The sequence below is a fragment of the Caldicellulosiruptor diazotrophicus genome (assembly GCF_017347585.1).
Classification (GTDB): Bacteria; Bacillota; Thermoanaerobacteria; order Caldicellulosiruptorales; family Caldicellulosiruptoraceae; genus Caldicellulosiruptor; species Caldicellulosiruptor diazotrophicus.
The window spans coordinates 57,672-288,357 of record NZ_AP024480.1 but is presented as its reverse complement, the minus strand read 5'-3'; the positions used below and the strand labels follow the sequence as shown (position 1 = coordinate 288,357).

Genomic DNA, 230,686 nt, shown 5'->3' with positions numbered 1-230,686 from the left:
CTGTTGCATTTTCAGGTGACTGCAAAACTAAGCTGGAAAGTAAAAACTCATTGAACACACCGTTAAAACTCCAGATAAACATCACAGCAAGCATTGGAGCAGTAAGTGGTAGAATAATCTTTCTGAAAATTAGAAAATGTCCTGCACCGTCAATTATTGCTGCCTCATCAATCTCGTATGGTATCTGGTCCATGTTTCCTTTCAAAAGCCAGATGTTAAACGCAGAACCACCTGCCAGTACCAGAATGAGCGCAAAAAGATTGTCAAGAAGATTGAACTTTGCCAAAAGACCATAAATCGCAGGCATTGCCATAAATGTTGGAAACATCTGCAATATCAAAAGTGTTTTGAGTCCGTTTTTCCTTCCAACAAAATTTATTCTTGAAAATGCATATGCTGCTGGGGCTGTCATGAAAATCTGCAAGAATGCAACTCCAAAACACACAATCAAGCTATTTTTGACCCACATCACAAAATCAGGCAGTGTCTGAGAAGGACTGCTCTTTTTCCTAAAAAGCTCAATATAGTTTTCAAACGTAATCTCCTTTGGGAAAAATGATGACTGGAAGAACGCCCCACCTTTTGATACCGACGCAACTATAATAAACCATGTAGGAAGTAGTGACAGTATTATCGCAACCCAAATAATCACTCTTGATATCCACAGAACAATAGCATCCTGCCTTGTCATATACTCTCTTCCAACCATTATCTTTCACCACCTTCAAACGCTCTTGTCAGCTTCATGTTGATAAGCGAAATTGTTCCCACTATAAAGAAGATTATGATTGACATTGCAGAGGCCAAATCGTACCTGTAAAACTGCATTGTAAGCTTGTATGTTGTTGAAACAAGAAGGTCTGTGTGCCCTGCAAACTGAGTGTCAAGCCTTGCAGGTCCGCCGCCTGTCACAAGGTATACAACGTTGAAGTTATTGAAAGCATATGCAAACGATGAAATCAAAATTGGAAGAGCTGTTGGTACAATCATAGGTATTGTAATTTTAAATAGCTTTGTAAACCAGCCAGCACCGTCTATCTCAGCAACCTCGTAAAGTTCTGGTGGAATTGACTGAAGAGCACCAAGTGATGCATTCATCATAAACGGGTATGAAAGCCACAGATTAACAATAAATATGCTTATCTTAGCCCAAAAAGGGTCTGTCATCCAAGGCAGTGGATTTATATGAAAGGTTTTTAAAAGCATATTAATAGCCCCATACTCTTCATTCAAAAGTCCCTGCCATGCTAATGAAGCAATTGTTCCTGGTATGGCCCATGGGATTATTAATATTGACCTGTAAATATTTGTCTCTTTCATAAATTTGTTGTTAAGAAGCACAGCAAGCAAAAGCCCCACTGCAAAATTGATAAGAACTGTAACAAGTGCAAATGTAAATGTCCATGCAAATGTTGGCGCAAATACCTCTTTGAAAGGTCCTGTTATGATATCAACAAAGTTCTTAAATCCTACAAATTTGTAGTCTTCCATGTGATTGAGATTAAAATTTGTAAATGCATAGTACACTGTCATGGCAATAGGAAAAAAAGATAGCACTGCCATGGATATCAAAGCTGGCGCAAGATATACATAACCTATTGGCTCGCGCTTTTTCATAATCTTTTTCCTCCTTTGAAATAGAATGTGCAATCGTTTGCTCTTGAAGATATTATACAATTATCTTTCTTACGTGTCAACATTTTTTTAGCCTTTTTATAAGAATTTATTTAACAATTACAATTTCGTAGCTCTCCGGACTTAGCTCAACATCAATATAGCATGAATGATTTTTAATTTTCTGCTGTGTGCTGAAAAATTCAATCTCCCTGTCGACAATAAACTCTGACCACAGCCTTACTTTTTGCAAAGCTTTGCGTGGATTAAAAAGAATGTACACAGCTTCACTTTCACTTTTTCTTTCAAAACAAAGTACATCACCAATTGGAACTTCTCTTACATTGTCACTATTTAGAGCCGAAGATGCCTTTTTAAGGGCAATCAATCTTCTGTACAGGTTAAAAATCTCCTTGTCCTGCTTTTTTTCTTCCCATATCATCCCCCTTCTGCAGTCAGGGTCATGACCGCCTTCCATTCCAATCTCATCGCCATAGTAAATCATAGGAATTCCCTGATAGGTAAGGTTGTACACTGCTGCAAGCATTGCAAGTTTTTTGTCTCCAAGTCTTGTTAAAACCCTTTCTGTGTCGTGGCTGCCAATGAGGTTCAGCTGGCATGAAAATAGTACAGGATTAAATTTTAGCCTGTAATCTGCCAAAATTCTTGATGCATCCTCTGCATTATATTTACCCATCAAATATCTTGCAAAAACCTCCCACGAAAAGTAGTTCATCACCCCGTCAAACATGTCTCCCATCAAAAAGTTTTCGCTTCTGTGCATAACCTCACCAATTAGAATAACATCTTTTTTTGTGGCTTTTAGCACCCTTCTTATCCTTCTTAGAAAGTTTTTGTCAAGCTCGTTAGCAACATCAAATCTAAAGCCGTCAACGTCAAACTCCAAAAGCCAGTACTTTAAAACCTCCAAAAAGAAATCCTGAACCTCTTTGTTTGAAGTATTTATTCTCGGCATGCTGTTTACATTTGTTGCAAAGGTCTCATAGTTACCTTTTCGGATATCTACTGGTAAAGACTTTATATTATACCAGCTATAATATTTTGAATTCTTTCCATTTTTTATAATATCCTGAAAAGCAAAAAATCCAACGCCTGTGTGGTTAAAAACCATGTCAAGTATTATTCGGATGCCATTTTCGTGAAGATTGTCAACAAGTTCTTTGAACTCTTCTTTTGTACCCAAAAGTGGGTCAACATCAAAATAGTCGTCAACGTTGTATCGATGGCTTGAGTTTGATTTAAAAATTGGTGTAAGATAAATGGCATTTATTCCAAGAGCTTTAAAATACTCTATTTTTTCTTTTATGCCTGCAAAATCACCACCAAGAAAAACTTCAGAGCCTGGTACATCCCAGCTGCAGTAATTCCAATCAAATAACTTATTACTGTGTACTTGTTTTTTGCTTCTTTTGAATCTATCAGGGAATATCTCGTAGACAACCAAGCCCTCTATAAAAGAAGGTTTCTCAAATATATCTGCTTCATTTGCATATGGAAACTGAAAAGCATCAAAATAAAGGTTTTCTTCGGTATCTGTAATCCCAAACTGGTTAAACATTTTAAAATTCCCATCTAAAAGTTCAATCAAGAATTTATACGCAAATCTTGGCGTTCTATTTTGTACCTGTGCTGTATACACCTCAAAATTTCCAACATTCATGTAAAAATCCATCTTTACTTTCTGCACATTCAAATCATATCTGTCTGAGAATATCAAACTGACACTTCTTACAAAACCTTTTTGCACCCATAGTCTTACATAGAACTTATTTCTGCTCAGAGCAAAAACGTCATGAACTTGATTGTGAAGAACCTGCAAACTGTGCACTCTCCTTTTAAAATATTTTTCGAGATACAACATTGAAATTTATTTTATCACTTTTCTTTTTATAATGCAAATGTTTGCACATCAATTTTTTAAAAGCATCTTCAAAGTTTTCAAAAAGTCAAGTTTGGGTATTTTCAAATCAATCAAATAATTGTAAAATAAAATAGAACAAAAAATCAAAATAAAACAATATCACGACAATATAATTTAAAAGAAAGGTGGAAAAAATGCAGGATATAAGAAATATCAAAACACAGATATGCAGAATTGGAAGAATCATGTACGAAAGAGGTTATATTAGCGGACCTGATGGAAACATCTCTGTTAGAGTGGACAAGGATAAAATTATTACAACACCTTCTGGGGTATCAAAAGGTTTTTTGAGTGAAGATATGCTTGTTCTAATTGATATAGAAGGTAAAATTATTGAAAAGTCAAACTACAAGCCATCCTCTGAGATAAAGATGCACCTTAAAGTCTATCAAGAAAGAGAAGATGTTAATGCCTGTGTTCATGCACACTCACCTTATGCAACCACATTTGCAGTCTTAAGAAAGCCTCTTGACAAACCAATTTTAGCAGAGTCTGTTTTCATCTTTGGCGGGTACATTCCTGTTGCGCCGTTCGCAACACCTTCAACAGTTGAGGTACCAGAGTCAATAGCACCATTTATAAAAGACTATGATGCTGTACTTCTTTCAAACCATGGTGTTTTGACATACGACAAGCACTTGGAGATGGCATTTTACAAGCTTGAGGTTGTTGAGTTCTGGGCAAAGATTTTATTTTTATCAAGTCAAATAGGCACACCGCAGGTTCTAAGCGCTGAGGAGATTCAAAAGGTTTTGGATTTGAGAAAGGATAAATAAATTAAAAGCATAATATAGAAAGGAGACCAAAAATGCTTGATTTAGAAAAACTTAAAAACCCAGATAATTTTTACAGGTGCGCACCTTTCTGGAGCTGGAATGACAATTTAAAAGAGGAAGAGCTTTTGCGCCAGATAACCGAAATGCACCAAAAAGGTTATGGTGGCTTTTTCATGCACTCAAGGGTTGGGCTTGTGACAGAGTATCTTTCTGATGAGTGGCTTTACCTTGTAAAAAAATGCATAGAACATGCAAAAAAGTTAAACATGCTTGCATGGCTTTATGATGAGGACAAGTGGCCGTCTGGTTTTGCAGGCGGAGAAGTTGCCCTTAAAAACCCTTCTTACAGGCACAAATTCTTAGTACTTTTAAAGGAAGAACAGTTAGAACAAGATGATGAGGTTTTATCAAGCTTTGTGCATGAAGGTGTAAAGTACATTGTTGCAAAGCGCACAATGAAGCTTGGCGACAAGTGGTTCAACGGAAGCTGCTACGTTGACCTTCTTTCAAAAGAGGTAACTTTGGAGTTTATAAACCTCACACATGAGAGATACAAAAGCTATTGCCAAGAGTATTTTGGCGATACAATGCCGGGAATATTCACAGATGAGCCAACATATTTAAGGGTACACTACAAAGATATTGCTACATTGCCATGGACAGAAAAGTTGCCAGAAAAGTTCTTGCAGGAAAAAGGGTATGATATAAAAGATCATTTTGAAGAGCTCTTCTTCAATGTGGGCAATTACCACAAGGTCAGATTTGACTTTTTTGATATTGCGCTTGAAATGTTCATAGAAAACTTTACTATTCCTTATGCAAAGTGGTGTGAAAAAAATGGTGTCATGATGACAGGGCATTATATGGCTGAAGATACAATGCGTGGCCAGATTGAATGGATAGGCGCTGCAATGCCTCACTATGAGTACATGCAGCTTCCTGGAGTTGATAAGCTTGCAAGACATTTAGAGCAGGTAGTTACAATGAAACAGGTATCATCGGTTGCAGAGCAGCTTAACAAAAAAGGAGTACTGTGCGAAACTTTTGGAACAACAGGGCAGCATGTGAGTTTTCTTCATAGAAAATGGATATCAGACTGGCAGGCAGTGCTTGGTATAACATACATAAACCCACATCTTAGCCTATATTCCATGAGAGGTGAGAGAAAAAGAGACTATCCACCAAACCTTTTTTACCAGCAGCCATGGTGGGAAGATGAAAAGTTCTTTGCAGACTATCTTGCAAGAATTTCGTACATAGCAGGGCTCGGCAAAAGAGATGTTGATGTGCTCTTACTTCACCCTATATCATCTGCCTGGTCAGAGTATTCTAAGTTTGATGACAGCGTGGACAAGCTGGATATTTTGCTTGATAAAACGGTAAAAGAGCTCATAGCAAACAAGATTGACTTTCACTTTGGCGATGAAATAATCCTATCAAAGTATGCACAAGTTGAAAATGACAAAATTAAAGTTGGCAGTTATAGCTACAAAGTAGTTGTCTTGCCGCCTCTTACAAATTTAAGGAAGGCAACTTTTGAACTTTTGGAAGACTTTGTAAATAATGGTGGCAAAGTAGTTGCACTTAAAGATTTCATGTTTTCAAGATTTGAACTTTGCATGATAGACGGCAAAAAGTTTGATATTCCTTTAAAAGAGAAATTTATAAATGCTGCCGATTTGAATGAACTTGTGAATATCTTAAAAGAAGAGGTTTCAACTTATATTGAAGTAATTGATAAAAAGACAGGTCAAAACGCTAAAAAAATCATACTTCAGAGCAGAAAGCTAAATGATGGAAACAGAATAATATTTTTGGCAAACACAGACCTTCAAAGAGAAGCAGAAATCACAATAAAAATTCCTACTGACAAAAATGTTTTTGTCGCAAACCTTGTAGATTTTGGTGTGTTCAAGATTCCAACATTAAGAAAAGAAAAAGGCTTTGCTGTGATTGATGCAACAATGTATCCTGCATCAAGCCTGTGTCTTTTGGTATCTAGCAAGGAGCTTTCGCATAATACAAAAAATGTCATATCAGGCGTTGTATTTGACAATAGTTTTGAATACAAAACAGGTAGCGGTGAGTTTGACATAGAACTTAAAAACTACAATATACTAATACTTGACAAAATAAAATATGAAGTTGATGGAAAGGTAATTTTTGAAGATTGTTATTGTGCCCAGGTTTGGCACAAGCATTTTTATAATCTTCCAGAGGGAACCCCTTTCAAAGCCACCTACTATTTTGAGGTTGAAAAAGTACCGTCAAAACTTTTTGTGGCAATAGAATGTGCTGAGAACCTCGATATGATTCTTGTAAACAATCAGCCTGTCAAATTTGAGAGAAAAAGTGAAAGTTTTTCGCCCGACCAGAACTTTTTAGATGTTAACATTGGCAAGATTGATATCACCTCTTTTGTCAAAGAAGGCAAAAATGAAATAGTACTAAGTGGCAGAAAGTCAAACAACATCACAGCACCTGGCTGTCATGAGAGGGTAAAAGACTCCAAAAACCACAGACCAACTGAGGTTGAAGCCATTTATCTTGTAGGAAGCTTTTCTCTTATCTGCGTTGATGAGACAAGGTTTATCTTAACCGAGCCTAAAAAGCCATGTCATTTTGATATAACAAAAGACGGGTATCCTTTTTATGTTGGGTCGCTAAGTCTAAAAAGCTCTTTTGAGATTACAAAAGAAAGTTCAAAAAGATTTTATATAAAGCTCAATAGTGTCAATGCGGCAGTTGCTAAAGTGTTTGTAAACGGCAAGAAAATATGCACTCTTTTTTCCCAGCCGTTTTTGGCTGACATAACAGAGTATGTAAATGAGGGCAAAAATGATCTCGAGATAATTTTAACAAACACACTTTTTAACCTTATAGAAGCAAACCACAAAGCAGACGTGTTTGATGAGCTGTACAGACGTCCGCAGAGCTTTATTGACTTTGAAAACTTCACATCACGCTATATGATCTTGCCATTTGGCCTTGGAAGTTATAGTATATTAACATCTAATGTTTAAAGGAGGCAGATTTAAAAATGGAGATTCTAAACGAGATATCACAGCTTATTCAAAAAGGCAACGCAAAACTTGCACCTGAAAAGGTAAAAGAAGCTTTATCTTCCGGAATCTGTGCTGAGACAATCTTAAACGATGCGCTCATTCAAGCAATGTCGGTTGTTGGTGAGAAGTTCAAAAACAATGAGATTTACGTACCAGAGGTGTTGATTGCAGCACGTGCAATGAAAGCTGCTCTGGAAGTATTAAAGCCAATCCTGACAGAGACAGGTGTAAAGCCTATCGGTAAGGTTGTAATTGGCACTGTAAAAGGCGATTTACACGATATTGGAAAAAACTTAGTTGCTATGATGATGACAGGTGCAGGGCTTGAGGTAATCGATCTTGGGGTGGATGTTGCACCTGAAAAGTTCTGTGATGCTGTAAAAAATCATAGTCCACAGATTGTTGCAATGTCAGCATTGCTTACAACAACTATGCCAAACATGAAAACAACAATTGAAAAGCTACAGGAGCAAGGACTTCGCGACAAAGTAAAGGTGATTGTTGGTGGTGCACCTGTGACAGAAAGCTTTGCAAAAAACATTGGTGCTGACGGATATGCACCTGATGCGGCATCTGCTGCAGAACTTGCAAAAATGTTTATAAAAGGTGCTGCTTGAAAATTTAATATATTAATCAAAATAGCCACAGGCAGTCTTGCCTGTGGCTTATCATTTTCTACATACTCATTTTAACTATCATAGCCGCAATGATTAAAACAAAAAAATCTACAGCTATCGCTACCGGTATCAGATACCTTGTCTTTTTTACATTGGTTGCTGCAAGGTATGTGGTGATGACGTAAAAGAGAGTTTCAGTTGATGCGCATATTATAGAAGAATATATGCCTATGTCAGAGTCAACACCGTATTTTTCGAAGATGTCTTTTAACACTGCGAAGCTACTACTGCCAGAAAACGGCTTTATTATAATAAGACCAAGCACTTCTTTGTATATTCCAAAAAAGCTCAATACGGGAGACAAGAGCTTTTGTAGGATATCCAGAACCCCTGTCTTTGTGAAAAGCTCAACAGCCACAATCAGTGCAAAAACGTTGGGGAATATCTTTATTGAAATCCTAAGTCCATCTTTCACACCTTCTACAAAGCTTTTAAATACATCTATCTTTTTTGCGGCTGCAAGCAGGATTATTACAAGTAAAAAAGAGACTATCAGATAATCTGAGATATTTTTCATTTCTTCCACACCTTCGATAAGACTCTGCACATTATAATTCCCACAAAAAGACTTGCCATTGAAACAAAAAGTGTGGGAAAGGTAATGGCTGCTGGAGCTGATGATGAAAATTTGGTTCTCAGAAGTATTGCAGTTGTTGGAATCAGCTGAATTGAACAGGTGTTTATCAGCACAAACAAAATCATATCGTCAGAGGCTGTAGAATTTTTGGCTTCTTTTGAAAGCTCTTGCATGGCAAGTATACCTGCCGGCGTTGCAGCATTACCAAGCCCGAGCATGTTAGCAACAACATTTAAAAGCATAAAATTCAGCGCTCTTTCGTTTTTTGTTTTAAATAAAGCTTCAAAAATGGGTTTCAAAAGCTTTTTTAAAATCTCAACAAGGTTGCTATCCTGCACAACTCTCAAAAATCCTGACCAAAGCATTATTGAAAGCAAAATGGTTAAGAAAATATCAGCTGCTTTTTGAGGTGCCGAGAACAGAATTTCAGTAATTTTTTCTACATTCCCAAAAAGAAGCTGGTACAAAATAGAAGATACAATTGCACCAAGCCAGAATGCGTTCATTTTTTGAGCCTCTTTAGAGTTTTTGTTACTATATAATTTATACTTAAGCTTGCTTGAGAATATAACAAAAAAGCACTCTGCCAAAGAATACAAAAAACACTTTTAGCAGAGTGCAAACTTTTAAAAAGCAAATCCTCATTAAAATTTACAACTTATAAATATAAAACCTCCTTTAATAAATCCATATCAAGAAGAGGTGTGTAAGGCGCTGTGCTCTCAACATCAACAAACCTTCCCTCTTGGGCAGAAAGATAGATTGCCCACAGAGTTTCCAGCACATGATAAGAAAGCCTGCCCGATGCCCTAAGAGGTGTTGAGAGCTTTATTGAAAGTGCCATGTCAAGTATCCCAAGCCCGCGCAGGTTGTCGTAATTGAACGGATTGATGGTGGGCATCTTTGTAAATTCCTTATCATCATGTCTTTTTAAATATACTCTACCATGGTCAAAAAAGTTCGGATCTGGAACAATTAACGTACCTTCTGTCCCATAAATCTCTATCCCACGCAGGTTTGTATCCGGCACATCATACGACACAGTGACATTTCCTATAACACCTGTGTCAAAAAGAAGGTTTGCAGACACATATGTCGGCATCTCAACCTCAATCTTTTCTCCTCTGTGAGGCTCAGAAGTTATAAGCCTTTCTTTGTATGTTACCATGCCCATACCAGATACTTTTTTGACAGATCCAAGTAAAAACGCAAGAGCTGTTAAACAATAAGGCCCGACGTCAAAAAGCGGTCCTAAGTATTTTTTGAAAATAAAATGAGGGTTTGGATGCCACTTTTCAGGTCCACCGTAGAGTATAAAACAGTTTGCAGCAAAGGGTCTTCCTATCCATCCATCTTCAATTAGCTTTTTTGCTGTCTGAATGTTCGCACCAAGAAATGTATCAGGCGCACATCCAACTTTAAGGTTTTTCTTTTCTGCTAACTCCAGAATTTCTTTTGCTTCCTTAAGCGTTGAGCAAAGAGGCTTTTCACTGTAAAGATGCTTTCCACTTTCCAAAACCCTTTTGTTTATTTCATAGTGGTGCTGAGGCGGGGTGAGGTTAACAATTATATCCACATCAAGGTCATACACTTTGTCAGGTTCTACCGCCTGCGACACAGAAAACTCTGTAGCTATGTTCTTTGCCTTATCTGCGTCCACATCTGCGCACGCAACAACGTCAAATATCCCAAACCTTTTGAGATTTTTAAGGTAAACTGGCGCAATGTTGCCACAGCCAAGCACTGCAACTTTGATTTTGTTCACATTTTTCATCTCCTTATATTTTAAAAAATTTATCTGCATTATTATAACATAAATCGATTTCTCCCTTAATCACAAAGATTATTAGGCCCCAGAAACAAGAAAATCTTTATATCTGTATATCATGCTAAAATTGCTATATTCTTGATTTATTTCAACCATATTTTAAAATGAATATATCCACCCACTATAAATGTCTCAAGTTTTATATCCAAAATCTTGCAGAGTTCTTTCACGATAGACAGCCCCAGCCCAAAACCTTTCTTGCTTGATTTGTATCTTTCAAATAGAAAAATGAGTTCCTCTTCTTTGAGGTCTGTCTTATTGTAGATATCCACATACTCCCTCTCGGCCTCAATATATACCTTTTTATCTTTTGTATTTTCAATTGCATTTTGCAGAAGGTTGTTTATTATTCTTCTAAATGAATTTAAGTCAGTCTTTATCTTTGGGGAATTTAAGCTTCTGATAATAATCTCAACATCTTCAATCTCAGCAAGCTTCTTGAGCTGTTCGCATGACTGCTTGATTACTAAATTAACATTAACTTCTTCTATCTTTTTCTCAATTATCCCCGCTGAAATCTTTGAAAGCTCAACCATATTGGAAATCAGGTTTTGCATATAATCACACTGCTTTCAATTCCATCCATATTCTGTTTAATCTTTTCTTTTTCATCAATATCCAAATATTTTGTGCTCTCACAATAGCCTTTTATAACAGCAATAGGTGTTTTCAAGTCATGAACAAAATTAGCAACAAATTCTCGTCTTACCCTCTCAAGAAGCCTCAATGAATTTTTTAGGCTATTGATGGACCTTGCGAGGTCTCCAACCTCATCTGTTGAGCTGTCTTTAAGTTCAAAGTCCTCGCCTTTAGCAATCTTTTGCGTAGCAACTGAAATTTTTATTATACGCTTTGAAATATGTCGTGAGATCAAGAGCGATACTAAAAGCCCAATTAAAATAAAAATAATGCTAATTTTAATTAGATTTTTTGATATTATACTCAATGCATATCCATAATATGGTTTTGTAGTTATTGCAATAGAAGTAAAATCCCCTCTTTTCAACACGTATGCAATATATTCAACTTTAAGATGTGGATGAGAAAATTCATAAACTCCTGTCGAATTGAATACAGGCATAATCATGTGATAGGGGATATCTAATCCACCTTTTTCAAGGACAGAGGTATATCACCTAAAGAGGCTCCAAAGTATATGGCTATCTTTACTAAAGAAATTCAACTAATGAACGGCAATGAACATATTCATTATCCAATGATCATTGTAAAAAACAAGCTTTTTTCACAGTTTGAAAGCAAGAAATTAAAAGAGACTGCAGACAGAGGGAAGATTATTCCGCTTTATATCCCCTATGTTAACGATAAGGGACCACTTTACCATATAAAGCAAGGCCATTTAACTTTAGTACAGTTCGAAAACGGATTTTCATTTAGTGCAACGCTTGCAACAGACGACAAGCCATACTTTTATGACTTTAGCAAAGGGGTTTCACCTGTGTTGGTATTTATCTTCTTTTTCATACTTCTGGGAAGCATGATATTGTTTACACCAATTATCTCTCAAGAAAATGCGTTCAAACCTTCTTTGTATTTTTCAAGCTTAGGAACAGGCTACATGCTAATTGAGATTCCGCTTATTCAAAAGTTTATTCTATACTTGGGTCATCCAGTACTTGCCTTCAATTATGTACTTGCTGAGCTTTTGATTGGCAGCGGAATAGGTGCATACTTTAGCAATGCAAAGGTGTTTAACAATCTGTCAAATAGAATATATTTGCCTGCTCTTTTGGTCATGGTAATAAATATTGGTCTAATACTTTCTTTGAACTCAATATTCAAAGTGACTTCCAATTTTAGTTTAGTCAGCAAAATACTAATTGCAGTCATACTGGTTATGATTCAAGGCTTTTTCATGGGAATGCCGTTCCCAAGAGGTATAAAGATATTAAGCGAAAATAAAAAGAAAAGCAAAACAATTCCTGTGATGTGGGGACTCAATGACGTAATGTCAGTTGTAGGTTCAGTATTATCAATTATGCTCTCAATGGAATTTGGATTTACCATTGCTATGCTTGCAGGAGCTATTTTATATGGGCTTATAAGTTTACAAAATAGAAATTTGGGAATTGCTAAATAAAAAATGAAAGGTGGAATTTAGGGATGAAAGAGGCACTGCTTATACTTCTCGCAATGAGCGGATGTTTGCTAGCACACATTTTCATGCACAAAGCAATGATGGGAAGAGGTTGCCACGGCCATGACCACCACCACAGCAATGAAACCCAAAAAGCATCTGACTTCAAAGATCACCAGTTCCATCAACATCATCACAGTGAAGAATTAGTTGCACTTGATAAACCTAAAAGTGAAGAGAACAAGTAGAGGGATTTATCCCTCTTTTTTTTTTGTGATTTATCGCATCAAATTGGACAATATAGACAAAAAGGTTCATATGGTATATAATAATGCAAACGATATCATTTGAGAAAGGGGAATATTTCAATGAAGAGAATCTTAAGGTACATACTCATATTTGCTATCGTTTTTGTAATTGGACTTAGTTCGTTTTTGGCAGGTTTTTCTAATTCTCAAAGCCAAGTTCAAACTAAAAAAGACGGTTTGATTTTCTATGAAGTTTTTGTCAGGTCATTTTATGATAGTAGTGGTGATGGCATAGGGGACATAAATGGTTTGGCTGAAAAACTTCCATATATCAAATCCTTAGGTGTAAATGCCATCTGGCTTATGCCAATATTTGAATCTCCAAGCTATCACGGATATGATGTAACAAACTATTACAAAGTCAATCCCGACTATGGTACAAATGAGGATTTTGTCAACTTCATAAAAAAGGCTCACAAGATGGGTATCAAAGTAATTATAGATATGATGATAAATCACACAAGCAGCAAACACCCTTGGTTTATCGAAGCATCAATTAATAAAAATAGCAAGTACAGAAACTATTATATCTGGGCAGCACCAAACACAAACCTCGATGAACCATCAGAACTTGGCACAAGGCAATGGTACAAGAAGGGTGATAGTTACTACAATGCTATATTTTGGTCTGAGATGCCCGATCTCAATTTTGACAATAAAGCTGTGAGAGAAGAGATGAAGAAAATCGCCAAGTTCTGGTTAGAAAAAGGAGTAGATGGATTTAGGCTTGATGCTGCAAAGCATATTTATCCTTTGAGCAGAGAAAAAGATACTCTTTTGTGGTGGGAAGAATATGCAAAATTCTGTCGAAGTATTAAAAAAGATGTATACCTTGTAGCAGAAGTGTGGGACAGCCCTCAAAGAATAGCGCAATATGCAAAGATTTTTGATTCTTGCTTTAATTTTACTATTGCTCAAAACATCATTGAAGGAGTAACATATGAAAATACTCAAACTTTGCAAAATAACCTCTCTTCAATATACAATCTCTACAAAAATGTCAATCCCCAATTTGTTGATGCACCATTTTTGACAAACCATGATATGAACAGAGCTTATACCGAAATTGGGTCAAATAGCAAAATGAAATTAGCTGCAGCATTATTATTGACACTGCCTGGCAATCCTTTCATCTACTATGGTGAAGAAATTGGCATGAAAGGACAAAAGCCAGATGAATATATTAGAGAACCATTCAAATGGTATGAGACATGGAAAAAAGGACAGACAAACTGGGAGATGAGTCTTTACAATAGCGGCCCTGATGTTGCTTCAGTTGAAAAACAAGAAAAAGACAAAAATTCTTTACTCAATTTCTACAGAGACATGATTGGTTTCCGAAAAAAGAACTTACCATTACTAAAAGGAGACTTCCAGTTAATTAAAACCTCTGCTGATACACTTTGTTTCGCAAGAGTTTACAATAATCAGAAGATGGTTTTAATTTTTAACTTTACGGGCAAGGAATTATCAAAGACTATAACCCTGCCATCTAATATTAAGCTTGCCGGCAAAATAGTTAAAGGATCTGGGAAAATCTTGTCTTTAAAAAATGGAAAACTTTCTTTTTCAATAAAATCTTATTCCTTTATCATCTTAAATTAACAGCTAGAAAAACTAAAATCATATCTTTAATAGAGTTGCAGAGACGGGCAATTTTTTCAGAATCGCCCGTCTTTAAATTTTTTTAAAAAATCTTTTATCATCTATTCAAAAAACTAATTTTAGATTTATATGTTCACAATCATTTAACAAAAAATAAATTTAAAACATAGTGCTAAGCTTTCTTCAAACAATATCAGAGAATTTTGATATGTGGTATAATCGAAATTGGAATTTGAAATCTGCAAACAGCAACAAAAGGAGCGAGCTTTTAATGATATACATCGTCACTGCATTTCATGTAGAAGCAAAGCCTCTGATAGAACATTTTGACCTGAAAAAATTATATGAACCTTCAAAATTTCAGATTTTTTCCGGCAATGATATTCTTCTTATAGAAAGCAAGGAAGGAATTGTAAAGAGCAGTATTGCAACAACATTTGCCATGACAAAGTTTGGAGCAGGTAGCAAAGATATAGCCCTGAACATTGGGATTTGCGGAGCTGTGGAAAATGCCTTTTCAAAAGGCGATATTATTCTTTGCAACAAAATAATAAATCACCACTCAAAAAAGGCATTCTACCCAGACATTTTAATTCAGCATAGCATGAAAGAGGCAACACTCGAAAGCTTTATGCACCCTGTGAAAAAAGAGAGCTTGCCAGTTGAAATCGAGGGAGATATAGTTGACATGGAGAGTGCAGGATTTTTTGAGGCAGCTTCTATCTTTTTGCCCCTGCACAATGTACACTGCATCAAGATTGTTTATGACTTTTTGGACTTTGAAAAGATAAATCTTGTTGAGATTCAAAATCTGATAAAACAAAGTATTCCTCATATAGAAAGTCTGATAAATTCCCTCTTAAAACTAAATCTTGAATTTTGTAGCAATGCTCCTGAAATTGATAATATACCTCTACTTGTAAATAAACTAAAAAACAGTTTACATCTTACAGCTTACATGACCAATGAGCTTGAAAGTTTGCTAAAAGACTATATAATAAGGCATAAAAAACTTCCTGATTCTATTTTTGAATTTTTTGAAGTTCAAATAAACTCTAAAAAGGAGGGCAAAAACTACTTTGACAAGCTCAGAAAAATCCTTCTTAGCTAAGCATTTTTCTCATGTTTATATTGAAAAAGCTGTTCTTTCTCATCCTGTTACAATAAAGATTTTAGAGAACCTGCAAAACTCTCAAATAGTTAAAATAGATAACTACAAAGAGGTTTTCTGCAGAGCAAGGCAAAATTACTCTCTTCAGGAAAAGAGTAAAAAACTAATACTTGCAAAAAAATGGGGAGAGTTTCTCTATCCCGGTCCCTCAATTTGCCACAACTTTGGATATGACAACTTTTTTTATACAAGCAACATTTTGAACTGTATTTACAGCTGTGAGTATTGCTTTTTAAAAGGAATGTACTCCTCTGCAAATGTAGTAATATTTGTAAACATCGAAGACTACTTTAAAGAGATTGATGCTGTTTTGAAAAATAAGCCGCTGTATCTTTCTGTATCATACGAAACAGACCTTTTAGCACTTGAAAAAATTGTCCCATTTTCTTCTGCTTGGATTGAATATGCAGCTTCAAAGCAAAATTTGACAATTGAAATCAGAACGAAAAGTACCAACTTCCAAGCTTTAGAAAACTTGAAACCTCAAGATAATGTAATTTTAGCATGGACACTGTCTCCTCAAGAAATTATAGAAAAATTTGAACATGGCACACCTTCTTTATCTTCACGACTTTATGCAATTAAAAAAGCTACAGAAAATGGCTGGAAAGTTAGGCTTTGCTTTGACCCAATTTTATATATTGAAGACTGGAAATCAATTTATGAAAAGTTCTTAAAACAAGTTTTCGGAGAGATAAACCCTGATAAGATTTTAGATATTTCACTTGGACTATTTAGAATCCCAAAAGACTATCTTAAGAGAATGAAAAAAGCATTTGCAAACGAAATTACTTCTTTTCCTTATGAAGAATCACAAAATATCTACACTTACCCGAAAGAATTAAAAGAAGAAATGACAAATACAATACTTTTGAAACTTAGAGAATTTGTACTACCTTCAAAAATTTTTGTGATATAATTGTAAAGAAGTCAACAAAGTGTAATTGATACCTGCTGCCAAAGATAGCTTTGCTGATGATAAATTATGCTGTTTTTTCAAATACTCTAACTTTGTCATTTTAAATCAACTCCTTTCCAGTATTTTTCAAAAATAAAAGCTGCCCCAAAGAAGTTTTAAAACTTCTTTAAGGCAGCTTAATTTTTTCAATTTTGCGTGTTCACTTTTTATCCTTCTATATACTATTATATCACAAATGTTGAAAAACTCTATTATTTAGCTGTGCTATGAAAAATGCACTATTTTGAAAGGCTTGATACTATTGAAATAAATAGCTTAAACCTCGCTTTTATTCTTTTGTCTCTGTCAATTTTTCTGTTCACTTGAAGATAAACATTTTTAATGCCCATTTCCTCTAAAATCAAACAACCACCTGCAACCTGATTATCTTTAAACACGTCACTGTAGCTAACAAAGAGGGAGTTAAAATAAAATTGTAACTACTGTATAATTAGTATTGAAATAATCATCAAAGAAGGTGATTCAGATGCAAGTGAGGATACCTAAGGTTTACACCTATGCAGACTATCTTCAGCTGCCACAAGACGCAAGAGTAGAGCTCATTGAAGGTGTCATCTATGATATGAGCCCTGCACCTTCAAGAGTACACCAAGAAATTGTAATAGAGCTTGCAACATTGATAAAGAATTATCTCAAATCTTCTAATAAGCCCTGCAAAGTTTACACAGCTCCATTTGATGTAGTCCTAATAGAGGAAGGACAGGATGAAAAACAGGCAGTCAACGTTGTTCAGCCTGATATATCAATTATTTGTGATAAGAAAAAGCTTACTGATAAAGGCTGTGTTGGAGCTCCTGAGATGATAATTGAGGTTGTGTCACAAAATAATCCTGCACATGATTATATCCGAAAACTTAATCTTTACACTCAATTTGGAGTCAAAGAATATTGGATTGTTAATCCATATGAGCAAAACATTTTTGTGTATGTATATCGTCCAGAGATGGGATATTCATATCCAAAAGTCCACACTTTTAATGATAAGATAAAGGTTTCTCTTTTTGAAGACCTTGAAATAGACTTTGCTCAAATAAAAGAGGTGTTATAAAATGCCTACCAAAACAAAAAAGAGAGGAAATTAATGAAGGCAGTATATACAAAAGAAAAGATGGGCTTTAAAGAACATCGCAAAAGACAACTTGAAGAAAAGCTGAAAGCTGGAGGCCTGTATGAAGACAACAATTTAGTCTTTGCAACAGAACTTGGCACTCCAATTGAACCAAGAAATTTTTTAAGAGTATTCTACCGCATAATTGAAAAGGCAAATCTTGATATAAACTTTCATGCTTTAAGACACACATACGCAACAAGACTTTTAGAAGCCAATGAACATCCAAAGGTTGTCCAAGAGCTTTTAGGGCATAATGACATCTCAACAACACAAAATATTTATTCTCATGTCATGCCAGAGATAAAGAAAGTTGCAGCAATGAAATTGAACAATTTGTCTGAGAATATAAATATAAAGGGTAACCACTCCTAAGATAGTGGAGTAGTTACCCCAAATTTTTACAGTTTCTCGGGTAGCTGTAGGGTAGCTGTAGAAAATGCATTTGTTATATTATTCCAAACTTCAAACCCCTCAAAAACAAATGGCGCGCCCAGGAGGATTCGAACCCCCGACCTACGGATTAGAAGTCCGTTGCTCTATCCAGCTGAGCTATGGGCGCATTTAAATGGTGCGCCATTAGGGACTCGAACCCCAGACCCGCTGATTAAGAGTCAGCTGCTCTACCAACTGAGCTAATGGCGCACCTGTTATCCTTTTTTATTAAATTAAATGGAGCTGGCGATGGGACTCGAACCCGCAACCTGCCGATTACAAGTCGGCTGCTCTACCGATTGAGCTACGCCAGCACCATTTTCAATCTTAGTGGTGGAGGGGGTTGGATTCGAACCAACGAAGCCTGCGGCAACAGATTTACAGTCTGCCCCCTTTGACCACTTGGGTACCCCTCCATGTTTTACTTTCTTCTTTTTTTGAGAGTCGACGTTTTTGTATTTTAACATAGACTCTACATTTTTGTCAATACCCTTTTAATGGTCGGGGTGAGAGGACTTGAACCTCCGGCCCCATGGTCCCAAACCACGTGCTCTACCAAGCTGAGCTACACCCCGCCATCAGCATTTATATAATAGCACCATTTTTAATTTTCGTCAAGAGGCAGTAATGAGGAATTTTTTAACTTCCTTATATTATAACAAACATGGTATAATTCATTAATGTCTACAATATAAATCAAAATAATAGCATTTGGGGGAATAAAAATGCAGCATATATTCAGCAAAGTGAGAAAAGCTATAGAAGATTTTGAAATGATAGAAGAAGGAGATAAAATTGCAGTTGGTGTTTCTGCCGGAAAAGATAGTCTCACTATGCTTTATACTTTAAGTTTTATGCGAAGGTTTTATCCAAAAAAATTTGAGATTGTAGCAATCACAGTTGATATGGGATTTGAAGGAATGGATTTTTTGCCAATCAAAGAATTTTGTGATAAAATAAATGTTGAATTTCATCTTGTTCCATCGCAGATAAAACAAATTGTGTTTGACATTAGAAAAGAAGATAATCCTTGCTCGCTTTGTGCAAACCTTCGCCGTGGAATACTTAACTCCACTGCAAAAAGTCTTGGTTGCAACAAGGTTGCGCTTGGACATCACTTGGATGATGTAGTTGAAACATTTTTCCTGAGTTTATTTTTCGAGGGAAGAATCTACTGTTTTTCCCCAAAGACGTACCTTGACAGAACTCAAATTACAACTATAAGACCTATGATTTACTTAAAAGAACATGACTTGAGGTCTGCTGCAAAAAGGCTCGAACTTCCCGTAATCACAAGTCCATGCCCTGCAAATGGAAAAACTAACAGGCAAAGAATGAAAGAGTTTGTGAAAAGCTTAAAACAGTTTCATCCCGCAACTAAGGATTTGGTCTTCAATGCTATAAAGAGAAATATATGGGGATTAAAAGACTAAACATTATAAAATTTTTATGACAATAGAGTGGAGGCAAGTTTGAAGATGAAAAGGTTTATAAGTTTTATATCATTTGCAACAATTTTATCTATTGTTATATCAACATTTGCAAAGCCATGCACAGAAATCTTGAGATTTAAAACAACACAACAGATTGCTCCTCGCACATATTACGAAAAGTATGAAATTTTGACAGATGAAGGTTTTGTAGATATAAATTGCATAAAGCTTGACCTTATAGATGATGGATTTGACTTTGACGTGCTGAAAGCCAGCGTTGCAAACACAGGCGATTTTGTTTATAACATGGTTTATAATCAAATCGATAAAAACCCTGTTGCTGCAATAAACGCAAACTTCTTTTACACAAACACCAAAACAAACTACAACAAAATCTGGCCAATTGGAATTTCTGTATCAGGTGGTAAAATTCTGTCTTCACCAAATAACAAGCAAAATACCTTTCCGGCCTTTGTGTACACAAACTCGAATGAAATTCTTTTTGACTATATAAATGGTCTTTCATACAAGCTTGTAAATGTGGATTCTGGTTATGAATTCAAGATTGCACACATAAACAAGTTCACAGGCGATTTGACATACCCTATTTTGTTCACAGGCGAGTATATTCAAAAAACCATTGGAAACAACTACAAGGGAATTGTGGAGCTTATTATAAAAGATGGCATTATCAAAGATATCAAAGAAGAATCTCCACCTGTTGCCTTGGAGAAAGATGAATATCTTTTGGCGGCAACAGGAAACTATGCTAAAAACCTAAAAACAAACTTCAAAGTGGGCGACAAGGTGGAGATAAAGATAGACCTCTCTGTTCCCCTTGAGAAGATAAAAGCTGCGGCATCTGGTAATACCTTCTTGTTAAAAGATGGTAAAATATCAACTTTTACGCATGAGATTCTAGGGAGGCATCCTCGCTCTGCAATTGGCATTGACAAAACTGGTCGATACCTCTATCTTGTTGCGGTTGATGGCCGAAATGGAGAGAGTATTGGCCTATCACAAGGTGAGCTTGCAAGTTTTTTGCAGTCAATTGGAGTGTGGACAGCCATAAACCTTGATGGTGGGTACTCTACACAGCTTATTGCAAAGGACAATGATGGAAATCTCAAAGCTTTTTACAACACAGGTGAGACTAGAAAAGTTTTTGATTCAATAACAGCATTTTACAAATACAGAGATGATAAAATTGCCACATTTTATATAGACTGTCCTGACAAGGTCTTTGCAGGCGAAGAGTATCCCATAAAGGTTTTTGCAAAGGACAGGTTCTACAACACAATCGCATATGATGCTGTATATTTGAAGGTATACCAAGATGCTTACGAGATAGACATAAAAGATGGCATATTTACTCCTTACAAAGATGGTGTTGTTACAATATCTTGTGTGTATGAAGATGTGTACCAGAAAGCTTTTGCACAAAAAAAGATTTCGGTGTACAAACCGGAGATTTTGACCACAAATAAAAAGCAGCTTTACCTTTTGCCCGGTGAGTCGACAAGGCTAAGGTTTTATATAAAAGATAAGCTTGGCCACTTTAAAGAGATAGACCCAAGAAAAGTTCAAGTAGAAAAAAATCCTGCTTTTGAGTTCAAAGACGGAAGTTTTATAGCAAAATCTAATTTTAGAGGCTTTGTAACATTTACTTACAAAGATTTTAAATGCAGTATACCCGTTGGAATAGGTAAGACTTTACAGCTTCTTAGGTCGTTTGATTACCTTGCCTTAAGCTGTCCAAAGGGTATTTCGATGTTTCTTTCATCTAAGAACAAGACACAGGGTAAATATTCAAACAAGATATACTTCAGCCTCTCATCAACAAAAGCAAAAAGTTTTAAACTCATCTTCAAAACTCCTGTTGACCTTACAAATATAAGTAAAATTTCATTTGACCTTTGCGCAAAAAATGTCAAAGTTTACCTTGGCTTTAAAATGTTAAACGACACACAAAAAGAGGTTGAAATACCTCAGATAAAAAGTGAAGATTTCAAAAGCTATTCCTTGAATGTAGAAAGTTACAAAACCTTAGACTATATTATGCTTATTCCGCAAAAGACGCAAGGCTACCTCTGGATTGACAATCTCACAGGCGATATTGTGAATCTACCTCCTGTTGAAAATATAAACCAGTATGTTGCAAAGTTTGATGAAAAACTTGCAAAGTCATCTGTTATCTTTCTGACAAAGAGTTTTGAAAATCTGCCAAGTGAGATCAAGAAAAAAATAGAATCAAACATTGGCAGCTATTTGAAATGTTACAATCTTGAAAAGGGCAATCCACCATATGAAAAGAATGAAAAGTTCAATATAGTATTTTTAAAAACCAAAAGTGGTTCAATTTTGGATTTTTCGTTCTATCAGTGGATTAGGATTAAAAATTTATCAGCTGAGAAAAAACCTCTGATTGTTGTTTTGGACATCCCCTTTGAAAGCCTCAAACAACGTGAAAAAGATATACTCATAAGACTTTTAAAATCAAGAAAAGCGCCATCAATGATCATCTGCACTACAAGTGATTACACCCGTGTAGAAAGATACGATACTCTTTACATCGGCTATGCATCATCAAACGATCTTTTAGCAAAATCAAATACGAAAAGTGTAAACCTTGCATGTGATGTTGAAAAAGGTTACATTTACCTTGCAAGAGGATATTAAAAGAACAAAAAGGTCCAGCTCCTTCGCAGTTGGACCTTTTTGTATTAAAGTATTATACAAATAAGACCACCACTTCCTTCATTTATAATTTTTTGCAAAGTTTCTTTTAGTTTTGCCTGTGCATCTTCTGGCATTCTATATAGCTTGTTCTGCAAGCCTTCTTTAACGAGCTCGTGCAGAGATTTTCCAAATATATTGGATTCCCAAATCTTTTTTGGGTCATCTTCAAACTCCCTCATCAAAAAGTTTACAAGCTCTTCGCTTTGTTTTTCTGTTCCTACAATTGGTGATACTTCGGTTTCAACTTCTACTCTTATTATGTGCAAGGACGGAGCTGACGCCTTGAGTTTAACACCAAAACTGTTTCCTCTTTTGACTATTTCAGGAGTTTCAAGCTTAAGTTCATCCAAAGATGGTGGAACAATGCCATAACCTTTTTTACCTGCTTCTTCTAATGCATCCTTGAGCTTATCATAATCCTTTTTCATCTGTGCAAGTTCAGAAAGAAGTTTTAATAAATGATGATCGCCTTTTATTTCAAATCCAGTTGACTCTTCAATAATTTTAAAGAAAAGTCCTTCTTTAAAGTAAATTGAAAGCTCACTTTTCCCATCACCCAAATTGATTCCTACAACCTCACATCCGGCAATTTGAGGATGTTGTTTTAAAACTTCAAGTCGGCCTGTTATATCTCTTATTTTGTCAAGCTTTTCCGCATATTCTTTTATCTTTTCATAAATCTCTTTTTTAAGCCATGAGTTATCTTCCAGCTCATCAAACCACCTCGGCAAATTAATCTTTACTTCAACGATAGGAAACTCAAATAACACCGTCTCTAAAATCTTCTTTACATCCTCAATCTGCATCTGAAGACAGTTGATAGCTAAAACTGGCATTTTATGCTTTTCTTCAAGCTCTTTTTTTAATTCTTGTGTATCAGGCGAATAAGGTTTTACAGTGTTAAGAACAATTACAAATGGTTTATTGATTTGCTTTAATTCTTCAATTACCCTCTCTTCTGCCTTTATGTAGTTTTCTCTTGGTATATCAGTAATTGTGCCATCTGTTGTGACAACTATCCCAATCGTTGAGTGGTCCTGGATGACCTTTTTAGTGCCAATTTCTGCTGCCTCTTCAAACGGTATTGGCTTTTCAAACCACGGTGTTGTGACCATGCGCGGATGGTTTTCTTCTAAGTGCCCCATTGCACCTTCAACAAGGTAGCCGACACAGTCAACAAGCCGTACCTTTAGTCTTGCACCGCTTGATAGCAAAACTTCGACAGCTTCATTCGGGACAAACTTGGGTTCTGTTGTCATTATGGTTTTTCCTTGAGCGCTTTGCGGTAGTTCATCTTTTGTTCTTTCTTTTTTATACTCATCTTCAATGTTTGGAATTACAAAAAGGTCCATGAATCTTTTTATGAAGGTGGACTTTCCAGTTCTAACAGGTCCAACTACACCAATGTAAATATCGCCGTTTGTCCTTTTTGCTATTTCTCTGTAGATATCAGCATCCATCAAAACATCTTTCCCCCTATGCAATTTCAATTGGACTTGTCAGTAAAAATATATTTTTTTTGCGGGGGAAATATTACAAGATTTAACCTTTACTCTGTTTTCTGCCTTGAAATTATATTTGAACTTATCATTAAGACTAAGAATACTAAAATATATACACAACTTAGAGCAACAGGAATAACCTCATTCTGAGTTTTTAACCCTTCTTTAAGAATTTCTTCAACCAAGTCTTTTAAAACATCAGACGAAACAATTACCAAAATTAATGTTGTGACAATGAAAAATAGTCTTATGTTAATTCCATTAGAAAGCTTAAAAACAAAGTAACCCAAAAGTACAGCTGCAAATATCCCCAGGCCAATCCCGTAGAATAAAGTTAAGGATTTATTCTTGGAAAATGAAGCCAATGAAAATATTACCAGTTCCGCTCCTTCTCGCAGAACATTTACAAGAGATAGGAGAAAAATACCATATGAATATTTTTGGAAATTAATAACCTTTTTATAAGTCTGCTGACTAAAATCCTTTTTCTGATATTTGATAGCTAAAGTTAAAAACCATGTAATTAGAATCACCAATAAAGCTTTTAATGCTATCTCAACTCCCTCAAAGGACTCTTCCAAGCTCTCATAAAAAGCAAATACAATAATACCAAGCAATGCACTTAAAACAATCCCTAATACCAGCCCAATATTCAAACTTTTTAGCAAATCTTTTTGGTTAAGCTTTTGAATAACCCCAATCATCACAACAACTACAAGAATTATCTCAAAAACCTCTCTAAAAGCAATTACAAATCCCTGAACCATACCAAAAACTCCCTTCTTCGTTTTGAAATTGATTTTCATTTTCAATTATAAAGCAATTTAATGTTAATGTCAAGTATTTCTATACGAATACTCGGTTATTATTTGTTATTCTACTATCTATCTGTGGACCTTTTATAAATTTGATTGTTTATGAAGAAATATTACCTTATACCCCTAATATGTATATTGACCTTTGCTGTATTAGAAGCTATAATATATTTAGCAAACAAAATAAAAGGAGTGGTGGGTATGCCATTTTACGATTTGAGGTGCAAAGATTGTGGTGAGGAGTTCAATGTTAGAGCATCAATTAAAGAGAGGGAAAACAAAGAGATTGAATGTCCAAATTGTCACAGTCATGAGCTTGAAGCAGTTTTTAAAAGCGTGAATATAATCTCATCCTCGAAGTCTTCTGATAGTGGCTATTCTTGTACAAGTGGATGCTGTGGAGGTTCCTGTGGATTCTAAGACAGGGGCAATCTTGAGTAAAACTTTTCAAGGTTGCCCTTTTGTTTTTTATTTTTTGTGTAGTATAATTTAAAATATAGAAAACTTTAAACTTTCTTTAATTTTCAAAATGCATGAAAGAGAAGCTCTTTTTAATCTTTTAATTGAGGAAATCTTAAACAGAAAAGACTTTTTTGAAACAAAGAAGAAAAGGTTTTTAGAAAAACTTGAAATTTTTAGGGTGAAATACGATGTATAGGATATTCTGCGAAAGCTATTATAATTATATCAAGAATTTTGAAAACAAAGGCGCAAAGGATGAATATAGGTATAAAATTGCGAAGGTGTTTGAATTAATTGTAGACCCTCAAAAATTTTATAAAGAGAAAAGCGAAAACTCTGAAACTTATCAAAACCTTTGCGACCTTCTTTGCTATATGAAAGAAAATATCCATAGATACCCAAAATTCAAAGCTTTTTTGTGGACTTTAGAATCTCGTCAAATTGAACCAGATTACTGCGGCAAAACCCCTCAAGATGTACTTGAAGAACAGGCAAAGCTTGCAAATATGTTTTTAAATCTTATGTACTGGGAATAAGCTTTCATTTTTTTATATTTAAAAAAGGTAAAAAAGGACCTACTCGGCAAATGCCGAATCAGTCCTTTTTACTTTTGCTTTTCTTTTACCATCTTCACATATGTTGAGGCTGAAAGTCCAGCAATCTGACCCTCACCGACAGCTTTTGCAACTTGATATGGCCGTCCTGTGCAATCTCCTGCTGCAAAAAGTCCTTCAATTGATGTTTGCATCTTATCATCAACCTTTATGTGTCCGTCTTCAGTAAATTCAAGCCCATAAATTAACTGGTCAGCCGGCATAGTTTTTCTTATTATAAATATTCCATCTACATTCAATATCCTGTCTTCAAACTCCAATGCATTTACAAAATCTTCTCCATATACACCTTTTGGACGCGCCAGCACAATCTCAACATTGTCTCTAAAATGAAACTCATTCTTTTTGTAAAGTGGAATATAATATACCTTTTTAGCAAGCTCAGACAAATACTCAGCCTCTTCTTCAGCTTCCATACTTTCCCCAATCACTGCAATATTTCTACCTCTGTAGAGCATTCCATCGCAAATAGCACAGTATGAAATTCCTCTTCCTACAAACTCAGACTCATTCTCTAAAAGAGTTTTTTTAGGCGTGCCAATTGCCAAAATGACAGAATACGCCTCAAAAAACTCGTTGTTTGCGTTTATCGTAAAAATGTCACCTGATTTGTAGAAGTTTATAACCTTCTTGTACACAACCTCAATACCCATCTTTTTAGCATGGTCATAAAACGCCTGCAAAAGTTCTTTTCCTGTTACACCATGAAACCCAAGATAGTTGTTTACCTCAGGTGCTCTGTAGATACTTGAGTCTTCCAGTTTTGTTGCAAATACAACAACACTTCTGTTTGTCTGAGCAAGATTTATAGCAGCAGACAAGCCTGCAGGTCCTGATCCAATTACCGCACAATCATAAATCATTTTAAAAATCACCCCTATATTTTTATACCCATACTGGGTATATTTTAAAACTTTTAATTCAAACTTTCAAGAAGTTTTCAATATCTAATACAAAAATTACAGCACCACCTTGTTCTATCCTTTGTTTGCTAACAAAAAACAAGCTTTGCAGTGCTGGCGGCAAAGTAGACTTTGAAACCTCTTTCCTTTCAGAGACATTCTTTTTAATTATTTCTATAACCTCATCAACCTTTTCATCCTCAACACCTATCATAAATGAAACAGTTCCCTTGTTCAGAAGTCCACCTGTTGAATAAATAATTGTAGCGGATAGCCCATTTTCAATTAAAGCAAGATTAACTTTGTTTTTATCTACTTCAGAGATTATCGCTAAAACTAATTTCATTTGGACTTCTCCCTTTATGATAATAAACTATAATAATATTTTACCACAATTTTCTTAGATTGATTTAAATTTATGTAAAAGTTTTGTTGTTAGCAAATGCAAATTTAGTGGTATAATAATTAAGTTGAAAGTTTTAAATCTTATTGGGTAAGGAGATGTCTTAAGGATGCTTGAGATAGTTGACCTTCACGTTGAGGTTGGCTCAAAAGAGATTTTAAAAGGTGTTTCGCTAACAATCCCGGATGGAGAGACGCACATTTTGTTTGGTCCAAACGGAAGCGGAAAGACAACACTTATGATGAGCATTATGGGACTTCCAAAATATAAAATTACATCTGGCAAGATAATCTTCAATGGCATAGACATTACACACATGCCAACACATGAAAGATCAAAACTTGGAATTGGAATGATGTTTCAAAAACCACCAGCAATAAGAGGCGTTGAACTTCAAAAGCTTGCTGAGATTATAAAATCTATAAGAAATACCGATGCTGATATACAAGAGTATGCAAAAATTTTGAATTTAGAAAATCATCTGTCAAGAGAAGTAAATTATGGATTTTCTGGTGGTGAGATAAAAAGGTCTGAACTTTTGCAGCTTTTGTGTCAAAAACCAAACCTTGTACTTTTGGATGAACCAGAGTCTGGTGTTGATCTTGACAATATAACTCTTTTAGGGAATTTGATTAAAAAGCTTTTGAAAGGCGAAAAGATAAAAAAGCGTCACACCTCCGGCTTGATTGTCACACATACAGGATATATTTTGGAGTATGTCAACGCAGACAAAGGACATATTCTGATGGATGGAAAGATAGTTTGTTCAGGTTCTGCAGAAGACCTATTTGAAGAAATAAGACAGAACGGATTTGGGAGGTGTGAAAATTGTCTTCAAGACACTATATAGATGAAAAGATTTTAGATCTTGCAAAGTCAGCTTTAAATAAAAAGGCTGCTTATGGACAAGATATTGATCTTTCCCAGTTTGAAGAGGCAGAGGAAAAAGACCAGATTTCAGATCTCTCTAAACTTCCAGATGAAATACAAAAAACAATTTTAAATGCGGGAATAGAGGTATCTGAAGAAGGCCGGTCGGGAAGTTTTTTGCAGTTTGACCACTCTGTTGTATACAGGCGGCTTCAGCAAAGATACCATGGCCAACTTGAAATTTTAGACATTAATGAGGCTTTAGAAAAATATCCGGAGGTTCGTGAAAAGTATTTCTGGAAAGCAGTAAAACCTGACAGAGATAAATACACTGCATTTTCTGCAATGCATCCAGCTCACGGGTACTTTATAAGAGTGTTCAAAGGACAGAAGGTTGAAAAACCAATACAGGCATGCTTGCTTTTGCAAGAAAATGCAAGGATACAAAATGTTCATAATATTGTCATATTAGAAGAAGGTGCAGAGGTTCAGATTATAAACGGATGCGCAACAGCACCAAAAGTTAAAGAGGGGCTGCACATTGGAATTTCTGAGTTTTATCTTAAAAAAGGAAGCAAACTCACATTTACGATGGTTCACAATTGGGCAGAAGATTTTTACGTCAGACCACGTGGTGTTACGATTGTAGAAGATAATGCTGTATTTGTTTCAAACTATGTGCTTTTAAAACCTGTAAAGTCAATACAGTCATTTCCTGTTGCAGTTTTGAAAGGTAAAAACGCTGTTGCTTCTTTTAATTCGATCCTTTATGGTCTAAAAGACTCTGAAATTGACATGGGATCACATATAATACTGGAAGGTGAAAATTCAAGCGGTCAGGCAATATCAAGAGCAATTGTAAAAGACAGTGCAAAGATATTTTCACGCGGAATTTTAGAAGCTCGGCAGAACCTCTCAAAAGCGCACCTTGATTGCCGCGGAATACTTTTATCAAGCAGCGGAATGATGTACGCTGTGCCAGAACTATTATCAGATGGCACACCGCAAAGCCATCTTTCACATGAGGCTGCAATAGGTCCTATTGCCGAAGAAGAGGTAGAATACCTGATGGCAAGAGGGCTTTCAAAAGACGAGGCAATATCTCTTATAACCCAAGGGTTTATGGATGTAAAAATACTTGGGCTTCCCAAGCATCTTGAAAATTATATACAGGAGCTTATTTTGCAGACCCAAGAGGAGAATATGTAAAAATAAAGAGGCAAGGCGGCAAAGCCTGAGCTACTATCCGTTTATTTGGATAGTTAAGGCTTCTTTTGTGCTAAAGTCTAAAGGGTTTGCTGCTTTGCCCATTATTTTTTATTCGTATCTTAGCGCCTCTATAGGATTTAAGCGCGCTGCCTTCTCTGCCGGAAGCATTCCAAAAATAACTCCTATTAAAACCGAAATTCCAAAAGCCACAAAAGCCCACTTTAGCGAATACACAGGCTCAACTCCAGGAATTTTCGAAATTCCGACTGCAATTACAAAAAAACCAAGCAAGATCCCGATTACCCCACCAACACCTGTTATAACCATCGATTCTATGAGAAACTGTACTCTAATATCGCTTCTCTTTGCCCCAATTGCTTTTCGAATCCCAATTTCTCTTGTTCTTTCTGTAACAGATACAAGCATAATGTTCATAATTCCAATTCCACCAACTACAAGAGAAATTGTAGCAATACCGCCAAGGATTATCATTAAAAGATAGGTTATTCGATTGAGCGTGGACATAAGTTCTGACATATCATAAACCGAATAATTTTCATCTTTCTTTATAATGCTACTTAAATATACTTTTACTCTTTTTTTAACCTCTCCATTTTTATCTGCAGAAACTGTACGCACTAAAAAATTTTTTACAAGAGCATAGTCTCCTGCAAACATACTATTTAAAGCAAATAAAGGCACTATGACACTGTCATCTACTGTGTTGTCTCTCCCACCCTGTTTTTCTTTCAAAACACCAATCACCTTGAAAACCTGACCATTTACGTTTATTTCACTGCTCACAGGATTCTGATTACCAAATAGCTTTTTTTGTATTCTTGAACCTATAACTGCCACTTTTTGCCTAAAATCAATGTCTACAGGACTTATAAACCTTCCTTTTGAAAGTGCAAGGTTTTGTATCATCATGTACTCGGCTGTTGCACCAATAACCTGGCACTCTTCCTTTTTACTTCTGAAAAGCGCTTGGGCTGGATACTGGACAAATGGGCTTACACCCAAAATAACATCGTTATTTTTTCTTGCAAATTCTAAAAATTCGTCAACTGAAATATCTTCACTCTTTGAAGCTGGATTTACAATAACATACACAAGGTTTGTGCCAAGTTTTTCTATCTCTTTCGTAATACCAGCTGTTGTTCCTTCAGCAAGCCCTACAGCTGCAACCACCGCTCCAACTCCTATGACAACACCAAGAAGTGTCAAAAATGATCGTAACCTGTTTAGAAAAATGCTCTGGATTGCCATCTTACAAGCGAGCAAAAATTTCTCCATCTCGAAACATCGTCTCCTTTTTAATAGAAAAGACTTTGTCCCTGTTTTTCAGCATCAAATTTTGGAAGTACTACTTCTTCTCCCTCAATAAGTCCTTCTAAAATTTCAGCGTATTTCTCGGTTGTCATTCCCAGTTTGACCTGTCTTTTCTCTGTATCTTTATAATAAGAACTGTCAAGCCCGTATTCATCAGTTTTGGAAACAGTTTTTTGTTCTTTGTTTTTATCAGAAGTTTTAGCCCTTTGTTGTGTGTAAACATATACATAATATATTCCATTTTCTTTGTGAACAGCTTCAACCGGCACAACCAGTGCACTTTCCTTGGACTTTAAAATAATCTCTGCTTCTGCATGCATTCCAATTTTTACACTATTGCTATTTTCAAACTCTATCTTGACAACAAATTTTGAGATACTACTGTTGTCTACTTGAGCCTTTTCAGAAATCTCTGCAACATATCCTTCTATGGGCTTATTCTTTGTGCTTTCAACTGCATCAAGTTTTATGTTAACCTTTTGTCCAGGCTTTATCTTCAAAATGTCAAGTTCTTCCACCTGAGCATTTATTGCAAGGTGTTTTGGGTCATATACTGAACATATTAACTGCCCAGCACTTACCACATCACCATCCTGGAGATTCAAATCAGCTATTTTACCGTTAATTGGTGATAAAATTTTAAAGTTTTTCAAATCATCTTTGGCTGCTTCTATCTGGGACTTTATTTCTTCTATCTTCAAATCAAGCTGTTTTATTTGCATTTCAATATCATCTGTCGAAAATTTCAAAAGCAAACTATCCATTTTTACCTTCTGCCCGTTTTCCACAAAAACCTTTTCTATTTTGCCAGAAACAGGACTTACAATACTCTTTTTTGAAAATACTTCTAAAACACCTTCGCTGAGCGATGTCACTTTTTCACCGGTTGAAAGTTTTAAACTTATACTTGCCCTCATACCTTCAGTCAAACTACCGTTTTTGTTTGAAACTACTACCTTTGCATCAAATACCATCACACCATCATCATTTTTGTATATCCTGCTACCAATACTTTCCACAACACCGTCGACCCTATCCATAAGGTCAGATACTACAACCTCTGCCTTCTGCCCCTTTTTTACCTTCCCATAGCACCAGGCAGGAAGCTGCGTGCTTAGCTTCATCTTTGAATCATCAACAATAGTCATTATCTGCATTCCTTGGCTGACAAGTTGACCTTCTTCTGCCGCAAGGTTTTGGATAAATCCTTCTTGAGGAGATTTTAAAATATAGTTCTGAAGTTGTCTTTGTAAATTTTCTCTCTGAAGTTCAAGATCAAGACGCTGTCTTTCTAAAGAGTCTATCTTATAAACTGCTTGACTGTCATCTATCTTGGCAATTAAATCTCCTGTTTTGACATATTGCCCGTTTTCGACAAAAACTTTTTCTAAAGTTCCATTTACTTTCGATATAACATTTCTTGTGCTCCTGCTTTGCACAGTGCCAGACACCATAAGAGTTTGCTTTAAAGAAATCCTCTGTACTTTTGCAGTTTTTGGTTTAGATGATATACTTTTTTTGTTCCCGGATGGCATCGTCAAAATAAATGTCAGAATAAATCCCACTGAGATAAGTAAAACTATGATTACTACTTTTTGCCAGTTTTTTAGGCCTTTTGTTGCATTTTGCATAAGAGAATACTCTCCTTTTCTACTTACCACCAAACTTTACAAAGTTTTGCGAAAACAGTGAAATAATTGGTACTATGAGGTTAATTATAGTATACACGGCTGTAACAATTGCACTTTTTGCTTTGTTAAGTTCACAGACAGCAAAAACTCCAACACCAATCAGTATATACCGCCAGATAGAAAACACATGTAGGTATGTTCTTATAAAATATTTAAAATCTATTTGGATATCCAACATATTTAAATTTATGACCCTAGCATATATAGCATAGAAAATGTAATAAGGAATCATTACAAGATTTGCAACAGCTACAATTGTAAGCGCCTTTTTGTAGTCAATCTCGCCACCTGCAAGCCTTACAATTATGAGTAAAATAAATGAGACAATAAAAAATGAAATAATATTTTTCACAAATGTTGTCCCTGCTAAAAATATAGGTGACATTGTAACTTTTAAACTCTTTAGTGCTGCTTCTTGCAACTTTGGGTCTTCAACTGTCTTTTTTACATGCTCCAATAAAACCTCATCAGGTATCTTTGGTATACACAGAACAGAAATCGCTGATATCAATGATATTATAAGTACTAAAACTAAAAAATCCGGTTTCTCTTTTATTTTTTGAAATACTTTAGTAGGTGATATGACAAGACTTAAAAGATTTGAAGGTTTTAAATATTCCATCCTTTGAAAACACCTCCTCAAGATCTTTTGATACACAATAAAAACCATACGCACAAAATTAAATTCTATGATTTAAGTAACTTTTAACTTGCTGTAAATATTATACTTTAAGTTTTTGTTTGTTGCAAGAAATTTTTGTAATACATCCTCTGCTTAGGAATTATTTCGAATTTAGCCTTGCTTTATTTGCTCCTACCATTGATTTTATTTATGGTCCTGTTCCAACTGAAATTACCCTCCATAAACCATTTTCGTTTTTAATTAGATAAAAAAACATCATTTCCATTCCTGTTTTTCTATCCTTATATCCTTCAACTATGTATTGCTGATAATCGGATGCTTGATTGCTTGAGTTTCCTTTTCAATATAACTATTTTAATTTTTTCTTCTCATCAATTTTAGTAGCACAGAATTTTGCCTAATATTTCTATTTACCAAACACATTTTCGGTGATATAATATATACAAACTCTTGTTCTATAGGTGAGAAAAAAGTGGGCAGGGTAATTTTGCACTGTGATCTTAACAACTTCTATGCATCGGTTGAATGTCTCTATCATCCTGAGCTGAAAAACAAACCTGTTGCTGTTTGCGGCGAAAGTGAGCTTCGACATGGAATAGTTCTTGCAAAAAACCAGATTGCAAAATCATATGGTATTCAAACAGGTGATGTTGTATGGCAAGCACTTAAAAAATGCCCAAACCTTGTTATCTTGAAACCCAATTTCCCTCTTTATATACGTTTTTCAGAACTTGCACAAAGAATATACTCTGAATACACCGATTTGATAGAACCATTTGGGATTGATGAATGTTGGCTTGATGTAACTCAATCTACAGGTGTTTTAGGAAGTGGCAAAAAAATTGCTTATGAAATCAAAGAAAGGATAAAAAGAGAGTTAGGACTTACAGTTTCAATAGGAGTATCATTTAACAAGGTATTTGCAAAGCTTGGGAGCGACCATAAAAAGCCCGACGCTGTCACAGTTATCACAAAAGAAAACTTTAAACAAATTGTCTGGCCACTGCCTGCAAAAGACCTCTTGTATGTCGGTAGCGCAACAGAAAAGAAGCTAAGTTCAAGATTAATTTACACGATAGGTGATATAGCCAAAAGCTCACCTGAATATCTTAAAAGAATCCTTGGCAAATGGGGTGAAGTACTTTGGATATTTGCAAACGGGCTTGACACAACACCAGTTACTCCCCCACTTTTTGAAGACAACATCAAAGGAATTGGCAACAGCATAACACTACCCAGAGATTTGACTTGTTATGAAGATGCAGAATATGTTATTAGAATGCTTTCTGAGTCTGTTGCGCAGAGACTTCGTCGGCAGTATTTAAAATGTTATACAGTCCAAGTTTGGATAAGAGATAGCTTTCTTTTTTCAATCACGAGGCAGGAAAAACTCAAAAATCCTACTTTTCTGGCAAGAGAAATCTCTCAAAAAGCTTTTGAAATATTCAAAAAACACTGGAACTTTAAAAATAGCATAAGGTCGCTTGGCGTAAGAGCTTTGGATCTTGTCTGTGCAAACTCATTTTATCAGCTTGAGTTTGACAGTTTGAAAAAGTTCAAGTTAGAACAGCTTGAAAAAGCTATTGACCAAATTCGAAGAAGGTTTGGGCAGAGCGCAGTTTTGCCAGCTATACTTTTGACTAAATCTGACTTGCCTTGCGAGATTCCTCTGCACAACAAAATCCATCCTGTTGCATTTTTCAAATAAAATTTTGTTTTTCAAAATAAACATGGGAGGGTGAGGGTTTTTAAAATGAGAAAAATATTTGTAGAAGTTTATGCTCATTTTTCAAAGGAAGGAGAAATAACCCCCATTTCGTTTGTCTGGCTTGATGGAAAAACATACGAAATTGATAAAATCATAGAAAAAAGACCTGCTGCCTCTTTAAAAGCAGGCGGACAAGGCATAAGATATAAAATCCTTGTCCGCTCAAAAATGCTGTATCTTTTTTGTGATGAGAATAGGTGGTTTGTAGAATTTACATAGTTTTATGTTTCATCTCTCTAAGCTTATGTACATTTATCAACGGTAGTCTCAGAGGCGGGTTAAACCCTGCTAAAGCTGTGCATGACATAATATATGAACGTGTAAGATGAGTCAAGGTAATTATACCGTTTAATTCCAGCATGTTCTTAAAATCTTCCAATCCAAGTTTTTCTTTTTTCCCAGCAAAACACCCCTCATACACTATATGAATTTTAAATAACTTTTTATTCTTCTTTTTTCCTTCAAATGCCGCTTTAAATTGAACAGTCCCTATATATATCTCATTATTTTCCTCAATTTCCTCAATATCATAATCACACTTAAGTTCCACTTCAATCTCGTCACTTTCTTCTTTTTTTGTCTCAAGTTCAAATTTTACAACACGCGTACTTACAAGTTGAAAATCTGCCTTTAAATTTCCTATTTCTATCAAGCAGCCTCACCTACTTCATTGTTTATAACTTCATCCAATAACTCTTCACTACTTTCCAACCAATTTTCCTCACATTCAGTCTTTTCTCTAAACTCTATCTCAAGTTCAAACCCCAGTTTTTTAGCAATTTCATATAACATTTTTACAGTAGGATTATAATCCCCACTTTCAAGCTTTGACACCATAGCCTGACTAATTCCGAGCTTTTGAGCTAATTCTTTCTGGGAAAGATTATTTTTGATTCTATATTGGATAATCTTCACAGCAATGTCTACCAAAATGTCGTCCAGTTCAAAATACTTTTTATCTTCTTCATTTGTATATCTTTCAACTATTTTGTAGGCTGAAATTAATCTCTTATTATCTAACATTTTTCTCATCTCCCTGCAAACTATTCTTGGCAAACTACTTTTATTTATTATATTATATCCATTTGCACGCAATTTATAATCAATAACCTCTATCTCTCAATTTGTAATTAGTTGTAAGTCCTCATATACAGATTTTAGTTCTTCTATTCGCTCTTCTGCTTTTTCAATCGCATATGAATAACTTTTTGGATTATTTTTTGTGCTCTTACTTTTTTCAGGAAAAGCATAAAGTAATATTACTATTTCTTTTCCTTGCAAAGCAAAAAAAGCAAACAATATTCGAATATTATGAACATCCATCACTCTTAATGAATATAAATAACCGTGCTTGCTTAATCTCTCAAAGCTTTTTTGTTGAATACAATTTTTCTTTAGGTTCTCTAAAAAAATAATTTTCTTTCTAAATTGTTTTCCAAAATCAGTTTCTTTCCCACTTTCACTCAAAATTTCATCTAAATCATCAATTAAAGAAGGATGAGCATATACATAATCGCTCTCGTAATTCTCTACATAAACTATTTTATTAAGCTTATGTAACATTGAAGTTATATTGTCAACAACATTCTTGATTTTTTTGCGTTTTCAAGACTTTGACTTCCCACTCCAATCTTATTTAAATTCTTTTAACTTTCTTTTTGGAAAATCCTCTCTCTAATCATAAATATAACTCTTTTATCAACCATTTTCAACAAGAAAAAATTTAGGGATAAGTGCAAATTTGAGCTCTCAATTTTCAGCAATTGCACTTATCCCTACTGTAATTATTTACTGCAATTATCAACTTCTATCTTCAAATTTTAAATTTTATTATATTACCCTTTCACAATCTCTTTTCCCACTTCAAAAGCCCTCTCAAGCACATCCTTTCTTTCATTCACTGCACCAATGGGATTAAGATTGTTAGCACCGATTATTGCCTTTATATCCATTCCCAGCGCATCTTTAAAAAACATAGAGAGCTCTTCCATAACCTTTTGACCATCTGTGCCGCCGCCTTGAGTATATACAAGCACACACCTTTTGCCAGCAGGTATTCTTGAACCTTCTCCAATCTTTAAAAGGGCATAAAGTCTGTCTAAAAAGATTTTTGTCTGGGCTGTAACATAGCTCATGTAAATTGGAGAACCAACAACCAGTGCATCGGCAGAATACAGCGCATCATATATTTTTTGCATGTCGTCTTGCTGTTGGCACCTGCCGTTTTCCTGGCAAAAATTACATCCCTGGCAGGGATGAATATTCAGCTCATTCAATTTAAATATTTCCACATCAAACCCTGCCTCTTTTGCACCGCTTAAGATTTTTTCAACCAAAATTTCGGTATTGCCACCTTTGCGCGGACTGCCAACAATCCCTATTACCTTCACTTTAGAATTCCTCCCTCCCACTGATTACAAATAATATATTACCTACTGTTAGTATATAATTGCAAGTAGGTACTTTTTTGTGATATACTATACTTTAGGTAACCTTAAAGAAAAAAAGGAGTTATGAACTTTGAAAAACTCAAATGATAATATGCCACTCTGCCCTGTGGAAATTACGCTAGCTTTGATAGGCAGCAAATGGAAAATTCTTATTTTGAGAGAACTTATGCATGGTACAAAAAGGTTTAATCAACTTCTAAAGTCCATAAATGGCATTAGCCAGAAAGTTCTCACACAGCAGCTGCGTTCAATGGAAAAAGATGGACTTGTTATTAGAAAGGTTTACCCAGAAGTTCCGCCAAGAGTTGAGTATACGCTTACAGAGCTCGGGCTTAGTCTAAAACCTATTCTTGATGCGATGTATGAGTGGGGTGAAAGATATAAAAAAATTAAGGGATAAGTGGTATAGTCTTTTTTTATTTATATATCTGTGACCACTTATCCCTTTTATTACTTTAAATAAAAATCCCTTTCAAATCACTCCACAGTCACACTCTTTGCTAAATTCCTTGGCTTGTCAACATCACAGCCTCTTTGGACAGCTGTGTAGTATGCAAAAAGCTGCAGTGGCACAACTGTCAAAACTGGTGCTAAAATGTCAAGTGTTCTTGGAATATATAAAACATGGTCTGACACATTTTCTATCTCGGTATTTCCCTCCTGAGCAACAGAAAGTACAACAGCACCACGGGATTTTACCTCTTTTATGTTGCTTACCATCTTTTCAAAAAGTTTCTTTTGTGTTGCAAGTGCAATTACAAATGTCCCATCCTCAATCAGTGCTATTGTTCCATGTTTTAGCTCACCTGCTGCATATGCTTCTGAGTGAATGTACGAAATCTCTTTGAGTTTTAAAGACCCTTCCATTGCAACTGCAAAGTCTAAGCCTCTTCCTAAATAGAAGATGTCTTTTGCATTGAAATGCTCTGATGCATATTTTTGAATGTTCTCCTTGTGTGTCAGAACATACTCAACCTTTTCAGGAAGCTTCTTTATTTCATCTCTGATTTTTGCAAACTCTTCATAGGAAATTGTTCCAAGCTTTGTTGCAAAGTCAAGTGCAATAAGATACAGGCATATTAGCTGTGTTGTGTAAGCCTTGGTTGATGCAACCGCAATCTCAGGTCCTGCCCATGTATAAAGACAGTCATCTACCTCTCTTGCAATTGATGACCCAACAACATTTACAATCCCAAGCGTTCTTGAACCTTTTGCCTTTGCCTCTCTCATTGCAACAAGTGTGTCTATTGTCTCACCAGACTGAGAAATCACAATTGTTAATGTATTCTTATCTACGATTGGGTCTCTGTATCTGAACTCACTTGCTATATCAACCTCAACAGGGATTCTTGTGAGCTTTTCAATGACATGTTTTCCGACAATCCCCGCATGGTATGCTGTACCACATGCAACGATAAATATCTTGTTGAGTTTTTGCAAATCCTCTTTTGTAATATTAATTCCATCAAGGTTCACTTCAAAACCACTATCTGGAAGCCTTCCTGTCAAGGTATCTCTGATAGCCTTGGGTTGTTCCATTATCTCTTTTATCATAAAATGTTCATAGCCGCCCTTTTCTGCACTTGATACATCCCATGTAACATGAAATACCTCTTTTTTAACTGGCTCTTTTTCAGTGTTTACAATCTCTACCTTGTCTTTTGTCACAATGGCAATCTCATTTTCTTCAAGAATATAGGTATCTCTTGTGTACTCAAGGATTGCTGGGATATCTGATGCTATGAAGTTTTCACCCTGGCCAAGTCCCACAATTAGAGGACTATCTTTTCTTGCTGCAAGTATCATATCCGGTCTGTCAAGGCAAAGAACACCAAGCGCATATGACCCTTGAATCTTTTCAAGAGTCTTTATAAATGCATCTAAAATGTCACCGTCATAGTAATACTCTATAAGATGAGCAACAACCTCAGTGTCTGTATCAGATGCAAAAGTGTAACCCTTTTTTATGAGAAATTCTTTTAGCTTCAAATAGTTCTCTATGATTCCGTTGTGGACAATTGCAATCTTGCCGTTCTGGCTCACATGCGGATGTGAGTTCTCATCAGACGGCTCACCGTGTGTTGCCCATCTTGTATGACCAATCCCAACAAAACCTTCAATGGGATTTTGATTTAGCTTCTCTTCCAAAATGGTAAGTCTTCCTTTTGTCTTTACTATGTCAATCTTTGATTTATCTATATCGATAACTGCCACACCGGCAGAATCGTATCCCCTGTACTCAAGTCTTTTAAGTCCAGAGAGTAAAATAGGGACACAGTTTTTTGTACCAACATAACCAACAATTCCGCACATTGTTTTTGTCCTCCTCTTGAGCTTTATATTTAATTTCCAAGCTGCTAATTTATCATAGCAAATACAAGGATATAAGCCTTTTTTCTTTCTACCTTTGTCCCAGAAGTTGCCTTCCGGGGTTTGTAGCAGAAAGTTACGAGGGAAAAGGCAAAACCCCGCTGGGGCACCCGCCGAAAACCTCGATTCTCCCCAGTCCTCGTCAACCTCTGGAAAAAATACGCAAAGGCAACAGCGCTATAATTTCCAGAGGTCCTGGCGCTTTGAAAAAGCCTTTAGTTTAAAAGGCCTTTTTAACTTGGTCTAAAAAGTTTTATGAAAGCCTTGACTCAATCAAGCTTGCAAGATTATCTGCATCTTTTTTAATCTCTTCATAGTCTTCACCTTCAATCATTACCCTGATTAAAGGCTCTGTGCCAGATGGTCTTATCAAAACCCTTCCTCTTCCGTTTAACTTTTCTTCAACCTTTTTGATTGCCTCTAAAATTACAGAGTCTTTTGAATAAAGATCTTTCTTCCCATTTTCAACTTTAGCGTTTACAAGCACTTGAGGATATACCTTCATGATCTTTGCAAGGTCAGAAAGCTTTTTACCACTCTCTTTTATAATCTTTGTTAGCTGAAGGCTGGTTAAAATTCCATCGCCTGTTGTTGCAAAGTCTAAAAGTATTATGTGGCCTGACTGCTCGCCACCAATTGAATACCCGCCTTCAAGCATCTTTTCAAGAACATACCTGTCTCCAACTTTTGTAACTTCGAGGTTGATGCCAAGTTCTTTTGCTGCAACAAAAAGTCCCATGTTGCTCATGACTGTCACAACCAAGGTGTTGCGACTTAGTCTTCCATGCTGTTTTAGGTTTTGTGCTAAAATAAGCATTATTTTGTCGCCATCAACAATATTGCCCTCTTCATCAACAAAAAGCGTCCTGTCTGCATCACCATCATATGCAATGCCAAAGTCAGCTTTGTTTTTAACAACTTCTTGCTGGAGCATTTTGAGGTGTGTAGAGCCACACTCTTTGTTGATGTTTGTACCATCTGGCTGGTTGTTTATTACTACAACCTCTGCACCAAGTTCTTCAAAAACCTCTGGAGCTATTTTATATGCTGCACCATTTGCACAGTCAATGACAATCTTAAGTCCTTTGAAGCTTGCACCATTTAATGTTGATTTTAAGTAATCTTGATAGTCCTTTTTAAGATCAACTCTATTTACCCTGCCTATTGCATCAAATTGAGCGTGTGGAACCTCATCCCATTTTTTGTTTAAAATAATATCCTCAATTTTTTCTTCAATCTGGTCAGAAAGCTTGAAACCCTGAGAATTAAAAAACTTAATACCGTTGAATTCATAAGGATTGTGTGATGCGGAGATCATAATCCCTGCATCAAACCCATGAAATTTTACCAAGTGAGCTATTGCAGGTGTTGTAATAACTCCTGCCAAATACACATCTGCCCCAACAGATGTAAGCCCAGCACAAAGTGCAGCTTCCAGCATATCGCATGAGATTCTTGTGTCCTTGCCAATCAAGATTTTAGGTTTTTTGTGCGTTTCAGTGAGCACATACGCTCCAGCCCTTCCTAAGTCAAACGCAAGCTCGCATGTAAGTTCTTTATTTGCAACGCCTCTCACACCATCTGTCCCAAAAAGTCTTCCCATTCTCTTCCCCCTTTCATATGAAAGTGATTTATTACTTTATCTATTATATACCTATGTTTGAAAAATAACAATGTGAACATTTATTTTAAACACAAAAAAAGCTGCCAGAGAAATTTTTTCAGGCAGCAATAACAAAATTTTCTATCTCAGGTACTCTCTGAGTTTCAAATCTACTTTCTTTATCCCCTCAACCACAAGCTTTGCAATCTCATAAGCACCATACATATTAAAGTGTGTATTGTCTTCTATACCTTCAGGAAACTGGGGATACTCCCCCGGCTTTGCATACACAAAGAGCTTTTTTGACTCTTCAACCCCAAGTTTTTCATAAAGCTGGGAACTCATTTCAAGCAAATCAATCAGAAAAACATTTTCTTCCTCTGCCAACTCTCTCATAGCCCTAGGATAATCAAAATGAAGTCCGCTGCCAATAATTTTCCCATTTTCACCAAAATGTCTTCGTGCAACAGGTGTCACTAAAACCGGCACAGATCCTCTTTTTCGCGCCTCATCTATATAAACCTTTAACATTATCTTATATGTAGTATTTGCCTCAGTATATCTTTTATCATCCTTCTGGTCATTGTGACCAAACTGGATGAAAAGATAATCACCCTCTTTTATGGTCTGAAGAATTTGATCTAACCTTCCCTCTTCGATAAAACTTTTAGATGATCTTCCAGAGTAGGCATGATTGGAAATAGAAACTCCTTTTTTGAAAAAGCAGCCAAGCGCTTGACCCCAACCAGCAAAAGGCAAATTTTCCTGGTCACATACAGTAGAGTCTCCCGCAAGATAAATAACAATAGGATTTTGGGCTTCTTTAATTTCTATACTACAAACCTCAGCACCATCAGTTTCAATCTCAAAAATTATCTTTTCATTCTTAACATTTACTGTAAACTCCTCTTCATATATATCTCCCCTTTTAATTTGTGCGTCCTTTATCATAAGTCTTCTTGGGAAAACCATTATGGTCGCACTTGCAACATCTTTTTTTAGATTTCTGAGCACAAGCTTAACATCGTAGTTGCCGTTTGGGACATCTACTTTAAACTTAAAACTCTCAAAACCATAGCCTTTATCCTTACAGTAGATTGTGCTACCACTGACATTTATAAAATCATCCTTCACAACAGGCTCAAAATTGAATTTAAATACCATTAGAAACACTCCCTTGTTTTTCAAAATTCTTCTTTATATCTATTTTACTTTCTACCTCAAAAATATTCAACATAATAACACAAAATTTTTATATGTATTGCTATTGAATTCTTCTTGATTTTTTTTTAGTAACCTTATATTTGTGCACAATACCCAATTAAATTTGTGTATATTAACTATTTTAAAAAAGCTAATTTGATTGTGATTAGTTCAGATGTTATAATAATTTCAAGAGGTGTTATATTAAAATTTAATATCAAAAGGAGTGTGAGACTTTTTCCCCACAAAAATCAAATATATTCCTCATAATATCTACAAGAAGGTGGAAAAACAATGCAACTTGTTTTAATGTCTGGACCATTCAGATCCCTCCGGCACAAAAACTACCGGTATTACTGGTTTGGGCAGGCAATATCGGTAATTGGTTCATGGATGCAGAATATGGCAATGCAATGGCTGGCTTTAGAGCTTACAAACTCAGCGTTGCTTTTAAGTATCGTCACTGCATGTGAACAAGTGCCTGTAATGTTTATTTCACTTTTTGCAGGTGCAATACTTGATAAAAGGCAAAAAAGAAAGATTATTTTGTTAACCCAAAGCCTTCTTCTACTTTTTGCTTTCACTCTATTTTTGATTACATATACTCACACAGTTCGTTACTGGCACTTAGTAGTTTTAGCACTGATGAGAGGTTTTGTTACAACATTTGATAATCCTGCAAGACAGTCTTACATGATAACCCTTGTTGGAAAAGAAGACCTACCAAACGCAGTTGGTCTTAACTCTATGATTTTCAACCTTGCAAGAATCATAGGCCCTGCTGTTGCAAGCTTGGTAATATCAACAGTTGGAATTGAAATGTGTTTTTTGGCAAACGCCATAAGTTTTGTACCGGTCATTATAGGCGTATTTATGATTGACGCCAAAGAGCCTCAAAAAGAGAAAAATGGTAAAAGTGTTTTTGCGGAGGTGATAGAAGGGCTCAAGTATGTGTATAAGACAAAAGTACTTTTGAGAGCAATATCGCTTGTTTTAATCATGGGCACATTCATACTCAATTTTAATGTTCTTATCCCTGTGTATGCAAAACTTGCTCTGGGCAGAAATGAAACAGGTTTTGGACTTTTAATGTCATCGATGGGAATTGGATCACTTATAGGCGCATTTTTGACAGCTACAAGAAGAAAGGAAAAGATTAATTTAAATCTCCTTTTTAAGTTCATTCTTTTTGTGTCATTAGTTTACATTTTTCTTGGCTTTAACAAAAGCTATGCAGTAGCTTGTGTACTGTTTGTATTTGTTGGTCTTCTTGCAATAAGTTTTAACACAAGCTCAAACGCTCTTTTGCAGCTTTCATCGAGTGATGACTTTAGAGCAAGGGTGCTGAGCATCTACTTTCTTTGCAATGCTGGAACAACGCCAATTGGAAACCTCTTTACAGGAACAATTTCTCAAAAAATCTCCCCCTGGGCTGGATTTTATATTCCTGGATTTGTTACCATAGTATTGACTACAATTGTTCTTATCACCACCTTTAAGAAAAAGAATCTTGAGAAAACTAAATAATCTTAACTAGCACCATCAAAAACGGCATTATTACAACCGAAAATACGGTTGAATACGTAATCATAGCAGTAGCAAATTCATAGTCACCATTATATACTCTTGAAATTATAGCTGAATTTACCATCACAGGCATAGCAGACATTATGATAAACACATCTCGCATGAGTTTAGGAACGGGAATAAAATGTGAAAGAAGCCATGTAATAAAAGGCGTAACAATAAATCTTCCTGTAAATACTAAAATACTATCTTTGTCTAATCTGAAATTTTTAAACCCCATCTCATACATTGTTATTCCCACACAGAAGATGGAAAGGGGGGTGGTAAGCCCTCCTACCATTTTAAAACTGTCAAATATAAATTTTGGAAGTTTTATCTGTAAAAGTATAAGAGCAACTCCTATTAAAAATCCTATCAGAGGAGGATTAAATATACGTCTCAGAGTATCTATACTCAAAACATTTTGTTTTTCTTCTCTGTTGTCTTTAATAATTCCATATACACCAAGTGTCCACCAGATTGTAGTGTTTGCCATGTAATAAAGCAGTGTATAAGGTGTTGCGACATCTCCAAAAAGTGCAAGAGACATAGGAAGCCCTACAAAAATTGAGTTTGAAAGAGAAAATATGGCAGCAAAAAGTCCTCTCCTGTGATTATTTACATTTGCAACCCTTGCAATTACCATAGCTACAAAATAAGATAGTAATATTGACAAGAACGGTATCAAAAGCCCTCTTGCTGAATGTTCAAGTTCATTTTTTGTAAATGTTGAGGTGAGGTTTGCTATCATGTAAAGTGGTAGCGACACATTTACAACAACCTTTGCAAAAAGGTCTGATATTTTTGAGTCAAACCATTTGGTCTTTGCAAGAAAATATCCAAGCATGAGAACAAATAAAATCACAAGTACACCCTGAATGGCATTGACAAATGTATGCAGCAACGCTCTGACCCCCTTTTGAAATTTCGATCAAAAAATCAGTATGGTTTTCAAAATATTATACCATTAAAAATTTGATAGGTAGATAATATTCAATTGTAAATGCTCAGGGATAAAAAGTCAACATAATTAAATAAAATTCAAATATTTTGTTTAAGGATTTTTGAATATATTTTATGGTTTTTGAATCTAAATTCGTTCAAAACAACAACATTTTGTTAAACAATTATCTTAAAATTTTCGCTTTAAACTTAAAACAATCCACTTTAATTTATTACATTTTACTGTTATAATTAAGCTCAAAGTAGTAGAAATAATGAACAATAATGTGGGAGGTTTAAGATGGAGAAAGAATTTCAATTCTGGGAAAAGATTAAAGACATAACTTATCAGTATCTTGATTTTACTCTAAATTATAGGCAGAGCGGTCATCCTGGTGGGTCTCACTCAAAAGCTCACATGCTTATCTCTCTTTTATTTGGAAAAAAGATGTTATATGATATTAGAAAGCCTGAATATAGATTTAACGACAGGCTAATTCTCTCAGCTGGACATACAATCCCGATAATCTATTCTCTTTTTGCAGTTATTGGCGATGCTTTTAATGAGATGTACAGACAAACCAAAGATGGAAAGTATCTGATTGCTGAAGATAAACTTGTACGATACTACGACCTTCTCACTTTCAGGCACAGAGGCGGACTTCCTGGCCATGCCGAGTCAAGCGGGAAAACGCTGCTTTTGAAATTCAACACAGGACCTTCTGCCCATGGTCTTCCTGCATCTGTTGGGCAAGCTTTGGCACTCAAAAAAGCTGGGCTTCAAAATGTAAAGGTATTCTTGATTGAAGGTGAAGGTGCGCTGACAGCCGGCGTAACTCATGAGTCTCAAAACGGCGCATGGGCATATGGTCTTGGAAATCTTTTTTGGCTGCTAGACTGGAACGATTTTGGAATAGATGACAGACCTTTTTCTTCTGTTGTGTATGGTACACCTGAAGAATGGTTTTCTGCCCATGGCTGGAAGGTTTTTGGAACAATGAACGGTCATAGCTGGCAGGATGTCTACTATACCATTAAAAAAGCAGTTGAAGAAGCAAATGAGAATATTCCTAATTTTATGTGGTTTAAGACCAAAAAAGGATATGAGTATGGCGTGTATGACAACAAATCTCACGGTGTGCCACACAAGAAAAACTCAGAGATTTTCTGGGAGACAAGAAAACCTTTCATGGAAAAGTGTGGTGTAGAATTTGTAGGTTTTGGAAAACCTGCGTCATCTGACCCGGATGAAGAGAAAAAACAATGGGAAGAAAACCTCAAGATTATAAACAGGGTACTTACATCAGATGAAGAGCTTTTAAAGTATATCACAGACACACTTATTGAAATTGCAGAAACTCTGCCAAAAGAAGCACCTTCAACATTTGTTCTAAACCAAAATCCATATAAAGACACGGCTATCTATGATTACAAAAACTATCCTGACTGGCTTTTTGCAAAGCCAGGCGAAAATGTTCCAAACAGATCAGCTTTAGCAAAATGGGGAATGTATATAAACGGTGTAATCGGCAAAAAGTATGGAAGACCTCTTGTGATTGCAACATCTGCCGACCTTACAGAGTCAACCAACCTTCACGGTTTTGGTCTTGGAAAAGATGATTTTGGTGGTTTTGGAGTATATGACAGAGAAAAGAATATAAACGGAGCAATTTTACCATCTGCAATTACAGAGTTTTTAAATGCTGGTGTATGTGCAGGTTTAGCAACTGTAAACTTGAGTGAAAATCCACATGAAGATTTTAATGGCTTTTGGGCTATAACATCAACGTATGGTTCGTTTATGTATCTCAAATACGGCGCAATAAGGCTTTTTTCACAGATGGCTCAAGACTCTCCAATAAAATTTGGCAAAGTCATCTGGGTTGCAGGTCATTCTGGACCAGAGACTGCAGAAGATTCAAGAACACACTTTGGAATATTTGAACCAGGTGTATTGCAACTGTTCCCAAAAGGAAAGATTATAAATCTCTATCCATGGGAACATAACGAAGTACCTGTTTTACTTGGCGCTGCACTTGCAACAGATATCAATAATATAGCTTTGCATCTTACAAGACCACCGATTGAAATACCAGACAGAAGCGCACTTGGCATCCCATCTCATTTCGAAGCTGCAAAAGGTGCTTATATAATAAACGACTTTGACCCAGACAGAAAAAAGGACGGAACAATAATCGTAAGAGGTACAAGCACAACATACAATTTGATAAAAATCTTGCCACAACTAAGAAAAGATTTTAACCTTAAAATAATAGCTGCACCAAGTTATGAGCTTTTCATGATGCAAGATGAAACATACAAAAACAAGGTTTTGCCTATTGAAGACTGGATAGATTCAATGGTTGTTACAAATGAAAGCAAAAAACTTATGCAAGACTGGATATTTTCTAAGGTTTCAGAAGAATATTCTCTTTCAAGCGACTGGGATAATAACTGGCGAACAGGTGGAACAGTTGATGAAGTTTTAAAAGAAGCGCACTTGGACTGTGATAGCATTTATAACGGCATTGAAAGGTTTGTAAGGGATAGAGAAAAAAGAATTGCAAGGTTGAAAAATATCTTATAGCATCCCCCAGCAATTCGGTTAAAAATAATCTGAGCGGGAAGGAAGTTAGAAACCAAAATTTCTTCTCCCTCCCGCTCTTTTTTTATTGTATTTTATTGAGCTCTCTAAACTTGTTGGGTGATATACCCTCAACCTTTTTAAAAGCCTTTGTAAAACCACTTACCTCTGTATATCCTATCATTTTCGCTATTTGAGAAACAGAATAGTCAGTTGTAAGAAGAAGTTCCTTAGCTTTGTTCATTCTCAAGCTTTGGATATAATCACTGATGTTCTGACCAGCCTTCTCTTTGAATATTGCTGAAAGATACTGTGGAGTTATGTTAAATTTTTCTGCAATTGTAGAAAGTGATATCTCAGAACTTGAATACTGCTGATGAATAAAGTCCAAAATATTTGAAATTAAGTCATTGCCTATTTTCTGCTTGTTAACTATTACATTTTCTGTAAGTATTTTAAAGTCTTCCTGTATTGACTGAAGAACCTTCTTGGGATTCTTCTCTTCAATTATTAATCTCATAACCTTTTCTGGCTCTGGTTTTTGTTTTTCCCCAACCTTGTTTGGAATACTGTTTAAAAGCTGATAGTAAAGCCCGTAAAGATATATAAGTATCATCTTGGCCATATGAGGTGAGTTTGCCGCTGTTATATGATTTTTGATATTTTCAAATACCTCATAAACCCCTTCAACCTTACCTTCTTTAACAATATTTACAATTTTATTTTCAATATCCTTAGGCAAAAACTCTTTTTCGGACGTTATATCTTGAGAGAGCTCAGAAAATTTAAAAATCTTCATGTTAGGTTTTACAAATTTCAATGAAAGAACCTTTTCAGCCTGTTCATATGCAAATTTTAAGTTTATTATTCCCATAACCTCTCCGCTTATACCCACAGACATATAAATTGAAAAATTTTTCTCTAAAAACTCTATCATATTTCCAAATATTTCTGTAAGCTTTTTAATACTGTCTTTAACATTATCTATAACCTCAATGATAACACTCAGCTTTGTCCTTGAAAACAACACATCCCAGTGTTTAAAACCATTTGTCTCCAAAAGCTCATCCATAACGTTCGTAACAACGAGGGTTACAAGAGAATATTCACTATCACTCTCACCCTTTATAAACCCAGAGCAGTCATCAATCTCAATCAAACATACCAAAAACTTTGCATCCTGTCTTTGCATTTCAAGGGTTTTTAGTTCTAACTCACCTATATTTTCAGGTAATATACTGCCAAGAAGTAACTGATACAACAAATTGTTTTTTATGATTGGAGAAAATCTCATTATTTGTTTTTTCAATTCTTCTTCTTTAGAAAGTGTTTGCAAAACAAGGTCTCTTATAAAATCAAATTCGTTCTTTTCAAGTTCAAAGCTCTTTGTTTCATTTCCTGCTTGCAACAATCTTTTTATTTCGCTCAGCGGTCTGTAGTTTTGCATACTGAAGAAAAATATGAGTATACTGCCAATTATACTCATAAACCCAAGAAGAATAAGACTCAGATTGCGAATTTTACGTATCTCTTCAAAAAAGCTGTTGACAGGTACCATGGATATATATTTCCAACCATAAATAGGTGATATAACATAATATATTATCCATTTTTCACCATTCAATGTCAGTTCTTGAATTCTAAAGTCATTGTAGATTGAAAAGTTGAGTTTTGGCAAAGATATGTCCTGTTTGTCTGCAGAAACTTTAAGAACCTGATTGTTGTCTCTATCCAGAATCCAAAGTATCCCTTTAGGATAGCTCACAATTTCTTTCATTGTACTGACAATCTTGCTTTGGTCTATTATTACAAACACATTCGCATTTTTACCATCTATTATCCATCTTGATAAGGTATTTGCAAACACAATTGTAGAAAGATTTTTATAGTCTGCTTTTATCTTAAAAGAAGGTATATATTTCATCTTGTATTCACCGCTCAAAAACTCAAGCCATTTTTCAAAACTCATATTAAGTGGTCTGTTGATGTATGTATAGTAATTATAAGGTGTTGTAGTATATGATGGACCAACAATGATGTTCTCAGAAGGAATGTATATAAAAGCATCTATTATGTATGAATTTTTATATGTCTGTGAATATATCTCTCTGCAAAGATTTCTGATATTAAGAAGTCTATCGCTGCTATCAAGCGCTTCTTTGGCTTCAGGAAGAAAAATAAAATAATAGGGATTTAAATTTATCCAATCTGCAAGAGATTCAACAGACTTTACAATCTCATTTTCAACCTTATCTTCAAGCTGGGTAAGGGCAGTTTTGTTATACCTATATAGGCTACTCATCATTATGTTTTTTATACTAAAATAAGACCCAATACCTATCAAAAGCGGAATTATAAAAATAACAAGATATGAAAATACAAATCGCCACAGTATTTTCTTGAACATACTTAAAAAAATCCTCCTCAAATATCATATATTTAAAGCCTCATTTTTGGGCAATTTCAATTATAATACAAGCAATATTGAAAAGCAATGAAACATATTGCAAAGAAAATATAAATGATGAGTACATTTTTAAGAAGTTTAATATTGTCCTTTTAACCTTAACATTTTCCTCTTTCATAAAGTCTCTCCTCCCCTTTATAATAAAAGCTGTAAAGCCCGCTAACAAGTTGTTGAAAACAATAAACTTTTGTTGCGGGTAATTTGGGAAAAATCAATAAAAACTTTTAAAGTAAGGAGGTTTCAAGATGGATTGGTTCAAATCTTCTAAAAAGGTTATAAGCATGATTGTAGTTATGGTATTTGCCTTATCGCTTTTAATTCCAGTATTTGTCTCATCAACCTCAACAGCTTATGCAAAACCAACACCAACACTTACCTATTTTGTTCGACTTGACCCCAAGGTTGCAACATCCTACAGCAGCTATTCATCAATTGCTGCATACCAACTTTTGCAGAAAAAACTCGGTGTAAAACTTGTGTTTAAACACCCACCGGTTGGTGGAGAAACAGACCAGTTCAATCTTATGGTGGCATCAAGGCAGCTGACAGATATCATTGAGTGGAACTGGATTGATAACTATCCTGGCGGACCTGTAAAAGCTTTGCTTGACAAAGTTATTATTAGACTTAACGACTATATGCCAAAATATGCTCCAAATTTATCAAAATACTTGCAGCAACATCCTGACATCAAAAAACTTATTGTTACAGACGATGGTGACATTTATGGATTCCCAGCTCTTCGTGGAACAAACCCAAAAATTGCATGCGTATACTATGGACCTCAAATAAGAAATGACTGGTTGAAAAAGCTTGGATTAAAAGAACCAGAAACAGTTGATGATTGGTACAAGGTTTTGAAAGCATTTGTAACAAAAGACCCAAACGGTAATGGCAAAAAGGATGAAAGAGGATTTTCAATCCTCAGAAATGCTTCTAATCCGAGATATGCATTTGATTATTCTTCATTCTTAGTTGGTGCATGGGGTATTAAAACAGACTTTTTCCAAGTTAATGGTAAAGTTAAATACGGCCCATTAGAACCTCAATACAAACAGTTTATAGCAACTCTGCAAAAATGGTGGAAAGAAGGACTTATTGACCCAGACATTCTCACAATGAACCAGAAGGTTATAAGAGCAAATGTTCAAAATGATGTAATAGGTGCATGGATAGGACTTCTGTCTGGTGATATGGGCTTCTTCTTGAACCTGAAGAAAGACATAATAGCTACCAAGTTCCCTGTGCTCAAGAAAGGCGAAAAACCACTTTTAGGACAGGCTGAATTCTTGTTCTCCAGAACAAGCGCTGCTATAACAACTGCGTGTAAAGATATACCCACTGCTATGAAGGTGCTTGACTGGGGTTATAGCAAAGAAGGGTACGAAGCATTTAACTATGGTGTACTTGGAAAATCATATGTAAAGAAAGATGGCAAAGTTTACTACACAGATGAAATTTTGAAAAACCCACAAGGACTTTCAGCAGCTGAAGCTCTGGCAAAATATGCCCGTGCATCAATCAGTGGTCCTTTTGCCCAAGCAGATGAGTATTATCTACAGATTCAGATGATGTATCCACAACAAAAAGAAGCTGTCATGGAAAAATGGTCTGATGTCAAAAATGACAGAATTCTTCCACCACTTTCGTTTACAGACGAAGAATCCAAGAGACTTGCAAATATTATGAATACAGTCAACACATACTATGATGAAATGTTCTTAAGACTTATGACAGGAAAAGCAACAAATGTTGATGCATTTGTAAAGACTCTTAAACAAATGAAGATTGATGAGGCTATAAAGATTTATCAAGCTGCATACGACAGATGGAAGAAGAGAAAATAATATAGAAATATCCATATCAAAAAGAGCCTTGCAACAAGGCAAAAAATAAATGCTTTTCTTTAAACACCTTATTGCAAGGCTCTTTTTTATAAATCTTCTTTGAGGAGGTTCAAAGGATTATGGAAAAGGCAACAATTAAGTCTTATCAGCCAAACAGATGGCAAGAACTAAAAAAAGATATTATACGTAATAAAAGCCTTTATTTAATGATTATCCCTGTTGTGGCTTATTATTTTATATTTCACTACATCCCTATGTACGGTCTTCAAATAGCTTTTAAAGATTTTACACCAGCAAAAGGTATCTGGGGCAGTCCATGGGTTGGTTTAGAAAAGTTCAAAGAATTCTTTGTCTATGACAGCTTTTATGTCTGGAGAATAATCAGAAATACAATACTTATAAACGTTTACGACCTCATATTTGGTTTTCCTGCTCCAATTCTCTTCGCACTTTTGCTTAATGAAATTAAAAATACTATTTACAAAAGAACTCTTCAGACTGTAAGTTATATGCCACACTTTATTTCAACAGTTGTTATTGTTGGTATGATTATGGACTTTTTTGCAAGAGACGGTCTTATAAACAATATACTCAAATCTCTCGGCATTTTGTCAGAACCTATTTCGTTTATGACAGAACCTGGCTGGTTCAGACCACTGTATGTCGGCTCTGGAATATGGCAAAACCTTGGCTGGGGTTCGATTGTGTACCTTGCTGCAATCTCAAACATAGACCCTCAGCTTTATGAAGCAGCGCTGATTGACGGTGCGGGAAGGTTCAGACAAGCATTATATGTAACAATCCCAGGGATATTGCCAACAATTGTTATAATGTTCCTTCTCAGAGTTGGACACATGATGAATGTCGGATTTGAAAAGGTATTTTTGATGTACAATCCTTTGACATATGAAACAGCAGACGTTATTTCAACTTATGTATATAGAAAAGGTCTTTTGGAGATGGACTACAGCTACGGTGCAGCTGTTGGACTTTTTAACTCTGTTATCAACTTTTTACTGGTCATATTCTCAAACAAGATTGCAAAAAAACTTACAGAGACATCGCTTTGGTAAGAAAAGGGGTGAACTTCGAAGATGAAAATAAGAAAAAGTGCTGGCGAAATAATATTTGATACTTTCAACTATATATTTTTAGGACTTCTGTGCTTTACAATGCTGTATCCAATGCTATATGTTATATTTGCTTCATTCAGTAACCCTATTAAGCTTATGGCATACAGAGGACCACTTTTGCGACCCCTCGACTTTTCGGTGGAAGCTTATAAACTGCTTCTCAGTTACCCTATGATTTGGATTGGTTATAGAAATACACTTGTTTACGTTGTTGTAGGAACAGCTATAAACATCCTACTTACCACAATGGGTGGGTATGTTCTTTCAAGAAAGAATCTAAAACTAAAAAACCCGATTATGTTCTTCATTGCATTTACTATGTACTTTAGCGGCGGTATGATTCCAACATACCTTCTTGTCCAATCTCTTGGGATGATAGATACAATCTGGGCAATGATAATCCCAGGGGCAATTTCTACAACAAACCTCATCATCATGAGAACTGGTTTTCATGCTGTGCCAGACAGTTTGGAAGAGTCTGCAAGGATAGATGGAGCTGGGGATTGGACAATACTTTTTAGAATCATGATACCACTTGCAATGCCGATGATTGCCGTTATGATTCTCTTTTATGCTGTAGGTCACTGGAATGCGTTTTTTAGTGCTATTATATACCTGCGCTCAAGAGAACTTTACCCACTTCAGCTTGTTTTAAGAGAGATACTTATTATGAACAGTACAGAGAACATGACAACAGGAATTTCAGATGCATCTGACAGGTTTGCAGTGACAGAGCTTATCAAATACGCGGCAATTGTGGTATCAACAGTACCAATTCTGTGTATATACCCATTTTTGCAAAAGTATTTTGTAAAAGGGGTCATGATTGGGGCTATTAAAGAGTAATATTTTATGGTATAATGAAATAAACTTAAACAAAAGAAAAGTGGGGCAAATACAATATGAACAAAGACAAAATAGCAGCACAACTTTATACAGTCCGTGAATTTTTGAAAACAGAAGAAGAAATATGCCACAGCCTTAAGAAAATAAGCGAAATTGGTTTTAAAGCCATTCAAATTTCAGGAATTGGTAGAATTAACCCGAAAAGATTAAAAGAAATATGCGATGAATTTGGTTTGAAAATATGTGCAACACATATCCCTTTTGAAAGACTTAAAGAAGAAATTGAAACTGTCATTAGTGAACATAAAATTTACGAGTGTATGCACATTGCAATACCTTCTGCACCTTCTGAATATCGGTCTCAAGAAGGTGCTATAGCTTTTGCTGCTGAATGCAATGAAATTGGAGAAAAATTAAAATATGAAGGAATTACACTTTCTTATCACAACCACAGTTTCGAATTCAAAAAATACAATGGTAAGACATGGTTCGAACTTTTTATTGAAAGCTCAAACCCAGAATATCTTATGATAGAAATTGATACTTATTGGGTCCAGTTTGCAGGGGCAAACCCTGAAAAGTGGATAAGAAGCTTAGAAGGTCGAATTCCTCTTGTACATCTTAAAGATATGGGAATGATTGAAGATTTCAAGCAAGGCATGTTTGAAGTTGGGTTTGGAAACTTGGACTGGGATGGAATAATAGCTTCTTGCAATGAAGCAGGAGTTGAATGGTATATTATAGAGCAAGATGTATGCCAGCGCTCACCTTTTGAAAGTCTTAAGATGAGCTTTGATTTTATCGTGAAGAATTATTCAGACTGAAAAATTATTAAAATAAAATAATGGCTTGAGAATAATAAACTTCTCAAGCCATTTGTTTTTAAATAGACCATCTTGCAATATAAGGAGGATTTAAAAGATGAAGTATCGGAAGTTTCCAAATATTGATTTTGAAGTATCAGCGCTTGGGTTTGGATGTATGCGTTTACCCATTCATGGGGACGACTCATCTCAAATTAACCAGTCTTTGGCAATTGAGATGATAAGATATGCAATTGACAATGGGGTAAATTATATTGACACAGCGTATGGTTATCATGGTGGAAACAGTGAAGTTGTTGTTGGCAAAGCTTTAAAGGAGGGATACAGAAACAAAGTAAAACTTGCAACAAAGTTGCCTGTATGGAAGCTTACTAAAATTGAAGATGCAGATATGATACTCGATGAACAGCTAAAAAGGCTTGACACTGATTATATTGATTTTTATCTTTTACATGCGCTAAACAAACAAAGATGGGACATGTTAAAGAACATGGACATTTTTAGCTGGATTGAAAAAGTTAAGTCCCTTGGCAAAATAAAACACATTGGTTTTTCCTTCCATGACAGTCTTGACACGTTCAAAACAATAATTGATGAGTACAATGGCTGGGAATTCTGTCAAATACAGTACAATTATTTAAACCGAAACTATCAGGCAGGGGAAGAAGGTTTGAAGTATGCCCACGCTAAAGGTCTTGGAGTTATAATAATGGAACCACTTTTGGGCGGAAAGCTTGCAAGAAAACCCCCTGAGCAGGTTCAAATGGTATGGGATAAGGCAAAAATCAAAAGAACACCTGCACAGTGGGGATTTTTGTGGCTCTGGAATCAAAAAGAAGTTACTACTGTTTTGAGCGGGATGAGTTCAATGCAGCAGGTGATTGAGAATATAAATACCGCAGACGAAGGGTATGTTGGATGTCTTTCTGAGGATGAGCTGAAACTCATAGATGAAGTAACTCAAAAATACCTTGAGTTAAAACCTATTGATTGTACTGGTTGCAAGTACTGTCTTCCATGTCCAAATGGTGTTGATATCCCCCGCAACTTTAATCTTTACAATGACGCAAAGGTCTACAACATGTATGAAGAAACAAAAGAAGCATATTTAAAGCCTGAAAAGGTAGAACAAAAAGCTTCAAACTGTGTAGAGTGCGGTTTGTGTGAAGAAAAATGTCCTCAAAACTTGCCAATCAGAAAGCTCTTGAAAGAGGTTACGCAATTTTTTGAAGGTTAAATTTGAAGGTTAAATTAAATAAAAAAGGGCTGTTGCCAAAAACAGTAAAATATAATAGGCATCAGCCCTTTTTTACATCTATTTTTCAATTTTATTTCTAATCTCAAAAACCTTTGCCTTTTATCTTTTCAATCTCTTTTAAAACCTCCTCATCACTTTCAAGAGGAAGTTTTACTGGTTTTCCTGTAAGACTTGAAAGATAAATTGCCAAAATAATTTCAACAGGATGTCTACCTTCCTCAGCGGGGATAAGTGGTTTTGTTCCGGTTTTTATAGCATTTATTACATCTCTGTACTGTCTTACATGTCCTTCTTCTTTGATTGCAGCAGAAGATGCTCCAACAGGACCATCTTCCTCTTTCTTATAGATCTCTAAATACTCCTTCTCAGACCCATCTTTGAAGTAAAGACTTTCAAGCCTGGTGTTAACAGCTGTTGCAGAGCCTTTTTCACCAAAAATCTCAAGCCGCGTTTCAAAACCAGGATATGCACTTGTTGTTCCAACTATCTCACCAATTGCACCATTTTCAAACTTGACTGCTGCAACTGCTCCGTCTTCAACTTCAATACGCTTGTGTGCCCGGGTTACACAATATGCATACACCTCTACAACCTTTCCAACAATCCACTGAATCATGTCTATATAGTGTATAGACTGGTTCATGAGCGCACCACCGCCATCTAAGCTCCATGTACCGCGCCAGCTACCGCTGTCATAATACTCTTGCGACCTGTACCATTTAGTGTAACTTGTTGCTAAAACTATGTTGCCAAACTTTCCTTCGTTTGCGAGCCTTTTTAAAAGTTGCATACAATCGCTGTATCTGTGCTGTGAAATTATAGAAATCACCACATTGTTCCTGTTCTGGGCTTCTATTATTCTGTCAGCTTTAGATAATGTTATATCCATTGGCTTTTCAACAATGACATGTTTTTTGCTATCGGCTGCTAAAACTGCCATGTCAGAATGCACACCTGAAGGTGTACAGATAGATACAACATCAATCTCAGGATCAAGAAGCATCTTTTCATAGTCAGTATAAATCTTTTTTATGCCAAAATCCTGCGCAAGTTTTTTTGCTCTATCTTCTACAATATCGCACACAGCAATAAGCTCAGCATCACTTGAAAGGGTTGAAATAGCGGTTGCATGTGTCTTTGATATAACCCCACAGCCCGCAATAGCAAACTTAAGCTTTGACATTTCAACTCTCTCCTTCCTCATCGATGATCTTTTTAATTGCCCTATAAGCCTTTGCAAAGTTTTCAGGTCCACCACCAGGAAGATTATTATTAAGATGAGGCTCTATTGATAAAAAACCACAAAAGCTCATCCTCTTTAGTGTTTCTATCACATCTTTTACTCTTCCATCACCCTCACCTGCAACTGTAACACTGCCGTCTGAAAATTTTGCATCTTTTATGTGAACATACTCAATGTAATCCTTTAAAAGCTCAAATGCGTGAGGATAAACCTCTACTTTGCACTGAACAAAATTTGCCGGGTCAAATGTTGCTCTCAAATTGGGTGAGTTGATTGTGGAGAGGATTTTAAAACACCTTTCGGCATTGTTTCCATATATCTCCTTTTCGTTCTCGTGAAGAAGAACAAGATTTTCCTTCTTGGCAATCTCTGTAAACTTTGAAAGCCTTTCTATGACAACATCTGTGTACTTATCTTCTTCACCTTCTGGAACATAAAACGAAAAGATGCGTATGTATTTTGTCTCAAGGATATGCGCAAGATTGAGGATATGTTTAAAAAGGTCAAGATACTTTTCAAAGTCGCAGTTTACATCAACCTTGCCGATTGGAGACCCTATTGCTGAAACCTTTATACCACTATCTTTTAATTTTTTAAAAACTTCCTTTGCTTCATTTTCAGTAAAGTCAGCAATATTTTTACCATTTGCAGACCGAAACTCTAAATATTCAATACCATGTTTTTTTAAAACCTCTATCTGTTCATCCAAACTGCTTGCTATCTCATCTCCAAATGCTGTGAATATAAATTTATACATCTTCTCACAATACCCCCTTGTTCAAATTCCATTCGACACAAACCCAAAATAAAAAATTAATTTGAAATCGGTTAAAAAATTGGGATTAAGAAAAATTTTTTGTTTTTATGTGTTTTTAAATATATTTTACACCTATTGATTTTCATTTTCAACAATAAAACCAAAAAAATAAGCTGGCAAGATTGTGCCAGCCATTTTTTATTCCTCTTTGAATTTATATGCATTTTCAATTCTCTTTATCATAGAATCATACAAAAGCTTTGAAAGACCTATTCCTCCTTGTTTTGAAGCATTTTTTAGCCTTTTGCAGAAACGCTCAAGATGAGCATTATCAAGCTTTATATAATCTTCAAAAAAGTATTCCTTCCTCCTCATAGATAGTGTAAAATATAACTGTATAAAACATATTTTCTATGAGGAGGAGGATAAAATGTTTAAAAATCATAATAAACAACTCTCTTTTTTAGAACTTTATGAGGACGTTAAAAACCTCGCTCTCAATAACCCTCATAACCTTCTTGGCTTCTTCAACAAATACATCAATATCAATAACTTCATCCCTCAATCCTTCTTTAAAGCCTACTATAAATACTTCGGTAAACATAGATGCTTCTCTTTGCAATCTATGTTATGTGCTTTCTTCATCCAAAAAATCTTCAAATTCTCTACCTTAACTCAACTCCGTGCTGTCTTGCTCAACTCATACCAGCTTAAATCTTTCTGCAACTTCGATACTATACCCTCTATCTCTACATTCTCAAGATTTAGAAAAATCTTTTGCTCCGAAATCGAAAACGTCTTTTATAACCTCGCAAAATATGCTCAAAATATTGCACTTGAAATAAACCCTGACCTTGCTTCTTGCGTAATATTCGACACAACTGCCTTAGTCCCTATGCTCAAAGAAAATAACCCTAAGTTCATCCAATCTATGCTCAGAAAAACTAAATCTCAAAACCCTAACCTTACATCCTCTGCTGTGTATTATCTCACATACTCAAACCTCCCCAAATCTGCTTCTGCTTCACCTTATATTACTCGTATGTTCGCTAATGGTCATTTCTGCTATGGATACAAATTCGCTATCATCACTAATGGATTTGGTTTACCTCTTGTAATCACTCCTGCCTTCTGTCCTTCTTCTGATGACCCTCAAGACCCTGCTTTTTCTAAAGCTATCTCTGATTCAAAAGCTCTTATTCCCGCTTTGATTAACCTAAACCATAATTTCCAATTCAATCAGTTTTCAACCTTTATCGCCGACAGTGCTCTTGACTCTTACATGGTCTATTCTTCCCTCATCAAAGATTTCAATTTCTCTAAAGTCATAATCCCTATTAACCCCAGAAATTCTAACCAAACCTCATATACCCCTACCTCTGACCCTAACATCACTATCTCACAAAACGGTATACCCTTCTGTAATAAACTAAATAAACCTTTTATCTACGAAGGTCTTTGTAATGGTAAAAATCGCTCCCCAAGAATTAAATGGCGCTGCCCTTGCTCTCAGATTAAAGACAATAAACGCTTTTGCACCTGCCCACATCCTTGTACTACTTCTAAGTCAGGTAGGATGTTCTATACATACCCAGATGCCAACCTGCGGTATTATCCAGGTATCGATAGAAATTCTGACCAGTTTTATCAACTTTACAAATCCAGAGTTACTATCGAGCAAACTATTTTTAATCTAAAGTCTTTTCTCGGTCATGATACCATTTTCTCATATGACCATATTTCACTTTTTTCTGACTTCTTACTCTCTGCTATTTGTATGCTTTTACTCTTTATTCTCTCTTATGCCATACTAAAACATCACCAAAATATCTCTTACAAAAAACTTCAAAAACTTAAAAAACTTATTGCCTGAGATTTCTCTTAACTCTAAAAAATGCATTTTTAATCCCTAACAAATTGCCCACACTAAAAACCCTTTTTAAAGGGTTTGATATAGCTTTGCCTTTTTTGGCTTTTGAATTATTTGGTAATAAATTTATAGTTACATACGTTGCTGATAATGTTGTTATTGTGTGCAAATAGCACAATTTACCTATACACCCTCTTGACTTTTATTCCTGTATTCCTATTTTATGGTTTGTACATCTATTCATTTTGCAAACGGCTATTGAAGCATTTTTTGAAATCTCATCAACAAACATGTCGTTAAAGATATCATCTGCAATACCCTCTTTAAAAAGCCCGCCTTTTGGTATCGACTTTTGCATCTGTTTAAAAATGGTAGAAAGCATTATTGCTTCAAATTCCTCACAAGCCTCTTTGAGTTTCTGTTTGTCTTTCTCAGAATACGCTTTTTCAAGCTTGTCTATGATAGAGTTGCTAATTCCCTGCTGATAACCTGCCTGAATCTTAATGCTTGACACATCACTCATTTGTAATTACCTGCCTTGAAAGATTTATCTTTTGAGATTGTTTGCCATGGAAAGCATATCGTCAGCTGTTTGAATTGCCTTGGAATTTATCTCATACGCCCTCTGAGCAATGATTAACTTTACCATTTCATCCACAACCTGCACGTTTGACATCTCCAAAAAACCTTGCAAAATCCTGCTCTTTTGACCTTCCATCTCCTCTTCAGATACAGGTTCGCCAGATGCAGCAGAAACATTATACAGGTTTTTACCCTCTGCCAAAAGTCCTTGAGGATTTATAAACCTTACTATCTTGATTTTAAGACCTGAATCCTGAATTTGTCCTTCTTGATCCTTGTACGTAATCCTTCCTGTTTCATCTATTGTGATGCTTGAGATTGCAGTCTCTGGAAGAACAATCTCAGTGTCACCCTCTGCTAAAACTGGATATCCATCTGAGGTCACAAGTTTTATTTGCCCCTCAACATTGGAAACTTTAAAACTTCCATCTCTTGTATATCTTGGACCGTTGGGGGTTGATACAACAAAAAATCCTTCCCCCTGAATTGCCAGATCAAGTGGGTTTTCAGTTCTCTCCAAGTTCCCTTCTGCAAAGCTTTTTGTTATAGCAGAGATTGTAACGCCATGACCTATCTGAAGACTTACTGGCTTTCCATCACCTGCAACAACATCTGCACGCGACAAAGTCTCATACAAAAGGTCTTTAAACTCAGCCTTGTCTTTTTTGAAAGCTGTTGTATTCACATTTGCAAGGTTGTTGGATATGATATCAACATTTGTCTGCTGCGCTTTCATTCCAAGAGCAGCAGAATAAAGTGCTCTCATCATCTTATCTTTTTTCCTCCTTTTACCTCTTAATTCTTTTCGCAAGTTACATCCTAACTACTTTCTCGCAATCTCATTTACTGCCTTTTGCAACGTCTCATCTTGAATGGTAAACGCCTTCTGGTTTGCTTCATACGCCCGCAGTACACTTATCATATTGACCATCTCTTGAACTGAATTTACATTAGAGCCTTCCAAATACCCCTGAATAATCTTACCTGAAAATGGTATCGGTTGGCTAAGCGCATCTGCTTCAAACAGGTTATTGCCAACTTTGCGAAGAAGTTGCTTATCCTGAAAATCAACAACCCTTAGTCTGTCAACAAGTCTTCCATTCTGATAGACATTTCCCTGTTCATCAATTCTCACTTGTCCACCGCTTTGAAGAACAATTCTTCCGTTCTGTCCAAGGACGTAAAAACCATCAAGTGTCACAAGCTCTCCCCGCGAATTTAAAGTAAATGCACCGTTTCTGGTATAAAGGATTTGCTGAGTCCCTTGATTATTTGGCATTTCAACAGTAAAAAATCCATTCCCTCTTATTGCCAAGTTCAAAGGCTCATCTGTTTTTATGTAAAGCCCCTGGGAAAAATCACTCACAATCCTTGACACGTCGCTACCTAACGACATATACCCTATTGCATTGTCAGGCGAAGAAACTTTGTCGTATATCCTGTAGACAAGCATGTTTCTGAAACTTTCAACCTGCGCAACATCTCTTTTAAATCCAGTTGTACTCACATTTGCCACGTTGTTTGCTGTTATGTCCATTAGTTTTTGATTCAAAATCATCCCCGATGCCGATGTGTAAATTCCTCTAATCATCTTTTCTGCAATCTCCTTTTTTACCTGACTCTTGGGTCTTTTATAAGACTTGCTTCCAAAACATCTAAGGATTCTAAAGCCTTACCTGTCCCAAGCGCAACGCATGACACAGGGTCATCGGCAATCCTTGTTGGAATTCCTGTTTTTTCAGAGATAAGCTTGTCAAGCCCCCACAAAAGGCTTCCACCACCTGTCATAACTATTCCAGTTGAGGTAATGTCTGCTGCAAGTTCAGGTGGTGTATTTTCCAAGACCCTGTGCACAGCTTCAATTATAGCCGAAACAGGCTCTTCTAAAGCTAAAAGCATTTCGTCAGATGTCACCGTTATCGTCTTTGGAAGACCTGTTAAAAGGCTTCTTCCACGCACTTCCATAGATTCTACCCGAGGCTTTTTGTAAGCACATCCAATGTTTATTTTGAGTTCTTCCGCCGTTCTTTCACCAATTGCAACACTGTGTTTCTTTCTTATATATCGGATAATTGCTTCGTCAAATTTATCCCCCGCAACTTTGATTGATTCACTTACAACAGCCCCGCCAAGAGAAATCACCGCAATGTCTGTTGTTCCACCACCGATGTCAATCACCATACATCCTACCGGTCTTGATATGTCAAGCCCTGCACCAATCGCAGCTGCAATTGGCTCTTCTATTAAAAATGTCTGTTTTGCGCCCGCTTCGTATGTTGCATCTAAGACTGCTCTTTTTTCAACCTCAGTTACTCCAGATGGCACACACACAACAACCCTCGGTTTGAAAAATACTCTCTTGCCAAGTACCTTCCCCAAAAAATATTTCAGCATTGCCTCTGTGACCTCATAGTCTGAAATGACACCATCGCGAAGAGGTCTTACAGCCACGATATTGCCCGGTGTCCTTCCAATCATTCGTCTTGCTTCTTCTCCAACTGCTAAAATCTGTTTTCTTGTCTGTTCTATCGCAACAACTGATGGCTCTCTTAACACTATACCCTTTCCTCTAACATATACCAAAACTGTTGCTGTGCCCAAATCTATTCCTATATCTGTTCCAAACGCCATAAGCCGCCCTATCCTTTCTATTTTTCTTTTTTGTAAATATACCTTAAATATATTTTAATTTTTAATTTGCATATTTTCAATGAATTTTATATACAATTTTTTAGAAAACAAAAAGGCTTTTGCCGTACTCACTTTTAAAATGTCGGCAAAAGCCCTGTAACTTTCTTACTTTCCAGTTTTGAAATACTGGATTGCTCGCTGTAACTGTTTGTCAACATATTTGGAATTTACAAACTCTGAAAACTTTTCATTTAACTTTTTCTGTGTGGTTATATCAAGCACTCCAGAAGGATAAAGCTTATTGTCTTTCTGGAACTTTTTAACTGCAGCTACTGTGCTATCATCCATCTTAGCTGTCCAGTTATCCAAATATCCAAGGTAGAAAAGCCTTTGCTGAGCTGCCAAAACCTCCAAGTCCATATCACCTTTTTTGAACTTCTTGGTTGCGCTCAGGCTCAAAATCTTATCAGGTCCAAACTGGGAGAGTGAGTCGTCCTGAACCTCTATGTCTGGCACAACACCTTTCCCTTCAACATAATAGCCAGACGGTGATTTGTACTTTGCAACAGTCACTTTCGCCACGTACCCTTTTTTTGTGTCTGTCTCAGGAAGACTTACTAAGGTCTGTACAGTTCCTTTGCCATACGTTTTTGTGCCAATCACAACCCCTACTTTTCTGTCTTTTATTGCCTGGGCAAAAATCTCTGAAGCAGATGCGCTCGACTCGTTTGTTAAAACTGCAAGTCTATACTTTGGATTTTTGTTCTTAGACTTGTACTCATCTTTAAAGGTGTTGTACTCAATTGTTACAATGGGTCCTTCTGGCACAAAATATTCACATATCTTTACAACCTCATCCAAAAGTCCGCCGGGGTTGTTTCGAATATCAAAAATAATGTTCTTAATACCTTTTTTGTCAAACTCATCAAGAGCTTTCTTGACATCATTTGAACACCCTTGGGTAAACTGTGTGAGTTTAATATAACCTATATTATCATCAAGTACCTTATACTCGACAACAGGAATCTTTATCTTTCTTCTGACAATAGAAAATCTGTAAGTCTTGCCATCTCTTAAGATGTCAATCACAACAGTTGTGCCTTCCTGCCCGCGAATGAGTTTAACAGCATCATCTGTTGTCTTCCCAACCAGAGACTTTCCATCTGCTGCGATGATTTTATCTCCAACCTTTAGCCCCGCTTCTTTTGCAGGTGTTCCGTCAAAAACTCCAACAACAACTATGTAGTCTTCTTGTTTTTCTATCTGGATACCTATTCCTGAAAACTCACCATTTACGCTCTGGGTAAAGTCCTGAGCCTGCTGTGGTTTCATGTATTCTGAATATTTGTCAAGGCTCTTAAAAAGCCCTGTAAACATCATATCAATAAGCTCATCATAACTGTACTTGCCTATATGATACACCTTTGCAACCTGTAATACCTTTTTGATATAATCCATCTGCTTGTCTGTAGGAAAATCAGTTGAGATTATAAAAAACTGAGAATACACAGGAACTGCAACAAAGATAGAAAGTGCAAGCATTACAGCTACAATTTTTATTAAAAGCTTTTTGTTAATTCTCATCTCTCTGGCCTCCACATCTTAATTTTTTGTATGCTCAAAATCTACTACTTTAAACCTTTTCTAATTTAACCGTTAATCCGAGCTAAAGAGGCTCATGTCAAGATATCTTCTTGCGAGTGTGTCTCTTAAAAAGTTTATGAGGTTATAAACAAGGTTTGCAGCAGTGCCTTTTGTAAGCCTTTGCTGCGGCAAAAAGTTATTATCCTCAGTTCCAACCATTATCTTTTCATCCTTCAATACCTTAACAGCATCCTTTGCCCAAACAGGAATATTATCGTCGTCAAGGTAATCTGTTTGAGTGATTGGCTGGGTTACCTTTTTGTCAAAACCAAGCACCTTTGAGATGACAACAGCAGCTTCCGCTCTGGTTATATAGTCTTCCGGCTTGAAATACTCAGCACTTTTGCCTCTCATCAGCCCTGCTTTTGTGACTGCGTATATGTAACCATAATACTTGTGATTGAGCGGCACATCCCTGTATATCCACTTTTTCTGCACCATCCTGGGATTGTAATAGCTTGAATATATGTTGAGCGCATCCATCAAAAGCTTGGCAAACTGAGCACGGGTTATATACTCTGTGGGATTAAAATCAGTGGCACTGTCAAATCCGCCAAAAGCAAAGCAGGTGTTCACAGCATCCTCATACTCATATCCCTTTACTTTTGGAAGAGTGGGCGCAATTGCCATCTTGATAACCGGGTTTTTTTCGATATTTTTTTCCACTTTACCTCTCTGTCTAATTGTTAAAACTTCACCTGTCTTTGTAAATGTCGGAAGATTATATACAGCCACGAAATTCCCTTCGACCTTTGACTTTAGCACATACGTCCCTGGAATGCTTGATGGAAGGTTATTCTGTTGAAATTCCAAAATGGTCTTTTGCACAAGAGCTATATTATAGTTGATATTTGCAAACCATGAAGATGTTTCTATTCTCTGGGCTATTTTCTGAAATTCGCCAGAACCCCAGTATCCGTCGTAACCGTAGTTTTTACCTTCGATAGTAATCTTCAGGCCTTTATCATATATCTTTTCAAGCGTCCACTGACCCTGAAAAAAGCTCACAGCCGGGTTTGTATCAACTGCAGTGGACTTTGAAAACGAATAGTTCTGTAGATTGTAAGTAGCACTATCTACCGTGAGTGTCTCCTTGTATGTGCTGATTGTATACTCCTTTGTTATACTCCCATTTTGAAGCTTTGTCAAGGTGCCTTTTAAACTTACAGTTCTTTTTACTGAGATTTTTCCAGTAGAATCTTTAAGGTCATAATTGTAAGAAAGAGTCTCATTATTTGCGGCCCTTTTTATCTTAGCATCAATAATGCCTGAAAGAAGTATAGGTTTTCCCGTTATAAACGTATATTCATAGTATTCAATCTTGGTCTTTTTTGGGTCAGGGTCTTTGTATGCTGAAATTCCACCTTCGTATCCTAAATATCCTTCCTCACCAAAAGCAACCTGCCAGCCAAAAATAAAAAGTACACACAAAAACATAATTACCGCTATTGGATATCTTTTGTTCAATTTTTAAACTTCCCCCTTTTTTGCAATAAAAGCTCTCAGTAATTTACAAGAACAATCGATGGCGTTAATACCGATTTTGAGATGTCAAAACTGCTCTGAGGAACAAGTAACAAAACCCTGTCGCCAAACTGCGGCATTCTATCTGTTAAGTTCCCTCCTGCGTCTATCAAAACTGCTTGAGTGGTGTCAAGGGTAAAACTTTTATCAATTCTGTTCCATGTCTGGGTCATCATATCGTTGTACTGGACATTTAGAATCTTCATGTCCTTGCCAACCACGCCTGTTACAATGTATCCACCAAAACTTGCATCAATTATCACATTTGCGTACTTACCATTGTGAATGATATACACACTCTTGTTTTTCAGATTCAATATCTCTTTCGGGCTGCCAAGTCCATATACATCGCACAAAACTGTCTGTGTATCATAAAGAAGAGTTAACTTGCTCGGAACATACTGCCATCCTCTCTGACCATCTAAATAGACATAGTCTTTCACAGTGATATATTCAAGCTCTGAAATGTCTTGTACCTGCCCGCGAACAAATACGGGTTTTGATATACCTTCCTGGTACTTTGCTATAACAATGGTGTCCTGGCTTGCAACGCCAATTATTTCATCCCCAACCTTGAAGCTTGCAGGGGTCAAAAGCCCGTTTACAACAGTATACGTTTTGTTTCCTATCGAATATCTATTTCCAGATATTACCACCGAATTTGAAGATGTCATGCTTACCTCGCCCTGTATCTTGGTAAAAGAACCTCTTGATATTGCCACAATGGTGTCCAAAACCTCCTGTGAAAATCTTTCCTTTGTCACAACTACAACAGGTAAGTTTTGTAGCTTTGAAAGTGATGCAAGAAAGCTGCCATCTAAAATGAATTTCAAATCAGATGGAATCTGGAAAGAAAGCCAGGTATACAGCGGTTCAAATGCGTTGTTTCTTAAAATCTGGATGTCAGAAAGATATAAAACATTTCCATTGACCGTTCCTTTTGCAATGTAGATATTTTTTACATATTCATTCCCTGATATCTCTATTCTGCGTATGTACGCTGAGCTTCCAAAAAAGCTCCCACTGAGCTTCACATACTGACCTGGCATAATATCCTTTAAAGTTACAGAAATCCCATTTTTTATAATATCAACGTTGTCATTTATTTCATATGGTCCATATATTCTTCCATCGATATTGACAATTATTTTTTGTGGAAGACCACTTGCAAGGCTTCTTACAACATTTTCAATCTTTGCAACTTTACTCTGCAGGTTTGAACTTGCTGTGACTGTGCGCACAAAATCGCCGCTAAAATAGAGGAAAACAACATCGCCTGGCAAAAGGCTGTCTAAAGAAGCATTTTGACCATCCTTTTTCACTTTTAGCCCAAGCTTTTTTGAAAATCTGTAGCTCTTCTTTGCGCCTTCCTGGTTGTAAATTTCAAGATACCCCAAGTTTGAATCTACCTCATACAAAATACCGGCAACTATATCTTCCGATTTCTCATCATATATGGTGCTAAGGTACTGTACATACCCGCAAGCTGTACCTGCCAAAACTTTCATACCCTCATAAAAATCATTCTTCGAAAGAACTCTTGAAAAATCACCTTTATCAATGTAGACTGTATCTGGTGAAAGAAGATACTCTGTTAGCTGTCCATTTTGACTGAGTACAATCCTGTCCTTTGTTATTCTTGAGATTATTCCCTGTATTCTTTCAATTTCAGGGCTGTCAAGTGAAAGCAATGTTATGGCATCTGCTCTGTCTTTTTGGACTTTAACCTGTACAAGATTTCCTACATTCAATTCTGAAAAGTTTAAACTCTTTCCTGAGTTTGTATCATAGATTGTAGCTTTGGGATGTAAACTCAGGTTGTAAACTTTACCATCCGGCAGTTTTACTGAAAATGTCATCTTTTTAGCATCAATTCTGGAGATTACACCCTTTATATTTTCCTGACCAGGCCTTTGCAAAATGCTGGCCAGCACAACCTCGTTCTTGCTATTTACATAAAAGGCTACATAGTCCCCTTTTTGAAGATAGGAAGAGCTTAAAAAGTTTCCATCTGCTATTACTCCAAAATCCTGTTTGCCAGGGTTAACAGTAATATTTACATCATTTCCGTTGTCATCTTCACAGACAAAAACCATTTTATCGGTATTAAACTTCTGAATGTCTTTTATCTCAAGCTTTATCTCTTTTAATCCATTTGCTGAAAGGATATTTGGTTTGAGACCCCCAAGGATAAATGCCAAATCTTCATATGTTATGTAGTCGTCTGGATGAAGATACCCATCAGACCTTCCAACAAGAACACCATTTTTCAAAAGAGTATTAATTGAACTTAAAAACTTACTGTCAATTCTGTTATAATCAGGGTAAGTTTTAGCTAAATTCTCATAACTTAAAGGTATCTTGAACACTTTTACAACCCATAAACAAACTTCCTGACGGGTAGCTGGAGCAGACCTTACAAATATCAAATCGTCATACGAATATGGTCTTCCTTCATACACAGCTTTTGCAATGGTATCATCATTTTTCTTTATCAGCTGCTGGGTCATCTTCTCATGTTCTTTTTCACTTGGCTGCACCTGTGTCAGTGCATCCTGATACTCTTTTTTAGACAAAATTTTCATATCATATGCAAGCTGAATATATCCAAGATAAAGATAGTTGTATGGCTTTACAAGCTTCTGACCTGATGGTCTTTTTAGTTCCAGCTTTTCAGCCCTCACAAAAGCATCCTGCTGTCTGCCTGCGCTGTTTAAAATTACAGACAGCGCCTCTTCCTTTGACAGTGTATCAGAAGGGTTTATCTTCTGTCTTGCAACAGTGTTAAAAAAGCCCAAGGCTGATAAAAACAAAAACGAATCTCTTGCCAGGGCGTTTTGAGGCAAGTTCACAATTTGAGTATTTTTGGCTATCTTGCCGAAGATGCTGCTTGCTATATACTCCTGAGCAGCTTGGATTTTTTCAATAGTGAGTATCAAAAAAAACAAAATCAAAACTACCCAGCTTATTAATCTATATAAGGTTATTGTTTTCATCTTATTTTTCATTTTAAAAATCCCCCGCCTTAATTTTGCTTAAAAATTCTGTCCTATAAGATATTATCGACAAAGCTTTCTTTTTTCTCAAGAGAAGATGCAAGCTCTTCAAGAAACTCTAAAAGCTCTGTGGCATTATTTATTCTGTTAATTTTATCCCTTATCTTAGCAGCATTCTCAATTCCTTTCACAAAAAAACTAAGATGCTTTCTTGCTTCCAAGACTGCCATCTTATCGCCTCTTTCGCTGCAAAGCTGCGTGAAAAACTCAATCGCAACTCTTATCTTCAAATTAGGCAAGACCTTAGTTTCAACATACCCCTTTTCAAACCCTTCTTTGATCTGAAGAAACACCCAAGGGTTCCCAAGCGCTGCTCTTCCTATCATGATGCTATCAGCTCTTGTTACTTCATATGCTCTTTTTGCCGACTCAAAATCAGTTATATCACCATTTGCAACAACCGGAATCTTTACCTTTTCTTTTACCTTTCTTATTATCTCCCAGTCAGCTTTCCCAGAGTACAGCTGAGCCCTTGTTCTTCCATGAACTGTCACAAAAGAGGCTCCGCTTTCTTGCAGGATGTATGCAAATTCAGGAGCATTAATATTTTCATCATCAAATCCTTTTCGAATTTTGACAGATACAGGTTTTCTACTCACCTTTGCAACCTCTTCGACTATCTTCGCAGCCAAAGAAGGATTTTTCATAAGAGCGCTTCCTTCGCCACTTTTTACAATCTTTGGAACAGGACAGCCCATGTTTATGTCAATAAAATCGTATTCAAATTCATCCTGCAGGATTTTCACCGACTCTGCCATAACTTCAGCGTCGCTCCCAAAAATTTGAATACCTCTTATCTTCTCTTCCTCTGAAAATGAAATGAGATTCCTTGTTTTTGAACTCCCAAGAACAAGTGCTTTGCTCGATACCATCTCTGTAATGGTTACGTCTGCACCAAACTTGCTACACAGACTTCTGAAAGTCTTATCAGTAAACCCTGCCATGGGCGCTAAGAAAATTTTTCCTTTGATGTCAAGCATATTTTATACTATCAACTCCTTTTTAAATCCACTAAATCTACATCTCTGTTTAGTTTATCTGCAAGCTCTTGCGAAATTCTAAACCTCTCAATATTTGATACTTCTTTATCAGAAAAAAATGCAATGTCAATATCACTATCTTGCCTAAAATTTCCTTTGGCAAGAGAACCAAAAGTAATTATAAGCCAAGGCGATATTTCCTTCTTTAAAATCTCCACAACTACCTTTTTTATTTCCTGAATGTCAATCTCAGGCATGCCTTTTTACCTTCTTTTTCTTTAAAAACTTTAATGTAATAATCTACTTATAGAAATATTTTACCACACATCAAGGTTTATAAGCTCACAAATTTATGAGATTCATCTTTTATAAATATCTCAGCAGCTTGCCAATAAAAACTAAAAACAGCATGTGCACGGGATAGAACCAGTAAAAAAAGTATTTATTGAGCTTAAATTCAAAGTCAACTGGAAGCATTCTCACAAAAAGTATCAATACCACACTCAAAATAGAATATACTTGGAGCTGCCAGCCCATTAGATACGAAGCAAAAATTGTAAGTATTGAAAATCCTACAAGCTGCAAAATGGGTTTTTCATATAGAAAATAAAATATCAATACAGCTAAAACACCGTAAATTCCATAGTCCATTGAAACAAAGTATGATATGGCAAGCGGAACAATTACTAATACATACCATGACCTTTTGAAAAAATAAAGGCAAAGTGCTGCAAAAAAGAAGGTCACAATGACATTCAGCTCTCCATCGCCTGTCATAAGATAAAAAGGATACTGAGATATGATGGCAAATATTAAGAGCCTTTTTAAGTATTTTCTGTGGTCAGATGTGTGCAAAAACCCCACCGCCACTTGATAGGCAAATATAGGAAAAGCAATACGACCAATAATTCTTAAAATGGGCTTTTGCGGAAAATATAAATAACCTGTGTGGTCTATAAGCATTGTTACACAAGCAATAAGTTTTAATAAATTTGATTTTGTTTTAGTTAGGTCTTTTGATAGTATAGAAATATAAGGTATTGACTTTAACTTCAATACAAATTTGTCCACAGATTGTTTTCTCCTTCCATAAAGATTGTATATTGATTTATATATTTCTCCAGCTATCTACAAAATCCTTCTAATTGACAAAATAAATGGGACTGTTTTGTTTAATCTTTTACCTTAAACAGCCCCAACTAAATGGTTTTTATTTTTTAGCCTTCAGGTATCCAAGCCTTTCTTCAGAACTTTTAAGTTAAAGAAAATCAAAATGTTGTATATTGCAAAGTTAAAAAGTATAATTGCCAAGACAAACACTGGAAAGCTCAAATTTATTTTTCCTATAAAATCAGAAACCTTTATCTGAACATATCCAAGTAATACAAATATAAATACCAAACACCAACCCAATTTAAAAATGTTTTTGATAGTATTCCAGTATATAATAGCTGTTAAATACCAAAAATATATTGTTACAAAGAAAAATATAGACATTATAAAAACTTTACCCAATCCAAGAACTTTTACTATTTTTTGAAAGTCTAAAATATATTTCTCAGGGGTTATCATGATTGATCCGACTAAGTTGAACCATAATGAAAAAATTAGCACATCCAAGACAGTATGAGTAATTTCACCAAATAGAAAATGGAAAGGTTTTAACTTTGGAGAAGAAAGTAATAAAAACCTTTCTGGACTTTTAAAAATACCATTCCACTTTACAAAATGGTAAACAAGTACACCCATTAATGCTAAAAACCACCACAGCCAAACAATAACTATTTTAAGAGTTTTATCTGGTTCAACCTTCACACTTTTTGAATTAAAAGACCATATCATAGCAAAGGTTATACCCAGAATAAAGAAAATATAAAACAGCAAGCTATTTTTGTACTGGTATTTTAAATATTTTGCCATCATTTTTGATCTACCCCCTTGAAAAACTGGTTTACCGAAAGCCCAGACTTTTCTCTCAAATTTTCAGCCAAATCCATATATACAATTTTTCCTTCTTTTAGAATAATTATTTCATCAAATAGATGTTCAACCTCCGAAATTATATTAGTTGATATGATAAATGTTCTATCATTACTCATATTTTTCAAAATTAAATCCACTAAAGTCTCTCTTGATAGCGGGTCAACATATGCAAGCGGCTCGTCTAAAAGATACAGATTTGCATCTCTTGAAAGCAATAGTGCAAGTGAAAACTTTTCAATCGTACCTCTTGATAAATCATGAATCTTCATATTTTTGCTAATATTTAAAGAGTCAAGTATTGAATTTGCTTTTTCTAAGATAAAATCATCAAAAAACTCTGAGTAAAAACAAAGCGCATCTTTTACTTTCATCCATCTCGGAAAGATAATTGTATCTGGTAATAATGCAATATATTTCCGTGTTTCCACATTCACTTCTTTGCCATTTATAAAAACCTTCCCTGAGGTTGGTCTTGAAAACCCTGCAATTACTTTTAAAAGTGTAGTCTTGCCTGATCCATTTTCACCGATGAGTCCAATAATTTTGCCTTTATCAACAGAAAAACTGATATCTTTCAAAACTTCTTTTTTACCATATCTTTTAAATAGATTTTTAACCTCAAGTAACAAAAATATCTACTCCTTTCCGTTTAATTTTTTAGAAATAAAAGTCAAAATTTTGTCTTCGTCATAACCTATCTCCTTCATTGTGACGATGAAATTCTCTACTATCTTTTCAGCCATTTTTTCTTTCAACTGCTGAATAAGTTTAATATCAGTTGTGACAAAATTTCCTATTCCTCTTTCTGTCTTTGTGAGCCCTTCTCTTTCAAGTTCCTGAAAAACCCTTTGTGCTGTGTTAGGATTAATGTTAAATATTTTCGACATCTCCCTGACAGAGGGAAGTTTCTCACCAGGCTTTATTTTCCCACTAACTATTTCTTTTTTTAAATATTCTATTACCTGCAAATAAATAGGAACATTCGGTTCAAACTCAATCACTCCTCTTCCTCCCGTTATTGTGTTCTATTATGATAATACACTAATACGATAGAATTGTCAATACAAAGTCTAAAATATTTTTGTTCATATTCAATTCATAAAACCATGTTATTATTTTCTGCGAAAACTTACTGTTAAAGGAGGTATAAAAGATGGTGGAAACAGAAACTAAACCAATTGAATTAGCTATTGAAACATATAATCTTATCAAAAAATTTGGTGAAAATCGTGCAGTTGATGGTGTAAATTTAAAAGTACGTTCAGGCAGCATTTATTGTGTACTTGGTCCCAACGGATCAGGTAAAACAACAACGATAAAAATGCTGGCAACAATTTTGCGACCAGATGGTGGATGGGCACGTATTTTTGGATTTGATGTTGTCAAAGATGCTCATATTGTTCGTCAATTGATTAGTGTAACCGGTCAGTATGCATCCTTAGATGAATCTTTAAGTGGTTTAGAAAACCTGATTTTAATTGGCCAATTACTAGGACTGAATAGAAAAGAAGCAAGACGAAGAGCGAATGAGCTTTTGGAAGAATTTGATTTAATAGAAGCAGCCAAACGACCTTTGAAAAAGCTTTCAGGTGGTATGAAAAGACGGGTTGACATAGCAGCAAGTCTTATAGTTCAGAAACCTCTTATTTTTCTTGATGAACCTACAACAGGCCTTGACCCACGTACACGTAACCAAATGTGGGATATAATCCGCAGGTTAGTGAAAACTGGCTCAACTGTATTACTGACAACCCAATACCTACAAGAAGCTGAGGAACTTGCTGACCAAATTGCAGTGATAAATCACGGTAAAGTTGTTGCTGAGGGAACTGTAGATGAACTAAAAAAATCTATTGGTAATTCAACATTGCAATTAAAGATAAAAAATGCTACACAACTTGAAATTGCACAAAAAATAATTGATAACTTACTTAAAACCCACTCAACTGTCTCATTGGAAACAGGAAGTATTGTTGCCCCAATGAGTGATACTGAATTACTCGCAGATTTGATTATTGCATTGCGTGAATCAAAAATTCATATTGCTGAATTGAATGTTAAACAGCCAACACTTGACGAAGTATTTTTAGCCATTATCGACCATAATTAGAAAAATAAAAAATATTTTACTTGAGATTATATAAGGAGGTATAGATTATGAAGAATTTTTCTGTTAATTCTCAATTATTAAGAAGAAAACCAAGCTTTGTCCAGACTATACAGAACTCATTTATATTGGCTTTCCGAAGTTTACTAAAGGTTTGGCACACACCTGAACAATTAACTGATGTAACTCTTCAACCCATCTTCTTTATTCTTATGTTTGCTTATATCTTTGGCGGAGCAATTGCAGGAAATGTGGACAAATATTTACCAACTATTGTTCCTGCTATTCTTGTACAAACACTATTTAGTGCTTCAATTATCTCGGGGACACAACTGCGTGAAGATATGGAAACAGGAATATTTGATAGATTTAAGTCATTGCCAATTGCGAGAATTGCTCCATTGGCAGGTCCTCTATTGGCAGATATATTACGTTACGCGATAGCAACTTTTTCTACACTTACTACAGGATATATTATCGGTTATCGACCAGCAGGTGGAATTATAAATTTAATAATCGCCTCACTCTTTGTAATTAAATTTAGCTGGTGCATTAGTTGGGTCTTTGCATTTGTTGGTGTTGTTGCACGCACAGCTTCAAGTGTTCAAGCAATTTCAATGCTTGTAATGTTCCCGCTTATGTTTCTTTCTAATGCTTTTGTACCAGTTGAAACCATGCCTCATGCAATCCAATGGTTTGCTAAAAATAATCCTATTTCGCATATTATTACTGCTGTTCGTCAATTAACTAATACTGGCAAAATAGGTTCTGACTTTGTAATCACGCTTATTGGAATGATAATAATTGTCGGAATATTTATACCTTTAACGGTAAGGATATATTCGCAGAAAACGTAGCTTATAGGGTGTACCTTAGACGGTACACCATGTTTTTTGTATAATTTTTAATTAATATAAAATTAATGCTTGCTGTTAACAAAACTATAAAAGTGAAGGTACAATAATGATTGAATTTGTTAAAACAAAAAGAAGGTGAAACAAATGCCACGGATACTAATTGTGGACGATGACCCGCATATCAGAGAACTTGTTGCACATTTCTTGACCCTTGAAGGATTTGACATATATGAGGCAGCAAGCGGAAAAGACGCACTCAACATACTTGATATAACTAAAGTTGATTTAGTTATATTAGATATTATGATGCCAGAAATAGATGGTCTGCAGCTTTGTTATAATATTCGTAAATATTATGGCGACATACCTATTTTGATGTTAACAGTCAAGGGTGAAACAAATGATAAAGTAAAAGGATTTGAAGTGGGAGCTGACGATTATCTTGTTAAACCGTTTGACCCCCTAGAACTTGTTATCCGTGTGAAAGCTCTACTTAGACGTTATCAAATATCAACATCACAGACAATTAAAATTGGTGAGCTGTTTCTAAATAAAAAAACATATGAATGCAAAGTTGGAGAAGAAGAAATTCTTCTACCACCTAAAGAATTTGAACTACTCTTCAAGTTAGCAAGCTACCCAGGAAAAACATTTACACGTGAACAATTGATTGAAGAAATATGGGGCTATGACTATGAAGGAGATGAAAGAACTGTAGATGTCCATATTAAAAGATTAAGGGAAAAATTTTCAAAGTACCGTATTTTTGAAATTAGAACAATCCGTGGACTTGGTTATAGATTGGAGGTTATTAAATGAAGAAATTCTTTGAAATTATTAAATTTGTGTTTATAAACCTTTTCTTAATTTGTTTTGTCGCCATATTTTCTGTAATTGCTTATTTTATCACAAAAACAATTTATGCTAAGATTTTATGGCAACCACAAGAACTTGTAAGTCAAATAATTAACTTTATTCTTGGAATTATTTTAGCAGGCATTACAATAAGGTTGCTTAGTTCATTGTTAATTAAAGACCGACATGAACATCCATTCTGGAAAGAAGTAATAAATGCAATAAATAGTATTTCCAAAGGAAATTTTAATGTGCGTCTTGAAAAATATAACAATCATAATCATCCTTTTATTGAACTAATAGATGGTATTAACAATATGGCAGCAAATCTTAAGGCAATGGAAGAAATGCGTCAAGAGTTTATTTCTAATGTTTCACATGAAATTGGTTCACCTCTTACTTCCATAAGGGGATTTGCACGTGCGCTAAAGAATGAGAATTTGAGCATTGAACAAAGAAATCATTACCTCGATATTATTGAAAATGAATGCATCAGGTTATCTAAATTAAGCGAAAATCTGTTGCGTTTAACAATATTAGATTCAGAGCAGTATCCTCTTCACTTAACTACGTATCGTCTGGACAAACAAATTCAATTGACCATTCTTGAATTCGAGCCACAATGGTCTGAAAAAGATCTGGATATCTCCGTTTTTATGGAAGAAATTACAATCACAGCTGATAAAGATTTATTGAAACAAGTTTGGCAGAATCTTTTAGATAACGCAATAAAATTTTCATTTAAAGGCGGGGTTATAAAAATCCAACTTCATAAAAAAGAAACTTTTGCAATTGTAACAATTGCAGACACAGGTATAGGAATTTCTGAGAAAGACCTACCGCGTATTTTTGAACGATTTTTTAAAGCAGACAAATCTCGCAACCGTGTTGTTAGCGGTAGTGGACTTGGACTGTCAATAGTAAAAAAAATAGTAGAATTACATCATGGTGAAATTTTGGTACGAAGCCAGGTTGGGAAAGGAACAGAATTTACTATTATGTTACCTCTCAATATTAAAGAATGTACTAAATAAATGCAGATTCATCTGTAGAATAGTATTTGCTTTGATATAATAAAACTAAAAATACTTTTAAGTGAGGAATAATAAGAAATGCAAGAAAATTTAATTATTGTTCAGCAAGAGACATTTAAAGATTTTCCCATTGGTAACTTCCCTTTTGACCCTAATCACTCTGCTATGGGTGAATACCACTGTTATATTCCTGAAGGTTATCGCGGTAGATGGTATGATCCTGTTGTATATCATGGCTGGAACGGAAGTGGTCCTACGTGGATTGTAACAGAGGAAGATGGCAAAAAGTTCATGGAACAGACAAGGGTACTCGCTGCCTTAAAGAATTTGTGGCCAATGCTTGTAACAGGAGATGAGTTTTGGCAAGACTATATGGTAGAAGCTCAAGTTAGGATGCTTTCAACCTTGCCTTCAGCCCATGCAGGCATAATGTTTAGATATGTACATGCGCGCTGTTTTTATGCTCTTTTGCTTCATGACAAAAAGCTCAAACTTATCAAAAAAGACCAGGAACATCTTGAAGTCTTGGCTTGGTGTAATTTTAATTATGATTGTGATACATTTTATAATCTGAAAGTGGAATGCTGTGGCAGCAAATTAATTGGATATGTAGACAACAAAAAGATGGTAGAAGCAATTGATAGCTCATTTACAAAAGGAAAAATTGGGATTACAGCAACAATGCCTGCACAGTTTACAGATGTCAGGGTGTTGATGAACCATCAAGCTTATAAAAATTATTTGATGGTAAAAAACAATTGGGTTCAAGTTGAAAAAAATTTTCAATGCGAGTATCCTCAGCCGGTCTTATGGAAGATAATTGATTTTAAGAATTTTGGCGCAGGCAGGCAAATAAGATTTGGAAATTTACCAGAAAACAATCAGAAGTTTATGGTAATAGCCCAGCATCAAAAGCGGGTGCACAGAGATGCGTACGCCAATATCAGCTGCCTTACCGCAATTGATTTAGATGGCAGAATTCTTTGGCAGATAGGTGAAGCATCTTCACAAAAAGACCATGCATATCTTACAGCTGACCTTCCTTTTCAGGTGTGCGATGTTGACCTTGACGGGGTTGATGAGGTAATTGTGGCAAGAAACTTTAAAATCATGATTTTAGACTCTCTTACAGGAAAAATAAAAAAACAAATTCCTGCGCCTTTTTCTGATGAAACTGACAAGCTATACTCTGTGCCGTTTGGTCAATATGCCTTTGATAGGGTCAATATTGACTCAATCAGAATTGCAAACCTAACTGGCAAATCTAAGCCAACAGATATAATTGTAAAAGATAGGTACAGCAGACTTTGGGCATATGACAACAATCTTGAGCTTCTGTGGAAGTTCAATGGCAAAAACACAGGGCATTTTATGTTCACCAAAGACATTGATAGCGATGGCAAAGAAGAGGTTGTTGTAGGTTATCATCTTTTAGACCATGATGGAAAGCTTATCTGGACTTTACCCATTGAATCTGACCACACTGATGAGATTGTAATAGGTCCAATTGACCCTGAGAGAAATGAAGATATCATTGCGATGGCATGTGGTGATGAAGGCCTTGTACTCTCTGACCTTAAAGGCAATATTATAAAGCGACATTTAATAGGTCATGCTCAAAGAATAAGTGTTGGGAACTACCGACCTGATCTTAAGGGATATGAGATATGCGTAACTACTTACTGGGGATATCAAGGAATAATATACATCTTTGATTGTAAAGGGAATCTTCTGCATCAGTTCGAATCACCAGTACCTGGAAATATAATAACACCTGTCAACTGGACGGGGGACGGAAAAGATTTAATACTTCTAAGCGGTCATGTTCAGCATGGTGGAATGATTGATGGTTTTGGAAGAAGGGTTGTAACTTTCCCTGATGATGGTCATCCAATCCTTTGTGCAGATAGCATTGATTTGACAGGTGACGGCAGAGATGAGATATTGCTGTGGGATGAAAAGAAAATGTATATTTATACCCAGCAAGACAATGGCATTAAATCAGACGTGCTTGTTCCAAATAAATACTCCACTATAAATGGTTCAAACTATAGAGGGGAGTACTCTTTTTATAACACTTAAATTATAGCACTTAAAAAACAAGGGACTGACGCTACTTATTAGCATCAGTCCCTTATCATTTTTAAGTTTATTCACACCATGCACGGCTAAGATAATTTTTGATTTCTTTTGCATCTTTCTTTTCGCCCACAATCTCAAATATCCCTGTAAACTTTATGTCCTCTGAAGATGCCCCTACCATGACCTCAACAGTGCCGGGTGAGATTACCCTGTTCATATCATAATCATAGTATGCAAACTGGTCTGGGAAGATTTCAAATACAACTTTCTTCTTTTCACCAGGTTTTAAGTGAACTCTCTTGTATGCCTTTAGCTCTTTTACAGGTCTTGTTACTAAAAACTCTTCTTTTCTTGTATACAGCTGAACTACCTCATCGCCTTCATAGTTTCCTGTATTTTCTATCTCAACTGAGATTTTTATGCTCTCATCCATTGTAATTTTTTCTTTTTCAATAGTAAGATTTTTGTATTCAAAAGTTGTATACGAAAGACCATAACCAAATGGTAAAAATGGCTTTGAAGACATTTCAACATAGTCCCCATGCCAGCACGACTTTCCACCGGATGGCTTGTGACCATAGTATACCGGTACTTGTCCAACATCTCTTGGGAATGAAATTGCAAGTTTTCCACCCGGATTGTACTTTCCAAAGATAACATCTGCAATTGCCTCTGCACCCTCTTCGCCCGGGAACCAAGCTTCAAGAATAGCTTTGGACTTTTGCCAGAAATTTTCGAGCGCAACAGGTCGACCGTTTACAAGAATAACAACAATGTTTTGATTTACTTTTGAAATTTCTTCTATCAGCTCTTCCTGAACACCTGGAAGTTTTAAGCTTGCTCTATCTCTTGACTCACCAGATGTGCAGTCAAGTTTTAACCCTGCCTTGTCACCAACTACAACTATAACAACATCTGCGCCCTGGGCAGCTTTTTTAGCTTCTTCAAAGCTGGACTTATCTTGAGAGTTTACATCACAACCTTTTGCATAGACTACCTCTGTATGCTTACCTATTCTTTCTTTTATAACTTCATATACAGATTTAATATTTACAACCTTCTTGACAAATGCATCTTCATCGCCGAGGTCAACCTCTTCTTTCATAAAGAACATTTCTGTTGTTGATATGTGTGCTGGATAAGAATAATCACCAAGAAGGTTTCTAACTGAGTTAGCATTAGGTCCTATCACAGCAACTTTCTTTAGGTCATCTTCTTTAAGTGGCAATATACCGTCGTTTTTCAAAAGAACCATAGACTCTTGGGCAACTTTTCTTGCAAGGCTTCTTTGTTCTTCATTGTCAAAAAGTTCTATAATATTTTCTGTTTTTACAAATGGATTGTCAAAAAGTCCGAGCCTGAACTTCATCTCTAAAACTCTCTTCACAGCTGCATCAACAACTGCCATATCAAACTTGCCTTCCTTTAATGCCTCAATAAACTTCTCTGTAAAACACTCTATTCTTGGAAGCTCAATATCAAGTCCTGCCCAAAGAGAAATATACGCTGCTTCTTCATAAGTTTTAACCGACTTATGATAGTCTAAGATATTTTTAACACCACTGTAGTCTGACACAAATATTCCATCGAATCCCCATTCGTCCCTTGCAATTTCGGTCAAAAGCTTCCTATTTGCATGACAAGGAATTCCGTCAATTTCATGGTAAGCTGGCATAATTGATTTCAAGCCTGCCACCTTTACAGCAACCTCAAATGGATAAAGATACACTTCTCTTAGCTCTCTTTCAGGAATGTGAACAGGCGCCCAGTTCATCCCACCTTCTGACATTGCATAACCAACAAAATGTTTGCCTGTTGCAATAATCTTTTCTTCAAAGTTGTTGCCCTGAATTCCTTCAACATAACTTACTGCCATATTTGCAACAAGGTATGGATCTTCACCAAACGTCTCTTCAACTCTTCCCCATCGTGCATCCCTTGCAACATCAATCAGCGGTGCCAAAGCCTGATGCGCACCTACAGCTTTCATCTGCAGCCTTATAACTTTTGCCATCTCTTTTACAAGTTCATTGTCAAAAGTGCAGGCAACACCAATGCTCTGTGGAAATACTGTTGCTTTGCTTGCCATAAAACCAGAACAAGATTCTTCATGGATTATCGCAGGAATTTTGAGCCTTGTGTTTTCAATCAAAAACTTTTGGATTTGGTTTGCTGCCTCTAAAGCCTGTTGAGGTGTGAAATTGCTCGCACCTGCAACCCTTGTAATCTGGCCAATACCATGAGGAATTACTTTCTTTGCTTTTTCTTCAGAAAATTGGTTGTTTTCCAAAATATCCTTTACAAGCACACTTGTGAGCTGATACACCTTTTCTTCAACTGTCATTTGCTTTAAAAGCTCGTTTACTTTCTTTTCAATTGACACTTTTACTTGCACCTCCAAATATGATTTTCAAAAAAACTTTGTGCTGGGGGTAGAAAACGGTTTCAAAATAATTAAAACATAAATAGTGTGAAGATTGTGTGACTTTATGATTTATTATAACACTATTTGCTTTTCAACATCAATCGTGATTTTATGAAATTTCAGATTATATAGTTTATTCAAATCTTCTCAGCAAAAGTTACAAAAATTAAAGTTATTATAAAATAGAGGCTGCCTGCTTTTTGCAAACAGCCCATTACAACTTCTCCTTAATTTAGGTTGCATAACCAAAATTTAATCTTAAATTTTTAACATAACTATACTGTAAAATTCCTGAGCACAAAGCTAATGACTCCTGCTATAAACGCCATTACAAGCGAAATCACAAGCGTTGTTTTTAATACCTTTGACTCCTCCCCAATTGCATCAATTGCAGCAGCTGCATTCTGAAGCTTTGACGGTGATATCCCAGAGGCAAGCCCACCACCAAACGCAACAGCTGCAACCATCAAAAGTGGAGACAGCCCAAGCAAGTTTGAGGTTTCAATGGTATACTTAGCAAACATGGCAACGGTGGATGTTTCAGTACCTGTAATGAAACCGCCCAAGATGCCCAGATATGGAGCAATAAAAGCATATGCGTTTTTAAATCCTTTTGCTGAATATTCTGCAAGTACATACACCATGTTGTGCGCTCTTTGCAAAAGCTCATAACCGTTTGGTGTTTTCTGATAGCCTGAGTACATCATAACATAAGCCATTAAGAAAAATACAGTTGAAGACCAGAAAGGTTTTGGAATTCTTGTTTTTGTCTTTTCCCATACACTCTTCAGTTGCTTGCCATCCATCTTGAAGATAAAAATTGAAATAACTGTTGAGATTAATATCCATGTGTATGCCTGCCAGATTACTCTTGTGAAAATGGGCTTTATTTTTGGTCCTTTCATAACTTCAACCGGCATTGAAAGTTTGTCATATAGAAACTCTCTTATAGGAGTAATGAGATTTGTAATGAGAATAAAGACAACCAGCAGTATCCACGGAGATGTTGCTTTTATTATCCCCATTGTCTTTTCAACTTTTCTATCTTCCTCTGTAAAATGGCTTGAGTCATATACTCTTTTGCCAAGAAGTTTGAGAATTACCATCATAACAAGCATTATTAGGATTCCTGCAAAGATGCCAGTGATAACTGGTGCTTTTACCAAAATTGCAAGTTCTGCTGCTGCGTAAGATGTAAGCCCAACAATTATGGCAGGCACAAACCCTCTTTTGACAAACTTGCTATTGCCAATTATAAAAAACATTGCAAGAGATATTGTAAATGAAACAACTCCAACAAACGGCAAAAAGTACCTTGCAGCTGTTATCAAATCCACATTTGCAATCTGTGAAAATACAACCAAAGGTGTGCCAAGAAGAGCATATGTACACAGCGCATCAAATCCGACTGCAGACAAGGCAATTGCAGCAAAGGTCGAATAACCAAGCCCAATCAAAATTGGTGGTAGCACAGTCACAGGGACCGCTCCGGTTGCTGCCAAAAAGGTCCCAAATCCTACGTTTAAAATAAGCGCCTGAAACACTTTGTCATCCTTTGATAGACCTTTTATAAATACAATAATTCTTTTCATTGCACCTGAGGCTTCCATGACATTGAGTTGCAGGATTGATGTGACAACAACTAAAGATACAGGAAGGGCAGCTAAAAATCCCATTATGGATGATTTTAACACAACATCAAATGAGGTTTTAAAATACAAAATAGCAATCAAAGCTGTTGCCACCCATCCGACAAGCCCTGCAATGTCTGCAGTCTTCTTTGCAAAGATGAGAAGAAACAAGACAAGTAAAATTGGTAAAACACTTAAAAGTAAATTCATACTACCATCAATCCCCTTTCTACCATACTACAGATTTTATTCTCAAGACCAGCACAAATCTCATTTGCAGCCGGCCATCCTACCAGTTTTACCTCATACTTCAAACATCTTTTCAAGTAGGAAGAGTCCCATTTTTGTTTTGAAGTATTTGTTCTTTATGCTTTTTATTGTTTCGCACTCCATAGCGTCTTCATATATATTTACAATAAAATCTGCTTCAACAAGGATTTGAAAATCAATGTCATCTATCTTTGAATATGAATGATGGTTGCCGATAAGAAAAAGTATCCTCTCAAGTATATCTTTTTCAATATTCATAGGTAGCAAAATTTCTTTTGCAACCCCTGGCCCTTCAATCTCCTGCAGATGACCTGCTACCTGGTTATATTTCTGTTCACACACCTTAATCCCAATATCATGCAAAAGCGCTGCAGCTTCTAAAATATACTGTTTTTTGCCGTCCAAACCTTCCGCCTTTCCAATCAGTCTCGCAAATGAAAATACTTTGAGTGCATGGTTTATTCTTCTCACATCATTTTTGAAATATTTTATCATCTCCAGGGCAATTAAATCAATAGAGTCCATCGCAAAACCCCCTTGTTTGTAAAACTTCTTGAAAATTTACAAAACGGCCAATGGCAAAATTTTTTGCCATTGGCCAGATATTGAAATCTAGGCTGTTAATAAGCATACAGTTTCCCATATGGGCGTTTGTTGTAAGGAATTAACTTGTAAAACGGCTTTGACATTATATACTCTTTGCTATATCCAAAAAGCTTTACAAACTCTGTAACATATTTGTAAATAAACTTGTAATCTTCTTCTTCCATATCAACAACTTTAACCTCTTTCCCAAGCTGGTATGGCTGCAGCTGACCGCGAAGATACATAATGCCACCATGCATACCTGTGCCACAGTAAAGCCCTGTTATAGGCTCACCATCTTTTAATGTAAGACCCAGCACAATTATCCTTCCACCTGCCATGTACTCGCCAAGAAAATCTCCTGCTTTCCCGCCAACCACCAGTACAGGAATCTTGTCTTGATATTCTTTCATGTGAATTCCTACTCTGTAACCAACGTCACCTTTTATGAAAATCTCGCCGCCGCGCATTCCATAGCCTATAATATCCCCTGCAGAACCATGAACTATTATTTTGCCTGCATTCATGGTGTTCCCTATACCATCCTGACCGTTTGCAAACACCTCTATTGTAAGTCCGTTCATAAAAGCTGCCATATCATTTCCAGGGGTGCCATAGATGTTAAGTTTTCTGTCCGGAAATGTTAAACCATCGCCAATATAGCGCTGGCCGTTTACGTTTATCAAATCTATCTCTTTATATCCTTCATTCAAAGCGTTTTCTATCATCTCATTCAATTCTTTGTAATGTATACCTTTTGCATCTATGGTAAGCTTATGAAGACTCATTTTATGCTTTTGCACCCCCTAAAATCTTCTCTTGCCTTATTTCCTTTGGCAAATCTAAATATCCAAAGTCCTCGTCAAGAAGCCTGTGTTTTATACTCTCAACGTTAAAGCCTTCTTTTATCATATTAGTTATCATACCAGCTCTGTCAATTGAGTTTATAAACATAAAACCAACAACTCTGCCATTTTTAAGATATATCTTTCTGTAAGTATTTTTTTCCTTATCATGTTTTACCAAAACTTCTATATCATCAGAGTTTGGCACAACAATCCCTGCTGTTATCATGTGAACATCAAAAAATCCTATTGAGTTCATTGGAAATCCTCTGTCAAATGTCTTTTGAACCCCTGCCATATTGTACCCTGCTGTCTCACCTTGATTATAAGCATTTGGCCAGATTGGAATTACCCTTTGCTGTTCAAATACAAAGTCATACCCTTCTGCACAGTCACCTGCAGCATACACATCCTCTATGTTTGTCTGCATCCTGTTATCAACCACAATTCCGCGGTTGATTTTAAGCTCTGTCCCTTTCAAAAAGTCGATGTTTGGTACAACACCTATCGCAAACACAACTATGTCGGCATCTAAAACTTCACCATTTTTGAGCTTTACTCTTTCAACCTTGCCATCGCCTATTATCTCATCAACAGATGTTTCAAGCTTAAAAACTATACCATGCTTTTCAAGCTCGTCCTGGACTATCCTTGACGCTTCCAAATCCAGTATAGAACCTAAAATCCTGTTTGCAAGCTCAACAACAGTTACATCTAAGCCTCTTTTGATAAGTGCTTCTGCGGCTTTGAGACCGCTGAGTCCCGCACCAATGACTACTGCCTTTTTTGCACCATTTTTGATAGCTTCATCTATCGCCTTTACATCATCAAACTTTATAAATGTAAACACATTTTTGGATTCAGACCCTTTCGTTGGCGGAATGAAAGGTTTTCCACCCGTTGCAATCAAGAGTTTATCGTATTTTACCTTTTCACCATCGTCAAGTATAACTTCTTTGTTCTTGAAATCAACTGCTACTGCTTTTTTGCCAAGCTTTGTTTCTACCATGTTTTTCTCATAGTAGTCCTCATCTCTGATATACATTTTGCTCTCATCAACTTTCCCACCAAGGTAGTAAGAAATGAGTGGTCTTGAATACACCCTGTACTTTTCATCTGATATAACAACAATAGGGTTTTGCGTGTCAACCTTTCTTATCGCTTCAATACATCCACATGCAGCAACAGAGTTGCCTATTATAACATACTTCATTGATAAGCTCTTCCCCCTTTTTTTAGACCTCTTTGATTTCAAGGGCCTCGTTTGGACAGTTTTTAACGCACGCAGGCTCGCCCAGATCTAAACACAAATCACATTTAGACGCTGCTTTTTTGTTCTCACCGCGCCTGACAGCACCATGCGGGCATGCCATTATACACGACCAGCACCCAACACATTTTTCCTCATCACACACTATTCTTCCATCTTCAAGCCTCTTCATTGCACCTGTTATACACGCCTTTGTACATGGAGCATCATCGCAGTGCCTGCACTGAAGCGCAAATGTAGTCCACGTTCCGCTTTTTTCTTCAACCAAAATTCTCGGTGTTGGTTTTGAATCTTTATGTTTTATATAAAGCTTTACAAGCTCATGAGCCTTCGCATTTGGTTTTTTGTATTTAGAGTGAGCATACACACAGTAAACCTCGCACAGGTGGCACCCAACACACACATCTTCTTTCGGGAAAATCTTTTTTGCCAAAGCTTATACCCCCTCTCCTGCATGCTTGACACCTAGAATCTCCATCTCTTTCTCTGTAAGTCCAACTGCTCTGAGCATAAGTCTATTGCCTCTCAAACTCTCCAACGCATTTATTCCCATAAGACCCAACATCTCTTTTATCTCATGGCTCCACGCCTTCAAAAGGTTTGCTGCTCTTCTTGCCCCAATCTCAGGATTGAGTCTTTTTACCAAAACAGGATCCTGTGTTGCAATACCCCAGTTGCATTTACCTGTGTGACACTTCTGGCAAACATGGCATCCAAGTGAAATTAGCGCTGCTGTTCCAATGTAGACTGCATCAGCACCAAGTGCTATAGCCTTCACAACATCTGCACTGTTTCTAATTGAACCTGCAACAATGATTGATACCTGGTTTCTAATTCCTTCTTCTCTGAGCCTTGAATCAACCGCTGCAAGCGCTAATTCAATAGGTATACCAACATTGTCTCTGATTCTGAGCGGTGCTGCGCCTGTGCCACCTCTCACACCATCGATTGTGATAAAGTCAGCACCTGCTCTTGCAATACCAGAGGCAATTGCCGCAACGTTGTGAACAGCTGCAATTTTTACACCAACAGGTTTTGTATAGTTTGTTGCTTCTTTTAAAGCAAAGATTAGCTGACGCAAATCTTCAATTGAGTAAATATCATGGTGCGGAGCTGGTGAAATAGCATCAGAACCAATTGGAATCATTCTTGTTCTTGATACTTCTTCACCAACCTTTTCACCAGGCAAATGCCCACCAATTCCCGGTTTTGCACCCTGACCAATCTTTATCTCAATTGCCGCACCTGCGTTCAAATAGTCAACATCAACACCAAATCTTCCTGATGCACACTGAACAATTGCTCTTTCTTTGTATTTGTAAAGCTTTTGATGAAGTCCTCCTTCGCCTGTGTTCCAATATGTTCCTACTTCAACAGCTGCTGCTGCCAAAGACTCGCAAGCGTTTAGTGAAATAGAACCAAACGACATTGCAGAGAACATAATAGGTACCTCTAATTCAAGCTGTGGCGGAAGCTTTGTTTTCAGATTTCCGCTTTCGTCAAACTCAAGCTTGTCAGGTTTTCTGCCAATAAAGGTTTTCAGTTCCATAGGCTCTCTCAACGGGTCAATTGACGGATTTGTAACTTGGCTTGCATTTATTAAAAGCCTATCCCAGTAAATCGGTATTGGTTTATCATTTCCCATGCCAGTTAAAAGTATTCCACCTGTCTCTGCCTGTTTATATATTTCGTTTATATAAGCTGGAGTCCAGTTAGCATTTTCTTTGAATGCACTTTCTGTCTTTTTGATGGTAAGCGCCTTTGTTGGACACATAACAACACATCTGTGACATGCAACACATTTTGATGAATCTGCAACTACTCTATCTTCCTCTTCATCATATTCATGAACCTCATTTGCACACTGGCGAACACACACTTTACACCTGATGCACTTTGTTTCGTCCCTTACAACCTCAAACTCATTCTCATATAGTGAAATCATACTACCACCCCTTCGTCCAAAGTAACGTATACAGGCTCTCCGCCTTTGGGCATCCAAACCTTTTCTGGGTCTTTGCAGATCTCTCTTATTGCTGCCTCTTCTGATGCAACATATACAAAATCACCTTTTTGCGCAGCAACAAGCGGTCGCAGTTTTATTCTATCGTTAAGCGCTAGTATCCCATTTGAAAATCCCAAGATTATCGAAAACGGACCATTTACTAAACAAGACGCATACACTGCTCTTATTGCTCTGAGCTTTTCTCTTTCTTGTTCGTTCTGTCTGTCAATCACACTCCAAAACGGAGCTGCCAGGGCTTTTGCTGTAATCTCAACAGAAAGCTTGTGCCTTCTCAAAAGAAGGTCAAAAAGGTATGCCATGACCTCAGTGTCAGTTCTGAGTGTACATTTGTATCCGAACATCTCTAAGTATCTATAATTAGTTCCATATGATGAAATCTCGCCATTGTGGACAATTGACCAGTCAAGCAAAGTAAAGGGGTGAGCTCCGCCCCACCAGCCCGGCGTGTTTGTTGGGAATCTTGAATGCGCTGTCCAGATATACGCTTTATATTCATCAATCCTGAAAAACTCGCCTATGTCCTCTGGATATCCAACTCCTTTGAACGCGCCCATGTTTTTACCACTTGAAAATACATACGCACCTTTAATTTGGCTATTTATAAACATAACACTGTCAACGACAAAGTCCTCTTCTGTTTTTTCTGTATCTCTGAGTTTTTTTTCAAGTGGCTTTACAAAATATCTCCAGACAATAGGAGCGTTTTGAATGCTTGAAACCTTTCTTGTTGGAATTACTTCGCTTTCCAATATCTCAAAGTTCTGGTTTAAAAAGTGCTCTGTATCCTCTTTTGCTTTTATATCATCAAAAAATAGGTGAAAAGCATACCAATCTTTTCTGTCAGGATAGATTCCATACGCTGCAAAACCACCACCAAGTCCATTTCCTCTTTCTTTCATGATAGCAATGGAATTGATGATGTCTGTACCGGAAATCCTCACACCTTTTTTGTTAATAAACCCCGAAATAGCACAACCAGACGGAATTCTAACTTGCCCTTCCCTTAACAATTTTTATACCTCCTGTGTATATAAATTGATAATTATTCACTATTGAGTTTATTACTTCTAAAAAAATTACATCTTTTGCATACAAAAAACAACATTCATACATGTATACAATGGGTTAAGTTTAATTATAGCAGTAAATTGTTAAACAATCAATAATAAATTGAGGATAATTTTTTGTAAGCTGCAAGTTCAAAACGAAAAACTTGCAATTTTGATGTGAAGCTTGTAAACTCTTGCAGGAAAATAAAAGATAAAAAATTTGAATGTATCTTCAAATTGCAATGAACACGGGTTAGAATATAAGTATAACATGAAAGCAGGAAAAAATGAATTTATTGAGGTGTAAAAATGCCAAAGCGAAATATTAGAGAAGAACCTGTCATGTTTGGTGACCCGGGATTTTCTTCATGGGGTATAGCCTATTACAAAAAAGGGCAAAAAAACATTGTTGAAAAACATGCTCACGACTGTGATGAGTACTATTTTGTGCTAGAAGGTAAATTAAAAGTGATTTCAGAAGACAAGGAATACATACTTGAAAAAGGTGATATGCTCTGGACAAGGATGGGGGATTTCCATGAAGTGGTTGAGGCATTAGAAGACACAACTATGTTTTGGCTGGAAGGACCACTGATGGGTAAAAAGCGAAAAGGGCATCAGTATGAGTTATAAATAAGGTATTGAAAAGAGTTTGGTTTTACGGTAAAATAATAAACAGTCTCCTTAGCGAAAAACAAAAATAGGTTCTGCTCTTTGTTAAAAGGGAGTAGCACCAAAAGCCTTGTCCTCAACATTCGCGAGAAAGGTATTTTAAAAGACCTTTCTCTGGGGATGAGGGCCCATAATAGGGTGTGCGAGACTTTTAACATGTGATTTACCGTCACATGTTAAAAGTCTTTTTTATTTGTCTTTAAAAAGATTTTGCAAAACCCATAATAGTTTTGTTAGCAATTTTAAAAACATTGCAAAAACACTTTTGAAGAAGGAGGGATTTGAGTTTGAATCAAAATTTTTCTGATTTTCACTCTAAAACTATTAAGACCATTTTGGAGAATCTTAAAACCAGTTTAAACGGACTTTCCTATCAAGAGGCAGAAGAAAGACTTAAAGCATATGGAAAAAATATAATCGAAGAAGGAAAAAAGAAATCCATATTTGCTCTTTTCCTGGAACAATTCAAGAATATAATGGTGCTTGTACTGTTTGCTGCAGCTATAATCTCAATTCTTCTTGGCGAAGCAGCAGATGCCGTAATCATCTTGGCAGTTTTGCTCATCAACGCTGTCTTTGGAGTTGCCCAAGAACTAAAAGCTGAAAAAGCAATTGATGCTCTCAAAAAACTTAATATGCCCTATGCAAAGGTTTATAGAGATGGACACCTGATACAGATTAAAACTGATGAAATAGTGGTTGGTGATGTAATTGAGATTGAAGCAGGGGATATTGTTCCAGCTGACTTGAGGCTTATTGAAAGCTTCAATCTTAAAATTGATGAGTCAGCTTTAACTGGAGAATCTGTCCCTGTTGAAAAAGATGCAAATGACGTTCTTGATAAGTCAACACCTCTTGCAGAAAGAACCAATATGGCTTTCATGGGAACAATTGTAACATATGGTCGAGCAAAAGGTGTAGTTGTTTCAACAGGTATGAAAACAGAGATAGGCAAAATTGCAAACTTTGTTAACTTACAGTCTGCAATTGATACTAAAACTCCTCTTCATGAGAAGTTAGAAGAAATCGGGAAATATCTCACAGTTGGAATTTTGGCAATAGCATTTATTGTGTTTGTGACAGGATTGCTTTATAAGCGAGATGTATTTGAAATGTTTTTGACAGCTGTGTCATTGGCTGTTGCTGCAATCCCTGAAGGACTTCCTGCTGTTGTCACAATTGTTTTGGCAATTGGTGTTCAAAGAATGGCAAAACGAAATGCTATAATAAGAAGACTGTCTTCAATTGAAACATTAGGAAGAGTAGAAGTTATTTGTTCTGACAAAACAGGTACACTTACTCAAAACAAGATGAATGTTGTAAAACTCTATTGTAATGATACCTTGAGCGAAAATCTTGAACATGAAGATAATGCAACTAAAACCCTTCTTAGAATAATGGCACTTTGTAATGATGTTAAACTTGATTTGGTTGACAAACAACCCCAGTTTATAGGTGACCCTACTGAAATTGCCTTGGTAAAATTTGCTTATGAAAAGGGATTGAACAAGAACGCCATCGAAAAGGTTTTTAAAAGAGTGTACGAAATACCTTTTGACTCTGTAAGAAAGATGATGACAACTGTACACCAGGTCAAAAATGATGAAAAACTTCTGGTATTTTCCAAAGGTGCTGTCGATGTGATAATTAATAAGTGTAAGTTTATAATGGTAAATGATGAAATATTTCCGCTTGACCAAAATACGTACCAAAAAATTATGCAAGCAAACAATGAAATGACATCAAATGCCCTGCGAGTATTAGCTTTTGCTTACAAAGAAATTGATAAAAATGAGTTAGAAGATAAAAATGCTATTGAAGATAACCTCATCTTTATAGGACTTGTTGGAATGATTGACCCACCAAGAAAAGAAGCTTATGGTGCAGTTGAGATTTGCTACCAAGCAGGAATCACACCTGTGATGATAACAGGAGACCACAAAGATACAGCTTTAGCCATTGCAAAAGAATTAAAGATAATTGATACAAGCAAAGATGAACTTTCACAAGTTTTGACAGGTGCAGAAATTGAGAAATTAGATGACCAGCAGCTAAAAGAAAGAGTAAAAGAAGTTAGAGTATATGCGAGAGTCTCTCCTGAACACAAATTAAGAATTGTTGATGCATGGAAAAGTCAAGGAAAAATAGTTGCTATGACAGGTGATGGGGTTAATGACGCACCTGCCCTGAAGGCTGCCGACATTGGAATTGGTATGGGAATAACCGGAACTGATGTGACCAAAAACGTATCTGATGTTATTTTGGCAGATGATAACTTTGCCACAATTGTTGCAGCTGTTGAAGAAGGAAGAAAGATTTATGACAATATACGAAAAACCATACAGTTTTTGCTTTCTTCAAATATCGGAGAGGTTGTAACATTGTTCTTTGCAACACTTTTAAACTGGGTAGTATTGTATCCAATTCATATCCTGTGGGTAAATCTTGTGACTGACACTTTCCCTGCTTTAGCACTTGGTATGGAAAAGGCGGAAAGTGATGTAATGAAGAGGAAACCAAAGAAAACTTCAGAAAATATATTTGCAGGCGGGCTTGGCTTTTCAATTCTGTATCAAGGTTTTTTAAAAGGCTTGATAACATTGCTGGTATTCTTTATTGGGAACAAATTATATGACCACAAAACTGCCATCACTATGACTTTTATGACGCTTAGCCTCATACAACTTACACATGCATACAATGTGCGCTCAAACATCAATTCACTATTCAAAATGGGAATGTTTTCAAATAAATATTTAAATCTTGCATTTATAGCCTCATTTTTGCTTCAGGTTATAGTGCTATTAGTTCCACCGCTAAGAGACCTGTTTAAGCTCTCATATCTTAACTTTTCACAGTGGGCGATTATAATTGTTGCATCAATTTCTATTATTCCAATTGTGGAGGTTGTAAAATATTTCACACGGCACTTTCATAAAGAATAATTTCAATAACATTGTCAGGCAAGGGCCAAAATGCTGGTCTTTGCTTGACATTTTTTATTTGATAATAGTATTCTTATTAAGAAACATTAACAAAAGAAAGGGATGACAAAATGGTAGCAGGATATGTCTTAAAACTTATTATTTCTCTATTTGTTATACTTTTGGGGTGTACCTTTTTTACAAATGCAGTAGAATGGTTTGGGAAAAAACTCAATCTTGCAGATGGAGCTGTTGGAAGTATTTTAGCGGCAGTTGGCACAGCTCTACCAGAAACCATTATACCCATTATTGCTATTCTTTTTGCAAAGGGCGAAAGTTCACATCAGGTTGGTATAGGTGCGATTGCAGGTGCACCTTTTATGCTGGGAACACTTGCATTCTTTATCACAGGGCTGGCAGTTATAGTTTACACATTGCTCAAAAAAAGAACCCTAAAAATGAATGTTGACCTGAGTGTGTTTGAAAGAGACCTTACCTACTTTATGATTGTCTATGGTATTGCTGTTGCCACAACGTTTATACAAAATCATAAGATAATTAGAACAATAGTTGCTATTATTTTATTTGTTGCTTATATTGTCTACGTTAAAAAAACGCTTGCAGATGAGTCAGAAAATGAAGAAACTCAGGAGCTTGAAGATCTGTATTTCACAAGGTTTTTAAAACTCCCAAACAACCTTCTTTGGATAAGCGTCCAGCTTATTTTATCACTTGCTATAATAATCTTTGGTGCACACCTTTTTGTTGAATATGTCCAGAAAGTTGCCACTTTGATTGGAATCTCAGCACTTGTTCTTTCAATCATCATCACACCAATTGCAACAGAGCTTCCTGAAAAGCTGAATTCTGTAATATGGATTGGCAAGAAAAAAGACACACTTGCACTCGGAAACATAACAGGTGCTATGGTATTCCAGTCATCCGTTCCTGTTGTTTTTGGCATAATTTTTACGCCATGGAATTTAAAGGGAATTACAATGGTGTCTGCAATTTTGGCTTTTTCGTCAGCAGTATTGAATCTTTTGTGGGTTAAAATTAGAAAGAATGTCAATCCATTTGCGCTTTTGTTTGGTGGAGTGCTGTATCTTATATTTATAGCTTATGTTTTCTGGATATAATTGTATAGATTTTTATTCCATGTTTGTGTTATAATTAAGAAAAACAAGCAAAACTTTGAGGAGAAAAACAATGAGTGATAGGGAAATACTGGAATTAATACTGGAAAAGGTCACTGTGCTTGACCAAAAGGTTGACAGGCTTGAAAAGAGGCTCGAAAGCCTCGAAAAGAGAGTTGAGAGTCTCGAAAGGAGAGTTGAAAGTCTCGAAAGAAGGGTTGAAAGCCTTGAAAAAAGAATGGATGCACTTGAGGCAAGAGTTGAAAGGTTAGAACTTCAGGTTGCAGAAAATACTCAGATTCTAAAAGCCTTAGAGCACTTAGCACAGGTAAACAAGGCAGAACATGACAATTTTACTCATCAGCTTGCACGGATTGAAGGTCTGCTTTCTTCTGAGATATCAAAAAATAAAGAAGAACATCAGCTGCTTTTTGTTAAGACTGAAGAAAACTCTGAGAAGATAACAAGGCTTGAAAAAGACATGGTCGTGATTGAGTCTGTCTGCGGCAAGAATATGCAAGATATAGCTTTTTTGAAGGGTCTAAAGAATTAAAGAGCATTTACATACAAAAAGCTGCCAATCTACGTGGCAGCTTTTCTTATTTGCATCTTTGCAATATTTTCAGCTCTATCTATTTTTTTATTTAACAAATTGTTAACACATTGTGATATAGTTTATACTATAATTAAAGTTGAGTGTGTACAAAACTTTATCGATTTTTGAGGAGGGATAATTTTTGATAAAGGTTGATCATTTAACCAAAAAGTATGGCCAGCACTATGCAATTCACGACATCTCATTTGAAGTGCAAAAGGGGGAAATCGTTGGTTTTTTAGGACCAAATGGTGCTGGAAAGTCTACCACCATGAACATCATAACCGGATATTTATCACCCACAGAAGGAACAGCCTACGTTGACGGATTTGATATCTTAGAAGAACCTGAAGAAGTGAAAAAAAGAATTGGATATCTTCCTGAAAACCCACCACTTTATATGGATATGACTGTGCAAGAATATCTTGATTTTGTGAGCGATATTAAAAAGGTGGATAAAAAAGAGAAAAAAAGAAACATAGATAAGATAATGGAAACTGTTGGCATCGCCCACGTGAGAAACAGACTCATTAAAAATCTTTCTAAAGGTTATAAGCAAAGAGTTGGACTTGCCCAGGCTTTAATTGGAAACCCACCTGTTCTGATTTTGGACGAGCCAACAATCGGGCTTGACCCAAAGCAGATAATTGAGATTAGGTCTGTTATAAAGAATCTTCGAAGCGAGCATACCATAATCTTAAGCTCTCACATTCTGCCAGAGGTCAGCGCTGTTTGTGAAAGAGTTTTGATAATCAACAAAGGAAAGATAGTTGCCAGCGACACACCGGAAAATCTGTCAAAAAGGCTTACTCACGGAAGCAAACTACAATTGAGAGTTTTAGGGCAAAGACAAAAGGTTTATGGAATACTTGAAAAGATACCAGGTGTAAAATATATAGAATTTATTGGCCCAAAAGAACCAAACACTGTTGAAATTATTGTTGAAGCAGAAAATGAGATGGATATAAGGGCAGATATATTCTATGCATTGAGCGAGGCAAAACTTCCTATTCTGATGATGAGAGCGGTTGACCTCACGCTTGAGGAGATATTTCTGCAGCTTACAACCGAGGAAAAGGAGGCTGAAGCTGTATGAGCGCAGTTTTGAAAAAAGAGCTAAAGATATACTTTTCAACACCAACAGGTTATATATTCATGGGATTTTTCCTTTTGATTTCGGGATTTTTCTTTGCAGTATCAAACCTATTTTCAGCAAGCCCAAACTATACCTCAGTCCTTGGTAACATAACATTCATATTCTTAGTAGTTGTACCAGTTTTGACAATGAGACTTTTAAGTGAAGAAGCAAGAACAAAAACTGACCAGCTGCTTTTAACATCTCCACTTAAACTTACTGAGATTGTTCTTGGGAAGTATTTAGCAGCAGTGGGTGTGTTTGTTTTGACCATTGCCATTACAATTCTTTATCCAGTAATACTTTCATTTTATGGTGATGTTCCTTTTGGTGAAACAGTTGGAGCATACATAGGATTTTTCTTGCTTGGTTGCGCATTTATTTCGGTTGGACTTTTTATATCATCTCTTACTGAAAACCAGTTTGTTGCTGCTGTGGTAACATTTGCGGCATTGCTCTTGACTTGGGTAATAGATTGGCTCGAATCAGCTCTTCCAACAGATAGAACTGCAGGTTTTGTATTTGTCCTGATATTGGTTGGGCTCATTGCTGGATGGTTATATATGACACTGAGGAATATAATAATAAGTGCAATTTCAGGATTAATTGGCGCTGGTGTATTTATTGCAGTATATATATTAAAACCAGATTTTTACGATAATGCTATAGTCAGATTCTTTAAATGGTTCTCACTCTTAAGTAGATACCAAAAATTTACGAACGGCCTTCTGGATTTATCTTCTATTGTTTATTATCTATCATTTATATTTGTGTTTATCTTCCTAACAATAAGAGTTCTTGAAAAAAGAAGATGGAGCTAAATAAAAGGGGGAAGAAATGGTGAAGTTTGATATAAAAAATATCCTTGGTTCATTTAAATCAAGGAAGTTCAAGTTTGGTGGATATGCAGCAATGTTGACAGCTTCAGTTATTGCTATTGTCATTGTCCTCAACCTTTTAGTAAGTCAGATACCTGCAAAGTTTGATCTTACCCACAATAGACTATATTCACTCTCAAAACCTACTGTTGAACTTTTAAAAAATCTCAAAAAAGATGTAACAATTTATGCTTTGTTCTCAGCAGGTAATGAAAACCCTGTGATTTCAGAATTTATACAAAAATATGCTGATAGGTCCTCTCATGTAAAAATAAAATACATAGACCCATACAAAAACCCAGGGTTTGTAAAAAAATACGACACAAGTGGTTCAGGGATTGATGAAGGGTCTTTAATAGTTGAAAGTGGAAATAAATTTAGAGTTATAAACAGATATGATATGGTAGATTACTCTTATAACGAACAAACAGGAGATACAAATGTGACAGGACTGACAATTGAACAAAAACTTACACCTGCTATACTTTATGTTACATCTGAAAAAACACCTATAATCTATGAGCTGAAAGGTCATGGTGAAGATACTTTTGTAGGTCTTGGAATTTCAAGTGAGGTAGAAGCTGCAAATTTTGAAATAAAAGATTTGAACTTGCTTACAGAAAAAAGTGTGCCACAGGATGCATCAGCTGTAGTTGTAATATCACCAAAGACAGATATTTCTGATATTGAGCTTAAAAAACTAAAAGACTATATAAACAGTGGTGGAAGAGTTTTGTTTTTGATGGATTTGTTAAAGGATGAACTTAAAAACTTCAATAGCATATTTGAAAGCTTGGGCGTTCGACTTGAACACGGTATTGTAATGGAAGGCGATAATACAAAAAATGCAGGAAACCCTGTTTGGATTTTGCCAAATTTAGAGTCTCATGATATTACAAATCCAATAGACCTAAACAACATGTATATGCTTTTGCCAAGTGCTCAGCCTGTTGTTGAAACAAAGTTTAAAAAGAGAACTATAACAATTGAAAAACTTCTAACAACAACTTCTAATTCATGGCTAAGAAAAGATTTAAATTCTACATCACTTTCAAAAGAAAAAGGTGATATATCAGGACCATTTACACTTGCTGTTGCAATAACAGACAAAGCCGACAGCTTAAATGCAAAGTTAAGACCACGCGACGCAAAAGTGGTTATAGTAGGAAGTGCAACATTTGCAAATTCGCAATTTTCCAAAAACGTTCCTGGAAACCTTAACTTTGTTGTAAATGCATTAAACTGGTTGCAGGATAAGAAAGATACTCTACAAATCCAGCCAAAAGACTTGACAACATTCAGACTTAATCTTAGCACAAGCCAAGCTATGATTTGGGCTGCAATAACTGTTGTGGGAATACCTGTTTTGATACTTATCCTTGGCTTGACTATTTGGCTTAGGAGGAGACATCTATGAGAAAGAAGAAAAACAGACTTTTTACAATTATCTCTGTACTTTTGGTTTTAGTTTTGGTAATCGGCGCATACTTTTATGTTAGTTACATGAATAAAAAGAAACAAGAGGCTGAGGAGAAAAAGTCATCTCAAACAATTACAGTGACTAACTTTGATAGAAGTAAACTTATGAAAATAGATATAAAACACGACGATGTTCATCTTGTGCTTGAAAAAGTAAAAGATAAATGGATAGTAAATGGAATTAATAATCCACTTTATTTTGACCAAGATAAAATAGACGACATAGCATTTTCGTGTGCCCAGATGAGCGCCGAAAAGATTGCTGATTCAAACCCAAAAGACCTTAAAAAATACGGGCTTGACAATCCAAAATCAATTGTTGAAGCAACTTTCAGCGACGGGAAAAAAGTCACATTTTATCTTGGGTCTGAAACGCCAATAACCTCCACTTATTATTTGATGAAAAAAGGTGACCCAAAAGTTTATGTCGTGTGGACAAACCATGCAGAAAACTTCACTATAAAACCTCAAAAATTATTAAGTGTAAAGATACCTGAAATAGATACTCAAAATATAACATATGTAAAACTTGTAAGAAAAGGTCAACCTACTATTGAGATTAAAAAAGTTGATGAGAAAAATAAAGAAGACAATGAATGGAAGTATTATGTAAGACTTTGGAACTTAGTCAAACCATATAGCCAGCCGATCGGTGTTTCAAGTGATAAATTTTCTGAGTTTATTGAAAATGTACCAAACTTTAGCCCAGAAGACATTGTTGGTGAAGATGTATACAATCCAAAATATGGTCTTACATTGCCAAAAATTGAACTAATAGTAAAAGACAATAAAAACACATTACATCTTTTTGTTGGCAATAATGCAAGTGATTCAACTGTTTATTGTAAAATGGCAAATTCTAAGATTGTTTTTACAATGTCAACTTATAAGATAGATTTTATGAATACTATAAAACCATTTGACCTTATAGAAAAATTTGCTTACATTGTGAATATTGATTACGTTGACAAAATAGAAATTTTTACACAAAATAAAAAACATACATTGATTCTTGACAAAAAGCTTATCAAAAAAGCAACAAGCGAAGAAGAATCTGATGAGTACAAATATAACTTCCAAGCTGACGGTCGAAAGATTGATGAAGATACATTCAAAAAATTCTATCAGGAAATCATTGGTCTTTTGATTGATGGTGAAAATGACAAAAAACCGACAGGCACACCTGAGGTTACCATGAAGTTCTATCTTGTAAACAAAAAGGTTGATGTGATGCAGTATATACCTTACAACGACGATTTTTACATGGTTGTTCGAAATGGAAAGTCTGATTTTGTGATTGCAAAAGAGCAAGTTCAAAAGGTGCTAAAAGACTTAGAAGACTTAGTTGCAGGCAAGTACAAACCTCCAGAAAATTAAAAGTTCAAAAATGGGAGCTGTCACAGAAATAAGTTGGCAGCTCCTTATATTTTGTCATGTGGTTTAGCTTAATATCTTTATATTATTTTTAGTTTTTTGATATTGTATGTGCACCTGTTGATAAATTAAAATGAATAATGTATATAAAAACGATAGTTATTTTAAAAATGTGAGGTGAAATTAATGCTTGACAAAAATTACTATCAAAATCCCAAAATTCAGCACATAAATATGGAAGAGCCAAGAAGTTCTTTTATACCTTTTGACAATCCTCAAAAAGCTCTTGAAAACGAATGGGAGCTTTCAAATCTTTTTAGGCTAATGAATGGAAAGTGGTATTTTAAACTTTTTGATATGCCTTGCATGGTGACAGATGATATAATACTTGCAAAGCCAGAGAATTGTAATTTTGACCAGATTATTGTTCCCAGTAACTTTCAGATGTTTGGTCAAGACATACCAATCTACACAAATACCCGATACCCAATCCCTGTCGACCCACCGTTTGTGCCAGATATAAACCCAACAGGTGTCTACAAAAGAGAATTTTATATTTTTCAAGAAGACTTAGACAAAGAAGTATTTGTTGTATTTGAAGGGGTAGACTCAGCATTTTATGTATATATTAACGGTAAATTTGTTGGTTTTTCAAAGGTCTCTCACATGATGCATGAGTTTGACATAACAAGATTTGTACAAGAGGGAAGCAACACCATCACAGTTGTTGTTCTAAAATATTCAGATGGAACTTACTTGGAAGACCAGGACAAGTGGCGAATGAGCGGAATATTCAGAGATGTGTATCTGCTATTTCGACCAAAGGTGTTTGTAAGAGATGTGTATTTAAAACCAGTCTTGAGTGATGATCTCAAAGAAGGATACTTGACTGCTGAGATTGAAATTGAAAACAGAAGCAACGACCAAAAAGAATTTAGCATAGAAGTGCAGGTCTTCTTTGATAAAACTTTAATCAAAAGCTCAAACAAATCTCTGGGACTTTCTGCAAATATTCAGACTTCTGTAGCTTTTGAATTTCAAATTGAAAGTCCAAGACTGTGGAGCGCAGAGCTACCCAACCTCTACACATTTCTTGCAATCTTAAAAGATATAGATGGAAACATTTTAGAAATTATCCCTCAGAACTTTGGTTTTAGGAAGATAGAAATAAAGGACGGAGTATTTTATCTAAACAACGTACCTATAAAGTTAAAAGGTGTCAACAGACATGACATGCATCCAAGAGTAGGATTTGCAGTGACAAGAAAGATGATGCAAGAGGATATAACTTTGATGAAACAGCACAATATAAACTGTGTAAGAACCTCACACTATCCCAATCACCCTTATTTTTTAGAGCTATGCGACAGATTTGGTATTTATGTGATTGATGAAGCTGACCTGGAAACCCACGGATTTGGAGCAGTTGGTGACTGGGGACTTCTGGCAAAAGACCCTGCTTGGGAAGATGCGTTTGTTGAAAGAGCAAAGATGATGGTAAAGAGAGACAAAAATCATCCATCAATCATTATCTGGTCGCTTGGAAATGAATCTGGCTACGGCCCAAATCATGATAAAATGGCACAGTGGATAAGGTCATATGATAATAGCCGTCCTATTCATTATGAAAGTGCCCGTGATGCTGAGGTTGTGGATATTGTAAGTGTAATGTATCCACCAGTAGAAAAACTTGAAGAAGAAGGTAAAAAACAAGAGAAAAGACCATTTTTCATGTGCGAGTATGCACATGCGATGGGCAACGGTCCTGGAAACCTCAAAGAGTACTGGGACGTGATATACAAATACCCAAGGCTTTTAGGTGGATGTGTGTGGGAGTGGGCAGACCACGGAATTTTGACAAAGACACCTGATGGGAAAGAATATTATGCTTATGGTGGGGATTTTGGAGATGAGCCAAACGACGGTAACTTCTGTATAGACGGACTTCTTTTCCCTGACAGAACTCTATCTCCAGCTATGTTCGAGCTCAAGAAAGTTTATGAGCCAGTTGTAATTGAACTTTTAAACAAACAAGAAGGAACTTTTAAAGTTACAAATAGATATGATTTTATCTCTTTAAACCATGTTGAGGTTGAATGGGAATTGCTGTCAAACGGTAGGGTTGTAAAAGAGGGCTTTGTTGATGTGAGCAATGTTCTTCCCCGCTCTTCAAAAGAGGTCAAAATCGATGAGGTCAAAGAAGTTTTAGAAAGCTGCAAGGAAGAGCTTTTTATTACCTTCACAGTAAAGCTTAAAAATTCACTGCTTTGGGCAAAAAGAGGTTTTGTTATAACAAAATCTCAGATTGCACTTAAAGAAGATACTCCTCAAGATGCCGTACAAAAAATTGAGAAGGTAAATATTATTTTCTCAAAGCAAAACAGGTTTGAAGTAGTAAATTCTCCTGACAAAGTTGAGGTTTTTGCTGGCAGCACTTTAGTAGAGTTTTGCAGATGGTCAGGTGATTTGATAAGCTTGATGCACAACGGTCTTGATTTTATAAAATCCTCGCCAAGGTTCAATCTTTGGAGGGCTCCAACAGACAACGATGTGCACATCAAAAATAAATGGATAAAAGCTGGATTTGACAAGCTTCAAAGAAGAATTGTAAATGTCAGCTTTGAAGAGCACAGCGAGTACTTCAAAGCAGAGACAACTTCGGTATATGGCGCATATTCAGTAAAGCCTGTATTTGAAGTGACTATAAGCTACAAGGTTTTCAAATCGGGAATTGTAGAGACAAATATGTATGCGTGGGCTTTAAGACAGCTTCCGCCACTTCCAAAGATAGGATTGCAGTTTATGATGCCAAAAGAGTTTGAATATGTCAAATATTACGGAAGGGGACCTCACGAAAACTATCCTGATATAAAACAAAGCGCAACTGTAGAAATATATGACATGGCTATAAAAGACATGTATGTTCCATATATAATGCCCCAGGAATATGGAAACAGGTGTGATGTTAGATGGGCTTTTGTATACAACATCTATGGAATAGGACTTTGTATTAAAGGCACCCCTACATTTAACTTCAGTGCAAGAGAATATACTGATGAAATGTTAACTAAAGCAAGACACACATATGAGCTGACAAAAGCAGATGGAATTGTTGTGAATGTAGACTTTAAAATAGGTGGTATCGGAAGCCAGAGCTGCGGCCCCGGCCCGCTTGAGAAGTATTTAATTAAAGATGACAAATTTGAATTTTGCTTTTTTATGATACCTGTTGATAGCAATAGTTTGGATGTTGAAAAGCTGTGGTAAAAAATTTTTCCTCCTTCTTGGTTCAAAGTTTTTGTCGAGCCTAAGAAGGAGGTTTTTATTTAAATACAAATTTTGTATCTTTTGTTAAATATTTAATATTACTTAATCAATTCCGTAATATTGTTATACAAAAATTTGATTAGATTCCATATCTTCTCGCCAGGATTTAATTTACATATAGCATTCAAAACATATTCAATACCATTTTGAGTTATCATTCTTTTCATTTGTTGAGCTGATAAATCATGAGGTTCATCATATTTAAGAGCTGCCGCAATTCCTATGCAAAGATAAATGGGTAAGTACCCCTCTTCTAAACTAAATTTTGCAGCACCAATTAATCTGTCATTATATGCCAATTTTCTCAATGGTTCTCGTGCAACTCGAACAACTGTATCATTTAATTTCTTATTATTAAAACGCTTCATTAACTTCTCAATATAATCGAATACGTCTTCTAAAGATACGTTAAAATGTTTATTTAATGCTAATGCTGCCTCCCTTAGAGCAAATTGACAAATCTGATTTATCGTTATATCCTCACAACTTTCATGAATATATACGTATTTTTTAAGATATCCTAAATACGCAAGTATAGCATGTCCAGCATTATGAAGAAATATCTTCTTTTTTATTTGGTAATCAAAAGGTGAAAACGGAATAATACCTTCTATTTTAGGTATTTCACCTTTTATACTATCTCTATCAATTGGAAGTTCTTTAAATGGCTCAGTCCATATTCTTAGTGGATGTTCCTCTTTCATTTCAGCCGATATAATTGGTACCATTCTTCCTACTGCAGCTCTCACGATACCAATAGTTCTCTCAAACAATTCTTTTTTTGTTTATCAAATCTACATAGCTCATGTAAAATAAAGTTTCTTAAGTAATTATCTGCTTCTATATGATTTTCACATACAATTATGTTAATCGGCTCAAAATTATTTGCTTCCCACCTCTTTATAATTCCACAAGCAATAGTTTTTGAAATTTTCTCTAAGTTGTTAATTCCTACAGCAGTTGATAGAATTGCAGCATCACATATTTCTCTACTAATAGCCTCTATATTATCTGCATTCAATGCTCGAATATTCTCGATTACTATCTCTGTGCATGTTTCATTATCAACAATTCTTATAGGATATTTCCTATACTTGTTTATGTTATCAACTATCACTTGATTTATATCTACAAACACTACCTCAAATCCTGATTCATAGTAAAGTTGACCTAAAAAGCTTCTGCCTATATTTCCTGCCCCAAATTGAACAACCTTTTTGGGAGTTAAAATAAAATTGTGTCCACTGTATAATTAGTATTGAAATAATTATCAAGGGGGCTACTTAAAATGAATAAAAACGAAATTATTGAGACTGCTAAAAACATGGCTGTAGAGCAAGTATTAAATATGTATTGCTCCAAAGATGATCCTAATCGCCCAGCTCTAAAGCAACTCTTAGAAAACTTGCTCGATTGCTTTATGTTATCGGAAAGAAAAGTAGCCTTGCTAAAAATGATAATGACAAAGGCAATGGTTTTTACGATAGAAAACTTGCAACACCTGCCTTGTGTCTTGAAATCTCTGTCCCTCGCACACGCCCTTAGAATTTGCGACCTTCTATCCTCTTCTTTCCGCTACAAAAGAGTTGATAGCTTAGCTACTTCCCTGCTTATGTCTTTAGTCGTCAATGGTTATTCCGAAAGTTCCCTTGTCCAGACTTTGAAAGCTTTGAATCTTCCATATTCCGAAAATGAAATACTAAAAATCAAAGAAGACCTTAAAAATGAGCTTCAGTTATTCAAACAAAGAGAACTACCAACAAGTGCTTTTGCTCTCATCATCGATGGTTATCATTGTGAAGTTAAGGATAATTCTAAGGTTAAACAAGCTACTTGTTATGTTGTCCTCGGTATCGACTTAGAAGGTAAAAAAGACATTTTCGGTGTCTACACTTTCTTCGGCAAAGAAAATAAGGCTGATTGGATGAAAGTATTTGAAGACTTAATTACAAGAGGGCTAAAAGAGATTCTAATTGTCATAAGTGATGACTTCCCTGGTATTATAGATGCTGTCAAACTTGCTTATCCTCTTGCTGACCATCAACTGTGTTTTGTCCACCTCCAACGTAATGTCAGAAAACATATGACAAAAGAGGATGCTTCAGCTTTTAACAAGAGTTTAGACAGACTTAGAATTTCTTCCTCCGATTTTGACGAAGCTGTACTGAAATTTAAAGAACTTTGCGATGGATACCTTTCAAAATATCCTCGATTTATTAAAGCAATATCAGAAAAAGCAGAGTTTTATCTTGCCCATATGAAATACCCTGAGGAATTAAGGAAGCATATCTACACCACAAACGCCGTTGAAAGTGTAAATAGCATGATTGAAAAGGCAAGAAGTAAATTCAGGTGGATACTTTCAGTCTGTTGAAGTCTTAGAAATTAATATTTACTTACAGCGAGAGAACTTACGCCGTACAAAATGGAAAAATGGAGTTCCCAGTATTAGAAAATGCATCAATAACATAACCCAACTTTACAACTTGCGTTATAAATTGGAAACACAAAATTTTTGACAAGTCTCAGCTATTATCTGAAACAGATTAAATTTCCTCGGTCGTCCCCTTCTATTTTGTTTTATCTTCCTCGATAAAACTTCAGTAACCTTTTTTATTACAAAAAGCAGCTTTGAAAATTTCTCATTTTGTGATTTAATATTCATGTATATCTTTTCCCCCTTGTGTTTTTTTTGTGGTTTTCTCTTAAATTAAAATTATAACACAAGGGGGATTTTTTCTTTTGTTACTATGTTTACTCTATATGGTTATTTCTTTTATTCAACAACCTCTTATTTCAATACTAATTCTACAATGGACACAATTTTATTTTAACTTTCTTTTGGTAGTTTTTGGTGTTTCTTTTGAAGGAAATTTTTCACTTTTTTTAAATTATATTCATATCTGGATTGAGGCAGCCTCAACTCTTTTTATGAGTTTTTCCCCACTATTTTCGCACATTCTTTCGCTGAGGTAAATATCTCTACACCTATTCGAGGAACACCTTTAAAAAACTCTTGACATGAAAATAAAAATACATTATACTTAAAGTAAAAGATTCATATATACGTATACTGTTCATAAATATGAATATACATTAAACCTATTTACTAACTTTCACCAGTGGTTACTTTTATATAAAAAGGGGGCGATTCTCATTTTTACTCTAAAAGGACCTTTCGCAGCAATGGTTACACCTTACACTCAAGATGGCGAAATAAACGAAAACGAACTTCGGCAAATTGTTAACTTTCTAATTGAAAAAGGAATAAAAGGTCTCTTCCCAACAGGTTCAGTAGGAGAATTCTTTCATCATTCAGTAGAGTATATTTGCAAAGTTATTGAGATTGTATCCCAGGAAGCGCAAGGTAGAGTACCAGTAATACCTGGTGCATGTTCGAGTTGTGTTGAAAATACTCTCAAGATAGCAAAATTTGCAGCAAGTAAAGGGTGTCCTGCTGTAGTTATTTCTCCCCCTTACTATGTTCCATTGAAAGAGGAGGAAATATATCAATTTTATCTTCAGGTTTTAGAGAAAATTCCTATCAACGTAGTATTATATGACATTCCATTTCGTACGAATAGATTGCCGCCTGGTGTAATAGAAAAGTTGATCTTACATGAGAAAGTAATAGGCATAAAAGACAGCAGTGGTAGTATGCAAAATTTAATGTATTATCTTATTTTATCGCGTAAGTATAAAAAAGATTTTTCAGTGATGACAGGAAATGATGACGTACTCTTACCTGCTTTGTACATGGGTTGCTCAGGGAGCATGAGTGGAATGGCGACAATTGTGCCGGAAATAGTAAGCGAAATATATTCTCTATTTGAAAACAACGACCATCAAAAAGCAAAAGAGTTACAGTTCAAAGTTGCGGAAATAGTAAGGCTAATAGAGAAATTTCCTTTCCCTGTGGGTTACAGAATAGCAATGTCTATTCGTGGTTTTGAAATGGGTCCTCACAAACAGGTAGTAGTTCCTCTACTAAATACAAGTGAATACAGCAGGATATATGAGAAGATGCGAAATGCGTTGGAGGATCTCTTAAATGAGGAAACTGGCTTGAACGTTTAAATGAATCAAGGCAGTAATTAAAAATTAAAATAAAAATAGGGGAGGTAAGATTATTATGAAGAAGAAAATGCTTGAAAAGTTAATTGCTTGTTTGGTGCTTGTAGTATTTACCTTAAGCATTTTGGGAGTATATACATTCAGTAAAACTTCTTCGACGTCACAAAAGGTTTCTACTCAAAAGAAAGTGACAATTGAATTTTTCCACACCACTTGGGTACCCGGTATGCTGAAAGTGTTAGAAGAATCTATAAAAGCGTTTGAGAAGAAGTATCCAAACATCCAGATTAAAGAAACAAGGGTAAGCTGGACAGATGCCCCATCTCAGCTCATGACGTCTATCATGGGTGGTAGAGCACCTGATATTGTAATTTGTAACCCACCAATGGTAGCATATCTAAGAGACATTGGTGCATTAGCAGATATAACTGACATGATTCCAAAGAGTATGCTTCAAAGTTTTCTGCCTGCTGCATTGAAAATTGTAACTAACCAAAAGGGACGCATAGATGGTTTGCCCCAGGAAGGGTGTACATGGCAGTTATTCTACCGAAAAGATTTATTCCAGAAAGCAGGTTTGGATCCCAATAAACCACCACAAACATGGGATGAGTTAGTAAAATATGGTATGAAATTAACAAAGGATTTGAACAATGATGGAGTAATTGACCAGTGGGGATTTGGTTGGCCAGTTCAAGCAGAAAATGCAAATGATTATTGGGTTAACTTTATGCAACAAGCAGGTGCAAAGGTTTCAGTATATGATGCAAAACAGAAAAGATGGGTTTCAAAACTTCTTGATCCTGAAGCGGTTAAAGGTACCCAATTTATGGTTGACTTAGTAAGAAAATATAAAATTTCACCACCTACTTTAGTAGATATGGATTGGGAAGCAGTAACAAATGGATTTGTGTCTGGAAAATTTGCGATGATGTATAATGGTGCATGGGTTGTAGGCTCAGTCCATCAAAAAGGGCCAAAGATTGAAGGAAAATGGGGAACTGCTTTGATGGTAGCTGGCCCAGGTGGAAGAGCTTCAAGAGGTTATCCAAACACCTTCAATATTTTGCAGGCTTCTACAAAGAAAAAAGAAAGTTGGCAATACCTATACTTCCTTTACACTACTAAAATGCCAAATGGTTTGACATATGCTGAAGCATACTGTAAAGGTGCCGATTCTCTGTTATGGACAAAGAGTTATATTGAGTATGCAAAAAAGACTTACGAACCGCTGCTGCAACCGTTCATTGAGGGAACAAAATATTCAGTCATTCCACCAATGGATCCAAAATGGGAAACATTTAAGGCACTTTATGTAGGAAAGACTATTCAACAGATGTTGATGGGGCAAAAAGATGTTCAACAAGGACTAAAAGAACTTCATGACGCCTTAGAACAACTTCATAGGATGAAGTAAAAAGAGATAGGAAATGGGTGGGGGTGGAGGAGCTTTAAACATAATTACTCTACCCCCACAGAAGTTATAATGTGCATTAAGGGAAGGTGGAAAGATGGTAAAATTACTGCGGAGTGAAAAACTTACACCATATCTTTTAATTATGCCAGCTGCAATTTTAATAGTAGTCATTCTTATTTATCCCCTTGTTACGGGAGTTATTAATAGTTTTTTGAATATAAACTTACTAATTGTTAGACCCACTAAATTTATAGGATTACAGAATTATATAAATTTGCTCCATGACCCGCTTTTTTGGATTTCATTTAAACAGTCTGTTTTATGGACGATAATTATCTTAATAGGAGAAATGATTATAGGTTTTTTCATTGCTTTATTACTTAACACAGACATTAAAGGTAGAAAAATTTTCAGAACTCTTATCTTGATTCCGTGGTTAATTCCAAATTCAATAGCGGCCATAATTTGGAAATGGTTATACTCTGAGCAATATGGATTGATCAATTATCTATTATGGAAGTTTCATATTATAAAGACTTACAAAGCATGGTTGGGGAACCTACATTTGACATTTGGTGCAGTTGTTGTAGCTGCTTTATGGAAAGCAATTCCCTTTGTAGTGTTAGTAATTTTGGCGGGGCTTCAATCAATTAGTAAGGACTTATATGAAGCAGCAGAAGTGGATGGAGCAAGCGGTTTTCACAAGTTGATTTATATAACCATTCCGTCAGTAAAGAATATAGCATTAATTACTGCTATTTTGACTTCTATATGGAATTTTAATCAGTTTGATATTATTCAAGTTATGACTAGAGGTGGTCCTGGTACTGCAACATTGACGATGCCAGTATTCAGCTATGAATTATTTTTACAGTCATTTCAAGTAAGTTATGCATCAGCAGTGGCCACAATAATGCTCATTTTAATGATAGGGCCAATCTATGTATATGTGAAGAGACTGATGGCAAATGAGTAAAGGTAAGGTGAAAAGAAGATGAGCTGGCTAAAAAGTCAACAAAAAAGAAAAAAGTTAACGCTCACGGTGGTATATGTCTTATTAATTCTCATTAGTATGGTTAATCTTTCTCCTTTTTTCTGGATGATTTCAACTTCTTTCAAACAACCGGATGAGATATTTTTAACAATTCCCAAACTACTCCCCCGTAGCTTTTCTTTTAGCAATTATGTTGGTATTTGGAATGATAGTTATTTTAGTTACTATTTAAAGAATAGTTTAATAGTAGCTTTGCTTAACATGCTGATAGGTACTCTTGTAAGTGTATTTGCGGGATATGGAATTTCTCGGTTTAATTTTAAAGGTAGATTTCTTTTCTCAATTGTATTAATAATTGTCCAGATATTTCCAGGTATGCTATTAGCAATTCCTCTATTTACAATTATGAATAAATTACGTTTAATAGATACTTACTGGGCATTATTAATAGCTTATTCTACGTTTACTCTACCATTCTGTACATGGATGTTGAAAGGATATTTTGATACTATACCTGTTTCGTTAGAAGAAGCAGCGAGGATAGAAGGATGTGGGAGATTACAAATCTTGTTTCGAATTATCTTGCCGCTTGCTTTACCGGGTGTAGTTGCAGTAGCAATGTTTGCATTTGTACTTGCGTGGCAGGAATATCTTTTTGCTCTCACACTTACAAGAAGTGAGGAAATGCGTACAATTACTGTTGGAATTGCCATGATGCAGGGTGAACACGGTCGAATAAATTGGGGACAAATAATGGCAGGTTCTATAATTGCATGTCTACCAGGTGTTATAGTGTTTCTTTTAATGGAAAAATATCTTGTTCAAGGATTTACAATGGGTGCTGTAAAAGAATAAGGAAAAGGGGAGGAATCAATACAAAATGAGTGAGTTGAGAATAGAAAATATAGAAACAATCCTTCTCTCTTATAGATACAAAGAAAATGAGATATGGAAATGGTCGGGAGGAACTACACTCCAACGCAATGCTCTTTTGGTAAAAATTACTACAAATAAAGGAATAGAGGGGATAGGAGAGGTAGGAGAAGCCACCTATGTTCCCCATGCTGTTGTTCAGGTAATAGAACAACGGTTCAAGCCAATGTTATTAGGTGAGGATCCAGTTGATATCGAAAAGTTATGGCAAAAGATGTATATAAGATCAGCTCACTGGGGAAGAAAAGGTTTTGTAATTCCAATTATAAGTGGGATAGAAATTGCCCTGTGGGATATATTGGGAAAATGGCAGGAGCGTCCTGTATATGAGTTGTTAGGGGGAGCATATAGAAAGAAAATAAGATTATATGCCAGTGCAGGTATGGATAAACCCATAGATGAGCTAATCAAAGAAGGTTTAGAGATGGTGAAAGAAGGATATCAAGGTTTTAAGATTCGTATTGGGGAAGAGGATCCGCGAAATGATATAGAAAAAGTAAAAGCATTAAGGGAAGCTTTGCCCCCCGAGATTGACTTAATGGTAGATGCAGGACAGTGTTATACCGATTTTCCATGGGATCTAAATACTGCACTAAAGGTGGCAAAAGAACTCGAAAAGTATAATATTTTCTGGTTGGAAGAACCTTTGCATCCGGATGATATTGATGGTTATGCATATCTATCAAGAGCCACAAGTATTCCTATTGCCGCAGGTGAGAATGAGTTTACACGATGGGGATTTAAAGAACTTATAGTAAAAAGAGCAGTAGATATTTTGCAACCGGATGTAACAAGGTCAGGTGGAATTTCTGAGTGTAAAAAAATAGCGGCTATGGCTTCTGCATTTCATATGAAATGTGCTCCACATATTTTTGGTTCTGGTGTAGGATTTATGGCTAATGTGCACTTTATTGCTTCAACACCAAATGCATTTATAATGGAGTTTGATCGAACACCCAATCCTCTCCGTGATAAGCTTATAATTGAGATGCCAAAAGTAGAAGACGGCTATATTGAAATTCCGAGAGATATTCCTGGTTTAGGAGTAAAGGTAACTGATGAAATAATAAAGAAGTTTGCATTTATTGAAAAAGATCCAGTGGAAAAGAGAAAATTTGAACCACTATTTTGAGTGATTGAATAACATACTATTATTATAGCCGTTTGCAAAATGAATAGATGTACAAACCATAAAATAGGAATACAGGAATAAAAGTCAAGAGGGTGTATAGGTAAATTGTGCTATTTGCACACAATAACAACATTATCAGCAACGTATGTAACTATAAATTTATTACCAAATAATTCAAAAGCCAAAAAAGGCAAAGCTATATCAAACCCTTTAAAAAGGGTTTTTAGTGTGGGCAATTTGTTAGGGATTAAAAATGCATTTTTTAGAGTTAAGAGAAATCTCAGGCAATAAGTTTTTTAAGTTTTTGAAGTTTTTTGTAAGAGATATTTTGGTGATGTTTTAGTATGGCATAAGAGAGAATAAAGAGTAAAAGCATACAAATAGCAGAGAGTAAGAAGTCAGAAAAAAGTGAAATATGGTCATATGAGAAAATGGTATCATGACCGAGAAAAGACTTTAGATTAAAAATAGTTTGCTCGATAGTAACTCTGGATTTGTAAAGTTGATAAAACTGGTCAGAATTTCTATCGATACCTGGATAATACCGCAGGTTGGCATCTGGGTATGTATAGAACATCCTACCTGACTTAGAAGTAGTACAAGGATGTGGGCAGGTGCAAAAGCGTTTATTGTCTTTAATCTGAGAGCAAGGGCAGCGCCATTTAATTCTTGGGGAGCGATTTTTACCATTACAAAGACCTTCGTAGATAAAAGGTTTATTTAGTTTATTACAGAAGGGTATACCGTTTTGTGAGATAGTGATGTTAGGGTCAGAGGTAGGGGTATATGAGGTTTGGTTAGAATTTCTGGGGTTAATAGGGATTATGACTTTAGAGAAATTGAAATCTTTGATGAGGGAAGAATAGACCATGTAAGAGTCAAGAGCACTGTCGGCGATAAAGGTTGAAAACTGATTGAATTGGAAATTATGGTTTAGGTTAATCAAAGCGGGAATAAGAGCTTTTGAATCAGAGATAGCTTTAGAAAAAGCAGGGTCTTGAGGGTCATCAGAAGAAGGACAGAAGGCAGGAGTGATTACAAGAGGTAAACCAAATCCATTAGTGATGATAGCGAATTTGTATCCATAGCAGAAATGACCATTAGCGAACATACGAGTAATATAAGGTGAAGCAGAAGCAGATTTGGGGAGGTTTGAGTATGTGAGATAATACACAGCAGAGGATGTAAGGTTAGGGTTTTGAGATTTAGTTTTTCTGAGCATAGATTGGATGAACTTAGGGTTATTTTCTTTGAGCATAGGGACTAAGGCAGTTGTGTCGAATATTACGCAAGAAGCAAGGTCAGGGTTTATTTCAAGTGCAATATTTTGAGCATATTTTGCGAGGTTATAAAAGACGTTTTCGATTTCGGAGCAAAAGATTTTTCTAAATCTTGAGAATGTAGAGATAGAGGGTATAGTATCGAAGTTGCAGAAAGATTTAAGCTGGTATGAGTTGAGCAAGACAGCACGGAGTTGAGTTAAGGTAGAGAATTTGAAGATTTTTTGGATGAAGAAAGCACATAACATAGATTGCAAAGAGAAGCATCTATGTTTACCGAAGTATTTATAGTAGGCTTTAAAGAAGGATTGAGGGATGAAGTTATTGATATTGATGTATTTGTTGAAGAAGCCAAGAAGGTTATGAGGGTTATTGAGAGCGAGGTTTTTAACGTCCTCATAAAGTTCTAAAAAAGAGAGTTGTTTATTATGATTTTTAAACATTTTATCCTCCTCCTCATAGAAAATATGTTTTATACAGTTATATTTTACACTATCTATGAGGAGGAAGGAATACTTTTTTGAAGATTATATAAAGCTTGATAATGCTCATCTTGAGCGTTTCTGCAAAAGGCTAATACTATTATTAAGAAAGGAGAGAAAGAAAATGATAAATATAGGTATTATAGGCTTTGGATGGATGGGACAAATACATGCTAAAAATTCTACTCTTATTGAAGATTGCAAATTGAAAGCTGTAGCAGATTTAGATCCTCAGAAATTAAGAATTGCAGAGAGTTTGTATGGGGCAGATGTGTATCAGGATTACCGCCAATTATTGGACCGAAAAGATATAAATGCAGTTTATGTAGTAACTCCTGCTACTTCTCATTATCAAATTGTAAAAGATAGCATAGAAGCTAATAAACATGTGCTTTGTGAAAAACCATTAGCTCTTACCCCCCAAGAGGTTAATTCTTTGCGAGAAATAGTAAAGAAAAGCGATAGAAAATTTATAATCTGTTTTCCTGAGAGATTTGCTATTTCTTCCCAGGAAGTAAAAGATATGATTGATCAGGGAGTAATAGGAGAAATACAATATATAAGGGGGAATTTCCGTTTTACTATGAAAGGGCACGACGTGACCCATGGAGAATGGGTCTTTGACCGAAGTAAAGGTGGTGGTCTGATTTTAGAAGCAAGCGTACACTTGTGGGATTTTGTAAGATGGTTAAGTAATCAAGAGGTAACAAGTGTAATAGGTGTTGCTCATGAATATATGAGAGGGAATTCTTTAATAGAAGACAATTTTGCAGCCATAGGATATTTAGAAAAAGGTGGTATTGTCTGCATTGACATGAGTGGAGCATTTCCAAAAGATTCTGCTACTGATAAACGTTTCGAAATTATAGGGAGTGAAGGATATATCTACATTGACGAATTTAAAAATTATATGACTATAAATAGTGAAAGAGGAATTGACGCTAACCCTGGAATGTTAGTGAAGGGAATGACATATAAAGACGTGATGTGGCATTCCCATGTAGAAGGTGGTGCTAAAAGACTTCAAGAGTATTTTATAAGATGCATAAAGAAAAATGAAGAACCTAAACCTGGAGTAGAAGATGGAGCTCGAGCATGTGAGATTTCATGGGCTATAATGGATTCTCTCAAGAGCAAAAAACTGGAGGTCATAAAGTATGGTAAATGTGAATGAGGTTAGAGTAGGATTTATAGGGTGTGGAAGAGTAGCAGAAAATCATTTTGAAGCTATCAGAAAGTGTGAAAATGTGAGATTAATTGCAGTAAGTGATATCAATGAAGAACTTGCAATGAAAAGGGCACAACAATGGGGGGTGGTAGTATGTTCCCCCTATGAAATTTATAAAAGGAATGATATAGATGCCATTTTTGTTTTAACTCCATTTCACACTCATTTTTTCTACACTTTTCATGCTTTAAAGGAGGGAAAACACGTTTTAGTGGAAAAGCCAGTGAGTATGGATCCAGAAGAAATAAGCCAGATGGCAAAAGTAGCACAACAAGTTGGTAGAATATGTATGCCTGGACATAGTTATATATATCTTCGTGAACTAAGACGTTTTAAAGAAATCATTTCCTCAGGGAGTTTGGGAGAATCTTTTACAATGTTTTCCTTTGAAATATATTATATGCCAGAGGAATTAATAGAAAAATATAACGGTCCTCTACAGGAAGTTTTGTGGCATCATATATATCTTATGATAGCCTATATGGGCTTGCCTTCTAAAGTTTGTGCTGTCAAAGGATGTTTTAGGAAAGATAAGATTCCTACTGGGGATGAACATTTAATGGTAGTTGCGGAATTTGAAAGTGGAGCTCTTGCTCATATTTATCTTTCATGGGCAACTGAAGACGAAACAAGTGATCCGTGGACATTTAAAATAAAAGTGCTGTGCCAAAATGGTGGGCTTCATTTTTCACGCAGGGATATAGTTAAATTTACTCCAAATAAAGAAAATGAATATCCTCTCTATCAAGAAATGTTTGATGAAGAGGTTGATTATTTTATTAACCAGTGCATAAGAAAAGGGAAAAAACCACTCTCTGACCTTTACGATGCTTATTATACTTCGTGGATAATAAATAAGATAAAAGAGGCTATTGAAGAAGAAAGGGTTCTTAGGATCGATATTAAAGAAATAGGTGAACTAACCTTTTAAAAAGAAGACACAGAGGTGTGAAGGAATGATATATGAAATAAAACCTCTTTTGATAGGTGAGTTTGGACCTGTTCATGATGGCATAAAGTTTAGGGGAGGAAATATACTTCATGAGGAAATGGTGCCATCTTTTTCATTTTATATTAGAACAGCAACTAATCATATCTTAGTAGATACAGGTTTTGGAAAAATCAAAGAGTGTGAGAAAGCAACAAATTTAAGATTTGGGCAAAAAAAGAGAATTGAAGATATACTTGACGAAAATAATATTGATCCCGAGGAAGTTGATCTTATAATTTGTACTCATTTACACTGGGATCATATTGGTAATATAGATTTATTTCCCAATGCAAAGGTAGTGTTTCAACTTGAAGAATTAGGATGGGCATTGAGTGTCCCAGTTTGGGAACCTGGATATATAAAATTTTTTACACAACCTATCTTCAAGAAAATCAATGAAGGAAAGGTATTAGTTGTGAATGGCGACAAATTTATAAATGAAGATATTAAAGTAATTAAAGTTGGAGGGCACACCCCAGGTTCTCAGATAGTGGAAGTATGTTTAGGAGAGAGGAAAATAATCATTAGTGGAGATACTATTATGACATACAAAAATATAGAAGAAGAAATTCCTATCGGTCTTTTTTATAACTTGGAAGAATGCATAAAAGCCATTTCTATAGTGAAAGAAAAAAAGTGTATAGTATTGCCTGGCCATGATTGGAGAGTACTTGAATACAAAAATTTGTTAGAATAAAATGTTGATAGATATTTTAGAGAGTTGCTTGCACAAGATTTACAAAATTTAATCAAAAAGTAGGGGAGATAAAATAAATGGAAAAAGAAAAAAACTTGCATCGTTCTTTGCAAAGAGCATTAGATATTATGGAACTGATAGCTTCCTGTTCAGAAGGATTAACTTTAAGTAATATATCACAAAAATTGGGAATTCCTAAAAGTAGTGCGTTATCTCTTCTTAACACATTAGTGGAGAGAAAATATCTTATTTTTGACTCCGCAACTAATCGGTACAAGATGGGTATCAAAATGTTTGAAGTGGGAAGCGGTTACTTGAGAGAATCAGAATTTATGGATGCAATAATGGCAGTAGTAGCAAAAGTAGCAAGAAAATCCAATGAAACAGTCCACCTCGCAGTAAGAGATGGACGCGATGTAATTTATATTGCAAAAATTGAATCTAATCATCCTATTCGGATTGCTTCTTCCATAGGTAAACGCATACCCGCTCATGCTACAGCACTTGGAAAAGCGTTACTATCTGGGTTGAGTGATAAGGAATTGAGAGAATTATACTCTCAACAACCGCCTGAGCGATTAACCGCTAACACCATCTGTGAGGTAGAAAAGTTAATAGAGGAGATACGAAAAGTAAGAGAAAACGGGTATGCTCTCGACTATGAAGAATCTTCGGAAGGTGTAAGATGTTTTGGAGCACCGATTTTCAATCACAATGAGCAAATAATAGCGGCCATTAGTATAGCAGTTCCCACGATCCGAGTTAACGAAGAAAATGAGGGATATTTTATAGAATTGATAAAAGAAGCTGCACAAGAAATATCAGATATTCTCAAAATATATCAAAAACAAAGCCTAATTTGAAGGATTTATTAAACGTTACTTCCTGAAAATGGGAAAACAAAGAGGGGGAAAACAGATGATAGAGAAAAGACACTGGGAAGACCCCACTATTCAGCATATTTTTAGGGAGGAACCCAGAAGCTCGTTCATCCCATATGATGAAGTTGAAAAGGCTTTTAAGGGGGAGTGGGAATTATCTTCCCTGTTTAAATCCCTAAATGGAAAGTGGAAGTTTAAATTATTTGAAAATCCTCTTAAAGCTGAAAAAATACTAATGAACGATGATATTTCATGGGAGAATGAAATATTTGTTCCCAGTAACTTTCAGATGTTTGGTCAAGACATACCAATCTACACAAATACCCGATACCCAATCCCTGTCGACCCACCGTTTGTGCCAGATATAAACCCAACAGGTGTCTACAAAAGAGAATTTTATATTTCTCAAGAAGACTTAGACAAAGAAATATTTGTTGTATTTGAAGGGGTAGACTCAGCATTTTATGTATATATTAACGGTAAGTTTGCTGGTTTTTCAAAGGTCTCTCACATGATGCATGAGTTTGACATAACAAGATTTGTCCAAGAAGGAAGAAATACTATCACAGCTATTGTTTTAAAATATTCAGATGGAACTTACTTAGAAGACCAAGACAAATGGCGAATGAGTGGAATATTCAGAGATGTGTATCTGCTATTTCGACCAAAGGTGTTTGTAAGAGATGTGTATTTAAAACCAGTCTTGAGTGATGATCTCAAAGAAGGATACTTGACTGCTGAGATTGAAATTGAAAACAGAAGCAACGACCAAAAAGAATTTAGCATAGAAGTGCAGGTCTTCTTTGATAAAACTTTAATCAAAAGCTCAAACAAATCTCTGGGACTTTCTGCAAATATTCAGACTTCTGTAGCTTTTGAATTTCAAATTGAAAGTCCAAGACTGTGGAGCGCAGAGCTACCCAACCTCTACACATTTCTTGCAATCTTAAAAGATATAGATGGAAACATTTTAGAAATTATCCCTCAGAACTTTGGTTTTAGGAAGATAGAAATAAAGGACGGAGTATTTTATCTAAACAACGTACCTATAAAGTTAAAAGGTGTCAACAGACATGACATGCATCCAAGAGTAGGATTTGCAGTGACAAGAAAGATGATGCAAGAGGATATAACTTTGATGAAACAGCACAATATAAACTGTGTAAGAACCTCACACTATCCCAATCACCCTTATTTTTTAGAGCTATGCGACAGATTTGGTATTTATGTGATTGATGAAGCTGACCTGGAAACCCACGGATTTGGAGCAGTTGGTGACTGGGGACTTCTGGCAAAAGACCCTGCTTGGGAAGATGCGTTTGTTGAAAGAGCAAAGATGATGGTAAAGAGAGACAAAAATCATCCATCAATCATTATCTGGTCGCTTGGAAATGAATCTGGCTACGGCCCAAATCATGATAAAATGGCACAGTGGATAAGGTCATATGATAATAGCCGTCCTATTCATTATGAAAGTGCCCGTGATGCTGAGGTTGTGGATATTGTAAGTGTAATGTATCCACCAGTAGAAAAACTTGAAGAAGAAGGTAAAAAACAAGAGAAAAGACCATTTTTCATGTGCGAGTATGCACATGCGATGGGCAACGGTCCTGGAAACCTCAAAGAGTACTGGGACGTGATATACAAATACCCAAGGCTTTTAGGTGGATGTGTGTGGGAGTGGGCAGACCACGGAATTTTGACAAAGACACCTGATGGGAAAGAATATTATGCTTATGGTGGGGATTTTGGAGATGAGCCAAACGACGGTAACTTCTGTATAGACGGACTTCTTTTCCCTGACAGAACTCTATCTCCAGCTATGTTCGAGCTCAAGAAAGTTTATGAGCCAGTTGTAATTGAACTTTTAAACAAACAAGAAGGAACTTTTAAAGTTACAAATAGATATGATTTTATCTCTTTAAACCATGTTGAGGTTGAATGGGAATTGCTGTCAAACGGTAGGGTTGTAAAAGAGGGCTTTGTTGATGTGAGCAATGTTCTTCCCCGCTCTTCAAAAGAGGTCAAAATCGATGAGGTCAAAGAAGTTTTAGAAAGCTGCAAGGAAGAGCTTTTTATTACCTTCACAGTAAAGCTTAAAAATTCACTGCTTTGGGCAAAAAGAGGTTTTGTTATAACAAAATCTCAGATTGCACTTAAAGAAGATACTCCTCAAGATGCCGTACAAAAAATTGAGAAGGTAAATATTATTTTCTCAAAGCAAAACAGGTTTGAAGTAGTAAATTCTCCTGACAAAGTTGAGGTTTTTGCTGGCAGCACTTTAGTAGAGTTTTGCAGATGGTCAGGTGATTTGATAAGCTTGATGCACAACGGTCTTGATTTTATAAAATCCTCGCCAAGGTTCAATCTTTGGAGGGCTCCAACAGACAACGATGTGCACATCAAAAATAAATGGATAAAAGCTGGATTTGACAAGCTTCAAAGAAGAATTGTAAATGTCAGCTTTGAAGAGCACAGCGAGTACTTCAAAGCAGAGACAACTTCGGTATATGGCGCATATTCAGTAAAGCCTGTATTTGAAGTGACTATAAGCTACAAGGTTTTCAAATCGGGAATTGTAGAGACAAATATGTATGCGTGGGCTTTAAGACAGCTTCCGCCACTTCCAAAGATAGGATTGCAGTTTATGATGCCAAAAGAGTTTGAATATGTCAAATATTACGGAAGGGGACCTCACGAAAACTATCCTGATATAAAACAAAGCGCAACTGTAGAAATATATGACATGGCTATAAAAGACATGTATGTTCCATATATAATGCCCCAGGAATATGGAAACAGGTGTGATGTTAGATGGGCTTTTGTATACAACATCTATGGAATAGGACTTTGTATTAAAGGCACCCCTACATTTAACTTCAGTGCAAGAGAATATACTGATGAAATGTTAACTAAAGCAAGACACACATATGAGCTGACAAAAGCAGATGGAATTGTTGTGAATGTAGACTTTAAAATAGGTGGTATCGGAAGCCAGAGCTGCGGCCCCGGCCCGCTTGAGAAGTATTTAATTAAAGATGACAAATTTGAATTTTGCTTTTTTATGATACCTGTTGATAGCAATAGTTTGGATGTTGAAAAGCTGTGGTAAAAAAATTGAGGGTTTGTCCAAGATATTTTGGATAAACCCTTTTCTTTTTCAAATCTTGTCTTCTAAATTTTTCTCATCAATTTTTATAAACAAAGGCCTCTCACTACTCCTTGAATTTGGGCTGTGGATTGAAAGCATAAGTTCACCTTCAAAGGTTCTAAAAAGCATACCATGGCCACCGTCATCAGAAAAAATTGGCTTTAGACTGTGCTGCCATGGACCTAAAATATTGCCTGACAGTGATTTTGCAATTCCAACACAGTATCTTCTTTCACTATCAAAGCTTGACCATAGCATCAAAAGATTGCCGTTTTGGGTTTTGAATAAAAACGGACCATCTGTCACAAAACATTCTCTGCCATCTTTAACCCTTATGCTTGCTGTCCAAGGCGCACCGGAGGCTTTAAAGAGCAAAATGGGCTCATCAATGACTCTTTTCAAATCATCTGAAAGTCTTGCTGCCAAAATCTGACCATCATAAACCTCAACCCATTCACGGCAAAATACAAGCCAGGGATTTGAATCCTCATCTATGTAAAGTGTTCCATCAAGGCACATCCAATCCTTTGGTGTAACAGGTCCAATACTATGTTCAACATATGGTCCTTCTACAGCATCTGAAACAAGAATCGCAGTCCCCCTTTTACCTTCTGGTGAACAAAATGTTGCAAACATATAATACTTCCCGTTATAAAAGTGCACCTCTGGCGCCCAGAAATTTCTGTCTGCCCAAACATTCTGAGGGGGTCTAAATGCTGGATATGGTCCATCAAAATTTTCAAGGTCAGATGTCACATAATAGTCAAAACCCGTTGCTTTTTCATTTCCCCAACAATTTTTATCAGTTGTACCAAACATATAGTACAATCTTTTTTCTTTCACAGGCACAATGAAAGGGTCGCGAATATAAACATCCTGTCTTTTTAGCATCTACCCATTCTCCTTTCGGTCTTCAAAATCAACAGGAAGAATTATTTTAACAACTGTCCCCAAACCCAGCTTGCTCCAAACCTTGAGTTTAAAGTTATTGCCATAGATGAGTTTTAACCTTTCATTGGTATTTAAAAGCCCTATATGGTCTGAAAAGTCAAAATCTTGCAAAAGCCTGCTCTGGATTTCTTCTAACTTTTCCTTGCTCATTCCAATTCCGTTGTCAATTACCCATATACAAAGCCAATCACTGGTATCTTTTGATTTTCTTATCCTGATTTTTATTCCGCATCTCTTTTCGCAAGGTTTTATCCCGTGATAGATTGAATTTTCAATTAATGGCTGGAACAAAAGTTTCATCACCTTTATATCAAGTACATCTTCACTATAGTCCCAAAATACATCAAACTTTTCTTTATATCTTGCTTTGACAAGATCTATATACGCTTTAGTTGCTTTGATTTCATCTTTCAAAAATATAGTGATCCGTGGATTGCTAAGAGAATATTTGAGAATAGATGACAGATTTTCTATCATTTTTGTGACTTCATTGGGAGACCCTGTTAAAGCTAATGTTTTTAGATATATGTGTTCTAAAGTATTGAACAAAAAATGAGGATTTATTTGAGATTGCAAAGCTAAAAGCTCCAAAGCCTGAAGTCGAGTTGTCAGGTAATGTTTTTCTATGAAGTTCTTTATTACGTTATACATAATATATCCATATTCATCATTAGAAGTAATATCTGCTTCTTTTAGAGGTTTACCTTCTGTTGCTGAATTTATTGTATCTATAATCTTTTTTATGTTCCTATAATTCACTTTAGCAATGTAATAAGATGCGCTAAAAGCAATGATTACAAAAATTAATAACATTACAATGGCAATTTTAAAAAGTTTTATTGGTATACTATAAAGGTAGTCCTTAGGAATTACTGATACAAATATCAAATTGTATTTTTTTGAAACTATCCTTTTTGTTAAAAAGTTTTTAGCTGGTTTCTTCGAAATTATACTCAAAATATTTGAATCATCTGACTGGTTAGATACTAATATATTTCCTTTTTGGTCTAATATATACATTGCATGTTCAGGTATCGAACTTGGAAGGTTCAAAAGCTTTTTTACCTGGTCATAGTAAAGATTAAGAACAATAACACCTTCATCTAAATCTGAGTATCCTGACATTATCTTTTTGTAGATTGTCAATACATCAATTGATTCTTCTGTAAAGTTATAAGGCTGAATCTTTCTTCTTTCTATCCACATAAGTTCACCATGCTTTTTATATTGTTCAAACCATCTCTTGTCATAAAAATATTGAAAGTTTGTTATACCATCTGGAGTAACAATAAAGTTACCTTCAGGATTTTTGAAATATACATAAATCGAATGTATAAAAGGTTTTGAATATGAGATCGAATTTAAAACATTTTTAAACATATTGAGTTGCCAAATATCCTCTAAGGAAAAGTATGTAGAGTTCAGAATCCTTTTTATTTGAAGAGTGACATCCTTGTTTATTCCAAACACCATAAAAAGATAGTCAATCTCTCCAAACATCAGCTCAATATTATTTTCACTCTGAATTAGCATTGTCTCTAAATTTTTGTTTATTTCATTCTTTACGTACTGTTCTATTATTAAGCATGAAAAAAATCCGAAAATTAGTATTATAATAATTGGTACAATTACTATTTGGAGAAAATTTCTTTTGAATAACCTGCTTTTATATAGCCCATCTTTTCCTTTCATGGCAGATTATCTCTCCTGGACAAACTCAGACGGAGATTTACCAAAATATTTTTTAAAAGCTCTTGTAAAGTTTTTTGGATTTTTATACCCGACCATTTCACCTATTTCATGGAGTTTATATATTGGAATTTTCATTAGCTGAAGAGCCTTTTTCATCCTGACTTCCATCAAATAGTCAGAAAAGTTTTTCCCTGTTTTACACTTAAAAAGACGGCTGAGATAATAAGGATTCATATAGACAAGTTTTGCTGCATCTTCTAAGGTTGCTTCTTTGTAGTTTTTATTTATATATTCTTTTACAGTTTCAATCACATTTTCAGGATTGTCAATAGAAATTAAATCCCGATTTTTTATCTCTTCATAGAGAGTTTGTGAATTTTTGAATTGTTTATCAAGTTCTTTTTTTATAAGCCCAAATATCTCTAATATCTCATCGTACGTTGCAGGTTTTGTTACGTAATACCTCACACCATACTTCATGGCTTTTTGAGCAAATTCAAAGTCTTGATAACCACTGATAAAAACTATTTTTACAGGGATGTTATTTAAAAACAAAACCCTTGCAAGGTCAATTCCACTCATAACAGGCATTTTAATATCGCAAAAAACAACATCAACCTTATTTTGCAAAATATAATCTAAAGCCTGCTTTCCATTTTCAAACAGGCCAACAACCTCAAACCCAAGTTTATCCCATGGAAAGCAGGTAAAAAGCCCTTGTCTTATCTCACTTTCATCCTCCACGATAATCATCCTGTAAAACATTTAGGGTCTGCCCCCTTTTTGCACTAAACCCATTGTAATTTCAATTATATCATCTTTCAAATATCCTTCACAAAGCCAATATCTTACTTTAACCTTTTATTCCGCTTGTTGCAATTCCTTCAACGAAGTATTTTTGAGCAGCAAAGAAGATGATAATACACGGTAGCATTGCTATAACAGTCATAGCCATGATCTGGTTCCAAGCAATTGCAGCAGCACTGTCTACACACATTCTAAGTCCGAGAGCAATTGTGTATTTTTCGACACTGTTGATATAAATGAGCGGTCCTAAAAAGTCGTTCCAAGTCCAGATAAATTGGAAAATTCCCATTGAAATCATTGCTGTTTTACAAAGAGGACCTGTTACGCGCAAGAGAATCTGAAAAGAGTTGCAGCCATCTATTATAGCAGCTTCTTCTATCTCTCGTGGAAGGCCTCTCATAAATTGTATCATCATAAACACAAAGAATGGTGTTGATGCAAACATTGATGGAATTATAAAGGGTTTGTAACTATCTACCCATCCAAATGCATTAAAAAGAATATATCTTGGAATCAGGTTTATAGAGTCTGGCAACATTAATGTTGAAATTAGTATCACAAAAAATAATCTTTTGAGTGGGAAATTGAACCTTGCAAATCCATATGCCACAAGCGTAGAGGATATTATTGTAAAAAATACAACTGGTATAACAAGTATAAAGTTGTTTACAAAAAATCTGCCAAATGTATACTGTCCTGTGCCTTGCCACCCTTTTATAAATGAGTCTGTAACAATTTTTTGTGGAATTAAAGACAGCGATTTGAATATCTCATCATTTGATTTAAATGCCGCAGATACAACCCACAAAAGTGGATAAATCATAAACAGTCCAAATAGAATCAAAAATGCATAAGTTATAAAAAGCGAAATTGTATTTTTTGCTTTTTTGCTCTGGGAGTACATCTTTATTAGAACCTCCCCTCATCATACTCATAGTATGTCCAATAAGTAGAAGACCTAAAGATAAATGCTGTAAATATCAAAATTATTACAAACTGGACCCAAGAAAGTGCTGCTGCATAGCCCATTCTGAAATACTTAAATGCATTGTCGTATATAAGCATACTCAAAAGGTATGTTGAGTTGACAGGTCCACCGCCTGTGATGATGTACGGTCCTGTAAATTCCTGGAAGGCGTTTATGGTCTGCATAACAAGATTGAAAAACATTATAGGAGAAATCATCGGAAGAGTTATTTTTGTAAACATTTTTAATTTTGATGCTCCATCAACCAGTGCCGCTTCGTAGAGTTCTGACGGAATCTCCTTTAGCCTTGCCAAAAATAACACCATGGATGAGCCAAACTGCCACACCGCAAGAAGGCTCACTGAAAACATGGCTATTCTGGGATCTCCAAGCCAGTTTATACCTTCTATTCCAAAAAGACTTAAGAATTTGTTTACTATACCTTCTTTCATAAACAAAAATCTCCACAAAATTGAGATTGCAACAGATCCACCGAAGATAGAAGGAAGATAATATACTGTTCTGAAAAGATTTATTCCTTTCAGTTTCATGTTCAATATTATTGCAACAAAAAGTGCAAACGAGATTTTAAGCGGAACAGTTATTATAACATACTTTATAGTGTTTAAAAGTGCTTTTGGAAACAGTTCATCCTTTGTGAACATATAAATAAAATTGTATAGTCCTACAAACTTAGGTGGTTTTAGCATGCTATAGTCACAAAATGAATATACAAACGACATTACAAAAGGATACAATTTGAAAACAAGAAATCCTACAAGCCATGGCAAAACATATAAAAGACCAACTAAATCTTTTCTTTTCAAACGTGCTGTCATTTATTTGTCACTCCTTTTTTCAGAGAAAAATGCTATTTAGATTATAAGCCTGAACAAAAAAGGGCTGCCAACCTCAAAAGCGGGAGGGCTTTTGGCTTTCTGACAGCCCCAAAGTTTTACTTTATTTTGACTATTTTGATTGTATTCTTTTAATTTCTTCTAACTTTTGTTTATAAAGTGCCATCAGCTTGTCAGCTGCTTGAGTTGGTGTTAATTGCTTGTAAGCAAGCTGTTGAATTACGTCTGTTGCTATTTTTTCAAGTTCCTGGTTTTGTGAAAGTGCATTTTCTGGAGGTGCTGCTCTTTTTAACGCTTCTGATGTTATCTGAGTTATAACAGGATCCAATGCATTTGCTTTTTCAAGTGCTTCTCTGGCTGTTGAACTTGCAGGAACACCTCTGACATCTTTCAATATTAGTGCAGCTTGTTTATCATTTAAAAACCAGTTGATAAATTTTGCTGCTTCCTTAGGATTTTTGGACAATTTATTAACCGCTAAAAGCTGAGATGGTCTTACAGTTACAGCTGTGCTCTTAGCATTTTTCATAATAGGTATCATTGTCATAGAAAGGCTTGGTATATTTGCCTTATTTGCTGCAAAAGTTGATGTCCAATTCCAAAGCATACCAAGCTCGCCTTTGAGCCATTTTGGATTTTGTTCAGGTTTCCCTTGGAATGGTGCACTCTCTGAAAATGGTTGAATAGCACCTACTTTAAACAGTTTATCAATATAAGTGAATGCTTCAATTAGAGTCCTTCTATCAAATCCCATTGTATAATCATCATTTATCCATTTTCCACCTTTCTTTTGAAGTACATACGTTTTTAATAGATAATAACAAACTGTCGCATCAAAATTCAAAAGATAGTAGTTCTTGTCTTTTTTATGAATCATCTCAGCTGTTTTTAATATATCCTCCCATGTCCACGTCTTGTTTTCTGGAATTCCGAACTTCTTAAAAAAGTCCTTATTATAGTGAATAGCTGAAGCATTCACACCTGTTGGAAGTCCAATAAGTTTTCCGTTTGAATAGCACCAGTCTTTTAAAAATTTTTCTTCAAATGGCTTTAAGTTGACCTCTTTAAAAGTTTTAAGGTCTGCAAAGAAATCTCCTTGTGCAGAAAGCTCTCCTATCCATGTAACGTCAATCTGGATTATATCTGGAGCGGTTCTCCCCACAAGCTGGGTAATGAGCTTTTGCATGTAACCTTCAATACCGCCATACTCTGCATTAATTCTTACATTAGGGTATTTCTTCATATACGCCTGAATTGCTGCCAAAGTGGCTTTGTGTCTTGCCTCTCCGCCCCACCACATAAACCTGAGTGTAACTTTTTTCGATGCTGCCTTTGCTTTTTCAGACCCACCGGTCGAAAAAGCAAAGAAGATCGAAATAGTAAAAACTACTAACACAAGAGTTGCAATTAACCTTTTACTTTTTATCACTTTGACTTCCTCCCTCCACTGTTTGTTTTGTTTGAACAGATTTGATTGTGCAATTTTATAATAACATGGTCAAATGTATTTAAAAAGGTACTTTACTTTACAATAGGTATCATAAAATTACTACTTTGTTTTGTTTATATAATACAAATAGGGGATGCTCATTTAAGTATTGTTACAAAATGAACATCCCCTTTTAATTTTTAGCAACATTGATTTTTGCTTTAATAATCTGTTTTATACATTTGTTAACTGAACTTCAAGTTATAGTATTCTTATCAGCTCATTAAATATTATTAATTAAACATTTGCAGTATATTTGGGAAAGAAATAATTCTTGCTAAACAATGACTTTAAATATTAAATCATAGAAGTATCTTTTTAGATAGAATTCTTTACGAACTTCTTAAAAATTAAACATGAAATAATCAAATTCAGCAAAATCTTCTTTTAAAACATTTTCTTCAGCATATCTGTTTACACAAAATAGACCAACCTTTGACCCTGTCCATACGTCCTCTTTAGGAACAAATTCAAGTCCAAACTTAAAAAATTCTTTGCCATTAATACTATATAAAAATTCACTATTTGCTCCCCTTTTCATCTTAAGCTTTAAATATATCTCATTGCCACCTATTTTTTTACTTTTAACAACCTTTTCATTAGCATTACTATTTGCAATTTCACCTAATATCTGTATAAGATAATTGCCATCCTCTCTTCTTTCAATTCCTATTGCTGAATATTTGTAGCCACTTACAATAAGTCCCGAAAAACTTCCTTTTGTATTAAAATTTGTTTTCATTTTTGTTACAACTTCAAACTCTTCTGCAGGAATCTTTTGAAGTAGTAAATTTGGCATATAAAATATGCTCCTTTTTTGCTGTGAATCCATTGCACAAACGGCAAAAAGTTTTAATACGCTCCTTTGGATATCAACACTATACCATTCATCTCTTGGATTTGCATGCCACTGCCATGCAAAAGATAGTCTCTCGCTATCAAAATGATCCGAACATTCAATATAAAACTGGCTACTTTCCTCTTCAGTCTCAGGTTTTCTGTACTCTAAAACAGGCTCACCTACTCCATCTTGATTCTGGTCAACTCCTATTATACACCAGTCATCTTCAAACCATGTCATAGGCTGAAGGTGGACAACTCTGCCATATGGACCCTTGTCTTGAAAATGTATAAACCAGTGCTCTCCTTTTTCTGTTTCAATCCATGCTCCTTGATGTGGTCCATTTATCAAGGTGTTCCCCTGATGCAAAACTATTCTCTCTTCATATGGTCCATAAATGTTTTTAGACCTTAGAACAGTCTGCCAACCATATCTAACGCCGCCTGCTGGTGCAAATATATAATAATATCCATTTCTTTTGTATAACTTAGGACCTTCAATTGTCGGCTGTGTCTTTGTCCCGTCAAAGACAATTTTCCCTTCGTCTAAAATACTAAGCCCATTTTCTGAAAGCTTGGAAATGCAGAGTTTACTGTTAAATCCAATTCTACTTTTTGCAAATGCATTAATAAGATATGCTTTACCATCATCATCCCAAAACGGACATGGATCTATCCACCCTTTTGCTTTTTTTACTAATACTATATCTGACCATTTTCCAAATGGGTCATCTGTGTAACAACAAAATATTCCATCGTCAGGGATGCTAAAATATATGTAGAACTTACCATTATGATATCTTATTGCAGGTGCCCAAATACCTTTGCCAATCTGGGGAATGTCATACTCAGGTGAAGGTAATTTTTTTACCGCATAATTTATAATCCTCCAATGGATAAGATCTTTTGAATGTAAAATAGGAAGGCCTGGAACACTGTTAAAACTTGATGCAACTAAAAAATAATCATTCCCTACCCTTATTACATCGGGGTCTGAATAGTCTGCATGAATTATAGGATTCTTATAATTTTCTTTTCTCATTTTATTTTATCCTCCGGCAATTTTAGTAAATAATTAGAGAAAGAAACTGCAGAGACTATATCTATCTCTGCAGTTTCTCACATCTAAACAAATTATCGTTTCATATACCTGTCATATGCATTTTGGTATATTTTTATTGCTTCATCTATCTTCATTCTTTTCAATGTCTTAACAAATGCATCATAATTTGAATATTTACCTGTCATCATTTTTAAGAACATTTCATCGTAGAAGGTATTAACTGCATTCATAATATTAGCTAACTTGCTTGCTTCCTCTGGTGTAAAGAACAAAGACAGAGGTGGCAATGCAATTTCATTTGTGACCTTCGACCAATTTTTGGATGCTTCTTTTTGCTGAGGTAACATAAATGAAATTTGCAAACTATATTCTCTTGATTGAATATAAGCACCCAATATTGGTACATATTTACCTAATGCCTCTTTTGGTCCTAACTTAGGATTATTTAAAATTTCGTCAGTATACATAGGTCTTCCATCCTTTACAATATAAGACTTCCCTTTTACTCCAAAATTCATAACCTCGTATCCTTCTTTGCTAAATGACCAGTCCAAAACTTTACAAGCAGCTTGTATATTTTTGCAATTTGTTGAAATTGCAGCACCTCTGCCTGTAAATGGATATTCGTTTTGCCCGATTTTTACTTTTTCGCCTTTTTTAAGAGAAGGATACTGAACACCTATTAAGTCAAAAGATGTACCTTTCTTCACAGTTAAATAGGTTCCCATTTGACCACCTATAAGTCCGAGGTAAGAACCAATTTTATCTTGTAATACGTTAGCTTCAATTGTTTTTCTATCCATTGTTAAAACATCAGGGTCAATCAACCCTTCCTTCCACCACTTCGCAAGTGTATTCATAAAACTTTTAAATTGAGGCTCTAATGGACCAAACTTGACCTTCCCATTTACTTGGAAAAAATCTGTTTTGATTCCCCATGCTCCTACTAAGAAACTGCAATAATCAAATGCAGCTCTCGGATTTGAAGCCCCTCTTAAAATAGAAAATGGCTTTTCATCAGCTTGCCCATTTCCATTTGGATCTCTTGTTTTAAATGCCTTTAGCATCTTATACCAGTCATCTACTGTCTCAGGAGGATTTATTTTTAACTTTTCAAGCCAATCTTTTCTCACCTGAGGACCATAGTAAGCATCAATTGGCAATTCTTTTAAAGATGGAAAACAATAATAATCTCCATTAACTGTCCTTATCATTTTGCTAATATCAGGATTCTTTTTCAATAGATTATTCAGATTCGGAGCAAACTTGGGAATATAATCGTTAAGAGGGATGATTACTTTATCTATCAACGCTTTTTGTGGTCCGCCTGGATAACCATTCCATCCCCATTCTATTATATCTGTCATCTGTCTCGAAGCTATCATAAGATTGAACTGGTCATTTGCTGCAGAACTGCTAAGAGGTGGATGCTTAAATACAATCTTAATACCAGTTTTCTTCTGTAATATTTGATATGCTGGCAGTTCATTGTAACTTTTATAATGCAGAGCTTGTTCTGCTCCCATAGGTACCCAATAGGTTAGTGTAATTTTATTTGAAGCTTCTACCTCAGGAAAATTAAAAGTAAAAAGTCCTATAGAAGTTATAAAGAAAATACTCATAAATAATAAAACTACCATATTTTTAAATTTTTTCATTTTATCCTCCTCCTAAATTTCATATTTTTTTAGAATTATTATAATATGCATCCTGCCAACTCACACATTGATTTTTTTAAGATCGAATGGAAAATATTAAGGAGAAAACCACTTAGAACAAATAAGGTTAGGTGGCATACTACAAGCAAAACTGTTAATTTTATTTTAAATACACAATAAACATTAATTATAATTAGTTGCTTAACAACTTTTTCTCTGAGCATGACCTAAATAGATTTTGGTTGGGTATTAAAATTACCTTAAGGGAAGGCTCTTTTAAGGCTTATAAAACTTTCAAAGAGCATTCCCAATGCTTTATACCATTTATTATTTTAGTTGCTGGGTGTAGTAACTATTTATTAATCTATATACGATAATAGCAACCTCGGCTCTTGATGCATTATCAGTAGGTTTTAAACTGTTATTGCTACCCTGGATAAATCCTTCTGAGACAAATTTCTGTATACTTTCTTTTGCATAGTTTGAAACCTTTGATGCATCAACATAAGTATCTATACTTTTAATGCTACTACTGTATTTATAACCAGCAATCTTGAGCGCCCTGTCTGCCATAACAATCATATCCTGTCTTGTAATAAAACCTTTAGGATTAAACTTTCCATTTCCAACTCCGTTTACTATCCCCAGCGCTTTTGCCACTCCTGCAGCTTCATAATAATAATCACTTGGCAATACATCATTGAAATTGTCCTTAACCTGAGCATTTAGCTCAAGAGCCCTTACAAGTAACAACAAAAAGTCTGCTCGGGTTATTTGCTTCTGTGGCGCAAAATTCTTCTCATTTACACCCTTCACTATACCTTTAGATGCCAATACCTCTACAGGTTCTTTTGCCCAGCTAACATCCTTTATATCTTCAAAGGTTTTGTGATTTTCAACTACCACATACTTTGCTGAATCTTTTGCCCTGAATGCAACCACTTTACTGTCTGCAAAATACATCCCACTCGCAACAGGTTCAACCGTTCCATCTTCTTTTACTTTCATTACAGCTAAATATTTCGTGTTCACACCTATTGACGGTGTGTATTTGCTGCTTACTATAATCGGTTTTTGTATACTATCTCCACTTAACACTTTTCCATCAGCTTTAACTTCCACTTTTAAGGCAAGCTCTACATTCTTCCCTATCGTCTGTTTAACCTCAGCTAATTTATCGCTGGTGAGCTTACCTACTGCAACGCTCAAGTTTTCCACCTTTACACCACTTGAAATTACATCTGCCGGTACTTTGACTTGCCCTACATTAGTCGAAATATTAAAAACTACATTTTGTCCACTTACTGATTTTACCGGTATCACCTGCTCATACTCATTTACGTTACCTTTTGCTTCAACTGAAATCTCTATAACCTTTTCTCCTTTTTCATTTATCTTAGCACTTGCAACTGCCTGGCTTAATGTCTTTTCATCAACTTTTGAAACAGCAACTTGGCCATTTGTCTCAACTTGCGGTTTTATAACTGTAACTTGCATTGGCTGAGTCTGTTGTTGCTGCTGTTGCTGGTTTTGTCCTTGCAATTGAGTTTGTGTTTGTTGTTGCTGTGAAGTAGCTGGACTGCTGGGCAAAATAATGGTAGCACCTGTTCCAGATGACTGGGAAGTTGTATATGAAACAGTTTTTACTACCGGTGATGTAACATCCTTTGAGTACACATAAATTGTATAAACACCCTCAAACTTACCAGAAAGAGAATATTTAAACTCATAAATTCCATCAGCCCCTGTTGAGGTTTGGTCTAAATAATCTATGCTGCCATAAGGGTCTAAAACCTTTACGGTAACATAACTATTTGCACTTGTCTTACCGTTAATTACAAGATTTTTGTTTGTGTCTATACTCACATTTACTGTTAACGACCCTGCAATAGCTGGTACGAAGAATAGAAACACTGTAACTATCCACAAAATCGATAACAATCTTTTTAACCTCTTATTCAACAGGACTTCCCCCTTTGCTTTTTGTTTGTTACAGAGTGGGAAAGAAAAATCCCCATAAATTTCCTTTCCCACTCTGCTAAAAATTTTTCTTTGCCAAAACAATGTTATTTAAACGACGCCACATTAGATAAGTAATTCTTGCTTTTCAAACTATCAACAACATAAGCTTTCACAATAGGGCTATTGACATTGCTAATTCTCAGTCCAGCTTTGTAGGTTATAGATTTTCCAGCTGCAATTGTTATTTTCTTCCCTGCATATGAAATCATCTTTCCTGCCGAATCAAATACTCCAACAACTACAACACCATTTCTTGTAAGTCCGGTATTATTCTTAACGCTTACTGTAACCACTATATCCTTATTGGAACCTATTGTGCTCAAGGCTACACCTGCCATATTATTAACCTGAATAACCTGCACACTAAATGCATTAGCCCCCCAGTCTATTTCATATACAACCTTGAATGTTGTCACTCGAACATTTCCACCCTCATCTATTACAACCAGCTCTAATGTGTTTTCTCCCTCTACAAGTGAATATTCAAAGCTAAACTCCTTGTTTGCATCCACACTTTGCTCTCCCAAAACTTCGCCGTTTCGTTTAAATGTCACCGTTCCATTTTTGCTTATCTTAGCCTTGACAGTTACTGTTGGTTTTGTTGTTTTTGAAGGTGGTGCTTGAATTACTGTTATCTCTGGTGCGTAGTTTACAAAATCAACGTTCAAAACTTTAACAACACTGTCGCCATCTTTTGTAGCAATAATTACAATGTTGTTTATACCGTCAGACAATACAACTGGAATAGTTATCTGAGTGTTTGCTTTGTACGACGGATTACTGTAAACAACCTCATTCCCTTTCTTGACTGTTAATTCACAATCTGAATCAGCACTCAGTTTTACAGTATAGTTTATCTTAGTTGTGGAATCCTTCTGCGGATTATCAACGTAAACTTTAACAGGATCATAAATGGTATCAATGAAACTGTCTGCGTCCCAGCCGTCAAAAACATTTTCTTTTGTATAAACTTGGGCCATGACATCGTCAAGCTGAGGCCTGTACTCGTTTATTTTTGCTCCAGGTCCATAATTCTTGTATTCATAGAATCTCTCATTTTGTGGATAGAACCATATTGTGTTACCAGAGCTATCAGTCGAGCTCATTGCTGTCCAACCTTCATCTTTTATGTGCTCTCCCAAATAAGATTCTCTAATAACAACATTTACCCATCGATTCGGATCAGCGCTTGGATGCCATGGTCTTCCTAAATATACTGAATTAGCAACTGTTATATTAGACAAGAATTTACTGTTTATAAACAAGAAACCAAAATTATCAGATTTTCTTGTTGAAGCTGCTGTAATATAACCTTTTGGTGTTATGCCTGCTCTGTCAACCGAGAATATGGTGCTATTTTCAAACACTGCTTGGGCAGCACCAAATATAAAGTCAACATCACCTTCGATGTAACAATCCTTAAAATATTGTCTTCCTGCATCTGCATACAAAGTATCCTGATTGCCTATAAATCTACAGTTCTTGAATACCATCTTGTCAGCTGTAGATTTTACAGCAACAGCTTGTTTGCTTGAAATTGGCTGGTTCTCATCAAAAGCATTTTCAAATGTGATGTTCTCTGCAGTGAAGTTAATAGCACCACTGTTGATAGTCACACTTGCACTTCCAGATGTTCCATATGTGCCAGAACCATCTGGTTTGGGCGTGCCTGCTGCAACATCATAAGTCAAAATTGTGGTAAATGGATCTTCACCAATCAAGCTAATATTTGGTGAGTTAATAGTTATCTTCTCATAATATCTGCCACTCTTTATAAAGATTATGACTCTCTTGGTGTTATTTGAAGGTACACTGTTTACTGCTGCCTGAACTGTCTTAAATATCTTGACTCCATTAATTGTATCTCCATCGTTTCCTGTATAATTCTTGTCTACCATAATGTCAAAATTAGCAAGGTATATAACATCAAAGTTTTCTGTTGTTGTATTGCCACTAAAATCCTTAATTATTATTTCTATCTTGTTTCTTCCCTTTTCAAAGTCGATATTGAAGGTAACCGGGCTATTTGCCTTTACATAATCATTTTGATATACAACCATGTTGTTCTGCATGATGGTAAGATATCCATCCTCATTTGACGAAAGCACCAGGCTGTATGCACTGCTGAGCACTGTTGGCTGTGGCTTTGATACCCAGCTTATAACTGGCTTTTGATTATCGTATACAACGTTTAAAACAATCTGCTTTGACTTTGAACCATCTACTGTCTGTAGGTTTACAAAAATTGTATTGTTGCCACTTACAAGCTGTACTGGTACTTCAAACTCAGTTTGTCCACTCACCTCTACATTCTTGGTATCTGTGCTTGATGCATTTGTTACTGTTATCTTTCCATCGATGCTTGCATATCCTTTTATTTTGTATTCTCCAACGTTTGTATAATCATTCTCAGGATTATATATCTCTATAAAGTTATCCGAAGTTGTTAAGCTTATATTTGAAAACTTTGCTATGTTATAGTTGTAAATCTGATTTGTCGCCTGAGCAGAATCTACTGCAAATCCTATATAGTACTCATCGCCTATGTTGAGTGTGTATCTGCCAATCACATTCCATGTCTGACCATCAAGTGAATATGCTGCCTCCACAACAGAACCACTTTTCTTTATTTTCAACCATGATACATCTATATTTACAACCGTGTTCGGCGTACTTGCATCAACATCACCAGTATTTGCCATTGATGCATTCGCCACCTGTCTTGCAATAAATCTTACCGCTGTCGGATTGGTCAGCTTGTCAGCTTTTACATATGACTTTGCTACATACGCAGCAACTGCTCCAGGGTCAAGCGAGCTTCTAATCATCAAACCTGCAAATGCGTTGTGGTCTACCTTTTCCATATAGTCTATTTTCGCAATGAGTTCTGCATCTCCATATACTTTTCTGTACACATATCCAAATGTATCTGTTGAACCACCTATTTTACCGTTCGCTTTAAGTGTTAATGTTCCACTACTATCAAGTGATGCACTTGTCTTTATAGCAGGAGTTCCTATATCTGCAATTTTCCATGGCAATTTTACTTTAGGACCATTTGCAAATACCCTCACTGCCGTTGATTGGGTTGAAAGTCCATTAGAGTCGTAAGCTACTGCTACTAAATAGTGTGTGCCCTCTTCAATTGCACCTATGGTGTACGAATATGGTTCTGTCAAATCTTCTCCTATCTTTATTCCATTGTCATAGAATACTACCTTTGCTATTTTTGTTCCTCCAAACGCCTTTGCTCTTGCTTCAATCTTCACAGCTGAGCCTGCATCAACAAGTGCATTGTAGCTTGGATTAATTATCTGCACTTCTGGATTTTGTGGTGCATAGTTCATATCAACAAGTGAATTGAGGTAATTCTCAAGATTTGTGTATCCATTGCCAAACTTATACCCATTCCTGTCACTTGGATCATTAGGATTCAACCCATTTGTTATCTCCCAGTTATCTGGCATACCGTCATGGTCAGTATCCTGCGGCGCCTGCGCTGACTGCAGTTCCGGGTACCCTCCAACTTCTGCCTCTGTGTTGATAAATCTCCCCAAACCATTCTTTACTTCATTGACAAGTCTTGCATCAACTGCATCTCTCTTTGGATACACCGCTCCAGCCTTTGTTAATACCTCTTGATATGCTGTCTGAGCATCCTGAACTGTTACACTTCCAGGTATATCAACAGGTTCTGTCAATTTTGTGTATGTCCCACTTGCAATTATTCCAGCTTCATTATTTGTAGTTACTTCGTTGTTCCCTTCAAGGATATTTCCTGATACATACCACGATGATGGATAGCCGTTAGGTGTTGGATTTGCTATTCTTGACTTCACACTGTCCTGAGTACCAGGACCTGGCTTATAGTAGTTGTTTATAAGGCTCAAAGTTGTATTTTCTCCGCCGTATGTGTTGTTAAATCCCCAATTGTAGATAACGTTGTTTATAAATTCTACCTTTGCTTCTGGGATTGGAGCACTACCAACATTCACACGTGGAAGTCTGCTTGTGTGGCTCATCAAAAGGTTGTGATGCCAAGTCGCATTGTATCCACCCCAGATACCACCATAACCATGTCTTCCTTTCCAGTGTCCTGACATTGTCAAACTCTCTGCTGCTATACTCCATTGAACTGTCAGATTCTCAACTCTGTATATAGACAGCGTTTCATCTACCGACCAGCTGAACGAGCAATGGTCTATAATAATGTTTTTGCTTCCACCAAAGCTTGTAAGTGCATCAGGTTCAGAATTAATATTTGCACTTCCGGGTCTAAATCTCATATATCTTATTATAATATTGTTACCTGTGATTCTCACACCATAGTCAGCAACGCATATACCATCACCTGGAGCTGTTTGCCCAGCTATTGTGATATTAGAACCACTAATCACAAGCTCTGATTTTAAATGAACTGTTCCAGAAACTCTAAATACTATTGTTACATTGCTAAGCTTAACTCCATCTCTCAATGAACCAGGACCACTGTCATTTAAATTTGTGACTTCATAAACATCCCCACCACGTCCACCTGTTGTGTACATTCCTGCACCTTCAGCACCAGGAAAAGCAGGTACTAAATTTTCAGCTCTTGTTATTAAATTAAAAGGCAATAAACTCAACAAAAATGTGACTAAAACAAATAAACTTAGCAATCTTTTTCTCACATCAGTTTACCCCCTTTTTTGATTTGCCCCAGTAGATTCTTTGAATAATTTACACAAGCAGAGGAAGATAAAATTTTTCTTCCTCCGCCCATAAAAAAGAGATTAAGAAATTATTTAAGAACAATCACAGATGAAAGTGGAATCATTCCTTCTAACGAGTTCCATATGAACGCTTTTATTTTTACACCATTAATATTTGAAGGCAGCTGAATACCACACAAAAGTTCTTCTGTAGAATTAGGCAAGACAGTATCATATGAGATACTATATCCTATCATCTGATTCGCACTATTGTAATATGCAATTACAATAGCTATATCTTTGCTTATATTTAACTTGTTTTCTGCTTTTGCAAGAACGTTTATTAAGGCATTTTCTGTTAAGCTTGTAATTGGATTTTCATAGTCATCAACAAAACTTATATTTTTAACTATATATTCATAAACTGTTGTCCACTGGTATGCGGCTATATTACCAGACCTATCCTTTGCTGTTAGTGATATAGTATTACTCCCCTCACTTAGAGTAACTACCAGTTCTTTATCTTGTAATGCTGGACAATATACATTATCTAAAACAGATTGTTCATTTACTTTTATACTTACATAAATGTCCTCATCACACACAAACTTTATAATGCTCGAAGGGATTTCATTTTCGTATTCAACCGGAGTTTGTTTAAATGTAATCTTAGGAGAGGTAGAGTCATATACAATTCTTATAAGTCTATTTGAAACATATCCATCAGCAGATATACCTGAAAACTCTATCAAATTTTCGCCTTCCTTAAGATTAACAGTTATGCTAAAATCCCTATCTTGGTTAACAGTATCATATGTAGCAACAACTTCATCAGCCATCTTAATTGTAACTGATGCACCAGTAAATATCTTGCCTTTAATGTTATATAGTGGTCTATTAGTATAAACAATGTCTTCAGAATCAATGGAGAATAGCTGTTTTTTCATTAAAACGAAATAAAATACACAACCGCTACTTACACCTTGAGAACCAAGTTCAACCAACGAACCTTTACTAAAAGACTTTTTGTAGAGCAAATAGGTTACTTGAGGATTTGTTCCATTATCAATTATTTTGTATTCTGTAAGTTTCCAAGAACTCAAGAAGGCCGGTACCTGATTAGATGTATAAAGTCTCGAATCCAGTGCAACATATACATCAACATCCTCTGTTACTGTAAAGCTTGCTATCACCAGCGTCGCATTGTACGACCTCGAAAGATTTGCTGTGCTTATCCAGTATGCGCCTTCTAATACCGTCGGCATTGAAACTACCGCATAATCCCTGTCACCAAATATCTTGCTGCCCACCTGCAAATTGTACTGCAGCGACCAGTTTGCTGCATTGTCCTGATCATAAACTACTAAGTTTGTGACATAATGCGGTGGCAGTATCGGCATTGCTGACATCTCTTGAGCATTGCTGCTTGTCCCACTATTGTTGCTTGCATTCATAGAAATATAATACGTCAGCCCTTCAAGCTTTTTAAATGTATATGAATAGCTTGAACTGCCATCATCATAAACTGTGGCACTCACTGTGTAGTTCTTCGAACTCTTGCCCAAAAAGATTGTATACTTCTCTGCATCCTCTACCCTGTTCCATTTTATTGTTAGCTCAAGTACTCCCGGTATTACCTCAAAAGTCGGAACTGCAGGTATCGGATATGGGGTTATAACAACCTCGTCAGAACCTTCACTAAGCCCTACATTATTTCCAGCGTATAGCCTTAAATAATAAGGCTTTTTGTTAACAAGATTTTCAAACTTGCACTCATAGGTCTGATTTGGCAAACCATTGTCATTTATTATCTTCCAGTTTGTATAGTTGTTTGACTCCTCTCCTATATAAACAACATAATACGTCGCTTTCGAAACTGTCTTCCACTTTATTGACACCCATCCATCACTGTACGCAGTCTGCAATACTGTTGGTTTTGGTGGAGGCGTGGGTTTTTCTGGAATTACCGTTATTACATCTGATTCGACTGCACCATATTCATTCTTTGCCCTCACCTTTACATAGTACTGTTTGCCATTGGTAAGTCTATCAATCGTGAAAAATGCGTTACCTTGAACTACTAAAAGCCCCTCACTTTCCTCTGTAAGACCGCTACCCACAGTGCTGAAATTTGAACCATCTTCCGAAATCAAAACATCATATGAAGCAACATTTCTGTCAAAATTCCACATAAGCTTTGCTTTAGAGTCGTCACTCTCCACTGTAAGCTGAGGTTTTTGAGGAATATTAAAGATATCTGTCAGATTCTGTGGAGCGGTTGTGGTGTCTGCCGTACCTTCCTTAATCCTCACAAAACTTGTCTGAAGAGTAGCAGGACTCCCATTGCTTCCCTGAATGGCAACGCCAACACCTACATAGAGAGTAGAATTTAAGACACCAGCATCGCTTCGGGAACCTATTGGTCCATACCAAGTTATAGTTCCATTACTGCTGTTAACTTCTCCATAATAGACTGCTATGTTTGTTGAAGATGATCTTACAATTTTCAAAACACATGGGAACGATATTGCACTTCGCGTAGAAGAACCGGCAGTACTTCCAAATCTTCTCTGAGCCTTCAAATCCCACTTGGTAGCACTTGCACTATTGTATTCTACCAATGCAGCGTAATAAGTGTCCTGAATATCAAGCCCATTTCTTACTATTAACCCTCCGCGTGGATAGTTTGAATTGGCTGAAGTAAAAGAAATTGGGTTTGTGATGTAAACGTATGCCGTGAAAACGGTGTTTGATATAGTAGTATAAACAAACGGAAAATAATCAACTGTGGTCGAAGTTTGAGTAGATGTCCTGTTGATTTCTCCTTTTGTGCAGCTAACCGTAACTTTTCCTGTTTCATGGTCAAAAGCAGCAACAGGATTTTCTGGTTGATAAGTGCTATTGCCTATTACTGTATAGCCCCACGAAACCGGCCATTGCCCAGCCAATGCTTTTTCATGCAGTACTGTCCCAAAACCCAAAAGAATATTTACAAATAACAAAATCGCAATAACTAAATTTAGTATCCTTTTTCTCTTCATCACTTGACCTCCTTCATATTTGTTAATTTGTTATTAACTGTAAAATTTTAAATTATTGTTTACTCACCTCCCCTTTTTATGGGATAATATTAAATGGGCATTAATATTTATCGAATTTTTTATATTACTGGCATAATCGTCATGCTACTTGGGGTTAGAGAAGCAGCGAAAATGACTTTCCATCTCTAACCCCTAACTTTTACTTTTTGCTAATCAGTAATAACCTTGTTTGTATTATTTAGACTCAAAATCTTAGAATAATCTGCTGTATCATTTGCCCTGCATCTGTAAAACTCTACATTTTCACAATTGTTAAGTTCAAAAGCAGCACCTTCCTGGTTCATCACAGAAACATTCATGAATCTAATGTTTTTAACAGTATTTATAACAAACCCTCTTTTTGCCATAGGCTCTAAATAGCTCATCATGGCAGGAAGTTCAGGTTCAGGGTTTTGTGCCATCTCAACTGTGACATTCGAAAATACAACATCTTCAATTGGCATCTCTGTAAGACCATATAAAAACCCTGCTGCTGCCCTTGCCTCTCTTACAACCACATCGCTTATATAAATCCTCCTTACAATTGGGGTCGATTCATCAACAGGATAAGGAGATTTGTCCCAAACTCTCTTTTCTTTTCCGCCCTTGCCGCAGTGATAATACATATAAAACGCAAACGGACACATCACATTTTTCATCACAATGTTCGAAACTCTTATATCCTCAACAGCTCCTCCACGACCTCTTCTTGTCTTTATTCTTATTCCTCTGTCTGTGCCCTCAAAAATGCAGTTTGAGATGACAACATTTCTAACACCACCGCTCATCTCACTTCCAATAACAACTCCGCCATGTCCGTGAGCCATTATACAATTTGTTATTGTAATATTCTCACAAGGTATTCTTTCTTTACAGTCTTCCGTCCCAGACTTTAATGTCACACAATCGTCTCCCACGTCTATGTAGCAGTTTGATATCCTGACGCCCTTGCACGACTCTGGGTTAATTCCATCTGTGTTTGGTGAATCATAAGGATTTTGAATCTTTATATTGTGAACAGTGACGTTCTGGCATTCTATTGGATTTACCGTCCAGCTTGGAGAGTTTATAATCTTTATTCCTTCGATAGTAACGTTGTTGCACCTGTAAAAACAGATAGAACGAGGTCTTGGATATTTTAACTCTTTATTTCTGTGAAGACGCCACCACTTTTCGCCCTGTCCATCAATTGTGCCAAATCCAACTACTGCAACGTTTTCAGCATTTTCAGCATATATCAAAGGAGAATAAACCTGCATTTCTTCGCCTTCCCAGCGGGTATATACAAGTGGATAGTCCTCTTCATCCTGTGAAAATTTCAGCACAGCCCCGCTCTCAATGTAAAGTGTCATGTTGCTTTTAAGATGCAGAGCACCTATATGATAAATACCAGCAGGAACATAAACTGTTCCACCACCGTTTCTTTCACATACCTCAACTGCTTTTTTAAATGCTTCAGTGTCTTTATCTACTCCATTTCCTTTTGCTCCGAAATCACAAACATTATAAAACATTTTAAACTTTTGCCCTCCTGTTTAACTTTAATCTTTCTGTTAAAAAAGTCTTTCTACCCATGCCGAAGCTTTCAAAAACGCTCCAACACCTTTTAAATCATCTGTTTTTATTGGCTCACTGATGTAATATTCATATGAACCATCTCTGTACGGATTTCCACCAAGCCCTGCAACCATACAAACTCCATTTAAACTCAAATGTCCATTTTGGTCTTTTTCCAAGAATCTATAAATTGTTCCTTCATACGCCCTTTCTAATGCATCTAAGTACTTTGAAGAAAGATATCCATTGTGGATGCCTTTTGCAAGTGCATATACAAACATACATGATGCCGAAGCTTCAGGATAGTTACCACTTCTCCCAATACAGTTTACAACTTGATACCAAACACCTGTGTCAGGGTCTTGATACTTTAAAATGGCATCCATAAGCTGCCTGAAAATAGCTAAAATGGCGTCTCTTGATTGGTGATTCTTTGGAAGAAAATCAAGAACATCTACTATTGCCATTGCAAACCAGCCAAGAGCTCTCCCCCAAAAGTTGGGTGAACAACCTGTAACTTTGTTAGCCCATTTTTGCTGTCTGCTTTCATCCCAGCCGTGATAATGAAGACCCGTCACTGGGTCTTTAGTATGTTTTGCACAAAGAATAACCTGTCTTGCAACATCATCGAATATCTCTTCAGCCTCATCTTTTCCTATTAAAGTTGCATATTCGGCATAAAATGGTGAACCCATATATATTCCATCAAGCCACATCTGGTGCGGGTATATCTTTTTGTGCCAAAATCCTCCTTCGGCCGTTCTTGGATGAGTCTTAAGCTGTTCTCTTAAAAGCTGAGCTGCTTTTTTGTACTTTTCTTCGCCTGTCCTTCTGTACAAAAATAATATTGCTTTGCCATTGTTTATATGGTCTATGTTGTACTCATCAAGAGAATATTTTTTTATACTTCCATCTTCTTGGACAAAATAGTCTATATTTTTCTTTACGTATTCAAAATATTTCTCATCCTTGGTGTTTTCATAAATGTATTCTAAGCCTTTGAACACAACACCATAGTCATATTGCCATTTATCAATAAGCTCTGGAAACTTAAAAAGTACACTCTCTGCCATTTTGACAGAGTAGTTCTCTTTTGCAAGCTGTTTCAATTTTTGCATATAACTCACGTCCTTCCTTTGCAGATAGGTAAAAAGTAATAGCCAGAATTAAAATATCATTTAGCCTTTTGCATTATATATTGTGCATATTCGATAAATCATTTTACAGTACTATATTTTAATTTGAAAATCAATTGATTTCATCAAGAAAATATTAATGTTGACATGAAAATATTAACATGTAATTAAAACATGAGCTCTTAAAACATGCAAGGAAAATTTTAAACTTATATTGACAATTTTAATGATAGACCATCATTTTTTTAGAATCCTATCTCAAAAGGAACAATGATAATATTTATACGTCCTTCAAATTTCATTCCATGGTTGATAATGGTTATATAGTTGCACATCCTAGATTTTATTTGACAGTCCATGCAGTACCCCGTTTCAACACATGGTGTTTTGTGATTATTCCTTTTAGAGTTCATAGGCGCAATCTTTTTTAACCTTTTAAACGCCTCATCAAGGTCTTCTACAACTTTGTTAACCCCAGCAACAATTATTACTTTTTTTGGCCCAAATATCATAGCAGATACTCTGTTGCCTGAACAATCAACATTAACAAGCTCACCATTTTTTGTTATCGCATTTGTTGAAGTTACAAGTACATCTGCCAAAAGCGATTGTCTCAAAAGTTCTATCCTTTCTTCAGCACTCATCGGTTTGTATCTGTCAAAAAGCTTATATGGACCGTTTCTGAATATTTCAATAAGCCCAAGCTCTTCTATTGTAACAGAACCCCCGAGGGCAATACTTGAACCCTCGGGGATAAGCTCTAAAACTTTATTTTTTGCATCTTCCAAGGTTGGCACATAAAATGCATTATATTTTTTTCTATTTAGCCTTTCAACAATGTCTTTTGCAATCAGTTCATTGCGCCATACTTTATATTGGTTCATGTTAATAACCCTCCAAAAAAATTAAGTTACCTTGCAAGCCAGCCACCATCTACATTTAAAATACAGCCATTTACATACCCAGACGCATCTGATGCCAAGAACACAACAGCACCCTGCAAATCTTCAGGTGTGCCCCATCTTCCAGCAGGTATTCTTGACAATATCTCAGCGCTTCTTTGTGGGTCTTCACGGAGCTGTTGTGTATTGTTTGTTGCCATGTATCCAGGTGCAATAGCATTGACGTTTATGTTGTACTTTGCCCACTCATTAGCAAGCGCTTTTGTGATGCCTGCAACACCGCTTTTGCTTGCTGTGTATGATGGAACTCTAATTCCGCCCTGGAATGAAAGCATGGATGCAATGTTTATTATCTTTCCGCCTGTTCCTTGCTTGATGAACTGTCTTGCTGCTGCCTGGCAGAAGAAAAATACTGTCTTGAGATTAATTGCAAGCACATCGTCCCAGTCCTTTTCAGTAAAATCAATAGCATCGCATCTTCTAATAATTCCTGCATTATTCACTAAAATGTCAAGCTTGCCAAATTCTTGAATTGTTTTCTCAATAATCATATTAATTGGTTCGATTGTCATTAAGTTTGCCTGAATCTCCAAAAACCTTCTTCCAATTGACTCTATTTTCTGTTTTGTCTCTGTACATGGGACATAATCAACACCAACAATATCAGCTCCAGCCTCTGCCAGTGCAATTGCCATCCCCTGGCCCAAACCAGTTGATGCACCTGTTACAATCGCAACTTTGCCATCAAGCCTGAATTTATCAAGTATCATATCAAAAACACCTCCATTTTATTTTTGAGATTTTATTTCAATTCCTTCATAGGAACAGGATTAACATCTGAGTATGATTGATTTTCACCTGCCATTGCCCAGATGAATGTGTAGTTTTTAGTTCCAACACCTGAGTGTATCGACCAGCTCGGGCTGATTACCGCCTGTTCGTTTCTCACAATAATATGTCTTGTCTCCTGCGGCTCTCCCATAAGATGTAATACAAACGCATCTTCAGGCATGTCAAAATAGAAGTAAACTTCCATCCTCCTGTCATGCAAATGGCAGGGCATAGTGTTCCATACATTGTTCGGCTCTAAAATGGTCATTCCCATTACAAGCTGGCAACTTTTTACCCCGTCTGGATGGATGTATTTGTAGATTGTCCTTTCATTTGACTCAGAAATCGAACCAAGATGAGTTGCCTCAGTTTGCTTGATATCAATTTTTTCTATCGGATACTGTTTATGTGCAGGTGTTGAAACAAAGTAGAACTTGGCAGGATTTGAAGGGTCATCGCTCCCAAATTCAAGCTTTTTGGTGGACATTCCAACATAAAGCCCATCTTTCTTGTCAAGTTCAAACTTCTGTCCATCAGCTATGATATACCCTTTGCTGCCTATGTTGATTATCCCAATCTCTCTTCTTTCAAGAAAATACTGAGCACCAATCTCTTTGCCATCTTCCAAGACCAAAACTTCCACTGTTGGCACAGCACCACCAACAATTACTCTATCAACATGAGTGTAGACCATATTGATTTTCCCATATTCAAACAAGTTTTCAATCAAAAACTCTTTTCTTATCTGCTCTGTGGTAAGAGTCTTAAACTGGCTTGGATGCATTGCAAACCGAACTTCCATCTTATACATAACCCTCCCTTGGTTTATCTTTTCATCATACCAGAACTATCTTGCGAAAGCGCCTGTTTTATTTCATCCTCAGTCACAATCAAACTGTCGCCTTCAACTGTATGTTTTAGAGCGCACATGTATGTTGCCACCTCAAGCATCTGACTGCTTTTAAGCCCTCTTAAAATGCTATATAGCACACCTGCGGTGAAAGCGTCACCTGCCCCCACCCTGTCGACAACTTCTATTTCACGTTTTTCTGAAAATACAATGTTGCCATTTTCATCTTTTGTATAAGCAAAAAAGATGTTTTTAGAAGCAGAGAGACTTCTTCTTGCAGCAAGAACTATTCTCTCCAAGTTTTGGTATTTTGTTTGCAACCTTTCAAACAAAACCTTTTGACCATCAAAAGTCAGGTCAATGCCTTCAAAATATTTTTCTTCCATATCAATCTTTAAAACTCTTCTTACATGCTCTTCGTTTGTAATTAAAATGTCCACATACGGCATAAGATCTGAAATCACTTCATTTGCTCTATCATAGCTCCACAGTTTTGATCTATAATTGATGTCAAACGCCACCTTTGCACCTGCATTTTTTGCAGTTTTAAAAGCCATCTTTAGCTGGTCAAGCACATTTTGTGATAAAGCAGCAGTGATTCCTGTTGAGAAAAATATCTTGGTCTTTCCTAAAATGTCCTCCCAGGCGATATCCCCAGACTGTATATCATTTATGGCAGAGTCTGCTCTGTCGTACACAACAGAAGATGCTCTCTGCCCCACTCCTTTTTCAAGAAAGTAAATTCCAAGCCTTCTGCCTTTTCTTTTTATATAACTTGTGTCAACTCCATATCTTCTCAAAAAGTTTATAGTAGCATCTCCAAGAGGATTTTGCGGAAGAAGTGTTACATAACTTGTCTTTACTCCGATGTTCGAAAGAGCAACAACAACATTTGCTTCAGCCCCGCCAAAATTGATGTCAAAACTTGTCGCCTGCACAATCCTCTGATACCCAGGCGGTGAGAGTCTTAGCATTATCTCACCAAAACTTGTTACCTCAAACATCTTTCCTATACCTTCCCCTTTGCCATCTTTATCTTTTCAACAAACTGTCTGCATACCTCTTCCACTTTGCTAAAGTCTCCATCCTTTGCATACTTTGCTATATTGCTGCCAACACCTACTGCAAAAGCGCCTGCTTTTATCCATTCATCAACATTGTCAAGATCAACGCCGCCTGTTGGCATAAGCCTTGCCTGTGGGATTGGTCCTTTGTAAGCTTTTATAATCTTTGGCCCAAAAAGCTCTCCTGGGAAAATCTTTATAACGTCTGCACCACACTCTAATGCTTCCACAACCTCTTTAATTGTCATAGCACCAGGCATTGAAGCTATCCTGTATCTGTTACAAAGTTTTACCATTTCAGGATTAAGATATGGGCTTACAACAAACTTTGCACCCGCCAAGATTGCAATTCGTGCTGTTTCGCTGTCAAGGACTGTCCCTGCACCAATTATTATTTCATCTTCAGAGTATGTTTTTGTAAGATGTCTTATTATCTCATCTGCACCTGGAACTGTAAAGGTAATCTCAATTGCGCTGGCACCACCTTTTATACATGCCTCTGTAATCTTGAGAGCCTTTTCTTTCGACTCAGCCCTTACAACAACCACAAGCCCATTGTCATTTATCCTTTGCAGTACCTGTTCCTTTTCCATCCTATTGCATCTCCTTTCCTTGATAATCTTTTTTTCCCTCGACATACCCAAGCCTGTGAGAAATCTTCTTTGCAGTCTCCACAACCTTTTGCGCTATTTCTTCATCTTTGTGAGGTGGCAACACACTCGTTGGTGCTGAAATGCTAATGGCAGCAATCATCTCCCCTCTATAGTCATATATGGGTGCGGCAATACACCTCACACCTTCTTGCAACTCTTCATTGTCAACTGCAAAGCCTCTATTTCGTGCAAATCTTATCTCATCAATAAGCTTTTCTACATTTGTGATAGTATTATTTGTATATTGCTGCAAAGAAATTGTAGATAGTATCTTTTCAACTTCTTCATCTGAAAACTTGCTAAGCATCACTTTCCCAAGCGCTGTGCAGTATGCAGGAACTCTTTTGCCAATTGAGGAGTAAAGCCTTATTGAGTTTACCTGTTCAATTTTGTCAATGTACACAACATCACTACCGTCAAGAATTGCCAAGTGTACAGTGACGTTTAACATAGCCACAAGCTCACGCAAAAACGGATGTGCTTCGGTTCTGAGCTCAATGTTGTTAAGATAAAGACTCGAAATCTCAACAAACTTTACACCAAGTTTGTAGCGCAAGGTCTGAGGGTCTTTTTGAACATACCCTCTGCTAAGTAGTGTTTGCAAAATTCTGTGGACGGTAGTCTTGTGAAGAGAAAGTTTTTGGGAAAGCTGAGTGACAGAAAGCCCTTTTGGCTCAACAGCTAAAAGCTCGATTATTTCAAATGCTCTTTCAATTGATTGAATAAAATTTTGCGCCATATTATACTCTCCTGTTTCGTATTGTGAAACACTGTTGCGTATTATTCATAAAAATATTATAGCATTATTTTCTGTCTTTTAAAACAATCAATTTTGCAGACTTAAATATCCCCCTGCGGGAATAATCTCACTCCCGCAGGGAAATATTTTCTCAAAACCCAATCTCCTATTGCTTATTATTTAAAACCTCTTTATTGACAAGTGTTCTTGGAACTCTTCCTTCAATGAAATCTACTATATTGTTTGCTGCAAGCATTGCCATGTCAAGCCTTGACTCTTCTGTCGCAGAACCAATATGAGGAAGCATTACAACATTGTCAAGTGTAGCCAGCTCAGGCTCAAACTCTGGCTCTCTCTCATACACATCAAGCCCTGCAGCATAAATTTTCTTTTCTTTTAATGCTTTAACTAAAGCCTTTTCATCTACAATTGGCCCGCGTGCTGTGTTAATTAAAATTGCCGACGGTTTCATGAGAGAAAATTCTCTTTCGCCAATTAAATGCCTTGTCTGTGGTGTGAGCGGCACATGGATTGATATAAAATCTGCTTCTTTCAAAAGCTCATCTAATGCTACATACTGAGCACCCGTTTCCTTTTCAAAGCTTTCTTTTCTTTCAAAGTCATAGTACAAAATCTTCATGTTAAACCCTTTTGACATTCTTGCAAAAGCCTGGCCAATCCTGCCAGCACCAATTACACCAAGTGTCTTGCCTGTCACGCCCTTGCCTAAAAAGAGCATCGGACCCCAACCTTTGTAATGTCCGCCTCTCATGAACTTGTCAGCTTCAACTATTCTTCTTGCCGCAGCAAACAAAAGCGCCCATGCCAGCTCAGCTGTTGCGTTTGTAAGAACATCAGGTGTGTTTGTGACATAAACACCTCTTCTTGTTGCCTCTTCAACATCTATGTTATCATAACCCACTGCATAGTTTGCAACAATCTTGACATTTGGTGCATGGTCGAAAAATTCTTTGTCAACTTTGTCAACAAGCTGGGTTAAAACTGCATCTTTGTCTTTTATTGCTGACAAAAGCTCATCTCTTGTCATTGGTCTGTCGTGTGGGTTTATCTCAACCTCACCATACTTTTTCAAAAGTTCAATCGCAGGTTCCATTATTCTTCTTGTTACAAGTATCTTCATATAAAGCTCCCTCCTAAAAAATTATGAATCGTATGTGAAATTTTTATCATTTGTTTTATCAAACTACCTTTATAATCTTGCCCATGCCTCATTTAATACTCGTTTTGAGCTTGCAAGAACAATCTTTGGGTCTTGTCCTGCCATAGGTGTTACTTCAAAACTCAAAATTGGTCTTTTTACCGGGTCCATAAATCCTATTTCTTTTAATACTCTCAAAAACTCAATAACCTCTTCAACGTCATTTTCGCCGCCTTCTATTCCAAACATCGGATGCTTGTCACCATATGCAGGGTGGCTTGGGTCTTTCACAACCGCATTTCCAATATGAACATGTGTAAGATAATCTTTTACTGGCAGGAGCGCTTGCTCTGCTGTCTCTCTTGTAAGTGGCAGATGGCTAAGGTCAACAATCAAACCAAAATTATCATATTCTTTTTTGATTCTCTCTGCAAATTTTGCCGCAAGCTCTGCAGGTCCAATCAAGCTCTTTTTATCTATATCAAAATCGAATACCTCAAGTTCAATTATAAAATTGCCTTTTGACTTTGCATAGTCGCAAAGCTGCAAAGTTGTATCAACCAATGCTTCAAATGCCTCTTCTTTTCTTGCTTCATCATACTGCCTTGACAAAAATCCAAGTCCTTGAGCCCCAAGCTCAATCGCCTCATCAATTCTCTCTTTCAAAAAGTTTATGACCTGCTTTCTTTTTTCTGGGTCCAAATCATTCGGATTTTGACCAGTTCTAAGAAGAGTCGGCTGTGCACCATACGCAACCGCTACATGAGCATCCTTTAACATTTTTGCTACTCTTTTTCTTACCTCTGGGTCTTTTACCCATGTGATTTCTACTGCATCAAAGTAATCGTCTTCCAAGATTATTTTTAATGTCTCTTCAATTGGACCTTCGCCGCCAATTACATCCGGAAAAGACATAAAATGAATTGTTCCTATCTTAAAATACTTTTTAATTGGCTCGTTCATTTTTCACACCTCCAAAAATTTCTATCTATATAATGTTGTAACTGCCAAAGATTTTAAGCTTTTTAATAGCCTCTTGTTTTACAATCTCTCTTATCTTTTCAAATATTGCTGGGGTCAAATCTTCAGTTTGCTTTATAAACTCTGGAAGCTGAGCATTTACAGCAAGTGTCAGATCTGTAAATATGTTTACCTTGTTTATGCCATATTCTATACACTTTTTAAAATCCTCGTCAGAAAGACCAGACCCACCATGCAAAACTAAATAACAATCAACCCTTTTTCTGATTTCAGAAAGCCTCTCAAAATCAAGTTTAGGCTTACCTTTGTAAACACCATGTACTGTACCAATCGAAACAGCTAAAGCATCAACATTTGTTTTTTGTGCAAATTCCTCAGCTTCATTAGGTTTTGTATAAAACTCTGGATTTTTAAAGTCAAAATCTCCTCTACCAACAACTCCAAGCTCACCTTCAACGCTCACACCAACAGAGTGCGCTATCTCAACAATTTCCTTGGTTCTCTTTATATTCTCTTCAAATTGCAAACTTGACCCATCAAACATGACAGATGTAAACCCAGCCTTTATCGCTCTCATGATATTTTTCAGACTCTTTGCATGGTCAAGATGAACACACACTGGAACAGATGCTCTTTTCGCAAGGAAAATCATGACCTCTGCAATCATCTCAAAATCAAGCCTGTCAACAAACCTGTCAGCAACACCGATGATAATTGGGCACCTGAGCTGCTCTGCAGCATCAATAACTCCCTCATAAAAGTCAGCAGAAAGTCCGTTGAACATCCCCACACCAAATTTTTTTACTTTTGTATAGCTTAAAACCTCATTCAAATTTACAAGCAAAATAAAGACCTCCTAACCATCAATATTGAGAAAGTCTTGGATAAAGGTGAAAAACTGAATTGTAAAGCTGGTTGTATATTTCATACACTCTGTTATAAATCTCATGGTTTTTGCTATCTGGCTGGTACTCAAAAAGCACTTCTCTGTTTTCCTCAATCAAGCTTTCCCTTGCACCAATTGCATACGATGCAAGAAGCATTGCTCCTTTTGATGCTGCTTCCTGTACCTTTTCAACAACAACATTCTTCCCCAAAATATCAGCTTTAATTTTGTTCCAAACTCTACTCTTTGCGCCACCTCCCATAGAAACTATACTCTCAGCTTTAAGACCCATAGACTCTAAAATCTCAATGCACGCTCTTATCTCATATGAAATCCCTTCAAGCACAGCTCTTGCAATGTCCGCTCTTGAATGTGTCAGCGTAAGACCAAACAAAACTCCTTTTGCATCTGGGTTCCATCTTGTTGCGCGCGAACCCATGAAAAATGGTAAAAGCACAACACCATTTGCTCCAGGACTTGAACTTTCAGCTTCACTATCAATCAGCTCATAAACGTTTTCACCTTTTTCCTTCTCGCCCCTGTAAAAGTTATCTCTTATCCATCTTAAAATTGTGCCGCTTGTGTTTATCCCCTGCTCAATCAAGTAATGGTCTCTTAACACATGACAGGAACACACAACTCTCGGGTCAAGATTCTCTGGTACTCTGTTTGATGACATTGAAACATTCGTCGCAGTCCCTGTTGACTCCATAACACGGTTTCCTACAATCCCAGCACCTAATGCTTCTGAAGCCCTATCTCCACCACCACTTACAACTGGTATCCCACTTTTGAGCCCCAGGATTTTTGCAACATCTTCTTTCAAATACCCTATGACTTCATCTGCATAGCAAAGTCTGGGAAACTGAGTGGTTTTTATACCCACAAACTTAAATATATCTTCCCACCACTGTCTTTTGTTTATATCAAACATCATTGTTCTTGAGGCCAAGGAATGGTCTGTTGCAGCCTGACCTGTGAGCATATACCCAACAAACTCTTTTGGCTGCAGGAAAACATAAGCTTTTTGTAAAATCTCTGGCTGATGTTTTTTTAGCCACAAAAGTTTTGTTGCGGTAAACGTAGAGTCTGGAATTAAACCTGTGATTTTATGTATTGTTTCTTTCCCATACTGCCGTGAAATCTCTTCGGCTTCAAGCCGTGAACGCCTGTCCATCCATGAAATCGCTCTTGACAGAACATTTCCTTCCTTGTCAATTGGAACAACTGTCTCTCTTTGCGACGAAAGTCCAATTGCTACAATGCCATCTGCCCCCGCTGCCTGTGCTACTTCCTTGATACCTTCTACAGCTTCTTTCCACCAGTCAAGAGGGTCTTGTTCTGCCCACTCAATCTGAGGTGTATATGTGGGATACTCTCTGTTTGCTTTTGCCAAGATATTACCTTGCAGGTCAAACACCATCACCTTACAGGCAGTTGTTCCAATATCTATGGTAAGAATCTTTTCCATTTAAGGTTTGCCCCTTTCAACGTAAAAGTCTCCTCTTTAATCCTTTTGAGAAAGTTACACCACAGTTATCTTCACACCTTTTTGTCTGAAATTTTCTACAAGTTCATCGCTTATCTCACCTGCTGTGATAATTTCAGACACTTTGCTGAGGGTCGCAAATGAAACCATTGCATTTTTCCTGAACTTACTGCTGTCTGCAACAACTATTACATCTTTGCTACTATCTATCATTGCCCTTTTTACTTCTGCCTCAAAAACATCAGAGGTTGTAAGACCTTTTTCAAGAGAAATTCCACTTGTTCCTATAAAAGCTATATCAGCACTAAACTGTAAAAAAGCTTTCTGAGCTTCTGGGCCAACTGTCGAAAAGTTAGAATTTTTTACTTTGCCTCCAACCAGAAACAGGTTTATACTGTTATTTGTTATGAGCTCATTTACTATATTTATGCCATTGGTTATCACAGTTATGTGCTGAAAACTCTTTAGTTTTCTTGCTATCTGCTGTGTGGTTGTTCCTGTATCCAAAATTACAACCATACCTTCTTTTATTCTATTTATCGCCTCAAGTGCAATCCTTTCTTTTTCTTGGATAAACTCTTTTGAACGCTGGGAAATAGGTGGAACTATTGATACCCCTTCTTTTAAAATAGCCCCACCGTAATTTTTCTCGATTATCCCTTCCTGCTCAAGTTTTTTCAAATCTCTTCTTATTGTCTCGTCAGATACGTTGAAAATGTTGCAAAGCTCTGTGACAGTCACACTCTTTTTCTCCATCAATATCTCTTTAATTTTTTGCCTGCGCGTTGCCGAAAGCATCTCTCTTCATCACCTATTTCTTTATTGTGGATTTATGTGTCAGCTTATTAATATTCTACTCAATTTTTTGAGGAATTGCAATATAAAATTCAAAATGATTACACAAGATTGGTCAATCGCTTTTAAATGGAAAAATAAAAAAGCAGCATATGCCTGCTTTCTGATTTATTAATACAGCACTTGCTATATCTCTACTTTCCAATCTCCTAAAACATTTTCTTTTGTGTACATCTGCGCTTCTATTTCATCAAGTTGAGGTCTTTTGGGATTTTGTTTTGCACCAGGACCAAAATTTCTATATTCGAAAAATCTCTCATTTTCAGGGCAAAAGCCATGCATCTCACACCAGCCATCGGGATGAATGTGCTCATCCAAATAGCATTCCTTAAACACAACATTTGCCCACCTGTGAGGATCAGAAGAAGGATGCCATGGCCTTCCAAGATAGACACACTCTTTTTCTCTTATATTTATATTGGATATAAGCTTGCATCTTATAAACAAAAAACCATACTGGCTATCTGGTTTTGTACTTGCTGCTGTAACATAGCCTTTTATCTTTGTGTCTTCCCTGTCAAGAGAACATATCACACAATCCTCAAATACGGCTGTTGCCGCACCAAAAATGAAATCTACATCTCCCTCGATGTAGCATCTATAGTAATACTGTCTCCCAAAATCAGCATAAAGAGTGTCCTGAGTACTTTTAAAGACGCAATTGAAAAATATTAACCTGTCAGCCATCGCTTTTACTGCAACAGCCTGTCTGTGCTCAATTGGAACATTTCTATCAAAACCATTTTCAAATGTAATATTTTCAACAACAAAGTCCTCTCCAGATATTGTAAAAGTTGCAGTGTTTGAAGTGGATAAAATTTCTCCATTTTCTGCAGGAAGTCCTGCTGCCAAAGAATAAGTCACAATGGTTTTGTTTCTGTCCTCACCAATCAGCATTACCCTTGACGAATCAATATTTACTTTTTCTCTATAAATTCCATTTCTTATAAACACAGATTTATATAAAGAGTCTTTATTTCTGAGAATTTCAGCTAAACTTTTTAAACTTTTACAAAAAACTATCCCACCTGCAAAGTCTTTATCATCTCCAGCATAGTTTTGGTCAACTATTGCAAACGGTTTTTCCAGATACCTTATACTTTTATTCAAAACATACTTGTTACCTTCAAGATTTTCACCTTCAATCTGCAAGTTGTTTTTTCCTTCATTTAGCACAACAAGCTGGTCTAAAATCTCACCTTCTCTGATATATCTTTGTATTTGAATTTGTTTGTTGAGAAATATCTTTAAAAAAACATTTTCATCTGCCCTGACCAAAACTTTCATGTATTTGGACAAAGTAGCATCAGGAAGGTAGTTTTTCAAAGAAAACACTATCTTTTTCACCTCAGCATTTTTATTTGTTAAGAATTTTATAACTTTCCCTTTAGTTTTTTCAAGGTCAAAAAGCTAAGGAAAAGAAACTTTTATTTAGCTTTTGTAAAGTTTCTAAAAAAATTACACAAAATAAAAAAGACTGTCGCATCTTTTTGACAGTCTTTTTTTCTGAGATTAACTATTTATCCTTTCTCAAACGTAACAATCTTCTTCTTTTTTGAGCCTTCTTACAGCTACAATCTTGTTTCCTTTCTGGTTCTGCTTAACCTTCTCACAAAGTGATGCAACTATCATAAGCCCTCGACCAAATTCATATAAATCTTCTATCTCATCTTTTTCATCATATGGGGTGTACTCTTTAAATACCCTGTCAATGTCAAACCCTTCCCCTTCATCCTCAACAACAATGTAACTTAGCTTTTTGTCGACTACTCCAACCTTTACTTTTACAGACTTTGAACTGTCTTCTTTATTGCCATGGACAACAGCATTTATTAAAAGTTCATTCACAATAAGTTTGAATTCTAAAAGTTCATCAGCTGATATATTGGTTTCCCTTGTTAAAAATGACAGTATCTCTTTTTCTACTACTTTAACAAGCTGGAGATTACTTGTAAACACAAGCTGTAAAAATTTGTTCTCCATCTCCTCCACGCAACCTTCTTTCACAATTTTTTATAATATCCATCCTACAAAAATACCACAATCAATACCTCTTTTGTGCTCGAAAAATCTCTTCTACTTGATATATACCCTCAAATTCTCTACTTTACACACCCAAGTATTAAAACTCACCTATTCAGAAAGCTTATTTTCGCTTTTCTTCAAAGAATCTTTTTAAAAGACGACTGCACTCATCTTCGCATATTCCTCCTATCACTTCTACCTTATGATTCAAAAAAGGATTTTGTGAAAGATTAAAACAAGACTCAGCAGCACCCATCTTAAAATCCCTTACACCAAAGTAAAGTCTTTTTACTTTACTTAAAACTATTGCACTCATACACATTGGGCACGGTTCTTTTGTCACAAACATCTCGCAGTTTCTTAAGTCTTTTGTAGAAAGCTTTGATGTGGCGTCAATTATGGCAAGAATCTCAGCATGGTAAATAGCTTTTTTACTGTCATTTCTCTTGATGCTAATAATTTTACCATTTTTAACAACAGCTGCAGCAACTGGAATGTCATTTGAACGACTTGCATACTCTATCAAAGTTTTCATCACATTATATATATACATCAACTTATCACCTTTTTCTTTATCAATTTTTAACAAATTTTTTCGAATTTTTTTGTCATCAAAAACTGTCTTTTGAATAATCAATGTGTCTTTATCATATTAGATAAAACATAGATATATTCTATATTTTAACCTATCAGTTAATTTCCCTCAACAAATTCAATCTACTATTAAATGGCAATTGGATTGGGAGAAAATAGAAGATAGTAAATGTAGAACATCTAATGATGCCTTGAAATAATATTGACAATCTAATCAATGCTGTATATACTGTATATATACAGTATATAAAAGGGGTAAGAAAAATGTGCTAAAGTTTGTAATTTTGCAAACATCAAACCAGCCTATATATGAACAGATAAAAAATCAAATAAAAAAACAAATAATAGAAGGAAGTCTTAAAGCAGGAGATAGCCTTCCATCAATCAGAGTTTTAGCAAAAGAGCTAAATGTTAGTGTTATTACAACCAAAAGAGCTTATGAAGAACTTGAAAAAGAAGGATTTATTATTACTGTGCCGGCACGGGGAACCTTTGTTGCAGAGATTGACAGAGAAAAAATTGCCAGTATCATAACAAAAGAGATAGAAGAAGAATTGGAAAAAGTTGTTTTAAAAGCAAAAACCCTGGGTATCGACTTGAATAAGTTAATAGATATGATAATCAAACTCTATAAAGGAGATGCATATCAAAAATGATTGCTCTATTAGTGAGGGGGTGTTAAAAATAAAAACGTATTTAGTATATATAAAAAATTTTCGTGGCAGAATTATTTCTCTTTTAATATTGCTATTGCTAAATATTCTCCTTCTTGTTTTAATTCCTAAAAAGATAAACCAGATAGTTTTTTCTTTAACCGAAATATTTTTATTGACCATCCTTATTCAAAGCAGATTTTACTTAAATGCTGAGATGACTAGAAAAAATAATGCTGTATCCCTATCATTTTTGCCTTTGCTCTTATCTTTGCCAATTAAAAGAAGATCAATAGTTATTATGGAGTTTTTATCAGAAGTAATCCTTATCCTGATATATATCTTTGTCCTTAACATACCTTATATATTTTACTCAAAATCTCTAAATATACCCCTTTTTGTATTTCCATTAACAGTAGTCATTGGAATATATTCAGTATATGCAATACTTGCCGTTTTAGTATCTCTGGTTAAAATCAAAAACATTGCATCAATACTTTTAGGTTTGCTTAATTCTCTCTTCTTCTGTATCTTTTACTTTGTTATTTTTGCAATGAGCAAAACAAAAAATAATACTTCCTTGTTATCATATTTATATTACAATACCAAAAACCTTTTATTACTTCCTATTTGCTCAGTAATTTTATTCTTTTGTGCCCTATGGATTAACATAAAGATCATTTACTCAAGAGATTTCTAACTAAAAAGACAAGGTCTTGCTATTTTTTGTATTAAACTGTATAATAATTTCAAAAATCCAAGCTATTTAAAATCAAAATATTGATAAGATTTTTACAACATTTAATAGGGGGTAAACTTTTATGATTGAACTTATTGAGCTTACCAAAGATTTTGGAAAGGTTTTGGCTGTTGACAGGCTATCATTTAGAATTGAAAAAGGTGAAATCTTTGGAATCCTTGGTGAAAACGGTGCTGGTAAGACAACAACTTTAAGGATGCTTGCAACTATGCTAAAACCTACTTCTGGAACAGCCATCATCTCAGGGCTTGACATCACAAAAGAACCTGAAAAGGTAAGAAGAAAGATAGGGATTCTTTTTGGAAGTGAGAGCGGACTATATAGTAGGCTAACTGCCAGGGAAAACATTGAATATTTCGGGCTCTTACATGATATGAAAAAGAATGAGATTAAAAAGAAGATTGAAGAGTTAACTGAAATGTTTGGAATGCAGGATTACATCGACAAACCTGCCGGAACATTTTCAAAAGGTATGAAGCAGAAGGTGTGCTTTTTAAGGTCAATAATTCACAATCCAGAAGTAATGCTCTTTGATGAGCCGACAAACTCTTTGGATGTATCAAGTGCAAAAGAGGTGCATGACTTTATAAGGCTTTGCAAGCAGGAAGGAAGGACAATAATATTTTCAAGCCATTCGATGAACGAGGTTGAAAAGCTGTGTGACAGGGTGGCAATTATTCACAAAGGAAAGCTTGTAGCACTTGGAACAATTGATGAGATAAAGCAAAGGTTCTCTGGTAACAACTTTGAAGATGTATTCTTAAGATTGGTAGGTGAAGAAAAATGAATGTGAATTTAAAGCATGTGTGGATAGTTTTTAAAAAAGAACTTAAAGATGCGTTCAGAGACAGAAAATCGCTTTTAGTTGGTATAATCATGCCAATGCTCTTTATTCCTGTGATTTTTATAATAGCATCAGTTGCTGCAAAGTCTGCATATGAGGTAAAACCAGAAAAGACTCCAATCTGTGTGGTTGGAAAAGAGTATTCAAAAACAGTTGTGAACATGATTGAAAAGTCAGAATTTCAAATTGTGGACTCGAAAGACCCCAAAAAAGAGCTGCTTGATGGAAAAATAAAAGCTATTTTGATAATTCCAAAGGACTTTGAAAAGCTAATCTCCCAAGAAAAACAAACAAGCATACAGATTTTGACAAATGACGCTGACATGAAATCCTCAAGTGTGGGAAGCATGCTCAGTGAGATGATAAATAATTTTTCCAGAGAGGTTGTAAAACAAAGACTTGAGCAGAAAAATTTAGACCCTTCAATAATAGAACCAATTGTTATAAAGAAGGAAAATGTTGCACCACCTAAGAAACAGTCAGCAACATTATTGGCATTCTTGATACCAATGTTTTTGACGCTGTGGGCGGCACTTGGTGGAATGAACGCTGCAATTGACATTACAGCCGGTGAAAAGGAAAGAGGAACACTTGAGCCTCTTTTGACAACAGCTGCAACAAGAACATCACTTGTGACTGGAAAGTACTTAGCAGTAAGTATTATGGCGCTTTTGGCAGGGCTTTCATCTTTGATTGGAATTGTTGTATCCTTTGTAGCTCTTCCTTCTGTGCTTGGTGAGAACTTTAAAAACAGTCCTTTTGCAAGTTATTCGATATCGCCAGTAACAGTTTTGATTATGCTTTTGGTTGTATTTCTTACAGCAATCATTTTTGCCGCAATTGAAGTTGCCATAGCTGCATATGCAAGGTCGTTCAAGGAAGGTCAGACTTATCTTTCACCAGTGAGCATAATTGTGGTTATCCCCCCTTATCTTACAATGTATAAAATGCCAAACGAATTGACAGATACCTACTTTGTACTGCCGCTTGTAAATGCTATCTCAATTTTAAAAGAACTCATCTATGACATTGTAAACCTTCAACACCTTGGACTTTTTGTGATTTCTTCTTTAGTGTACATCGTGATGTCAATAAAGTTTGCTGCAAAAATGTTTGAAAATGAGAAGGTGCTTTTTAGGAACTAGTACAATAAAGGGCTTGCACACATACTTTTTGTGCAAGCCCTTAAAATCTCTTTTTAGCATTTTGGCAAGTGCAAGATTAAAAGGTTAAAAAAGGCAAACATTGATGCTATCTTTTTGCTAAATACTTCCTTATATCAAGAGCAACTGCAACACCAATAATAAGACCCTTTATAATAAGTTGCCAGTATGGGTCAACTCCAATGAATGTAAGACCATAATTTATAACCCCAAAAATCAAAACGCCGGCAAGCACACCTGGAACAGTTCCAATTCCGCCAGTTGTTGAAACACCACCAACAACACAAGCTGCAATAGCGTCAAGCTCATACATATTACCGTAGTTATTTGTTGCGCCACCTGTTCTTGCTGCCTCTAAAACACCTGCTAAGCCATATAAAAGCCCTGCAAATGCATACACAAAAATCAAAACTTTAGAAACATTTATACCAGAAACTCGTGCTGCATTTACATTTCCACCAACCGCATAGATGCTCTTACCAAGCGCTGTTTTGTTCAACAATACCCAAACTACCAAAGCAACTATTAGAGCAATTATTAAAATATATGGAATTGAATACTCACCTGAAATTCCAATATAACCTGTTCCTAAGTTTGTAAAATCAGATCTCAGTCCACCTATTGGCTGTGAATTGTTAGGTGGCATGTTAAAATACAAAGAGTTAGCACCATAGATAATAACCATTGAACCTAATGTTGCTATAAATGGTGGTAAATTTAAACGAGAGATTGCAACACCGTTAACAATGCCGAATAATAATGTTATAGCCATAGCTATCAAAATTGGAACAATAAGTGGAAGTTGAGGAAGTTCAGGAAAGAATCTTCTTGCATAGTCAGCAGTTTGGAGCATTGAAGCAGAAACAACTGCCGCAAGACCGACAGCTCTTCCAGCTGACAAATCAACCCCACCAGTAATCAAAACAAGGCTCATGCCAAGCGCAATAATTGCTCTTGTTGATGACTGCAAAAGTATGTCTCTGAAACATCTCCATGAAAGAAAATCTGGACTGATAAATGCTATTACTATTATCAAGACAAGTAAAATAAAATAGATTGCGTTTTGAGATAATATCTGTCTTGCTCTCTTTGCAAACGACATCTTAAAAATGACCTCCTTAAAAAATTTTATGCTGAAAATCTGGTTGCAAGTTTCATAATCTCTTCTTCTGTTGCCTCATTTCTTTCCAAAATACCTGAGACTCTTCCTTCACACATCACAAGAATTCTGTCAGACATTCCTAAAAGTTCTGGCATCTCTGATGATATCATGATAATACTCTTTCCCTCTGTTGCAAGCTGATTTATAAGGTTATAAATCTCAAACTTTGCACCAACATCAATTCCCCGTGTTGGTTCATCCAAAAGTAGTATTTCGGGCTCTGTCAAGAGCCAGCGAGCAATCAATACCTTCTGCTGGTTACCTCCTGATAGATTCTTTATCTGAGCTTTGTAGGACGGTGTTTTTATTCTCAATATACCTATAAAGTTTTGTGTATCGAGAAGCCTTTTTTTGTCATTCAAAAGTCCAAAACCATTTAAATATTTCCTTATGCTTGCCAAAGTGGTATTTTCTAATATATTTAATTCTGGAATAATTCCAGTTAATTTTCTATCTTCTGTGAGCAATGCAATTTTATTTTTAATAGCATCCTGAGGATTTCTTATAATAACTTCTTTACCTTTGATAAAAATTTTTCCTTCTTTAACACTTCTCAATCCAAAAATAGCCTCTATTAGTTCTGTTCTTTGAGCCCCCACAAGACCTCCAATTCCTAAAATCTCACCTTTTCTCAGCTCAAATGATACATTTTTAAATGATTTTGGATCAACAGAGGTCAAATTTTCAACCTTCAAGATAACCTCAGATGGTTTATTTGTTTTTTGTGGGAATCTATCTGACATCTGTCTTCCAACCATGTTTGCAATCATCATATCGGGAGTAAGCTCTGATATTGGCCATGAACCTACAACCTTGCCATCTCTCATTATTGTCACTTCGTCAGCTATTTTAAATATTTCTTCAAGCTTGTGAGATATATAAATTATTGAAACGCCCTTCGCTTTCAAATCTCTTATTATTCTAAATAAATGTTCAACCTCATTTTCTGTCAAAGAAGAAGTTGGCTCATCCATGACAATTACCTTTGAATTGTAAGAGACAGCTTTTGCAATTTCGATAAGCTGAACTTTTGATACTGAAAGATGCCCAACAATAGATTTAGGGTCAACATCAATCTCAAGTCTTTGTAAAAGTTCTTTAGTAGCCTCATACATTCTTTTGTGATTGACAAACTTCAAAGGTCCAAAATTAATACGAGGAAATCTACCAAGCCATATATTCTCCATTACATTGCGCTGGTTTACTGGTTGAAGTTCTTGATGAATCATCGAAATCCCAAGCTTTATTGCATCAATTGGACTGTTAATATGAACATGCTGACCGTCTAAAATAATCTCACCACTGTCAGGTTTATAAATTCCAAACAAGCATTTCATTAAAGTTGACTTCCCAGCCCCATTTTCGCCCAAAAGCGCATGAACAGTGCCTTTTTTAATTTTCAATGTAACATTGTCAAGTGCTTTAACACCTGGAAACTCTTTTGTAATCCCATTCATCTCTAAGATATATTCGGTTTTTGGCATGACAAATACACCTCTTGTTCATTTTTTCCCTGTCAAAACTAAATTTAAAATTACCGCCACCTTGTCATTTTAAAGATATTGTAAAAGACAAGGTGGCACTTTAATATTATATTTTTTTACTATTCATTTACATATTTTTTCATTTCTTCTAAATTATCTTTTGTAACTTTTTGATATGGTACCCAGATATATTTTCCATCTGTTATTTCAAACCCAACATTTTCCTTTGTTGGTTTTTCACCTTTTGCAAGAACATACGCTAAATTAAATGTAGCTTTTCCTTGAGCTTTTGCATCGTTCAAAACAGTTCCCAAAAGAGTCCCTTCTTCAAGAGCCTGAAGACCTGGAGTTGTTGCATCAACACCAACAACCGGCATGTATTTGCCATCTTTAAAATATCCCGCTGCCTTTAATGCTTCAATTGCTCCAAGTGCCATATCGTCGTTATTGCAAAAAACTGCCTCAATTTTATCACCAAATGATGCTAAGAAAGCTTGCATCTTTTCTTGTCCTTTTACTCTGTCCCACATTGCTGTGTCTTGTGCAAGACATTTTACCCTGATTCCTGCTGCTTCAACTGCTTTTATAGAATATTCAGTTCTCAGAATCGCATCCTGATGGCCAGGCTCACCAGTAATCATTACATACTGCATAATTCCATCATGATTTTTATCAGCTTCGGGGTGTGACTTCCAGTATTCTGCCATAATTTCCCCCTGCAGAGTTCCTGATTGTTCAGCTTTGGCACCAACATAATAGACCTTGTCCCATTTTTTCATATCTTCTGGCAGTGGTTCTCTGTTGAAAAACACAACAGGTATATTTGCTTGTTTAGCTTTATCAATTAAAACCCCTGCCGCTGTTCTGTCAACAGGATTTATTGCAAGAGCGTCAACCTTTTTTGTTATAAATAAGTCAATTTTGTCATTTTGAGTTGACTGAGAGTTCTGGCAATCAACAAAATCAAGCTTTGCTTTGCCTTCACCTTCTTTTGCAATTGCATTCCTAACACCCGTCATGAACGTGTCGTCAAACTTGTAGATTGCAACACCAATATAGGGTTTGTTCTCTTCTGATGTTCCACTTGAACTGTTATTTGTGTTCTTTTTGCCACAACCGACAAGCACAAGAGAAAGAATCAAAACCATTGATACTAAAACCACCCATAATTTCTTTTTGTTAAACATTTACCAAAACCTCCTTATGTTATTTAGTTTTTATATAAATTTTGATTACATAATCAAATTTAAACTAAAATTAATAGCAAATCACTAAATTTTTTTGTCAACTTTTTAAGCTTTTGAACAAATGAAATAAAAAATTTACTGCAATTTTTTGTGGTCAATTTTTTGCTGTATATTGGAGTTTTACTTGATAACTTCAGATGATAAAATAGTTTTAAAGGAGTGTGTAAAAAAATGTCCTCAACAAAAAATTTCATATTAAAGTACTTAATAATTACAGTTTCTCTTTTACTTCTGCTCATTTTAGTGTGGCTATCAGCAAGTGATTTTTTGATCATTCGCAAAATGGGCAATTTAAATAACTTTTCGCAAAATAATTATATAAACTGCGCAGTTATATTGCCTAAAAATGAAATGTATTGGAAAGAATTTTTAGGTGAGTTTGAACAGTTTGCTCAGGCACAGAAGGTATTATCAGAAACTATCTTCTATGAATCTGAACAAGAGGAAGTTTTTGGCCTAAAACTGGCTCTTTTTTCAAAGTTTGATTTTGTCATACTTTGTGATTTATTTCACAGCAGTGAAATTAAATCTTTAATCGACCAGCTCAAACTGCAAAAAATTAGAGTGATATCTATTCTTAACAGCAACCTTAAAGATTTTTTTGACACAACACTGGGTTTTGACTATTTTCAAAAAGGCAGACTTGTTGCAAGTAACATTGAAATTATAGCAAAACAAAAAAAATTATATAGACTCAAAATTGCAGTAATAACAAATACAATCAATAAAAGTTTATCAGGCAATAGTGAAGTTGAAGGCATAAAAAGTTATTTAAAAGAAAAAGGAATAGAATTTTCTGTTGATTTATTTTCAATTGAATATGGTAATGCTGAGTCAGAAAAACTTTTAAATAACATAATTACAGCTCAGCAGTACAATTGTTATTACACAACTGAAGAGCTTGAGACTTTTGCTTTTATTGATAGTTTTGTCAAATCTCCAAAAGATTCAAATTTTATCTTTATCGGAGCAGGAGATGACTCACGACTCTTAAGATACAGAGATGAGGGACTTATTGACAAGCTTGTTATGCCAAATTACGATGAACTTGCTATCAGGTCTATTTTAATTATGAAAGACTTTGAAAAATTGGCTTTTAAAGGTCAATTTATACCTATGTCCATAATCGTTAAATAGGTTGGGTGATGAAAATGATATTATCATTTAAGACATACAAGGGAAAACTTATATTTTTTATTCTAACCTTCATCCTTACAACAATCGCAATAAACCTGTTAATTCAGCTCAATGTTAATTTTCTTCACAACTACTTTGATAAGACTTATCATAACATTGAAAGTATAAATACTATAACAAATAACTTTGGAACAATTAGCAGAAGTATTCAATCTTATGTTATTTCCGGAGATTCTGATTCAATCTTAAACGTCTATGACAGTTTAAATTCTATATCTTATGAATTAAACCAGCTTACTTGCCAGAGCGAAGATGAAATTGTTTATAAAAGAAGTATTACTAACATATATAAAACAATAAACGATAACATTGACATGGTTATACTTTATAAAAAACAAGGAAAAGATTACACAAAGAAGCTTTCAGACACAATAGAAAGTTTGGATTATGCAAATTATTTTTTACAGAAATTTACTCAAAGTAAAATTAATCATAGCGTTGAATATTATAACAATTTAAAAAGCTCTATTCGAAAGATTACAAACACAAACTATGTAGTAATAGCATTATGGTTTATACTTTCAATAATAATTAGCCTTCTTTTCACAAAAGAGCTAACAGATCCAATATCAAGACTTGCAAAGTACTCAAACAAAGTAGCAAAAGGAGAATTAAATTTTTCAATCCCAAAAGTTGATTCTACAGATGAATTAGGAATTTTAAATAATTCTTTTAGTGAAATGCTTGAAAACATTAAAGATATGTTGAAAAAACTTGAAGATAAGGCTGAACTTGAGAAAGAACTTGCAAAAAAGGAAATAGAAATGGTAAAGTATCAACAAGCATTGCAAGAGGCAGAACTAAAATCGCTCCAAGCTCAGATAAATCCACATTTTTTGTTTAATACATTAAATACACTTGCTCAAATGGCAATGTTGGAAAATGCGGATAAAACTTATGATATGCTTATAAAAACTTCTAATTATCTTAGATACTGTGTTCAAAACATAAATAAGCTTGTAACCCTGAGTGAAGAGGTTGAAAATGTGAAGAATTATATATTCATTCATAATGTAAGATTTAGAAACAAAATTAATCTTGAAATTGATATTGAGAAAGAGATTGAAAATGCAAAAATACCAAGCATGATACTTCAGCCTATAGTTGAAAATTCTATTGTACATGGGTTTGCAAAAAAGAGAGAAGGAACAATAAAAATAGTTGCTAAAAAATATTACACCAGCTATGTGAAAATTCAAATTATAGACAATGGCAGCGGTATAGACCCTGAGGTTTTGGCAGATATCACTAAAAAGTCATTTGTTTCTAGGACTTCTACAGGTATCGGTATTGAAAACATCACAAAAAGGCTTGAGTTTTTCTTTGGAATAAAAGAACCTATTTTTATTGAGTCAAAGAAGGACATTGGAACAACCGTAACAATTACTATTCCCTATATAAATCAATTATCATAAAGAGGAGCTGAAAAAAATGAAAAAGATTCTCATATGTGATGATGAGTCTACCGTAATTGAATCAATTTCGCATATTTTAAAAAAGAATTTTTCAGAACAGATGAATATCGACGAAGCTTATGATGGAGAAGAAGCGCTGCAAAAGCTGATGTTTGAAAATTATCATGTAGTTTTTATAGACATACAAATGCCTGATATGAGCGGAATAGAAGTAATGGAGGAAATCCGAAAAGTAAAAAAAGATCCTTTTCCTCTTTTTATTATTATCTCAGCTCATGACAAATTTGAATATGCAAGAAAATCTGTCGAGCTTGGCGCTTTTTCTTATATACTAAAGCCCTACTTGGTATCAGACATTGTAAACATTACAAAAAAAGCTTTTGAAGAAATTGACAACATTTTGTCTAAGCAAAAAGAAGAAATGGAGAGGAAAAGAAAAATTAAAGCTATGCAATCTCTAATAGAAAATGGGTTTTTATTTTTCATTTTGAACAACAAACTATTTTCAGATTTTAACCTAAGGCAATTAGAACAGTTCCTTGATATTCAAAACATTCAATATGGTATTGTAGCAATTTTGAAGGTAGAGCAAGAAAATTCGTTAAATAATATAGACATATTAAGTGAACTCAAAACTGAAATCAAATCAGCTTTCTCAAACAAATGCATTGTATCTTTTTTATCTCCAAGCTCTCTTTTGTGTATATTTTCAGCTGAAAGTGAGACTTACAAAGAAGTGTTAAAAGATAAACTAAAAAAGATAATCAAATCTAAAACAGATTCCGAAATACAGATAGGTCTGAGTAACTTATGTAATCTTTATGATGACTTTGAAGAAGCATTTTTAGAAAGTTACAGTAATATAATTCATGAAGATAATGAAGAAACCACAGACTTATATGTAGAACTTGAAATAATGGAAAAAAGATTGTTAAATTCACTTTTAAAAACTACTAACATTATTCAAAAACAACAACAAATTTCAGAGCTTGTAAAAAAATATACTTTGGCATATGGAATTAACCAAGCGCGATTCAAGATAATTTTGTTTGTCATCCAGTTATTAATTGAAATTAACATTAAAGAAAACGCAAAAGTTATATATTCAATGGAAAAATTTTTAAAAGATGTTATTTCAATTGATAATGAAGTAGAGATAATCCAAAAAACATTTGAAATAATCCAAATAATTACTAGCGAAGCAGCTATACAAAAGAAAACATATAATTCAAGTAGTATAGTTTCACAGGCTCTTGAATACATTAAAAACAATTTTAAAAGGAATATCTCTTTAGAAGAGATGAGCCAAGTATTAAATATTAGCCCTTATTACTTTAGTAAAATCTTCAAAAAATCAGTTGGTATAAACTTTAAAGAGTACCTAATAAAACTGAAAATAGAGCATGCACAAAAGCTTTTGACAGAAACAAATATGCCAATAAAAGAAATAGCATACGAAATTGGATTTGATGACCCAAATTATTTTATCAAGGCATTTAAAAAATACACTGGTTTGACGCCTGCTTCAGTCAGAAATAATAGAAATAAATAAAGGTGAGGAAACAGTTATGAAAAAGATACTAAATTTTAAATTAATCATAATTACATTAGCTATTGTATTGACATTTATTATCATTTTTTTGTTTGCTTATATTCACTTTTTAAAAAAGAACAACATCAATCGTCAGATTAAAATTGGATTTGCAATGAGTACTTTAAAAGAAGAAAGATGGTTTTTTGACAGAAAATATCTAATTAGTGCATCTAAAGAGAAAGGTTTTGAAGTAGAGTGGACTAATGCAAACGAAAACGATATGACCCAATACCAACAAGTTAAATATCTTATTTCAAAAGGTATAAACTTGCTTATTATAGTTCCCAGCAGCTATGATTCTGCAAAAAATGCAATTGAACTTGCAAACCAGAAAAAAATTCCCGTTATATGTTATGACCGAATAGCTTTAGACGCAAATATAGATGCTTACGTAGGATTTAACAATCAAAATATTGGCGAAATTATGGCAAAATACTTACTGCAACAATCACCTTCTGGCAATTATGTTTTTATTCTAGGAAATCCAAAGGATTATAATACCTATCAAATAAAAGAAGGATATAGAAAAATCTTGAGTCCATATGTAAACTCAGGTAAAATCAATATTCTTCTTGAAGACTATTGTTACAAATGGAAAAAAGAGTATGCTTATGAATATGTAGCAAAACTTCTTCAGTCAGGAAAGCGTATTGATGCAATTTTGGCACAAAACGACTCGTTAGCAGAAGGAGCCATTTCTGCTTTAGCAGAAAAAAAGCTTGCAGGAAAAATTCCGGTTGTAGGGCAGGATGCTGAGCTTAGCGCTTGTAGAAGGATTGTAAATGGATATCAGCTCATGACAGTATACAAACCAATCAAAAAGCTATCTAATCTTGCAATAGAAATTGCTGAAAAGATTATTAAAAAAGATAAATTACCTTATACTAAGAATTTTGTTAATAATGGGTATAAAATGGTTCCGGCATATTTAGTTGAGCCTGTTGCTGTTACAAAAAATAACATAAATCTTATTATCAAAGATAACTATCATTCATATGAAGAGATATTTGGAAAATAAAAACATTCCATAAAATCTGTACATAAATAAGAGCAGGCACTGTTTTAAGAGTATATGCCTGCTCTACTATTCAAACCCTAAACACCTGCATTGCCTGATACAAGTCTTGGGCTAAAATATTCAGCCTTTCAATCATGGATTTTAGCTCTTCAATTGCAGCTAATTGCTCTTCAGTTGATGCTGAAACTTCTTGTGTTGATGCTGCAGTCTCTTGTGATATGGCTGAAATATTTTCTACACTTTCAATTATTGTTGTCTTCTCATTGTCTATTGATAAGACTAACTTATTTATATTTTCTATTTTTTCGAATAATTCTTCAACTGCAAATTTTATTTTACCAAACGCACCTGTGACAGTATCAACTGCTGTATTCTGTCTATTTATTACAACTCCCACTTTGTCTGCTATTTCCTGTGCTTCTTTTGTTTGATTTATTATTTTCTTTATTATCTTATCAACCTCGCGTGTTGATTCTTTTGACATATCAGCAAGTTTGCGAATTTCGCTCGCAACAACTGCAAATCCTCTTCCTGCCTCACCAGCCTTTGCTGCCTCTATTGATGCATTAAGTGCAAGTAGTTTTGTCTGCTCAGATATGCTACCAAGAAGATTAATTATTTTCCCAATTGATTTTGAATAGTCGGTCAATTGATTTATTGTTCTTATCATTGAATCTGTAATACTTACAGTGTCTTCAGTTACTTTATCTAAACTTTTTACTGCTTCAAAACCATCTTCTGAAAGTTTAAATACATCTTTTGAAAGTTTATTTATTTGTTCTATTGAATAAACAATAGATTCTATTTTCTGACCAAACTGTGATACTATTTCAGAAACATTTGTAGCTTCTTTTGCCTGATTGCCTGCACCCTCAGCGATTTCTTGAATTGCTCGTGCTATTTCGTTTGAAGCAGCCGATGTTTCACTTGCTATTGTTGTCAGAGATGCTATTGAGGATGTTACCTGCTGTGTCAAATTTATACCCTTTTCTATAAGCTTTTTAATGTTCTTGGTCATATTGTTAAAGCTTCTTGAAAGACTTCCTACCTCATCACTGCGCCTTATATTAATGGTATTTGTTAAGTCGCCTTTTTCAGCTATTGCCATAACATTGGTTATTTTTTCAATATCCTTTACTATTTTTAGAGCAAAGATTATGCCAAACACAATAGCAATTAATGTAAATATAACTGTAAGTAAGATAATTACACCTTCCATACTGCGCGCATTTTTTACTATTGCACTGACAGGTATCATACCTACTACAGTCCAGTCAAAATACTGAGTCTTTGAAAAAGTTATAAGGTATGGTTTTTGTTGATAAATTACCTCAAAAGCCCCTTCTTTCTTGCCAGTTTTAACCTGAGATAAAATCTTTTGAATAAATTTTTCATCTGGTCTTATATTCCTATTCATTTTCTCCTGCCAATCCAGTGGAAGTAATATTTTCCCATCAGATAATAGACCTATTGTCAATACGCCTTGCTTTGAGAGTTCTGTAGATTGAAGCTTTTCTCTTAACCACTCTTCCTTTATATCCAAAAGCATTACACCTTTTATCTGGTTAGTTTTTAAATCTCTGAACTGAAAGCCAATTGAACATGCATAAGCAGGAATCTGACTGTTGTTATTTTCAGCAACCTCATCAAAGTTTTCTCTGTGAGAAGAAAGTAAAACATATCCTGCCGAGTTCATAATTGCTTTGTACCATTTTGAATTTGTTATTTTATTGATGTCAAGGTAATTCAAAGGCAAAGGCGGAAACATTAATGAAGATTGTTTATTAGTTAATATGTACGCACCAGAGAATATTTCAGATGTAACTACAAGATTTGCAATAATATTTTTTGCATCCTGTGCTATTTTTGCTTTTTCATTTTTGTCCTTTAGATTTTGGCTTTCCCCTGTGCAAAAAGATTGTATATTGTCATTTGACATTACCTGAATTGCAGCGTTTTTGGCTGTTTCAAATAGGACTTGAAAATACTGTGCTGTTGAATTTGTAGCAATCAAATACGACTTTTTGCTTTCGTTTATTACTGAATTTACCGCTTTTGACACAGAAAAAATATCAATAATTGTTATCGGAACCAGTAATAAAACCAATATAAAAATACTAAGTTTCTGAGCAAGACTCCCCTTTTTGAATATCTTTTTTAAAGAGTTTACACCAAGTCTTCCCCATAATTTCATAAACAGCCACCTTTCTTAATATTACTACAGATTATAAACTTCAAACTTTTGGGCACTAAAAGCTTAAAAGGCCATAGCTTTCAAACGTTTTAAATATTTCTCTTATGTAACATAAAATACTAGTTTGAAGCTATGGCCCTCTGGAAAAATTAAAATTTTAAGCTTTCTTTCTTGACATAATATCAAGCCATACAGCAAATACAAGCACAAGACCTTTTACAATCAGCTGGTATGAATATTCCAAATTTAAAAGGCTCATACCATTGTCAATGCTTGCCATAATCAAAGCACCTATGATTGCACCAGGAATTGTTCCTTCACCACCAAGTGTGCTTGTTCCACCAAGGATTGCTGCTGCAATTGCATCAAGTTCCATATTTGTTCCAGCACCAGATGTTGCAGCGTCAAGTCTTGATGTTAACACAATTCCTGCCAGCGCCGATAAAAATCCCATGAGAATAAAGATCTTCATTGTAACATTTTTGATATTTATACCTGAAAGACTTGCTGCTTCTTTGTTTCCACCTATTGCATACACATATTTGCCAAATGTCGTGTTCTGAGAAACAAATGTTAAAAGTATTGTGAATATAACAAGTATCAGCACAGGAATAGAAATTCCTTCATAGCTTATCATGACACCTGTAAATGCGCAAATGAGTGCAATTACAACTGCTGCCTTTGCTATCTCAAGTCCTATTGGCAGAACTTCTAAGTTGTACTTTTTCCTTCTATTTCTTTGGCTAATTGTTAAAAGCAAATATCCAACAATTAAAACAGCACCAAACGCAATGCTCAAAGCTTTGTTCAAATATCCCTGCCCAATAAATGTAAAGCTTTCCTTAAAGGGAGAGATTGTGATACCCTTGCTTGCTAAAAGCACGCCGCCTCTGAAAATGAGCATTCCTGCAAGTGTAACAATAAATGCCGGAACACCTCTGTATGCAACCCAGTATCCTTGCCAAATACCAATAAGAACACCAATTATCAAAACGGCAATTACGGTTGATGGTGTTGACCAGCCATGCCAAACCTGCAAAACACCTGCAATAGCACCAGTAAATCCAACAACAGAGCCAACCGACAGGTCAATATGCCCTGCAACAATTACAAATACCATGCCAATTGCAACAAGTGCTGTAATTGCCATCTGTCTTGCAAGCATAGATAGATTTCGTGGTGTTAAAAAATTGCCTTCAGTAAGTATTGTAAATATGGTCCAGATAAGGAGTATTGCAATTATGAGAGTGTAAGTTCGTAAGTTTTTCTTCCAATTCATACTCTATCTTCCTCCTGTTGCTAAAGTCATAATCTTTTCTTGAGTTGCCTCATCGGCCATGAGCTGACCTGCAATTTTGCCCTTTTGCATAACAAGTATTCTATCTGACATACCCAAAATCTCAGGAAGTTCTGACGAAATCATGACTATTCCAACGCCTTGGTCAACAAACTGGTTCATAAGGTTATAAATTTCATATTTTGCACCAACGTCAATACCTCTTGTCGGCTCATCCAAAATCAAAATCTTTGGATTTGCCAGAAGCCATTTAGCAATGATAACCTTTTGCTGGTTACCACCGCTCAAATTCATAACCTGCTGGAAAGGTGAAGCTATTTTAATTCTGAGCTTGCCAACATAATCTAAAGCTGTGCTGAGCGACTTTGGAATATTTATGATACCTGCACTTGCAAATTTCTGATAGTTTGGAAGTAATATGTTGTCTTTTATATCCATCATGAGCACAAGCCCATATCGTTTTCTATCTTCTGAAAGATAGCATATCCCGTGTTCTATTGCTTCTCTGGGGTTATTTATACTTATTTTCTTTCCTTCAAGCCAGATTTCTCCTTCTTTTCTTCCTGGATATGCACCAAATATACTCATAAAAAGCTCAGTTCTACCAGCTCCCATAAGTCCTGAAATACCTAAAATTTCTCCTTCTTTTATCTCAAAGCTTACATTATCAATAATTTTCTTTTCTGGATTGTCTTTGTCATAGACAGAGAAGTTTCTAACTTCCATAATTGTTCTTTTTGCTTTGTGCGGTACTTTTGGATACCTCTGTGTAAGCTCTCGCCCAACCATTCTTTTTATTATCTCATCTTCTGTGAGATTTGATATTGGGTCTGTTGAGATTGTTTTACCATCTCTTAAAACTGTTACTGTGTCTGCTATTTCAAATATCTCTTCAAGCCTGTGAGAGATATATATGCAAGTAACCCCGTGGTTTTTGAGGTCTTTTAAAATTCTGAAAAGCTGCCTTGTTTCACTCTCAGTTAATGCTGCAGTTGGCTCATCAAGTATCAAAATTTTACTATTTTTAGAAATAGCTTTTGCAATTTCAACCATCTGCTGCTGGCCTATTCCTAAATTTTCTACTTTTTCATAAACATCTATTTCAATGTTTAGTTTTTCGAAAAGTTTTTTAGAATCAGCATATACCTTATTCCAGTTTATAATCCCGTTTACCACAGGTTCTCTGCCAAGAAAGATGTTCTCGCCAACAGTCATGCCTTTAACAAGTGTTAGCTCCTGATAAATTATTGCAACGCCGGCATGTTCGCTATCTTTTATATTTCTAAAATGTTGTTTTTTACCTTCAATAAAAATATCTCCGCTGTATGTGCCATATGGATACACACCGCTTAAAATCTTCATCAAAGTAGATTTTCCTGCACCATTTTCGCCAACAAGAGCGTGAATCTCCCCTTTTTTAACCTTAAAAGTTACATCGTCAAGTGCTTTGACGCCTGGAAATTCTTTTGTTATGTGTACCATCTCAAGAATATATTCGCTCATCTTTAAATACCACCTTCACCCCTTCAAAATTAAATTCTGAGAAGGGGGAAAAGCCCACCCCTTCCCAGAAATTAAAGTCAAACTTTTCAATAAAAAACTTCAAAATTACTTCTTGCCATAAACCTGTTCCTTGGTAAACCAACCGCTCTGGATAAGTACCTTGTCAATGTTAGACTTATCAACCGCAATAGGTGTCAAAAGCACTGATGGAACATTAATCTTTCCATTATAAACCTTACCATTCACGTCTTTGAGCTGTGAAACTTTTTTGCCTTTTGCAAGCTCAACTGCAACTTCTGCCGCTTTTTTAGCTAAAAGTCTTACATCTTTGAACACTGTCATTGTCTGTGTACCTTCAACAATTCTCTTTACAGCTGCAAGGTCTGCATCCTGACCTGTTACAACAACCTTGCCAGCAAGACCCTGTGCTTTGAGAGCCTGAATGATTCCACCAGCTGTTCCATCGTTTGGCGCCAAGATTCCTTGAACGTTGTTCTTTGCTGCAGTAAGAGCATTCTCACAAAGTCTCAAAGCCTCTTCTGGTTTCCAGTCTTTTACTGGCTGGTCAAAGAGAACTTTTACTTTGCCACTCTTTACAAGAGGCTGGATGTACTTCATAGCTCCTTGGTAGAAGAGTGTTGCGTTGTTGTCTGTTGGAGCACCTCTGAATACAAAGTAGTTACCCTTTGGAACTTTTGATGTCAAATACTTACCCTGAAGTTCGCCAACCTTTATATTGTCAAATGAAACATAAAGGTCGACATTTGCATTCTTAATTAATCTGTCGTATGAAATTACTGGTATTTTAGCTTTGTGTGCTTCATCAATGATGGATGTGAAAACTTCTGCATTGTTTGGAACTATAACCAAAACATCTACACCCTGGCTAATTAAATTCTCACACTGTTCTTTTTGTTTCACATCATCCATATTGGCAGCTTGAACCAAAACTTTTGCACCAAGCTTTTGAGCTGCTTTTACAAACTCATCTCTGTCTTTGTGCCATCTTTCCTCCTGCAAAGTAGCCAAAGATAATCCAATTTTGATTTGCTTTTTAGAAGATTTTGCACTTGCATACTTTGGAATAACTGCAAAGCCAATACCAACTATGAATGCAACCGCGACAAAAATAGCAACAATTCTTAATAGTGACTTTTTCATTACAATTTAACCTCCCTCTTAAATTTTTTTGTTTGTTTTGCAATATCATTTTAACAATAAACATTTTCAAAAACACTATTATTTTTTGACGTGTTGGTGGAATTATTAAATTTACATTACAAAATGAATAGCATTTTTTTGATATCAAAAAATTACTATAGGGTGCCGTGTATCAAAAATGCTATAATGGTTGTTGAGGGAGGAAAACAAAGATGCGAAAAAGACTGCAAAATTTGAGCTTTAGATTGATAGCTTTTTTTAGTGCAATCATCTTTGTAGCTATTGCATTATATGACATTTATAATATAAGATTTATAAATATCACGGATAAAAAGACAAACTTTAAAAATTCAGTAAAGATAATGATGATACTACCTCAAAATCAGACATACTGGAACTGGTTTTTGGAAAAATATAAAGATACCTCCGAAAAGAAGGGAATTATAAGTGATATTGTATTTTATAACACCTCTGCAGAAGCATATAAATATTTGAAATTGGCAACTGTGACAAAACCAGATGCAATTGTTATGTGCAATATATACAATTCAAAAGAAATTGCTCAGATGTTGCCAATTATCAAAAGCAATAGTATTTTTATTGTATCCCTATTTAATGATATGCTCTTTAAATACGAAGATGTATTTGTAGGGATTGATTATTATTATAAAGGAAAGATAGCTGGAAAGATTATATACAAAGTTTTAAATGAAAAAAATAGCATTCCAAAAAACTTAAGAATAGCAATTGTCAATCCTTTTTATACAACAATTGGGGGGACACTTGAGGTAAAAGGCCTTACTGATTTTCTAAAATCTAAAGGTATAAAAGAAATTACTATAAAAAACTTTAACTTTGAATACCCTGCATTTCCATCTGAGGAGGTTGCAAGACAGCTCATTGTAGAAGACAAACTAAGATTCAATGTAATTTATATTGGAAGTGAGACAGACACTCTTACAATTGCTCAAAATATTATAACCTTTAATAAGCTTGACAAATTTATTGTAATTGGTGCTGGTACCAATGAAAAACTTCAAAAATATGTAAAAGAAAAGATAATCAATGGTATTATAAACGACAAAGGAGATTTAATCTCTCAAAAGCTTTGCGAGGCAATACTTAGCTGGAAAAAGTTTGGTCATGCATCTTCTTATATTTCAACAAATTTTAACGTTATTGAATAAAGGTGATTAAAATGAAGTTTTTTTCTGTGCAGAGCAAGCTTCTTGCATTTTTCTTTATAATAATTTTGTCACTGCTTGCAATTGATATTTTAATTCAGTACAACAATAGTTACATTGTAAATCTGGTAAACGAAACATTTGAAACAATAAATACAATCAATACAACAAAAGAAGAAATATCTTTGCTAAATTCTAATCTTCAAAGATATCTAATTTCAGGAGACTCTGATTCTATGCTTTCTGTTTACGGCTCTCTAAATTCAATTGACGAACAACTAACAGCCCTTGAAAACAAAATTACAACAAAAGAAGAATACCTATACTATACAAATTTAATTACTATATTTGAGTATCTTAGTAAGTTAACTGAACGACTTGTAATTTTCAAAAAAGGAAATTACCGCTTTCTAAAACATATTCTGAATATGTTGATTTTTCAAAATTTTTAAATGTTTATCTTGAAAAATTTAGTGAACAGAAGATAAAATTTACAATGGAGATTCATCATAAAGCGCAAAAACAGCTAAATGACATAAGAAGAATTAATACACTGGTAATACTTGTATGGACATTATTTGCTTCTTTACTGAGCATAGTCTTCAGCAACACATTTACAACACCGATTATTAATCTTTCAAAGGTGGCAAACAAGATAGCCCATGGCAACTTAGAAGCTCAGCTCCCGCAATATTCTTCTAACGATGAGGTTGCAGTTTTGTACCAGTCTTTTTATAACATGATTTCAAACATAAAAGATATGGTTAAAAAGCTTGAAGAAAAAGCTGAAATTGAAAGAATGTATGCCCAACAAAAGATTGAAGCGATAAAGTACAGACAGGCACTGCAAGAAGCAGAGCTGAAGAACCTGCAAGCTCAGATAAACCCTCACTTTTTGTTCAATACTTTAAACACTATTCTTCAGATAGCCATGTTTGAAAATGCAAAGCAGACATATGAGATTTTGCTTAGAACCTCAAATTATTTAAGATATGTTGTTCACAATATAAACAGGATTGTAAAGCTTGAAGATGAAATAGAAAATGTAAATAATTACATGTATATATATCGCATGAGATTTGGTAATAAGATAACTGTTGAAATCAATGTTGAAGATGACACAAAGCTTTTACTTATGCCATGCATGATACTTCAGCCACTTGTTGAAAATGCTATTGTTCATGGATTCAAAGAAAAAGAAAGCGGACTTATAAAAATTATGGCACACAAGGTTAAAGAAAATGTAGAGATTGTTGTCTGGGACAATGGAAGTGGAATCGAAGAAGAAATACTTGAAGACTTGAAAAACTTTTCATTTGAAGACAATAAAACAACTGGAATAGGACTTAGTAACATTGCAAAACGTCTTTCGTACTTTTACGGTGTTGAAAGACCTCTTTATATAGAGTCAAATGTTGAAGGTGGAACAAAAGTGATAATAAAAGTGCCGTTTATAACAGATTATTCAAAGCTTCCAAAAAATGAGGTGAATACTTTATGACGTATAAAGTTTTAATTGCCGACGATGAAAAAATAGTTGTAGATTCTATTAAGTTTATACTCGAAAATAATCTGGATATAGATTTTGAAATTTCTACATTTACATCAGGTAGAGAAGCACTTGAAAACTTGCTTTTTTATTCTTACCATATAGCTTTTATAGACATTAAAATGCCAGACTTGGGCGGACTTGAACTTATAGAAGAGTACAGGAAAATGAGAAATTCAGATTTCCCAATTTTCATTATTGTTTCTGCATACGATAGGTTTGAGTTTGCCAAAAAAGCAATAAAGGAAAAGGCATTTGCATATATCCTAAAACCGTATTCAATAGAAGATATAATCTCAACCATACACTCTGCAATAGCCCAAGTAGATAGCATTTTGGCCAAAACAAAAGAAAGCATAGAAAAAAATGCACAGCTGATTGTAATGAGAAACTTGCTTGAAAATAGTTTTATACCTACTTTAATATTCAAAAATGCATTCGATATTGTTGATGTAAATCAATATGAAAAAATCTTTGGCACAAATCTCAAAAGCGGTTTTTTAATGGTTTTAACTCTCAAAGACAAAAATGATTTGGTCTCAAGCTTCAAAGAACTTGACAATATTCGAAAAGACATAAAAATCTCTTTTGAACACAAAGTTTTAACATCAATTGGCATGGGTGAGTATCTCATTTGTTTTTTCCCAGCTCAGTCGCAGAAAGAAGTAGAGGTTTTGCAAGAAAAAATTCAGGAAATTCTAAAACAAAAACCTTACTGGAATAGTATTAAAATTGGATTTAGTGACCTTTATTACTTAGAAGAAGGATACGAAAATGCATTCTGGGAGGCATACCATTTAACTCTTGACTTAGAGTTCCCAGAAGAAAATGAAGAAAATGAACATCTTCTGTTATTGACAGAAAATTTAGAAGCAAAACTGATTCATTCTTTCAACAACCCAACACAAATCCCTATGATAGAAAACTATATGACCCAGCTATGCAGATTGTACATTGAACTTTTTGGGGAAAATAACCTAAAATACAAGGTGATAAAACTTATTATAATGTTGTTGCTTGAAACTGGAATAGCAACCAGTGATGAGTCTATAGATGTAGAAAAATTAATTTCGCAAATACTTAATTCTTCTTATGAACAGATTATAGAAATATTTAAAAAAGCTGTACTGACACTTTTTAGCAAGGCAAAAAGCAAACATGAACAGATTATAAGCAACGATTCAATAAACAAAGCAATAGAGTTTATAAACCAAAACTACAGTAACGAAATTACACTTTCACAGATAAGTTCAACCTTTAACTTTAATCCATATTATTTCAGCAAATTGTTTAAAAAATACACAGGTGTAAGTTTCAAGACATACCTTACAAAGCTTAGAATTCAAAAAGCTTGTCAGCTTCTGAAAAATACATCAAAGAGTATAAAAGAAATATCATTTGCAGTTGGTTTTTCTGACCCAAACTATTTTATTAAGGCTTTTAAAAAGTTCACGGGGATGACACCCTCTGCTTTTAGAAACTCACCAGCAGATATAAATTCCATCTAATTTAAAAAGAGGGATGATGATATGAACCATATTTATAAAACTAAAAAGCCATCAAAAAGAAGTAAAGTAAAAATTTTTTGGGTGTTTTTTTTGCTGATTCTTGTTGTAGCAGGTATTATAATTTTAATTGCACATATCCCTGATATTTCTAAAAATGAGCAAAAATTTTTAAAACCATCAAAAGTGAGAATTGGCTTTGCAATGGGTACACTTAAGGAGGAAAGATGGTTCAAAGACAGAGACATCTTGATTGCAAAAGCACATGAAAGAGGATATGAAGTTGAATGGGTCAATGCAAATGAAAATGATATTGAACAAATAAATCAGGTTAAATATCTTTTGGGTAAGAACATAAACATTTTGATTATTGTTCCTAATAATTACGAAAAATGTAGCAGTGCAATAAATTTAGCGAAAAAGAAGGGGATAAAAGTTATAAGTTATGACAGACTTGTTAAAAACAGTGACATCGATGTATATGTTTCTTTTAACAATTACAAAGTAGGGGAGCTTATGGCAAAATGGCTTTTGAAAAAAGTTCCATATGGAAACTACGTCTTTTTACTTGGCGACCCCGGAGATTACAATGTTCAGATGATTAAGGAAGGCTATCACAAAGTATTGGATTTATTTATTCAGAAAAAGCAAATTAACAACATCTTAGAAAAATATTGTTATAATTGGAGAAAGGAGTATGCCTATAATTATGTTAACAACCTTTTAGAAGAGGGTAAAAGAATTGACGCGGTTTTAGCTTCGAATGATTCTCTTGCTGAAGGCGCTATTATGGCACTCTCTGAAAAGAGGCTTGCAGGCAGTGTACCTGTAACAGGCCAAGATGCAGACATCTCAGCATGTCAAAGAATTGTCAAGGGCACTCAGCTCATGACAGTATACAAACCCATCGACAAACTTGTTGACCTCACGCTTGATATAGTTGACAGGCTCATAAAAGGCAAACCTTTAAAACCTAACTACACTATTAACAATGGTTACAAAAATGTTCCCATTTTTTTTATTGACCCCATAGGTGTTGACAAAACTAATATCAACGATACTGTTATAAAAGATAATTTTCATACATGGGATGAGGTTTATATAACAAAGTAGCATGGTTTTTTATAAACTGGGGGAGAGGTGTATGAATAATTTAAAAATTTATATTGGCACATCTGGTTTTTCATATTCCCACTGGAGAGGAATATTTTATCCTGAAAAATTGCCAACATCCAGAATGTTTGAGTTTTATGTAATGCATTTTAGAACAACAGAAATTAATTCAAGTTTTTATAGACTTCCTCAAGAAAAAACTGTCTTGAACTGGTTGAACTTTTCACAAGCTGAATTTGTATTTTCTTTAAAAGCTCCAAGGACTATAACCCATATCAAAAGGTTTTTGAATGTTGAAGATGAGTGGAAAAAGTTTGAGAATAGAGTAAAATTGCTAAAAGAAAAGCTTGGAGCAATTTTGTTACAGTTACCTCCAAGCTTTAAGGCTGATGAGGAAAATGTAAAAAGATTATTTAATTTCTTGGATGACAAGGAAAATTTTGTGTTTGCAATTGAATTTAGGCATAAAAGCTGGTTTGTAGATGATATATATGACATTTTAAGAAGCAAAAATATAGCATTTGTAATTGCAGATTCAAGTCGCTATCCTAAAGAAAAAATTATAACTGCTAATTTTGCATATATTCGACTTCATGGCCCAAAAGAAATGTTTTCTTCAAGCTACTCAGAATCTGAGCTTAAAAATCTTGCAATAGATATAAAGGAATATTCTAAAATTTGTGAAAAAATTTACGTATATTTTAACAATGATTTTAACGGTTATGCAGTGGAAAATGCCAAAACCTTAGTAAAGATTTTGGAAAATATTTTATAAATAAAAGGCCTCCTTAAAGGAAGCCTTTTTGTTTACCAGTATTCGTGCCAATATTGCAACAATCTTGCCAATGCTTCTAAAAAGAAATAATCACCCCATATTGTGTGTTCATTCACACCTTCATTTTTCGGTTTATTATAAACACCATGCAAAAGCAAACCGTCTGAATTCAGCTCTTTAGAGGCTAAGTAGTTTGTCGACAATGAAAATACCATATTTTTTACTGCATTTTCATAATACTCTCTGTACTCATCACAAAGTGGTATAAACTTTAACATCTCTAATATTCCACAGGCACAAATTGCTGCTGCTGAGCTGTCTCTTGGCTGCTCACCTTCTGTGAAAACCAAGTCCCAATAAGGCACATAGTCTTCTGGCAATCTGTTAAGAAAATAATTCAAAAGTTTTTTTGCAACATCCATGAAAGCCCAATCCCGTGTGTACTTGTAACTCAAAACAAATCCATATATCCCCCAAGCCTGCCCTCTTGCCCAGCACGAATTGTCCGAATATCCTTGATGAGTTGAGCCATATATAGGCTTACCTGTTTCAACATCAAAATAGAATGTATGGAAGGTTGACGCATCTTCTCTTACTATATTCTCGGCAGTCATTTGTGCGTGTTTGAGGGCTATATCAAAAAACTTCTTATCACCTGTCTGTATGCTTGCCCAATACAAAAGCGGAAGGTTCATCAGACAGTCTATTATTATCCTACCTTTTTGGGTAGGATCGTCCATAGCACCCCATGCCTGAATTACACCGGGTTTTTCCGAGTACCTTGTACAAAGCTGCCTTGCCGCTTCTATTGCAATGTCTTTTGCTCTTTCATCATTTGCTACCTTGTAACCTGCAAACAAGAAAGAGTATATAAAAATCCAAGGTCGTGAGTATCTACGTAGCTCTTACTTTTGAGTCTTTTTTTCAAAGCTATCCAAATGCCTTTTAGCTAAGTCCTTATATTTTTCCTCACCTGTGAGTTCATATGCAAGCCAAAGCATACCAGTATAAAATGACGATGTCCAGTAGATATTATCTACAACATCATACTTGAGGCTTTTGCTTGCAGGTGATAAAAACTTGTCATCAAATTTTTCTATCATCCTATCGAGCTTTAAAAGTACAAGTTTAAGAACTCCTTCTACAAATGCTCTGTCTACCATAGGTGAGCTGCTAAATTTAAGCTTATCTTTTATACCTTCATCTTTTATTTTAAGCATCTTTAATCCTCCAACTTTTTGTACTCTGAATTTTGCCATCTCTTTTTTAGTAAAAATGCTGCCATTTTTGGCTGTCTTTGTCTTGTAAATACACCTTTTCTGTTGCCCATTACTCTGTGAACAGCCTGCTTTGTTGCAAAGTCTGCAAAATTCCAAACATGCTCGCCTACTACAAAATCTAATCTATCAAAAACTCTGTGAAATCTTTCTAACATTTCGCATTGATACTCTTCAGAAAACATGACAGGTGGGTCGCTATGAAATCCCGCTATAGTATCGGCTCCATATTCTGAAACAATAATCGGTTTTTTGAATAGTTCATACCAACGTTTTAATTCTTTCTCTAATTGAAATTCTATCAAATCAAGTTTCCCACAATCTGTATACCATGAGTAGTATCTGTTTACACATATGACGTCAACAAGACTTCCCACTTTTGTCTCATCAGGAAATGAAGATTCAACTATCGTTACAGGTCTTGTACTATCAAGTTTTTTGACCTCATCTACTACTTTTTTGAAATATTCATATGCCTCTTCTTCGTATGTTGCTGCCTCATTTGCCACGCTCCACATTATTACACATGGATGATTTTTATCCCTTGCTATAAGCTCCCTTATTACTTGAATATGATGTTTTAGAGTTTCTTCGTTTACCCTGTCTTTGCAGAACACTTTCTCATTTTTGTTGAAAAAGTTCATACCAACAGCTGGTGCTTCATCTATTATTAAAATACCTTGCTCGTCTGCCAAATTCAAAATCTCCTCTGCATATGGATAATGCGAAGTTCTGAATGAGTTAGCTCCTATCCATTTCAGCAGATTAAAATCTTTTATGGCTATTACAGGATCATATCCTTTTCCTCTTATATCAGCATCTTCATGCTTGCCAAATCCTTTTAGGTAAATTGGTTTGTTGTTGAGTAAAAGTTTATTGCCCTCAACCTTTACAGTCCTAATTCCTACTGGAAGAGTATAGAGGTCTTCAACCACACCATCTTCAATGGTTTCAACGTTCAATGCGTAAAGGTACGGATTGTCAGGTTCCCAAAATTGCGCATCAGAAATTTCAAGTATCCCACTTTTCCCTATATTCTCTGCAACTTTCTTCCCTTCCTTATCAACAACTGTCACCCTTACTTCTTTCTTATCGCACTCTTGTCCTTCTATTTCAATTTCATAATTAATAATGCCTTTTTTATCTAGTTGCAAAAATTAATAAACGGTTTTAAACATATTAAAATTTTTAATAAAATATATTTGCCTGGCTTCTAAATTGTGCTATAGTATTTATGGATGATATAAATATGAAAGCAAAAGAAGTTCTGGAATTATTAGTAATATCAAGACCAACCCTAACTAAGTATGTAAAAGAAGGGAAAATAAGAGTAACGGTTATGCCAAATGGATTTTATGATTACAACTATTTATGCAAGGGTTTCAACTCCAAAACTAAAGAGGGATTTAGAAAATCAAATTGAATTATTAAAACAGTTTTGTTTTAATAGTGGCTATAAAATACACGGAGTATTCTCTGAACAAGCATGGGGAATTAGCTTTGAAAAAAGAAATGAATTTTTTAAAATGCCCGATAGATATTCTTGCAGGTAAGGTACAAAGGGTTGTTATAGCCTATAAAGATAGGTTGAGCAGAGTGGGATTTGAATTGTTTAAACGCTTATTTAGAAAATTTAACACTGAAATAGTAGTTGCATCGGAAGTTGGAAGCAAGAAGCTTGATTCTCAGGAAATAATTGAAGAAATTATAAGTTTGCTCTACTGTTACAGTATGAAATTTTATAGCAAAAGAAAAATTCAAAAAATAAGAAAGCTTTTAGAAAGTGAGGTGTTTGAAGATAATACTCAAGAGGACAGAGCAAATACAGATAAACAAGAACCATGAGTTATGGAATTATTGTGATAAAGTGTGTTTTGCAGCAAAGAATTTATACAACTTTGCAAACTACACTGTAAGACAGGAATTTATAAAAAGTGGCAGGTGGATAAGATACAGAGAACTTGACAAAATGTTAAAAGACCATGAGAGTTATAAGAGCCTGCCAGCTCAGACTTCACAGCAAGTGCTAAGACTTCTTGATAAAAACTGGAAGTCATTTTTTAAAGCAATGAAAGAATGGGGCAAAGATAAAAGTAAATTTTTGGGTAGACCTAAATTACCAAAGTATAAGAAAAAAGACGGCAGGGCTATTTCTATTTTTACAAATCAGCAGTGCAAGATTAAAAATGGTTATTTGACTTTTCCGAAGACAGAATTAAAGCTAAAGACAAGGATAACAGACAAATTAAAAGAAGTCAGGATAATACCAAAAGGAAGCATTTATGTAGTTGAAATAGTTTATGAAAAGGAAATAGCCAAGGTAAAAAGACCACCAAAGAGGATAGCAGGTATAGATTTAGGGCTTAATAACTTTGTAACTTTAGTAAATAACATAGGCATAAAGCCTATTGTTATTAATGGCAAAGTTATTAAGTCAATAAATCAGTATTACAACAAGAAAAGAGCACAGCTTATGAGTTATGTAGGCAATAGAGGAAGTAGCAAAAGAATAGAGAAGTTGACTTTAAAGAGGAACAACAAGATTAAGGATTTTATGCACAAAGCAAGCCGTTTTATAGTCAACTGGTGTAAGCAACACGAAATAGACACCCTTGTTGTTGGGTATAATCCAAACTGGAAGCAGGAGATAGAGCTTGGCAAAGTAAATAATCAAAATTTTGCGAGACTTGTCAAGAATTTTGTGTTTCCAATTTATAACGCAAGTTGTAAAGTTGGGTTATGTTATTGATGCATTTTCTAATACTGGGAACTCCATTTTTCCATTTTGTACGGCGTAAGTTCTCTCGCTGTAAGTAAATATTAATTTCTAAGACTTCAACAGACTGAAAGTATCCACCTGAATTTACTTCTTGCCTTTTCAATCATGCTATTTACACTTTCAACGGCGTTTGTGGTGTAGATATGCTTCCTTAATTCCTCAGGGTATTTCATATGGGCAAGATAAAACTCTGCTTTTTCTGATATTGCTTTAATAAATCGAGGATATTTTGAAAGGTATCCATCGCAAAGTTCTTTAAATTTCAGTACAGCTTCGTCAAAATCGGAGGAAGAAATTCTAAGTCTGTCTAAACTCTTGTTAAAAGCTGAAGCATCCTCTTTTGTCATATGTTTTCTGACATTACGTTGGAGGTGGACAAAACACAGTTGATGGTCAGCAAGAGGATAAGCAAGTTTGACAGCATCTATAATACCAGGGAAGTCATCACTTATGACAATTAGAATCTCTTTTAGCCCTCTTGTAATTAAGTCTTCAAATACTTTCATCCAATCAGCCTTATTTTCTTTGCCGAAGAAAGTGTAGACACCGAAAATGTCTTTTTTACCTTCTAAGTCGATACCGAGGACAACATAACAAGTAGCTTGTTTAACCTTAGAATTATCCTTAACTTCACAATGATAACCATCGATGATGAGAGCAAAAGCACTTGTTGGTAGTTCTCTTTGTTTGAATAACTGAAGCTCATTTTTAAGGTCTTCTTTGATTTTTAGTATTTCATTTTCGGAATATGGAAGATTCAAAGCTTTCAAAGTCTGGACAAGGGAACTTTCGGAATAACCATTGACGACTAAAGACATAAGCAGGTCAGTGTATGAACTATCAACTCTTTTGTAGCGGTCAGGGAGGATAGAAGGTCGGAAATTACCAGTACGTGTGCGAGGGACAGAGATTTCAAGACTGCCAACAGGTGTTGCAAGTTTTCTATCGTAAAAACCATTGCCTTTGTCATTGTCATTTTTAGCAAGGTACACTGATCTTTCCGATAACATAAAGCAATCGAGCAAGTTTTCTAAGAGTTGCTTTAGAGCTGGGCGGTTAGGATCATCTTTGGAGCAATACATATTTAATACTTGCTCTACAGCCATGTTTTTAGCAGTCTCAATAATTTCGTTTTTATTCATTTTAAGTAGCCCCCTTGATAATTATTTCAATACTAATTATACAGTGGACACAATTTTATTTTAACTCCCAATTTTGCTTCTATACCATTTAATCAGTTTGTAAATATGCTCAAGTATAAGTGTGAAGAAGAAGGGATTAGTGTAATAATTACAGAGGAGAGCTACACAAGTGGCTGCAGTTTTTTAGATGGGGAAGAAATCAAAGAAATAAATTATAATCCACGTCGAAGAATAAAGAGAGGCTTATTTAGGAGCAACAAAGGGATATTAATAAATGCGGATGTTAACAGTGCGTATAACATTATAAGAAAAGTATTCCCCGAAGCATTTGCTGAGGGGATAGAGGGTGTGGGGTTACACCCAGTTAGGTTGAATGTAGCCTAACAAAGAATAGTATTTAGCAAAATTTTAAATAGTTTTTAATACTTTAAACACTATTCATAACCTTACTCACCTGAGAATAGAAAAAGCTAAGCTATTGCTCACGCAAACCAACTATTCTGTAAATGAAATTGCTTTAAAAGTAGGATACATATACCCTAACAGTTTTATAGAGACTATAAATAATTTTGTGTAAAGTATAAGGACCTCCTTCTTGGTAAGAATCAAAATATAAACAAAAATATCCAAGAAGGAGGTTTTTTGTTATGGAAAATGTTTTAACAAAAGAGCAGCTCTTAGAGTTTATAAGAAAAAACAATATTCAGAGCGTAAGTGATATTTACGAAAGTTTAAAAGACTTGTTTAAGGATGTACTTCAAAGCTTTTTAGAAGCAGAGATTGAAGAAACTCTAGGTTATGAGAAATATGACGTTAAGAACAAACAAACTACTAACTCTCGAAACGGATATACTCAGAAGACTGTAAAAACAAAATTTGGAGAGATGGAAATTGATATACCAAGAGACAGAGAAGGTGAATTTGAACCCAAGATAATTCCCAAATATAAGAGAGATATCTCTGAAATTGAAGATAAAATAATTGCTTTGTATTCCAGAGGAATGACAACAAGAGATATTCATGACCAAATAAAAGATATCTATGGTATTGAAGTATCTGCTGAGATGGTAAGCAAAATTACAGAAAAAATAATACCAGAGATAAGAGAATGGCAAAACAGACCGTTAGAAAAGATATATCCGTTTATTTTCATGGATGCGATCCATTACAAGATAAAAGATGAGGGTAAAATTGTGAATAAAGCTGCCTATGTTGTTTTAGGTATTAACATTGAAGGATACAAGGATGTTTTAGGAATATGGATAGGAGAATGTGAAAGTTCAAAGTTTTGGCAAGGTCGATTGAATGATTTAAAGACAAGAGGTGTAGAAGAAGTCCTGCTGTTTTGTGTCGATGGGCTAACTGGTTTAAAAGAGGCAATAGAAGCAGTATTTCCAAAGAGTGATATTCAAAGATGCATTATTCTACCTTAATGAGAAACTCCTTTAAGTATGTTTCGTATAAACACATAAAAGAATTTTCAAGAGATTTCAAGAAAGTATACCAAGCGATAAATGAAGAAGAGGCTTTTGAGAATTTTTGTCAAATAAAAGAAAAATGGGGGAAACAATATCCTTACGCATTCAGAAGCTGGGAAAGCAATTGGGATTTGTTAACTTCGTTTTTCAAGTTTTCCCCAGAGATTAGAAGAATAATCTATACAACAAACATTATAGAAGGTGTCCACAGACAGTTTAGGAAAGTTACAAAGTCAAAATCAGTATTTCCAAATGATATAGCTTTAGAAAAGACGCTTTATCTTGCGACCAAAAATATTGTAAGAAAGTGGACTCAGAGGTATAAAAATTGGGATATAATACTGGATCAGCTTTTGATAATGTATCCTGAACGGCTGAAAGAATATATAAAGTAGATAGCAATCGTCAGTTCGTGTTTTTTTAACTGCTTCTATAGAAGCAGTTAAAAAAACAAATAAAAAAGAGAATATTATAACCCAGTATTAAATTTTCTCCATGAAGTTAAAAATTTATGCATAAAAAATATTAAAAAGGTAATACTAAAAAATAGAAAGTTGGCAATTAAATTCTGAATGATTACTTACCAAGAAGGACGGTTTATCTTAAATACACAAAATTATTTACACACCCGTTTTATAAACGTCTTTAAGAAAAAGGTGGGACTTTCACCAACAAAGTACAGGACTCTTTATAGCTCTCAAAATTAAAGGTGGGCTTTTTCGCCCACCCTTTTTATTTATATTTTACTTTTCCAGAACAATGGTCAATATAGACCTTGCTGGAGACTTTCCACAGAATATTTTCTCTCCAATAACCATACTAAACTCTATTTCCTCTGGGTTTTTATTAAAGACAACCACTGCTAAAGTATCGTCCTGGTTCTTCGCTGCCAAAACTTTAAGTCTTGCATCACTGCAGCTACTTTTGACTACTTTAGCTCCCGGCCTTATGAATTTAGAAAAATGCCCTATATAATAATATGCATTTTGATAGTAAATCTTTTTCTGGTCTTTATCAACTATTATTGGAGCGTCGCAAAAGTTCCCTACATGATTAGGTCCACCCATTGTGTCAAGAACAATATTCCAATCCATAAATCCAATTGTGTAACTGTTAAAATCACCAATTATCTCATGAGCATACCTTTCTCCAAGCTCCCAGGAACCAAGCTTTACTCCACCTTCCTGACAACCTTCGGTAAACACCAAATTGACATCAGGAAATTCTTCTTTTATTTTTTTGAGCTGGTCAAAATGGTCTCCTCCATACCAGTGGAATGCAACTCCCCACACATACTTAGCAGCTTCTTTGTCACTCAAAATTGTTTTTACCCTGTCATATATGATGTCTTTGTTGTGGTCCCATATAAGTATTTTTATATGGGAAAGCCCTTCTTCTTCAAGAGTTGGTCCTAAGTAATCCTTCACAAAATCCCTTTCTTCTTCAGCTGTGTATATGCACGACTCCCACACTTGAGTTGCCATCGGCTCATTTTGAACTGTTACAGCCCATATATCAATCCCTTCTTCTTTATATGCTTTTATGAATTTGCAGAAAAACCTTGCCCATGTTTTTTTATACTCATCTTTTAGCTTTCCACCATGGCACATATCACCATTTGTTTTCATCCATGCAGGCGGACTCCATGGCGAAACGAGGATTTTGAGGTCTTTGCAATACTCCTTTATCCTTTTTAGAAGTGGAATTACCATCTTTTTGTCTCGTTCAATGTTAAAGTGTTTCAGTTCTATATCTCCTTCAACATCATCACAGCTATAACTGTCAACACAAAAATCACAGCTGTTCATGTGAATTCTACAAAGTTTGTAGCCAAGCCCCTTTTCAGGGTCAAAGTACCCTCTTAAAATCTCTTCTTGCTGGTGTGGGAAAAGTGACATTATATTTACCGCGGCAGCCTCTGTAAGTGCTCCACCAAAACCTATTACCTCTTGAAATGTACTGGATGGCTCAATTGTTATAACAGTTTTCTTTTCTATTTTTGTGCGTTCTTTTAAGTTGTTTATTAGCTGCATAGGAATACTAAAACTCTTTGCTGTAATATAATTTGAAAGACTTTTGAACATTTTTAAACCTTCCTTTCCTTTACTTTCTTATTAAGAGTTTTATATATTCTAATTCTACATTGATAGCTTCATATAAGTAAATACACTGAATTTTAGAAAAGGTTTTAATTTTGGCGAAAAAAAATAATTCTAATTGGTTGCTTATTTATTACCCCTTCACAGCACCCAGGGTAACCCCTTTTGTAACCTGTTCGTTCAGGGCAATATATACTATCAGTGATGGAAGAGCTACTATTGTCATTACAGCAAACTGGACTGCATAGTTAGATGCATACTGACCTGCAAAGTTGTAGACTGAAAATGGTAGGGTTCTGAACTTGTCGGATGTCAAGTACGTTGCCGCCATAATAAATTCGTTCCATGTATTCAAAAATGTGGTAACAGTTATGGTGACCAGTGCAGGTTTTGAAAGTGGTAGAATAATCTGAAACAGGATTCTAAATATGCCGCAACCATCTATGATTGCCGACTCTTCTAAAGCTCGTGGAATACTTCCTATAAACCCCGTCATCAAGAACACTGCCTGTGGCAGTGAAAATGCAACGTATGGAATTATTAGTGCAAAATATGAATCCAGCATCTTAAGCTGTCTGAAAATAACAAAGTTGGGTAGAAGCGTTGCATGAATTGGTATCATGAGTCCCAGCAAAACATATGTTAAAACTTTATTGCTCCACTTCCATTCCATCCTTACAAATGCATACCCCATCATCAGCGAAAACAGAACAACAAGCAGAACAGACGTCACATTTACAATTACACTATTGATAAAATATTGCGGAATTTTTCCATCTCTCCATGCAAGATAATAATTTATAAACTGTGGGGGATTGGGAATTTTGAGTATATTTGCGCCATATACATCTCCACTTTTACAAAGCGAAAAGTCAATCAGCCAAACAAGTGGAAACAGCTGTCCAATTGAGAATAGTCCCAGCACAACAAGAAGCACAGCTCTGCTTTTTTTGTTGAAACTACTTTCCCTTGCCACGTCAAAACCTCCCATGTCTTGTTAAAACTCATAATTTTCTGGTTTAAATATCTTCTGGAAAAGAATATTGACAGCCAAACATGCTATAACAAATAGCACTGAAATTGCATTAGCATAACCATATTGATATGAATTAAATGCACGAATGTAAAGATAGTTGGCCAAAAACTGGCTCGCATCGCCGGGACCACCGTTTGTCGTTAAATAAACTGTTTCCATTTGTTTTAAAGCATATATAATAGCTATTGTAAAATTAACCTTGATAACTGGCTGAAGCAAGGGCACAGTAATCTTTGTATAAAGCTTAACACCTGTTGCACCATCAATCATTGCTGCCTCATAAAGTTCTTCTGGTATACCCTTTAGACCTGCGTAGTAAATCAAAAGTGCCCAGCCAAAACCCTGCCACATACAGATTATAATAACTGATATTAAAGCTGTTTTGGTATCCCCCAACCACTGCTGTTTTAAAAAACCTAAGTGCAAAAAGTCAAGTATCTTGTTTATAAGCCCATATTGAGGGTCATACAAACTTACCCACATACGTGATGTTACAACAACTGGTATCACACAGGGTATAAAGAATATGGTTCTGAAAATTTTTTCCGCTCTACCGCCAATTTTATCAATTAATATAGCAAACGTAAGAGCTATTGGATGTTGAACAAATACATATGCAAGAGCAAGAAATATAGCGTTTCTAAGTGATTTCCAAAATGTTGTATCTGAAAATATTATCTTCTTGAAATTTTCAAGACCTACAAAATTTGGCCGACCAATCCCTGACCAGTCAGTCATTCCAAGATATACACTGAGTATAATTGGAAAAAGAATTGCAAACGTGTATATCAAAAGTCCCGGCAAAACCAGCAACAAAATGGTCCTTTTGTCTGACAAAACCTTGTACATATTGTCACTCCTTGTGAATAAAATTCCTGCTCCCAAGACATTCTTTTTAAATATCTTGGGAGCAGGTGATTTAATTTTTTAAAATTACTTAACTTCTAACTTTGCAAGCTCTTCAATCTTTGCTAAGAACTTTTCAGGTGTAATAGCCTTTGCAACAAGCATCTGGCAAAGTGTTTCTGCTTCTGTTTTAAAGTTTGGTGTAAACGCATCTTGCCATACTGTGCCACTTACAGATGTTGCACTGCTAAATATCTGTGTGAGCTTTTTCTGAAGAACTGTTTCTTTTCCTGTCATAAACTTTTCCCAGTTCTGCCCTGGAACAACAAGTCCTTGTTGCCAACCAATCTTTGCCCATCTTGTTGGATGCATCATGTAAAGAAGAAGTTTCATTGCCTCATTCTTAACCTTTGAACTTGCAGAAACTGCATATCCACCGCCATGCCATGCTAAAATGTCTGTCTTTTTGCCCTTGCCACCAGAAATTATTGGGAAGTATGTTGCATCAACATTCTTTTTGAAAGAATCAGAGAAGTTTGGATTAGCTGCCATTCCAACTTCCCATGAACCCATGTAGTACATCGCTGCTTTTTCCTGAGCAAACAAATTGTTTGCTGCACCGTAGTCTGCTGCAACAAAAGCGTCTTGGAATCCGCCTACATTCACAAGCTCAACCAAGTCTTTTGCAGCTTTTAAAAGAACCTGGTTTTTTGATATAGATTTTTTCGAAATTGCATCGTAAATTAATCTTTGGTCCCCGCTTTCTTTCACAACAAGCTCCTGATACAAAATTGCCAGTATCCATTTATCTTTACCGTTTATTGCAATTGGAGCAATGCCATTTTTCCTGAATACTTTTGCTGCGTTCAAGAGCTCACTAAATGTTGTTGGCACCTTTACATTGTATTTACTGAACAGCCCTTTGTTGTAATAGAGGACCATAAAATCTGTATTTCTTGGAAGTCCGTATATCTTACCATTATACATAAAATCTTTTAATGAAGATGTTTTAAAACCGTAGTCTTTTATCTGTTCTGGTTTTATTTCAGCTGCATACCCTGCTTTCATGACCGGTAAGAAGAATGATGGCTGACCCCATACCATGAAGATGTCTGGCATCTGATTTGTTGCAACATAAACTTTGAATTTCTGCTTGTAAGGCTCATCCTGAAGTGCTTCGACCTTAATCTTGACATTTGGGTTTGCTTTCATATAGCTGTCAATTAACATCTGCTCAAGCTTACCTTGGTTGGAGGTCCTATCTGGTAGGTTGGAGAAAAATTTGATTTCTATAGTTTTTTTAGTCGATGCAGAAGCTGTAAAAGTACCTTGAATACCTGCAAATAAGCTAACAATCATTACTGTTACAAGTAAAACCGAAATAAATACTTTTAAGGTTCTCTTTGACATCACTTTTCCCTCCTTTTTGATTCTTTGTTAATTTTTAAAGATCTCTCTGGGGCGCCCCAAAATCAAAGGTAGAATTGATTCTGTCTTGGTTAAATTATATCAGCATACTTTCACAATTTTAAGGTGACAATTTTTAAATTTGGTTTGCATTTTTTATGGATATTTTGAGCATGCAAGTTATTAATTGTTATTAAAATTATGATGATTGATGGCAAGATGTACTTCTAAAAAAGAATATCTTGTGAATTTTATATATGAAGTTGTATAATATACTTTGACCTGTAGAATAAAAGTGAGCTTCAAAAGAAGGTGTTTTGGTAAAATGCTTTTAAAGCTCAAAAATTATTTTTTACGTCTGAGCATAAAATACAAGATACTCATTCTCTTCTACAGTATAATAGTGGTAACCTCCTTGGTGCTGGCTTTATTTTCATATACCATTTCAACAAACCAGCTAAAAGAAGAGGTTGGAAATCTACTTTTAAGAGACACAAAAAGAATTGCTGCCAGCATAGATTTTCTTCAAAGAGATGTAAATGAACTTTCATCATTTTTGTTTTTAGATCAAAGAGTGCAAAACTTTATCAGCCCGCGCCCTGATTTTACTAAATATTCCTTAGAACCACTGGCAAGCCTTCTTGCTTCCAAAGATTATATAAGTTTTATTATGCTCTACTCTTTTCAAGGTGATAAATATTACTTTTCAAATGACAATAGCACTGGAGTTGCTGATTTTTATGAACTAAAATCTACAGATTTTTTAAAACAAATTATAAAAAACAAAGGTGCACCTATATGGCTGAGTCTAAATAGCTTGCCTTTCACTCTAATTGCAAAAAACAATTACCCTAAGATTGCCATGGCAAGGCTTCTTTTAGACTTCAATACATACGAGCCTGCAGGAGTGCTTATAATATGTATAAACATACCAACCATTGAAAAAATCTATATGGAAGATTTAAAGGAAAAAGAAGCATGTTTTTTTATAGCTGACAGTAGCAACAAAATTATCTCCTTTGAGAGCACAACACCACAGTTTACAGCTACATTTGCTCAGAAGCTTTTGAATAAAAACATCCTAAGTAGAGAAAATGAAATAATCACTGCCAATTCGTCAAAACTTTTAATTACTTCAAGTTATATCCCAACTTCCAACTGGCGGCTTGTGAGCATTGTTTCGTTAGAAAATGCCATAAATGCTATTAGAAATTCGTTTGTCCTTCTATATATTAGGGTACTTATACTCTGTCTTATCTTTGCTTTTGTAATCTCCATGTATTTTTCTTCTATGCTCACAGCTCCCCTCCAGAAACTTGTAAGTTCTATGAAAAAAGTGCGGCAGGGTAACTTTCGAGAACAAGTAAATATTGACCCGCATGCAAGTGATGAAATTGCAATAGTTGTTTCTGAATACAATAATATGGTTGAAAAAATAAATGAATTGATAAACAAGGTATTAAAGTTGGAAATTCACAAAAAAGAAGCAGAACTAAAAGCACTTGAGGCTCAGATAAATCCTCATTTTCTTTACAATACTTTGGATACTATATTTTGGAAAGCCGAAAAATCTCATGATAGTGAAATAAGCGAGATGATTTATTCTCTTTCAAGACTTTTTAGACTTACCTTAAACAGAGGAAGTGAGTTCATTCAGGTAAAAGGTGAGAAAGAACTAATAGAACATTACCTCTTCTTGCAGAGCAAAAGATATAAAAATAGACTTCAGTACTCAATTGAAATTGACTCTGAAATATTGGACTATTATATCCCTAAATTGATTTTGCAGCCTTTTGTTGAAAATGCAATTGTTCACGGTATGGAAAATTCAACAGCCCCAACTTTTATTCAGATAACAGGCAAAAAAGAAGGTGAAAACTTATGCTTTACCATCAAAGACAACGGAATTGGAATGTCGAAAATGCAGCTCGATAGAATCAAAGACCTTTTAGAATCAGGAAAGGAAGCTACTTTTGGATATGCTATCAAAAATGTCAACGAAAGATTAAAACTTTACTATGAAACACACTTCAAATTGAATATACAAAGCCAGCCAGGACAAGGTACAGAAGTAAAATTGATACTTCCTATAGATTATATTTCAGTAGAAAGTTGATTGTAAGAATATTTTGTAAAAAAAGGAGATGAAAAGGATGACAAAGTTACTTATTGCTGATGATGAGCCAGAGGTAATTGAAGGTATTTCAACTCTTGTTGATTGGGAAAGTAATGGAATTAAGATTGTTGGATGTGCAACAAACGGTGAAGAGGCACTTGAGAAAATTAGGATGCTTTGCCCTGACATTGTTTTGATAGACATTAAAATGCCTAAGTTAGATGGACTGCAAGTAATTGAAAATGCCAAAAAAGAAGGGTATATATTTGAAAGTATAATCTTAAGCGGGTATGATGACTTTTACTTTGCCCAAAAAGCACTTGAGCTAAGGAGCCTGAATTATCTGCTAAAGCCTTGCAAACCAAAAGAAGTTTTAGATGCAGTACTAAAGGCTAAAAATGTCCTTGAAAAAGAAAGGGAAAAAGAGGCTCTGATAAATAGATACATAGAATATTACAATGAAACTTTGCCAATTTTAAAAGAGAGAATTCTAAATGAGGTTATATTTGGCATCCGCAGCAAGGAAGAGATAGAAAAGCTTTTTGATAGGTACAATATAAAACTTTCATCTGGAAAATATTGCATTGCTCTTGCCAAATTTGATATTGAAAATGTTTCCGATACTTATCCAACTTCTTTTGTAAAACAAGAAGCATACATACTTGCATGTGTTAATTTAATTCAAGAAGAATTAGAAGTCTTTAGATCAGAAGTTTTCAGAGGTAGAAATGAGATAGTTATATTAATTAACTCAGACTTTGAATTTGATAGAGAAACGATAGATACTATTCTTACAAAAGTCAAAAGAAGTGCCAGCGATAAGCTTGGAGTGAAACTTTACTTTGGAGTCAGTAGATGGGGAGATAAAATTGAAAAAATCAACTCTTTATATGAGCAAGCTTTAAATGCTTTAGAGCTTAAATTCTTTGCCGACGATATTGACATATTACATTATGATGATATTTGCCTCAGTAAAAATACTACTTATTACCCAATTGATGAAGAAAGATCAATAATAAATAGCCTCTTGCTGTGCCAGAAAGATGTTATTAAAGATAAAGTCGAAAGTTTTATAAACTCATTGTATTCTACCAACACATTTAACAAATGGTTTATAAAGTCGGCTGTTTTGGCATTACTGGGCAGTATCATCAAAGTCTGCCATGAGAAATGTATTGATTTAAATGATGTAGTAAGCAGCAAGGTTTTTGAAAACATTTTAAAAACTGAGAAAAAAGAGCTATTTAAAGCATCGCTACTTAGCTTTTTAAATGCAGCAGTAGACAAAATTGAGCAGATCGAAAATAAAAATCTAATCGTTAAAGCAGCTATTAGCTTTATTGAAAAAAACTATAACAAGAACATTACATTAGAAAGTGTTGCTAAAGAGGTATATGTAACTCCTGCGTATTTGAGCATTCTATTTAAAAGGGAACTGAAGATTAATTTTGTTGATTACCTCCATAAAATCAGAATTCAAAAAGCCCAGGAACTTTTGAAAAACCAAAATTTAAAAACATATCAGGTTGCAAATATGGTTGGCTTTTCTGATGAGAAGTATTTTTCTCAAGTTTTCAAAAAGTATACTGGTCTTACACCAAGCCAGTTCAGGGAGAGCCTGCTTTGAAATTTATTCAAGCCTTATCACAAGCTCTCCCTTAGCATATACCTCTTTTACATTTAAATCCTCATCCATCAATACAAAATCTGCTGAAAAGCCCTCTTTTACCCTGCCGCACTCAAGTGAAAAAAGTTTTGATGGATTGTAAGTTGCTGCCATGAGAGCATCTTCTAATCTAATTCCAATCTTTATTAGGTTCTTTACTGCCTTATCAATTGTCAAGGTGCTGCCAGCTATTGTGTCATCTGATAACCTGCAAATTCCATTTTCAACTTTTACTCTTAGGCTTCCTAAACTGTATTCACCATCACTAAGGTCTGTTGCAGCAATAGAATCACTGATTAGTATAATGTTCTCTGCACCTTTTAGTTTGTATACAAGTTTAATAATCTCAGGTGACAGGTGAATAAGGTCGCAAATAAGCTTTACTTTAAATATTGTTTTATTTTCTTTTTTACAAACTTAATTCAATTTTTTAAATCATATATCAAAGTATTTTTAGTACTGAGAATGATTATTTCGTTATAGGTGATATATTCTTATTATTTCATTTATTATGTCTTTGTTTATATATGCACCGCTATTGCTTTGATATCCATCTATTAGCTCTTTTAATTCTTTTTTGCTAATTATTCCCTTCTCAAAAGCAGCACATAAAATACCCAACGTGCCAGTCGAGTTTATTCCATACTTTTTACAGATTTTTCGTACTGGTTTATCATTTGAAACACAAATAATTTTTTCTTGGAGTGCTATTGAAATTACGAGTCTATCATAAACTGAAAGAGCTTTGAACTTTTTTAGCTTCTGAAAAAACCTATATCCCTCTTCTGTTTCAAGATTTGCAATATCATATCCTAAATCCTTGAGTTTTTTAATAACCTCAGCTGGTAGCTCTTTTGATACAACGAAACCAGAGACAAAGACTTTTGAAAAAACCTGAAGAGGAATTTCAAGATAGCTTAGCCTTTGAAAATCTATTACCACATTTGTATCAAGTATTGCTACTTTATCTATGAGTTTCTTAATCTTCTCTCTCATCCATCATCCACTTCTTTGCGCTTTCTCTTGCATCTTCAACACTAATTCCAAGAAGTTCTGCCACCTTGTTAATTCCTATTTGTTCCTTCATAAAAAGCATTCTTACTATCTTCTCATGTGCGGTATTTTTTTTGAAGTAAGGCATTGGATCAGGTTCTTTTTTAGAGTAACCTTTCATGTTCAAGTATTTCAGCCATTTTTGATATTCTTTATCACTGATATATTCATAGTCGTTTAAAACATGCAAAAGAGCTTTTAAACTTACTCGTAAATCTTTTTTGATGTATATGAGATCATTCCATGATAACTGACTTTTGAGTAAGACAGAATACTTAGCAAGACTTTTCCGCGGAATCAAAAAATATCCTGCAAATTTGTCAGCAATTTTTTCGTAAATGTTCCTGCGAGTAGACTGTAGAATAACTTGTCTGTATTGGTTTCTGTCAAATAAAATGTGAGCATACTCATGAACAATACTAAATATCTTTCTCTCTTCTGGAATGTTCTCATCATCGTTAATAACTATAAAACAACCCTTTTGGTCATGCAAAGCAGACACTCCAAACATGTCTGGCATATCAAATTTTTCAAAAATTATTCTTATTCCCTTATTTTCAAAACATTCAATGATTTCCTCTCCTCTGCTTTCACCAATGTTTAACCATTCTCTTTCTTCTAGTGCTATCTGTTCTATTTGAAGTTTTATCTCCTTTGATATTTGCTTTTCCTTAGAATCTATTTTGAGATTATACTGCTGTGGAAGATAGGAAATCTTTTCACCAGCAAGTTCATAAATCTCATACACCCTGTTTATCAAATCACAGACTTTGTACTGAACGGTTGAGATAGATTCTTTATTTAAAACATGAGCCCTGAATAAAAAAGCCATTTCTTCATGTTTGTTTTCAAGAAAATAATCTAACGGCTTTCCAAAAAATTCAGCTATTTTGAAAAGCTTCTCGCTATCAATAATCACTTCACCTTCAAGGTATTTAGTCATAGTCTGCCTGGCAACTCCAATTAAATCTGCAAGTTGCTTTATCTTTACATTCTGTTTTTTCATTAAAACGTATATATTATTCCCAATTACCTTTGCTAATGACATGTTAGCTCACTCTCATCAATTTTTTGTTATAAATATTTTACACTATTTAAACTATTATTGCAATAAAAATGTTAATTTTATTTAACATTCTAATTTGCATCGCTACTTAGCTTTTTAAATGCAGCAGTAGACAAAATTGAGCAGATCGAAAATAAAAATCTAATCGTTAAAGCAGCTATTAGCTTTATTGAAAAAAACTATAACAAGAACATTACATTAGAAAGTGTTGCAAAAGAGGTATATGTAACTCCTGCGTATTTGAGCATTCTATTTAAAAGGGAACTGAAGATTAATTTTGTTGATTACCTGCACAAAATCAGAATTCAAAAAGCCCAAGAACTTTTGAAAAATCAAAATTTAAAGACATATCAGGTTGCAAATATGGTTGGCTTTTCTGATGAGAAGTATTTTTCTCAAGTTTTCAAAAAGTATACCGGTCTTACACCAAGCCAGTTCAGGGAGAGCCTGCTTTGAAATTTATTCAAGCCTTATACACAAGCTCTCCCTTAGCATATACCTCTTTTACATTTAAATCCTTATCCATCAATACAAAATCTGCTGAAAAGCCCTCTTTTACCCTGCCGCACTCAAGTGAAAAAAGTTTTGATGGATTGTAAGTTGCTGCCATGAGAGCATCTTCTAATCTAATTCCAATCTTTATTAGGTTCTTTACTGCCTTATCAATTGTCAAGGTGCTGCCAGCTATTGTGTCATCTGATAACCTGCAAATTCCATTTTCAACCTTTACTCTTAGGCTCCCTAAACTGTATTCACCATCACTAAGGTCTGCTGCAGCAATAGAATCACTGATTAGTATAATGTTCTCTGCACCTTTTAGCTTGTATACAAGTTTAATAATCTCAGGTGATAGGTGAATAAGGTCGCAAATAAGCTCCACTTTAATATCGCTCAAAAGCGCATAAGTTGTAATAGAATTCTGTCTGTGATGTAGCTGTGGCATTGCGTTGAAAAGGTGAACAATATTTTTTGCACCAAGAAGGTGTGCTTTTGCCGCCTCATCAAAACTGCTATTTGTGTGACCAAGCGAAATGTTAATATCTTTCTCCGCTGCTTTTGAAAAAAACTCAACCGGATTTTCAAGCAGCTCTGGAGCAATCGCAGTGTCAATAATTTTCTCTTCACAGTTAGAAATCAATTCTTCTAACTTCTCAGCTGTTGGTCTTTGCAAAAATCTTCTATCGTGTGCACCTTTTTTGGCAGGGTTTATAAATGGTCCTTCTAAGAATATTCCGGGGATGTTTAGCTTAAAGTTTGGGTCTTTCTTTGCTTCTTTGATAGCTCTTGCAAGCTTGTATATGTTTTCAAACGGAGCTGATACAATTGTTGGCAGAACAGTTGTAACACCATGTTTAAAATAGTAATTTTGGATAGTTTTTAAATCATTCTCTGTAGTATCAAAAAAATCAACTCCACCAATACCATGTGTGTGTTTGTCAATAAATCCAGGTGATAAAATAAAATCTCTTCTGTCTATAATCTCATCTTTTCCAGTATCAATTCCTTTTTGCGTTCCCAAAACTTTCCCATCTTCTACAACCAAGACATTGTCCCTGATGAACGAATATCCATTAAAAATCTTTTTGACCAAAAACTTTTTTCTCATTTTTAAAACACCTCAAAATATATCTTTAATTTCTTTCCTGTTCTAAGCTAACTTTGCCACCTGCTGCCCAAAATCTTCCAACAATCCTATCAAGCCCTTCCTTTTTCCTCTCTTTACGCCACAGCCTGCAGTAATAACTTCCAAGCTTAATTAAATCACTTTCTGTCACTGTATTCTCAAGCCTTTTTATCGCTACTCTTATAGCCTGCCGAATAAATGCTAAATCTTCAGGAAGATTTGCATCAATAGCTTTTTGCAAAGCTTCTTCAAAACACCTTTTTAACCCTCGTTTCTCAGAAGTCCCCATTTGCACAACCTCTTTGCTTCCATACAACAGACCTTTTATATTATTTGCAATTTTCGACATACCAAACACTTTTCGTACATCAAGCAGCTTTTCGCTTTCACCAGAAAGAACAATATAACTTTTTTCCCAATCCCCATCACCTTCAGCAAGCTCAATTGTAGCAACAAAAAGCGGATATAAAAAACTAAACAAACACTCCTGCCCATCATCACCCCAGGATGTCACCAAAAAGCCTTGAATACCTTTTGTCTTAGCAGCCTCAATAAAATTTTTTATGTTCTCAATTGCTACTTCAAAGTCAGGATAAAACCTGTTCCAATTAGAAAAACCCGGACACACTATCTGATTTGATTGGTGATTATTTCCAAGACTCTCAATTCTGTTTATAAAATGCTCCTTGGGCATTGCTGCATAATCCCAGTTGGCTAAAATTGTCCTTTGCCATATATCGCTTTGCAAAAGTTTCTCCCATACCTTCCTTTCATCAGGCCTCAGAAACATACCTGTTAGCATATCTGCCCACATGATAGGAATCTTTCTGTATTTTTCTACCACATCTATCATATTTTTGTGATATTCTTCATATAGCTTTGGCCCTTCAAATATCCAATTCTTTTCCAAGCTTTTTCCTCTGCCGAGTGCCCATGTCTCATCCCCGCCGATGTGAACGTACTTAGATGGGAAAAACTCTAATACTTCATCTAAAAGTTCATAAGCGAATTTTTTTGCTTCTTCACTCGACAAATCAAGGCATCCTTCTCTTGGCAAATACCATTCACTGTATTTGGAGTACTCTGGAATTGATAAAATATTCTCCATGTGACCTGTTAACTCTAAGGATGGAAATACTTCAATTCCAAGATTTTTGCCGTACTCTATAATTTCTTTTAACTCCTCTTTTGTTAATCTTCCTCTACCCGCACCTATCTTAGGATGTTTTTCCCATGGAAAAAGGTCTTCAAAGTATATTGCAAAGTAGTTAATTTTAAGCAAAAATAGCCATCTCAATATGTTTTTAAAAGTTGATAAATTGGGCACTCCGCCCCTCGCAATATCAAGATGAAAGCCTCTAAAAGAAAATCTAAATTCTTCTTCTACTGTGACTTGCGGCAGTGCATCTTTTCTTTGAATTAAGAGCTGAACTATGGTGGCATAAGCAACATTAACATTTCCCCAGACCTTTACTTTTTTGTTCTCTATTGAAATACCTGTTCCAGGTCTTTCGACAATCTCTATTTTCCATGAGCCTTTTGGTATTGAAAACTCCCTTGAAATGAAATCTGGAAAGTTTTCAAAACCATCAAAGTCAAACCATTTCCCTGTGAAATCAACTTTTTTAGGCTTTGGAACAATTTTAAACATTTTTTGATATCTCCCTTCTGCAAGCAATTATTATGCCTTGTTAAAAATTATCAGTGCCCCAAAAAACAAATTTATTTGGCTCTCTTGCCAGGATACTTATCAGTTTTTCAGTTGAATCAACAAGTAAGCCTTCCAGCTTGAAAGGAGTAATAAGATTTAACATCAAACTATTGTCTTTAAACTCAGTACACCCAGTAAGCTCAAGGCCAATTGCCTTTGGATATTTAATTGCTTCTGCATTTTCATTGTTTATAATAAATTTTATAAACTCCATCAAAGGTATCTCTTTGTTTGATGAGTCAGAGCAGCCATATTCCAGTATAATTATTTCTTTGCCATTTTTTCTATAAAACAAATATGCAGCCAATCTCCCCTCAACAAAGTATCCTAAACTTGTTTTGGGTTCAAGGTTAACCCATCCAAGCCAATATTCCCTGTTTCTAACAACAGGGCCATTAAAATTAGTTGAGTATAGCTTGTAGATTTCATCTATAATTTCGACATTATTGTCTGACAAATTTATTTCTTTTATTTCCCCTGTTTGAGTAGTCTTAGATTCATGATATTTTTGAAAGGTATCTTTGTCAAGCAAACAAAATTCGCGCGGCAATACTTTATAGCCAAACCTGCCATAAAAATTATGTAAGGATGCAAACAAAATAGAAATGCAAAGTCTTTTTTTCCTCATTGTATCTACAGCCATGCAAAGTAACTTTGATGCAAGCCCCATTCCTCTGTACTCATGTTTTGTACTTACCTCTCCTATTCCACCAACTGTTATCTCTTTCCCATGAAAGTATATCTTTCTGTAGAATAATCTTACTGTACTTGCTATGTTGCTGTCATCTAGAGCAACAAAAATGCTGTTAATATCTCTGAAAGGATCATTGAAATAATGTCTTTTAAAATAATCAAGCCAAAAATCTAAATTTTGATTTTCTCCAAAAACACTTGCACAGTGGTAAAACCATTTTTCAAGTTCTGATTCTTTTAAGGTTCTAAATTGCATAAATGATCCTCCTTTTTGTACCAAGTAATATATATAGCCTTTTGCAGAAACGCTCAAGATGAGCATTATCAAGCTTTATACAATCTTCAAAAAAGTATTCCTTCCTCCTCATAGATAGTGTAAAATATAACTGTATAAAACATATTTTCTATGAGGAGGAGGATAAAATGTTTAAAAATCATAATAAACAACTCTCTTTTTTAGAACTTTATGAGGACGTTAAAAACCTCGCTCTCAATAACCCTCATAACCTTCTTGGCTTCTTCAATAAATACATCAATATCAATAACTTCATCCCTCAATCCTTCTTTAAAGCCTACTATAAATACTTCGGTAAACATAGATGCTTCTCTTTGCAATCTATGTTATGTGCTTTCTTCATCCAAAAAATCTTCAAATTCTCTACCTTAACTCAACTCCGTGCTGTCTTGCTCAACTCTTACCAGCTTAAATCCTTCTGCAACTTCGATAATATACCCTCTATCTCTACATTCTCAAGGGGAGTTAAAATAAAATTGTGTCCACTGTATAATTAGTATTGAAATAATTATCAAGGGGGCTACTTAAAATGAATAAAAACGAAATTATTGAGACTGCTAAAAACATGGCTGTAGAGCAAGTATTAAATATGTATTGCTCCAAAGATGATCCTAACCGCCCAGCTCTAAAGCAACTCTTAGAAAACTTGCTCGATTGCTTTATGTTATCGGAAAGATCAGTGTACCTTGCTAAAAATGACAATGACAAAGGCAATGGTTTTTACGATAGAAAACTTGCAACACCTGTTGGCAGTCTTGAAATCTCTGTCCCTCGCACACGTACTGGTAATTTCCGACCTTCTATCCTCCCTGACCGCTACAAAAGAGTTGATAGTTCATACACTGACCTGCTTATGTCTTTAGTCGTCAATGGTTATTCCGAAAGTTCCCTTGTCCAGACTTTGAAAGCTTTGAATCTTCCATATTCCGAAAATGAAATACTAAAAATCAAAGAAGACCTTAAAAATGAGCTTCAGTTATTCAAACAAAGAGAACTACCAACAAGTGCTTTTGCTCTCATCATCGATGGTTATCATTGTGAAGTTAAGGATAATTCTAAGGTTAAACAAGCTACTTGTTATGTTGTCCTCGGTATCGACTTAGAAGGTAAAAAAGACATTTTCGGTGTCTACACTTTCTTCGGCAAAGAAAATAAGGCTGATTGGATGAAAGTATTTGAAGACTTAATTACAAGAGGGCTAAAAGAGATTCTAATTGTCATAAGTGATGACTTCCCTGGTATTATAGATGCTGTCAAACTTGCTTATCCTCTTGCTGACCATCAACTGTGTTTTGTCCACCTCCAACGTAATGTCAGAAAACATATGACAAAAGAGGATGCTTCAGCTTTTAACAAGAGTTTAGACAGACTTAGAATTTCTTCCTCCGATTTTGACGAAGCTGTACTGAAATTTAAAGAACTTTGCGATGGATACCTTTCAAAATATCCTCGATTTATTAAAGCAATATCAGAAAAAGCAGAGTTTTATCTTGCCCATATGAAATACCCTGAGGAATTAAGGAAGCATATCTACACCACAAACGCCGTTGAAAGTGTAAATAGCATGATTGAAAAGATTAGAGTAAATTCAGGTGGATACTTTCAGTCTGTTGAAGTCTTAGAAATTAATATTTACTTACAGCGAGAGAACTTACGCCGTACAAAATGGAAAAATGGAGTTCCCAGTATTAGAAAATGCATCAATAACATAACCCAACTTTACAACTTGCGTTATAAATTGGAAACACAAAATTCTTGACAAGTCTCTTCTCAAGATTTAGAAAAATCTTTTGCTCCGAAAAACTAAATCTCAAAACCCTAACCTTACATCTTCTGCTGTGTATTATCTCACATACTTAAACCTCCCCAAATCTGCTTCTGCTTCACCTTATATTACTCGTATGTTCGCTAATGGTCATTTCTGCTATGGATACAAATTCGCTATCATCACTAATGGATTTGGTTTACCTCTTGTAATCACTCCTGCCTTCTGTCCTTCTTCTGATGACCCTCAAGACCCTGCTTTTTCTAAAGCTATCTCTGATTCAAAAGCTCTTATTCCCGCTTTGATTAACCTAAACCACAATTTCCAATTCAATCAGTTTTCAACCTTTATCGCCGACAGTGCTCTTGACTCTTACATGGTCTATTCTTCTCTCATCAAAGATTTCAATTTCTCTAAAGTCATAATCCCTATTAACCCCAGAAATTCTAACCAAGCCTCATATACTCCTACCTCTGACCCTAACATCACTATCTCACAAAACGGTATACCCTTCTGTAATAAACTAAATAAACCTTTTATCTACGAAGGTCTTTGTAATGGTAAAAATCGCTCCCCAAGAATTAAATGGTGCTGCCCTTGCTCTCAGATTAAAGACAATAAACGCTTTTGCACTTGCCCACATCCTTGTACTACTTCTAAGTCAGGTAGGATGTTCTATACATACCCGGATGCCAACCTGCGGTATTATCCAGGTATCGATAGAAATTCTGAGCAGTTTTATCAACTTTACAAATCCAGAGTTACTATCGAGCAAACTATTTTTAATCTAAAGTCTTTTCTCGGTCATGATACCATTTTCTCATATGACCATATTTCACTTTTTTCTGACTTCTTACTCTCTGCTATTTGTATGCTTTTACTCTTTATTCTCTCTTATGCCATACTAAAACATCACCAAAATATCTCTTACAAAAAACTTCAAAAACTTAAAAAACTTATTGCCTGAGATTTCTCTTAACTCTAAAAAATGCATTTTTAATCCCCTACAAATTGCCCACACTAAAAACCCTTTTTAAAGGGTTTGATATAATTTTGCCTTTTTTGGCTTTAGAATTATTTGGTAATAAATTTATAGTTACATATGTTGCTGATAATGTTGTTATTGTGTGTAAATAGCACAATTTACCTATACAGCCTCTTGACTTTTATTCCTGTATTCCTATTTTATGGTTTGTACATCTATTCATTTTGCAAACGGCTAAATGAAAAATATTCTTAATAGGTATGACAGTAAGTACAAAATTAAAAAGGAGCTATTCCATTAGCAATTGGAATAGCCCCTAATCTTATCTCACAATAATATTAGACCTTTGTAACACTTACTCACCCGGCGTAATCAATCTTGTTGGAAAATCATTGGTGTTATAAGCCATTGTACAATCTACACCAGAAACTTTTGTAATAGAAACTCTTATTCTTTGATTGTTGAAACTAATATCTGAAGAAGTAGAAATATTGAAAACTGATTGATGATTACCTGTACCAGTTGTATTTACATCTACCGTCTGCGAACCAATAAGTACTTCGCCACTTCCATCGCTGTTTACCTTGTAAATTTCCACTTTAACTTGAGAAGAAGAACCTGGACTGTTTGTCCACAATATAAATTGCCATGTTCCTGCTTTGTATGTGCCATTAATTACAGGCGAATACCAATGCTTTGTAGTTGTTGTTATGGTTGTGGTTGGTTGCCATCCTGTAACAGAACTGTTTGTTGTCTGTAAATTCTCCCCACTTGGTGTAACTCCACTTGTTTGCTGATTGAATAAATACCATGTAGTTTGAGGCAAGTATGAAGCACTTCCGCTCGGCGTTCCATACACTTCAAATTCCCATAAAGAATATCCCCATTGTGTGCCACGTTCAGTACCATACATTCTCACATAGCGTGCGTTTACAGGACTGAAGGTAATTTCATTTACACCACCAGTACCATTCGTTGTAGAATAAACTGTTGTCCAGTTAGTATTATCAGTTGAAACTTGAATTTGGAACGACTTACCATAAGCTGTTTCCCAGTAAAGTTTAACTTTATTTACATTGTATACTGCACCAAGGTCAACCGCAATCCATTGTGGGTCTGAGAATGCTGATGACCATCGCGTAGATTGATTGCCATCAAACGCATACGATGCTGGATAATTGGAGTTTTCGATAGATGAAGCCGTTGCTGGTTTGTTCAACGCAATGTTCGTTGATGAACTCGAACCTCCACTGTCAACCGCTAAACTATTCGCATTGACAGTTACTACTTTACCGTCAGAGAATGTGACAGTTAGCTGGGTATCTGTTGGATTGTATACAACATAACTTTTTGCTCCATTTTTATTGAATACCTGATAAAGCGGATAATTTGCTGTTACACTAAAATCCGGTGTCCCCAATGTATTGAGAGCATTTAACCATACATAGGTAAAAGATTTTGCTTGTCCGGTTTCATTTTGTATTGATGTATTCCATTTAGAAAGTGCTAACGATGGATTTGCTAAAGCTAAATACATATACCAAATATCCTGCCATGAAGATGGCTCACTTGTTCCTGCTTGAGTGAGCATTTCGTTGTAATAATTCTGCACATACGTTTTATCTTTTGCAAGATAGAATGAACCGCCTGTTATTGGCAAAAGTTCAATACCTCTGCTCTGCGCTGCAAAATTTGCAACCGAGCCTGCATCCCACCAAATCTCAGCACAGTATTTTCCACCCCAAATCAATGATGAATAATTCCAATTGTAAACACCACTGTTATCGATTATGTCATTATATAAATCAAAAACATAGTTATACATAGCTTCTGCTTCTGTCACATATAAATATATCCCTAAATCTCTGATCGCAGTTTGTCCAGTAACTGTCCCCCATAAAATTATTGCTTGCCATGCATTCATAGCCTCAGAAAATGATTCCTGATTGTTTCCATCTACAAAGTTCGCATGACCACTTGCCCATGAATGTCCTTCATATGGATCAAAATATCTCAAAAATGGAAATCTTGTATCTGTTCTGTCCCAGTTTGCAATATCTTTTATAAGCAAGTTTACCATGCCACCCCATTGACTTTGAGATGCCCAGTTTTTATCTACCAAAGCTATTTGCGCAGCTGCATTTATAAAATAACCATAATGGAAGTGATGATCATTTATCTGGTCATTTGTACCATAGCTAGGCGGATAGCCTATTAGCGTTCCCCATGTAGAATTGTAATAGAAATACTTGCTGTCTGTAGAACCACTATAAGTAAACCAATCCTGCAAATTGTTTTTCAAAGCAGATATAGCATTGTTTAATACTGTTGTATTGTTGTTCATCTTTGCAAGTTGAACAATAGATGAAACTCTGTTTTGTTCTTTCCCGTTCCAATAAGTATCTGATGATGAAATTGAAGTAGATTCACTATTGAGCAAAGAATTCAATGTAGCTGTGTCAGAACCATTAAGCGGCATAGTAGGCAATATACCATAATACTTGTATTTAGTTGTGAAGCTCCGCCCAAGAATTGTCTTCATGAGTCCTCTAACTGTGTTATAAGTGTATGACAAATATGATAATGAGTTATTGCGCCATTGATGAGGATAAAGACATATGATTGTGTCTAAGTTTGTACCTTCTTTTGCTGTTGTGGTAATTGTAAATGTTGTTGTAACCTCACTTGTATTCGCATCATACGACCACGATACTTGTGTATTTGTTATAAACGCATAAGCTCTATCTTTAAAATAGCTCAATGTAGTAGTTGAATTGTCGGGTAAAACAGCAATTGAAAAATATGTCTTGCCGCTTGGCAAATTACACGTTAAAGTTGTTGTCCCAATTCCACTCCACGTTGCCCCTGAAGGTGCAAATAATCCATAACTTATCCCATTTATTGTTATACCTAAATACTGGCTACTGCTGTTACCGTAGAACAAAGTGGGAACTGAAGGAAATACTATTTGGGGCTTGCCCGTAGGGAAATCAAAATAAATATAGGGACTTCCCTTTGTGATAGTTGCTTTTAACACGGTTGTAGTTCCACTTGTCAAAACACCATCAAATGACCAATCTGTAACTTTATCCGCACGTGCATCTGTGTAACTGCTATAACTTGAATTTTTAATTGTCATATCTATTCTGTGTTGCCACAATACAAACCTGCCTGTGTATGCACTTGTCCCCTCTCCGCTTTTAACAGGCTTGCCTACCTCTAATCCATTAGAAGTAAACTTTACAGACAGTGGGTGAGGATACATAGCTTCTGAATATTGTGTCCACAAAATCGAACTTTCCCAGCTGTTGGTAGGTATACCACCTGTTAGATTGGAAGTCTTATACACTGTTGAAGGAGGTCCAACTTGTCCACTTGGTAGAGTATCAGTATAACTCCCTGCACCAACAGTGATAGTGGCAGCAAAAACAAATTGTGGTAATGAACCAAATAAGCTTAACATGAGAATTAAAATTACTAAAATACTGATAATCTTTTTACACTTTTTCATAATAAAATCTCCTTCTAATATTTTTTGTTTTGTGTACTTATAATTATAGTAGGAAATGTATTAATATCAATGCACTAAATTTAAGATTGAAGGTTACTTGATTTTAGATTGAAAACTAAAAAATAATACCTTAATAGAGGATCTTAGATTTTCCTGAAATTTAATTTTTCCTTTCTTCTGTCCGAGTAAATAGATAATTTAAAATAAAGGCACCAATGATCACTAAGTATACAACTTTAGCCCAACCTTCGAAAATTATCATCCAATTTGAATTTTCTGCTTTAGGTACCGAGTTGACCCCAATTATTTCACTGACTATCTTAAAAAATTTTGTAAAAATATACTGTGGAGTTAAAACATTGTTTTCTGTCTCAAAAAAAACAACTAAAAAAATAAATTCTATTCCTAAATAGAAAGTATTCCATAAAACTATCCATAATAGTAATTTTACCCTTGAATATAATTCTTTCTCAGAATCTAATTTATGCATTTTCCTATATACGGATATCATTTCCTCTGGATATTTAAGCCATAAATACTCGTAAATTAAATGAAACACTGCAATAAAAATAAGAAATGAGAGGGCACAGATTTTATATATTTTTAAAGTTGAAATTCCCCAGAGATTCCCTTTAGGCGCAACTCCGTTAAAAATTATATCAATTAATGGTCCAAAAATTAAAAATGTCATGAAGAGAATTCCTATAAAATGATCTTGACTTACTTCAAGTTTAGTTAACTCAGCAAGTTTCCATTCTTTTTGGAATAACCTAATGTAAAATATAGAAATAGTTATCCACAACATTATCCCTGCAATGAGATAAATGACCCCCTTAAAAAAGCCTTTTGCTTCTATAAAAGCAACGAAATAACTAAGAAAAATAACAATAATGAATAACACTATAAACGGCATAACAATTTTTTGCCATCTTTTTACAGGTTTAATAAATTGCCAACTTTCATTTAAGATGTCCAACAAGCTTTTCCATTTATACTTTATAAACAAATAAGCTATTATAATCCATACCGCCACTCCCATTATTATCCACAAATAAATAGTATCGTTTTTCATATTTCTCACCCCTATAAAGAAGATCTTCTTTTACTAATTTTTACCCCTTCACAGCACCGGCTATCATACCTTTTAAAAGTTTGTCTTGCAAAACAAAGTAAATTATTATGCTTGGTATTGCTGAGATCACAACTGCAGCAAACATTTTGGTAAGCTCAGCTCCATACATCCCCCTAAAATTCAAAAGCCCAACAGGCAGTGTCATTTTTTCTGGTGTTTGTATCAAAACCAGGGGTATCAAAAGGTCATTCCATGCACCGAGGAAATTGAAGACTGCAATTGTTACAAAAGCCGGCATGGTCAATGGAAGAATTATCTTGTAAAATATCTTGTAGACAGAGCAGCCGTCAATTAATGCTGCTTCTTCTAATTCGCGTGGGATTGTCTTGTAAAATCCAGTTAAAATAAAAATCGAAGTTGGGAGGGCAAATGCAACTGTTGGAATCAAAAGTCCTACGCGGGAGTCTAAAAGATTTAGTTTTTTAAAGTTTATAAAAAGCGGAATCAATATTATTTGGATTGGGACCATAATTCCCGACAAAAAATAGTTCAAAACCTTTTGACTTGATCGCCATATCATCCTCTCAATTGCATATGCTGCCATTGAGCTTATAATAAGTGAAAAAATTACACTTACAGAAGAGATTATGAGACTGTTTATCGTAAACCTCTGAATTCCCATAGTCACCCATGCATCATAGTAATTTTTAAGTTGAAGTTTGGACAATTGTGGCAAACCAAAGGGATTTGCCAAAAAATCATTGTTGGTTTTTACCGAGTTGTACACAAGCCATATTAATGGAAATAATGTCAATATTGAATAAAAGGTCAAAAATGCGAATATTATTGCTTTTGCCACAGGAGAAAGTTTAATGTATTTTGCAAACACTTTCATACCACCTCACAAAACTTAGTACATTTCTTCTCTTTTAGCAGCAAACTTATTTATAAGAACAGTAATTAAAATGCTTACAGCAAACAAAAAGGTTGAAGCTGCACTTCCAAGACCATACTGAAGTTTGTTGAAGGCAGTTCTGTATATATATGTAGCGATTGTTTCAGAAGCAAAATCTGGACCGCCTTCAGTCATTATCCATGCCATGTCAAAGTATTTCAGCGAACCTGTTATTATCAAAACTATTGAAACTCTCAAGACAGGACGAATTTGAGGAATTATTATTTTAGTGACCATTTTCAGCCCTTGCGCACCATCAACAATGGCTGCTTCAATGATATCCTGTGGTATCCCTGAAATGGCAGCTATATAAAGAATCATATGATATCCTACCCACTGCCAGCATGTTGTGATGGACAGTGCAAGGATAACATATTTTTGTGAAAGCCACTCCTGCTGCAAAGAATCAAGGCCAACGCTCTTTAAAATTGAATTTATAAGCCCAAAGTCATAGTTATACACAAAAAACCACAATATTCCTATTACAGCACTTGACAAAATATTAGGTATAAAAAAGGCGTTCTGAAAGTATTTCCTTCCTTTTGTTATGTTAACTATACACAAGGCCAGGAAAAGTCCTAAAGTGACCTGGAAAATTAATGAAAGCACTGTTATTTCAATTGTGTGCCAAATTGAAGATAAAAATATTCCATCTGAAAACAGCTCTTTATAATTTTCAAAGCCCACATAAGTCATTGTAGATAGCATATCCCATTTAAAAAGGCTCATATAAAATGAGTGCAAAATAGGAAGAGGAATAACAAATGTAAAAAGTATTAGTGCTGGTGCAATGAATATAGCAATAGCAAGTTTATTTCCAAATGCTCTTTCCAATTTTTTCACCTCTTCTTTTTTCTATTTAGGCTTTTTGTTTTATCTTGCTATATTTAGAATGAGCCGAAGAGCACATTCAACTCTTCGGCTCACAATTTTTTATTTTTTCATCTCTTTTTTAGCAATCTCTGCAAGCTTTTTGAATGCCTCAACAGGGTCTTTCCCAAGATAGATTGACTGGATTGTGTTGTTAAATCCATCGCCAATTATCGGTCCAAACATGACATCATAGTATGTGAATGAATCTTTTGTGTTCTGGTCCTTTAATAAATTCAAAACCTCAAGATACAGACCTGTAACTTTCTTTGGATCGGGATTTACTTTTACTGTCGGGAAATACCCTGCTTTTTCGGCCAGCAGGTCCTTTGCATATCTCTGTTCAGATAAAAGTTTTAGCCATGCTGCAGCAGCCTGTTTGTTCTTGCAGTTTGAACTTATTGCAATGACCTGTTCAATTCCAGCAAGGAAGTTATTTACATTGCCTTTGCCACCTTCTAATGCTGGCCATTTGAATGCACCTACATATTTCTTGACTGGTGATTGAGTTGACAGATACCCAACATCCCATATTCCCATAACATACATCGCTGCTTTTCCTTGGTCAAATAGATTTCTTGCTGCAACATAATCTAAGCTTGTTGCACCTTTTGGAAAAGCACCAAGTTTGACAAGCTCCTGTATCTTCTTGCCTGTCTCAATAAATGCTTTGTCTGTCCATGCGTTTGGATCTTTTTGGACCTTTCTGTAAGCATCAGGGTCTATTCTGTTTGCAATATACTCAGCATACATCGCCAAAATCCATGGGTCTCTTGCATCAAGTGCAAAAGGTATTACATTGTTCTTTGTCAAAACCTTTATAACATTTACAAGCTCTGACCATGTTTTTGGAGGTGTGAGTTTGTATTTTGCAAAGATTTGTTTGTTGTAGTATATAACTGTTGCAACTCTTATCTGAGGAATACCATAGATTTTGCCATTAAAAGTTGTAAGGTCAAACACTCCATCTACATACCTGCTTTTCCACTGTGAATCTTTGTTCATAATATCACTAATCGAATAAAGCCTATTCGCGTCAACATAAGGTTTCATCTTACCAGCTGCCCACATGTTGAGAATATCGGGTGGATTGTTTGCTGCCATTGCTGTTTGAAGTTTTGTCTTGTACTGCTCGCCTGGAGTGTAAACAGCCTTGATTTTCACACCATATTTGTTAGTAGAATTAAATTCTTTGATAGCCTGCTCATATACCTGTTTTATGGTATCAGAGTCAGAAACCCAGCTCCAGAATGTAAGCTCATTTGTTGCACCTTGTACCTTTTTTTCACCCATTTGACCGACTAAAACAACTGAAATTGAAAAGACCACTAAAATAGCTAAAGCCACAACTTTTAACCACTTTTTCATTTAAAACTTACCTCCCTTTATTTTTGTTTTTCACTTTTAATTTTAGTGTGAAATGCCCTATAGCCTATATAGACAAACACAACTTTTTTGTTTAAATTTTTAACCTCGCTTTATTTTCCAAGACTTGCCTCTTCCACTCAATAGGTGTCATACCATATACTTTTTTGAATACTTGGCTGAAATATTGGGCATCTGAAAATCCAACTGCCTCAGCAATTTCGTAATGCTTTAAGCTGGATGTTTTCAAAAGCTTTTCTGCCTTTTTGAGCCTCACTTCAGTGAGTATCTCTTTAAAAGTTTTTCCAGTTTTGTTTTTCAAAAGCCTGCTAAGATACACAGGGTGAAGATGGACATACTCTGCTACATCATTCAGGCTTATTTGTTTTGAACAATTTGCAAAAATAAAATCAAAGACCATATCAATTATGTTTTTGTTCTCACAGGAATCTAAACGTTGCTGCCTACTTTGTTCAGCTGTTACTTTTTCAACCGCTTTTTTTACAGTTTCTAAAACCTCTTCCCTGGTAAATGGTTTTAAGATATAATCCACAACACCAAGTTTAATTGCTCTGTGGGCATACTCAAATTCTTTATAACCACTCATAAGTATTATATATGGATGTTTTAGTCTATTGTGCACAAACTCTGCTAAATCAAGTCCATCCATAATTGGCATTCTGATATCAGTCAGAATTATATCCACGTTTTCTGTTATCAGGATATTTAAAGCCTCTTCGCTACTATCAATACCGATGACTTTATTAATCCCAATGCTCTCCCAATCTATGGTTTTTACAAGCCTTTCTAGCAAGATTTCTTCATCTTCCACTATCAAAAGAGTGCACATTTTCCTTCTCCTCCTTTTTCACAACTTTATCCCAAGGAAGCTGTATAATAATCTTTGTCCAAAACCCCACTTTACTTTTAATTTCAAAATCAAAGTCTTCCTTATATAAAAGTTTTAGTCTCTTTATGATATTTGGAATTCCAATACCATCGTTTGAGGCATTTTTTATCTTTTCAATCTTTTCATGTTCAATTCCACAGCCATTGTCAACCACCTCAAGCTTGAGTCTGTTTTCTATTTTCTTTGCTCTTATCAAAATTTTTGCATCCCCATTTTTGTTTTTAAATCCATGGACAACTGAATTTTCTACAAGCGGTAAAAGTAAATGCCGGGGAACTTCTGCCTTCAAAACTTCTTCCTGGCTATATACTATTTTGTAGCTGAGCTTTCCAGAAAATCTTATTTTCATAATGGTAAGATAGTGTTCTATCTGCTTGATTTCATCTGCCAAAGAAACTGTTGACTTATTTATTGCCATATTTGATCTCAAAAACTTTGCAAGTGACACAGCAAGCACTGAAACGTCTTTGCATCTTCCAAGCTCAGCTAAGGCATTTATGGTATCTAATGTGTTGTACAGAAAGTGTGGATTTAGCTGCATGTACAAAAGGTTTATCTCTGCATTTTTCCTTGCTATCTCTTCTTCATACACCCTTATGACAAGCTCATCTATTCTCTTTAGCATTTGATAAAATGAGTTTAGCAAATTTCCTATTTCATCCTTGCGGGCAATTTTGATGTTATTTTTAAGCCTTGAGTGTTCTAAATTTCTCATTTGGTAAATGAGCCTTGTTATAGGAGCTGTAATATTTTCGGAAATAAAGATCAAAAACAAAATTGCAAAAATGGCAAGAAAAGAAAAACTCAATATCAAAAGCCGTTTTGTGTACGAAAAGTTATTCAGAAGAGAACTTTCTGAAACTATGTAAATTATTTCCCAATTAAGATCTGGTATAGTTTCTTCAAAGAAAATTGTCTTTGGAATGAGCTTGGTCTCATCTTTTAAAATCAATTTTTCAATGATACTTTCAAATTTGTCTGTTGTCTTGAATATGACCTTATTAGAACTTCTATCGGCAACATAAAATCCACCTTCTGTCAGATGATACTTTTCTATTACATCTTTCAAAAAGTCCAAGCTGAAACTTACTATCATCTCACCAACAGGCTGAATCTTATCTCTTGAGAAAAGCTCACATCCAACTACATATACACCTCTTGTTTTGTCATAACCGCCATTTACATACTTTCCTTCTTGCTTTACTATTTCAGCGAAAAAACCTTCTTTGATTTGTTTATCATTCTCATATGGCACATCACCCTGGAGCTTTGAAAAAAAATATACTTCTTTGCTCTTGTTTATAATTTGAACTGACTGAACAATTTCTTTTGTTGAGATATACTGGCTTATCTTTGTCAAGATGTTAGTATACAGAAAAGAATCTTGGGGATCGGTATATCTTGCAAAAGTCTTTCCAATGTCTGACATGAGACTATCGTCCATGATAAAGTCATATTTTATGCTGTTGAGCTCTTCAAGAAAATTTTGAGCTTCTTTGGCAGCATTTTCAAAAAGAACTTGGTTATAAATAGTAAATTTTTTCAATGTTGAGTTTTTAAGGGAGGTATAAGATAGAACAAATATCAAAGACATTGGAACAAGTATTAAAATCACAAAAGCTATCAAAAGTTTGTTTTTAAGCTTTATATCGTTCCACTTTCCAAAAAGCTTTTCAATCATTTTCATCTCTCTCCTGACACCAAATGTCAAAAAGACTACACCACCAACTTCAAAAATAGTCGGCAGTGTAGTCTTCTTATTGATCTACAAAAGAACCTCTATTTTCTTACACATGCCTTTTCTTATCTCATGCGAGTATGGTTTATGCACCATTTCACCTTCAACCTCAACCACTTTATCATCAAAATGCAGAATATACTTTGAAACTCTTACATCTTTGTCATATGTGTTAAGCCTGTGCGGGTTGTGATAAATAACCAGTGTTCTGCCAAATAGAACTGCTGCTAATTGATTTTTACCTAAAACTATGGTTTGCCTGTTGCCATTTACTATAATCTCAATTTCTCTTTCTTCTTCTGTAAACATCCAGCCCGGCAGTTTTGGAGACAGCTTAAAAATTAAATCTCCATTTTTGTATTCAAATGGTTTTCCACCAAACAGCATAATCAGCTCCATATTTAAAAACTCTGTTGTGGTGCCAGAAAGCCTTGCAACAAAACCTGTGCCCCAGATACTTTTGTCAGGATTGCTTGAACTTGCAATAAATGAGGAATTCTCAAATATTGATCTTCCATAAACCGCTGGGTCCATATATGGTGGCAAAACCATTTTGAACTCTTCAAAAAACTCTTTGTAAAGTCCGCCCTTTAGCAGCTCAAGCAGGTATTTGTATTCCATGTGCATGAAAATGGATTCATTTTCAAGCCAGCCAGGTGTGAATGCTTTTATCCTGCCAAGCTTATTTGTCTCATTTGCAAGGCTTTCGTTTGTCTTGTACATTTTGAGTACTTTGTCGTAAAGATTACTTTTTTTAACGCTTTGATAAATCTTTCTTTTTGTTTCTACATCGTCAAATACTTTAATTGCTCTTACCTGCGACTCTAAGAAAAATGCAACCTTCTTTTGTGAAAACTTTTTAATCTTAATCTCCTGCTTTTTTGCATCATACTCATATTCAACCGGCTGGTTTATAAAGTAAGTGTAAAATAAGCCTTTTTCGCTATCGAAAGCTTTTTCTTTTGCCTTCGAAAGTTTCTCACTGCACAGGTCTAAAAACTCCAATATTTCTTCCCTGCTTATGCAAGCCATATTGCCACTTACACCAAATCTTGTCTTCTCTCTGTACTCTTCTTTTATGTTATTGCTTTCATCCCAGTAGAAAAGAGTATCTTCACCATTTTGCGTCTGAGATAGAAGTTTTTTTAGCTTGACAAAAAAGTGGTAGAGCTCTTCAAAAACCTCAATTTCCTTCACATCTTCAAGATAAACCTCAAAATACTTTTTCAGCATTCTTACAAGCCGCAAAAGTTCAAACATCTCACATACAGACGAACCAAAAATTCCTGGAAGCCCGTTTAGTGCATCGTTCCAGCCAGGCTTTGATGCCTCCATCTCCACTCCAACACCAAACGGGTCCAAGGTTGCCATTCTATTTATAAGTATCACTAAAAGCTTTTCAATGAGGCTGCCTGTGTAAACATCACCTTGGCCACTGTAGGTTCTTACATATCTTTTTTTGTCAGCACGGGAATTTATAAGCTCCTGTTTTTCCTTGTCAAGCGCATACGCACCATGCTGTTTTATTTGTCCATCTATAATCTTTATTCTTTCTTTTCTTGGTTTTACATAATGATCATTGTCATAGTAATAATATTTTCTTTGCAAAAGCAGCTGCTTCATTTTATCAGGATATACACTTTCAAAGTTTTCGATTAAATCAAAGTTGTAAGTAAAATGGTCTATCCAATAACCTTCACCGGGGTCTGCTTCAATTACCTTCTCCGAATTTACAAGACAGCAGTTTACAAAGTCTTCCTTTGAGATATTGATTTCTATATTTTGGTTCTCTAAAAACTTTATAAGCTCATATGGCAAAAAGTCCTTTTTGAAAAATTTTTTTAGCTCTTCTTTCCCGTTTATTACATATTTATCCAGAGAATCAAGGCTATTTAGCCTGTACTTTATACCTTTTACAACCAGAGGATTATAGCTGTCAAGCTGAATGAGGCTCATGAAATACCACACATTAAAATCAAAAATGTCTGGATTGAACAGAATATCGTTTCGCCTGTTCTGGTTGATATCTCTGAAGTTTCCATTCCCCTGGGAATAATATGTGTCTTGAATTTCAAAAAAGTTATAATCTCTCTCCAAATCGCCATGTTTTCGTGAAAACAGATATATAATATCTTTTTTGTCATCATGATCAATTGTGAAAGGCACACCGCCGCGCAAGATATTGTCAAGATAGCACATTTTGGCATACTCATCTAATTTTTTGTCTGAGGTCACAATTGTATTGTTTGCAACAATAGCATCGATTACAGCTTTGTTTTCTTCAAACGCTCTTTCAAAAAACTCAGAAGAGCAAATAGAATCAACAAAGTGGTTTAGTTCATCAATGCTTTTTGCATGTCCTATGATACTGCATAAAATCAAAGTCTGCTGTGGATCTAAAGTCCTCTTTGCATATGCAAAAGCACAGCATGTCTTGTTCGCAAAAACTTGATTTGATATGTCAAGCCTATCTGCAAAGATAAACTCATAAGGCTTTATTATTTCTGAGCTTATTCCAAAAATAATCTTTGGGTCGATTATAACATCGCATCTTTCAAAGCTGCCGTGCGTATTGTCAAAGCTTACAAAGAAATTGCCCTCTTTTATCTCAACAACTTCTGTTGTATCCTCAGAAGATGAATGAAATCTAAAGTACGGAGCTTTTTTGTCTAAATTCTCTACAAAGTTCCATGCTTCACTTGTTCTGCTCATATTCTTTAGCGCAAAGTCGTTCTTTCCATATGGGACAATCAATGCAAGTCCGTCTAAAGCTTCAATATCTACAGGCTTTTCTGATACATTTATTATCTTCAGCTCTCTCACAAGAGAAGCCACATTCTTGTTTGGAAGTGTGTAATACCTCACTTCTGTCTTGATACCAATATTTGAATTTTCTTCGCAAATTTCAAGATGGTTAGCAAAAATGGACATCTTGCTTTTTGCAAAATTGAGTAGATTCTCTGTTTGAAAAGGCTCATAAAAAAGATTTTTGTTGAGCTTTAAAAACGTTCTAAACCCATGTGTTGATGCAAGCCTATACGCCCTGTCTGCCGGCAAAAATTCTAAAATGCTACTGTCTTTGTTCTTTGTCCCGAACGATACTATGCACTGCCCCCTGTTTACATAAAAGCACCAAAGAGGAATTCCAAATATACCAGCTATCCCGGGTAAAAAACTTGAAAATGGTTTTGAGAGCTGATAATTCTCTACGCAAAATGAGTTTGTTTTTTCATCATAATAGTACTTAGGATTTACCTGCAACTTTTTAGCCCCCTTCTTTTTTTAATTTAAAATACAGGGTTGCAAGACCAAAACTTGCCCTGCAACCCTCTCTGGCAAAATAACAGTTTCACATTGGTTTTAACTCTTTTACTGGTCACTCACAACAGTCAATGTCACATCATCAAGGTATATATCAAGTGGAAGAGGAGGGTACTGATTATTTATTGGTCCAAACTCAAATACAACCTTTGTCACATCTGTTGGCTGTGTAACTTTAAATGTGAGAGTATACACTTGCTCTTGAGTTCCAATATCAAATACAGTTGTTGGTGCATATGGTATAAACCACGGGTCAGATGTCAGTTCTTTTCCAATGTTTACTTGAATTTTTGTATTTTGTGATGCGTTCATCTTGAACTTAAGCTCGTAGGTAAGCCCGTTTTCAAGTGTGAGATTCTTTCTTGCAACCTGTGCACTGTATGACTGCCACCCCACAGAATTTAGGCGAACCCTCAATTTGCCATTTTCCGCTGTCACCTGCATATCCGATACACCTGACCACTGGTCACCGCTCCAGTATACCCACTGTCCCAGTCCTGTGTCAAATGTGCCATCTGGAATGATCTGGTCTCCCACTTTTTGCGTATGCTGCGCAGGCGGCGCAGTTTCTTGCGGGATTGATTCTACAACTTCGATCTGGATATCATCAAAGTAGATGTCAAATGGCACCTGCGAATACCCTGCCACGTTCCCAATCTCTATCGCAAGTTTTGCCCCAAGGTCTGTAGGATTGTTCATAGCAAAGTAGATTTCATACTGTGCCATCTCACTTGTAATATCTATTGTCTTTTTGGGCATGTATTCTATGAACCATGGATCAGATGTCAGTGGTTTTCCTATTGCAACATTTATCTTGCGCGGATAAGTTGCCCTTGCCTTGAACGAAATCTTATAGTTCTTGCCATTTACAAGAGGTATCTCTTGCCTGGAAAGCTGCGGGTCCCATGGGTCTGAGCCAATTGAACTTACACTGAGTTTCAGCTCTCCATTTTCAATGGACATTGCCACATTGTTACCCGCACTTGACCACCAGTGCCAGTTGTTAAGAGACTCTTGTGTGTCAAAGCTACCATCTGGCAAAAGCTTATCTCCAACAAACTGCTGTGGTTCTGATGGAACTTCACCTGTCAAGATTTCTGCTACTTCTCTTTCAAAATATCCGCAGTTTTCTGAAACTTCGGCTATCGCAGCGTTGTCAATTGTAACTGTATGAGCTTGAGTTTGCGGATTTGCACCGCCAGGTGACATTGTCCCAAGTCCAATTACTAGCCTTATATCGCTTCTTGTTGCATCCATTACAAAGTCAAATGTATAGTTCTTCATCTTATCTGTAAGTGGTACATATTTTTCAAGATGACCATAGTAATTAGAGTCGTCTATTTTTATGAATATATCTCTTGCAGATGTTGATTTTGCATCAAACGAAATTCTGTATGTTTTACCACTCTCCAGAGTCATTGGCCCTTGAATTACTTGAATGCTCCAGAAAGCAAGACCTATGTTTGTAATTGAAACTTTCAGCTGTCCTCTTGAAACCTGAGCAGCACCAATTCCACCATTGCCAAACCAGGTTGTCCAGTTTTCAAGGTCTTTTGAAAAGTCTCCGTTTTTGATAAAGTTAGGTGAAAATTCAATGTAATCCAAATCAACATTGTCTGCCAAAAGCTCAATATTATTTTCACCTGACTCAAGATAAACTGTATCTGATACAACTGCCCAGTTTGCAGATAATGAAGCAACTTCTGCATCGTAAACTGTGCTTCCTACTACAAGCTTGAGGCTTGACCCTTGCCCAGCTTTCAATTTGTAGGATACAAGGTACTCTCCACTCTTTGGAATATTGACGCTAAAGCTTGCAGCACCACCTTGAGAAAACGCTACATACTGTCCATTATTTGTTGCGTTTGAAAGTGAGCCAAAGTCTTCAGCTTGAACAACTATAAAGCTTGATGGAAGAACATTTTTGAGTGAGACATTGTCAATTGCAACGTCTGAATTGCTTGATCCAATTTCAAAAACAAGTTTAGCTCTTGTGTCGCTTGGCAAATTATCAATTGACTTTAAGTTAAATTTGTACACATTCCAGTCAAGCGAAAGTGAAACTATTTTTACATCTGTAATAGGATTGAAGTTCTGGTCAGATATATAAACCTTTATTTGTCTTGGACTTTCAAAGGCTTTTGCTGAAAATGCAAGCAAGAGATTCTCACCAGCGCCCACTTTTATGTTAGATTGAACAAGTTTAATATCCGAAAAGTTTTGTCCACCGTTTGCTATAACAGCCTTGAAATACCTGTCTTCTGGCTTTGAACCAATGGTATACGTTGCATCTGCTGCTGTTTCCTTCAAAAATTCCCATGCGGCAAACCTACCATCGCCCTGGTCAAACGTGCCGTTGTAAATGAGGTTACCGTTCGGCAGAGGTTCTTTGATTGCGCTTGGGTCATTTACATCGTATTCAATAAGTTTCACATCATCTATATAAACAGGAAGGTTATTTAGTCCAACATTAAATTCAATCCTTGCTTTTGCGTATGTGCTGCTTTGCATTGTGAAGATGTAAGAATAATCCTGCCAGTCAGAAGATAAATTAAAGGTCTTTACAGCATAGTCAATCCAGGTAGAACCGTTATCTCCACCGCCACTTGAAAACTTGACCTCAATTGTCCTTGAACCTTCGCTCTTTGCTCTAAATGTAAGTTTATATGTCTTGCCTTTTATCAAACAAATTGGTCTTTGAATCAGCTGAACAGAATATGTTTGTGAACCTGGCTTTGTTATACTTATCTTCACAGATCCACCAATATTTTCAATCGTGCCGTCTCCGCCAAAGTCAGGCAGGTGCAAAAACTGCCAGTAATCTGTGTTAGCAACACCTTCTATGCCATCAACATCTGGGCTGTCGATATCAAAGCTACCGTTATAAATAAGATTCCCATCACTAAGTGGTGGTCTTGCATCCTGAGGATAGGTTATGCTCTCCTGTGGCTTTGCTACATTGTCAGGGTAAGTAATTCCTGCTTTCTTGTATACTCTTACCCAGTCAACAACCATTTTCTGCGGGAAGTAATTTGCATCCTGTGGTGGGTACCCTGGCCAGTTACCACCAACTGCAACGTTGAGTATGAGGTAGAATTCCCTGTCAAAAGGAGCAGGATAAGTATAATCAAAAGCCTCGTTTGAAGACCTTGAAAACCAGTCGCTTGTTTCATAGTAAAGCTGCCCATCTACATACCATTTGATTTTCCCTGGTTCCCACTCAAGACCAAATACATGAAAATTGTCAGAAAATTTTTCCCCATTAGACAAGGTGTAATTGCCACCATGGTATGTGTGAGGATTACCATAATGAATTGTTCCATAAATTTTGTTGGGCTCCTGCCCTAAAAGCTCCATAATATCAATTTCACCGCAGGCTGGCCATCCACCATAAAGGTTCAAATCCTCCGGCATCATCCAGATAGCCGGCCACACACCCTGACCTTCCGGAAGTTTTGCCTTAACCTCAACTTTGCCATATGTGAATGAGAATTTGCCTTGGGTTGTCAGTTTTGCAGATGTATACGGGCTTCCCTCAAAGTTTTCTTTTCTTGCTTCAATTATTAGATTTCCGTTTTCCACTCTTGCATTTTCTGGTCTTGAAGAGTAATACTGCAGTTCATTGTTGCCATACCCGCCAGCACCAATTGTAAAGTTCCACTTTGTTGTGTCAATTGAGTTTCCATTAAAATCATCTTCCCAGACAAGCTGCCATGTCGGCTGTGTTTGATTGCCACCCTGCTGGTTCTGGTTATTGTTTGCTGTCTGGTCTGTAGTTCCATCTGTTGAACCTTGGCTGGTGATATATGTAGTGGAAGAAGCACTGCCTGAAGATTGAACTGACAATGTGCTCTGTAAAGCCGTTGAGGATGAAGGTTGTTTGATTTCTACAGCACTTATGTCAACCTTTTCGCCTTTAGGCAAAATTTTTCCGTTTAACACAACACCTTCTGAATACACAGATGCTTCATTTATCTTGCCATTTGAACTAATCTTTACATTTTTTGCAAGTGCCTTGACAACAAGTTTTTCTATACCTGATTCTTTATCTATATTTAAGTTCCCATTGCTATTTAGCTCCATAGTGTCAATCTTTGAACTTTCCACTAAAAGTGTAAAGTTCTGAGCAAGGTCGGTTGCAACAAGGTTTTTTACTTTAGAATTTTTGATATTTACCTTGCTGTTTGGAGAATAAACATAAAGTGCTTCACAGTTTGCTTTAATTTTAACATCTGCAGATTGATTCCCACTCTGTTTTAATGTAATAAACTTGATTGAACTTTCATCAGAGACCTGCGTGACCTTTGCTGATGACAACACAATTATGTTCGCAGCTTGGCTGTTTTGTCCCACTTCAATATTTGTTTTTGAAAGTTTGCTGTCAACAACTATTTCTCCAACTTTTGTGTTCACAAGCTTGACAGAGTTTTCTCCGCCACCAAATACAAACAATTTTCCCCCATCAATGGTCACGTTGTTCAAAGTCACAGAGCCTTCTCCTACACGTTGATTTATATATATATTGCCTTTTATTGAAACATCTTTTATCTCCACATCACCGCTGTTTACTATTACAAACCCTTCATTTTGAGCCAAAGTATATTCCCCCGGTTTCGTAACTATTAATGCTCCTATTCTGCTTAGAAGCTTGACAATCTCAGATCTAGTTATACCCTTTTCTGGCTTTAATGTCCCATCTGGATAGCCTTTAACAAACCCAAAACTGATAAGTGCTGCCACACCCAAAGAATACCTTGGCTCAATTTTTTGAACATCTGAAAAGCTGTTTAAAATATTCTCCTTTTGACTGTCGAGCCGCAACGCAGCTGCAACAGCAGCAAAAGCTTCCTGTCTTGTTACAAACCTGTTTGGATTTAGCTTGCCTTCTTTCACCAACAATGTCAAATAACCTGCCGCCTGAGCTTTTTTAAGTTCTTCATAATACCATGAATAAGAACTAATTTTTAAACTTACATCAAGTGGTTCTTCCTGTACAAATCCCATGTAACTATTCAAGATTTTACAAAATTCCGCAACAGAAATATCTTTTGATGGTTTAAATGTTCCATCAGGATACCCATTTATTAGGTCAAGCTGGTATAATCTTGTTATATCATCCTTTGCAAAATCAGTGGAAATATCCACAAAGATTTGGCTTGAACTTGCTTTCGCTACTCCCCCCGGAAAAATAGTCATAATTAAAAATGCAAACAATAGAAAATTGGCAACAAACTTTTTTGAACGCATCCGCCTTCACACCTCTCAAAAAATTTGATATTCCTATATCATACATTTATCAAAATCATCCAAGCAAAAAAAGGCATTATTTTTTAGTTACAGTTGCTATTTTTAAGTCTTTTATTGTTTGCGGATGCGTGCATATATTATTATTAGTATTTTACAATACACTTTTTATTTTTGTAATCTTTTTTGGGCATCTCTGTATTCATTTGGAGTAATTCCAGTAATGTCTTTAAATATCCTTGCGAAATGTTTAGGATTTTTATAACCAACTTTTTCCGCAATCTCCCATATCTTGAGGTTAGTTTTTACAAGAAGTTCTTTTGCCTTTTCAATTCTTATTTTGTTTAGATAGTCTAAAAAACTCATTCCAGTTTTTTCTTTAAATATTGTAGAAAAATAGTAATAATTCAATGATACATAGTTTGCAACAAGTGCCATATTTATGTCTTTATTATAGTTTTTATTTATATAATCTATAGCCTTATCAATTTCATCTTTAACATTTAATATACCTTTTAGTGAACTTATCATCTTTGTTGAATCAATAACAAATTTTTTTAAATGTCCTACATATTCACTGAAAGTTTGAAAGTTAAATATACAATTTAAATTCTGAAATTCATGAATATCCAATATTTTCTTAGGGATATGATGACAAAACCAGTCTATTACCTTTGTATAAATCTCATTTGTAAGATTAAGTATATCTTCTAATTGAAAATTCAAAATATTTTTTTCAAAAATATTTTCTACAAACCCAATTGCTTCAGCTCGCTTCCCAGCAAGAATAAGTTCTTTAAATTTTTCTATATTTTCACTTATCCTTAATGCTTCATATTTTTTCGCCAATACATTAGAATAAATTTCAGACTGGTTTTGACACAAAAACGCCCATATTGCTGCTTTACTTGCATTTTCATATATGAGTTTAATCTCATCTATCCTTCTCATCTCATTGTAAATCCCGATATATACTTTTTTTCTGTATGTATTTTCAAAAAGACTATTTATCTCTTGAAGTGAAAATAAATTTTTTGTTAGTATCAGCATATCTCTTCTTTGATTGTATATTGTGATAATATAACTATCATTTGGTACTATTTTGTTCAGATTTAGCTTCTGTTCTTCAAAATTAAAATTGTTATCATCCAAATTTGATAATGGAAATAACAAGTATATTCCCAAATATTGTTCGTCAATTTTAATATCAAGGTCATAAAGTCTTTTAGCAAAAGTATTAATATCTATGCCCGAAAAGATAACATTGTTTACCTCAGATTCTATCATTTTCGTGCGCATAAAACGCTGAAAAGACAAAAGTCGTTGACTTTTTTCTTCCTCTTCAATCTCATATATTAATTTTTGAACAAACTCTAAAAGTTCCTTTTTATCAATTGGCTTTAAAAGATATCCCCTCGCACCAAGCTGCATACATTCTTTTGCGTAACTAAATTCATCATATCCACTAATGATTATAATCTTTGGCTTTTGCTTGATGTTCTGTATTTTCTTTAGAACAGTTATTCCATCCATTACTGGTAGTCTAATATCAATAAACAGAATATCATACTTGTCCTTTAAAAGTAAGTCAAGTGCTTCTTTGCCGTTCATTGCCTCAGTTATTTCTAAATTACCAAGATTTCTTTCTAATATTGTGCGTATTCCTTTTCGAATTAACTTCTCATCGTCTACAATCAAAACCCTTCTCATCCTTATCACACCTTTTATGAAATCAAATTGAATTATAAGGAAGTGTTATTGTAACCTTAGTAAATTCTCCCTTCTTGCTTTCAATTTTAAGACCATAATCCTTCCCATAAGCTATTTTTATTCTCTCATTTACATTTTTAAGAGCAATTCCCTGCCCAGAAAAACATTCAATATCTTCTTCTCCATCTATTGCTTGTTGAAGTAATTTCAGTTTTTCTTCTTCAATGCCAAGTCCATCATCAATTACTGAAATGACAATAAATTCCCCAATTTTACTTATATCAATAAATATGCTTCCACCCTCTCCTTTGGGTTCTATTCCATGGTTTATTGCATTTTCAACCACAGGCTGAAGTATAAGTTTTGGTATTTCAAACTCTAATACGCTTTCATCTACATTTGTAGTAAGTTTTATTTGATTGTCATATCTTATGTTCATAAGAGAAATATAATTTTGAATATTTTCAAGTTCTTCTTTAATAGTTACAAACTTTCTTTTCCAGCTCATGTTGTATCTCATCATTTTACCAAGTCTGGTAATAGCATTAGCAACCTCATAGTTTTCAGCGTATTCCGCCATCATTTTGATATTTTCAAGAACGTTATAGATAAAATGGGCATTTATCTGTGACTGCAATGCTTTTATCTGAGCATCTTTTTGTGCAACCTCTCTTCTGACTGTCTCTCCAATGAGAGTTTTAAGTTTTTCAACCATTTTGAGAAAATGCTGAGCAAGTTCATCTATCTCATCATCTCCTTTTATATCTATATGAATATCAAAATTTCCATTTTCTACTGCTCTCATGCTTGTGATAATTTGCTTCAATTTTCTCAAAATTAGTGTTATCAATATAAAAATCAATAATGATGATGCAAATATTAGAATTAACACCTGCCATAACATTTGAAATGTTATTTTATTTATTTTATTGGCAAGGTCATCAAAAAAGATAATTTTAAAAATTTTAATAGATGGTACATTCAGTGAACAAAAAACAAATGCAGCAGGTTTTTTCCCTATTTTTAATCTTACTATTCCTTGATCTTTTTTAAATGTTGTACTTTTTTTAAGGATATTTATTAAATTGATTCTATTTATTTTAAAACGCTTTAAAAGCTCATCAGTGTCTTGGCTAAATATTCTTTCGCCATTTTCTGATTCCACAATTAAAATAGAGTTATTGTTCTGCCTTAAAAGTTCTCCTGCAAAAAACTCGTCCATTTTCATATTAACCTCTATTACACCAATTAAATTCCCCATCAAGTCATTAACCTTTGTATAAAGTGAAACCACCCTTTCTTCATGGTTTAATGGTGGACCAAGAACATCAAGATTATCAAATTTCCAGAGTGTATTTTCAGAATTGTCATTCAAAAAACCTTTCATAAAAGAAAGATTTTTTAATCTATCTATTTGGTATAATGTAGGCCAAACTTCAGGTATGTAATTGTTGTTTGTAAAAAATCTAACACGATTTATATTAAAATTGACATATTGGAGGTATTCAATTTTATCAAGCACATTTATCTTAAATGTGTAAATCTCGTCAATATTTCTCTCTTGGTAGTTTGAAACAAAATCTATAAATTCCTGATTATTAAGAACAAATTGTGTTGCTTTTATGAATTGTTCGACATTTTTTAAAATATCTCCTTTTAATTTGTGAACTTCAAAATTTATGTTATTTATGTATTCCTTTTCTGTCATTAACCTAACTTTATAAAATGCATTTATCTGTAAAACCGAAAGTGGAATTGCAACAACTAAAATATACGTCAAAATTAATTTTTGTCTTACATTTAGTTTAAAGAATTCTTTCAAAAACATTTGAATTTTCTTTAATTTCATTTTAAATTCAACCCTTTGTTCTTTACATTTATAATCTCATTATACCATCAAAAATTGCTAAAACCTTGGTTTAAAAATTATTAATTTTTAAAAAAGGCTGATGGCAACAATTTCCCTTACCATCAGCCCCCTCAAACATTCTATTTAAGTATATTAATTATTTGAGCCCTAACTTCTTTTTATTTTCTTCAAGCTTCTTCTGCATATATGCAAGAACTTTGTCATAACCCACTTGTTTTTTGTAATCAACAAATTCTTTGAATATTTTATCAAATTCTGAGCTTGATTTTGCCATTATAAGTTTTGGCAATACTTGCCCCCACTTGAGTGCAACTTTTCTTGCAATAACACCTTCGGGTGAGTCAGCAGCTGGGTCAAGCCCATCATACTGCGCATAGCTTACAGTCTTGCCGACTGTCCAGTCTGCCATCTGTTGCAGGTATGGTGGCATACCTGGATCCCATTGCGATACATATGGCCAATCACCAAGCATCCAGTAGGTAAGCTCTGCACCATATTTTTTGTCAAATGTTGGTCTGTCTGTCTGCATAAGTTTTACTACCTCTGGCTTGAACTGCTCTTTGCCATTAATAACATCCCATGTTACACCTTTTGGCCCAAGATAGAAATCTTTTTGACCTTCTGGGCTGAGCCAGTAGCTCATAAATCTTATAGCTCTTTTTGGATCTTTGTTGTTCTTTGAAATCATGGTGAGAGTCCAACCTGCAATGCCAGGACCTGCAAGCTTTGGTTTTTCAAGTTTCGAGTTTGCAGGACCATCAACTGCGATATATATCATGTTTGGATTCTTCTTGTATAGCTCTTGCTGCTGAGCAACAAAGTCTGTCCTCTGATAAATCATACTAAAGTATCTGCCTTGGGCAATCTTTTCTTCCATCTGTGCTCTTTTGTCAATAAATACGTCTTTTGCTATTAATCCTCTTCTGTATGCTTCGTTAAATGTTTTGAGCCATCTTATATATTCCGGATTTTCTCTTACATCATAGAGTTTCCCGTTTCTCTCACGTGGAAGTGCTAAAAAATTCCATAAATATGTTTCAAACGAATAACACCCTGTATCTGTGAATTCATGGAACCCGATCGGGATAAGAGGCTGACCATTTACTGTTGGGAATTTCTTCTTAGCATCAGCTAACGCTTTTAAGAATGTGTCTGGTTTCCTCATATCAGGCTTACCAAGAGCTTCGTACATGTCCTTTCTGACTAAGAATGTCTGGTTAGAATATATTTTAAGTTTTGGATTTTTAAAATCATCTGGTGTATAGGAAGCATTTGGATAGCCATAAACATGACCATCTGGCTGTGTGTACCATCCAAGCCTCTGTTTATTTGCAACAGTGAAGAAATATGGGTCATACTTCTTTGCAAGTTCATCCAAAGCATATACAAGTTTTCCTGATATCATTTTTCTTACAGCTTCTTCCCACCAGCCAAGAGTTATAAAGTCTGGTAGTGTATTTGACGCAATCATAACATTTAACTTTTCGTTTTCATTTCCTGCTGGAACAATAAAGTTAATCTTTACACCAGTCTTTTTAGTAACATAATCAGAAACTGCATTTCCACCCCACTTTGTTCCAAACCACGAAAAGTTGATGTACCAGTCAAATGTTATTGGTTTTTTGGCATCTTCCTTCCAACCAGGCTTGACAGAACTTGCTGCTGAACTTACAGCAATAGGAATTATACTTACAACAAAGGCCAACACAAGCAACATAACAAATAATCTTTTAAATTTGTAAACCATACTATCATCAAACCTCCCTACACTTTAATTTATTTTTTATTTGCAAACTGCACACTGTGCAGTTGCCGCCAGGGTGGTATAACCAACTTGAAATACAATTATCCTTTTATTGCACCTATTAAAAGTCCTTTAACAAAATATTTCTGTAAAAACGGGTATACACATACAATTGGCATTGTGGTTATAACCATAGTTGCCATCTTTAACGATTGAGAAGTTACATTTCGTGTTGCAATCCCACCTGGGGCATAAGCAAGCATCTGGTTTGAAGTAACCTGCGCTATTACCTTGTACAAAAATGTCTGGATGGGTTGCAGTTTTGGGTTATTGATAAAAATAACACCCATGAAATAGTCATTCCAGTTATAAACACCAACAAAGAGTGCTATTGTTGCCAAAACTGGTGTTGAAAGTGGTAAAATTATCCTTGTGAATATAACAAAATCATTGGCACCATCGATTTTAGCAGACTCTTCAAGTTCAATTGGAAGTTCTCTGAAAAAGGCCTGAAATATAATGAGATTGTAAAAGTTGAACATTCCAGGTATTACATATACCCAAAATGTATTGTATAGCCCCAAACTTTTAATAAGTAGGAAGTACGGTATAAGACCTCCTCCAAAAAAGAGGGTTACTGTTCCCATTGCCATGTAAATCTTTCTTCCCATAAGCTCTTTTCTTAAGAACGCATATGCAACCATTGAAGTAAAAAATACGTGCAGCGTAGTTGTTATAACAGTTCTTGCTACTGTTACCATAAATGCTGTTGTGATGTCGCTATTGCTAAATACTGTTTTGTAATTATCTAACGTAAACTTGCGCGGCCAAAAATAGATACCGCCAAGCATCGCATCCTTTCCTTCGTTAAATGAATATACTATAATGTACCAAACTGGATATAATGTTAAAAAACAGATAATAATCATAAGTGTGACAT

General features: G+C 35.3%; 178 protein-coding genes, 5 tRNA genes and 11 pseudogenes (2 of these 194 only partly in view). 76 read left to right on the top strand and 118 right to left on the bottom strand.

Annotation, left to right across the window (positions count from 1 at the left end):
* The 3 genes from CaldiYA01_RS01205 to CaldiYA01_RS01195 form a co-directional block, all read right to left on the bottom strand.
* A protein-coding gene (locus tag CaldiYA01_RS01205) for a sugar ABC transporter permease (protein WP_207180540.1) crosses the window boundary here: on the bottom strand, window positions 1-709 show its 5' portion. It extends 161 nt beyond the left edge of the window; only the first 709 of its 870 coding nucleotides appear in the window; the start codon lies at window positions 707-709; the stop codon falls past the left edge of the window.
* Window positions 709-1,617 carry a carbohydrate ABC transporter permease gene (locus tag CaldiYA01_RS01200; RefSeq protein WP_207180538.1) on the bottom strand — a complete coding sequence of 303 codons (909 nt, stop codon included), beginning with the start codon at window positions 1,615-1,617 and terminating at the stop codon, window positions 709-711. Before CaldiYA01_RS01200 ends, CaldiYA01_RS01205 begins: the two co-directional genes overlap by 1 nt.
* Before the next feature lie 106 nt (window positions 1,618-1,723).
* Entirely contained in the window at window positions 1,724-3,454 is a 1,731-nt protein-coding gene (locus CaldiYA01_RS01195; protein ID WP_207180536.1) for a glycoside hydrolase family 13 protein, read from the bottom strand.
* 236 nt (window positions 3,455-3,690) lie between these two features.
* On the opposite strand from CaldiYA01_RS01195, the gene CaldiYA01_RS01190 reads away from it, so the two are divergent.
* From CaldiYA01_RS01190 to CaldiYA01_RS01180, 3 genes are read left to right on the top strand one after another with little or no spacing between them, the layout of a single operon-like run.
* Window positions 3,691-4,332: a class II aldolase/adducin family protein gene (locus tag CaldiYA01_RS01190; protein ID WP_207180534.1), complete on the top strand. Its 642-nt coding sequence runs from the start codon at window positions 3,691-3,693 to the stop codon at window positions 4,330-4,332.
* A gap of 32 nt (window positions 4,333-4,364) precedes the next feature.
* Window positions 4,365-7,355, top strand: coding sequence for an alpha-L-rhamnosidase (locus CaldiYA01_RS01185; protein WP_207180532.1), 2,991 nt, complete (start codon window positions 4,365-4,367; stop codon window positions 7,353-7,355).
* Between the two features lie 17 nt (window positions 7,356-7,372).
* Entirely contained in the window at window positions 7,373-8,014 is a 642-nt protein-coding gene (locus CaldiYA01_RS01180; RefSeq protein WP_207180530.1) for a cobalamin B12-binding domain-containing protein, read from the top strand.
* Between the two features lie 58 nt (window positions 8,015-8,072).
* Here CaldiYA01_RS01180 and CaldiYA01_RS01175 read toward each other — a convergent pair whose 3' ends face one another.
* The 5 genes from CaldiYA01_RS01175 to CaldiYA01_RS12215 form a co-directional block, all read right to left on the bottom strand.
* Window positions 8,073-8,591 carry a nucleoside recognition domain-containing protein gene (locus tag CaldiYA01_RS01175; protein ID WP_207180528.1) on the bottom strand — a complete coding sequence of 173 codons (519 nt, stop codon included), beginning with the start codon at window positions 8,589-8,591 and terminating at the stop codon, window positions 8,073-8,075.
* Window positions 8,588-9,157: a nucleoside recognition domain-containing protein gene (locus CaldiYA01_RS01170; RefSeq protein ID WP_207180526.1), complete on the bottom strand. Its 570-nt coding sequence runs from the start codon at window positions 9,155-9,157 to the stop codon at window positions 8,588-8,590. Before CaldiYA01_RS01170 ends, CaldiYA01_RS01175 begins: the two co-directional genes overlap by 4 nt.
* A 152-nt stretch (window positions 9,158-9,309) precedes the next feature.
* Complete coding sequence (locus CaldiYA01_RS01165) at window positions 9,310-10,416, bottom strand: Gfo/Idh/MocA family protein (protein ID WP_207180524.1); 1,107 nt, start codon at window positions 10,414-10,416, stop codon at window positions 9,310-9,312.
* Window positions 10,417-10,562: 146 nt separating this feature from the next.
* Window positions 10,563-11,036, bottom strand: a complete 474-nt coding sequence (locus CaldiYA01_RS12220) for a sensor histidine kinase (RefSeq protein WP_238480565.1) — start codon at window positions 11,034-11,036, stop codon at window positions 10,563-10,565.
* Window positions 11,024-11,566, bottom strand: a complete 543-nt coding sequence (locus tag CaldiYA01_RS12215) for a HAMP domain-containing protein (RefSeq protein ID WP_238480564.1) — start codon at window positions 11,564-11,566, stop codon at window positions 11,024-11,026. Before CaldiYA01_RS12215 ends, CaldiYA01_RS12220 begins: the two co-directional genes overlap by 13 nt.
* Window positions 11,567-11,635: 69 nt before the next feature.
* On the opposite strand from CaldiYA01_RS12215, the gene CaldiYA01_RS01155 reads away from it, so the two are divergent.
* The 7 genes and pseudogenes from CaldiYA01_RS01155 to CaldiYA01_RS01125 form a co-directional block, all read left to right on the top strand.
* On the top strand, window positions 11,636-12,577 hold the full coding sequence (locus tag CaldiYA01_RS01155; RefSeq protein ID WP_238480563.1) for a hypothetical protein: 942 nt from the start codon (window positions 11,636-11,638) through the stop codon (window positions 12,575-12,577).
* A gap of 23 nt (window positions 12,578-12,600) precedes the next feature.
* Entirely contained in the window at window positions 12,601-12,822 is a 222-nt protein-coding gene (locus CaldiYA01_RS01150) for a hypothetical protein (RefSeq protein ID WP_013402211.1), read from the top strand.
* Between the two features lie 120 nt (window positions 12,823-12,942).
* Window positions 12,943-14,487, top strand: coding sequence for an alpha-amylase family glycosyl hydrolase (locus CaldiYA01_RS01145; RefSeq protein ID WP_207180522.1), 1,545 nt, complete (start codon window positions 12,943-12,945; stop codon window positions 14,485-14,487).
* Between the two features lie 271 nt (window positions 14,488-14,758).
* Window positions 14,759-15,598, top strand: a complete 840-nt coding sequence (locus CaldiYA01_RS01140) for a 5'-methylthioadenosine/S-adenosylhomocysteine nucleosidase family protein (RefSeq protein ID WP_207182694.1) — start codon at window positions 14,759-14,761, stop codon at window positions 15,596-15,598.
* Window positions 15,567-16,577: an SPL family radical SAM protein gene (locus tag CaldiYA01_RS01135; protein ID WP_207180519.1), complete on the top strand. Its 1,011-nt coding sequence runs from the start codon at window positions 15,567-15,569 to the stop codon at window positions 16,575-16,577. Before CaldiYA01_RS01140 ends, CaldiYA01_RS01135 begins: the two co-directional genes overlap by 32 nt.
* 526 nt (window positions 16,578-17,103) lie before the next feature.
* Window positions 17,104-17,685, top strand: a complete 582-nt coding sequence (locus CaldiYA01_RS01130) for a Uma2 family endonuclease (RefSeq protein ID WP_207180517.1) — start codon at window positions 17,104-17,106, stop codon at window positions 17,683-17,685.
* 69 nt (window positions 17,686-17,754) lie between these two features.
* Window positions 17,755-18,120 (top strand): annotated as a pseudogene (locus CaldiYA01_RS01125) (tyrosine-type recombinase/integrase); the annotation flags it as partial.
* Window positions 18,121-18,230: 110 nt separating this feature from the next.
* On the opposite strand, the gene CaldiYA01_RS01120 reads toward CaldiYA01_RS01125, so the two are convergent.
* The 5 genes from CaldiYA01_RS01120 to CaldiYA01_RS01100 all read right to left on the bottom strand — a co-directional run bounded on the left by CaldiYA01_RS01120 (window position 18,231) and on the right by CaldiYA01_RS01100 (window position 18,755).
* Window positions 18,231-18,307, bottom strand: a tRNA-Arg gene (locus CaldiYA01_RS01120).
* A 7-nt stretch (window positions 18,308-18,314) separates the two neighbouring features.
* A tRNA-Lys gene (locus CaldiYA01_RS01115) sits at window positions 18,315-18,390 on the bottom strand.
* A gap of 28 nt (window positions 18,391-18,418) precedes the next feature.
* Window positions 18,419-18,494: transfer RNA gene (locus CaldiYA01_RS01110), tRNA-Thr, on the bottom strand.
* Window positions 18,495-18,511: 17 nt separating this feature from the next.
* Window positions 18,512-18,596, bottom strand: a tRNA-Tyr gene (locus tag CaldiYA01_RS01105).
* 82 nt (window positions 18,597-18,678) lie between these two features.
* Window positions 18,679-18,755 (bottom strand) — tRNA-Pro (locus CaldiYA01_RS01100).
* 150 nt (window positions 18,756-18,905) lie between these two features.
* Here CaldiYA01_RS01100 and CaldiYA01_RS01095 point away from each other — a divergent pair.
* Together CaldiYA01_RS01095 and CaldiYA01_RS01090 are read left to right on the top strand one after the other, a co-directional pair.
* Complete coding sequence (locus CaldiYA01_RS01095) at window positions 18,906-19,613, top strand: tRNA 2-thiocytidine biosynthesis TtcA family protein (RefSeq protein WP_207180514.1); 708 nt, start codon at window positions 18,906-18,908, stop codon at window positions 19,611-19,613.
* Between the two features lie 45 nt (window positions 19,614-19,658).
* Window positions 19,659-22,292 carry a phosphodiester glycosidase family protein gene (locus CaldiYA01_RS01090; protein WP_207180511.1) on the top strand — a complete coding sequence of 878 codons (2,634 nt, stop codon included), beginning with the start codon at window positions 19,659-19,661 and terminating at the stop codon, window positions 22,290-22,292.
* Window positions 22,293-22,336: 44 nt separating this feature from the next.
* Here CaldiYA01_RS01090 and spoIVA read toward each other — a convergent pair whose 3' ends face one another.
* Both spoIVA and CaldiYA01_RS01080 read right to left on the bottom strand, forming a co-directional pair.
* Window positions 22,337-23,812 carry a stage IV sporulation protein A gene (gene spoIVA / locus CaldiYA01_RS01085; protein WP_207180509.1) on the bottom strand — a complete coding sequence of 492 codons (1,476 nt, stop codon included), beginning with the start codon at window positions 23,810-23,812 and terminating at the stop codon, window positions 22,337-22,339.
* An 89-nt stretch (window positions 23,813-23,901) separates the two neighbouring features.
* Window positions 23,902-24,621, bottom strand: coding sequence for an FTR1 family protein (locus tag CaldiYA01_RS01080; protein WP_207180500.1), 720 nt, complete (start codon window positions 24,619-24,621; stop codon window positions 23,902-23,904).
* A 249-nt stretch (window positions 24,622-24,870) separates the two neighbouring features.
* Here CaldiYA01_RS01080 and CaldiYA01_RS01075 point away from each other — a divergent pair, with 249 nt between their 5' ends.
* Both CaldiYA01_RS01075 and CaldiYA01_RS01070 read left to right on the top strand, forming a co-directional pair.
* Entirely contained in the window at window positions 24,871-25,089 is a 219-nt protein-coding gene (locus CaldiYA01_RS01075; protein WP_207180499.1) for a zinc ribbon domain-containing protein, read from the top strand.
* A gap of 230 nt (window positions 25,090-25,319) precedes the next feature.
* Complete coding sequence (locus CaldiYA01_RS01070; protein WP_207180497.1) at window positions 25,320-25,667, top strand: hypothetical protein; 348 nt, start codon at window positions 25,320-25,322, stop codon at window positions 25,665-25,667.
* Window positions 25,668-25,735: 68 nt separating this feature from the next.
* Here CaldiYA01_RS01070 and CaldiYA01_RS01065 read toward each other — a convergent pair whose 3' ends face one another.
* Together CaldiYA01_RS01065 and CaldiYA01_RS01060 are read right to left on the bottom strand one after the other, a co-directional pair.
* Complete coding sequence (locus CaldiYA01_RS01065) at window positions 25,736-26,608, bottom strand: NAD(P)/FAD-dependent oxidoreductase (RefSeq protein ID WP_207180496.1); 873 nt, start codon at window positions 26,606-26,608, stop codon at window positions 25,736-25,738.
* A 58-nt stretch (window positions 26,609-26,666) separates the two neighbouring features.
* Window positions 26,667-26,993, bottom strand: a complete 327-nt coding sequence (locus tag CaldiYA01_RS01060) for a cyclic-di-AMP receptor (RefSeq protein ID WP_207180495.1) — start codon at window positions 26,991-26,993, stop codon at window positions 26,667-26,669.
* Window positions 26,994-27,159: 166 nt separating this feature from the next.
* On the opposite strand from CaldiYA01_RS01060, the gene CaldiYA01_RS01055 reads away from it, so the two are divergent.
* Both CaldiYA01_RS01055 and CaldiYA01_RS01050 read left to right on the top strand, forming a co-directional pair.
* Window positions 27,160-27,900, top strand: a complete 741-nt coding sequence (locus tag CaldiYA01_RS01055; protein ID WP_207180494.1) for an ABC transporter ATP-binding protein — start codon at window positions 27,160-27,162, stop codon at window positions 27,898-27,900.
* On the top strand, window positions 27,879-29,129 hold the full coding sequence (locus tag CaldiYA01_RS01050) for a SufB/SufD family protein (protein ID WP_207180493.1): 1,251 nt from the start codon (window positions 27,879-27,881) through the stop codon (window positions 29,127-29,129). Before CaldiYA01_RS01055 ends, CaldiYA01_RS01050 begins: the two co-directional genes overlap by 22 nt.
* 108 nt (window positions 29,130-29,237) lie before the next feature.
* Here CaldiYA01_RS01050 and CaldiYA01_RS01045 read toward each other — a convergent pair whose 3' ends face one another.
* From CaldiYA01_RS01045 to CaldiYA01_RS01035, 3 genes are read right to left on the bottom strand one after another with little or no spacing between them, the layout of a single operon-like run.
* Window positions 29,238-30,425 (bottom strand): ABC transporter permease, encoded by a 1,188-nt coding sequence (locus tag CaldiYA01_RS01045; RefSeq protein ID WP_207180492.1) that lies wholly within the window; start codon window positions 30,423-30,425, stop codon window positions 29,238-29,240.
* 20 nt (window positions 30,426-30,445) lie between these two features.
* The gene (locus tag CaldiYA01_RS01040) at window positions 30,446-32,092 is read right to left on the bottom strand and encodes an efflux RND transporter periplasmic adaptor subunit (RefSeq protein WP_207180490.1); all 1,647 of its coding nucleotides are present in this window, start codon (window positions 32,090-32,092) and stop codon (window positions 30,446-30,448) included.
* Between the two features lie 19 nt (window positions 32,093-32,111).
* Complete coding sequence (locus tag CaldiYA01_RS01035) at window positions 32,112-32,774, bottom strand: Yip1 family protein (protein WP_207180488.1); 663 nt, start codon at window positions 32,772-32,774, stop codon at window positions 32,112-32,114.
* 493 nt (window positions 32,775-33,267) lie between these two features.
* Between CaldiYA01_RS01035 and CaldiYA01_RS01030 the strand changes: the two genes are divergently transcribed.
* Window positions 33,268-34,503 (top strand): DNA polymerase Y family protein, encoded by a 1,236-nt coding sequence (locus CaldiYA01_RS01030; protein ID WP_207180486.1) that lies wholly within the window; start codon window positions 33,268-33,270, stop codon window positions 34,501-34,503.
* 45 nt (window positions 34,504-34,548) lie between these two features.
* The gene (locus CaldiYA01_RS01025; protein ID WP_015908644.1) at window positions 34,549-34,782 is read left to right on the top strand and encodes a hypothetical protein; all 234 of its coding nucleotides are present in this window, start codon (window positions 34,549-34,551) and stop codon (window positions 34,780-34,782) included.
* Here the strand turns inward: CaldiYA01_RS01025 and CaldiYA01_RS01020 are convergent.
* The 4 genes from CaldiYA01_RS01020 to CaldiYA01_RS01005 all read right to left on the bottom strand — a co-directional run bounded on the left by CaldiYA01_RS01020 (window position 34,775) and on the right by CaldiYA01_RS01005 (window position 36,953).
* Window positions 34,775-35,215, bottom strand: a complete 441-nt coding sequence (locus tag CaldiYA01_RS01020; RefSeq protein ID WP_013402177.1) for a protein-export chaperone SecB — start codon at window positions 35,213-35,215, stop codon at window positions 34,775-34,777. The genes CaldiYA01_RS01025 and CaldiYA01_RS01020 overlap by 8 nt on opposite strands.
* The gene (locus tag CaldiYA01_RS01015; protein WP_207180484.1) at window positions 35,212-35,586 is read right to left on the bottom strand and encodes a helix-turn-helix transcriptional regulator; all 375 of its coding nucleotides are present in this window, start codon (window positions 35,584-35,586) and stop codon (window positions 35,212-35,214) included. Before CaldiYA01_RS01015 ends, CaldiYA01_RS01020 begins: the two co-directional genes overlap by 4 nt.
* Before the next feature lie 96 nt (window positions 35,587-35,682).
* Entirely contained in the window at window positions 35,683-36,126 is a 444-nt protein-coding gene (locus CaldiYA01_RS01010) for a type II toxin-antitoxin system RelE/ParE family toxin (protein WP_207180482.1), read from the bottom strand.
* Window positions 36,127-36,398: 272 nt separating this feature from the next.
* On the bottom strand, window positions 36,399-36,953 hold the full coding sequence (locus CaldiYA01_RS01005) for a flavodoxin family protein (RefSeq protein ID WP_207180480.1): 555 nt from the start codon (window positions 36,951-36,953) through the stop codon (window positions 36,399-36,401).
* Window positions 36,954-37,083: 130 nt separating this feature from the next.
* On the opposite strand from CaldiYA01_RS01005, the gene CaldiYA01_RS01000 reads away from it, so the two are divergent.
* Entirely contained in the window at window positions 37,084-37,413 is a 330-nt protein-coding gene (locus CaldiYA01_RS01000; protein ID WP_127352608.1) for a winged helix-turn-helix transcriptional regulator, read from the top strand.
* Between the two features lie 77 nt (window positions 37,414-37,490).
* Here the strand turns inward: CaldiYA01_RS01000 and glmS are convergent, their stop codons facing one another.
* The 3 genes from glmS to CaldiYA01_RS00985 form a co-directional block, all read right to left on the bottom strand.
* Window positions 37,491-39,326 (bottom strand): glutamine--fructose-6-phosphate transaminase (isomerizing), encoded by a 1,836-nt coding sequence (gene glmS / locus CaldiYA01_RS00995; RefSeq protein WP_207180478.1) that lies wholly within the window; start codon window positions 39,324-39,326, stop codon window positions 37,491-37,493.
* A 310-nt stretch (window positions 39,327-39,636) separates the two neighbouring features.
* On the bottom strand, window positions 39,637-40,986 hold the full coding sequence (gene glmM / locus CaldiYA01_RS00990) for a phosphoglucosamine mutase (RefSeq protein ID WP_207180476.1): 1,350 nt from the start codon (window positions 40,984-40,986) through the stop codon (window positions 39,637-39,639).
* A gap of 141 nt (window positions 40,987-41,127) precedes the next feature.
* Window positions 41,128-42,150, bottom strand: a complete 1,023-nt coding sequence (locus tag CaldiYA01_RS00985; RefSeq protein WP_207180474.1) for a rhamnogalacturonan acetylesterase — start codon at window positions 42,148-42,150, stop codon at window positions 41,128-41,130.
* A gap of 333 nt (window positions 42,151-42,483) precedes the next feature.
* Between CaldiYA01_RS00985 and CaldiYA01_RS00980 the strand changes: the two genes are divergently transcribed.
* Entirely contained in the window at window positions 42,484-43,716 is a 1,233-nt protein-coding gene (locus tag CaldiYA01_RS00980) for an MFS transporter (RefSeq protein WP_207180472.1), read from the top strand.
* On the opposite strand, the gene CaldiYA01_RS00975 is transcribed toward CaldiYA01_RS00980, so the two are convergent.
* The gene (locus tag CaldiYA01_RS00975; protein ID WP_207180470.1) at window positions 43,709-44,659 is read right to left on the bottom strand and encodes an AEC family transporter; all 951 of its coding nucleotides are present in this window, start codon (window positions 44,657-44,659) and stop codon (window positions 43,709-43,711) included. The two genes, CaldiYA01_RS00980 and CaldiYA01_RS00975, sit on opposite strands and share 8 nt — an antisense overlap.
* A gap of 339 nt (window positions 44,660-44,998) precedes the next feature.
* On the opposite strand from CaldiYA01_RS00975, the gene CaldiYA01_RS00970 reads away from it, so the two are divergent.
* Window positions 44,999-47,284: a transketolase family protein gene (locus CaldiYA01_RS00970; RefSeq protein ID WP_207180469.1), complete on the top strand. Its 2,286-nt coding sequence runs from the start codon at window positions 44,999-45,001 to the stop codon at window positions 47,282-47,284.
* Window positions 47,285-47,366: 82 nt separating this feature from the next.
* Here CaldiYA01_RS00970 and CaldiYA01_RS00965 read toward each other — a convergent pair whose 3' ends face one another.
* On the bottom strand, window positions 47,367-49,688 hold the full coding sequence (locus CaldiYA01_RS00965; protein WP_207180467.1) for a helix-turn-helix domain-containing protein: 2,322 nt from the start codon (window positions 49,686-49,688) through the stop codon (window positions 47,367-47,369).
* A gap of 40 nt (window positions 49,689-49,728) precedes the next feature.
* Window positions 49,729-49,866 carry a hypothetical protein gene (locus CaldiYA01_RS00960; protein WP_207180465.1) on the bottom strand — a complete coding sequence of 46 codons (138 nt, stop codon included), beginning with the start codon at window positions 49,864-49,866 and terminating at the stop codon, window positions 49,729-49,731.
* 127 nt (window positions 49,867-49,993) lie between these two features.
* On the opposite strand from CaldiYA01_RS00960, the gene CaldiYA01_RS00955 reads away from it, so the two are divergent.
* The 5 genes from CaldiYA01_RS00955 to CaldiYA01_RS00935 all read left to right on the top strand — a co-directional run bounded on the left by CaldiYA01_RS00955 (window position 49,994) and on the right by CaldiYA01_RS00935 (window position 55,635).
* Window positions 49,994-51,595 (top strand): type 2 periplasmic-binding domain-containing protein, encoded by a 1,602-nt coding sequence (locus CaldiYA01_RS00955; RefSeq protein WP_207180463.1) that lies wholly within the window; start codon window positions 49,994-49,996, stop codon window positions 51,593-51,595.
* A gap of 119 nt (window positions 51,596-51,714) precedes the next feature.
* Entirely contained in the window at window positions 51,715-52,668 is a 954-nt protein-coding gene (locus tag CaldiYA01_RS00950; RefSeq protein WP_207180455.1) for an ABC transporter permease, read from the top strand.
* 21 nt (window positions 52,669-52,689) lie between these two features.
* Window positions 52,690-53,574 (top strand): carbohydrate ABC transporter permease, encoded by an 885-nt coding sequence (locus tag CaldiYA01_RS00945; RefSeq protein ID WP_013429291.1) that lies wholly within the window; start codon window positions 52,690-52,692, stop codon window positions 53,572-53,574.
* A 56-nt stretch (window positions 53,575-53,630) separates the two neighbouring features.
* A complete protein-coding gene (locus tag CaldiYA01_RS00940) occupies window positions 53,631-54,398 on the top strand; it encodes a sugar phosphate isomerase/epimerase family protein (protein WP_207180453.1) in 768 nt (255 codons plus the stop codon).
* Between the two features lie 97 nt (window positions 54,399-54,495).
* Window positions 54,496-55,635: an aldo/keto reductase gene (locus CaldiYA01_RS00935; protein ID WP_207180452.1), complete on the top strand. Its 1,140-nt coding sequence runs from the start codon at window positions 54,496-54,498 to the stop codon at window positions 55,633-55,635.
* Between the two features lie 103 nt (window positions 55,636-55,738).
* Here the strand turns inward: CaldiYA01_RS00935 and CaldiYA01_RS00930 are convergent, their stop codons facing one another.
* The 3 genes from CaldiYA01_RS00930 to CaldiYA01_RS12210 form a co-directional block, all read right to left on the bottom strand.
* Window positions 55,739-56,839 carry a Gfo/Idh/MocA family protein gene (locus CaldiYA01_RS00930; protein WP_207180450.1) on the bottom strand — a complete coding sequence of 367 codons (1,101 nt, stop codon included), beginning with the start codon at window positions 56,837-56,839 and terminating at the stop codon, window positions 55,739-55,741.
* Window position 56,840: 1 nt separating this feature from the next.
* Entirely contained in the window at window positions 56,841-57,656 is an 816-nt protein-coding gene (locus CaldiYA01_RS00925; protein ID WP_207180449.1) for a sugar phosphate isomerase/epimerase family protein, read from the bottom strand.
* 198 nt (window positions 57,657-57,854) lie between these two features.
* Window positions 57,855-58,031: a hypothetical protein gene (locus CaldiYA01_RS12210; RefSeq protein ID WP_238480560.1), complete on the bottom strand. Its 177-nt coding sequence runs from the start codon at window positions 58,029-58,031 to the stop codon at window positions 57,855-57,857.
* Between the two features lie 55 nt (window positions 58,032-58,086).
* Here CaldiYA01_RS12210 and CaldiYA01_RS00915 point away from each other — a divergent pair, with 55 nt between their 5' ends.
* On the top strand, window positions 58,087-59,529 hold the full coding sequence (locus CaldiYA01_RS00915) for a transposase (protein WP_207180368.1): 1,443 nt from the start codon (window positions 58,087-58,089) through the stop codon (window positions 59,527-59,529).
* A gap of 199 nt (window positions 59,530-59,728) precedes the next feature.
* On the opposite strand, the gene CaldiYA01_RS00910 is transcribed toward CaldiYA01_RS00915, so the two are convergent.
* The 13 genes from CaldiYA01_RS00910 to CaldiYA01_RS00850 all read right to left on the bottom strand — a co-directional run bounded on the left by CaldiYA01_RS00910 (window position 59,729) and on the right by CaldiYA01_RS00850 (window position 72,927).
* The gene (locus CaldiYA01_RS00910) at window positions 59,729-60,049 is read right to left on the bottom strand and encodes a rod-binding protein (protein ID WP_207180447.1); all 321 of its coding nucleotides are present in this window, start codon (window positions 60,047-60,049) and stop codon (window positions 59,729-59,731) included.
* A 24-nt stretch (window positions 60,050-60,073) separates the two neighbouring features.
* Entirely contained in the window at window positions 60,074-60,877 is an 804-nt protein-coding gene (flgG, locus tag CaldiYA01_RS00905; RefSeq protein ID WP_013291357.1) for a flagellar basal-body rod protein FlgG, read from the bottom strand.
* Window positions 60,878-60,931: 54 nt separating this feature from the next.
* Entirely contained in the window at window positions 60,932-61,699 is a 768-nt protein-coding gene (locus CaldiYA01_RS00900; protein WP_207180445.1) for a flagellar hook-basal body protein, read from the bottom strand.
* A 20-nt stretch (window positions 61,700-61,719) separates the two neighbouring features.
* Entirely contained in the window at window positions 61,720-62,739 is a 1,020-nt protein-coding gene (mreB, locus tag CaldiYA01_RS00895) for a rod shape-determining protein (RefSeq protein WP_207180443.1), read from the bottom strand.
* A 165-nt stretch (window positions 62,740-62,904) separates the two neighbouring features.
* Window positions 62,905-64,323, bottom strand: coding sequence for a S41 family peptidase (locus tag CaldiYA01_RS00890; RefSeq protein WP_207180441.1), 1,419 nt, complete (start codon window positions 64,321-64,323; stop codon window positions 62,905-62,907).
* A 72-nt stretch (window positions 64,324-64,395) separates the two neighbouring features.
* A complete protein-coding gene (locus tag CaldiYA01_RS00885) occupies window positions 64,396-65,850 on the bottom strand; it encodes an S-layer homology domain-containing protein (RefSeq protein ID WP_207180439.1) in 1,455 nt (484 codons plus the stop codon).
* A gap of 35 nt (window positions 65,851-65,885) precedes the next feature.
* On the bottom strand, window positions 65,886-68,915 hold the full coding sequence (locus CaldiYA01_RS00880) for an S-layer homology domain-containing protein (RefSeq protein WP_207180437.1): 3,030 nt from the start codon (window positions 68,913-68,915) through the stop codon (window positions 65,886-65,888).
* 41 nt (window positions 68,916-68,956) lie between these two features.
* Window positions 68,957-69,943 carry a tRNA dihydrouridine synthase DusB gene (gene dusB, locus CaldiYA01_RS00875; protein ID WP_207180435.1) on the bottom strand — a complete coding sequence of 329 codons (987 nt, stop codon included), beginning with the start codon at window positions 69,941-69,943 and terminating at the stop codon, window positions 68,957-68,959.
* Between the two features lie 11 nt (window positions 69,944-69,954).
* Window positions 69,955-70,200, bottom strand: a complete 246-nt coding sequence (gene mntA, locus CaldiYA01_RS00870) for a type VII toxin-antitoxin system MntA family adenylyltransferase antitoxin (protein ID WP_307729586.1) — start codon at window positions 70,198-70,200, stop codon at window positions 69,955-69,957.
* 109 nt (window positions 70,201-70,309) lie between these two features.
* Complete coding sequence (locus tag CaldiYA01_RS00865) at window positions 70,310-71,014, bottom strand: TraX family protein (protein ID WP_207180433.1); 705 nt, start codon at window positions 71,012-71,014, stop codon at window positions 70,310-70,312.
* A 153-nt stretch (window positions 71,015-71,167) separates the two neighbouring features.
* Window positions 71,168-71,866, bottom strand: a complete 699-nt coding sequence (locus tag CaldiYA01_RS00860; RefSeq protein ID WP_207180431.1) for a hypothetical protein — start codon at window positions 71,864-71,866, stop codon at window positions 71,168-71,170.
* Window positions 71,863-72,555, bottom strand: coding sequence for an ABC transporter ATP-binding protein (locus tag CaldiYA01_RS00855; RefSeq protein WP_207180429.1), 693 nt, complete (start codon window positions 72,553-72,555; stop codon window positions 71,863-71,865). Before CaldiYA01_RS00855 ends, CaldiYA01_RS00860 begins: the two co-directional genes overlap by 4 nt.
* A 6-nt stretch (window positions 72,556-72,561) precedes the next feature.
* Complete coding sequence (locus tag CaldiYA01_RS00850) at window positions 72,562-72,927, bottom strand: GntR family transcriptional regulator (protein ID WP_207180427.1); 366 nt, start codon at window positions 72,925-72,927, stop codon at window positions 72,562-72,564.
* Between the two features lie 152 nt (window positions 72,928-73,079).
* Here CaldiYA01_RS00850 and CaldiYA01_RS00845 point away from each other — a divergent pair, with 152 nt between their 5' ends.
* From CaldiYA01_RS00845 to CaldiYA01_RS00825, 5 genes are all read left to right on the top strand, one after another.
* On the top strand, window positions 73,080-74,036 hold the full coding sequence (locus CaldiYA01_RS00845) for an ATP-binding cassette domain-containing protein (RefSeq protein ID WP_207180425.1): 957 nt from the start codon (window positions 73,080-73,082) through the stop codon (window positions 74,034-74,036).
* Between the two features lie 47 nt (window positions 74,037-74,083).
* Complete coding sequence (locus CaldiYA01_RS00840; protein WP_207180418.1) at window positions 74,084-74,890, top strand: ABC transporter permease; 807 nt, start codon at window positions 74,084-74,086, stop codon at window positions 74,888-74,890.
* A 144-nt stretch (window positions 74,891-75,034) separates the two neighbouring features.
* On the top strand, window positions 75,035-75,709 hold the full coding sequence (locus CaldiYA01_RS00835; RefSeq protein WP_207180416.1) for a response regulator transcription factor: 675 nt from the start codon (window positions 75,035-75,037) through the stop codon (window positions 75,707-75,709).
* Entirely contained in the window at window positions 75,706-76,779 is a 1,074-nt protein-coding gene (locus CaldiYA01_RS00830) for a sensor histidine kinase (protein WP_207180414.1), read from the top strand. The genes CaldiYA01_RS00835 and CaldiYA01_RS00830 overlap by 4 nt, the downstream gene beginning before the upstream one ends.
* A gap of 78 nt (window positions 76,780-76,857) precedes the next feature.
* Complete coding sequence (locus CaldiYA01_RS00825; protein WP_207180413.1) at window positions 76,858-78,861, top strand: rhamnogalacturonan lyase family protein; 2,004 nt, start codon at window positions 76,858-76,860, stop codon at window positions 78,859-78,861.
* Between the two features lie 67 nt (window positions 78,862-78,928).
* Here the strand turns inward: CaldiYA01_RS00825 and CaldiYA01_RS00820 are convergent, their stop codons facing one another.
* The 8 genes from CaldiYA01_RS00820 to CaldiYA01_RS00785 form a co-directional block, all read right to left on the bottom strand.
* Window positions 78,929-81,244 carry a glycoside hydrolase family 3 N-terminal domain-containing protein gene (locus CaldiYA01_RS00820; RefSeq protein ID WP_207180412.1) on the bottom strand — a complete coding sequence of 772 codons (2,316 nt, stop codon included), beginning with the start codon at window positions 81,242-81,244 and terminating at the stop codon, window positions 78,929-78,931.
* 317 nt (window positions 81,245-81,561) lie between these two features.
* Window positions 81,562-83,127, bottom strand: a complete 1,566-nt coding sequence (locus CaldiYA01_RS00815; protein ID WP_207180411.1) for an L-lactate permease — start codon at window positions 83,125-83,127, stop codon at window positions 81,562-81,564.
* Between the two features lie 93 nt (window positions 83,128-83,220).
* Window positions 83,221-83,712 (bottom strand): HD domain-containing protein, encoded by a 492-nt coding sequence (locus CaldiYA01_RS00810; protein ID WP_207180410.1) that lies wholly within the window; start codon window positions 83,710-83,712, stop codon window positions 83,221-83,223.
* A 95-nt stretch (window positions 83,713-83,807) separates the two neighbouring features.
* Window positions 83,808-84,560, bottom strand: coding sequence for a GltB/FmdC/FwdC-like GXGXG domain-containing protein (locus CaldiYA01_RS00805; protein ID WP_207180409.1), 753 nt, complete (start codon window positions 84,558-84,560; stop codon window positions 83,808-83,810).
* 1 nt (window position 84,561) lies between these two features.
* Window positions 84,562-85,830, bottom strand: coding sequence for an NAD(P)/FAD-dependent oxidoreductase (locus CaldiYA01_RS00800; protein WP_207180408.1), 1,269 nt, complete (start codon window positions 85,828-85,830; stop codon window positions 84,562-84,564).
* A gap of 22 nt (window positions 85,831-85,852) precedes the next feature.
* Window positions 85,853-86,320 carry a 4Fe-4S dicluster domain-containing protein gene (locus tag CaldiYA01_RS00795; protein WP_207180406.1) on the bottom strand — a complete coding sequence of 156 codons (468 nt, stop codon included), beginning with the start codon at window positions 86,318-86,320 and terminating at the stop codon, window positions 85,853-85,855.
* 3 nt (window positions 86,321-86,323) lie between these two features.
* Window positions 86,324-87,832, bottom strand: a complete 1,509-nt coding sequence (locus CaldiYA01_RS00790; protein ID WP_207180403.1) for a glutamate synthase-related protein — start codon at window positions 87,830-87,832, stop codon at window positions 86,324-86,326.
* Entirely contained in the window at window positions 87,829-88,923 is a 1,095-nt protein-coding gene (locus CaldiYA01_RS00785) for a class II glutamine amidotransferase (protein ID WP_207180401.1), read from the bottom strand. The genes CaldiYA01_RS00790 and CaldiYA01_RS00785 overlap by 4 nt, the downstream gene beginning before the upstream one ends.
* 348 nt (window positions 88,924-89,271) lie before the next feature.
* Here CaldiYA01_RS00785 and CaldiYA01_RS00780 point away from each other — a divergent pair, with 348 nt between their 5' ends.
* The 9 genes from CaldiYA01_RS00780 (at window position 89,272) to CaldiYA01_RS00740 (ending at window position 102,422) form a co-directional block, all read left to right on the top strand.
* The gene (locus tag CaldiYA01_RS00780) at window positions 89,272-89,595 is read left to right on the top strand and encodes a cupin domain-containing protein (RefSeq protein ID WP_207180399.1); all 324 of its coding nucleotides are present in this window, start codon (window positions 89,272-89,274) and stop codon (window positions 89,593-89,595) included.
* A 326-nt stretch (window positions 89,596-89,921) separates the two neighbouring features.
* A complete protein-coding gene (locus CaldiYA01_RS00775) occupies window positions 89,922-92,579 on the top strand; it encodes a calcium-translocating P-type ATPase, SERCA-type (protein ID WP_207180397.1) in 2,658 nt (885 codons plus the stop codon).
* A 110-nt stretch (window positions 92,580-92,689) separates the two neighbouring features.
* Window positions 92,690-93,697, top strand: coding sequence for a sodium:calcium antiporter (locus CaldiYA01_RS00770; RefSeq protein WP_207180395.1), 1,008 nt, complete (start codon window positions 92,690-92,692; stop codon window positions 93,695-93,697).
* A 70-nt stretch (window positions 93,698-93,767) separates the two neighbouring features.
* Complete coding sequence (locus tag CaldiYA01_RS00765) at window positions 93,768-94,247, top strand: nucleopolyhedrovirus P10 family protein (RefSeq protein WP_207180393.1); 480 nt, start codon at window positions 93,768-93,770, stop codon at window positions 94,245-94,247.
* A gap of 184 nt (window positions 94,248-94,431) precedes the next feature.
* A complete protein-coding gene (locus CaldiYA01_RS00760) occupies window positions 94,432-95,385 on the top strand; it encodes an ABC transporter ATP-binding protein (RefSeq protein ID WP_207180391.1) in 954 nt (317 codons plus the stop codon).
* Window positions 95,382-96,245, top strand: coding sequence for an ABC transporter permease (locus CaldiYA01_RS00755; protein WP_207180384.1), 864 nt, complete (start codon window positions 95,382-95,384; stop codon window positions 96,243-96,245). Before CaldiYA01_RS00760 ends, CaldiYA01_RS00755 begins: the two co-directional genes overlap by 4 nt.
* A gap of 16 nt (window positions 96,246-96,261) precedes the next feature.
* Window positions 96,262-97,719, top strand: coding sequence for a GldG family protein (locus tag CaldiYA01_RS00750; RefSeq protein WP_207180382.1), 1,458 nt, complete (start codon window positions 96,262-96,264; stop codon window positions 97,717-97,719).
* Entirely contained in the window at window positions 97,716-99,158 is a 1,443-nt protein-coding gene (locus tag CaldiYA01_RS00745) for a DUF4340 domain-containing protein (RefSeq protein ID WP_207180380.1), read from the top strand. The genes CaldiYA01_RS00750 and CaldiYA01_RS00745 overlap by 4 nt, the downstream gene beginning before the upstream one ends.
* Window positions 99,159-99,341: 183 nt before the next feature.
* Window positions 99,342-102,422, top strand: coding sequence for a glycoside hydrolase family 2 TIM barrel-domain containing protein (locus CaldiYA01_RS00740; RefSeq protein ID WP_207180379.1), 3,081 nt, complete (start codon window positions 99,342-99,344; stop codon window positions 102,420-102,422).
* A gap of 98 nt (window positions 102,423-102,520) precedes the next feature.
* Here CaldiYA01_RS00740 and CaldiYA01_RS00735 read toward each other — a convergent pair whose 3' ends face one another.
* Both CaldiYA01_RS00735 and CaldiYA01_RS00730 read right to left on the bottom strand, forming a co-directional pair.
* On the bottom strand, window positions 102,521-103,231 hold the full coding sequence (locus CaldiYA01_RS00735; RefSeq protein WP_207180378.1) for a mannitol dehydrogenase family protein: 711 nt from the start codon (window positions 103,229-103,231) through the stop codon (window positions 102,521-102,523).
* Window positions 103,228-103,713 (bottom strand): mannitol dehydrogenase family protein, encoded by a 486-nt coding sequence (locus CaldiYA01_RS00730; protein ID WP_207182692.1) that lies wholly within the window; start codon window positions 103,711-103,713, stop codon window positions 103,228-103,230. The genes CaldiYA01_RS00735 and CaldiYA01_RS00730 overlap by 4 nt, the downstream gene beginning before the upstream one ends.
* Before the next feature lie 57 nt (window positions 103,714-103,770).
* Here CaldiYA01_RS00730 and CaldiYA01_RS00725 point away from each other — a divergent pair.
* Window positions 103,771-105,001: pseudogene (locus CaldiYA01_RS00725) on the top strand (IS256 family transposase).
* Between the two features lie 8 nt (window positions 105,002-105,009).
* On the opposite strand, the pseudogene CaldiYA01_RS12585 reads toward CaldiYA01_RS00725, so the two are convergent.
* A pseudogene (locus tag CaldiYA01_RS12585) lies at window positions 105,010-105,153 on the bottom strand (ISNCY family transposase); the annotation flags it as partial.
* A gap of 389 nt (window positions 105,154-105,542) precedes the next feature.
* On the opposite strand from CaldiYA01_RS12585, the gene CaldiYA01_RS00720 reads away from it, so the two are divergent.
* The 5 genes from CaldiYA01_RS00720 (at window position 105,543) to CaldiYA01_RS00700 (ending at window position 111,032) form a co-directional block, all read left to right on the top strand.
* On the top strand, window positions 105,543-106,559 hold the full coding sequence (locus tag CaldiYA01_RS00720) for a dihydrodipicolinate synthase family protein (RefSeq protein ID WP_307729607.1): 1,017 nt from the start codon (window positions 105,543-105,545) through the stop codon (window positions 106,557-106,559).
* A 55-nt stretch (window positions 106,560-106,614) separates the two neighbouring features.
* The gene (locus CaldiYA01_RS00715; RefSeq protein WP_207180375.1) at window positions 106,615-107,973 is read left to right on the top strand and encodes an ABC transporter substrate-binding protein; all 1,359 of its coding nucleotides are present in this window, start codon (window positions 106,615-106,617) and stop codon (window positions 107,971-107,973) included.
* Window positions 107,974-108,067: 94 nt separating this feature from the next.
* Window positions 108,068-108,949: a carbohydrate ABC transporter permease gene (locus tag CaldiYA01_RS00710; protein WP_207180373.1), complete on the top strand. Its 882-nt coding sequence runs from the start codon at window positions 108,068-108,070 to the stop codon at window positions 108,947-108,949.
* Window positions 108,950-108,967: 18 nt separating this feature from the next.
* Entirely contained in the window at window positions 108,968-109,822 is an 855-nt protein-coding gene (locus CaldiYA01_RS00705) for a carbohydrate ABC transporter permease (RefSeq protein ID WP_207180372.1), read from the top strand.
* Between the two features lie 25 nt (window positions 109,823-109,847).
* Entirely contained in the window at window positions 109,848-111,032 is a 1,185-nt protein-coding gene (locus CaldiYA01_RS00700; protein WP_207180369.1) for a mandelate racemase/muconate lactonizing enzyme family protein, read from the top strand.
* Window positions 111,033-111,312: 280 nt separating this feature from the next.
* Here the strand turns inward: CaldiYA01_RS00700 and CaldiYA01_RS00695 are convergent, their stop codons facing one another.
* Window positions 111,313-112,755, bottom strand: coding sequence for a transposase (locus CaldiYA01_RS00695; protein ID WP_207180368.1), 1,443 nt, complete (start codon window positions 112,753-112,755; stop codon window positions 111,313-111,315).
* Window positions 112,756-112,918: 163 nt separating this feature from the next.
* Between CaldiYA01_RS00695 and CaldiYA01_RS00690 the strand changes: the two genes are divergently transcribed.
* The 5 genes from CaldiYA01_RS00690 (at window position 112,919) to CaldiYA01_RS00670 (ending at window position 119,703) form a co-directional block, all read left to right on the top strand.
* Complete coding sequence (locus CaldiYA01_RS00690; protein ID WP_207180366.1) at window positions 112,919-113,968, top strand: Gfo/Idh/MocA family protein; 1,050 nt, start codon at window positions 112,919-112,921, stop codon at window positions 113,966-113,968.
* A complete protein-coding gene (locus tag CaldiYA01_RS00685) occupies window positions 113,952-114,953 on the top strand; it encodes a Gfo/Idh/MocA family protein (protein WP_207180365.1) in 1,002 nt (333 codons plus the stop codon). Before CaldiYA01_RS00690 ends, CaldiYA01_RS00685 begins: the two co-directional genes overlap by 17 nt.
* 25 nt (window positions 114,954-114,978) lie before the next feature.
* A complete protein-coding gene (locus tag CaldiYA01_RS00680) occupies window positions 114,979-115,710 on the top strand; it encodes an N-acyl homoserine lactonase family protein (protein WP_207180363.1) in 732 nt (243 codons plus the stop codon).
* Between the two features lie 77 nt (window positions 115,711-115,787).
* Complete coding sequence (locus CaldiYA01_RS00675; RefSeq protein WP_207180361.1) at window positions 115,788-116,573, top strand: IclR family transcriptional regulator; 786 nt, start codon at window positions 115,788-115,790, stop codon at window positions 116,571-116,573.
* Between the two features lie 55 nt (window positions 116,574-116,628).
* Complete coding sequence (locus CaldiYA01_RS00670) at window positions 116,629-119,703, top strand: glycoside hydrolase family 2 TIM barrel-domain containing protein (RefSeq protein ID WP_207180359.1); 3,075 nt, start codon at window positions 116,629-116,631, stop codon at window positions 119,701-119,703.
* Between the two features lie 48 nt (window positions 119,704-119,751).
* On the opposite strand, the gene CaldiYA01_RS00665 is transcribed toward CaldiYA01_RS00670, so the two are convergent.
* The 27 genes from CaldiYA01_RS00665 to CaldiYA01_RS00535 form a co-directional block, all read right to left on the bottom strand.
* On the bottom strand, window positions 119,752-120,633 hold the full coding sequence (locus CaldiYA01_RS00665) for a glycoside hydrolase family 43 protein (protein ID WP_207180357.1): 882 nt from the start codon (window positions 120,631-120,633) through the stop codon (window positions 119,752-119,754).
* A complete protein-coding gene (locus tag CaldiYA01_RS00660) occupies window positions 120,634-122,385 on the bottom strand; it encodes a sensor histidine kinase (protein WP_207180355.1) in 1,752 nt (583 codons plus the stop codon). It lies immediately after the preceding gene.
* Between the two features lie 6 nt (window positions 122,386-122,391).
* Window positions 122,392-123,150 carry a response regulator transcription factor gene (locus CaldiYA01_RS00655; protein WP_207180353.1) on the bottom strand — a complete coding sequence of 253 codons (759 nt, stop codon included), beginning with the start codon at window positions 123,148-123,150 and terminating at the stop codon, window positions 122,392-122,394.
* An 88-nt stretch (window positions 123,151-123,238) separates the two neighbouring features.
* A complete protein-coding gene (locus tag CaldiYA01_RS00650) occupies window positions 123,239-124,096 on the bottom strand; it encodes a carbohydrate ABC transporter permease (protein ID WP_207180351.1) in 858 nt (285 codons plus the stop codon).
* Between the two features lie 5 nt (window positions 124,097-124,101).
* Window positions 124,102-124,998: a carbohydrate ABC transporter permease gene (locus tag CaldiYA01_RS00645; protein WP_207180349.1), complete on the bottom strand. Its 897-nt coding sequence runs from the start codon at window positions 124,996-124,998 to the stop codon at window positions 124,102-124,104.
* A gap of 130 nt (window positions 124,999-125,128) precedes the next feature.
* On the bottom strand, window positions 125,129-126,445 hold the full coding sequence (locus CaldiYA01_RS00640) for an ABC transporter substrate-binding protein (RefSeq protein ID WP_207180347.1): 1,317 nt from the start codon (window positions 126,443-126,445) through the stop codon (window positions 125,129-125,131).
* 403 nt (window positions 126,446-126,848) lie between these two features.
* Window positions 126,849-128,387, bottom strand: coding sequence for a glycoside hydrolase family 43 protein (locus CaldiYA01_RS00635; protein ID WP_207180345.1), 1,539 nt, complete (start codon window positions 128,385-128,387; stop codon window positions 126,849-126,851).
* A 92-nt stretch (window positions 128,388-128,479) separates the two neighbouring features.
* Window positions 128,480-130,066: an extracellular solute-binding protein gene (locus CaldiYA01_RS00630; protein ID WP_207180339.1), complete on the bottom strand. Its 1,587-nt coding sequence runs from the start codon at window positions 130,064-130,066 to the stop codon at window positions 128,480-128,482.
* Between the two features lie 327 nt (window positions 130,067-130,393).
* A complete protein-coding gene (locus tag CaldiYA01_RS00625; protein ID WP_207180334.1) occupies window positions 130,394-132,028 on the bottom strand; it encodes an S-layer homology domain-containing protein in 1,635 nt (544 codons plus the stop codon).
* A 104-nt stretch (window positions 132,029-132,132) separates the two neighbouring features.
* Window positions 132,133-136,758: a pectinesterase family protein gene (locus CaldiYA01_RS00620; RefSeq protein ID WP_207180332.1), complete on the bottom strand. Its 4,626-nt coding sequence runs from the start codon at window positions 136,756-136,758 to the stop codon at window positions 132,133-132,135.
* 110 nt (window positions 136,759-136,868) lie between these two features.
* The gene (locus tag CaldiYA01_RS00615) at window positions 136,869-139,820 is read right to left on the bottom strand and encodes a fibronectin type III domain-containing protein (protein WP_207180330.1); all 2,952 of its coding nucleotides are present in this window, start codon (window positions 139,818-139,820) and stop codon (window positions 136,869-136,871) included.
* A gap of 209 nt (window positions 139,821-140,029) precedes the next feature.
* Entirely contained in the window at window positions 140,030-141,373 is a 1,344-nt protein-coding gene (locus tag CaldiYA01_RS00610) for a glycoside hydrolase family 28 protein (protein WP_207180328.1), read from the bottom strand.
* Window positions 141,374-141,412: 39 nt separating this feature from the next.
* Window positions 141,413-142,534, bottom strand: a complete 1,122-nt coding sequence (locus CaldiYA01_RS00605) for a glycoside hydrolase family 88/105 protein (RefSeq protein ID WP_207180326.1) — start codon at window positions 142,532-142,534, stop codon at window positions 141,413-141,415.
* A gap of 263 nt (window positions 142,535-142,797) precedes the next feature.
* Entirely contained in the window at window positions 142,798-143,436 is a 639-nt protein-coding gene (locus CaldiYA01_RS00600) for a lactate utilization protein (protein ID WP_207180323.1), read from the bottom strand.
* Between the two features lie 26 nt (window positions 143,437-143,462).
* Window positions 143,463-144,224, bottom strand: coding sequence for a 2-dehydro-3-deoxy-D-gluconate 5-dehydrogenase KduD (kduD, locus tag CaldiYA01_RS00595; RefSeq protein WP_207180320.1), 762 nt, complete (start codon window positions 144,222-144,224; stop codon window positions 143,463-143,465).
* Window positions 144,225-144,256: 32 nt separating this feature from the next.
* Window positions 144,257-145,087 carry a 5-dehydro-4-deoxy-D-glucuronate isomerase gene (kduI, locus tag CaldiYA01_RS00590; protein ID WP_207180313.1) on the bottom strand — a complete coding sequence of 277 codons (831 nt, stop codon included), beginning with the start codon at window positions 145,085-145,087 and terminating at the stop codon, window positions 144,257-144,259.
* Between the two features lie 23 nt (window positions 145,088-145,110).
* The gene (locus CaldiYA01_RS00585; RefSeq protein ID WP_207180303.1) at window positions 145,111-146,139 is read right to left on the bottom strand and encodes a sugar kinase; all 1,029 of its coding nucleotides are present in this window, start codon (window positions 146,137-146,139) and stop codon (window positions 145,111-145,113) included.
* Window positions 146,140-146,144: 5 nt separating this feature from the next.
* Window positions 146,145-146,792, bottom strand: coding sequence for a bifunctional 2-keto-4-hydroxyglutarate aldolase/2-keto-3-deoxy-6-phosphogluconate aldolase (locus CaldiYA01_RS00580; RefSeq protein WP_207180300.1), 648 nt, complete (start codon window positions 146,790-146,792; stop codon window positions 146,145-146,147).
* A 1-nt stretch (window position 146,793) separates the two neighbouring features.
* The gene (locus CaldiYA01_RS00575) at window positions 146,794-147,591 is read right to left on the bottom strand and encodes an IclR family transcriptional regulator (RefSeq protein ID WP_207180299.1); all 798 of its coding nucleotides are present in this window, start codon (window positions 147,589-147,591) and stop codon (window positions 146,794-146,796) included.
* Window positions 147,592-147,757: 166 nt separating this feature from the next.
* Window positions 147,758-148,732: a glyoxylate reductase gene (gyaR, locus tag CaldiYA01_RS00570; protein WP_207180297.1), complete on the bottom strand. Its 975-nt coding sequence runs from the start codon at window positions 148,730-148,732 to the stop codon at window positions 147,758-147,760.
* 69 nt (window positions 148,733-148,801) lie between these two features.
* Window positions 148,802-149,713, bottom strand: coding sequence for a sugar phosphate isomerase/epimerase family protein (locus CaldiYA01_RS00565; protein WP_207180295.1), 912 nt, complete (start codon window positions 149,711-149,713; stop codon window positions 148,802-148,804).
* Window positions 149,714-149,738: 25 nt separating this feature from the next.
* Window positions 149,739-150,575 (bottom strand): class II fructose-bisphosphate aldolase, encoded by an 837-nt coding sequence (locus CaldiYA01_RS00560; protein ID WP_207180293.1) that lies wholly within the window; start codon window positions 150,573-150,575, stop codon window positions 149,739-149,741.
* Window positions 150,576-150,594: 19 nt separating this feature from the next.
* Window positions 150,595-152,088 (bottom strand): xylulokinase, encoded by a 1,494-nt coding sequence (gene xylB / locus CaldiYA01_RS00555; RefSeq protein ID WP_207180291.1) that lies wholly within the window; start codon window positions 152,086-152,088, stop codon window positions 150,595-150,597.
* A 54-nt stretch (window positions 152,089-152,142) separates the two neighbouring features.
* On the bottom strand, window positions 152,143-152,904 hold the full coding sequence (locus tag CaldiYA01_RS00550) for a DeoR/GlpR family DNA-binding transcription regulator (protein WP_207180290.1): 762 nt from the start codon (window positions 152,902-152,904) through the stop codon (window positions 152,143-152,145).
* Window positions 152,905-153,087: 183 nt separating this feature from the next.
* Window positions 153,088-154,296 (bottom strand): pectinesterase family protein, encoded by a 1,209-nt coding sequence (locus CaldiYA01_RS00545; RefSeq protein ID WP_207180288.1) that lies wholly within the window; start codon window positions 154,294-154,296, stop codon window positions 153,088-153,090.
* Window positions 154,297-154,491: 195 nt separating this feature from the next.
* On the bottom strand, window positions 154,492-154,944 hold the full coding sequence (locus tag CaldiYA01_RS00540; RefSeq protein WP_207180286.1) for an ATP-binding protein: 453 nt from the start codon (window positions 154,942-154,944) through the stop codon (window positions 154,492-154,494).
* A gap of 163 nt (window positions 154,945-155,107) precedes the next feature.
* A complete protein-coding gene (locus tag CaldiYA01_RS00535; protein ID WP_207180284.1) occupies window positions 155,108-155,539 on the bottom strand; it encodes a nucleoside deaminase in 432 nt (143 codons plus the stop codon).
* 307 nt (window positions 155,540-155,846) lie between these two features.
* Between CaldiYA01_RS00535 and CaldiYA01_RS00530 the strand changes: the two genes are divergently transcribed.
* From CaldiYA01_RS00530 to CaldiYA01_RS00515, 4 genes are all read left to right on the top strand, one after another.
* Window positions 155,847-156,236: a GntR family transcriptional regulator gene (locus tag CaldiYA01_RS00530; RefSeq protein ID WP_207180282.1), complete on the top strand. Its 390-nt coding sequence runs from the start codon at window positions 155,847-155,849 to the stop codon at window positions 156,234-156,236.
* A 19-nt stretch (window positions 156,237-156,255) separates the two neighbouring features.
* Window positions 156,256-156,933, top strand: coding sequence for a hypothetical protein (locus tag CaldiYA01_RS00525; protein WP_207180280.1), 678 nt, complete (start codon window positions 156,256-156,258; stop codon window positions 156,931-156,933).
* Window positions 156,934-157,054: 121 nt separating this feature from the next.
* Window positions 157,055-157,780: an ABC transporter ATP-binding protein gene (locus CaldiYA01_RS00520; protein ID WP_207180278.1), complete on the top strand. Its 726-nt coding sequence runs from the start codon at window positions 157,055-157,057 to the stop codon at window positions 157,778-157,780.
* Entirely contained in the window at window positions 157,777-158,982 is a 1,206-nt protein-coding gene (locus tag CaldiYA01_RS00515) for an ABC transporter permease (protein WP_207180270.1), read from the top strand. Before CaldiYA01_RS00520 ends, CaldiYA01_RS00515 begins: the two co-directional genes overlap by 4 nt.
* 106 nt (window positions 158,983-159,088) lie before the next feature.
* Here the strand turns inward: CaldiYA01_RS00515 and mglC are convergent, their stop codons facing one another.
* From mglC to CaldiYA01_RS00500, 3 genes are all read right to left on the bottom strand, one after another.
* A complete protein-coding gene (gene mglC, locus CaldiYA01_RS00510) occupies window positions 159,089-160,102 on the bottom strand; it encodes a galactose/methyl galactoside ABC transporter permease MglC (protein ID WP_207180268.1) in 1,014 nt (337 codons plus the stop codon).
* 26 nt (window positions 160,103-160,128) lie between these two features.
* Window positions 160,129-161,646 carry a sugar ABC transporter ATP-binding protein gene (locus tag CaldiYA01_RS00505; protein WP_207180266.1) on the bottom strand — a complete coding sequence of 506 codons (1,518 nt, stop codon included), beginning with the start codon at window positions 161,644-161,646 and terminating at the stop codon, window positions 160,129-160,131.
* A 119-nt stretch (window positions 161,647-161,765) separates the two neighbouring features.
* Complete coding sequence (locus tag CaldiYA01_RS00500) at window positions 161,766-162,833, bottom strand: galactose ABC transporter substrate-binding protein (protein WP_207180265.1); 1,068 nt, start codon at window positions 162,831-162,833, stop codon at window positions 161,766-161,768.
* A 231-nt stretch (window positions 162,834-163,064) separates the two neighbouring features.
* Here CaldiYA01_RS00500 and CaldiYA01_RS00495 point away from each other — a divergent pair, with 231 nt between their 5' ends.
* Genes CaldiYA01_RS00495 through CaldiYA01_RS00480 form a run of 4 tightly spaced genes read left to right on the top strand, consistent with a single transcriptional unit; the run spans window position 163,065 to window position 168,117 of the window.
* Window positions 163,065-164,030 carry a substrate-binding domain-containing protein gene (locus CaldiYA01_RS00495; protein WP_207180263.1) on the top strand — a complete coding sequence of 322 codons (966 nt, stop codon included), beginning with the start codon at window positions 163,065-163,067 and terminating at the stop codon, window positions 164,028-164,030.
* 14 nt (window positions 164,031-164,044) lie between these two features.
* Window positions 164,045-165,505 carry a sensor histidine kinase gene (locus tag CaldiYA01_RS00490; RefSeq protein ID WP_238480559.1) on the top strand — a complete coding sequence of 487 codons (1,461 nt, stop codon included), beginning with the start codon at window positions 164,045-164,047 and terminating at the stop codon, window positions 165,503-165,505.
* A 16-nt stretch (window positions 165,506-165,521) separates the two neighbouring features.
* The gene (locus CaldiYA01_RS00485) at window positions 165,522-167,057 is read left to right on the top strand and encodes a response regulator transcription factor (RefSeq protein ID WP_207180260.1); all 1,536 of its coding nucleotides are present in this window, start codon (window positions 165,522-165,524) and stop codon (window positions 167,055-167,057) included.
* Window positions 167,058-167,073: 16 nt separating this feature from the next.
* The gene (locus tag CaldiYA01_RS00480; RefSeq protein WP_207180258.1) at window positions 167,074-168,117 is read left to right on the top strand and encodes a sugar ABC transporter substrate-binding protein; all 1,044 of its coding nucleotides are present in this window, start codon (window positions 167,074-167,076) and stop codon (window positions 168,115-168,117) included.
* A 70-nt stretch (window positions 168,118-168,187) separates the two neighbouring features.
* Here CaldiYA01_RS00480 and CaldiYA01_RS00475 read toward each other — a convergent pair whose 3' ends face one another.
* The 4 genes from CaldiYA01_RS00475 to xylF all read right to left on the bottom strand — a co-directional run bounded on the left by CaldiYA01_RS00475 (window position 168,188) and on the right by xylF (window position 174,272).
* Entirely contained in the window at window positions 168,188-170,311 is a 2,124-nt protein-coding gene (locus CaldiYA01_RS00475) for a methyl-accepting chemotaxis protein (RefSeq protein WP_207180256.1), read from the bottom strand.
* A 157-nt stretch (window positions 170,312-170,468) separates the two neighbouring features.
* The gene (locus CaldiYA01_RS00470) at window positions 170,469-171,590 is read right to left on the bottom strand and encodes a sugar ABC transporter permease (RefSeq protein ID WP_207180254.1); all 1,122 of its coding nucleotides are present in this window, start codon (window positions 171,588-171,590) and stop codon (window positions 170,469-170,471) included.
* A gap of 3 nt (window positions 171,591-171,593) precedes the next feature.
* On the bottom strand, window positions 171,594-173,111 hold the full coding sequence (locus CaldiYA01_RS00465; protein WP_207180252.1) for a xylose ABC transporter ATP-binding protein: 1,518 nt from the start codon (window positions 173,109-173,111) through the stop codon (window positions 171,594-171,596).
* A 105-nt stretch (window positions 173,112-173,216) separates the two neighbouring features.
* Window positions 173,217-174,272 (bottom strand): D-xylose ABC transporter substrate-binding protein, encoded by a 1,056-nt coding sequence (gene xylF, locus CaldiYA01_RS00460; protein ID WP_207180250.1) that lies wholly within the window; start codon window positions 174,270-174,272, stop codon window positions 173,217-173,219.
* A 212-nt stretch (window positions 174,273-174,484) separates the two neighbouring features.
* Between xylF and CaldiYA01_RS00455 the strand changes: the two genes are divergently transcribed.
* Genes CaldiYA01_RS00455 through CaldiYA01_RS00435 form a run of 6 tightly spaced genes read left to right on the top strand, consistent with a single transcriptional unit; the run spans window position 174,485 to window position 180,398 of the window.
* The gene (locus CaldiYA01_RS00455; RefSeq protein WP_207180248.1) at window positions 174,485-175,459 is read left to right on the top strand and encodes a sugar ABC transporter substrate-binding protein; all 975 of its coding nucleotides are present in this window, start codon (window positions 174,485-174,487) and stop codon (window positions 175,457-175,459) included.
* Between the two features lie 11 nt (window positions 175,460-175,470).
* Window positions 175,471-175,908, top strand: a complete 438-nt coding sequence (locus tag CaldiYA01_RS12205; RefSeq protein ID WP_238480558.1) for a CHASE3 domain-containing protein — start codon at window positions 175,471-175,473, stop codon at window positions 175,906-175,908.
* A 44-nt stretch (window positions 175,909-175,952) separates the two neighbouring features.
* Window positions 175,953-176,957, top strand: coding sequence for a sensor histidine kinase (locus CaldiYA01_RS00450; RefSeq protein WP_238480557.1), 1,005 nt, complete (start codon window positions 175,953-175,955; stop codon window positions 176,955-176,957).
* On the top strand, window positions 176,954-178,513 hold the full coding sequence (locus CaldiYA01_RS00445) for a helix-turn-helix domain-containing protein (protein ID WP_207180246.1): 1,560 nt from the start codon (window positions 176,954-176,956) through the stop codon (window positions 178,511-178,513). Before CaldiYA01_RS00450 ends, CaldiYA01_RS00445 begins: the two co-directional genes overlap by 4 nt.
* Window positions 178,514-178,534: 21 nt before the next feature.
* Window positions 178,535-179,623 carry a sugar ABC transporter substrate-binding protein gene (locus CaldiYA01_RS00440; protein ID WP_207180244.1) on the top strand — a complete coding sequence of 363 codons (1,089 nt, stop codon included), beginning with the start codon at window positions 178,535-178,537 and terminating at the stop codon, window positions 179,621-179,623.
* Window positions 179,624-179,654: 31 nt separating this feature from the next.
* On the top strand, window positions 179,655-180,398 hold the full coding sequence (locus CaldiYA01_RS00435; RefSeq protein ID WP_207180243.1) for a DUF72 domain-containing protein: 744 nt from the start codon (window positions 179,655-179,657) through the stop codon (window positions 180,396-180,398).
* 32 nt (window positions 180,399-180,430) lie between these two features.
* On the opposite strand, the pseudogene CaldiYA01_RS00430 reads toward CaldiYA01_RS00435, so the two are convergent.
* Both CaldiYA01_RS00430 and uidA read right to left on the bottom strand, forming a co-directional pair.
* Window positions 180,431-181,618: pseudogene (locus CaldiYA01_RS00430) on the bottom strand (glycoside hydrolase family 88 protein).
* 2 nt (window positions 181,619-181,620) lie between these two features.
* The gene (uidA, locus tag CaldiYA01_RS00420; RefSeq protein WP_238480556.1) at window positions 181,621-182,829 is read right to left on the bottom strand and encodes a beta-glucuronidase; all 1,209 of its coding nucleotides are present in this window, start codon (window positions 182,827-182,829) and stop codon (window positions 181,621-181,623) included.
* A 95-nt stretch (window positions 182,830-182,924) separates the two neighbouring features.
* Here uidA and CaldiYA01_RS00415 point away from each other — a divergent pair.
* A pseudogene (locus tag CaldiYA01_RS00415) lies at window positions 182,925-183,520 on the top strand (IS607 family transposase).
* Window positions 183,468-184,364 (top strand): annotated as a pseudogene (locus CaldiYA01_RS00410) (RNA-guided endonuclease InsQ/TnpB family protein); the annotation flags it as partial. The pseudogenes CaldiYA01_RS00415 and CaldiYA01_RS00410, both read left to right, overlap by 53 nt.
* 1 nt (window position 184,365) lies before the next feature.
* Here the strand turns inward: CaldiYA01_RS00410 and CaldiYA01_RS00405 are convergent.
* Window positions 184,366-185,596, bottom strand: a pseudogene (locus CaldiYA01_RS00405) (IS256 family transposase).
* Window positions 185,597-185,665: 69 nt separating this feature from the next.
* Here CaldiYA01_RS00405 and CaldiYA01_RS00400 point away from each other — a divergent pair.
* Window positions 185,666-185,980, top strand: a pseudogene (locus tag CaldiYA01_RS00400) (zinc ribbon domain-containing protein); the annotation flags it as partial.
* Window positions 185,981-186,243: 263 nt separating this feature from the next.
* A pseudogene (locus CaldiYA01_RS00395) lies at window positions 186,244-187,469 on the top strand (IS256 family transposase).
* Window positions 187,470-187,817: 348 nt separating this feature from the next.
* Here CaldiYA01_RS00395 and CaldiYA01_RS00390 read toward each other — a convergent pair.
* From CaldiYA01_RS00390 to CaldiYA01_RS00375, 4 genes are all read right to left on the bottom strand, one after another.
* On the bottom strand, window positions 187,818-189,158 hold the full coding sequence (locus CaldiYA01_RS00390) for a glycoside hydrolase family 30 protein (protein ID WP_207180237.1): 1,341 nt from the start codon (window positions 189,156-189,158) through the stop codon (window positions 187,818-187,820).
* 148 nt (window positions 189,159-189,306) lie between these two features.
* On the bottom strand, window positions 189,307-190,149 hold the full coding sequence (locus tag CaldiYA01_RS00385) for a carbohydrate ABC transporter permease (protein ID WP_207180235.1): 843 nt from the start codon (window positions 190,147-190,149) through the stop codon (window positions 189,307-189,309).
* Between the two features lie 21 nt (window positions 190,150-190,170).
* The gene (locus tag CaldiYA01_RS00380) at window positions 190,171-191,058 is read right to left on the bottom strand and encodes a carbohydrate ABC transporter permease (RefSeq protein WP_207180233.1); all 888 of its coding nucleotides are present in this window, start codon (window positions 191,056-191,058) and stop codon (window positions 190,171-190,173) included.
* A gap of 84 nt (window positions 191,059-191,142) precedes the next feature.
* Window positions 191,143-192,465, bottom strand: a complete 1,323-nt coding sequence (locus tag CaldiYA01_RS00375; RefSeq protein WP_207180231.1) for an ABC transporter substrate-binding protein — start codon at window positions 192,463-192,465, stop codon at window positions 191,143-191,145.
* 322 nt (window positions 192,466-192,787) lie between these two features.
* Between CaldiYA01_RS00375 and CaldiYA01_RS00370 the strand changes: the two genes are divergently transcribed.
* Entirely contained in the window at window positions 192,788-194,578 is a 1,791-nt protein-coding gene (locus CaldiYA01_RS00370) for a sensor histidine kinase (protein ID WP_207180229.1), read from the top strand.
* 37 nt (window positions 194,579-194,615) lie between these two features.
* Window positions 194,616-196,205, top strand: coding sequence for a response regulator (locus CaldiYA01_RS00365; RefSeq protein ID WP_207180227.1), 1,590 nt, complete (start codon window positions 194,616-194,618; stop codon window positions 196,203-196,205).
* 3 nt (window positions 196,206-196,208) lie between these two features.
* Here the strand turns inward: CaldiYA01_RS00365 and CaldiYA01_RS12200 are convergent, their stop codons facing one another.
* The 3 genes from CaldiYA01_RS12200 to CaldiYA01_RS00350 form a co-directional block, all read right to left on the bottom strand.
* A complete protein-coding gene (locus CaldiYA01_RS12200; protein WP_269076413.1) occupies window positions 196,209-196,460 on the bottom strand; it encodes an amidohydrolase family protein in 252 nt (83 codons plus the stop codon).
* Between the two features lie 261 nt (window positions 196,461-196,721).
* On the bottom strand, window positions 196,722-197,240 hold the full coding sequence (locus CaldiYA01_RS00355) for a DUF3368 domain-containing protein (protein WP_207180226.1): 519 nt from the start codon (window positions 197,238-197,240) through the stop codon (window positions 196,722-196,724).
* The gene (locus tag CaldiYA01_RS00350; RefSeq protein WP_207180225.1) at window positions 197,224-198,345 is read right to left on the bottom strand and encodes a helix-turn-helix domain-containing protein; all 1,122 of its coding nucleotides are present in this window, start codon (window positions 198,343-198,345) and stop codon (window positions 197,224-197,226) included. Before CaldiYA01_RS00350 ends, CaldiYA01_RS00355 begins: the two co-directional genes overlap by 17 nt.
* A 135-nt stretch (window positions 198,346-198,480) precedes the next feature.
* Here CaldiYA01_RS00350 and CaldiYA01_RS12195 point away from each other — a divergent pair, with 135 nt between their 5' ends.
* Window positions 198,481-198,819 carry a helix-turn-helix transcriptional regulator gene (locus CaldiYA01_RS12195; RefSeq protein ID WP_083755754.1) on the top strand — a complete coding sequence of 113 codons (339 nt, stop codon included), beginning with the start codon at window positions 198,481-198,483 and terminating at the stop codon, window positions 198,817-198,819.
* 7 nt (window positions 198,820-198,826) lie between these two features.
* Here the strand turns inward: CaldiYA01_RS12195 and nagA are convergent, their stop codons facing one another.
* The 3 genes from nagA to CaldiYA01_RS00330 are packed head-to-tail and all read right to left on the bottom strand — an operon-like array spanning window position 198,827 to window position 202,647.
* The gene (gene nagA, locus CaldiYA01_RS00340; protein ID WP_207180224.1) at window positions 198,827-199,969 is read right to left on the bottom strand and encodes an N-acetylglucosamine-6-phosphate deacetylase; all 1,143 of its coding nucleotides are present in this window, start codon (window positions 199,967-199,969) and stop codon (window positions 198,827-198,829) included.
* Between the two features lie 25 nt (window positions 199,970-199,994).
* On the bottom strand, window positions 199,995-201,638 hold the full coding sequence (locus CaldiYA01_RS00335) for a beta-N-acetylhexosaminidase (protein WP_207180223.1): 1,644 nt from the start codon (window positions 201,636-201,638) through the stop codon (window positions 199,995-199,997).
* A 40-nt stretch (window positions 201,639-201,678) separates the two neighbouring features.
* The gene (locus CaldiYA01_RS00330; protein ID WP_207180222.1) at window positions 201,679-202,647 is read right to left on the bottom strand and encodes a GNAT family N-acetyltransferase; all 969 of its coding nucleotides are present in this window, start codon (window positions 202,645-202,647) and stop codon (window positions 201,679-201,681) included.
* Window positions 202,648-202,814: 167 nt separating this feature from the next.
* Here CaldiYA01_RS00330 and CaldiYA01_RS12190 point away from each other — a divergent pair.
* The 3 genes and pseudogenes from CaldiYA01_RS12190 to CaldiYA01_RS00315 all read left to right on the top strand — a co-directional run.
* Window positions 202,815-203,159, top strand: a pseudogene (locus CaldiYA01_RS12190) (transposase); the annotation flags it as partial.
* 56 nt (window positions 203,160-203,215) lie between these two features.
* Entirely contained in the window at window positions 203,216-204,445 is a 1,230-nt protein-coding gene (locus CaldiYA01_RS00320) for an IS256 family transposase (RefSeq protein ID WP_207178215.1), read from the top strand.
* Between the two features lie 25 nt (window positions 204,446-204,470).
* A pseudogene (locus tag CaldiYA01_RS00315) lies at window positions 204,471-205,418 on the top strand (ISNCY family transposase); the annotation flags it as partial.
* A gap of 373 nt (window positions 205,419-205,791) precedes the next feature.
* Here the strand turns inward: CaldiYA01_RS00315 and CaldiYA01_RS00310 are convergent.
* The 13 genes from CaldiYA01_RS00310 to CaldiYA01_RS00250 form a co-directional block, all read right to left on the bottom strand.
* Window positions 205,792-208,947 carry a glycosyl hydrolase gene (locus tag CaldiYA01_RS00310; protein ID WP_207180219.1) on the bottom strand — a complete coding sequence of 1,052 codons (3,156 nt, stop codon included), beginning with the start codon at window positions 208,945-208,947 and terminating at the stop codon, window positions 205,792-205,794.
* A gap of 160 nt (window positions 208,948-209,107) precedes the next feature.
* A complete protein-coding gene (locus CaldiYA01_RS00305) occupies window positions 209,108-210,019 on the bottom strand; it encodes a hypothetical protein (RefSeq protein WP_207180217.1) in 912 nt (303 codons plus the stop codon).
* Window positions 210,020-210,059: 40 nt separating this feature from the next.
* A complete protein-coding gene (locus CaldiYA01_RS00300; RefSeq protein WP_238480554.1) occupies window positions 210,060-210,914 on the bottom strand; it encodes a carbohydrate ABC transporter permease in 855 nt (284 codons plus the stop codon).
* A gap of 15 nt (window positions 210,915-210,929) precedes the next feature.
* A complete protein-coding gene (locus CaldiYA01_RS00295; protein WP_238480553.1) occupies window positions 210,930-211,817 on the bottom strand; it encodes a carbohydrate ABC transporter permease in 888 nt (295 codons plus the stop codon).
* A 90-nt stretch (window positions 211,818-211,907) separates the two neighbouring features.
* The gene (locus CaldiYA01_RS00290; RefSeq protein WP_207180211.1) at window positions 211,908-213,212 is read right to left on the bottom strand and encodes an extracellular solute-binding protein; all 1,305 of its coding nucleotides are present in this window, start codon (window positions 213,210-213,212) and stop codon (window positions 211,908-211,910) included.
* A gap of 91 nt (window positions 213,213-213,303) precedes the next feature.
* Window positions 213,304-214,059, bottom strand: a complete 756-nt coding sequence (locus CaldiYA01_RS00285; protein WP_207180205.1) for a response regulator transcription factor — start codon at window positions 214,057-214,059, stop codon at window positions 213,304-213,306.
* Window positions 214,031-215,800 carry a sensor histidine kinase gene (locus tag CaldiYA01_RS00280; RefSeq protein ID WP_207180204.1) on the bottom strand — a complete coding sequence of 590 codons (1,770 nt, stop codon included), beginning with the start codon at window positions 215,798-215,800 and terminating at the stop codon, window positions 214,031-214,033. Before CaldiYA01_RS00280 ends, CaldiYA01_RS00285 begins: the two co-directional genes overlap by 29 nt.
* Window positions 215,801-215,884: 84 nt before the next feature.
* A complete protein-coding gene (locus CaldiYA01_RS00275; RefSeq protein ID WP_207180203.1) occupies window positions 215,885-219,118 on the bottom strand; it encodes a hypothetical protein in 3,234 nt (1,077 codons plus the stop codon).
* Window positions 219,119-219,226: 108 nt separating this feature from the next.
* Complete coding sequence (locus CaldiYA01_RS00270) at window positions 219,227-224,425, bottom strand: carbohydrate binding domain-containing protein (RefSeq protein ID WP_207180202.1); 5,199 nt, start codon at window positions 224,423-224,425, stop codon at window positions 219,227-219,229.
* 165 nt (window positions 224,426-224,590) lie between these two features.
* Window positions 224,591-226,132 (bottom strand): response regulator, encoded by a 1,542-nt coding sequence (locus CaldiYA01_RS00265; protein ID WP_207180201.1) that lies wholly within the window; start codon window positions 226,130-226,132, stop codon window positions 224,591-224,593.
* A gap of 22 nt (window positions 226,133-226,154) precedes the next feature.
* Window positions 226,155-227,981, bottom strand: coding sequence for a sensor histidine kinase (locus CaldiYA01_RS00260; protein ID WP_207180200.1), 1,827 nt, complete (start codon window positions 227,979-227,981; stop codon window positions 226,155-226,157).
* Between the two features lie 157 nt (window positions 227,982-228,138).
* Window positions 228,139-229,719, bottom strand: coding sequence for an extracellular solute-binding protein (locus CaldiYA01_RS00255; RefSeq protein ID WP_408612174.1), 1,581 nt, complete (start codon window positions 229,717-229,719; stop codon window positions 228,139-228,141).
* 128 nt (window positions 229,720-229,847) lie between these two features.
* Window positions 229,848-230,686: the 3' portion of a carbohydrate ABC transporter permease gene (locus CaldiYA01_RS00250; RefSeq protein WP_207180196.1), read on the bottom strand. 46 nt of this gene lie beyond the right edge of the window; only the last 839 of its 885 coding nucleotides appear in the window; its start codon lies off the right edge, out of view — the gene reads right to left on this strand; the stop codon is at window positions 229,848-229,850.

Excerpts from the sequence above, each read along its gene's own strand:
- CaldiYA01_RS01200 (WP_207180538.1), bottom strand. The coding sequence starts at position 1,617 with ATGAAAAAGCGCGAGCCAATAGGTTATGTATATCTTGCGCCAGCTTTG.
- CaldiYA01_RS01190 (WP_207180534.1), top strand. The coding sequence starts at position 3,691 with ATGCAGGATATAAGAAATATCAAAACACAGATATGCAGAATTGGAAGA.
- CaldiYA01_RS01185 (WP_207180532.1), top strand. The coding sequence starts at position 4,365 with ATGCTTGATTTAGAAAAACTTAAAAACCCAGATAATTTTTACAGGTGC.
- CaldiYA01_RS01180 (WP_207180530.1), top strand. The coding sequence starts at position 7,373 with ATGGAGATTCTAAACGAGATATCACAGCTTATTCAAAAAGGCAACGCA.
- CaldiYA01_RS01175 (WP_207180528.1), bottom strand. The coding sequence starts at position 8,591 with ATGAAAAATATCTCAGATTATCTGATAGTCTCTTTTTTACTTGTAATA.
- CaldiYA01_RS01170 (WP_207180526.1), bottom strand. The coding sequence starts at position 9,157 with ATGAACGCATTCTGGCTTGGTGCAATTGTATCTTCTATTTTGTACCAG.
- CaldiYA01_RS12220 (WP_238480565.1), bottom strand. The coding sequence starts at position 11,036 with ATGCAAAACCTGATTTCCAATATGGTTGAGCTTTCAAAGATTTCAGCG.
- CaldiYA01_RS12215 (WP_238480564.1), bottom strand. The coding sequence starts at position 11,566 with ATGATTATGCCTGTATTCAATTCGACAGGAGTTTATGAATTTTCTCAT.
- CaldiYA01_RS01155 (WP_238480563.1), top strand. The coding sequence starts at position 11,636 with ATGGCTATCTTTACTAAAGAAATTCAACTAATGAACGGCAATGAACAT.
- CaldiYA01_RS01150 (WP_013402211.1), top strand. The coding sequence starts at position 12,601 with ATGAAAGAGGCACTGCTTATACTTCTCGCAATGAGCGGATGTTTGCTA.
- CaldiYA01_RS01145 (WP_207180522.1), top strand. The coding sequence starts at position 12,943 with ATGAAGAGAATCTTAAGGTACATACTCATATTTGCTATCGTTTTTGTA.
- CaldiYA01_RS01140 (WP_207182694.1), top strand. The coding sequence starts at position 14,759 with ATGATATACATCGTCACTGCATTTCATGTAGAAGCAAAGCCTCTGATA.
- CaldiYA01_RS01130 (WP_207180517.1), top strand. The coding sequence starts at position 17,104 with ATGCAAGTGAGGATACCTAAGGTTTACACCTATGCAGACTATCTTCAG.
- CaldiYA01_RS01095 (WP_207180514.1), top strand. The coding sequence starts at position 18,906 with ATGCAGCATATATTCAGCAAAGTGAGAAAAGCTATAGAAGATTTTGAA.
- CaldiYA01_RS01090 (WP_207180511.1), top strand. The coding sequence starts at position 19,659 with ATGAAAAGGTTTATAAGTTTTATATCATTTGCAACAATTTTATCTATT.
- spoIVA (WP_207180509.1), bottom strand. The coding sequence starts at position 23,812 with ATGGATGCTGATATCTACAGAGAAATAGCAAAAAGGACAAACGGCGAT.
- CaldiYA01_RS01080 (WP_207180500.1), bottom strand. The coding sequence starts at position 24,621 with ATGGTTCAGGGATTTGTAATTGCTTTTAGAGAGGTTTTTGAGATAATT.
- CaldiYA01_RS01075 (WP_207180499.1), top strand. The coding sequence starts at position 24,871 with ATGCCATTTTACGATTTGAGGTGCAAAGATTGTGGTGAGGAGTTCAAT.
- CaldiYA01_RS01070 (WP_207180497.1), top strand. The coding sequence starts at position 25,320 with ATGTATAGGATATTCTGCGAAAGCTATTATAATTATATCAAGAATTTT.
- CaldiYA01_RS01065 (WP_207180496.1), bottom strand. The coding sequence starts at position 26,608 with ATGATTTATGATTGTGCGGTAATTGGATCAGGACCTGCAGGCTTGTCT.
- CaldiYA01_RS01060 (WP_207180495.1), bottom strand. The coding sequence starts at position 26,993 with ATGAAATTAGTTTTAGCGATAATCTCTGAAGTAGATAAAAACAAAGTT.
- CaldiYA01_RS01055 (WP_207180494.1), top strand. The coding sequence starts at position 27,160 with ATGCTTGAGATAGTTGACCTTCACGTTGAGGTTGGCTCAAAAGAGATT.
- CaldiYA01_RS01045 (WP_207180492.1), bottom strand. The coding sequence starts at position 30,425 with ATGGAGAAATTTTTGCTCGCTTGTAAGATGGCAATCCAGAGCATTTTT.
- CaldiYA01_RS01040 (WP_207180490.1), bottom strand. The coding sequence starts at position 32,092 with ATGCAAAATGCAACAAAAGGCCTAAAAAACTGGCAAAAAGTAGTAATC.
- CaldiYA01_RS01035 (WP_207180488.1), bottom strand. The coding sequence starts at position 32,774 with ATGGAATATTTAAAACCTTCAAATCTTTTAAGTCTTGTCATATCACCT.
- CaldiYA01_RS01025 (WP_015908644.1), top strand. The coding sequence starts at position 34,549 with ATGAGAAAAATATTTGTAGAAGTTTATGCTCATTTTTCAAAGGAAGGA.
- CaldiYA01_RS01015 (WP_207180484.1), bottom strand. The coding sequence starts at position 35,586 with ATGTTAGATAATAAGAGATTAATTTCAGCCTACAAAATAGTTGAAAGA.
- CaldiYA01_RS01010 (WP_207180482.1), bottom strand. The coding sequence starts at position 36,126 with ATGTTACATAAGCTTAATAAAATAGTTTATGTAGAGAATTACGAGAGC.
- glmS (WP_207180478.1), bottom strand. The coding sequence starts at position 39,326 with ATGTGCGGAATTGTTGGTTATGTTGGTACAAAAAACTGTGTCCCTATT.
- glmM (WP_207180476.1), bottom strand. The coding sequence starts at position 40,986 with ATGGGAAGACTTTTTGGGACAGATGGTGTGAGAGGCGTTGCAAATAAA.
- CaldiYA01_RS00985 (WP_207180474.1), bottom strand. The coding sequence starts at position 42,150 with ATGGTATTTAAATTCAATTTTGAGCCTGTTGTGAAGGATGATTTTATA.
- CaldiYA01_RS00980 (WP_207180472.1), top strand. The coding sequence starts at position 42,484 with ATGCAACTTGTTTTAATGTCTGGACCATTCAGATCCCTCCGGCACAAA.
- CaldiYA01_RS00970 (WP_207180469.1), top strand. The coding sequence starts at position 44,999 with ATGGAGAAAGAATTTCAATTCTGGGAAAAGATTAAAGACATAACTTAT.
- CaldiYA01_RS00965 (WP_207180467.1), bottom strand. The coding sequence starts at position 49,688 with ATGTTCAAGAAAATACTGTGGCGATTTGTATTTTCATATCTTGTTATT.
- CaldiYA01_RS00960 (WP_207180465.1), bottom strand. The coding sequence starts at position 49,866 with ATGAAAGAGGAAAATGTTAAGGTTAAAAGGACAATATTAAACTTCTTA.
- CaldiYA01_RS00955 (WP_207180463.1), top strand. The coding sequence starts at position 49,994 with ATGGATTGGTTCAAATCTTCTAAAAAGGTTATAAGCATGATTGTAGTT.
- CaldiYA01_RS00950 (WP_207180455.1), top strand. The coding sequence starts at position 51,715 with ATGGAAAAGGCAACAATTAAGTCTTATCAGCCAAACAGATGGCAAGAA.
- CaldiYA01_RS00945 (WP_013429291.1), top strand. The coding sequence starts at position 52,690 with ATGAAAATAAGAAAAAGTGCTGGCGAAATAATATTTGATACTTTCAAC.
- CaldiYA01_RS00940 (WP_207180453.1), top strand. The coding sequence starts at position 53,631 with ATGAACAAAGACAAAATAGCAGCACAACTTTATACAGTCCGTGAATTT.
- CaldiYA01_RS00935 (WP_207180452.1), top strand. The coding sequence starts at position 54,496 with ATGAAGTATCGGAAGTTTCCAAATATTGATTTTGAAGTATCAGCGCTT.
- CaldiYA01_RS00930 (WP_207180450.1), bottom strand. The coding sequence starts at position 56,839 with ATGTCAAAGCTTAAGTTTGCTATTGCGGGCTGTGGGGTTATATCAAAG.
- CaldiYA01_RS00925 (WP_207180449.1), bottom strand. The coding sequence starts at position 57,656 with ATGTATAAATTTATATTCACAGCATTTGGAGATGAGATAGCAAGCAGT.
- CaldiYA01_RS12210 (WP_238480560.1), bottom strand. The coding sequence starts at position 58,031 with ATGAGGAGGAAGGAATACTTTTTTGAAGATTATATAAAGCTTGATAAT.
- CaldiYA01_RS00915 (WP_207180368.1), top strand. The coding sequence starts at position 58,087 with ATGTTTAAAAATCATAATAAACAACTCTCTTTTTTAGAACTTTATGAG.
- CaldiYA01_RS00910 (WP_207180447.1), bottom strand. The coding sequence starts at position 60,049 with ATGAGTGATGTGTCAAGCATTAAGATTCAGGCAGGTTATCAGCAGGGA.
- flgG (WP_013291357.1), bottom strand. The coding sequence starts at position 60,877 with ATGATGAGAGCACTTTATTCTGCTGCTCTTGGAATGAAAGCGCAGCAG.
- CaldiYA01_RS00900 (WP_207180445.1), bottom strand. The coding sequence starts at position 61,699 with ATGATTAGAGGAATTTACACATCGGCATCGGGGATGATTTTGAATCAA.
- mreB (WP_207180443.1), bottom strand. The coding sequence starts at position 62,739 with ATGGCGTTTGGAACAGATATAGGAATAGATTTGGGCACAGCAACAGTT.
- CaldiYA01_RS00890 (WP_207180441.1), bottom strand. The coding sequence starts at position 64,323 with ATGAGAATTAACAAAAAGCTTTTAATAAAAATTGTAGCTGTAATGCTT.
- CaldiYA01_RS00880 (WP_207180437.1), bottom strand. The coding sequence starts at position 68,915 with ATGAAAAATAAGATGAAAACAATAACCTTATATAGATTAATAAGCTGG.
- dusB (WP_207180435.1), bottom strand. The coding sequence starts at position 69,943 with ATGCTTGACATCAAAGGAAAAATTTTCTTAGCGCCCATGGCAGGGTTT.
- mntA (WP_307729586.1), bottom strand. The coding sequence starts at position 70,200 with ATGCCTGAGATTGACATTCAGGAAATAAAAAAGGTAGTTGTGGAGATT.
- CaldiYA01_RS00860 (WP_207180431.1), bottom strand. The coding sequence starts at position 71,866 with ATGATGGCAAAATATTTAAAATACCAGTACAAAAATAGCTTGCTGTTT.
- CaldiYA01_RS00845 (WP_207180425.1), top strand. The coding sequence starts at position 73,080 with ATGGTGGAAACAGAAACTAAACCAATTGAATTAGCTATTGAAACATAT.
- CaldiYA01_RS00840 (WP_207180418.1), top strand. The coding sequence starts at position 74,084 with ATGAAGAATTTTTCTGTTAATTCTCAATTATTAAGAAGAAAACCAAGC.
- CaldiYA01_RS00835 (WP_207180416.1), top strand. The coding sequence starts at position 75,035 with ATGCCACGGATACTAATTGTGGACGATGACCCGCATATCAGAGAACTT.
- CaldiYA01_RS00830 (WP_207180414.1), top strand. The coding sequence starts at position 75,706 with ATGAAGAAATTCTTTGAAATTATTAAATTTGTGTTTATAAACCTTTTC.
- CaldiYA01_RS00825 (WP_207180413.1), top strand. The coding sequence starts at position 76,858 with ATGCAAGAAAATTTAATTATTGTTCAGCAAGAGACATTTAAAGATTTT.
- CaldiYA01_RS00815 (WP_207180411.1), bottom strand. The coding sequence starts at position 83,127 with ATGAATTTACTTTTAAGTGTTTTACCAATTTTACTTGTCTTGTTTCTT.
- CaldiYA01_RS00810 (WP_207180410.1), bottom strand. The coding sequence starts at position 83,712 with ATGGACTCTATTGATTTAATTGCCCTGGAGATGATAAAATATTTCAAA.
- CaldiYA01_RS00805 (WP_207180409.1), bottom strand. The coding sequence starts at position 84,560 with ATGAGTCTTCATAAGCTTACCATAGATGCAAAAGGTATACATTACAAA.
- CaldiYA01_RS00800 (WP_207180408.1), bottom strand. The coding sequence starts at position 85,830 with ATGAAGTATGTTATAATAGGCAACTCTGTTGCTGCATGTGGATGTATT.
- CaldiYA01_RS00790 (WP_207180403.1), bottom strand. The coding sequence starts at position 87,832 with ATGATTTCACTATATGAGAATGAGTTTGAGGTTGTAAGGGACGAAACA.
- CaldiYA01_RS00780 (WP_207180399.1), top strand. The coding sequence starts at position 89,272 with ATGCCAAAGCGAAATATTAGAGAAGAACCTGTCATGTTTGGTGACCCG.
- CaldiYA01_RS00770 (WP_207180395.1), top strand. The coding sequence starts at position 92,690 with ATGGTAGCAGGATATGTCTTAAAACTTATTATTTCTCTATTTGTTATA.
- CaldiYA01_RS00765 (WP_207180393.1), top strand. The coding sequence starts at position 93,768 with ATGAGTGATAGGGAAATACTGGAATTAATACTGGAAAAGGTCACTGTG.
- CaldiYA01_RS00755 (WP_207180384.1), top strand. The coding sequence starts at position 95,382 with ATGAGCGCAGTTTTGAAAAAAGAGCTAAAGATATACTTTTCAACACCA.
- CaldiYA01_RS00750 (WP_207180382.1), top strand. The coding sequence starts at position 96,262 with ATGGTGAAGTTTGATATAAAAAATATCCTTGGTTCATTTAAATCAAGG.
- CaldiYA01_RS00745 (WP_207180380.1), top strand. The coding sequence starts at position 97,716 with ATGAGAAAGAAGAAAAACAGACTTTTTACAATTATCTCTGTACTTTTG.
- CaldiYA01_RS00740 (WP_207180379.1), top strand. The coding sequence starts at position 99,342 with ATGCTTGACAAAAATTACTATCAAAATCCCAAAATTCAGCACATAAAT.
- CaldiYA01_RS00715 (WP_207180375.1), top strand. The coding sequence starts at position 106,615 with ATGAAGAAGAAAATGCTTGAAAAGTTAATTGCTTGTTTGGTGCTTGTA.
- CaldiYA01_RS00710 (WP_207180373.1), top strand. The coding sequence starts at position 108,068 with ATGGTAAAATTACTGCGGAGTGAAAAACTTACACCATATCTTTTAATT.
- CaldiYA01_RS00705 (WP_207180372.1), top strand. The coding sequence starts at position 108,968 with ATGAGCTGGCTAAAAAGTCAACAAAAAAGAAAAAAGTTAACGCTCACG.
- CaldiYA01_RS00700 (WP_207180369.1), top strand. The coding sequence starts at position 109,848 with ATGAGTGAGTTGAGAATAGAAAATATAGAAACAATCCTTCTCTCTTAT.
- CaldiYA01_RS00695 (WP_207180368.1), bottom strand. The coding sequence starts at position 112,755 with ATGTTTAAAAATCATAATAAACAACTCTCTTTTTTAGAACTTTATGAG.
- CaldiYA01_RS00690 (WP_207180366.1), top strand. The coding sequence starts at position 112,919 with ATGATAAATATAGGTATTATAGGCTTTGGATGGATGGGACAAATACAT.
- CaldiYA01_RS00685 (WP_207180365.1), top strand. The coding sequence starts at position 113,952 with ATGGTAAATGTGAATGAGGTTAGAGTAGGATTTATAGGGTGTGGAAGA.
- CaldiYA01_RS00680 (WP_207180363.1), top strand. The coding sequence starts at position 114,979 with ATGATATATGAAATAAAACCTCTTTTGATAGGTGAGTTTGGACCTGTT.
- CaldiYA01_RS00675 (WP_207180361.1), top strand. The coding sequence starts at position 115,788 with ATGGAAAAAGAAAAAAACTTGCATCGTTCTTTGCAAAGAGCATTAGAT.
- CaldiYA01_RS00670 (WP_207180359.1), top strand. The coding sequence starts at position 116,629 with ATGATAGAGAAAAGACACTGGGAAGACCCCACTATTCAGCATATTTTT.
- CaldiYA01_RS00665 (WP_207180357.1), bottom strand. The coding sequence starts at position 120,633 with ATGCTAAAAAGACAGGATGTTTATATTCGCGACCCTTTCATTGTGCCT.
- CaldiYA01_RS00660 (WP_207180355.1), bottom strand. The coding sequence starts at position 122,385 with ATGAAAGGAAAAGATGGGCTATATAAAAGCAGGTTATTCAAAAGAAAT.
- CaldiYA01_RS00655 (WP_207180353.1), bottom strand. The coding sequence starts at position 123,150 with ATGTTTTACAGGATGATTATCGTGGAGGATGAAAGTGAGATAAGACAA.
- CaldiYA01_RS00650 (WP_207180351.1), bottom strand. The coding sequence starts at position 124,096 with ATGTACTCCCAGAGCAAAAAAGCAAAAAATACAATTTCGCTTTTTATA.
- CaldiYA01_RS00645 (WP_207180349.1), bottom strand. The coding sequence starts at position 124,998 with ATGACAGCACGTTTGAAAAGAAAAGATTTAGTTGGTCTTTTATATGTT.
- CaldiYA01_RS00635 (WP_207180345.1), bottom strand. The coding sequence starts at position 128,387 with ATGAGAAAAGAAAATTATAAGAATCCTATAATTCATGCAGACTATTCA.
- CaldiYA01_RS00630 (WP_207180339.1), bottom strand. The coding sequence starts at position 130,066 with ATGAAAAAATTTAAAAATATGGTAGTTTTATTATTTATGAGTATTTTC.
- CaldiYA01_RS00615 (WP_207180330.1), bottom strand. The coding sequence starts at position 139,820 with ATGAAGAGAAAAAGGATACTAAATTTAGTTATTGCGATTTTGTTATTT.
- CaldiYA01_RS00610 (WP_207180328.1), bottom strand. The coding sequence starts at position 141,373 with ATGTTTTATAATGTTTGTGATTTCGGAGCAAAAGGAAATGGAGTAGAT.
- CaldiYA01_RS00605 (WP_207180326.1), bottom strand. The coding sequence starts at position 142,534 with ATGCAAAAATTGAAACAGCTTGCAAAAGAGAACTACTCTGTCAAAATG.
- CaldiYA01_RS00600 (WP_207180323.1), bottom strand. The coding sequence starts at position 143,436 with ATGAACCAATATAAAGTATGGCGCAATGAACTGATTGCAAAAGACATT.
- kduD (WP_207180320.1), bottom strand. The coding sequence starts at position 144,224 with ATGATACTTGATAAATTCAGGCTTGATGGCAAAGTTGCGATTGTAACA.
- kduI (WP_207180313.1), bottom strand. The coding sequence starts at position 145,087 with ATGGAAGTTCGGTTTGCAATGCATCCAAGCCAGTTTAAGACTCTTACC.
- CaldiYA01_RS00585 (WP_207180303.1), bottom strand. The coding sequence starts at position 146,139 with ATGTTTGAGGTAACAAGTTTTGGTGAGATAATGCTAAGACTCTCACCG.
- CaldiYA01_RS00580 (WP_207180300.1), bottom strand. The coding sequence starts at position 146,792 with ATGGAAAAGGAACAGGTACTGCAAAGGATAAATGACAATGGGCTTGTG.
- CaldiYA01_RS00575 (WP_207180299.1), bottom strand. The coding sequence starts at position 147,591 with ATGGCGCAAAATTTTATTCAATCAATTGAAAGAGCATTTGAAATAATC.
- gyaR (WP_207180297.1), bottom strand. The coding sequence starts at position 148,732 with ATGAAGATACTTGTAACAAGAAGAATAATGGAACCTGCGATTGAACTT.
- CaldiYA01_RS00565 (WP_207180295.1), bottom strand. The coding sequence starts at position 149,713 with ATGAACGAGCCAATTAAAAAGTATTTTAAGATAGGAACAATTCATTTT.
- xylB (WP_207180291.1), bottom strand. The coding sequence starts at position 152,088 with ATGGAAAAGATTCTTACCATAGATATTGGAACAACTGCCTGTAAGGTG.
- CaldiYA01_RS00550 (WP_207180290.1), bottom strand. The coding sequence starts at position 152,904 with ATGCTTTCGGCAACGCGCAGGCAAAAAATTAAAGAGATATTGATGGAG.
- CaldiYA01_RS00540 (WP_207180286.1), bottom strand. The coding sequence starts at position 154,944 with ATGGAGAACAAATTTTTACAGCTTGTGTTTACAAGTAATCTCCAGCTT.
- CaldiYA01_RS00535 (WP_207180284.1), bottom strand. The coding sequence starts at position 155,539 with ATGTATATATATAATGTGATGAAAACTTTGATAGAGTATGCAAGTCGT.
- CaldiYA01_RS00520 (WP_207180278.1), top strand. The coding sequence starts at position 157,055 with ATGATTGAACTTATTGAGCTTACCAAAGATTTTGGAAAGGTTTTGGCT.
- CaldiYA01_RS00515 (WP_207180270.1), top strand. The coding sequence starts at position 157,777 with ATGAATGTGAATTTAAAGCATGTGTGGATAGTTTTTAAAAAAGAACTT.
- mglC (WP_207180268.1), bottom strand. The coding sequence starts at position 160,102 with ATGTCGTTTGCAAAGAGAGCAAGACAGATATTATCTCAAAACGCAATC.
- CaldiYA01_RS00505 (WP_207180266.1), bottom strand. The coding sequence starts at position 161,646 with ATGCCAAAAACCGAATATATCTTAGAGATGAATGGGATTACAAAAGAG.
- CaldiYA01_RS00500 (WP_207180265.1), bottom strand. The coding sequence starts at position 162,833 with ATGTTTAACAAAAAGAAATTATGGGTGGTTTTAGTATCAATGGTTTTG.
- CaldiYA01_RS00495 (WP_207180263.1), top strand. The coding sequence starts at position 163,065 with ATGTCCTCAACAAAAAATTTCATATTAAAGTACTTAATAATTACAGTT.
- CaldiYA01_RS00490 (WP_238480559.1), top strand. The coding sequence starts at position 164,045 with ATGATATTATCATTTAAGACATACAAGGGAAAACTTATATTTTTTATT.
- CaldiYA01_RS00485 (WP_207180260.1), top strand. The coding sequence starts at position 165,522 with ATGAAAAAGATTCTCATATGTGATGATGAGTCTACCGTAATTGAATCA.
- CaldiYA01_RS00480 (WP_207180258.1), top strand. The coding sequence starts at position 167,074 with ATGAAAAAGATACTAAATTTTAAATTAATCATAATTACATTAGCTATT.
- CaldiYA01_RS00475 (WP_207180256.1), bottom strand. The coding sequence starts at position 170,311 with ATGAAATTATGGGGAAGACTTGGTGTAAACTCTTTAAAAAAGATATTC.
- CaldiYA01_RS00470 (WP_207180254.1), bottom strand. The coding sequence starts at position 171,590 with ATGAATTGGAAGAAAAACTTACGAACTTACACTCTCATAATTGCAATA.
- CaldiYA01_RS00465 (WP_207180252.1), bottom strand. The coding sequence starts at position 173,111 with ATGAGCGAATATATTCTTGAGATGGTACACATAACAAAAGAATTTCCA.
- xylF (WP_207180250.1), bottom strand. The coding sequence starts at position 174,272 with ATGAAAAAGTCACTATTAAGAATTGTTGCTATTTTTGTCGCGGTTGCA.
- CaldiYA01_RS00455 (WP_207180248.1), top strand. The coding sequence starts at position 174,485 with ATGCGAAAAAGACTGCAAAATTTGAGCTTTAGATTGATAGCTTTTTTT.
- CaldiYA01_RS12205 (WP_238480558.1), top strand. The coding sequence starts at position 175,471 with ATGAAGTTTTTTTCTGTGCAGAGCAAGCTTCTTGCATTTTTCTTTATA.
- CaldiYA01_RS00450 (WP_238480557.1), top strand. The coding sequence starts at position 175,953 with ATGGAGATTCATCATAAAGCGCAAAAACAGCTAAATGACATAAGAAGA.
- CaldiYA01_RS00445 (WP_207180246.1), top strand. The coding sequence starts at position 176,954 with ATGACGTATAAAGTTTTAATTGCCGACGATGAAAAAATAGTTGTAGAT.
- CaldiYA01_RS00440 (WP_207180244.1), top strand. The coding sequence starts at position 178,535 with ATGAACCATATTTATAAAACTAAAAAGCCATCAAAAAGAAGTAAAGTA.
- CaldiYA01_RS00435 (WP_207180243.1), top strand. The coding sequence starts at position 179,655 with ATGAATAATTTAAAAATTTATATTGGCACATCTGGTTTTTCATATTCC.
- CaldiYA01_RS00390 (WP_207180237.1), bottom strand. The coding sequence starts at position 189,158 with ATGTTCAAAAGTCTTTCAAATTATATTACAGCAAAGAGTTTTAGTATT.
- CaldiYA01_RS00380 (WP_207180233.1), bottom strand. The coding sequence starts at position 191,058 with ATGTACAAGGTTTTGTCAGACAAAAGGACCATTTTGTTGCTGGTTTTG.
- CaldiYA01_RS00375 (WP_207180231.1), bottom strand. The coding sequence starts at position 192,465 with ATGTCAAAGAGAACCTTAAAAGTATTTATTTCGGTTTTACTTGTAACA.
- CaldiYA01_RS00370 (WP_207180229.1), top strand. The coding sequence starts at position 192,788 with ATGCTTTTAAAGCTCAAAAATTATTTTTTACGTCTGAGCATAAAATAC.
- CaldiYA01_RS00365 (WP_207180227.1), top strand. The coding sequence starts at position 194,616 with ATGACAAAGTTACTTATTGCTGATGATGAGCCAGAGGTAATTGAAGGT.
- CaldiYA01_RS00355 (WP_207180226.1), bottom strand. The coding sequence starts at position 197,240 with ATGAGAGAGAAGATTAAGAAACTCATAGATAAAGTAGCAATACTTGAT.
- CaldiYA01_RS00350 (WP_207180225.1), bottom strand. The coding sequence starts at position 198,345 with ATGTCATTAGCAAAGGTAATTGGGAATAATATATACGTTTTAATGAAA.
- nagA (WP_207180224.1), bottom strand. The coding sequence starts at position 199,969 with ATGAGAAAAAAGTTTTTGGTCAAAAAGATTTTTAATGGATATTCGTTC.
- CaldiYA01_RS00335 (WP_207180223.1), bottom strand. The coding sequence starts at position 201,638 with ATGTTTAAAATTGTTCCAAAGCCTAAAAAAGTTGATTTCACAGGGAAA.
- CaldiYA01_RS00330 (WP_207180222.1), bottom strand. The coding sequence starts at position 202,647 with ATGCAATTTAGAACCTTAAAAGAATCAGAACTTGAAAAATGGTTTTAC.
- CaldiYA01_RS00320 (WP_207178215.1), top strand. The coding sequence starts at position 203,216 with ATGAATAAAAACGAAATTATTGAGACTGCTAAAAACATGGCTGTAGAG.
- CaldiYA01_RS00310 (WP_207180219.1), bottom strand. The coding sequence starts at position 208,947 with ATGAAAAAGTGTAAAAAGATTATCAGTATTTTAGTAATTTTAATTCTC.
- CaldiYA01_RS00305 (WP_207180217.1), bottom strand. The coding sequence starts at position 210,019 with ATGAAAAACGATACTATTTATTTGTGGATAATAATGGGAGTGGCGGTA.
- CaldiYA01_RS00300 (WP_238480554.1), bottom strand. The coding sequence starts at position 210,914 with ATGAAAGTGTTTGCAAAATACATTAAACTTTCTCCTGTGGCAAAAGCA.
- CaldiYA01_RS00290 (WP_207180211.1), bottom strand. The coding sequence starts at position 213,212 with ATGAAAAAGTGGTTAAAAGTTGTGGCTTTAGCTATTTTAGTGGTCTTT.
- CaldiYA01_RS00285 (WP_207180205.1), bottom strand. The coding sequence starts at position 214,059 with ATGTGCACTCTTTTGATAGTGGAAGATGAAGAAATCTTGCTAGAAAGG.
- CaldiYA01_RS00280 (WP_207180204.1), bottom strand. The coding sequence starts at position 215,800 with ATGATTGAAAAGCTTTTTGGAAAGTGGAACGATATAAAGCTTAAAAAC.
- CaldiYA01_RS00270 (WP_207180202.1), bottom strand. The coding sequence starts at position 224,425 with ATGCGTTCAAAAAAGTTTGTTGCCAATTTTCTATTGTTTGCATTTTTA.
- CaldiYA01_RS00265 (WP_207180201.1), bottom strand. The coding sequence starts at position 226,132 with ATGAGAAGGGTTTTGATTGTAGACGATGAGAAGTTAATTCGAAAAGGA.
- CaldiYA01_RS00260 (WP_207180200.1), bottom strand. The coding sequence starts at position 227,981 with ATGAAATTAAAGAAAATTCAAATGTTTTTGAAAGAATTCTTTAAACTA.
- CaldiYA01_RS00255 (WP_408612174.1), bottom strand. The coding sequence starts at position 229,719 with ATGTTGCTTGTGTTGGCCTTTGTTGTAAGTATAATTCCTATTGCTGTA.